This is a genomic window from Rahnella sp. CJA17(1/100), assembly GCF_963881615.1.
In the GTDB taxonomy this organism is placed as follows: Bacteria; Pseudomonadota; Gammaproteobacteria; order Enterobacterales; family Enterobacteriaceae; genus Rahnella; species Rahnella aceris.
This window is the reverse complement of the sequence record NZ_CAWOJA010000064.1, coordinates 173,015-339,974: the sequence shown is the minus strand read 5'-3', so window position 1 is coordinate 339,974 and position 166,960 is coordinate 173,015. Positions and strand designations below refer to the sequence as shown.

Sequence of the window (166,960 nt, the reverse complement as noted above, 5' to 3'; positions counted from 1 at the left end):
TTACAGCAACGCAGCGATGCTAAAACTGCCCTCGAGACGTGAGCGTGAATATGTCAGGGAAGTGAGAGAAAAAAGGTCGAAATATCCCTTAAAAAACAATGCCGGTCACCTTAAGTGACCGGCATTACGCCGCAGCGTTCCTTTCAGCAGAGAGCGGGGCGCTGATTAATCCGCGCGCCCCATATAACGACGTTCTGCGATATGAATACGGATTTTGTCGCCAGAACTCAGGTATTCAGGAACCTGAATGTTCAGACCGGTGCTCATGACCGCAGGTTTGGTGCGGGAACTGGCGGAAGCGCCTTTGATGCCCGGTGCCGTTTCCACGATTTCCAGATCCACCGTCTGCGGCATTTCAAGCGCCAGCAGCTGGCTGTCCAGCGTCAGAACCTGCATACCCTGCAAACCTTCTTCAGGGATGAACAGCAGTTCGTCTTCAATCTGCGCCTTATTAAAGGTGTAGGGCGTGAAGTCTTCGTCATCCATAAAGATGTATTCGTCACCATCAACGTAAGAGAAGTTCACTTTACGACGGGTCAGGGTAACGGTATCCAGGATATCGTCGCCTTTGAAGCGCTCTTCCACTTTGCCACCAGTACGAACGTCAGCAAAACGCATTTTGTACAAGGTGCTGGCACCACGGGCGCTCGGGCTCTGAACATCAATATCTTTTACCAGCAGCAATTTGCCGTCGTAGTTCACAACGAAGCCGCGTTTAATTTCGTTAGCACGTGCCATATAAATAACCTGTCAGGAGAGAGATAAATAATTTGCGACACGTTACCCGCGCCGCTGATTTCAGGCAAGCAGATAGCGTAAAAAGAGTCGCGAAAATCCGCTTTATGACGCATATTTTGCGCTTCGCCTGCCGGTATGAAAAATGTTCGGGTTATCGTGTTAAAGAGTCGTAAATATTTCGCTGGTGGCGCATTACGCTGCCTGCTATTGTCGCGGCTCAAAATGAGGCCTGAGGAGGCTGTTGATGGACTGTCGTACTGATTGCGGAGCCTGTTGCATAGCGCCTTCAATTTCCAGCCCGATCCCGGGAATGCCAGACGGTAAGCCTGCCAATACGCGCTGTGTTCAGCTGGCTGATAACTTTCTGTGTAAGATTTTCACCTCACCACTGCGTCCGAAAGTTTGCGCCAGCCTGCAGGCCAGCCGCGAAATGTGCTTTACACATCGCGACCAGGCGCTGACTTATCTGATTCAGCTTGAGGCAGATACCGCGCCTTAAACCACCGCCGCGGGCACGTCTTCCGCCGGTTTATCGACGTTTTTCACATTCCAGATACATAACACCGAACCAATCACCATCGCCAGTGCGGCATAAAATACCGCATGGTATGTCCAGAACTGGGCGATCACCCCGGCCAGCGAACCGGCCAGGATCCAGCCCGCCCGCGTTGAATTGGTAAATAACGTGGTGGCCGCGCCTGCCTGACCCGGCATCAGATCCTGGAAATACAGCATGCCGATCCCGGCCAGAATGCCGATGAAAATTGCGTTCAGCAACTGTAAAGCAATCAGCATTGCCGCACCGGTAGTAAACAGAATGCCGCCGTAGAAAATCACCCCCGCCAGCACAGCGAAACGCATCAGGAAGCGTTTCCCCAACTGTTTAGCCAGATATCCGGCGATCAGCATGGTCGGAATTTCCAGACAGGCTGCACTGCCCATCAGTACCCCTGCCAGTTTTTCCGGCAGACCCAGTTCACGCACCACATACAGCGGCATATTGATCAGATAAATGCTGTTTGCTGCCCACATCAGTGAACAGGCGATGAACAGCATCAGCGTATCACGGCGGTTACGGCGTGGTGCTTCCAGCGTGGCAGTGGTCTTGATGTGCGCCTTGGGCATCGAAGGCAGGAACATCCACACCATTACGCCGCACAGCAAGAAAGCCAGCGTGGCAGCGCAGTACATAAAGGTAAAACCAAAGCCCATCGACAGGGCAAAGGCCAGCGGCGGTCCGACGACCCATGCCAGCGAAACCTGTGCGCGCAAAATGGAGCTGAACATCACGGCTTCGCGACCAGTTTTTTCGGAATGCTCCCGTGCTAACGCGAACATCTGCGGGTTCGCTGTGGAACCAAAGCTCGACAGCAAAACGCCGATGAACAGCAGGATAAAGTAATTACGGTTAAAGGCGAAAAGCACACAAGCCAGCGCACCCAGAATGCAGCAATACAAAATCAGCGTTTTGCGGTCACCGCGTTGATCAGACCAGGTCGCCAGCAACTGGCTGACGAAGATGCCAATCACGGCACTGCCGGTAAAGAAGATACCCACCATAAACGGGCTGACGTGAACCTGAGAAGTGAGGAACAGGCTGAGCGTCGGGGTCTGTAACGCGCCTGCAATGCCGGTAAGGAAGGCGATGATCAGAAAAGCAGTTGACGTCATGTCGGGTAAACGGCGGGCTGACGTTGTAGAAATTCGCATTAGCTAAGTGAACCAGAAGTAGAGGAGGGGACGAAATTTGCGCGAATGTTACGACAGTTTAAAAAAAACAAAAACAGGTTTTGATCATCAAAAATGTAAACCACAGTGAATTTGCCATACTGAATAATAAAACCGCACTTTGTGTCAAAAATGACCGGGTGAGGCGTCGCTTCTTCACCGCAATATTGTCCGCAGAGAAGGGGACAGCTTGCGTCAGCATTTTTCGTCAGCCTGACTTCAGCATTTGCGTTAAGTTATCCGTTTCGGAAAGCTCTCAGAAAGGAAACTGTGCGTAACATCAAAAAATCGTTACGCAAAATCAGGGAAAGCTTGATTTAAATACAGGCCGGATTGAGACTTCTTGAAACGTTTCAGCGTTGTCGGTTTTTCTTCTGAAATCTGATGACGCTCCTTTTTTCTCAGTAAAGCTGAAACGATTCAATTTCAGCAGGAGAGGAGAATTATGTTCCAACTGTCACAGCAAGATATTCATCTCGGTGCGGCTGCCAGCGATAAGCAGGACGCTATTCGCCAGGTTGCAGCAGCACTGACTCAGGCCGGTCGCGTCAGCGCAGGTTATGTAGACGGCATGCTGGCGCGTGAGTTGCAAACCTCTACTTACCTTGGCAACGGCATCGCAATCCCGCATGGCACCACAGATACCCGTGATCTGGTGCTTGATACCGGTGTGCAGGTTTTCCAGTTTCCGCAAGGGATTACCTGGGGCGAAGGCCAGACGGCATATGTCGTGATCGGCATCGCAGCTCGTTCTGATGAACACCTCGGTTTGCTGCGTCAGCTGACGCACGTCTTAAGTGACGACAGCGTGGCTGATCGCCTGGCAAAAACAGATTCCGCTGAAGAATTACGCAGCCTGCTGATGGGCGAAAAAAATGCGGCTGAATTCCTGTTTGATAGCCAGTTGATCGCAGTCGATGTGGCCGCAGAAAACCTGATCACGTTACAGGCGCTGAACGCTGGCCGCCTGAAAGAGATTGGCGCTGTCGATACCGCTTTTGTCAGTGATGTGATCAGCCGTAAACCGCTGAACCTCGGGCAGGGCATCTGGCTGAGCGACAGTACCGAAGGCAACCTGAAAAGTGCTGCAACGGTAAGCCGTGCACAGCAGGCATTTGATCTGGATGGCGAAAAAGTCTCCATGCTGCTGACGATTTCCGTTGCTGACGATCAGCCGCTCGATGTGCTGAACTACCTCAGTGATTTGCTGATTGCCAACAAAGCTGAACGCTTGCTGACGGCAGATTCCGTCGGTGTGCTGGCATTGCTGACCAGCGAAGTCGAAGAACAAGCCAACGTGCTGACCGCTGAATACGTTATCCGTAACGAACACGGCTTGCACGCCCGTCCGGGTACCGCACTGGTGAACGTTATTAAGCAGTTCAGCAGCGAAATCACGGTAACGAATCTTGATGGCAGCGGTAAACCTGCCAACGGCCGCAGCCTGATGAAAGTCGTGGCGCTGGGCGTGAAAAAAGGTCACCACCTGCGTTTTACCGCGAGTGGTGAGGATGCAGAGCTGGCATTAAAAACCATCGGTGAAGCGATTGCTGAAGGTCTTGGGGAGGGCGCATGAGCCGTCGGGTCGCCACTATTACCTTAAACCCGGCCTATGATCTGGTCGGATACTGCCCCGAAATCGAACGGGGTGAAGTCAACCTGGTACAAACCACCGGCCTGCACGCGGCAGGTAAAGGGATTAACGTTGCCAAAGTGCTGAAAGATCTCGGCATCGATGTCACCGTTGGCGGTTTCCTCGGTAAAGAAAATCAGGATGGCTTCCAGCTGTTATTCAGCGATCTGGGTATTGCGAACCGCTTCCAGGTGGTTAATGGCCGCACCCGTATCAATGTCAAACTGACTGAAAAAGATGGTGAAGTCAGCGATTTCAATTTCTCCGGCTTCAACGTCACGCCTGCTGACTGGGAACGTTTCGTAACGGATTCCCTGTCATGGCTGGGCCAGTTCGACATGGTTGCCGTCAGCGGCAGTCTGCCAGCGGGTGTTGATCCTGACGCCTTCACCGACTGGATGAAACGTCTGCGCGCACAGTGCCCGTGCATCATCTTCGACAGCAGCCGTGAAGCGCTGGTTGCCGGTCTGAAAGCCGCGCCCTGGCTGGTGAAACCTAACCGCCGTGAACTGGAAATCTGGGCTGGCCGTAAATTGCCGGAACTGAGCGACGTGGTAGAAGCCGCGCATGCCCTGCGTGATCAGGGGATCGCCCATGTGGTGATTTCTCTGGGTGCTGAAGGTGCATTGTGGGTTAACGCCTCCGGTGCGTGGATCGCTAAACCGCCAGCCTGTGAAGTCGTCAGCACCGTGGGTGCTGGTGATTCCATGGTCGGTGGTCTGATCTACGGTTTGCTGATGCGTGAATCCAGTGAACATACGCTACGACTGGCCACTGCTGTTGCTGCCCTGGCTGTCAGCCAGAGTAATGTCGGTGTCACCGATCGTCCGCAACTCGCGGCGATGATGGCCCGTGTTGATCTGAAACCCTTTTAATCCGCAGGAGTCAGAATGAAAATGCTGCTGATGATAGACAGTTCGCTGGGACAGGCTCGCAGCCAACTGGCAAAAAATTTGCTCGCTGCTGCTGCGGCGAAAGCAGGCCACTCGTTGACCGAACAGGCCGCTGACGCTGATGTAGTGATTGTGGCCGGTGAAACCGTGCCAAACGAACCTGCGCTGGCTGGCAAAAATATTTATACCGGTAATGTGGCTGATGCAGTCCGTGATCCGGAGGCTTTCCTGCAACGCGCTGTGGCTGAAGCTAAACCTTATGTCGCACCTGTTGCGGCAGCCGTTGCCGCTCCGGCTGCCAGCGGTCCGAAACGTATCGTCGCCATCACCGCCTGCCCGACCGGTGTGGCTCACACATTTATGGCTGCGGAAGCGATTGAAACTGAAGCCAAAAAACGTGGCTGGTGGGTCAAAGTTGAAACCCGCGGTTCTGTGGGCGCAGGCAATGCCATCACGCCGGAAGAAGTCGCAGCGGCCGACCTGGTGATCGTCGCGGCTGACATCGAAGTGGATCTGGCGAAGTTTGCCGGTAAGCCGATGTACCGCACGTCTACCGGTCTGGCACTGAAAAAGACCAAACAGGAACTGGACAAAGCGCTGGTTGAAGCTGAAGTGTTTGAGCCGAAATCTCAGGGCGCAGCGACGGGCACCAGGAAGAAAGAAGCGGGCGGCGCAGGCCCATACCGTCACCTGCTGACCGGCGTGTCTTACATGCTGCCAATGGTGGTTGCGGGTGGTCTGTGTATCGCACTGTCATTTGTCTTCGGTATCAAAGCCTTTGAAGTGAAAGGCACGCTGGCGGCGGCATTGATGCAAATCGGTGGCGCTTCAGCCTTCGCGCTGATGGTGCCGGTTCTGGCCGGTTTCATTGCCTTCTCTATCGCTGACCGTCCGGGTCTGACGCCGGGTCTTATCGGCGGCATGCTGGCTGTCAGCACCGGTGCTGGTTTCCTCGGTGGTATCATCGCAGGTTTCCTGGCGGGTTATGTGGCGAAAGCCATCAGCGGCAAGCTGAAATTACCGCAAAGTATGGAAGCGCTGAAACCTATCCTGATTATTCCGCTGGTGGCGAGTCTGATTACCGGCCTGGTGATGATTTATGTGGTCGGTACGCCGGTTGCTAAAATCATGGCGGGTCTGACTGCCTGGCTGCAATCTTTGGGTACAGCCAATGCGGTACTGCTGGGCGCAATTCTCGGTGCGATGATGTGTACCGACATGGGTGGCCCGGTGAACAAAGCTGCTTACGCGTTCGGTGTGGCACTGCTGAGTTCTTCCGTCTATGCACCAATGGCCGCCATCATGGCTGCCGGTATGGTGCCACCTCTGGCGATGGGGCTGGCGACATTGCTGGCGCGTCATAAGTTCGAGCAAAGCGAACGTGAAGGCGGTAAAGCGGCGCTGGTATTGGGCTTGTGCTTTATCTCTGAAGGTGCGATTCCGTTTGCAGCCCGTGACCCGATGCGTGTTCTGCCATGCTGTATCGCAGGTGGTGCACTGACCGGTGCGCTGTCGATGGCATTCCACGCACAACTGATGGCACCACACGGCGGTCTGTTCGTACTGCTGATCCCAGGTGCAATCACGCCGGTTCTCGGTTATCTGGTGGCGATTATCGCCGGTACGGTTCTGGCGGGTGGCGCATACGCGATTCTGAAACGTTCAGATGCTGCGGTAGCCGCGAAAGCTGCTGCATAACAGTAAATCGTTAAAAAACAAAAAGGCGCGACATGTGAATGTCGCGCCTTTTTTATTGCGCCTTCCCTTCGCAGGGGAGGGAGCCGACCGGAATTTACGGTAAAAACTACGCCGCGGCTTCGTCATTCTCGGCAGTCTGCTGCGCTTTCAGCCAGGCGATTTCATCTTTCCAGATATCCGGATTGACAGTTTCGAGGATCATCGGGATGCCGTCGAACCGCGCGTCTTTCATGATCCAGCTAAATACGGTATTGCCGATATTGCCTTCGCCAAGGCTGTGGTGGCGGTCGACGCGGCTGTTGAACTCACTTTTCGCGTCGTTGAGGTGCATACCACGCAGATATTGAAAACCAACCACCTCTTCAAAGTGCTTAAAGGTTTTCTCGCATTCTTCTGCCGTGCGCAGGTCATAACCTGCAGCAAAGGCATGGCAGGTATCGATACAGACGCCAACGCGGCTTTTGTCTTCCACGCCTTCAATAATTTTGGCCAGATGCTCGAAGCGGAAGCCAAGATTGCTGCCCTGACCGGCGGTGTTTTCGATAACCGCAGTCACGCCTTTGGTTTTATCCAGCGCAATGTTCAGGGATTCAGAAATCAGCGCCAGGCATTTATCTTCTTCGATTTGCATCAGGTGGCTGCCCGGATGGAAATTCAGCAGCGAAAGGCCCAGCTGTTCGCAGCGTTGCAACTCATCAAGAAACGCCTCGCGGGATTTCTCCAGCGCTTCGGTGACCGGATGACCAAGGTTGATCAGGTAGCTGTCGTGCGGCAAAATCTGATTGCTTTGGTAACCGTATTTTTCACAGGCCACTTTGAATTTTTCGATGACGTCTTCCGGCAACGGTGCGGCTTTCCACTGACGCTGATTCTTGGTGAAAAGCGCAAAAGCCGTGGCTTCCAGCTCGTGTGCCCTCAGAACCGCCTGATCGACACCCCCGGCCGCACTCACGTGTGCTCCCACAAACTTCATTTTTGCTCCTCAGTTATTCATCGCGTTTATGGACAAATGATAGCGCCTCCGGGCAGGAGGCGCAGCACTGAAGTGTTAAAAGCAGCAATATCAGCCAAAAAGATGCTGAACCAGTTGGTTGATACCGGCACCGCCGACAATCAGCCAGATAAACAGCAACGCCGCCAGCAGCATCGGTTTAAGCCCCGCCTGACGCAGTGCGCTCATGTGGGTGGTCAGCCCGAGCGCCGCCATCGCCATCGCCAGCAGCACGGTATCGAGCGTAATCAGCGACGGGATCCAGCTGTGTGGCAAAATATTCAGCGAGTTGAATGCTGCCACCAGAATAAACAGCAGGGCAAACCATGGGATAGTTATATTGCGCATGCCCGCATTCTGGCCACCTTGTTGTACCTCTTTACGTGACTTCCAGCCAGAGAGCAGCAGCAGGAATGGTGCCAGCATCATGACGCGGATCATCTTGGCGATCACTGCCGCGTTTTCCGCATCCGGGCTGACACCCTGACCGGCCGCCACGACCTGCGCCACTTCGTGCACCGTCGAACCGGTGTAAATGCCGAACTGAGCAGCGGTAAAACTCAGCCAGTGATACTGCGCATTCAGATGCCATAACCACGGATACAGAAAGATGGCGGCTGTCCCGAAGATAACGACAGTGGCGACTGCAACCGTCACTTTCTCTGCTTTGGCATTCAGCACCGGTTCCGTCGCCATCACCGCCGCTGCGCCACAGATGCTGCTGCCTGCGCCAATCAGCATCGCGGTATCGCGATCCAGTTTAAACACCCGCTGTCCAAGCCAGCAGGCGAGGGCGAAAGTGGAACACAACATCAGCGCGTCGATCACAATACCGGTCGCGCCGACATCGGCGATTTGTGCGAAGGTCAGCCGCAAGCCGTAAAGGATAATCCCCAGACGCAACAGACGTTGTTTCGCCAGCGTCACGCCGTCTTCGCACCAGGGTTTTGCCGCCGGATATACCGTATTGCCGACCACCATGCCGATGACAATCGCCAGCGTCAGCGCGCTCAGGCCGAGATGACTCAGTGCGGGAATATCGCTCAGCCAGAGCGCGAGTGCAGTGATCACGCCGGTCAGCGCCAGGCCGGGTAACACGCGGCCAAAGCCCGACAAACGGGGTAAAGGGCGTTTATCCGCCGTCTTTTTATTTTCATTTTTAAGCGCAAGTGTACTCATTGTCCGTTCCTCGTTCAGGAGTGATGAAACAAGGCTACGCCGCGCTTATATAAAAATGAAATAGATTATTACTTTATAACCTAGCTGTAAAACTGGTATAAAACCTTCATTCAAAAGAGGCCTGCAAGGCAAGGGTCTATACTTAAAGCACAGCGTGCTGTCAGGCGCGTGAGAATAGCGGGACATTTATGCACATAACATTGCGACAACTTGAAGTTTTCGCCGAGGTGCTGAAAAGCGGTTCGACCACGCAGGCGTCGGTTGTGCTTTCATTATCACAATCGGCGGTCAGTGCGGCGCTGGCCGATATCGAAGGGCAGCTTGGCGTGCAGTTATTTGACCGTGTCGGGAAGCGGCTGGTAATTAATGAGCATGGGCGTTTACTGTATCCGAAAGCGCTGGCGTTGCTCGAACAGGCGGGCGAAATCGAGCGACTGTTCAATCACGATAACGGTTCGCTGCGCATCGGCGCGAGCAGCACCATCGGCAACTATATGCTGCCGGCGATGATCGCGGATTACCGCCTGGATTTCCCCAATACGCCGCTGGAGCTGAATGTCGGTAATACCAATGATGTTATTAACGCGGTGGCGGATTTTCGTGTCGATCTCGGTCTGATCGAAGGCCCGTGTCAGATGCCGGAACTGATCACCCAGCCCTGGCTGGATGATGAACTGGTGGTGTTTGTCGCGCCGGAAAATCCGCTGGCAGGGCGGGTCGTTTCGCTGGAATCGCTGGCGCGTGAACCCTGGATCCTGCGCGAGCGTGGTTCCGGTACCCGTGAGGTGTTAGATCATCTGTTGTTGCCTCAGTTGCCGGATTTTAACCTGGTGATGGAACTGGGGAATTCCGAGGCCATTAAGCACGCTGTACGGCATGGCATCGGGATCAGTTGCCTCTCGCGGCGGGTGATTTCTGAGCAGCTGAGCAGCGGTTCACTGGTGGAAATCCGGCTGCCCGTCGCGCCGCTGGTGCGTAAGCTTTACCTGATTCATCACCGGCAAAAACATATCTCCGGCGCATTATCACGTTTTCTAACCTATTGTCGCGAAGCCCAATAACGGTCTTTCACTAATGATCTGCGGCCAGTTATGAAGGTGTCTTATAACAGGTCGTTCCTGCTATTCAGAGCGGCAGGTTTTGCTACAATCCGCGCTTAAATTTGCACATGACGAGCGGATATAGGGAAAAAATGGCTCAACAACCTACAAAAAATACGCAGGTGGCTCCCACACTGCGTCGCGAGCTGAAGGCACGTCACTTAACGATGATCGCCATAGGCGGTTCAATTGGTACGGGGTTATTCGTTGCATCAGGTGCGACAGTTTCCCAGGCAGGTCCGGGTGGGGCGCTGCTTTCCTACGCATTAATCGGCATCATGGTTTACTTCCTGATGACCAGCCTCGGTGAGCTGGCGGCGTTCATGCCGGTTTCCGGTTCATTCTCCACTTACGGCTCCCGTTATGTTGAAGAAGGCTTCGGTTTCGCACTGGGCTGGAACTACTGGTATAACTGGGCAGTCACCATCGCGGTTGACCTGGTGGCCTCACAACTGGTGATGAATTACTGGTTCCCGGACACGCCGGGCTGGATCTGGAGCGCCTTGTTCCTTGGTCTGATTTTCCTGCTCAACTACATTTCCGTGCGCGGTTTTGGTGAGGCGGAATACTGGTTCTCGCTGATCAAAGTGGTTACCGTCATCATCTTTATCGCCGTTGGTGTCCTGATGATCACCGGCATTATGCGCGGTGCTGAAACGGCGGGCTGGCATAACTGGGCCATCGGTGATGCGCCGTTTGCAGGCGGATTTGCCTCGATGATAGGCGTGGCGATGATTGTCGGTTTCTCCTTCCAGGGCACTGAACTGATCGGGGTGGCGGCGGGCGAATCTGAGAATCCGGGCAAGAATATTCCGCGCGCGGTGCGTCAGGTTTTCTGGCGTATTCTGCTGTTCTATATTCTGGCGATTCTGGTGATCAGCCTGATCATTCCTTATACCGACCCGAATCTGTTGCGTAATGAAGTCGGCGATATCTCGGTAAGCCCGTTCACGCTGGTATTCCGTAATGCGGGTCTGTTATCAGCGGCAGCGGTAATGAATGCTGTGATCCTGACGGCGGTACTGTCAGCCGGTAACTCCGGAATGTACGCTTCCACCCGCATGTTGTTTACCCTGGCGAGCGAAGGCAAAGCGCCGCGCATATTCGCTAAGCTGTCGAAAGGGGGTGTGCCGCGTAACGCGCTGTATGCCACCACTATCGTGGCGGCGTTGTGTTTCCTGAGCTCAATGTTTGGTAATCAGACCGTTTACCTGTGGCTGCTGAACACGTCGGGCATGACCGGTTTCATCGCCTGGCTGGGGATTGCTGTCAGCCATTACCGTTTCCGTCGCGGTTATGTCTTACAGGGCCGTGATCTGAAGAGACTGCCTTATCTGTCAGGTTTCTTCCCGTTCGGCCCGGTTTTCGCCTTTGTGTTGTGTCTGATCATTACGCTGGGCCAGAACTATCAGGCATTCCTGAAAGACACCATTGACTGGGGTGGCGTAGCGGCGACTTACATTGGCTTGCCACTGTTCCTGATCATCTGGTTCGGCTACAAGCTGAGCAAAGGCACTAAAGTGGTGAAATACAGCGAAATGGAATTCCCGGATCACGTCGATAAGTAACAGACCCCGATTTCCATGGCATGAAAAAGCGGAGCTCAGGCTCCGCTTTTTCATGCCTGCGATTCACGCCAGAAGCCCCCTTACGTCATGCTTTGTTACGCCCTTGTTTACTTTGAATGTCTGATAGGTTTTGCAAAACACATTGATAATTATTATCATTTATTTCCTTCCTACGGGAACCCCAGAACATGTTCTCCCGCCGTAAGTTTTAACTTAATGAGATTGAAGCGAAAATGAGTGCAACTACCGAACCCACCCTGAGGGTGAACGTCAACGCCGAAGACAGCGTTATGGGGCGATACCAGAATATCGTGCGCCGCCGTCTGTTAGTTATGCTGATCCTGGTACTGGCGATTGTCGTTTCACTGGTGATTGATTTCATTATGGGGCCTTCGGGGTTATCGCTCGGCACATTGTGGAAAACGCTGTTTGACGCCGCAGCGGCGGATCCGGGCACGCGGGTGATTGTCTGGGATATTCGTCTGCCTTACGCGCTGATGGCGGTGGCGGTCGGTATGTCACTGGGCCTTGCCGGTGCTGAAATGCAGACTATCCTCAATAACCCGCTGGCCAGTCCGTTTACGCTGGGCGTGTCTTCTGCTGCGGCGTTTGGTGCGGCGCTGGCGATTGTGCTTGGCATTGGTATTCCGGGCGTGCCGGATCAATGGTTTATCTCCGCCAACGCCTTCATTTTTGCTTTATTTGCTGCACTGATGCTCGACGGTATCACCCGCTGGACGCGCGTTGCCAGCTCCGGTGTGGTGCTGTTTGGTATCGCACTGGTCTTTACCTTCAACGCACTGGTTTCGCTGATGCAGTTTATCGCCACCGAAGACACCTTACAGGGGCTGGTTTTCTGGACGATGGGCAGCCTGGCGAGGGCGTCGTGGGTGAAACTCGGCGTGATGGTGCTGGCATTCCTGATTTTATTGCCGTGGTCGATGATGAGCGCGTGGAAACTCACCGCGCTGCGTCTGGGTGAAGATCGTGCCGTCAGTTTTGGTATCGACGTGCGTCGCCTGCGCCTCGGTACGTTACTGCGCATCAGTATTCTTTCCGCACTGGCGGTGGCTTTCGTCGGGCCGATCGGTTTTATCGGGCTGGTGGCGCCGCATATCGCCCGCCTGATGTTTGGTGAAGATCACCGTTTTTATCTGCCCGCCAGTGCGCTGATTGGCGCGCTGGTGTTGTCGATGGCGTCGGTAGCCTCTAAAAATCTGGTGCCGGGCGTCATTATTCCTGTCGGTATCGTGACGTCTCTGGTTGGCGTGCCGTTCTTCCTGAGTATTATTCTGCGCCACCGGGGGAACATCTGATGTCTGCGATGTTAGAAACGCATCCTGAAGATTTACTGAATGCTGCTACGCAGGGCCTGCAAATCCGCGATTTCAACGCCGGATATCCGAAGCGCCGCGTGATCCGCAATCTGAATGTACCGATGTTGCCACGCGGGAAAATTACCGTTCTTCTCGGGCCAAATGGCAGCGGCAAGTCGACGCTGCTGCGTTCTCTCGCCGGGCTTAACCGTGCGGAAGGGCAGCTGATGCTCGACGGACACGATTTAATGCCGATGCCGTTTGCACGACGTGCAGAGCAGGTGGTGTATCTGCCGCAAACTCTGCCTGCGGGCGTACATCTGCATGTGCTGGAATCCATTATCGTGGCGCAGCGCGCGTCCGGCGGCGGTAAAGGCAAGAATGCGGAAGGTACCGACACAGTGATGGCGCTTTTGCGTCAGTTGGGTATCGAACATCTGGCGCTGAGTTATCTCGATCAGCTTTCCGGTGGTCAGAAGCAACTGGTTGGCCTGGCACAATCGCTGATCCGTCAGCCGTCATTACTCCTGCTGGACGAACCGCTCAGCGCACTCGATCTCAACTACCAGTTCCATGTCATGGATCTGGTGCGCAAGGAAACGCAGAAACGCAATATCGTGACAGTGGTTGTGGTGCATGACATCAATATCGCCCTGCGTCATGGCGACCGCGTGCTGATGCTTAAAGACGGCAATCTGATTGCCGATGGCGAGCCGGAAGACGTGATCACTGCCGACAGTCTGGCGCGGGTCTACGGCGTGCGCGGCAGAATTGAGCGCTGCTCGCAGGGGACACCGCAGATATTGATCGATGGGTTAGTGGGGAATCCGGAGATTTAACGCGATGTCCTGACAAAAGGCAGACATTACTCAGGCTTTCACCGTTCCGCTCCCTCCCCTGCGAAGGGGAGGGCTGGGGTGGGGTATTAAAGCAAAAACGTTGGGTGAAGTTTCCGCTCAGGCAATTGATTTACAGTCTAAAACCCCCTCCCAACCTCCCCCTTCGCAGGGGGAGGAGCAAACCGCAACGGGCTTATTTCCCGCTCCACGCCTTCAAATTCTGCTCCCGCGCTGACAGTTTCTGCTCAGGCGTCAGCTTGTTGTAATCCTTCGCCAGACCACTTTCCCAGTCACCGTACAGCGGATTTGGCAGCACGATATATTGTGTACCGAAGTGCTGATGGTTCTGATTCACAAACGCCCGACGCTGCTCGTTGCCCTGATGGTAGGTGGCAGAACCAAAGTCATTCAGGTTGTCGCCGATGTAAATCACCACGTGATAACCCGCGGCTTTGATGGAATCAAAACGTGCCTGCTTGTTGGAGGTATCAGAACTCAGCAGCATGGTTTTTTCATTGGCGCCGGTAAAGCCCAGACGGTTCATATTGTCCAGTGTCGCGGCGTATTCGCTGGTTTTGCGATTGGACACGTAGAACATCGTGCCGCCGTGAGTGTTGACATAATTAGCGAATTCAACCGCACCGGGAACGGCTGTTGCCTGGCGGGCTGCTGTCCACTGAGACCAGGTCTTGCTGTCGAATGGCTTGTTCGCTTTGACCTGCCACGCACTGTATGCGCTGTTATCGAGCATGGTTTCATCGAGGTCAACGACAACCGCTTTCTTCTGGCCAGCCAGAGGCTGCGCCTGATCGAAAGCCATTTTGGCCGTGTTAAATGCCTGATAAGCCAGCGCCTGATATTCACCGGATTGCTGGAACCAGTTCAGTGCCATGACGGACTGATCGTTCAGCTTCTGCTGGGCATCGGTTTTTTGCTGCGCACAGCCACTGAGGGCCAGCATGATTAAAGCACTGGTGGTGCAAAGCGAAATTTTATTCATTGGTTGTCCCTATGCTTGTTACGAAGGATTCGCATTCATGAAAATCGTTAAAACTTTAGCAGATTCAGCGGGGTGTGAAAGAATAAATGATGAGTTACGCGAGATGTGCCGGAAAATGACAGAAATGAAAAAGGCCGGATGGTGAGTCCGGCCAAAAAAAATCAAAGACAGAGAAATAACAATGAGGGGGTAAAACGCTTAAATTTAGAACTGATAAACCAGGCCAACGGCAGTGATATCGTCGTTGTTCAGAGCCAGTTTATTGTCGTCAGACAGTTGGTTGATTTTATAATCAACATACGCAGACATATTTTTGTTGAAATAATAGGTCGCGGCTACGTCAACATATTTAACCAGGTCGGCATCACCGATATTCTCAATATCTTTCGCTTTAGTCTGGACATAACCCAGTGAAGGGCGCAGGCCATTTTCAAACTGATATTGTGCAACAGCTTCGAAGGTTTGTGTTTTATTCGCAAAACCGCTGCCAGCCGGTGCGCCTGCAATTCCGCCAGGGACGGTGATTGCCACCATATTACGGGTTTCAGCATACATTGCGGCTAAATAAACGCCATTTGCGTCATATTTCATGCCGCCAGTCCATGCGTCTGCTTTATCACCTTTGCCGTAAGTGGAATTACTCTGAGCAGTTGTGCGGTCAGAAGAAGCATAGGCACCACCCAGGCTCACGCCGGTGTCACCCAGTGCGTAAGTGGTGGAAAGTGCATAACCGTCGCCGTTAGCAGTGCTGCTGCTGCGACCGTCGTTTTCATTTTTGCCCTGGTACTGAACGGCAACGTTCAGACCGTCAACCAGGCCGAAGAAGCCACGGTTACGGTAGGTGGCTACGCCGTTGGTACGGCCAGTCATGAAGCGGTCAGCCTTGGTATAACCGTCGCCGCCGAATTCAGGGAACATATCGGTCCAGGCTTCAACGTCGTACAGCGCACCGTAGTTACGGCCATAGTCGACGGAACCGTATTGACCGAATTTCAGGCCAGCGAAGGCCAGACGGGTTTTGGTGCCGGTGGTGCTTGGCGTTTTGCTGTCAGATTCAGCATGGTTAGCCATGACGTTGTATTCCCACTGGCCGTAGCCGGTGATCAGGTCATTAATTTGTGTCTGGCCTTTAAAACCGAAACGAATATAACTCTGGTCGCCGTCATTGCTGGCAGCGTCAGAGAAGTAATGCAGACCTTTCACTTTACCGTACAGGTCCAGTTTATTGCCGTCTTTATTATAAACTTCCGCTGCGTGTGCGCCTGATGCAATCAATAAACCAGGAATTAAAAGTGCCAGAATATTACGTTTCATGAATTTTTACCCTGCATTTTCTATTAAAAGCTTTTTGGGAAAGCTTTATATGAAGTCTTATGGAAAGACGCTAATCACCATTTTTTGCTGTGCATTCCGTGTGGACTCGGATTTTTCTCAGCGAGAGTTTTTTACCGTATTTTTGTGATCAATTTATGACAGTCAGAAATGAACTTTTTCTTTTTTTACACATCCTCCGTTTTTTCTGCACAATTTTCGTTCACCCGTAAGGAGGAGGAATTGAGATTTCGGGCTGCGCCGGAAGCGGGTCTGTGTGACAATAGCCCCGACATTCCTGTCTCACTTCCAACAAAAAAGAGATGCATGGCGCTTTCCCCCGCAGTAAAAAATCAGATAAGCCAGTGGTACAAAGCCCTGCAACAGCAAATCCCGGACTTCATTTCCCGCGCTCCGCAACGTCAGATGATTGCAGAGGTGGCGAAAGCGTTCTCGGGGGATTCTGCACGGCATCTGGCCATTGAGGCACCAACCGGCGTCGGGAAAACGCTGTCCTATCTGATCCCCGGCATTGCCGTCAGCCGCGAGGAAGAAAAACCGCTGATTGTCAGCACCGCCAACGTGGCGTTGCAGGATCAGATTTTCAGTAAAGATCTCCCGCTGCTAAAAAAAATTATTCCGGATCTGAAATTCACCGGCGCATTCGGGCGTGGCCGTTATGTCTGCCCGCGTAATCTGGCGGCGATGAGTAACGAGAATGCGCAGGGCGACCTCGGGTTATTCCTCGGCGATGAACTGGCGCCTTCCAGCGGCGAAGAACAGAAACTCTGTAAAACGCTGGAAACCGCGTTGTCCCGCTACGAGTGGGACGGATTGCGCGATCATTACCAGAAAACCATCGACGATCCGCTGTGGATAAAAATCAGCACCGACAAAGCCAACTGCCTCAGCCGTAACTGCCACTATTTCCGTGAATGCCCGTATTTTGTGGCGCGCAAAGAGATTGAAAGTGCCGATGTGGTGGTGACTAACCACGCGCTGGTGATGGCTGCGCTGGAATCGGAATCGGTGCTGCCGCCGGCGAAAGATCTGCTGCTGGTGCTTGATGAAGGCCATCATTTGCCGGAAGTGGCGCGTGATGCGCTGGAAGTCGAGGCCGAAATCACTGCGGTGTGGAATAACCTGCAACTGGACAACTTTGTGCGGCAGATTGAGCAATGTCTGGCGCTGTTCACCCCGAAAAATCCGCCGCCGCTGACCCATGCTGAACGCCTGCATAACCACTGTGCCGAAATGCGCGAACTGCTGCTGCTGATCGAGCAAGCGGTCAGCCAGCATCTGCCGCCTGCAGAACCGGAAGCCGAATACCGTTTCGAGCTGGGCGTCTTACCCCCTGAACTGACCGAACAGTGCAGCCGCCTGTTTAAACTCACCGATGGCCTGCGCAGCCTGGCAGAATACATGGTGAATGACCTCAGCGAGAAAACCGGCAAGCACGATATTATGCGTTTACACCGCGCGATTCTGCATATGAGCCGCATGCAGGGGTATCTCGAAACCATGAGCAAACTGTGGCGGCTGGCGGCGCTGGACAAGGCCTCGAATGCGCCAATTGGCAAATGGGTAACGCGTTCGTATTTCGATAACCAGACACATCTGGTGTTTCATTGCGCGGGGATCCGCGTCAGCGAACAGCTGGAAAAAATGCTGTGGCGCAAAGTGCCGCATGTGGTGATCACTTCCGCGACATTGCGCTCGCTGAACAGTTTTTCCCGGCTTCAGGAAATGAGCGGGCTGACGGAAAAAGCCGGTGACCGGTTTGTCAGCCTGGATTCGCCGTTTAATCACGTCGAGCAGGGCAAGCTGGTCATTCCGCAAATGACCCTCGAACCGGTGATGGCCAATGAGGCCACGCATATTCAGGAAATGGCAGATTTCTTCCGCGCTGAACTGGCGAAAGGGGGGCATACCGGCCAGCTGGTATTGTTTGCCAGCAACCGTGCGTTACAGCAGTTTGTGGCGCTGTTACCGGATTTACGCCTGATGTTGCTGGTGCAGGGCGATCAGCCGCGCTACCGGCTGGTCGAGGAGCACCGTAAACGCGTCGCTGCGGGCACCACCAGCGTACTGATTGGCCTGCAATCGTTCGCCGAAGGGCTGGACCTGAAAGGGGAACTGCTGACGCAGGTACATATCCATAAGATCGCTTTCCCCCCTATCGACAGTCCGGTTATTCTGACGGAAGGTGAATGGCTGAAAACGCTGAAACGCTATCCGTTTGAAGTGCAGAGTTTGCCCAGCGCGTCATTCAATCTGATCCAGCAGGTCGGGCGACTGATCCGCAGCCATGAATGTACTGGCGAAATCGTGATTTACGATAAGCGCCTGTTGACAAAAAGTTACGGTGCACGCCTGCTGGCGGCATTGCCGGTATTCCCGATTGAACAGCGCGAAATGCCAGCGCCCGGTTCAGTGAAGCGCCCCGATATTCTCAAGACCGCGAAGAAAGACCCGGTTCGTCGCCGTGCGCGCAGACGATAACTTCTTTGCACTGACACATGATTGCACAGACAAGGTAAGGCTACGATGGATTACACCAAACTCATCAAAGAAGTGGGACGGGGCAAAAATCACGCCCGCGATTTGAACCGTGAGCAGTCGCATGCGTTGTATCGCCACATGCTGGCGGGCGAGGTGCCGGATCTGCAACTCGGTGCGCTGCTGATTGCGTTTCGTATCAAAGGCGAAGCGGAAGAAGAAATGCTCGGTTTTTATCAGGCGATGGACGAGTGCGTGATGCGCCTTCAGCCACCGGCTGATCGTCCGCTGCCGGTCGTGATCCCAACCTATAACGGTGCACGTAAACAGGCGAATCTGACGCCGCTGCTGGCTATCCTGCTCAGCCGTCTCGGCTTGCCAGTGCTGGTGCATGGTGTGGATGAAGATCCGACCCGCATCACCAGTGCTGAGATTTTTCGCGCGCTCGGCATCCGCGCAGCACAAAGCCAGCAGGACGCACAACAGCTTTCAGATGCGGCTGACGCACCGGTATTTGTGCCGATCTCCGTACTTTGCCCGCCAGTCGAAAAACAGCTCGCGTTGCGCTGGCAAATGGGGGTGCGGAACAGCAGCCATACTCTGGCGAAACTTATCACGCCGTTTACCGGTCAGGATTCCCTGCGTTTATCGAGTGTTTCGCACCCTGAATACGTGCAGCGTGTTTCCTCGTTCTTCTGCCAGATTGATGGCCGTGCGCTCCTGACGCAAGGCACCGAAGGGGAAGTGTACGCGAACCCTTCACGTTTTCCGCAGACGCACTTTATCGCCGGTGGCGGACAGCGCGTACTGGCCGAAAAAGAAGAGATTTTCGGTGCGGACGTGCCGGCCTCGAAAGACGTAGCGACCACCGTCGAATACATCAATCAGTGTCTGAATGGCGAGCGCGCGATCCCGCAGGCGATCATCACGCAACTGGCGTGTTGTCTGGTGGCCGCAGAGGTTTGTGACGATATGGTTGAGGCCAGAATGATTGTGGATCAGATTTTTTAACCGAACTCGATCCGCTCCCTCCCTGCGAAGGGGAGGGTTGGGGTGGGGTATTAAGGTCAAAATCAGGCGTTTACGTGTGCATAAGCATGGGTTTCGCCTTTAATACCCTCTCCCGGCCTCCCCCTTCGCGAGGGGAGGAGTTAAAAAACTGCCTGTATTCCTCTATAAATCCTGCGTTTAAGTCCGGCTCAGCTCCCCAAAAAATCCGTTACCCTGTTCAAAAGTGTGGTTAACCGCTAAAATAGAGAAACTACGAAATTTATTTCATGATTTTATTCGTTTTTTTATAAAATTTTATGGGGATTTAAATATGGAAACTTTACCAGCTTGCCCGACGTGTCAATCCGAATTCACCTGGCAGGACGGCGAAATGCTTAACTGCCCTGAATGTGGACATGTCTGGTCGATGAACAGTGATGCTGCGGCAGATGATGATGTACTGAAAGTGGTGGATGCCAACGGCAATCTGCTGGCGGATGGCGATTCTGTCACCGTGATCAAAGACCTGAAAGTGAAAGGCAGTTCTTCGATGCTGAAAATCGGCACCAAAGTGAAAGGCATTCGTTTAGTCGAAGGCGATCACAATATCGATTGCAAAATTGATGGTTTCGGCCAGATGAAACTCAAATCTGAGTTTGTTAAGAAAAACTGATCTCCGCACCCTCCTGCCTGACGTTCAAAAGCGGTTTTGCCATATCGACATAACCGCTTTGCGAACATACACTCAATGCATAATCTCGTTAACTTTCAGCAGAGAAGAATGCATGAAACAGGCTCAGGACTACTTTAACGCCCTCAATCGCGATTACCTCAAAGTTCATCAGGACAAAGAAAATTTGTTCTGGCAACACTATATGGGCACCGGTGATGACACTGTTTCTGCGGCTTTCTCCGCTGCTGAAACGGCGTACAAACGTTTTATCGCCCAACCTTCCCGCCCGCAGGAATTACGTGATGCGATTGCCCGCGTCGAAAAAGAATCCGCCAGCGAGGCGCGTGATGCCTTACTGCACGGTCTGCGTGGCTGGCTGAATTTCTTTGACTGCAACGTGATTGAAGACCCTAAAGCACAGGCGCTGCTGGATGAAATTATTCAGGCGGAATCGGCGCTGTTCGGCAAACGTAAGCAGTACCGCATGACGCACATCAACAGCAAAGGCGAGCGCGTTAATGCCTCCCTTGGCGAGCTACTGACCAATCAGGCGAATAACGAAAATGAAGTCTACCGCCGGAGTTCGCAGAATGCATTGCGCGAACTGGAAGACTGGCTGCTGCATAACGGATTGCCTGAGCTGATCGGCTTGCGTAACCGTTTTGCGCGTCAGCTCGGTTACCGCAACTACTTCGATTATAAAGTGAATAAAACCGAGCGCATGTCGCCGGAACAGTTATTCGCCATCCTCGATCGTTTCGAAGAGCAAACCCGCGAAAGCAACACCCGCAGCCTCAATGAACTGGTCGCGCGTGAAGGCGACGCCGCACTATTGCCATGGAATATCCGCTTCGCCAGCGCCGGTGACGTCACCCGCCAGCTCGATCCTTACTTCCCGTTCGCTGATTCCCTGCGTCGCTGGATAGACAGCTTCAAGCGCCTGAATATCGGCTTTAACGGCGCAGAAATGCAGCTGGATTTGCTGGTACGCGAAGGCAAGTTTGAAAATGGTTTTATGCACGGGCCGGTGCCGCCGTTCTATGACAACGGCAAATGGGTGCCAGCAGTGATTAACTTCACCAGCCTGGCGAAACCTGATCAGATTGGCAGTGGCGCGAATGGTCTGAATACGCTGTTCCATGAAGGCGGCCATGCGGCGCACTTCGCCAATATCCGCCAGAATGCGCCATGCTTCTCGCAGGAATTCCCGCCGACGTCCATGGCCTATGCGGAAACGCAATCCATGTTTTGCGACAGCCTGCTGGAAGATGCTGACTGGCTGAAACGTTATGCGAAAAATACCGCAGGTGAACCGGTGCCGGATGAACTGATCCGCGCCAGTATTGAAGCCCGTCAGCCGATGCGTTCCTTCAATGAACGTCACATTCTGCTGGTGCCGTATTTCGAGTGGCAGCTTTATCAGTGGCCGGATGAGAAACGCACGCCGGAAGCGATGACCGCGCTGGCGCGTGATGTCGAAACCCATATTCTGGGCGTCACCGGCAGTCCGCGTCCGACGCTCGCTATCCCGCATCTGCTTTCCATGGAATCCGCCTGTTCGTATCAGGGCTATCTGCTGGCGATGATGGCCGTGGAACAAACCCGCGCTTTCTTCCTGAAACGCGATGGTTATCTGACCGACAATCCGGCCATCGGCCCGGATCTGGCGAAGCATTACTGGACGCCAGGTAACAGCGTCAGTCACGACGATACCTTGCGCAGCCTGACCGGCGAGGGGTTCAATCCGGATTATCTGGCGCAGGCCTGTAATCAGACCGTGGATGCGGCGTGGCAGGAAGCGCAGCAGACCATTGAAAAGGCATCAAAACGTGAGCAACCTGAAGCGGATTTCGATCTGAATGTGCATATCCGCGTGGTGGATGGTGCGTTGATCCTCGCTGACAGTGCCGACGGTGATGACGCGATGTGTCAGGATTTTGCGGATTTCGTTGAACAGAACTACGGTAGAAAATAGTTACAGCAAAAAATAAATATCATGCGTAAAAAAGCCACCGGCAGGGTCAACGTGCGGTGGCTTTTTTTTTGTCTTACGCCTCAGGTCAACGGGCGTCGGGGCGTATCAGGTCAAAGCGTAAATCTTCTGAAATACCGTAGTAGGCGGAAGGGCCACCGGCGCGTAATACCGGTTCGGCAAGCGCAGTCTGATAAATGCCGTCAATCAGCAGATGTGGCGCGATATGCACGGCAATCACTTCGCCCAGCACCAGCCAGGTATCGATATCGCCTCCCGCAGCGGTTTTCAGCTGAATACACTGCGTCAGTTTGCACTCAAAGTTCACCGGGCTTTCCAGCACGCGTTCCGCGGCAACCAGGGTGCCGGGTTGTGCGGTCAGACCGGCGAAATCAAACTCATCCGCCCCGTGTTCCAGCGAGGCCGAACTTTCATTCATTTTCACCGCCAGCGGTCGGGTGGTGAGATTCCAGACGAATTCGCCGGTTTCCACGATATTCGCCACGCTGTCTTTCCAGCCACTGCTGGCAAAACCGATGATCGGCGGACGGTAATTGAAACAGTTGAAGAAGCTGTACGGCGCCAGGTTGCGTTGTCCGGCGGCATTGCGTGATGAAATCCAGCCAATCGGACGCGGGCCGACAATGGCGTTTAACGGATCATGGGGCAGGCCGTGGCCTTTAGCGGGCTCGTAGTAGTAACGTTCATCAGTGTTCATGATTTTCCTCAGCAAATAATTCATAAAGACTATGATTTGTACATTACCCGAATTAATCAGACGTTGACCGTTTTTATGTGCCCGCCCGAGTCAGCATGCATCCGGCAGGCGGCGCTTTGTGGTATCTTGTGCGCCATTCATAAATATCCAACGCCCCATCGCATATTTTATGCGTCGCGCACACCTTTCGGAGAGTCACTCAGGTGGAAAAAAAGAAAGTCTTCCCTCAGGAAAAAAGCGGTCTTCACCCGCGAAATCGTCATCGCAGCCGCTATGATTTCCCGGCCCTGATTGCCAGCAGCCCGGAACTTGCACCGTTCGTCGTCGAAAATAAATGGGGCGATTTGTCGGTTGATTTCGCCAACGCTCAGGCGGTAAAAGCCCTGAACCGTGCTTTGCTGCGCGATTGCTATCAGATTGAAAACTGGGATATTCCTGCCGATTATCTGTGCCCGCCAATTCCGGGGCGTGCAGATTATATTCACCATCTGGCAGATCTTCTGGCGGGCAGCAACAACGGCAATATCCCGCAAGGCAAAGACATTTCCGTGCTGGATATCGGCGTGGGCGCGAACTGTATTTACCCGATTATTGGTTTACGTGAATACGGCTGGCGCTTCACCGCCAGTGAGATTGATCCGGTATCAATGGCGGCGGCTAAAAAAATCGTCGCGACCAATCCGCAACTGACCAATCAGGTGCGTTTCCGTTTACAGGCGAAACCGCAGCGTATTCTCGACACCATTATCCGCCATGATGAGCGATACGACGCGGTGCTGTGTAATCCGCCGTTCCACGCTTCAGCGGCAGATGCGGCATCCGGCAGCCAGCGTAAACGTCAAAACCTGGGTCTGGACAGACGTGCGGGCACCGCAGAGCTTAACTTCGGTGGTCAGCACAACGAATTGTGGTGTGAAGGCGGCGAAGAGGCCTTTGTGGTCCGCATGGCAGAAGAGAGCGCCGGTAAAGCGCAGAACTGTTTCTGGTACACCGTGCTGGTTTCCAAAAAAACAACGCTGCCGTTACTGTATGACGCACTTCGTGAAGAGGAAGCGACGGATGTCCGCACTGTCGAAATGGTGCATGGCAACAAGATCAGCCGTTTTGTCGCCTGGACCTTCCTGACGCCTTCGCAGCAAAAAAGTTGGGCAATCAAACGCTGGTCAGTCTGATCACGTTGTGAATTCCTGTATTCCAGCGTGTTTATCTGACGGTGAATATGCTGGAAAAAATACTCCTGCCAGCCCCTTTCTTTTTTGGTGAATTAAATTAAGCTTAATTGACTATAATAAAGTTTGTTAATTATCAGGGTAATGATTTTTCTGGTGAGCTTATTTTTCACTGCGCTATTTAAATTTTCACGCACCTGCCTAAACCCACCCAGGGGTCAGACTAATCTTTCGCATGTTGATGAGTAACTTTACTCATCATCTGTGGGAATTAGCACGTGTATTTTTATAAATTAACTGTGATTACACATTAATTCACGTTATCAGCCACAGGGTGTCTGTCCTATGCAATTATTTTCTCATCAGTTTAGTACGATATGGCGTGATAAATTCGCTGCGATCCAGCAGGCGGTTCCGATGATCGCTTTCACGCCGGAAGGCGTGGTGCTTGAGGTTAACGACCTGTTTCTCAGCAGCATGGGGTACAGCAGAAACGAGGTGATTGGTCAGCCTCACCGGATTTTCTGCACCCCGGAGTTTGTTGCCAGCGATGCGTATCGTCTTCACTGGGAAGGTTTGCGGCAGGGAAAGTCGGTCAGCGGAAATATTAAACGTGTACACAAAAACGGGAATATAATCTGGCTTGAGGCAAATTATGTTCCGGTGAAAAATAAACAAGGCAAAGTGACCGAGATAATTAAAATTGCCAGTGATGTATCTGAAAGAATTAATGAATCCCACGAGCATCAGGGAATTTTACAAGCACTTGACCGTTCAATGGCACTGATTACCTTTACACCTGAAGGTCATGTGATTTCTGCGAACAATAACTTCCTGAAAGTCATGGGTTATTCTTTGCAGCAAATTAAGGGCCATTCCCACACGATGTTTTGTGTCCCGCAATACTGTGATTCCCACGAGTACCGCAATCACTGGCAGCGTCTGAGAAACGGTGAATTTATCCTTGGCCGTTTTGAGCGCATTACTGGCCACAGTCAGTCTGTCTGGCTGGAGGCGAGCTATAACCCGGTGATAGATGATGACGGCAAAGTGATAAAAATCGTCAAAATCGCGCATGACATTACGGATCAGATGGATCAGCAGCGTCAGCAGGAAAGCATGATGACGCACGTGCATGAACTGTCGCTGACTACTGACAAAACCGCGGCAGAGGGCGTGACCATCGTCCGGCAGGCAGTGGAAGATATGCAGGAAGTCGAAGCGCTGGCGCGGCGGACTTCCGACATCATCGGGCAGCTCGGTCAGACATCTGAACGTATTGGCGAAATGGTTGATACCATCCGCCGTATTTCGTCTCAAACCAACCTGTTAGCCATCAACGCCACCATCGAAGCCGCGCATGCGGGCGAGCAGGGCAGGGGATTTGCCGTGGTGGCGGGTGAGGTTCGCTCACTGGCCGATCAGTCCCGCAAGGCTGCCGTCGAAATTGACCAGCTTACGCAAAGCATCCGTGATGGTGTGATGGCCGCGATTGATGGTATGGGGAATTGCGTCAACCGCGCAGGCGGTGGCGTGGTGCTGAGCCGCAATGCCGGTGATGTGATCAATCAGGTTAATCTCGGTATGCAGGATCTGGTGCGGATGATGGCGGAGTTTTCGGTCGTGGCGAGGGAAAAGGAACAGACCAGGCATTAGTTGCAGAAAGCCGCTGCAACGGGGCGGCTTTCAACCCCTTTGATCGAGAATATTTCGGTTTCTCACTCGCCGTGAAGGCTTGATCGAGAATATTTCGGTTTCTCAATAACGGTTATCACGCGGCCTCTCGCGCCGAAACCGACCAAAGGAGGGAAGTGCTTTCCCTCCTTTGGATTCCTCCCCCGCCTTTACAACAAGTGCTTCGCTCGCAGGCTATGTTTCAGGTACCACCGTGACAGGCTGGAAATCTTGCCGCTGCGCGGTGCCTTCTCTCGGTCCTGAAGCCATAGGTCTTCAGGCCGCTCCGTTCAGCAAGATTTCTGAATCGCCCTCACGATCATAAACATGAGATCTGCTCCTCCCCCTGCGAAGGGGGAGGCGGGGAGGGGGTTTTAATAACGACTCTGTGATGAAGTTACTCATAATATTACCTGAATCTATGCTTTACATTGATTACATTTTTGTTTGCGAGATGCTTTCCAATGCTTTGAAAAGCCAATTTTTTTATTAAATTAATCGGCGTAAATTGTTTCCTGCTGCGGCAAAATCCGTAGCCAGGATTTGCAACCTGTGACATTTGAAATATTCATGGTTAAATACACCGTGGATCTACGCCAGCATATTATGGCGGATCAGACAGAGCAGCCTTCGGGCTGGCTGGTTTTCTCAAATGTCCGGTATTGCAAACTCTGTTTGATCTGCCACCCATGCGATTTGCAACGCATGTATGACGCCACAACAAACATTTGAGGGTTTACCATGATTATTTCTACTTCTTTACCGAATCCTACCGCTGATGGCCTGTTCGATAAGACACCGCTTGAACCCGATGAGCTTTGTGATCAATGCCGTGCACTTTGTCTGGCTATCACCGAAATCTGCAATCCAGTTGCTAAAGAAATACTGAATTTTGTTCTTTTGGAAAGGCTGAACCTCTTAAACGATGTGCTGGCATTTTCAGCAAATGATGAAGACGTTATGGATCAAATAGCCGTTTGAGTCGTCTTTAAAACCCCCTCCCCGCCTCCCCCTTCGCAGGGGGAGGAGCAGATCGAGTATGTGGAAACTCACGGGCGGTTCAGAAAGCTTGCTGAGTGAGAGGTTGCAGACCATAGGCTGCAATCCCGAAACGAAGGCACCGCGTAGCGGCTAGATTTCCAGCCTGTCACGGTGGTAACTGGAACATAGCCAGCAAGCGGCAGCGCGAAGTAAGAAAGCGAGGGGAAATCCAAAAGGGGAAAAGCACTTTCCCCTTTTGGGCGGTTTCGGCGCAGCGCGTTAAGCGATCACCGCACTTGAGAAACCGAAATAATTCCGGTCAGAGTTAAAAGCCGCCCTTGCAGCGGCTTTCTGCATCAGGAAACGTGTTGCAGGAACTCGCGCAGACGTTCGCTCGGCGGGTTGTTCACCAGATCAGCCGGTTTACCGTCTTCAGCAATACGGCCTTTGTCGATAAAGATTAAGCGTGAAGCCACTTTCTCGGCAAAGCCGACTTCGTGGGTCACGATAACCATTGTCATGCCTTCTTCTGCCAGTTGCTTCATGACGGTCAGCACTTCGTGACGCAGTTCAGGATCCAGCGCCGAGGTTGGCTCATCAAACAGCATCAGTTTTGGCTTAACCGCCAGTGCACGGGCAATCGCCACGCGCTGCTGCTGGCCACCGGAAAGCTCTGACGGATAGTGGTTGGCGCGTTCAGACAGGCCCACTTTTGCCAGCAGTTCTTTCGCCAGTTTATTGGCTTCATCCTTCGACGCACCACGAACGCGGATCGGGCCGAAAGCCACGTTTTCCAGCGCTGTCATGTGCGGGAACAGGTAGAACTGCTGGAACACCATACCGGCTTCCTGGCGGATCAGACGTTCATCGACTTTCGGGTCGTTCACTTTCAGGCCATCAACAATCAGCTCGCCGGACGTGATTTCTTCCAGCTTGTTGATGCAGCGCAACAGCGTGGATTTACCGGAGCCGGATGGCCCGATGATAACCACGACTTCACCCTGAGAAATGTTCAGATCGATGTCGTGGAGCACCTGGGTTTTACCAAAGTGTTTTGAGACGTTCTTGAATTCAATCATATAATTTTCAGTTTGCGTTCTAAGCGGCGCAGAACAAAGCTCAGAGCCAGCGTGATGATCAGATAGATAACAGCAACCGCACTCCAGATTTCCATGGCGCGGAAGTTGCCGGCGATGATTTCCTGGCCCTGACGGGTCAGCTCGGCGACACCGATAACGATAAACAGCGAGGTATCTTTGATACTCACGATCCACTGGTTACCCAACGGTGGCAGCATGCGGCGCAATGCCAGCGGCATGATGATGTAACGCAGCGTTGCACGGCGCGACAGACCCAGCGCCAGACCCGCTTCACGGAAACCGTTGTGAATCGACAACACCGCGCCACGCGTAATTTCAGCAATATAAGCACCGGAGTTGATGATGATCGTCACCACCGCCGCGCTGAACGGGTCGATCCGCAGATCGGGCACCATCATCGGCAGGGCGAAATAAATGAACATTACCTGTACGACGATAGGCGTACCGCGAATGAGCTCGATAAAGACCAGTGCGACGTTGCTGCTAAACCAGCCACCAAACGCGCGGGCAAAACCCGCAATCACACCAATAATCAGACCGCCAACCAGACCGAGGACCGAAATCCACAATGTCATTTTGGCGCCTTCGAGCAGGATAGGCAGAGCGGGCCAAATTACGCTCCAGTCAAACTGCATGGATTATCTCCTGGTAAAACCACAAACTGCGCCTGTGCAGATGTGCATCTGACAGGCGCTTCTTATCAAGTGCTCTTTCTGAAAAGGAACGACTTAAATGAAAAGGACTTATTTAGGTTCGGTATCAAACCATTTTTTGTAGATTGCTGCGTAAGTACCATTCTCTTTGATGGTTTTCAGCGCGGCGTTGGCTTTCTCACGCAGGTCACTGCCTTGCGGGAATGCGATACCGTATTGCTGGCCAGCCAGTGAATCGCCGACCGCTTTGAACTGACCTTTACCGGCCGTTTTGATGAAGTACAGAATGTTTGGCGTGTCGTGCATGACCGCATCAGCACGGCCCGTGCCCAGTTCCATGTAAGCGCTGTCGATGTTCGGGAACTGACGCAGATCTTTGGTCTGCACGTTGGCTTTCATGTAATCAACGGAGCTGGTACCGCTTTTCACTGCAACGGTTTTACCTTTCAGATCAGCAACGCTTTTGATGGCGTCGTTGTTGCTCTTAACCATCACCATCAGGCCGCTGTTGTAATAGCCGTCAGAGAAGTCGATGGCTTTTTTACGTTCTGGCGTGATGGTGATACCCGCCAGCGCCAGATCGATGTTGTGTGTTTGCAGGGCAGGAATGATGCCGCCGAAGTCCATTGGTTTCAGTTCATAGGAGACTTTCATCTCTTTAGCGACCGCGTCCCACAGGTCAATGTCGAAGCCGACGTACTTATCGCCTTGTTTGAATTCAAACGGTACAAACGCAGTGTCGGTAGCTACGATCAGTTTTTTATCTGCTGCGTGGGAGCTAACGGCAAAGGCCAGAGTTAACGCGGCCAGGGAAACTTTTAAGAGTGACTTCATCAGTGAATTTCCTTTGTACATATTATGGGAACGACTTTATATTACGGCGCTTTGATGCAATATTCATGCCAAATGACAGGTATATTAAAATTCAATGGCTTATCGCTTTGCTGAACCGATCAGGCAGTGATTAAAAATCAGATTGCACCAGTTTGGCGCATTGCTGCACGTCGCCATGTTCTCTCATGGTGCACAGCTTCATCATTAACCATATGATGTATTTTAAACAATCATTAATTAACAAACGCGCTGCTCAAATGATAACTTGCTCTAACTTTATTGGTACATGAGCAAAACCTGTGCTCAGTTTTGAAGCAAATGTAAAGATGAAAACGGGGGTAATAACGGGGGGAATGACTTGTGTTGAACCATAATGGTGCGTCAAGGTATAAGGTAAAGTTCTAGCGCAACTGGCTGTCTTTACTGCCACGACGATTGTAGCCCGCGTGATCTTGCTGCTTTTTATCCAGGGCGGCCTGACAGGTGACGCAATACTGTACGCCCTGAAGGGCTTTCCGGCGCGCCTCCGGAATGGGTTCGCCACACTCTTTACAATAATGCGCACTTTCGCCATGCCCGAGAGACTGACGTGCGCGATCAACGGCATCATTGACCGTTGAATCAATCTGATCCTGCACTGCGCCATCTTGCGCCCATCCGCTTGCCATAGTGACCTCTTTTCCTAAGAGTTATCCGATAGGGTTTGTGTTATTTCGAGCTCTATGTTAAAAAAACCCATGAATTGAATGAATGTATTTCAGACATAAATAGATTGTGTGAATTTGTTGCTTTTCGCATATTCGTGACCTCATGATCTGCCCGCGGAGCCTTGTTCCTGGCAGGTCTTAGCGACTTCTCATTCAGTTCCCCTCGCTGCCTCGCAGCTACGACCGGCCAGACCAGGAAATGGATTTCGTCAGACACATGTGCTTGCTTGGCTAACCATGATAAGTGCCCACTCTTAAGTGTAGTCCTAAACACGATGAAGATTTCGCACCGTGATCCATTGGCTGGGGATATCAACGCAGTTTCACGGTACTTTTAATAAAGCACGATAATAAAAACGTGCAGTTTGTCATGATGATAATAAATGTTTATTGAAAAAATGAAGTCAGCATGGCCCGGGGAACATATCGCCCGGGTTCGTCGGTCTCCGTATTTTAGTATGGCAACGCTGAACCGCAATTTGGGTAAAATTGTCATTGGCCTGCCGATGGCGTTACTGATCATCTATCTGGTGATTTTCAGTCGTCCGCGTTATCTCAGTGAATCCACCGTTGCCATCAAAAGTTCTAACGACATCAGCGGCACCAGCCTGAATGTCGGCTTACTGTTGGGGGCAGGAAACCCGGGCACAGCCCAGGATGCGATGTATTTAAAAGAATACATCAACTCACCTGACATGCTGGCCGCGCTGGATAAGCAACTCGATTTCCATTCCGTGTTCGGCAGGAGCGGCTTAGATTTCCTCTATCATTTGCCCAAAGATGCCAGCCGCGAGCAGTTTTTAAATTATTACCGCGATCGTATTGCCGTCACGTATGACGATAAATCTGGCCTGCTGACTATCGGCACACAGGGCTTCACCCCGCAGTTCGCTGAGCAGTTTAACAAAGCCGTTCTCAAAGAATCTGAACGCTTCATCAATGAAATTTCTCACAAGATCGCCCGCGATCAGCAGGCATTTGCTGAAAACGAAATGCTTGAGGCCCGTGCACGTCTCAATGCGAGTAAAGCGCAGTTGCTGGCGTATCAGAACCACAACAATATTCTCGACCCTGAAGCGCAGGCGATTGCCGCCACCACGCTGGTGAACACGCTCGTCGGGCAAAAAATTCAGATGGAAGCGGAGTTACGCAATCTGCTGACTTACCTGCGTGACGATGCGCCACAGGTGATCAGTGCGCAAAATGCGATTACGTCTCTGGGCAAACAGATTGATCAGGAAAAAAGTAAAATTACTGCGCCTGATGGCCGTCAGCTCAATACCATGGCCGTGGATTTCGAAGAGATTAAGTCGAAAGTGCAGTTTGATACTGAACTCTACAAACTCACCCTGACATCCATTGAAAAGACGCGTGTTGAAGCTGCCCGCAAACTGAAAGTGCTGTCGGTGATCAGTTCGCCTCAGTTACCGCAAGAAACCACCTTCCCGAATGTCCCTTATATGATCGCCAGCTGGTTGCTGGTGTGCTGTCTGCTGTTCGGAACGATTAAATTACTGCTGGCCGTTATCGATGACCATAAAGACTGATGTGGTCTGTATCGCTTTCCCTTTTTGCCTGAAGAATCGCCTACAGAGTTTGTTATGAAATTATTGAAGTCCGTTGTTATCTTGCTGGCCTTCCAGCTGACCCAGGCCAATGCCGTGGGGATCAATGCCGATCCGAATATGACCGGCGCGGCACCGTTGCCGACATTTTTAACCGGCCAGACGCAACAGACGAGTCCGGATACCGGCTTTGATGATTCCCCACCGCCTCCGGTTCCGGCAGTGATGAGCCGCATGTTCGGTGCGCAGTTATTTACCGGCGGTGCGGCTGCCGATAACGCGGCCAGTATCGGTTTCAACCCGAATTACATTGTTGGCCTCGGCGATCAGGTACAAATCCGTTTGTGGGGCGCGTTCAATTTTGACGGCGCGCTGACCGTTGACCCGAAAGGTAATATCTTCCTGCCAAACGTCGGCCCGCTGAAAGTTGCAGGCGTCTCGAACAGCCAGCTGAACAGCGTGATCACTACCAAGGTAAAACAGGTTTATCAGGCCAACGTCAACGTGTATGCCTCCCTGCTTCAGGCACAGCCGGTCAAAGTGTTTGTCACCGGCTATGTGACCAATCCCGGTTTATACGGCGGTGTGGCGTCTGACTCCCTGCTTTCTTATCTGAGTAAAGCCGGCGGCGTCGATACTGAACGCGGCAGCTATGTCGACATTGTGGTGAAACACAATGACCGCGTGCGTTCGCGCATTAACCTGTATGACTTCCTGCTCAACGGTGATCTGCGTCTGTCGCAATTCTCTGACGGCGATACCATCGTGGTCGGGCCGCGTCAGCACACGTTCAGCGTGGAAGGCGATGTCTTTAACAGCTACGACTTTGAATTCCGCGACAGCACCATTCCGGTCAGCGAGGCCCTGAGCTGGGCACGCCCGAAACCGGGCGCGACGCACATGACCATTATCCGCCAGCAGGGCAGCATGAAACGCAGCGAGTATTACCCGCTGGGATCCGCACCGGGGCGCTCATTGCAGGATGGCGACAAACTGATTGTCAGTTCCGACCGTTATGCGGGCACCATTCAGGTTCGCATCGAAGGCGCGCATTCCGGTGAACACGCCGTGGTGCTGCCGTATGGCGCGACCATGAGCCAGCTGTTGCCAAAAATCCGCACCAACAGCATGTCGCAGATTAACGCCATCCAGCTTTACCGTCGTTCTGTCGCGCTTCGCCAGAAAGAGATGCTGGATCTGACCTTGCAGAAACTCGAAGAAGCATCACTTTCCGCACAGTCCTCGACGCAGGAAGAAGGGCGTTTGCGTGCGCAGGAAGCCCAGTTAGTCAGCCGTTTCGTGGCGAAGGCGCGTCAGGTGGTGCCGAAAGGCGAAGTGGTTCTGAGCGAAAATAATCTGAATGAAGTGATCCTGGAAGACGGCGATGTCATCAATATTCCGGAGAAAACCTCACTCGTGATGATCCACGGCGAAGTGCTGTTCCCGAATGCGGTGAGCTGGCAGAAAGGTCTGAGCCCGGATGATTACATTGAGAAAGTCGGTGGCTACACGCAAAAAGCCGGGAACTCGAAAGTCATCCTGATTAAACAAAACGGCGAAGCGATTAACGCGGAAGACGTGAAGACGTTGCAGCCGGGGGATGAGCTGATGGTTCTGCCGAAATACGAATCGAAAAATATCGAAATCACCCGCGGCATCTCGACGATCCTGTATCAGCTGGCCGTCGCCGCGAAAGTGGTGCTGACGATTTAATGATTGGGATCTTTTCAGCGGGCATACAACGTATCCCGCATCTGGAAGCGTTTCTCGGCGAACCCTGTCGCAAGCTTTCGCTGCTGCGACCGGTGCCGGATGGCATCACCCGCATCGCGGTGTGGGGTTACCGGCCAACCGGCGGGAAAGCCGTCGCGCGGGCAGAGCAGTCAGGCTTGCCGGTGCTGCGGCTGGAAGACGGGTTTATCCGCTCCCTGGGGCTGGGTGTGTCGGGATGTCCGCCGCTCTCAATGGTTTTAGAGACGCAGGGAATGTATTACGACGCCTCGAAACCCAGCACGCTTGAAATGCTGATCCGCCAGCGTGAAGAGAATCAGCCGCTGCAGGATACGGCGCGGCAGGCCATGCAGATCATCGTGGAAGGTGATCTGTCGAAATACAACCAGGCACCGGCCTGCACAAAGGCAAAACCCGAGTGTGGCGCGGTGCTGGTGGTCGATCAGACTTTCGGTGATATGGCGGTGGTTTATGGCAATGCAGGCGCGGAGCAGTTCGAACAGATGTTGCAGGCCGCCATGGCAGAAAACCCGACGTCTGAGATTTGGGTAAAGATCCACCCGGATGTTTTGCTGGGCAAAAAAGCCGGCTATTTCACGCAGATTACCCAACTGGCGCAGCAGGATCCACGCATCAAACTGCTGGCTGAAAACGTCAGCCCGCAATCGCTGTTGCGCGTTGTCAGCCGGGTTTACGTGGTGACGTCTAACTACGGATTTGAAGCGCTGATCGCCGGAAAACCGGTCAGCGTGTTTGGTCAGCCGTGGTACGCAGGCTGGGGACTGACGGATGACCGTCATCCTCAGTCCGCATCGCTCCGGGCTCGCCGGGGTACCGCCAGCGTGGAAGAGTTGTTCAGCGCGGCCTGTTTGCGTTACAGCCGGTACATCAATCCGGCTAATGGCAAAAGCGGCACATTGTTTGATGTGCTCAGCTGGCTGCTGATGCAGCGAAAGCATCAGCAACAGCGGGCGGGGCGCCTCTGGTCGCCGGGACTGACCCTCTGGAAGCGCAGCATTCTCGGGCCTTTCCTGCGAACTAAAAGCAACAAAGTGAATTTCAGTAAACGCTATGCCGGTGAAGTGGCCTGTGTCGTGTGGGGCATCAAAGGCGAGGCCCGCTGGGGTGCTCAGGCGCAGCAGCGTCAGATCCCGCCATGGCGAATGGAAGATGGTTTCCTGCGTTCGGCCGGGCTGGGGTCTGATCTGCATCCGCCGCTGTCGCTGGTGCTGGATAAAACCGGTATCTATTACGATGCGACGCGCCCGAGCGACCTGGAACTGTTGCTGAGCCACAGCAATCTGGCGCCATGCCAGCAGCAGCGGGCTGCCACGTTACGCCAGAGACTGGTTGCCAGCAAAGTCAGTAAATACAACCTTGGCGCGGCGTTTACCTTGCCCGCTGAAGCGACGAATAAAACGGTGATTCTGGTGCCGGGGCAGGTTGAGGACGATGCCTCTATCCTGACCGGCACGATATCCCTGCGTACCAACAGCGCGCTTTTACGCACTGTCCGGGAACGTAACCCCGGCGCTTACATTATTTATAAGCCTCATCCGGATGTTCTGGTGGGGAACCGGCAGGGACACATTCCCGCCGAAGATGTCAGCCGCTGGGCGGACAGTCAGGCGCTGGATGCAGACATTATTCAATGTATTCAGGCTGCCGACGAACTGCACACGCTGACGTCACTGTCAGGTTTTGAAGCGTTGTTACACGGTAAAAAAGTGGTGTGTTACGGCATGCCATTTTATGCCGGATGGGGACTGACGCAGGATGAGCATGCCTGTTCACGCCGGCTGCGCAGCCTCACTTTAGACGATGTGGTTTACCAGGCGCTGATTGCCTACCCGTCGTATATCGACCCGCAAAGTCGGGAGCCCATTTTGGCAGAGCAGGCGGTTGAACTTCTTGCTGCGACGCCCCGGGCACAAATGCAATTCACCAGAGTTAAAGCGGGCAGGATAGTCCGGTATTACAGAAAACTGCTCATGCTGGTCCGGGTGACGTTGACGACCTGAACCGGCTTCTTACTACAAGCTTATTGCATTAATGGAAACGGACAGAAATGGACAGTAAGGCGCTTACGACATTACTTTCTGGGAAAAAATATTTGCTGTTGCAGGGGCCGATGGGGCCTTTCTTCAGCGATTTAGCTCAGTGGCTGGAGTCTCTGGGGCGTGAGGCGGTGAATGTCGTCTTTAACGGCGGCGACAGGGTGTATTCGCGAAAGCGTGAATACCGCTTGTACCAGCAAACGCCAAAAGAGTTTCCGACCTGGCTGAAAGCCACCTGGCAGGATTACGACTTCGATACCATCGTGTGTTTCGGGGATTGTCGTCCGTTGCATCAGGCAGCAAAACGCTGGGCACAGGCTAAAGGCATACGCTTCCTCGCGTTTGAGGAGGGGTATCTGCGCCCGCATTACATCACGCTGGAGCAGAATGGCGTGAATGCCTATTCCAGCCTGCCACGCGATGCGGAGTTCTACCGCAGCCTGCCTGAAATGACCATGCCGGAAGTTGAACAGCTGAAACCTTCAGGCTGGCAGCGCGTGCGTCATGCGGCCGTGTATTACCTGGCGGGCTGGCGCTACCGGCACGACTTCCCAAAATATCGCCATCACAAATCCTTCTCGCCGTGGTATGAGGCGCGCTGCTGGACCCGTGCTGCCTGGCGTAAAAAGCTGTACGCCTTCCGCCAGCGCAACATTTTGCAGCAACTGCAGACGGATCTGGATCAGCGATATTATCTGGCCATTTTGCAGGTATATAACGATAGTCAGATCCGCAATCACAGCCCGTATAAAGACGTGCGTGATTACATCAATGAAGTGATGCACTCGTTCGCGAAGAAAGCGCCGTCAACGGAGTTTCTGGTGATTAAGCATCACCCGATGGACAGAGGGCACCGCTTATACGGGCCGCTGATCCGCCAGCTTGGTAAAAAATACGGCATCGCTGACCGCGTAATCTACGTGCATGACCTGCCGATGCCTGAGTTGCTGACGCATTCCAAAGCGGTTGTTACCATTAACAGCACCGCCGGGATATCAGCGCTTATTCATAACAAGCCGCTGAAAGTGATGGGCAACGCGCTGTATGACATTAAAGGCATTACGTATCAGGGGCACCTGAACCAGTTCTGGCAGTCAGGGTTTAAACCCGATGCGAAGCTGTTTAAGCAGTTCCGGCTATACTTGCTGAAGAATACGCAGATTAACGCCGTATTTTATGGTGGCAATAAAGTGGATATCGCCACAGCGACTGATAACCCATATCACCCGGTATTTATCAGTCAGAAACTGATTATGAATTACACCAAACATCAGCCTTCATAACGATTAACCTTCAAAAACAGGCAGAGGAATATGCACAGATGCAAAAACGTTTATCAGTTCCACCCTGTGCATATTTCTCATTAGCTGTTCTTCTGCCTTTATTTCTTTCTGCCTGTGCCGGTGCAGTTCCCTCGATGCATTCTCATGAGTGCGAATTGCCTGAGGTGCGCGGCAACACCACGCTGTCCCCTCACTGCGTTTATAAAGAAGCGGTCATCATCACCAGCAGCAACACCACGTTAGATTGCCGGGGAGCGGTGCTGGAGGGGGACAATAAACGCCCTTTTGGCATACTGATCAACAGCAAGGGTAAGCCATTATCCGATGTCACCGTCCGTAACTGCAAAGTGCGACACTTCACCCGCAGCGGGATCCGTATCACTTCTGACATCGCAGCCAATAAACTCAGCCCGAACCACGAAGAAAACTACCGCCGGACACCCACGCGGATCACCCTTGAGAATGTTGAAGTGACCGGCAGCGGACGCGTAGGAATTTACTTTGACGATTACGTCACCCACTCAACGCTAAGCCACTCGATTGTCCGCGACTCGTATATGTCCGGTATCTATCTGGAACATTCCTCACGTAATAATAAAATTGTGGATAACCAGATCATCAACAACGGCCATGAGCGTTTCGGCAAGGGGAAGCGTGAAGGATTAGCGGTGGACTCGTCGGCGTACAATCTTATCGAAGGCAACCGGTTCGAATCGAACGGGGCAGGGGGCGTGTTTCTGTACAAGAATTGCGGCGAGCATTTCAGCACAGGCAAATCCGTGATCCGCTGGCAGCACAGCGACTACAACGTTATTCGCAACAATACCTTTGTGAATGAACCCGTAGGCATCTGGCTGGCATCCCGGCAGAACCGGGACTTATCAGGATTTGATTGCGGAGATAAACCGAGGGAAGGAAGCCTTAAGTTTTATCCTGATTATGCCGATAATAATGTTGTAGAAGGTAATCATTTCTTTGGGGGAAAGGTTATGGTAAGGAATGATGGCCAAGGCAATAAACTCAATAAATTATAAGTATCAGATTTTTCGGTGTTGGAGCCAACGATGAGTTCAAATTTCTCTTGCGAAATGACAAGTTTTACAAATATCACTTATGAAGACCCATGCAGAATACACTCATCATGTAAAATCATGGGGCAATTTAATATCGGCGCCTACAGTTATTTGGGCGAAAATTGCCTAGTCGGTGGGGCTATTATCGGTCGCTATTGTTCGATAGCTCCTGGTGTCAAGATAGGCTTGGGAGAGCATGAGCCTAATCATATTTCAATGCACCCTATTTTTTTCGGTTCGAAACACAGTTTTAATATACCAGACAGAATTGGCACTCAAAGAGATCTTACATTGAAAAAACATCAAATTCCTAAAATAGGGCATGATGTTTGGATTGGTGCCAATGTAGTTATATGTAGAGGGGTAGAGATCGGTAATGGGGCAGTAATTGCTGCAGGTTCTATTGTGAGAGAAAACGTCGGGTCATATTCTATTGTTGGTGGTGTTCCAGCCAAATTCATTAAATTGAGATTTAGTAAGGATATCATCAGTGAGTTAATGGAACTGAATTGGTGGGATTATGAATTAGAAAACTTTGTTGGTATAGATACTTCTAATGTTGAAGGTTTTATTGAGATATTCAAACAAAAGAAAAAGTCAAAAGCAAAGTATAATGTATATATTAGAAACTCCGAAAAAGAAATATTAAAATAATATAGGAGATAGAGTGTAATAACGAGTGCCAATAGTTTGGCACTCGTTATTAGTAGGAAGTTATCTCACCACAACTCTCAACAAACCAGTAGAAAAACGTCCTAGCAAGGTGTTTTTCTTGAACAAATATTTAAATCTTTTGATGCTTGGTTTTTTGGAGTCATCGAAGAAAATATAAGGATCCTTTCTTAATTTTTCGCGTTTACGCTGTTTTGGGGTTTTTCCGATGTATGCAGGATTTTTGTTCTTGATGTTAACAACATTACCATTGTTTGTTTTAGTATCCGAAATAATACTATCAACCGACTTTAAGTCTTTCTCAAATGATGAATAATAAGCCTGAGCTCCTTTTTTCCATTTTGATGCAGCCAGAAGTTGTTGCAATGCTTCAGGTTTAATACTGTTATCTGCATTAAAATGATATTTTTCTGGGGAAGCAACTAAACATACTGAACCTCCGCCGAATACATTTTCAACCTCATGACCGGAAAACATCTTTGCATCAATACCATTAGGGTTATTGGCAAACGAGAGTATGATTCGGCTAGATAAAATTGGTGAGAACTCAATATTATCTAAATAAGATGAAAATCTTGTTTTCAAATCCTTAGTGAAATCTACTACACCATTATGTGTTTTTATCAAAGCAGATTTTCGAATTATTTCTTCTTCAGCTTCTAAAAAGACTGCTTTTCGTTCAGTTCCAGTATTTATGAATTTTGTTAGACTTCCCTCGGGGGCGCTAAGTGCTGCTTCAAATATAAATACGTGGTCATTAAGCCCGTGATGATAAGGAATACGATGATCATCTAGGTTTTGTAAATATCCTTCAAAGTGCTCATTCAGGAAATGGTCGCGACTGTGATGATGGGTTAAGAAATAGAATCCATGAAGAGAGTCAATCTGCAGGATTTTTTTAAGGTAATATTGCATTGATCCGCTATAACCAATGTCGACGACTGCAGTTTTATTGTTTTTAGAATGAGTGATAAAATCAATGTCGTTTAAATAATCCAGATAGCTGGTACGCTCTAATTCTGCATTAGCGATAATCAAATCTGAAATTGACTCTAGAAATTGGAGTAATTTTCCATGATCAAAATAAGGTGAGACAATGCTGTCTTTTTTGAAATCATACTTTGAGAACTTTTCGTCGTTAATATCATCAGCATTGATGCCAAAACGGGATTCCAGGAATTCAGTTATGGACCTGGCATTAAAGTTTTGAGAAGCGACTTCCATTATATCATCAAGGTTTCTTATTGATGACACCATAGCTGCGCGTCTTGAGCTATAAAGATAGGAGCTTTTTGGTGAAGTAGGATTATCAGCATATAGTTCATCATATACTTGTTTTAACACCCATCCATCTCTGGATAAGAAAAACAATTCATCAATGCCGAGTCTTTTTGCTCGGCGATGCAACCATTGAACAAACCCGACTACGAGTGGACCAATAGCAATATATCCATAATTGTATTCTTCACCTCTAAATATTGAGGATTTATTTATTTTATACCAATGGCCGGCATTGTATTTGTTAGCAAATAAGCCGTTTAAAACTGAGCTTGATATACCTGAAGACTTCAAACTAGCGGCCATAACATCTGCGATTTTAGACTGCTTGTAATTATCCATAGCTTTCTGGAAAACGTAACTTTTTAAGCCATGTTTTTTTGCCATGAGGCCATCGGCTTGCGAGTTGTCACCAATATGTAGAGCTTGGTCTGCAGGAATATTATATGTTTTTTGTAGGAATTCTAAATATTCAGGATAAATTGTACCATTGTGTTTTCTGGTTTTGGTTTCAGCGGAAACGAGAAGTTTATCATACTGCTGAAGGCCAACATTATTTAGAATTCTTTTAATAGAGGTACGATCTAAATAGATATCTGTAATAATGGATGTTGGATTACAAAGTAATCTAGAAAAATGAAATTCTCTGACCATCGATTTTTTTGGATGCACAAGATCGACTTCGGCATCAATTTCGATGTTTTTAATGTTTTCTAGAGTGGTTCTGTCAAGAGGATAATATTTCTCAAAGCGCTCATATATCTGATCTAGTGTAATCTCAAATTCCCCTCGAGATTCTCTCCTAAGATCAAGTTCGGCTTGTCGTCTGATAGTATGGAACTGGAAGTTCTTATTATTTATTAGTTTTCTGACTTTGGGTTCAATAAATAAAAACAATTCATGTGGTTCAACAAAATCACGTTCTACTAATGTATCAAAAAGATCGAATGATGTTGCTTGGCTTGATGCCATTGCAACACGCAGATGGTCAACTTCAGGTGTTATATTTTCATCTTTAAAGTTTTTCGCAAGGAGCCATTCACGATTGCCTTGGCTAATCATTTCAAAAACTTGGTCAGTGGTTTTTTGTTCAGAAAAGAATTCAAAACCAAGCCCATTTTCAATGAAGTGATTATATAGCGATTCGATTTTTCTAAAATAAGCCTCCCCATTGAAAATATCGAACTTATGAGAGAGATGTACGCGAGATAAGAGGAAATATAAGATGTTATCAGAGTCAATTTTTTCTGATTTTAAAACGGAATCGTTGAAGTCTTTAAAATTCTCATGTACTGAGAATAATGATAGCTGAGATTTCCCTAATGAATAATAGGGAATATTCCATAAGGCTGCCTGATAGCCTATAGAAGATGATACGGATAATGCGCCATCAACATATGGGAGGAGAAATTGCGTGACCGTTGGGATTTTTTTATCGTTTTTAAAATAGATGAAATTGTCAAATTTTTCTTCGAGTTCAGAAATTTGCTTGCTATTAAGCTGATTTTTGTAGCCATGTTCAGTAACAATTACACCAATCTGTGATGGTGTATTAGTTAAAACATCAGAAACCATTTCAAATTGGGTTTTATACTCAGTACAACCATTATAGGAAAAATAGTTATCTACTTGACATGCTAAAACAACTAAACTTGAAAATCTTTCATATAGAATTGAAGTGTAGTTTTTTAAAGGATGATATTTTGCTAAAGCTCTTATAGAATTTTTTCTTAATAAAGTAATGAGATCTTTTTGGGTTTGTGTAATTACACTAGCTTTGATTTCACTTGAATAAGTATTTTGATATGAATACTCATATAAACCAAATGGATCCAAGATGCCCAAGGCAGGGAATGGTGCTCTAGAAAAAAGACCAAACATTGAATTAAGATGCAAAGAATGAGGGTATAAGTCTTTTAAAAATGGAGTTGGTGATTCATAGCTTATCGTAACTTCAGGAATGAACTCAATGCCAATCTTATCTTTCAATAGGTCTAAAATATAACAAGTATCTTTTTCATTTCCTTTGTTATGGTAGAACTCAATACTAAGTTCATTATTAGTAGTTACAATTTTATTGAGTTCATCATCTGATATAATAATAGTAGTAACTTGGCTGAAATCTAAGTTGTTTCTAATTGCTTCGTTAAATATCTTCTCAGAAACAACAATTTTTACTTCTAGATCAGGTTTGAACTCTTTTAATCCCTTGATTTCGGGTAAAATATGGGAACGAAGCGTTGCATAGCGAAATAATGGATCATTTAATTCGGTACGAGGTTCTAAATAGTAAAGAATGCTTTTCATAATGTTTTACCAATGCCTTTTTACTGATAATTTCTGTTAGTGTGCTGTGTTTTTAATTTCCGCAACATGCAATTATTAGTTAATTAAATTCCTTCATCTACTTTATACATTTCAATTGCTGCATCCACTGAATCAAAAAACTTCACTTTGTTATCTCTTCCGATAAACAAAGCCACATCGCAAAACTCTTTCAGTGATCCGAGGCTATGTGAAACCATCAGAAAGCTGGCTTCCTCATGTCGTGCTTTGAATAAGTCTGCGCATTTTTGTTTAAATCTGGCATCGCCGACTGCGGTGACTTCATCGACAAGATAGTAATCAAATTTAAATGCCATGCTCAGGCCAAAGCCCAGACGGGATTTCATACCGGAAGAATAGGTTTTAATCGGCATATCAAAGTATTTGCCCAGTTCGGCAAACTCTTCGACAAAGGCGACTTTTTCACGTAACTGATCTGGTGTGGAATAGAGGCGGGCGACGAATTTTACATTTTCACGTCCGGTCAGGCTTCCCTGAAATCCGCCGGCCAGGCCAACCGGCCAGGAAATGGTTTTCTCCGTGTGAATTTTGCCGGAATCCGGGCGGTCAATGCCGCCGATGACGCGTAATAATGTTGATTTACCCGCGCCGTTGCGGCCAATCAACGCCACGCTTTTACCTGAAGGCAGCTCAACATTGAGATCTTTAAAAACGTAATGGCGGCCTTTCGGTGTGCGGTAGGATTTTGTCAGGTTCTCAATTTTTATCATGATGTCAGCATCGCCTCTTCACGATTCCGGTAGAGGGCCAGGCCGATAAACAATACAACCAGAGTACAGGCAGCCAGATAATTCAGGCTGACGCCTTCACTGATATAACCCGGTACGACTGATTCGCGGCAAAGCTCAACCACGTGGACGATAGGGTTCCACAGCAGGTAAGGCCAGTATTCCTTCGGTATGTTATGCAAAGAAAACATAATGCAGGAAATGAAATAGAGAGGCTTAATCAAAATAGGCAGGAACTTTTCGGTCTCCGGGAATGACTTCCCGACCACCATAAATATTAAGCCCATACCGCAGGAGAACAGCACTAAAAGTACCCAGACCAGAATCAGAGTAATAAGCTTGGTGACTTCAAACTCTTCGCCCAGCAGGCCGACAATGGCCATAAGTAACACGTACACAACCGCATATATCAGCGCTTCCAGCATTGCTCTGGCGATGATGGTATCCACAGGGCGAACCGGGCGGTAATTAAATAAACCCTGGTTGGCTTCAATCGCGCCAATAGAACGGTTGGTAATATTGCTAAATACAAAGAAAGGGATAATGCCGTTGATCAGGAAAACCGGAAACGAAATATCCGGCATAGTGCGGTGCATCACGTAGCCAAAAATGGCCAGCATAATCAGCATATGCGCCATCGGCTCCAGCGCTGCCCACAGATACCCTAACCGGTACTTACCAAAACGGGTTTTGATTTCCCTTAAAAACAGCGCTTTCACCGCCGCTTTCTGTACTTCTAAGCCACTACGTGCCATCAGATTATTCCAGTTTTTTACATTTTCCACGCTACCGCCCCTGGCTTACAGCAGCCAATGCGCTCGGAATCGGGTCGGATTGTGGGAGGCGGCACATCTTTGATGCGGCCGCAGCAGGGGAGTCACTTTTCCGTAAGTTGCATTTAGGGGGTTAATGCGTTGTCACATCCCTGTAAATTATCTTTAATTTTTATCAGGTTAGGTTGGCAGGTGTTTTTCACAAAAATGCAAAGGTTGCGAAAAAATATTTCAGCAAGTTTCAGGTGTGATCGAGGTTATGTAAAATTGCTTTGAGCTATTAATTTGTATTAAATCATTCACACCGCCTATTGGTTTAAGAATTCTCTTAGGATGAAAATAAACATTAAGTTTATCAGTGGGATAATGAAACCGGTTCCAGGGGGTGAAGTTGAGAATGTAGTTGAAAATGTAACTATTTATCAGCGGGATTATTAAATGTAGATGTAAAGTTACAGGGTAAGAGGGGTTTTAAGTGCAATTCGCCAGAAGAGGATACAGGTATTTGTTATCGAAAATGAAAAGGCCAGTGACTTTCGTCACCGGCCTTTTCTTGTTAATCGCTCATTTTACCGTCGTATGATCCCGCGGTCAGAGCACATTGTTACTCAATATTTGATTCGATGAACCACAGGAATTTATCCAGGTCGCGCGATGCAGCGGTGAAAATATCTGCGGTGTCTTCATCTTCCACTTCGCCGATAGCCTTACGGGTATCGTTCGCGACAACACCATAACGTTCCGCAAGGGCTTTCAGATGTTCCTGCACGGTATGGATGTTGGTCGGGTAACTTTTCAGCGGGGTTTTATCGTTAACAACCTGCACGGTACCCAGTGCCACACCACCTAACTGCACCACACGTTCTGCGATGGTGTCCTGATGGTCAATAATCGCGGTACGGAAACCATCAAGCATTTCGTGTACGGCAATAAAGTTTGCGCCACGCATGTTCCAGTGAGCTTGTTTGGTGATCAGCGACAGATCGATGTATTCAGTCACCAGACGGTTCAGCACCTTGATAGTATTGAGTTTGACGCTTTCATCTAAATCATTGCGTGTGTAGATAAGCTCAGAAGATTTCGTTTTGACCAGTTTAGCGGTACTCATATACATATCTCCTTGTTTCATTAAAATTAATTGCTACTAATGTATTTCGTAACTGCATTCAGTATAGCAATAAATTGAAAATTTGCAGGGCGTACATTCCTATCGTTCTGATAGCGTGTGTCTTATAAGCTCTGCTGTGATTTCACTTCCAGCTTATCATGCTGATTTATAAGGTGGATAGGATTCATCCTGAACTTCCACTTCTATTAATCTGCTAAAATAAACTAAGACTGATAATTATTTTCATTACGTGGGGAAAGATATTTTTAAATGTAAGTGACAGTGTGCGGATATATTTTTACCGGGGCTTTGTTCTGGTATGGAATATGACCAGTCGGCATAACAGTTTGCCGTATTTAATATTGAAATATAACGGCGGGATAATACCCGCCGTTAATCACTGTCTGCTGTCCTTTAAAGCGCCATCGCCCCGCTATACAAAACGGCACCCGTCGGTTGCCCGGTCGGCGAACCGCCGTGAGGCTCGAGGCTTATTGCCAGCGTAAAACCTGCATCCGGCATTTTCGCTGCCAGCGCCAGTTGCGTTGGTTGTTGCGTATTCAGCAAGCCGAGGGAATGCGGCTTGCCTCCCGGCGGAATGGCCCACAGTTCAAGGCTGCGATCTGCGGCGATATTCTGCGCATTGATCGGCGTCAGCAACAGGCTGCGGGTGCTTCTGTCCGCGCTGACCACCCACTGTCCGCTTTGCGTACCGGCGCTGCTGGCCAGTATCGCCACCGGCATTGGCGCTTCTGGCTGAACCAGCAGGCGGGGGATCAGCAACAATGCGGCAAGCCCGGCGGCCAGCGCCCAGCCCATATAAGCCCGCACCGGTCGTTTCGCCTGAACCGGATGTCTGGCCGGTTGCAGCGCAAGGTTATGCTGAATGCGTTTCCACACCGATGCAGGTGGGATGACCGGGGTTATCTGATTATCCAGTTGCGTGAAAGCTTCCTGCCAGCGTGCCACTTCGGCCGCCAGTTCAGGGTCTTCCTGCATTTTTTGCTCAAACTGAATCCGGGCCGCGCCGCGCAAGGTGCCGAGCGCATATTCAGCCGCCAGGGCGGCATGATAATGGCTTCTGCTTTTCATAGTCCTACGCAGCTCTTTAAGTGATCCAGGGCGCGACGTATCCAGCTTTTGATCGTCCCCAGAGGTTGTTGAAGATGCGATGAGACCTCACCGTGTGACAGGCCCTGATAATAGGCAAGGATCAGGCTTTGTCTTTGTTCGGCGGGCAGATGTGCGAGGCAGGTGGCCAGAATTTTGGCGTCACTGTCCTGTTGCAGCCGTTGCAAGGGGTCATCATAGTCGCTGGCATCTCCGTCATGCATTGTCTCGTCCAGTTCATCTAACTGGTTATCGCTCCCGCGCATCCAGTCGATAGCGCGGTTGCGGACAATATGGGTAAGCCAGGTCATCGGGGAACTGAGCGCCGGATTATACGAGGCAGCCCGGTTCCACGCGGTGATATAGCTGTCGTGCAACACTTCTTCTGCCCAGGCATGTCGCCGCAACATGCGTAATGCGACGGCGAATAGCCTGGGGGACGTCAGACGATATAACTGCTCAAATGCCTGACGATCGCCAACGGCCATGGCGCTCATCAGTTCGCGCTGTACTTCCGGCGCATTCTCTGGTGTTGGCTTAACGAAAAAATTGTCATGCATTCGCGCGTCCTGACTTACTGAGGTGCTGTTTCATAAGAGAAATCATGCCCTCAGTATAGCCGGTATTATTTTGGCATCAGGACGGTATCAATGACGTCGATCACACCGTTCTTCTGCTGGACGTCATAAGTACTGATGTTGGCGATATTCCCCTTGCCATCTTTGAGCTGAATATTGTGAGGTCCGTTGTTCAGGATCCACAGTGGCTGGCCGTTAACGGTTTTCAGTTCCGCCGTGCCGTTGCCTTTTTTCAGCAGTTTTTCCAAATCTTTCATTTCATATTTACCGGCCACCACGTGATACGTGAGGATGCTGGTCAGGGTGGCTTTGTTTTCTGGTTTCACCAGATTATCCACGGTACCCGCCGGTAATTTGGCAAACGCGGCGTTGGTTGGTGCAAAGACGGTGAACGGGCCTTTGCCCTGCAGCGTATCCACCAGTCCTGCTGCTTTTACCGCCGCCACCAGCGTGGTGTGGTCTTTCGAATTCAGGGCATTTTCTACGATATTTTTGGACGGATACATTTCAGCGCCACCGACCATGGTGGTGCTTTGAGACATCATTGCAGCCATTGACGCGGTGCTGAGCAGCAGAGAAGCACAGATTGCGGTACGGAGTAATGTTTTCATGATGGTGTCCTTCGTCAGTTAGGAGGTGAGGTCTTGCCTCACATCTATACATACGAATGACCCTCTGCTTTTGGATGCAGGAAAAATGAAATAAATGAAAATAATTTTCAACCTGCTGATAGAAAAGAAAAAGCCACATCGGGATGACGTGGCTTTTTTATGCGATGCGGTGCAATTACTTCCCGGAAGGGGTATTTCCGGCAATATCCACCGTCTCGATTTTGGTTTTGCGCTGCAGGGTAAGTGTTGAACCGGCGGAAGCCGCGATAATCGCCGCCAGCCCGATCCACTGCGTCGCGGTCAGGAATTCACCGAGGAAGATAATGCCGGAAAGTGCGGCCATCGCCGGTTCCATGCTCATCAGCGTACCGAAGGTTTTGGCTGGCAGTTTGGTCAGCGCCATCATTTCCAGTGAATAAGGAATGGCGGAAGTGAGCAGGGCGATCAGCAAGCCGAGCGGTAAAATATCCCAGCTAAAAATAGAGGTGTGTGCCTGGATTGCGCCAATCGGGAAGAAGATTAACGCCGCAATCAGTGACCCCATCGCGGCGGTGCCCGGTCCGTAACTGCTGCCAGCACGTTGTCCGGCGAGGATATAAACCGCCCAGCAGCCACCGGCGATCAGCGCAAAGCACGCACCTTTGAGGTCAACACCGCCAGCGCTTTGCCCGAGGGGCAACAGGAACAGTAACCCGATTACGGCCAGCACGACCCAGATGAAATCCACCGGACGTCGTGAGGAGAACATCGCGACCGCCAGCGGGCCGGTAAATTCCAGTGCAACGGCAATGCCCAGCGGCACGGTACGCAGGGCCAGATAAAACGAATAGTTCATGCAGCCCAGCGCCAGGCCATACATCATCAGTGCACGCAAATTACCGCCGCGCATTTTCAGGCGCCACGGACGAAAATAGAGCAGCAACAGAATAGAGCCGATACCAAGACGCAGAGCCGTGACACCCTGCGGGCCGACCACCGGGAAAAGCGTTTTTGCCAGCGACGCGCCGCCTTGTAATGACAACATGGCGATCAGTAGCAACAGAATCGCCACCAGCGGTGAGGTTTTTTTCGGTAACGCAGGGACGGGCGGGCTGTTGTTATGTGTCGCTGCCTGCAGAGCGATCTGCGGATCCTGCGGCTGATTTTGTCCTGACTGTGTCATCCATTGCGCCTTTTGAGGTGATCCCATGAATCCGGAAACTTCAGATTTATAGTTTTGAAAAGAAAGGTAAAGCGCTGTCAGTGTAGAGGGAAAAGTGGCGAGAAAAAATCCTCACGAAAAAGTTTTTTTCGGAACGTGTTTGTTAAAAAACTTCCTAAAATAGTTTGTTTTTTGAGCAAATTTTTAGGAATTATCTGCTAATCCCAAAAAGTTCAATAAGTTTACCTTATAGTTTGTGTGACTAAAATCCCAATAAAATTAAATAGATAGCGTGTGCTGGAAACTTCCTGTTACACCATATGATGCTTTGGACATCTTAATTGAGGCAGAGTTTCACACTAGTTTTTGTTATATTTTCAAACGTGAAGGTTACTTTGGTTTCTCTTTTTGAGGTGGTTTATGAAAAAAATTGCATGTCTTTCCGCATTAGCTTGCGTAGTTGCACTGGGCGTTTCTTCAAGCGCTTTCGCTGACACCAGCACCGTAACTGCTGGCTACGCTCAGGGTGACGCACAAGGCGTTGCTAACAAAGCAAACGGCTTCAACTTAAAATACCGCTGGGAACAAGATAGCAACCCACTGGGCGCTATCGGTTCTTTCACTTACATCGAAGATGACAGCTCTCCTGCATCTGGCGACTACCGTAAAGCACAATACTACGGTCTGACTGCGGGTCCTGCTTACCGTCTGGCTGACTGGGTTTCCATCTACGGTGTTGTGGGTGTTGGCTACGGCAAATTCCAGTACAACGAAGCGGCAGCATCTACTGCTAACCGTGAAAAAAATGACACCAGCGATTACGGTTTCTCTTACGGTGCTGGTCTGCAGTTCAACCCAATCCAGAACGTTGCTCTGGACGTGTCTTACGAACAGTCCCGCATCCGCAGTGTTGATGTTGGTACCTGGATCGCAGGCGTGGGTTACAGCTTCTAATTCTTCGCCGCAGCGTAACGCTTTGCCGTTACCCTCCCGCGAAAACAAAAACCGCTCAGCTGAGCGGTTTTTTTATGCCTGTCAGATCCCGCTGAACCAGTTATAACCCTGATCTTCCCAGTAGCCGCCGGGATATTCATTGGTGACGAAAATCGCGCCAATATGTTTGGCGTTTTTAAAGCCGAGTTTGGTTGGCATCCGCAGGCGTAACGGGTAACCAAAATCGGGGGGTAAGGGTTTGCCGCCAAAATCCAGAGCCAGAATGGTTTGCGGATGCAGTGCCGTCGCCATATCAATACTGGAATAATAGCGGTCGTCACATTTGAATCCGACATATTTGGCTGTCAGATCCGCGCCGACGTGTTGCAGAAACGTTTTCAGCGGTACGCCTTTCCACTGGCCGATGGCGCTCCAGCCCTCAATGCATATCAGCCGGGTGATCTGGCTTTCCTGCGGCAGGCGCTGCAATTGTTCCAGTGTCCACGGCGCTTTCTTTTGCACCAAACCGGAGACTTCCAGCCGGTAATTGGGGATGTCGATTTCCGGCACGTTGTATTCGGGGTAATACGCATTGAAACGAAACGGCGTGGTGATTTGATCGGCGCGATAGGTTTGCGCCAGTTTCTGGCCGCGGAACAGCCAGCTTTGTACCCGGTCGTTCCAGCGGGACATCGCCCACAGCACTTTATCGACCTGATCGCCGTCCTGCAGATTACAGCCGGTAAGCATCGAAACCGCGCCCAGCGTAAGGCCGGAGCGCAATAACATACGGCGTTGAATATTAACCAGTTGTTTGCGCTGATCGGGTTCAAGAATAATTTTTGGCCGCTGTGTTTTATCACTCATCGGCTCGGTCCTCCGTGTTAATTTTTTTGCCGCCGGTCAGCATCGCCACGAAGGTTTTTGGCACCAGCAGAACCATCAGTACGTGAATAATGACGAACAGCAGTACGCCGCTCATCGCAAAGAAATGCACATAACGGGCGATATCAAAACCGCCAAACAACCAGACCAGACCGCTGAACTGCGCGGGTTTCCAGATCGACAAACCCGACAGCACCAGCAGCGCGCCCAGCAACAGAACACCGCTGTACATCAGTTTTTGCACCGCGTTGTACTGACCCAGTTTGTGCGGGAGTTTGAATGTCAGTGCGCGAACGGTATCGCGCCAGACCGTATGGGGCGAAAAGGGGAAAAAGTCGCGTCTGAAATGACCGCTAAAAATGCCCCACAGCAGATAGAGCAGGGCATTGCCCGCCAGCAGCCACATTACCGCCAGATGCCAGGCAATATTGCCACCCAGCCAGCCGCCGAGGGTGGTGTTCTGCGGGAAAGTGAAAGCGAAAAGCGGGTCGGCGTTATAAATCCCCCAGCCGCTCATCACCATGCCGATCATTGCCAGCAGATTGATCCAATGACAAATGCGAACCGGCCAGGAATGAATCCGGAGCTTCCGGGGTGATGAGAGCTGAGGTTTCACGCTTAATCTCCTGTTGTTCGGCCGGATTACATCGGTGGCGCGATGCCGTCTTTACCGGCAGCAATACCACGGGCAACCAGCGCACCTTTGTCATCTTTCATGGCAAACAATACGATTTTAGTGCCCGGTTTCAGCAGGCTGCGGTCGCCCGGCGCCAGCAGAACAACCGGTACATCATCAGGCACAATGACCGTTTTCTCGGCATCGTGATATTTCACTGTCAGGGTGCGGCCATTGCTGTTCACCAGCTTGCCGACGGTGCCGTTGGTCATGGTATTGATTTTGCCATCGGCGGATTCAAACGGATTGAAGCCTTCACCGCTGCCGCGCAGGCTGGGTGCGAATACGTGCACTTCCAGTGCTTTCAGCGTGCCATTAGCCTGCGGAACGGCGGCCGTCCCGATGAAGCTGTCCGCTTTGATATCGCTGATCTGCCCTTTGGTGACGGCATTGATCTTGGTCTGGTCGGTCAGCTTAACGTCGAGTTTTTCGCCCTGACGTGTGGTGATTTGTACCGATGAGTCATTAACTGAATCAATGGTTCCGCGTGTAGGTTTAATCACATTATCGGCGGCAAATGCCGATGTCATCCCGCTGCACATCAGCAGGGAACCCAGTAACAGACCAGCGAGACGTGTTGGTGCATTCATGATTAATTCTCCATTTTCCAGCGTTTTTTCATTCTGTTAGATGAATCACTGAACCTGCCAGTGATGAATAACTTTCTTAAGAGTGGACGATAAACCGGTATTGGCTGATGACAAATTGATGACAAAATTGTCATCAAAGGTGTCTGACGAAACTGATAAACTTTCGGGTGAATCATTCTTTAGGTGAATGGTCATGCGGCGCTGAGGGCCTGAATGCGAATACTGGTGATTGAAGACGATGTCAGTACAGGCGATTACCTGAAAAAAGGGCTGACAGAAGCAGGTTACAGCGTAGATCTGGCACGCAACGGTGCCGACGGCCTGTTTCTGGCGCTGGAAGAGGGGTACGACGCGGTGATCCTCGACGTCATGCTGCCGGGGCTGAACGGCTGGCAGGTGATGGAAGTCCTGCGCAAAAAAAGCGACGTGCCGGTGCTGTTTCTCACCGCCCGCGATGAAGTACAGGATCGCATTCACGGGCTGGAGCTGGGGGCTGACGACTATCTCATCAAACCGTTCTCCTTCACCGAACTGGTGTTGCGTATCCGCACCTTGCTGCGCCGCCCGGCCGCCCGTGAGCCGGATGCGTATTCGGTGGCGGATCTGAATCTTGATGTGCTGCGCCGCCGCGTGACCCGCCAGGATCAGACCATCGCACTGACCAATAAGGAATTCATGTTGCTGCAGTTGCTGATGCGCCGCGAGGGTGAGGTTCTGTCGCGAACCATGATCGCCTCGCAGGTCTGGGATATGAATTTCGACAGTGATACCAATGTAGTGGATGTCGCCATTAAGCGTCTGCGTGCCAAAGTTGACCGCAGCTTTGAGGTGAAACTGATCCATACCGTGCGTGGCATTGGTTACGTGTGCGAAGTGCGACATGAGTGATCGTCAATTGACTCACCTCCCGAAACGCGCCATGTCGCTGACGCTTCGCGCCACCTTACTTTTCGCGCTGATCGCCTCGATGGTGGTCAGCGCCGTCGGTTTCTACCTCTATTACTCGATGGATAAAGAACTGGTACGCCGCGCGGATTACCAGGTCAGCGGGCGTGTGCAGTATTTCCGTCATCTGCTTGCCAACGAATTCCCGCTGTCGCAACTCAGCCGTAATCCCGGCCTGTTTGAAAATATGCTCGGCAACGAGCGCGATATCCTGACGTTTCGCCTGTCCGGTGAGAAGCTATTGATCAACGTCAATCCGTCGCGGCTGGCATTGCCCCCGGTAGCGGCGGTGCCTGACGGCCAGCCGCTGACGCTGAATACGGTGCATCATCTCACCGCCCCCGATGGTACGCCGGTACGTTTTGCCCGTGCGGCGGTACAGATTCAGGACGGGCGGACAGTTGAAATCACCGGCGCGCATTTCATGACCGAGGAGTCGCGTCTGTTGCAGACTTTCCGCTGGGAAATTATTGGCGCGGTGTTATTCGCTTATTTGCTGATTGCCGCACTGGGTTATCTGGTGATCCGCCGCGGATTGCGGCCGCTGCGCAATATGGCGTATGAAGCGGCGCAGATCCATCCGGCCAGTCTGTCTACGCGTTTGTCTTCGGAAAATGCGCCGCAGGAATTGCAGCAATTAATTTATTCTTTCAATGACATGCTGGACCGGCTCGCCGAGGGGTATCAGCGGCTGACGCAATTTTCAGCCGATCTGGCGCATGAAATCCGCACCCCGGTGGGCGCGCTGATGGGGCATTGTCAGGTGGCGTTATATCAGCCCCGGACAGTGGAAGAATACGAAACACTGCTGGCGAACAATATAGAAGAGCTGGAACGCATTTCACGTATGGTGGAAAACATTCTGTTCCTGGCGCGCGCTTCCGATGCGCGCTCGGTTCTGACCATCACCAGTATTGATGTTTCATCTGAAATTACCCGTATCCAGGAATATTTCGAAGGGCTGGCCGAAGAGCGTGAAATGACGCTTCACGGGCAAGGTGAGGGAACCTTGCATGCGGATGCGATCCTTTTCCAGCGTGCGCTGAGTAATCTGGTCGCTAATGCGGTGCGTTATGGCCGCGAGGGAAGTGCCATCGTGCTGCGCGCTGAACCCCATGCAAAAGGCATGAATATCCGGGTGATCAGTCAGGGTGAGCCTGTTCCGCCGGAAAAACTCGGAAAACTTTTCGACCGCTTCTATCGCGCGGATGCTTCACGTAGTGAAGGCGGCAGTTCCAGCGGCCTTGGGTTGTCGATTGTTCAGGCCATTATGGCCCTGCATCAGGGAAGTGTCAGCGTAACCAGTTCCGCGCAGGGAGAAACGTGTTTTACCCTTTATTTTCCCGCATCCGACCGCAAGCTTTCTCAATAGTTTCTCAATGAAAGGGAAAAATTGCGTAAAAAAAGCCGGAATATTTCTTTTTCATGTAATTGAAATAAAAAGGATTCGTTAATTTTGTTACATTATCACATTGGAAGTCACCATTCAGTTTGAACGAAAATGCTCAGCCCGGAGTCTATATGTCCTAAGGAGTGGGTTCCAACCTCCGGTATGAGCGGTTAGTACAACGCAGCCAGACTCACAAAAGAGCCAGTTATTGCCAATGCATAAAATTCGTACACTTTCGCAACAGAGCATTTCTTTGTTCGTTGCACTTTACCTGGGGCTTCTGCTAAACCTTCCGATTTTCATCCGTCGTTATCAGCAACTGCATTATGACAATGCCTTGTCGATTGCTGTTGAAATGGTTGCCTGTTTTGCCCTGGTCTATTTCCTTTGTATGTTGCTGTCGTATACCGGAAAAACCGTTTTCCGTGTCCTGATGACCGCTATCGTGATTTCCTCCGCCGCCGCCAGTTACTACATGATTCTGTTTAACGTTGATATCGGTTACGGAATTTTAGCGGCAGCGCTGGCATCTGATTCCATTGATTTATCGAAAGAATCTATCGGAACACATTTCCTCGCCTGGACCGTGCTGGTGAGTTTGTTGCCGGTGCTGTTGCTGTGGCTGAGCAAAATGCCGGGTGCGGCTCTCAAACAAACGACGTTTAAAAAACTGGCGGTCAGAACCCTGCTGCTCGCGGCCTCCGGCCTGCTTTGTTACATGCCGCTGCAACTGATGGGCAAGGTGCAGGATCGCCACGACATCGTAAACAACCGCATGATGGCGAGTTATGGCGGTGTGGTTGCCGGCACGTATTCACCGTCAAACTGGCTTTCGGCGCTGGGTTTGTATACTTACAGCAGTTACAGCCAGGCGGAAGACACCAAAAATCTGTACGATCCGGCTAAACATTTCACGTATACCGCACCGGCAGATGCCAAAGATATGTACGTGGTGTTTGTGATCGGCGAGAGTGCCCGCCGCGACCATATGGGGCTGTACGGCTACGACCGTGACAACACGCCAAATCTCGACAAAGAGAAAAATCTGGTCGCCCTGCAGGGCTATTCCTGTGATACCGCCACCAAGCTTTCCCTGCGTTGTATGTTTGTCCGCGAAGGCGGGGCATCTGAAGAGCCACAGCGTACGCTGAAAGAAATGAATGTCTTTTCCGTGCTGAAAAGTAATGGCTGGAGTTCAGAGTTATATTCCATGCAGAGTGAGGCCTGGTTCTATAACAAAACCCGTGCGGATGATTATTCACTGCGTGAAAACATCGCGTCCGAAAAACGCAACGCCGGTAAGCCGGTGGATGACATGCTGCTCATCGATGAAATGAAAGACTCGATGAATAACCATCCTAAAGGTAAGCATCTGATTATCTTGCATACCAAGGGTTCTCATTATCTGTATTCCGACCGTTATCCGCGTTCTTTCGCTAAATATAAGCCGGAATGTATGGGCATCGATGATTCCTGTTCCACCGGGGAAATGATTAACGCTTACGATAATTCACTGCTGTATACCGATTACTTCCTGTCGCAGGTCTTTGACCAGTTACGCGATAAGAATGCGATCGTGTTCTACGCCTCCGATCACGGTGAGTCGATTTCGAAAAGCATGCATTTCCACGGTACACCGCGTGATCATGCGCCGATCGAACAGCGTACGGTGCCGATCATGGTCTGGGCGTCGGACAAATTCCTGGCGAACGATCAGAACAAGGCCAGTTTCCAACAACTGCAAAAAATGGCAGCGGCGAAGACGCCGGCGTTCCACGAAAAACTGTATGACACTATTCTGGGCTGTATCGGTTACACCTCGCCAAATGGCGGGATTGTCGAGCAGCACAACTGGTGCCATGTGCCTGATCAGGCCGCCGCCACAAAATAATCTTTGCTGAATCTGCCGCCTTTTTCTGATGATGGGAGAAGGCGGCGACATATCCCTCTTTTTCAGTCACAATCGGTTAACAACAAAATACCCGTCATATTGAGGGTATTATTTTTGCTTTTTTATCAGAGCCGATAACCGATGCAAGCATTACGAATAACCATTTGCGTACTGACGGTCATTATGACCCTGCTGACGCTTCTTCCTGTGTCGCGCAATCAGCGCTGGTGGGTACGTGTCTGGGATTTTCCGCGTTTACAGATGGCCTCGCTGTGCCTGTTTTTTCTGCTGACTGAACTGGCGATCATGCCGTTCGGTGATGCGATCACCACCACGGTGATCATCCTGACCGTTGCCTGCATGGCGTATCAGAGTTGGTGGATTTTGCCTTATACCCGTCTGTACCGGAAACAGGTGAAGAAAACGGTGCCCAACGGTCATTCGCGCATCAAAATCATGAACAGCAACGTGCTGATGACCAACCGTAAGCCGGAAAAGTTACTGGCGCAGATCCGGCAATACCAGCCGGATATTCTGGTGCTGCTGGAAACCGATCAGTGGTGGGAAGATCAGATGGCAGAACTGGATGCCGATTATCCGCACAGCCTGCGCTGTCCGCTGGAAAATCTGTACGGTATGCATGTGTATTCGCGCCTGCCGATGCAGGCGGCGAAGATTCAGTATCTGGTGGCTGATGATATTCCTTCTATGCATTTTCGCGCTGAACTGCCGTCCGGCGAGCAGGTGATTTTGCACTGTCTGCACCCGATGCCGCCCAGCCCGACAGAAGCGGATGAATCCACCAGCCGTGACGGGGAACTGGTTGCTGTCGGACACACGGCAGCGAAAGCGCGTTACCCGACCATTGTCACCGGCGACCTGAATGACGTGGCCTGGTCGCGCACCACGCGGCTGTTCATGAAAATCAGCGGCCTGCTGGATCCGCGCCGCGGTCGTGGCATGTACAACACCTTCCATGCCAGTTATCCGTTCCTGCGCTGGCCGCTGGATCACGTTTTCCACAGCAGAGATTTCACCCTGATTGATCTGAAACGTCTTGATTTTATGGGTTCAGATCACTTCCCGATCCTGGTGGAACTGGCGCTGACGCCTTCTCAGGGTATCGATCAGGAATCATTGGAAATCGACAATGAAGACATTGAGGAAGCGGAAGAAAAACTGTCCGGTGCCGGGGTGAAAAGCAGTGATGTGCACAAGGCTGACAAGCTTAACCAGCCGGTTTACGGACGTTAATCATGAGCAGCGAACGTGAGCGTTTGCCGCTGGCTGAAGACTTACAGGTCTTCCTGGCGGTAGTGAATAAGCAAAGTTTTGCCGCTGCCGCTATCGAACTGGGGCAGTCACCGGCGTATGTCAGCAAGCGTATTCAGATCCTCGAAGAGTCGCTCAACTGTCGTTTGCTGCACAGGTCAACAAAGGGTGTGCGGCTGACAGAAGACGGCGAGCGCACGCAGCGATGGGCGTTACAAATTCTCGATACCTTTGATCAGTTCATTGGTGACCTGTCAGATTCGCGCAGTGAGGTGCGTGGCAACGTGCATATTTGCAGCTCGTTTGGTTTCGGGCGTTGCCATGTGGCTCCGGCGATAGCGGAACTGGCGGCACGTTATCCGCAACTCAATCTGCGCCTTGATCTTTTCGACCGCGTGGTGGATCTGGTCGCGGAAGGTATTGATCTGGAAATACTGGTCGGCGATGACGTACCTGAGCAGTACATCGGCAAAAAACTGGCGCAGCACCAGCGGATCCTCTGCGCATCAAAGGAATATCTGGCTGCTCACGGCACGCCTGACTCACCGCAGGCACTGGCGCAGCATCTGTGTCTGGTGATCAAAGAGCGCGACAATCCTTTTGGCATCTGGTCACTTACGGGAGAAGGCAAGGAACACCGCGTCAGGGTGAAAGGGGCGCTCTCGTCGAACAGTGGCGAAGTGGTATTACAGTGGGCGCTGAAACACCATGGCATTATTTTGCGTTCACAGTGGGATGTTCAGCCTTATCTTTCCCGTGGTGAACTGGTGCGGGTGCTGCCGCAATATTCCCAACCCGCCAGCGTCTGGGCAGTTTATCCCACGCGGCTGGCGGATTCGGCAAAATTGCGGGTCTGTGTTGAGTTTCTGCAACAGCGATTCAGCCAGTTACCGGGCTGACGCTTATTACGCCAGCCACGGATTGCGCTGCAAATGCGCCTGCTGAAACTGACTGATTTCATCGCGAAATTGCAGTGTTGTACCGATGGCATCCAGCCCGTTAAGTAGCGCAATCTTACTCAGTTCATCGATAGCAAAATCAATCCGTTCACCATTTTGCAGGATAATTTTTTGCGCGGATAAATCGACAGTCATTTCATTTTTATCGCCATGGATCACCGCCTGCGCCATTTGCATCCACTGCGCGGGATCCAGTTGCACTGTAAGCACGCCGTTGCGCTGACAGTTATCGAAGAAAATTCCCGCGAACGTGGTGCCGATCAGCGCCCGTATACCGAGCTGTTTCAGCCCCCATACCGCATGTTCACGGCTGGAACCGCAGCCAAAATTCGGACCGACCAGCAGGAATTTCGTCCCTTGCCATTGGGGCTGATTGAGGATAAACGCCGGATCGGGCGAGCCGTCCGCCAGAAAACGCAGATCGAAAAACACCCCGCGATCTAAACCGTTGCGGTCGATGCCTTTGAGAAACTGTTTTGGCATGATCACATCGGTGTCCACATTCGCCGCAGGCAACGGCGCGGCAATACCGGTCAGTGTAGTAAATGCTTCCATGATGACTCCTTACAGGTCACGGACATCGGTCAGATGGCCACAAATAGCCGCTGCCGCAACCATCGCCGGGCTCATCAGATGGGTGCGTGCGCCCGCACCCTGACGGCCTTCAAAATTACGGTTGGTGCTGGATGCACAGCGGTCGCCGGGCGACAGCACGTCGTCATTCATTGCCAGACACATTGAGCAACCCGATTGTCGCCATTCGAAACCGGCCTGGATAAATATCTCCGCCAGACCTTCCTGCTCAGCCTGTGCCCGAACCTGACTGGACCCCGGAACAATTATCGCCCGCACTGTGGCGGCGACGCTTTTACCGCGCACGACGTCTGCCGCTGCCCGTAAATCTTCAATACGCGCGTTGGTGCAGGAGCCGATAAACGCGTGGCTGACAGGAATGCTGTTAAGCGACTGACCGGCACGCAATCCCATATAGCGGAGTGCACGTTGCAGATCCTGGCGGCGTGAGGCATCCGGTTCGGCTTGCGGATCAGGCACCTGACCGTTTATCGCCAGTGCCTGATCGGGGCTGGTCCCCCAGCTGACCATCGGCGCGATCTCTTCCGCACACAGTGTCACTTCACGATCAAAAACGGCATCCGGATCACTGCGTAATTCGCGCCAGACCTCCACGGCATCCCGCCACTGCTGGCCTTTTGGCGCGCGGGGTTTGTCTTGCAGATAGGCAAACACTTTATCGTCGGGTGCCATGAACGCGCCACGCGCACCGGCTTCCACGGCCATATTACAAATGGTCATACGACCTTCAACGCTCAGCATGTCGATACCCGGTCCGCAGAATTCGATGGCATAGCCGGTCGCGCCCGCCGCCCCGATTTTTGCCACCAGCGCCATCACCAGGTCTTTGGCCGTGATACCCGTCGCCAGTGTGCCACTGACGGTAACCCGCATGGTTTTCAGGCGCTTATACACCAGTGTTTGCGTCGCCAGAAGATGTTCAATTTCCGAGGTGCCGATACCAAAACCAAACGCCCCTAATGCGCCGTATGTGGTGGTGTGGCTGTCTCCGGCGGCAATGACCATACCGGGCAGGATAAAGCCCTGTTCCGGTGCAACAACATGTTCGATCCCCTGGCGTTTATCGAGAATATCGAACAACTCAATGCCAAATTCGGCGCAGTTCTCAGCCAGATATGACACCTGACGCGCGCCACCGGCATCCGGCATCTGACGGGTGCGTAGCGGTGCCGTCGGGTTGACGTGATCGACCACCGCCAGTGAGGTTTCCGGCCGCCATACGCGACGGCTGGCTTCACGCAAACCGCTAAACGCCTGTGGGCTGGTGTACTCGTTAATCACCTGCCGGTCGATGTAAAGCAACACGTGGCCCTTGTCATCCAGCGTACGAACGCTGTGGCTGTCGATGTGTTTTTCATACAGCGTTTTTGGCTTCATTTCATTGCCCTGATAAACGTAACGGATAATGCCAGCGTCGCAACTTCACGCTTATCGGGCAACGGCCTGAGTGTGATGAGTCAAAACACAGATCGTGAATCAGCGATCTTCACTTGTGGCCTTGTTGCCAACCGGCGAGCGACTAAGATGGGTAAAAAAGGAGAAAACCCATGTTTGAACATTTTACCCAAGGCCGGATGGTGGTCAGCGGAACGGAGATTGCTTACCGGATTGCCGGGCAGGGCGAGCCGCTGTTATTGCTGCACGGACACCCGCAGACGCAGGCGATCTGGCATAAAGTCGCACCCTACCTCACTTCTCAGTTCACCGTGGTGCTTGCCGATTTACGCGGTTACGGTGACAGCGGTAAACCCGAGCCGGACGCGGATCACCTGCGGTACAGCAAGCGCGAAATGGCGCAGGATCAGCTCGAACTGATGGCCGCGCTCGGTTTCAGCCAGTTCAGTGTGATCGCGCATGACCGGGGTGCCCGCGTGGCGCACCGGCTGGCGCTTGATCACCCGCAGGCAGTGAAACGGATGGTGCTGATGGACATTGCGCCGACGCTTTCCATGTATCAGCAAACCAGTGAAGCTTTTGCGCGCGCTTACTGGCACTGGTTTTTCCTCATCCGCCCGGCACCGCTACCGGAAACACTGATCAAGGCTGATCCTGATCTTTACCTGCGCAGCGTAATGGGCAGCCGCAGCGCCGGTATGCAACCTTTCACCGACGAAGCTTACGCAGATTATTTGCGTTGTCTGCAACTTGATGGAACGGCACGCGGGATTTGCGAGGATTACCGGGCTTCCGCTGCTGTTGACCTGCAACACGATCAGACTGACGTGAATGCATCTCGCAAAGTGCGGTGTCCGCTGTTGATCCTGTGGGGCGAAAAGGGCATTGTCGGCACCTGTTTTACGCCGCTGGAGGAATGGGCAAAGGTGGCGGAAGACGTTCAGGGCGAGGCGTTGCCGTGCGGGCATTATCTTGCTGAAGAACAACCGGAATTATTGCTGGAGAAAGTGCTGCCGTTTCTTCGCTGAGAGGGGGAAGCCTATAAAAAAACCCGCATGGCGCGGGTTTTTTGTGGGCACGTATCAGACTGGCTGTTCGGGGAAGGTGAGGGTGTTGCCCGGCGCTTCACGGTTGATATGCAGGAAGTTCAGATGACGTTCGTATTGATCCAGAATGTCATTGATCACCTGATGTTTGGTGAAGTCCATCAGGTCATTACCCTGAGTCCCTTCAAGAAGGAAGGTTTCCAGACGGTAATAATGCGATTTACCGGCGCGTGCGCGATAGGTAAAGGCAGGAACTGCATAGCGTACCGGCCAGATCTGATAGACAAAGTTTTGCTCTTCGCCCAACGCGACCTGCAATTCCAGCGGTCCGATTTTCTCGTCTTCCTGTGGCTCGTGCTCGTTAAAGGTCACTTTTGCCCCGCGTAGTTCCAGTTCCTGGGCCACTTCCTGCATCGCAGGGCGGCAAACAGTGTCCATCATTTTCTGGGTATGGCGTGTGCCCGGATAATTCATGACCCGCGACAGACGCTGTTTCCAGTTCAGCGCCGCGTCGCTGGTGGCAGGCAGCGGAGCCAGAGTCTGCTGGGTGCTGGCGCGGCGGTAATCTTCCAGACGCAGTGATTTATACAATCCGGCCATGATGAAGAAAATCACAAAGCTGAACGGCAGACCCATAATTACCGTGGTGTTTTGCAGTGCAGAAACGCCGTCGGTCATCAGCATACCCAGTGTCAGTACGCCGATGGTGACCGACCAGAAAATCCGCAGCCAGTTTGGCGCATCGTTATTGATGTCTGCCAGTTTTGAGGTGAAGTTACCCAACACCAGCGAGCCGGAGTCCGCCGAGGTGACATAAAACAGCAGGCCGGTAATCGTCGCGACGGACGCGCTCAGCGTAAAGCCGGGATACTGTGCCAGCAGGCTGTAAACGCCGCGTTCAGGGTGTGAGATCACCTCGTTGGCGAAATCCAGATTGCCATGCAGGATCTGGTACAGCGCACTGTTACCGAAAATTGACAGCCACAGCAGGGTGAAGACGAACGGAATAATCAGGGTGCCGAACACGAATTGACGGATGGTACGACCGCGTGAAATACGCGCCAGGAACAGGCCGACAAACGGCGACCACGCTACCCACCACGCCCAGAAGAACAGGGTCCAGCTGTTCATCCATTCGGTCGGACGGTCAAAGGCAAAGGTATTGAGTGTCATGCCCATAAAGCGATTGATGTAATCGCCAATATTGAGCACCAGCGCATTGAGCAGGAATTCGGTATTGCCGAAGAACAGCAGGAACAGAATCAGCCCCAGCGCCAGCAGTACGTTGAGTTCCGACAGAATACGGATACCTTTGTTAACGCCGGAGGTCACCGACACCGTCGCCATAATCACAGAAAGCAGGATCAGCGCGGCCTGAACGGTCAGGTTTTCCGGAATATGGAACAGCACTTTCAGGCCGTAGTTAAGCTGCACCACACCAATGCCGAGCGTGGTGGCGATACCAAAAATAGTCCCGACCACGGCAGCGATATCCACGCTATGACCGATCGGGCCGTTAATGCGCTTACCAAAAATCGGGTACAGCGCCGAACGGATGGTCAGCGGCAGGTTATAGCGGTAGCTGAAATAGCCCAGTGCAATGCCCATCAGCGCGTACATCGCCCAGCCGGTCAGGCCGTAGTGGAACAGCGTCCAGGTCATGGCCTGCCGTGCGGCTTCCAGCGTTTGCCCGTTGCCTTCCGGTGGCAACATGTATTGTGTCACCGGTTCGGCGACCGAGAAGAACATCAGGTCGATGCCGATCCCGGCAGCAAACAGCATTGCAGCCCAGCTCATCATGCTGAATTCGGGTTTGGATTGTTCAGGGCCCAGTTTGATCGAACCAAAACGTGAACAGGCTATGAACACTACAAACACGATGTACAGCGTAGCCGCCAGCATGTAATACCAGCCGAAGGTGGCGGACACCCAGTTTAGGGTCAGGCTGATCCATTTTCCTGATAAATCGGTGAAGAAAATGGTCATTAATGTGAAGGCTAAAATCAGCCCGGCGGAGGTGAAGAACACAACCTTGTTCAGCTGGTCGCGAGGTTTTTCGCTTTTTCTCTCTGTCGTATCGGCAATCGCCATCTTTTCCCCTGTTATGTCAATTAATCGCTATTTTTCAATAAATTGGATTCATTTAAATCTCAAAATTCATACAAATTACTAACGTATTGGTAATAAAATATATGCATTTTTAATTGAACGTTCAATCAAAAAAAAGTTAAATAGGGGGAGTGAGAGCGTTTTAACAAGGCTGAGCGGGAGCGTAAAAAGAGTTTTTTAAGCGCATTGCAACCCGCTCATTTTCAGGAGCCGGAACCATGCCCAAAGTAGGAATGCAGCCCATCAGACGGCAGCAATTAATTGAGGCAACGCTGGCTGCGGTGAACGAAGTCGGTATGCACGATGCTTCGATTTCGCAAATTGCCCGACGCGCTGGCGTCTCCAACGGCATCATCAGTCACTACTTTCGTGACAAGAACGGGCTGCTGGAAGCCACTATGCGTTATTTGCTCAGTCATCTGGGAGAAGGTGTGCAGTTGCGCTTATCACAGATGACGGATACCGCACCGACGGCGCGGCTGCATGCGATTGCAGAAGCCAATTTTGACGACAGTCAGACTAACAGCGCGGCGATGAAAACCTGGCTGGCCTTCTGGGCGAGCAGCATGCATCACCCGCAGTTGTACCGGCTGCAACAGGTTAACAGCCGCCGGCTCTATTCCAATTTATGTTCTGAATTCAGACGTTTTCTGCCTAAAAACGAGGCGCGTCTCGCAGCGCAAAGCACGGCGGCATTGATTGATGGCCTGTGGCTGCGCGGCGCACTCAGCGGTAAAGCGTTTAACCGCGACGAGGCGATGCAGATAACACATCGCCATATTGAATCGCAGTTCGCACCGCGCGTTGTCGGGCAGTAAACGGCGCAGAAAATTTTCAGACCGCACAGACCGAGGAGAGATGTATGTCCCGCTACGGCAAGCAAAAACTTTATATCAACGGGCGTTTTCAGGACAGCACCGGTGATGAAACCTTCGACGCCGTTAATCCGGCCAACGGCGAAGTGATTGCCACGGTGCAATCTGCCACACACGCGGATGTCGATCTGGCGGTGAAATCCGCGCAGAAAGGCCAGAAAGTCTGGGCCGCGATGACCGCCATGAGCCGCGCCCGTATTCTGCGCCGCGCGGTGGATATTCTGCGTGAGCGCAACGACGAACTGGCCGCCATTGAAACGGCAGACACCGGTAAACCGCTGTCAGAAACGCTGGCCGTGGATATCGTCACCGGCGCGGATGTGCTGGAGTACTACGCCGGGTTAATCCCGGCGATTGAAGGCCAGCAAATTCCGCTGCGTGATTCTTCTTTCGTTTATACCCGCCGCGAGCCGCTGGGTGTGGTCGCCGGTATCGGCGCGTGGAACTATCCGATTCAGATTGCCTTGTGGAAATCTGCTCCTGCGCTGGCGGCCGGTAATGCGATGGTGTTCAAACCGAGTGAAAACACGTCGCTGACTGCCCTGAAACTGGCAGAAATCTACACCCAAGCCGGTGTGCCGGACGGCGTTTTCAGCGTGGTGACGGGCGCGGCCAGCGTCGGTCAGGCGTTAACCGATCATCCGGATATCGCCAAAGTCTCCTTCACTGGCGGTATCAAAACCGGCAAGAAAGTCATGGCCAGCGCCTCGGCCTCCACGCTGAAAGAAGTCACCATGGAACTGGGCGGTAAATCGCCATTGATTATTTTTGATGATGCCGATCTTGATAAAGCCGCCGACATCGCGATGATGGCGAATTTCTACAGCGCCGGACAGGTGTGCACCAACGGCACCCGGGTGTTTATCCCCAAAGCATTGCATAAAGCGTTCGAAGCCAAAGTGCTGGAACGGGTGAAACGCATTCGCTCAGGCGATCCGACAGATGAAAATGTCAACTTCGGCCCGCTGGTCAGCTTCGCGCACATGGAATCCGTGCTGCGTTACATCGAAAGCGGCAAACGTGAAGGCGCGACCTTGCTGACCGGTGGCGAACGCATGACTTCCGGTGAATTCGCCAAAGGCGCTTACGTCGCCCCGACGGTATTTACCGACTGCCGTGATGACATGCTGATCGTCCGTGAAGAAATCTTCGGACCGGTGATGAGCATTCTGACTTATGAAAGCGAAGAAGAAGTGATCCGCCGCGCCAACGATACTGAATATGGTCTGGCCGCCGGACTGGTGACGCAGGATCTCAACCGCGCCCACCGCGTGATCCACAAACTCGAAGCCGGGATTTGCTGGATCAACACCTGGGGCGAATCTGCCGCAGAAATGCCGGTCGGCGGTTACAAACATTCCGGTGTCGGGCGCGAAAACGGCATCACCACACTTGAGCATTACACCCAAATCAAATCCGTGCAGGTCGAACTGGGCGAATTCAGCTCAGTATTTTGATCCGCTGCAACAGAGGAGATTCAATGGATTACGATTACATCATTATCGGGGCCGGTTCTGCCGGCAACGTACTCGCCACCCGTCTGACTGAAGACAGCAGTGTCAGTGTGCTGCTGCTCGAAGCCGGTGGCCCAGATTATCGTCTGGATTTTCGCACGCAGATGCCTGCGGCGCTGGCATTTCCGTTACAGGGTCGTCGTTACAACTGGGCGTACGAAACCGACCCGGAGCCGCATATGAATAACCGCCGCATGGAGTGCGGGCGCGGTAAAGGGCTGGGAGGCTCGTCGCTGATTAACGGCATGTGTTACATCCGCGGTAACGCGATGGATTTCGATAACTGGGCGAAAGCACCGGGTCTGGAAGACTGGAGTTATCTGGACTGCCTGCCTTATTTCCGTAAAGCAGAAACCCGCGACATCGGCCCGAATGACTTCCACGGCGGCGAAGGGCCGGTGAGCGTGGCGACGCCTAAAAACGGCAATAATCCGCTGTTCGGCGCGATGATTGAAGCCGGTGTGCAGGCGGGGTATTCGCGCACGGATGACCTGAATGGGTTCAAACAGGAAGGTTTTGGCCCGATGGACAGAACCGTGACGCCGAAGGGGCGTCGTGCGAGCACTGCCCGCGGGTATCTGGATCAGGCCAAACCGCGCGCCAATCTGACCATTGTGACGCATGCCCTGACCGACAGGATCCTGTTCGACGGCAAGCGCGCGGTGGGTGTCAGCTATTTCCACGGTGATGAATACAACGCCAAAACGGCGAAGGCGAAACGCGAAGTGTTGCTGTGCAGCGGCGCGATTGCCTCTCCGCAAATTCTGCAACGTTCCGGTGTCGGTGCGGCTGAACTGCTGAACCGTCTGGATATCCCGCTGGTGCACGACTTGCCGGGCGTCGGGGAGAACCTGCAGGATCATCTGGAAATGTACCTGCAATACAGTTGTACGCAGCCGGTCTCGTTGTATCCGGCATTGCAGATGCACAACCAGCCAGCGATTGGTGCCGAGTGGCTGTTTAAAGGCACCGGCGTGGGTGCCAGCAATCAGTTTGAAGCGGGCGGTTTTATCCGCAGCCGTGAAGAATTTGCCTGGCCGAATATTCAGTATCACTTCCTGCCGGTGGCGATTAATTACAACGGCAGTAATGCGGTAAAAGAGCACGGTTTCCAGGCGCATGTCGGTTCAATGCGTTCACCCAGCCGTGGCCGCGTTCAGGTGAAATCGAAAGATCCGCGCCAGCATCCGAGCATTCTGTTTAATTACATGGCGACGGAGCAGGACTGGCAGGAGTTCCGTGACGCCATCCGCATCACGCGTGAAATCATGAATCAGCCAGCGCTGGATCCTTACCGTGGTCGTGAAATCAGCCCGGGTGAAAACGTACAGACTGACGAAGAGCTGGATGCGTTTATCCGTGAACATGCGGAAACGGCTTTCCATCCGTCATGCACCTGTAAAATGGGTACGGATGAGATGGCGGTGGTGGACGGAGAAGGGCGGGTTCACGGTATGGAAGGGCTGCGCGTGGTTGATGCCTCCATCATGCCGCAGATCATTACCGGTAACCTGAATGCGACAACTATTATGATCGCCGAAAAGATTGCCGATAAAATCCGTGGCCGCCAGCCATTACCGCGCAGTACGGCGGCATATTACACCGCAGGCGACGCACCGGTTCGCACGCAGCCGCTGAAGAAATCTGCCTGATAAATTGGCTGTAAAATCTGTGTTAAAAAGAGATATTCTCAGGAATATCTCTTTTTTTTGGCTTTCAGAAAACAGGCAGGGCATTCACTCATGACGGAATCATCATCGCTTCACTGGCAGGATTATCATCACAGTGAACTGAACGCGGCGCAGCTTTACGCCATTCTTGCACTGCGAAGTGAAGTATTTGTGGTGGAACAAACCTGTGTTTATCAGGATATCGACGGACAGGATCTGACCGGTGAAAACCGTCATATCGTCGCCTGGCTGGATGGCAAGATTGCCGCCTACGCGCGTATTCTGCGTTTCGAAGATGACGTGGCAATCGGACGGGTGATTGTCGCGCCCTCTGCACGCGGCCTGAAACTGGGTTATCAGCTGATGGAACAGGCACTGGCTGCCTGCCAGAAACACTGGCCGGGTGCGCGCGTCGCGATTTCCGCACAGGCGCATTTGCAGGGATTCTACGGCAGGCTGGGGTTTGTGGCGTATACCGAAATTTATGACGAAGATGGGATACCGCATGTGGGGATGGAGTTAGGCGGCGGTAGCCTCTAGCTTTAACGTCAGCACCGTGGGTTGCCACCCACACCGACTTGGTTCAACGTCAACACCGTGGGTTGCCACCCACACTGGCCTTAAGAGTTTGAAAAAGCGAGGGGAGTTCAGAGGGGAAAAGCCTTTCCCCTCTGGTCGGGTTCGGCGCGGCGAGTCAGGTGGTCGCTGCACTTGAAAAACCGAAATTGTCTCGGACTATTCAACAAAAACCTCAGTGCAACGCCTTACTCCCAGTACGCCGGACTGCCAAATTTCTCCAGCAGAAAATCAATCACAGCCCTGACTTTGATCGACGGGCGGCGGCTGTTCGGATACAGCGCGCTGATGGTCTGCGGCTCCGGTGACGTCGATACCTGATAATTTTCCAGTACGCTGACCAGCCGACCGTCGCGCAGGGCATCGCCAATCAGCCAGGTGGGGAACACCACCAGCCCCATGCCGTCGATCCCGGCCTGCGTCAGGGTTTCCGCATTATTGCTGGTCAGTAATCCCCGCAGGGTCATCGAATGCCATTCCTGTTCCGGCTGACGAAAGTACCAGCGTTGTGAACCGGCAAATCCTTTGAACACCAGGCAACTGTGACTGGCTAAATCCTCCGGTGTTTCCGGCTTTCCTGCGCGGGCCAGATAAGCAGGGCTGGCGGCAAGGCGAAAATTCTGATGGCCGAGCGTGCGCGCCTGCAGGGTGGAGTCCGCCATCACGCCAATACGGATGAGCAAGTCAACGCTGTCCTGCAACGGGTCGATAAAATCGTCGGTCTGCATCAGCTCGATATTCAGGCGCGGATAACGTGTACTCAGTTCATGCAACCACGGCGCAAGATGGCGCTGACCAAAAACTACCGGCGCATTGATGCGCACCAGTCCGCCGGGTTCGCTGTCCTGCTCCTGCAAATCCAGCGTGGCGAGATCCAACTGTGCCAGCACCTGTCGCGCATGTCCGGCGAGCAGTTTGCCGGATTCTGTCGGGCTGACGGCGCGTGTGTTGCGATACAGCAGTTGCGTCTGTAATGCCTGTTCAAGCTGGGAAATCACCCGCGATACGGTTGACGGCGACATCGCCTCACGCCGCGCCACCTCAGAGAAACTGCCCTGATCCAGTACCGCGACATACAGCCGTAATGCCTGAATATTGATCTGATTAAAACCTTTCATCTGTGCGTATCCCGCAAAGGTATTTTCCTGATTGTGCTGTTTTTCGCATAGTTCTGTCACGTTATAGTCGCCGCTTCGAAAAAACAGAAAGCAGGGCAATGATGAATCTGATGTTAATTCCGCTGGTCGTTCTGGCGGGGATGGGGCTTTCACTGGAGGCCGGGCTGATTGGTCCGCTGGGAACGGAGGTTGGCCATCTGTGGGCCACGCTGAGTATTTTTGGTGTGGGTGCGGTGCTCACCGGCCTGCTGGTGCTGTTTTTCAGCCCGCGTAATGCGCCGTCATTCAATGAACAACCGGGCTGGACATTGCTGGGTGGCGTGCTCGGCCCGGTCTATGTCGTGGTGCTGACGCTCGCGACGCCGGTCATTGGTATCGGCATGACCATGATTGCGATTTTGTCAGGGCAGGTGGCGAAAAGCGTGCTGATCGACCATTACGGCTGGTTTGGTACACCGCACAAGAAAGTCGGCGGCGAACGCCTGCTGGCGCTGCTGTTTATCGTTGCTGCACTTGTTTTGATTGCCTGGGACTGAACCATGACTGAACTGATGATGATAATACTGGCCATTGTGGCCGGTGCCGCGCTGAGTATGCAGGCGGCGGTGAACGGGCAGTTAGGCGGGAAAGTGGGCGTACTGAAAAGCGCATTCCTGACGTTCAGCGTCGGGGCTGCCATTACCGCAGTGCTGGTGCTGTTTTTGCAAACACCGCAGCCGCAAACCTTGCTCACCGTACCGAAGTGGCAACTCGCAGGCGCATTATTTGGCGTGCCTTACATCATTGTGATGGTGACAGCGGTACCCCGTGTCGGAACGGCGGTGGCAACGGTCGCGGTAATCCTCGGACAACTGGCAATGGGTATGCTGATTGATAATTTCGGCTGGCTGGATAATCCGCAGATCGCGCTGTCATGGCACCGGATTGCGGCTATTCCCTGCCTTATCATCGCACTGGCACTCATTTATCGCAGCAACCGGAAAGCAGAGTGATTTCCTGACAGGGAGCAGACCCGCGCTTTATTGCAGGCGCGGGTCAAACATCATGGGCTCGCGTTCTACTGAACTCAGTAAATCGGCAAAAGCCGGGTGTAGCGGATTAAGTAATACGTTGTATTCCGACGGCACAATCACTGACGGCACTTTCAGCCCGACATATTCACCTTCTGCAAGCCAGACGTCACCCTGACGTTGTGTGCTGTCAGGCACCGATGCGCTTCGCCAGTCGGCGGCAAGCTCTGAAACTTCCAGCGTATCCAGCAGTTCCTCTGGCACCTCAATACTCAGCAAGGTATAGGAACGCATCAGCATGCTGGTTTGCAAATGCACCAGAATTTCCAGGATAGCCAGTGAGATGCTGGTGGTGACATAGACGACCGGCCTGCCTGGCGGATTCCAGCGACCGCCATAAAGTTGCGCGCCGGCTCCCGACCAGGCTGTCGCCAGATGGCGGGTCTGCACGATACGAAACAGCTTCAACTGAAAACACCGTGCTGGAGACGACCAATCAGGCGGCTGACTTCCACAGCACCCGCTTCAGAAGACAGCAGTTCCAGCGGACGTGAACCATCCAGTGCCGGAGCAGGGCGGGTGAACCATTCGAGCGCCGAGACACGATCCCCTTCGAACAAATCAGTTGCGGCATCCACGATGCGAACCAGTCGCGCCACACGTTCACTCTCTTCACTTTTTAGCAATCCGTTCCCGGCTTTACGCCGGGCATAGTTGCGTTCGTTAATGCCCATGATTTCCAGTAACACCATTTTTGGCCATCCCAGCTCAGTATTAAGACGGCTGATACTATCAACCGGAAATCCCTTTTGTATGGCATTTATCAAACTGATTCCGCTGCTTGCGGGAAGGCCCGCAGATTGCCAAAGCGGCGTTGCAGAATCTTGCACAGAGCTGGAAGACAGCCCGGTAATTTTTGAATTCATGATGTGTGCCTCCGCACCGTTATTTGTCATGATTATAGCATGACAAATAACGAATGGTCATTTTATCAACGATAACTTTTTGCCTCAGTCCGTACTGAATAAAAGCGCACGGAAAGATAAATGTGATGAATGTCACATTGGAGATGTATCGGAATGAAACAGAAATTGACAAACCTTGACCAAATCTATTTATTAGCTAAGAAAAGTCGACTCTTGTAGGAAGTAACTGGTAATTGCAGGTTTTTTGCACTATGTGCAGCAATCGGTTGCGGATCACAGTTTTAGGGTTTGTTTTATGCAACGTCTGAAAGTGGCAAGGCGTTGTTCCACCCCCCGCTTCTGGTAAAAATATGAAAAATAAAATTATTGCAGCAGGCGCTTTGATGGCTTTGTCCTACAGCGCGACCGTGCTCGCTGATGATAGCAAGGGCGAATTTGTTTCTGACTGGTGGCACCAAAGTGTCAACGTTGTAGGTAGCGCCGATACCCGTTTCGGGCCTACGCTGCGTAACGATGTTTACCTTGAATATGAAGCGTTTGCGCACAAAGACTGGTTTGATTTCTACGGTTATATCGATATTCCTAAAACCTTCGGCGCCGGTAACGGTAATGACACCGGTATCTGGGATAAAAACGGTTCTCCGCTGTTTATGGAAATCGAACCGCGTTTCTCTATTGATAAGCTGACCGGTACTGATCTGAGCTTCGGTCCGTTCAAAGAATGGTACTTCGCGAACAACTATATCTACGACATGGGCCCGGACAGCGATAACCGTCAGAATACCTGGTACATGGGGCTGGGCACCGACATCGACACCGGTCTGCCGATGAGCCTGTCGCTGAACGTGTATGCGAAATACCAGTGGGAAAACTACAGCGCAGCGAACGAAAACAGCTGGGACGGTTACCGTTTCAAAGTGAAATATTTCGTTCCTCTGACGCAACTGTGGGGTGGCAACCTGAGCTATATCGGGTTCACCAACTTCGACTGGGGCTCCTCACTGGGTGATGACGATTTCCGTGATCTGAACGGCAACAAAGCGCGTTCTAACAACTCTATCGCCTCCAGCCATATCCTGTCGCTGAACTACACACACTGGCATTACTCGTTCGTGGCGCGTTACTTCCACAACGGCGGCCAGTGGGCTGACGGCGCTGAGCTGAACTTCGGTAACGGTAACTTCGATGTGAAGTCCACCGGCTGGGGTTACTACGGCGTGATTGGCTACAACTTCTGATTTCAGCGGTTGTACGACAAACCCGGCTCCGGCCGGGTTTTTTGTTTTTGTTGCTTTCTGAAAAGTCGCACATTAAGCATTTTTTTTAGCTGTTGAGTGAAAAATGACCACAACTACAGGCGATCCTGACGCGCTGTTGTGGCATAATGCGCGCCAAATCACATTTCCCAATTAAGAGCGAGCGTTGTGCTAAGTACTTACAACATCACCATGCAATTCGGCAGCAAGCCGTTATTTGAAAACATTAACGTGAAATTTGGCGGCGGTAACCGTTACGGCCTGATTGGCGCGAACGGTTGTGGCAAGTCCACTTTCATGAAGATCCTCGGTGGCGACTTAGTGCCTTCTGGCGGTAACGTTGTGCTGGACCCGAATGAGCGTCTGGGTAAATTACGCCAGGATCAGTTCGCCTTCGAACAGTTCAGCGTGCTGGACACCGTTATCATGGGCCACACCGAATTGTGGGAAGTGAAGGAAGAGCGCGACCGTATTTACGCGATGGCGGAAATGAGCGAAGAAGACGGCTACAAAGTGGCTGATCTGGAAGTCGCTTACGGCGAAATGGATGGCTACAGCGCAGAATCCCGTGCGGGTGAATTGCTGCTGGGCGTGGGGATCCCTGTCGAGCAACATTATGGCCCGATGAGCGAAATCGCCCCGGGCTTTAAACTGCGTGTTTTGCTGGCGCAGGCGCTGTTCTCCGACCCGGAAATCCTGCTGCTCGACGAACCGACGAACAACCTGGACATCGATACTATTCGCTGGCTGGAGCAGGTGCTGAATGAACGTAACAGCACCATGATCATCATTTCCCATGACCGTCACTTCCTGAACATGGTGTGTACGCACATGGCGGATCTCGACTATGGCGAACTGCGTGTTTATCCGGGCAACTACGATGAATACATGACGGCGGCGACGCAGGCTCGTGAACTTCTCAGCGCCAATAACGCCAAGAAGAAAGCACAGATTGCTGAACTGCAATCGTTCGTCAGCCGCTTCAGCGCGAACGCCTCCAAATCGAAACAGGCGACTTCCCGTGCCCGTCAGATTGATAAAATTCAGCTTGATGAAATCAAAGCATCCAGCCGTCAGAACCCTTACATGCGCTTCGAGCAGGACAAGAAATTGTTCCGTAATGCGCTGGAAGTGGAAAAAATCACCAAAGGTTTCGACAACGGTCCGCTGTTTAAAAATCTCGGCCTGATGCTGGAAGTGGGCGAGAAAGTCGCGATTCTGGGTGCCAACGGTATCGGTAAATCAACGCTGCTGAAAACGCTGGTCGGTGAGCATGAACCGGAAAGCGGTTCAGTAAAATGGTCTGAAAACGCCAAGATCGGTTATTACGCGCAGGATCACGAATATGAGTTCGATGACACCCTGAACGTCTTTGACTGGATGAGCCAGTGGAAATCCGAGAAAGACGACGAGCAGGCCGTACGCGGTGTGTTAGGCCGTCTGCTGTTCGGTCAGGACGATATCAAGAAGAAAGTGAAAGTACTTTCCGGTGGTGAAAAAGGTCGTATGTTATTCGGGAAACTGATGATGCAACGTCCGAACATCCTGATTATGGATGAACCAACCAACCACCTTGATATGGAATCCATCGAATCGCTGAACATGGCGCTGGAAATGTACGAAGGTACGTTGATCTTCGTTTCCCATGACCGTGAGTTCGTCAGCTCGCTGGCAACCCGTATTCTGGAAATGACGCCGACCCGCGTGATTGATTTCTCGGGTAATTACGAAGATTATCTGCGTAGCCAGGGCATCAATAGTTAATTCGCTGCATCCTTCACGTTGTCTCGGCGTTGGCTGCCTTTACTCACCCCGGTCACTTACCGATGTAAGCTCCCGGGGATTCGTGCAGTTGCCGCCTTGATACAACGCGAATGATTTTGCGAATTGTTTTGGGTGTCATAAAAAATAGAAAACCGCCGATAAAGGCGGTTTTTTTGTGTCTGAATTTACTGATTCAACAATCCCCACACACTTCACAATGCGGGTCTTTCATCAGTTTCATTTCGCGGAACTGCAACGTCATGGCGTCGAACATCAGCAGTTTTCCGCGCGGGGTTTCACCAAATTTTGTCAGCAGTTTGATGGTTTCCATCGCCTGCAAGCTGCCGATGGTGCCGACTAAAGGTGCCATCACACCGGCTTCCACGCAGGTCAGGGCGTTTTCACCGAATAACCGGCTCAGGCAGCGGTAGCAGGGTTCCTGCGGCTGATAAGTGAACACGCTGAGCTGGCCTTCCATGCGGATGGCGGCACCGGAAACCAGCGGTTTTTTCTGCGCGAAACATTCACCGTTCAGCTGATTGCGCGTGGTGACGTTGTCGGTGCAATCGACCACCACGTCGCAGGCGGCGATCAGGTCACGCAGCATGTCGTCGCTGGCCTGTGCATTAATCTGATGAATGACAATGTGCGGATTGATTACCGCCAGCGCCATTGCGGCGGATTCCACTTTCGATATGCCGATCCGGGCGTCAGTATGCAGCGTCTGGCGTTGCAGGTTTGACAGCGAGACCGTGTCGAAATCCAGTAGCGTTAACGTACCGGTGCCTGCCGCCGCCAGATATTGCGCAGCGGCACAGCCTAAACCGCCCAGTCCGACAATCAGCGCATGACTGGCTTTCAGTTGTTCCTGGCCGTCAAAATCAAACCCTTTCAGAACGATCTGGCGGTTATAACGCAGGGTTTCAGCGTCCGTCAGTTCCGGCAGTTGAGGCATATTCAGCTCCGCAGCAGGGCGTTAAACGGTTCGATTTCAACGATTTCGCCTGCCGCCACGTTACCGCGCCCGCGTTCAAGCACGATAAAACAGTTGGCCTGGCTGAATGAGCTGAATACGTGCGAACCCTGATGGCCGGTGGTGCGCACTTCCAGTTGTCCTTCTGCATTGGTGCTGAAGATACCGCGCTGGAAATCGAGACGTCCGGGGGATTTTTTCAATGGTGTCACCGCTTTTGCCTTCAGGCGCGGCGGGAATTGCCAGGCCGTATGGCCGGACAACTGTGCAATAAATGGCTGAACCAGCTGATAAAACGTCAGTGCTGCCGACACCGGATTCCCCGGCAAACCGCAGAACCAGCTGCTTTCCAGTTTACCGAAAGCAAAAGGTTTGCCCGGTTTCATGGCAAGCTTCCAGAAACCAATTTCACCCAGTTCATCCAGGATCTGCTTCGTGTAATCGGCTTCACCGACCGATACGCCGCCGCTGGAAATCACCAGATCGGCAAACGCATTGGCTTCTTCGAAGGCTTTACGCAGCGCCAGGGGATTATCGCGAATAATGCCTAAATCCAGGACGGTACAGCCCAGTTGTTCCAGCATCAGGCGCACAGCGAAACGGTTGGTATCGTAAATCTGCCCCTCCTGCAAAGGCGTTCCCACCGGTTGCAGTTCATCGCCGGTGGAGAATACGGCGACTTTCAGCGGTTTCCACACCTTGACGTGGGTGACGCCCAGCGAGGCCAGCAGCGGTAATTCTGCCGCACCCAAACGTACACCGGCAGGCAAAACGCTGTCGCCCTGTTTAATGTCGTCTCCGGTCAGGCGGATATTCTGGCCTTTTTGCGCTGTTGCAGTGAAACGTACTCCCGCATCTGAAACTTCAGCCTGTTCCTGCATGATTACTGCGTCGGCACCGGCGGGAACTGGCGCACCGGTCATGATGCGGATACAGCTTCCGGCAGGCCATTCGCCATGAAAAGGCGCACCGGCAAAGGCTTTGCCCGCGACCGGGAACACCGCGCCGTCGTGCAAATCTGCGCAACGTACGGCATAGCCATCCATCGCAGAGTTATCAAAAGGTGGCACGAAAACCGGAGAAAGCACCGGTGTGGCAGTCATGCGGCCCGCGGCGCCAGCAAGTGGCAGGGATTCGGCCTCCTGACTTGTTTTAGGCGGTACACAGTCGCGCATTTTATCCAGCGCTTCGTCAAGTGAGATCAGACCGGCAGTATTGAATTCCATAAAAAATCCTTAGTCATTCGTCCCGGCGTGGCAGGTATTTTCAGCGGAGCCGGGCAGGGAAATGGAGCATGCGCATAGTATGACAGAGAAACGCAGCGAACCAAAAAGCGCCGAAGGCGTAAAAATTCTGCGCGGATTCCTGAAAAATTGAGATCGATCCCAAAATTAACAATGTAACGCAGGTATTATAGTTACCGTTATTTGTGACCTTCGTCACATAACTGTCATATAAACAGGAATAACCGGTGCTTAAAAAAAATCGCCATCAGGCCATCCTTCAGTTGGTTGAACAACATGAAGTGCTACAGGTAAGCGAACTGGCACAATCGCTGGATGTAAGTCTCGAAACGATCAGACGCGATCTGAGTGAAATGCAGGACAAAGGATTGATTTTGCGCCGCCACGGACGTGCGCGTCGTCTGGCCGCTCAGCCTGAAACATCCTGGCTAAACAGTTTGCAGCGTTGCCCGCAGCTTTAAACGCAGCAACGAAATAAGAAAAGGGAAGGCTTTGATGCCTTCCCTTTTTTATGCGTGTGATTCAGAGATCTGAATTAAAAACGCCCCTGGATCCCAATATGGCCGACGTAGCCTTCCATATCGCCGTCAAACCCTTTGACGTATTTCACATCAGCATACACCGAGGTATTCGGTGCGAGTTGCGCCGTCATGCCCGCGCCGGTCTGCCAGTATTGATCGGAAAAATCCGTTGTACTGACATCGATTCCGCCGACATTGATATCCGGTGAATCCGAGAAATTACTCAGTACGTCGGCGGTCAGGTAAGGTTTGAATTTTTCACTGGCTTTATCTTCTGCCTGGTCGCGTAACAAACGCAACCCGGCACGCGCTGTGCCCTGGTTCACTGAAACGCCGGAGATATCAGAAATTTCATCGCTGAAATCTTCAGCATTCAGATACTGATAAATGATCTGTCCCTGAGGTTCGATTTTCCAGTTGGTGCTGACGGCATAGGGTTGACCTGCTTCAGCAGAAAGCAATACGCCGTAGCTGTCCTGTTTCGTATCATGCAGGCTCTCATACTGGTTGCGATACCAGGTGAACTGGCCGACAAGGTCAACGTAAGCGCCATCTTGTGCATATCGGGTGTAATAGCCGCCAACGCTGTAGGCATCACTGCGCACTGAGCCTGCATCCGCAAGTTTCCCCGCCAACGTGCGCACCTGATCCTGCGTGTCGGTACTCTGGTTGCCCAATGTCGCCATGATGCCAGCGTGGACGCGTGTGCCGTTTTTCAGTTCATCCTGATATAAGTCGGTTCCGAATTGCGCGAACCAGTAATCACTGTCGTATCCAAAACGTCCCGCATCGAAGGAAGTGTGTTCACCGCCGGTTCTCGCCCATGCGCGATTGTTGTAGCCTTTGCCGTAGGTTTCTGTATCGCCCATACGCTCGTGCAGCGTGCCAGCAATACGCATGCCATAATACAAGTTCAGATAAGGTGCTGCGATATAACTGGGGATTTCGCCACGGTAAGTGTCTGGTGTAGACGGGGCAGGCGCAGGAACATCCGGTGTCGGATTATCTGGCGTTGGGACATCAGGAACCGGCGCGTCAGGTGTTGGGATTTCAGCGCGCAGATACCAGTCATTCATATCGCCGGTGGCATCCTTGCTCCCTTCAAAAAGATAATAGTCGTAAGCGCCGATACTGACGCTGTTTTCCAGACTGAACAGGCCATTATGACGGCTGGCATCATCAATCTGAACGACACGTATTCCGTCGTTAATTGTCTGTGCTGCCTTACCCGACGCAGAGATATGTAATCCGAACTGCCCGGACGCGTTGCCCGTAACATGAATGAGATCGCCAGCGCTGTTTCCCTGCGCATTCTGCTCCAGCGACGTATTCATAAAGAACGTACCCTTGCCTGACAGATTGTGCATTTCCAGCGTTTTGTAATCACCTTGATCGGAAAACCGGACGCTGGCGTTATTCATATTAAGAGAGTCGATGCGCGAGGAATCGGTCATCAGCCACTGACTGTCCTGCGCATCAATATTAATCGTACCGGCAGAAGCAGAAGAAAATTCCGTGCCATTCATCGCGCTGCCTTGCCAGGTTGAGTTAAGCAAATTGAGCGTCAGCTGGCTGGCGATCGGGTCTTCATCTGCGCTTAACGCAATAAGGTTACCGTTGATGATGCTGCCGTTGCTGGCATTGACCGCAAGGTCTGCAATCTGGTTGCTGTTGCTTCCGGCAACGACAAAGGCATCGGCGGCATTCAGGGAACTGTTATCCAGTGTGATAGCCCATTCGCCTTCGGTGGCGTGTACGCCCTGAGTTTTACCCGCAAGCCGGGAGTTTTTGACGTCCAGTGTGCCACCGTAGGCATAATCAGGTGTGACGTAGGAAGTGATCAGGTCAACCAGCGGTTGGTCCGACAGTGCATTTTCCATCACGACCTGGTTAAGGTTAACGTTGCCCTGATGACTGATTTCTATGCCGCTGGTGGTATTGCCGCTGCTGATATTGCCATTGAATACCGAGATAACAGAGTTGTCGTTTGAGCTTATCGCCGTGCCTGCGGAATGGATGTCAGTGTTCACTAAGGTGACGTAGCTGTTTTGATTACTTTCGATCGCCGTACTGCCTGCATATTCTGTATTAGCAGAACCTCCATTCATTAATACACCGGCATTACGGGTGGAATAAATCGCCCGCGAGTCCTCGCCCGTCGTGGTAATTATCGCGTCATTAGAAAACAGAATAAATCCGTTATCTTCTGCATATAAGGCATTGGTATGCTTACCGTGGGTGGTCACTGTGCTACCACTTCCCGTGATAAGAACGTCGTTCCTCTTGTGCAGACTGGAATTGATGTTGTTTAAAATAATGCCTTCTGAATAATCACCCGCAGTAGTGATATTGACTTTATTGATTGTGCCCTTTGCCCCATTCTGGATAACCAGACCATCAGAGCCGTTCTGCATTGAATTAATATACAGAGTACCGGCAATCGTCGCGGTGGCATTATTATTCACCGTGAATCCGGGGGTGTTGTTATTATAAATATTTACGGTAACATCATTTTTAGAAAGGAAAGAGGTTCCTATTCCTTCCATCATAATGCCTTTACTTTGGCCGTAAGTGTTGACAGTAAGCGGTCCGAGTAAATCAACGCTTCCGCCACGGGAAATGAGCATCGCTTCAGTTAAAGAGCCCTGAGTGGTGATCGTCACCGGTGCCGCGACTGACTGTGTCAGTGCGCCGCCATCATGAATATAAAAGGCGGGAATACTGGAAGTGGTGCCTTCCGACCAGGTGGTCGCACTTACGCCATCCAGATACCCTTCGGTGGAAAGGTCAAAGGGGACCATTCCGCTGATATCTAACACGGGTAAATTTGTCACATTGCCAAATTCATCTTTATCACTAATATCTGTTGCAAGCGCGTAATTAGCCAGAGAGATAGATATCGCCAGAGGGGTAAGCTTTATTAATCTAAGTGCTACAGTTTTCCATTTGCCCGGATTATTTCCCATTTTATATTTAGTCCCGTCAGGATTTTGTTAAAGAGTCTGGCGGACATTCTACGCATATTTATTTTTTAGGTTATTAATTGTATATTAAGTAATACTTAATTTAAGATGTTTATGAATGTGTAATATGTGGGCGTTAACGTAATGAATAATGAGGATTAAATAATATGGGATGATAATATTGTTTCGAGGTGTGTATATATTATCGAGCGGATGGACACCAAAAATCCGACCGCAAAAATGCGATCGGATTTTTATTGCTCAAACAAGGTTTTCAGTGTGCACTGACTTCGTGGTTAATTTTCTCTGCTTTGCTCTTCAGGCTGGCAAGTACCACCATCAGCACCAGCAACGCATAGGAAATGGTCGCGATATTCAGCGCCCAGAACAAACCGTATTCGTTGTAGATGAAAGACGAGAAGGACGCGAAAATCAGCGTGCCGACGGAACTGGTGGTCAGCAGCGCAGAGGTCAGCGTTGGCGGGGAGTTTTTCACCTGCAGGCTGCCGTAGCTCATCAGACCGGAGAACATTCCTGAGTTACAGAAACCGAACAGACCCACGGCGACGAGCACCAGCGTCGGCGAATTGCTGGTGGTCAGCACCGCCAGACTTGCCATGCCGACAATCACGGAAATCAGCAGGAAAGTACGCAGTTTCACGAAACGCACGGTGAACTGGTTCAGGAACAGGCCAATCGCTTTCACCATCCAGTAGGTGGTGATGTAAATCGCGGCACGGTCCGTTTCCATACTGAAGTGCTCATGCAGCCAGCTTGGCATCCACAGCGTGAAGACCAGCTCGGTGAAGACAAAAGCAAACAGCGCAATACACAGGAAGAAGACCGCGATGCCCCATGGCTCTTTCACCACGTTGTGCGTCGATTCGTTTTTAACCGGTTGCGGAACATTCGGGAATTTCTGACCCGCGCACAGTAAAATCATCAGCAGGCTCAGGACACCCATGATGCCGTACATCGCCAGCCAGCTTGCGCCATGTTTGAACAGGAAACCCAGCACCAGCGACAGCGTCATACCGGAAAGCGCGAAGAAGAAGTCGGTAAAGATCAGGTTCGCAGAACGTTTTTTCGGATCGTCATTAATACGTACGACCAGATAGCTGCCGATAGACATCATCAGGCCCGCCGTGGCGCCGATCAGGAACACACCCACGCCGAACAGTGTAATAGACGGCATGATAAACAGCGCGATACACACCAGCACGGAAATGAAAGAGCCGGTCATCAGTTGTTTGCCCAGATCAAACTTACGCATCAGAATGCCGCTGATCATAATGGGCAGGAACAGGCCAATGTTCATTAAGGAAAACATTTGACCGATAAAGCCCGGATCTTTGTTAAATGCCGTAGCCACCGGCCCGATAACAATGCCCAGAGTGGAAACCAGTCCACCGGTAAAGAAATAGCTGAGCCATGAGATCACATTAATCCGACGGCGGTTATAAACAGTTTCCATAAACTGATTTCCTAAAAAGAGAAAATAAAAAAGCTGCGGAAAGCTTATCCAGAGATGCTTTTATCCGTAGTTAAGACGTTTATTATTGCTGTTCTTTGGTCATTTGTCCCGCAGGTATATTCAATTGCAGCATTTGTTTTTCCTAAACAATCTAAGCAATTAGCGACTTTTTGATGGTGCGACATTTCCGCTTTACATACTGTTGCGGGCTAAATATAGTCAAAAACAGCTCAACATTTTCCTATACATAAATACAACATCGAAAGGTGCAGCGCTAATGAGTTTTTCTACTGATAATTCAGCGGCTTCCGTTTCGGACAAGAAGCGGCCGGTTATTGCGATCCACGGTGGTGCAGGGGCTATTACCCGCGCGGCAATGAGCGCTGAAAAAGAACGACATTATTTAGCCGAACTGGAGAGAATAGTCACCTGCGGACAGGCTATTCTGGCCTCCGGCGGCAGTGCACTGGATGCGGTCACCGAGGCGGTGCGTCTGCTCGAAGAGTGTCCGTTATTTAATGCGGGAAAAGGGGCTGTTTTTACCCATCAGGGCACGCATGAGTTAGACGCCTGCATTATGGATGGCCGGACGCTCGATGCCGGGGCCATCAGTGGCGTGAATCATATCCGTAACCCGATCCTGACTGCCCGCAAAATTTTGGAAGTCAGCCCGCATGTGATGTTCACCGGAGCGGGTGCGGAAGCCTTTGCCCGCGAGCACGGCCAGGAAATGGTCGGAGCGGACTATTTTTTCACCCAGGAACGTTACGACCAGTTGCAGCGGGCCATCGCCGCTGATCAGGGTGTCATGCTCGATCACGACGGCGCTTCGCTTAACGACGCTGACCCGCTGGATCCTGAACATAAATTCGGTACCGTCGGTGCGGTGGCGATGGATGCGCTGGGCAATCTGGCGGCAGCCACATCCACTGGCGGTATGACCAACAAACAGGCCGGACGCGTCGGCGATTCGCCGATTATTGGCGCAGGTTGTTACGCCAGCAATAATACGGTGGCGATTTCCAGCACCGGTACCGGCGAAGTGTTTATGCGCACGGTGGCGGCCTATGATGTGGCCGCGCTTATCGAATACGCCGGCCTTTCACTGGAAGAGGCCACACATAAAGTTGTGCAGGAAAAACTGCTGCCCCTGGGGGGAAGCGGCGGGATGATTGCGGTGGATAAATTTGGCAATGTGGTGCTGCCTTTCAACAGCGAAGGCATGTACCGTGGATTCGCCCGTGTGGGCGATGCGCCCGTCGTCAGCATTTACCGTTCATGAACAGCCCGATGAACGGTCCTCTTATTTTGCCGCCCGAACACGTGCTTGCCGTCAGCCAGCTCAGCGTGCAGTTTTCCCATGAAAGGCAGGTCATTCAGGCGGTCAGTCATCTCAGTTTTCAGGTAAAACGCGGTGAAACGCTGGCGATTGTTGGCGAATCGGGTTCCGGAAAATCAGTGACCTCACTGGCGCTGATGCGGCTGGTGGAACAGGGCGGCGGGAAGATTTCACAAGGTGAAATGCAGTTGCGCCGCCGTAACGGTGAGATAGTCGATCTGATGAACGCCACGCAGCCCGCCATGCGTAACCTGCGCGGCGCGGATATGGCGATGATTTTTCAGGAGCCGATGACGTCGCTCAATCCGGTCTTCCCGGTGGGGGAGCAAATCGCCGAATCGATCCGCTTGCACCAAAATAAAGATCACCGGGCAGCCCGTGCGGAAGCATTACGGATGCTGGATCTGGTGCGTATTCCCGAAGCCAGAAATATTCTCGACAGTTACCCGCATCAGCTTTCCGGCGGTATGCGCCAGCGGGTGATGATTGCGATGGCACTCTCCTGTAAACCTGCGTTGCTGATTGCCGACGAACCGACCACGGCGCTGGATGTCACCATTCAGGCGCAAATTCTGCAACTGATCCGGGTGCTGCAAAAAGAGATGCAGATGGGGGTGATTTTTATCACGCATGACATGGGGGTGGTGGCCGAAATTGCTGATCGTGTGCTGGTGATGCATCAGGGCAACAGTGTGGAAACGGGGGAAGTGAACGCGATATTCCGTTCTCCGCAGGCGCCTTATACCCAGACGTTGCTGGCGGCGGTGCCAAAACTCGGTTCGATGGCGGGTAAACCGCTGCCCGCACGCTTCCCGGCTCCCACACAACAGGAAAGCGATCCGGAACTGATTCAAAACACCCTGACGCCAGGCGTGCCCCCGATATTGCAGGTGCGTGATCTGGTTACGCGGTTCGACCTGCGCAGCGGCATTTTCAATCGCGTGACCCGCCGGGTTCATGCCGTGGAAAAAGTCAGTTTTGATTTGCATCCCGGTGAAACGCTGGCGCTGGTGGGGGAGTCAGGCTGTGGTAAATCCACCACCGGCCGTTCGCTGCTAAAACTGGTGAAGAGTCAGGGGGGCACCATCACCTTTAACGGCCAGACGCTGACCGATATCGGCGGCAGTGAACTGCAACATCTGCGCCGTGATATCCAGTTTATTTTTCAGGATCCCTACGCCTCGCTCGATCCGCGCCTGACGGTAGGATATTCCATTATGGAACCGCTGCTGGTTCACAATCTGGCAAAAGGCGCAGAAGCCGAAGCCCGTGTGGCGTGGTTGCTGGAAAAAGTCGGACTGCTGCCGGAACACGCGCAGCGCTATCCTCATGAGTTTTCCGGCGGCCAGCGGCAGCGAATTTGCATTGCACGTGCGCTGGCGCTTAATCCAAAAGTGGTGATTGCCGATGAATCGGTTTCGGCGCTGGATGTGTCTATCCGCGCGCAAATCATCAATCTGCTGATGGATTTGCAGAAAGAGTTTGGTCTGGCATTTTTGTTTATTTCTCACGATATGGCCGTTGTTGAGCGCATCAGCCACCGCGTGGCGGTGATGTATCTCGGGCAGATAGTGGAAATCGGCTCGCGCCGTGCGGTATTTGAAACACCCCAACATGCGTACACCCGCAAACTGATGGCGGCTGTACCGGTCGCCGATCCGGCGCACAAGCGAAAAGACCAGGCGCTGCTGGTGGATGAAATCCCCAGTCCGATCCGCGGGCTGCACGATGACCCGGTGGTGATGCCATTGGTGAAGGTGGGCGAAGGCCATTTCGTCGCCAGACATACGATTGCGGGTATTTACTGATTTTTGTGGCGGCTTATTTTGAGCCGTCAATTCTTAGTAAGACAAACGGGTAAGACAGGAAAAGGAACTGACATGAATCAGCAGAAATCTAAAGGTAAGAACGTTGTCCGTCAGGCCGTGCTCGCTGCCGCTGTTTTCGGTTCGCTGGCGTCGGCTTCTGCATGGGCGGCAAAAGACGTGGTTATCGCCGTAGGTTCTAACTTCACCTCGCTTGATCCGTATGACGCTAACGACACCTTATCGCAGGCGGTCGCCAAATCTTTCTATCAGGGTCTGTTTGGCTTTGATAAAGATATGAAACTGGAAAACGTTCTGGCGGACAGCTATACCGTCAGTAAAGACGGTCTGGTTTACACCATCAAACTGCATCCGGGCATCAAATTCCAGGACGGTACTGACTTCAATGCGGCGGCGGTGAAGGTCAACTTTGATCGTGCCAGTAACCCGGACAGTCACCTCAAGCGTTATAACCTGTTTAAAAATATCGCCAGCACTGAAGCTGTTGATGACACCACGGTGAAAATCACGCTGAAAGCGCCGTTCTCCGCCTTTATCAACATTCTGGCGCACCCGTCTGCGGTGATCATTTCCCCGGCGGCGCTGACCAAATACGGCAAAGACATCGGTTTCCATCCGGTCGGTACCGGCCCGTATACACTTGAACAATGGAACCAGACTGACTTTGTGAAAGTGAAGAAGTTTGACGGTTACTGGAAAAAAGGTGAGCCGAAACTCGATACCATTACCTGGCGTCCGGTGGCAGATAACAACACCCGGGCAGCGATGCTGCAAACCGGCGAAGCGGATCTGGCGTTCCCTGTGCCTTACGAACAGGCAGCCTTGCTGGAGAAAAATGCCAAACTGGATCTGGTGACGGCGCCGTCGATTCTGCATCGCTACATCAGTTTCAATGTCACGCAAAAACCGTTCGACAATGTGAAAGTGCGTGAGGCGATTAACTACGCGATTAACAAGCAGGCGCTGATCAAAGTGGCGTTTGCCGGTTATGCTGTGCCGTCTGAAGGGCCATTGCCGCAGGGCATCGAATACGCCGCGAAATTTAAACCGTGGCCGTATGATCCGGCAAAAGCCAAAGCATTGCTGAAAGAAGCCGGTTACCCGGATGGTTTCACCACTACGCTGTGGTCGTCGCACAATAACAGCACGGCGCAGAAAGTGTTGCAGTTCACCCAGCAACAACTGGCACAGGTCGGTATCAAAGTGACGGTTACCGCCATGGACGCCGCACAGCGTGCTGCGCAGGTTGAGAATGTGGGGCAGAAAGAGGCGGGCATCCGCATGTTCTACACCGGCTGGTCGGCGTCTACCGGTGAAGCAGACTGGGCGTTGTCTCCGCTGTTCTCCACACAGGCCGCGCCACCGAAGCAGTTCAATACCGCGTTCTACAGCAATGCGCAGGTGGATAAAGATTTGTCCGATGCGCTGAAAACGACTGACAAAGCCGGGAAAGCTAAACTGTACGCTGATGCCCAGAAGCAAATCTGGAGCGATGCGCCGTGGGCGTTCCTGGTCACTGAACGTCTGGTTTCAGCCAAAAACAAACGTCTGACCGGCTTCTATGTGATGCCCGATACGGCCTTCAGCTTTGACAATGCAGATGTGAAATAACAGGCGGTGAGGCTTTCAGGGCGCGTGGCGCACAGCGTGCGTGCCCTGAACTCGTGTGTTCCGGGTCCGGAACATGGATGTCTACCGTGAAATCACAGACAGCGAATCATGCTTAATTATTTTTTAAAACGATTACTCGGACTGATCCCGACACTGCTGATTGTGGCCGTGCTGGTGTTTTTATTTGTGCATCTGCTGCCGGGCGATCCGGCGCGGCTGATGGCCGGGCAGGATGCCGACGCCAGCGTAGTGGCGCTGGTGCGTCAGGATTTGGGGCTGGATAAACCGCTTTATCAGCAATTCTTCACTTTCTTTGGCAATGCGCTGACCGGTGATTTCGGCCACTCAATGGTCTCAAAACGCCCGGTCATTGATGAAATCAGTTCGCGCTTTATGCCGACCTTTTGGCTGACGCTGACCAGCATGGTGTGGTCGGTGATTTTCGGGCTGGTAATTGGCGTGGTATCCGCCGTGTGGCGTAACCGCTGGCCGGACAGACTGGGCATGGCGCTCGCCGTTTCCGGTATTTCCTTCCCGGCCTTCGCGCTGGGCATGCTGCTGATGCAAATCTTTTCTGTTGAACTGGGCTGGTTGCCGACGGTGGGCGCTGACAGCTGGCAGCACTATATTCTCCCTTCTGTCACACTCGGTGCAGCGGTGGCGGCGATCATGGCCCGCTTTACCCGCGCCTCTTTTGTCGAAGTGATGCAGGAAGATTATATGCGTACTGCGCGCGCCAAAGGCGTGCACGAAGCGGTGGTGGTGGTTAAACATGGCCTGCGTAACGCGATGATCCCCGTCGTGACTATGATGGGACTGCAATTTGGCTTCCTGCTCGGCGGTTCGATTGTCGTGGAGAAAGTGTTCAACTGGCCGGGGTTAGGGCGGTTGCTGGTCGATTCGGTTGAGATGCGCGATTATCCGGTGATTCAGGCAGAAGTGCTGTTGTTCTCGCTGGAATTTATCCTCATCAATCTGCTGGTGGACATGCTGTACGCCGTCATCAACCCTTCCATCCGATACAAGTGAGTAAGCGCATGAAAAACTGGCGGCGAAATGCCGTACTCGCGGGTTTACCGGTAATCACGCCGGGAACTGTGCAACCACAGGCGGGAAGGACACCGTGGAAAGCGTTCTGGCGTCGTTTTCGACGGCAGCACATTGCGATGATTGCGGGAGTTTTTATCCTGCTGCTGATTGCCGCGGCCATTCTTGCGCCGTGGCTGGTGCCCTTTGACCCGGAAAATTATTTTGATTACGACCGTCTGAACGAAGGCCCGTCGCTGATCCACTGGCTGGGTGTGGATTCGCTGGGGCGTGATATTTTCAGCCGTATTCTGATGGGTACACGGATTTCACTGACGGCTGGTGTCCTTTCTGTGGTGCTCGGCGCGGCAATCGGCACGGTATTCGGCTTGCTGGCGGGATATTACGAAGGCTGGTGGGATCGCATCACCATGCGCGTCTGTGACGTCCTGTTTGCTTTCCCCGGTATTTTGCTGGCGATTGCCGTCGTGGCGGTGATGGGCAATGGCATGTCGAACGTGATCATTGCCGTGGCGATTTTCAGCATTCCTGCCTTTGCGCGACTGGTGCGCGGCAACACGCTGGTACTCAAACAGCAAACCTATATTGAATCGGCGCGCAGCATTGGCGCCTCTGACGCCACGATTTTATTCCGCCACATCCTGCCGGGCACGTTGTCATCGATAGTGGTGTATTTCACCATGCGTATCGGTACCTCGATCATTACCGCCGCCAGTTTGTCGTTCCTGGGTATGGGCGCACAGCCCCCGACGCCGGAGTGGGGCGCGATGCTCAACGAAGCCCGCGCCGATATGGTCATGGCGCCGCACGTCGCCATATTCCCGAGCCTGGCAATCTTCCTGACCGTACTGGCGTTTAATTTGCTGGGGGATGGATTACGGGATGCGTTGGATCCGAAATTGAAGAATTGAGATTTTTGCTTCTCCCCCTTCGCAGGGGAGAAGCAGATGGCTTCTATTTTTAGGAACCTGCACTCATGAAGGGGAGTGCAAAAACTCCGCATGGAATTTCAGGTGATCTTCCACAAATGACGCAATCGTAAAGTAACTGTGATCGTACCCCGGCTGAACCCGCAGTTGTAACGGCCAGCCGCGTTGTCGGGCGATCTCCGCCAGTTTTGCCGGTTGTAGCTGATCCGCCAGGAACTGATCGCTATCGCCCTGATCGACTAAAATCGGGAACGATTTTTGATCCGCTGGCAATGAACTCAGCAGGTGGCAACTGTCGTATTGTAGCCACTGACTTTCGTCATCCCCCAGATACGCGCTGAACGCTTTACGTCCCCACGGCACCTGAGCCGGATTCACGATGGGCGCAAACGCTGACACCGAACAGAAACGCTGCGGATTACGCAGCGCCAGCATCAGCGCACCGTGGCCGCCCATTGAGTGGCCGAAAATCGACTGACGTTCGCTGACCTTGAAATGGTCGCTGATCAGCGCAGGCAGTTCATCAAGCAGGTAATCGTACATCCGGTAATGCGCTGCCCACGGCGCCTGCGTGGCATTCAGGTAAAAACCGGCGCCCTGACCGAGATCGTAACCGTCGTCGTTGGCGACACCTTCACCGCGCGGGCTGGTATCCGGCATCACCAGAATCACACCGAGTTCTGCCGCGACGCGCTGCGCCCCGGCTTTGATCGTGAAGTTTTCATCATTACAGGTCAGGCCCGACAGCCAGTACAGCACCGGCGGCGGCGCGTCGTGTTGCGCCGGAGGCAGATAAATGCTGAACGTCATGCTGCAATTCAGGCTCTCAGAGGTATGGCGGTAGCGCTGCTGCCAGCCGCCAAACATCCGGTGTTCTTCGAGTAGTTCAATCGAGCTGCTCATTGACACATTCCTTACTTATTAAAATGAATAACCGTACGGATAGATTTCCCTTCGTGCATCAGGTCAAAGGCTTGGTTGATTTCTTCCAGCGGCAGGGTGTGGGTAATGAAATCGTTCAGGGCGAATTCGCCGTCCAGATAACGTTGCACAAGGCCCGGCAACTGGCTGCGGCCTTTCACACCACCGAAAGCAGAACCACGCCATACGCGGCCTGTCACCAGCTGGAAGGGGCGGGTGGAGATTTCTTCGCCTGCACCGGCCACGCCGATGATGACAGATTCGCCCCAGCCTTTGTGGCAGCATTCCAGTGCGGAACGCATCACATTGACGTTACCGATACATTCGAAGGAGAAGTCCACGCCGCCGTCGGTCATTTCGACGATCACGTCCTGAATCGGCTTGTCGAAATCTTTCGGGTTGATCAGATCGGTTGCGCCGAGTTTACGCGCCAGATCGAATTTGCTGGTGTTCAGATCGATACCGATGATGCGGCCTGCGCCAGCCATCACCGCGCCGATAATCGCAGAAAGACCAATACCGCCGAGACCGAAGATCGCCACGGTGTCGCCTTTTTTCACTTTAGCGGTGTTGATGACCGCGCCCATCCCGGTGGTCACGCCACAACCGAGCAGACACACTTCTTCCAGCGGCGCTTCTTTGTTGATTTTCGCCAGGGAGATTTCAGGCACCACAGTGTATTCGGAGAAGGTCGAAGTGCCCATGTAATGGAAAATCGGCTTGCCGTCTTTAAAGAAACGGGTGGTGCCGTCCGGCATCAGGCCTTTACCTTGTGTGGTGCGGATCGCCTGACACAGGTTGGTCTTGCCGGATTTACAGAACTTACACTCGCCACATTCCGGTGTGTACAGCGGGATCACATGGTCGCCCACGGCCACGCTGGTGACACCTTCGCCGACGGCTTCGACGACACCGCCGCCTTCATGGCCGAGGATCGCCGGGAAAACGCCTTCCGGATCTTTGCCGGACAGCGTGTAAGCATCAGTATGACAAACACCGGTGGCGACAATACGCACCAGCACTTCGCCTTTTTGCGGCGGCATCAAATCCACTTCTTCGATGGACAGAGGTTGATTCGGGCCCCAGGCGACGGCCGCACGTGTTTTGATCATTTGCATTTTTTAGCTCCAGTCAGGTGTTTTTACTTATTCGGATTTTAAGTTAATAAGTCGGATGCAACGCCGGATCGTGTTCTGCGGCGAGCGGATGTTTCAGTAACGGGATCACCCCGTCATTCTGTTCGATGATCAGTTCTTTCAGCGCCCGGACATTCGGGCTGAACGCATCCCGGCGCCAGATAAGCCAGGTGGCGGTATCGGCGAATTCATCCGGCATTTCGTGAATTTCTACCCGCTCGTGGCCGGGCAACTGGTCCAGCACAGAACGCGGGATCATGGCGATACCCGCACCGCTGGCGACACAGGCCATCATGGAATGATAGGACTGAATCTCCAGGGTGTTAGCGACCGGCACATTCATGTGTTTGATCCAGCCCTGTAAACGCTGGCGGTAGGAACAACTGGGGCGGAATGCAAAAACGGTATGGCCGCTGCGACCCGCAGGCACTTCCAGCGGCGACTCGCCCGGCGGAGTAATCACCACCATGCGCTCGCGAAAAGAAATACAGCCATTGATATCGTCAAAATCGATCGGACCATCAACCAGGGCTGCGGCGAGACGTCCGGCACGCACGCTGTCGATGATTTCTCCGGAAGTCGCCGTCACCAGCGACAGCGCCACTTGCGGAAACTTCTGATGATAAGCGGCGAGCAAAGAAGGCAGGCGTGTTGCCGCCGTGCTTTCCATCGACCCCAGCGCGAAATTCCCGGCCGGTTCACCGGCATGCATGATGCTCATCGCTTCGTCGCTCAGCGCCAGAATGCGCTCGGCATAGTTGAGGAAGTTATGGCCCATGGCGGACAGGCGGATGCGTTGCTTCTCGCGGATAAACAGATCGGTGCCCAGTTCGAGTTCGAGCTGACGCAGTCGGGTGGTCAGGTTCGACGGGACACGATGCAGTTGCTCTGCCGCACGCGCCAGCGAACCGGTTTCCGCTACGCAGCAAAACATCCGTAACTGAGTGAGATCCATGATGGGTTCCTGTGTTCTCTAATCGTAAACAAGTTGGTTTGTATTATTCAGTTTCTGTGATTGTATCCATAAGGCATCATAGCGACAACTTCCAATTAACTTTCTTTTAAGAAATCTGCTGTTTTCGGCGACAGGTTTGAGTATGTTTACTCACTGTTTCTAATATGTTGCATTGCGGTTTCTTTTGACGGAGCAGTTATGGCTTTTCGTATTGCGCTGAGTGGTTTTCTGGCTTTTGTCGTCGCGATGGGTATCGGGCGTTTTGCCTTTACGCCGCAGGTTCCTTTAATGATAGCTGAACATCAGTTCAGCCTGACCGGCGCGGGGCTGGTCGCCGCGTTCAACTATCTCGGTTATCTGTGTGGCGCGTTTGATGGCATGCGTGCCAGCAAACATCTTGAACGCCGTTTGTGGCTGGGCGTGTGGGGCGGCGTGATCCTGACATTGCTGTCGGCGGTAATTTCCGGCGAAGTGCTGCACAGTATTGTGCGCTTCCTGATCGGCTGGACCAGCGGCTGGGCGATGGTCATGGTATCAGCGTGGTGTAACGAACGGCTGGCGCATTATGGCCGTCCGGCAATGAGTGCCGCGGTGTTTGCCGGGCCGGGCGCGGGGATTTTCCTCAGCGGCATGCTAGCGGTGGGTATTCACAGTTTGCAGCTCACCTCAGCGCAGGCCTGGTGTGTTTACGGCGTGCTGGCGCTGATTTTCGTGGCAATTATCACGCCGAATCTGCCGCGCAAAGGCGACCTGCACCGTTCGCACATGGCGACTGAGCCGCTGGTGATGACGCCTGCGCTGAAACGTCTGGTGTGGAGTTACAGTCTGGCGGGCTTTGGTTATATCCTGCCCGCGACGTTTTTATCTCAGATGGCGAGTGCACGTTTTCCTGACAGTCTGTTCGCGCAGTTTGTCTGGCCGGTGTTTGGCGGCGCTGCGGTTATCGGCATCATCATCGGTATTCTTACCCGCCATTGTCTGACTACGCATACCCGCCTGGCGCTGACACTATGGATTCAGGGGCTGGGGATTTTGTGCGCGGAAGTGGTGCCGGGCGTCAGTGGTCTGGTACTTGGCGCGTTACTGACCGGTGGTGGTTTCCTCAGCGTGGTGCAATTGGCCTTACAATACAGCCGCGAGCTTGCACCCAATCACAGCCGTTATATGGCCGGATTGCTGACGACCGGTTACGCCGTCGGCCAGTTATTCGGACCGGTTCTGTCGGCGATTTCTACCGCGCTGACCCATCGGCTTGAGCCTGCGCTGTATGTCGCGCTGGCCGGTTTCATTATTGCGGGTGCGCTGGTCTTCCGGCATAAACGATAAGTTGCAGCTATTTCATCCATCATGAAGCACATTCACTGGATTCTGAACCGGCTCTCTACTACAGTAAGCCACCTCATTTTAGCGTGATCTGCGTCAAAGTGATTACATCTGCCGGAGAAGAAAGAATGCCAATCCTGAGTAAAGAAGCCATTTTGGTTCACGAGGCCCTGTTAGCCCGTGGTCTGGAAACCCCTCTGCGTGAAGCTTTGCCGATCGACAATGAAACGCGCAAGCAGCGGATCCAGGAACATATGACCGGCATCATGCAGCTTCTCAATCTGGATCTTTCCGATGACAGTCTGGCGGAAACGCCGCACCGCATCGCCAAGATGTATGTCGATGAAATCTTCTCCGGACTTGATTACGCCAACTTCCCGAAAATCACCGTCATCGAAAATAAGATGAAAGTGGATGAAATGGTCACCGTGCGCGATATCACCCTGACCAGCACCTGCGAACACCATTTCGTGACCATCGACGGCAAAGCGACTGTGGCGTATATCCCGAAAGACACCGTAATCGGCCTGTCGAAAATCAACCGCATTGTGCAGTTCTTCTCACAGCGCCCGCAGGTTCAGGAGCGTCTGACCCAGCAGATACTGGTTGCCCTGCAAACCCTGCTCGGCACCACCAATGTCGCGGTTTCCATTGATGCGGTGCATTACTGCGTGAAAGCGCGCGGTGTGCGTGACGCGACCAGCGCAACGACGACGACTTCGCTCGGTGGTCTTTTCAAATCCAGCCAGAATACGCGTCAAGAATTTTTAAGAACCGTCCGCCATCCGTCGTAACTAAAGCCGCAGCGGTGTTCGCTGCGTTCGGAGACCCGAATCACTGACATCAGTCAGCTCATCGGGCTCTTCTCGCTGGCTGCCATGCTGCAACTTCATTTACTTGGAGGGTAGCCACCCTGATTTTCTTCCCTTATTCTTAAATATCTCAATAATCTTCAAAAGGAATGTCAGGGTGCGCTCACGTATTGCCACGCTCGACTTTGCCCGTGGTCTCGCCATTTTTGGCATTCTTCTGCTCAATATCAGCGCCTTCGGTTTACCGAAAGCCGCTTACCTGAATCCGGCATTTGCCGGAACGCCTTCAGCTTCTGATACCTGGACCTGGGCGGTACTCGACGCACTGGCGCAAGGCAAATTCCTGATGATGTTCGCCATGCTGTTTGGCGGCGGTCTGTTTTTATTGCTGCCGCGCGGCAAACACTGGATCCAGGCCCGGCTGTCGATTTTATTACTGTGCGGTTTTCTTCATGCCACCCTGATGTGGGACGGTGATATTTTGCTGTCATACGGGCTGATTGGTCTGGTGTGCTGGAGGATGGTGCGGGAAGGGCGCAGCAGTCAGTCGCTGATTTCAACGGGCATCATTTTGTATCTGATCGGTGTGGCGGTGCTGGCGATGCTGGGGTTTATTACCTCGCCAAAGCCCGGTAGTTTCTGGCTTCCGGGACCGGCGGAAATTCAGTATGAACAATACTGGCGGCTGAAAGGGGGTTGGGAAGCTATCCGCAACCGGCTCGATTTACTGTCATCCAGTTTGCTGGCGATTGGCGCGCAATACGGCTGGGAGCTGGCGGGCGCCATGCTTATTGGCTCCGGCCTGATGCGCAGCGGATGGCTGAAAGGTGCGTTCCGCGTCTCGCATTACCGCAAGGTCGCCGCCGTACTGTTACCGCTTTCATTGCTGATTCAGATCCCGGCGATTTATCTGCAATACCGTACCGGCTGGGACTACCGCTGGAGCGGTTTTCTGTTGCAGGTGCCGCGTGAAATTGGCTCGCTGATGCAGGCGGTGAGCTATCTGGCGCTGTGTTACGGCTTCTGGCCGCTGATTTCCCGCTGGCGCGTCACGCACTGGATTTCGCAGACTGGCCGTATGGCACTGACCAATTACCTGTTACAGACGCTCATTTGCATCACCTTCTTCAATGTTTTCGGCTTCTATCAGCACTTCGACCGCCTGCAGCTGGTCGCACTGGTGCCGCTGGTCTGGGCGTGCAATGTGCTGGTGACATTGCTGTGGCTGCGTCATTTCCGCCAGGGGCCGGTGGAGTGGCTCTGGCGTCAACTGACGGCGAAAGCAGCGGGTGAAGAACTAAAAGCTGCCTGAACCTGACGTTGATATATCATCCTAAATGATGGATTTGGGATGAAGGTTGCATATTTGTATGTAAACGTTTTCTTTCCTGTGACGAGATTCACGCAGGCGTTTTCGCAAAATGTTTAGGATAGCGGTCGTGCCTCTCCGATGACCACTACACTAAAAAAGGAAACGCCATGCGCACTTCACCTCGCTTCTCTTTGTCTGGTTTCTTTACCTCCTGGGTCAAAAATTTCCGTATTCCTCCGTACCATTCCCTGACTGATCACGGAGCGACGCATGGTCACAATTCGTGATGTCGCCCGGCTGGCGGGGGTTTCTGTCGCCACCGTGTCACGTGTTCTGAACAATCCGTCTATTGCCAGCAAAGAAGCGCGCGAGCAGGTGTTACAGGCTGTCGCCACGCTGGGATACCGGCCCAATGCCAATGCGCAGGCACTGGCGACGCAAAGCAGCGATACCATCGGCGTGGTGGTGATGGATGTTTCAGACCCGTTCTTTGGCGCGCTGGTGAAAGCCGTTGATACCGTCGCGCAGCAGCATCAGAAATACGTCCTGATAGGCAACAGCTATCATATTGCTGAAAAAGAAAGGTATGCCATTGAAGTTCTGATTCGTCAGCGCTGTAACGCACTCATTGTGCATTCCAAGGCGCTGGGGGATGACGAGCTTTCGCGATTTATGGATCAGGTGTCGGGCATGGTGCTGATTAACCGTGTCATTCCGGGCTACGAGCACCGCTGTGTCTGGCTTAACAACGTCAGTGGCGCGGAAATGGCGACGCGTTTGTTGCTGTCTCAGGGGCACCAGCGCATTGGTTACATCGGTTCAAGTCATGGCATCGAAGACGATTTACAGCGTTATCAGGGTTACTCACAGGCAATGATGCAGGCACATCAGAGCGGAGATGCGCCCCCTGCCGCATGGCGGGCGCAAAGTTCGCCGGATCTGCAGGGCGGGGAAGCGGCGATGGTGGAACTGCTCGGGCGTAATCTGCACCTCAGCGCGGTGTTCGCCTACAACGATTCGATGGCTGCGGGGGCGATGGCCGTGTTGAAAGAAAACGGAATTAACATTCCCGATGACTTTTCGCTGATCGGTTTTGATGACATTCCGATTGCCCGCTATACCAGCCCGAAAATGACCACCGTGCGTTATCCGATCGTTTCCATGGCGACGCTTGCCACTGAACTGGCTTTAAAAGGTGCGGCAGAACAGTTAGCTACGAGCGTTTCGCATTGCTTCATGCCTACGCTGGTCAGACGCCACTCGGTAGCTCCCTGGCAAAATGTGGCACCCGTCACTTATTGATCAAATAACGCGATGTAACCGTTTTCAATCTGTGAGAACTTTCACAGTTTATTAACATCGGGCGCATTATGATTCATTCGTTTTCAATATGATTCAATTTGGGTCCGGTTTGCCGGACTTGTTTCACAGCGAGTCAGGACGTTATAAGTCAAGGATGGCAGGCACCCACAATCGTGACGTGGAGCTGTACTGCTCCCGCAGGGATTTCCGGTGCCAAATTCTGTAACACCCTACATAACCGGAGATACAAATGAATAAGAAGGTCTTCACCCTGGCGACTCTGGCTGCAAGCATGATGTTTGGTTTTGCCGCACATGCTGCTGATACTAAAATCGGTGTCACCATCTACAAATATGACGACAACTTCATGTCCGAAGTTCGTAAAGCCATTGAGAAAGATGCGAAAGCCACTCCAGATGTGCAACTGCTGATGAATGACTCGCAAAACAGCCAGTCTACCCAGAACGACCAGGTTGACGTTATGCTGGCGAAGGGTGTTAAAGCGTTGGCCATTAACCTGGTTGACCCGGCTGCTGCCCCGGTCATCATTGAAAAAGCCCGCGGTGCTGGCATTCCTGTCGTTTTCTATAACAAAGAACCTTCCCGTAAAGATTTAGACAGCTACGACAAAGCCTATTATGTCGGGACTGATTCTAAAGAATCCGGCGTGATCCAGGGTGAGCTGATTGCTAAACACTGGAAAGCTAACCCGGCCTGGGATCTGAACAAAGACGGCGTGATCCAATACGTGCTGATCAAAGGCGAGCCGGGCCATCCGGATGCTGAAGCGCGTACTAAGTACGTCATCAGCACCCTGAATGGCAAAGAAGGCCTGAAAACTCAACAACTGCAGCTTGATACCGCCATGTGGGATACCGCACAGGCGAAAGACAAGATGGATGCGTGGTTGTCCGGTCCTAACGCTAACAAAATCGAAGTGGTTATCGCCAACAACGATGCGATGGCAATGGGTGCTGTAGAAGCGCTGAAATCCCATAACAAAACCAGCATTCCGGTATTTGGTGTGGATGCCCTGTCAGAAGCGCTGGCACTGGTGAAATCTGGCGCAATGGCCGGTACCGTGTTGAACGATGCAAACAATCAGGCGAAAGCCACGTTTGATCTGGCGAGAAATCTGGCTGACGGTAAACCAGCGGCCGAAGGGACTAACTGGAAAATCGAAAACAAAGTCGTGCGTATTCCTTACGTCGCTGTGGATAAAGACAACCTGTCTTCCTTCGTGAAATAAGAATGCAGCGGCAGCAGTAAAGACAGACAGCAATAAAAAACAAAGCTAAGCAGTGGCAAAAATAATTGCGGTTAAGCCGTAAATAAAGACTAAGTATGATTAGACGTTAATGCTTATCTGACAGGACGTCATGTCGCTCTGCGTGTGGTGCGTATACCGGCCATACGCAGGGCTGACATCAGGTATTAATACACCCGTTTATTTTTATCTTTAGCCAGGTATAACTATGGCCGATAATACGTTATCTGACACAACATCAAAACCGGACGAATTCCTTCTGGAAATGAGTGGTATCAATAAATCATTTCCTGGCGTCAGGGCGTTAGATAATGTGAATTTGAAAGTGCGTCCTCATTCTATTCACGCCCTGATGGGTGAAAATGGCGCCGGTAAATCCACATTATTAAAATGCCTTTTCGGGATATACAGCAAAGATTCCGGTACCATTCTTTTTCAGGGACAGGAAGTTAATTTTAAAAGTTCGAAAGAAGCGCTGGAACAGGGCGTGTCGATGGTCCATCAGGAATTAAACCTGGTGTTGCAACGTACGGTCATGGACAACATGTGGCTGGGACGTTATCCGACCAAAGGACTATTTGTCGATCAGGACAAAATGTACAAAGACACCAAGGCGATTTTCGACGAACTGGACATTGATATCGACCCGCGCGACAAGGTCGGTAAGTTGTCCGTTTCGCAGATGCAGATGATCGAAATCGCTAAGGCGTTTTCCTACAATGCAAAAATCGTCATTATGGACGAACCAACGTCCTCGCTGACGGAAAAGGAAGTGAACCATCTGTTCACCATCATCCGTAAGCTGAAAGATCGTGGCTGCGGCATTGTGTATATCTCGCATAAGATGGAAGAAATCTTCCAGTTGTGCGATGAGATAACCATTCTGCGCGACGGTCAGTGGATTATTACTCAGCCGCTGGAAGGCCTGGACATGGATAAAATCATTTCCATGATGGTCGGCCGCTCACTGAGCCAGCGTTTCCCTGACCGCCAGAACGTACCGGGTGAAGTTATCCTCGAAGTCCGTAATCTGACCTCGCTGCGCCAGCCTTCCATTCGTGATATTTCCTTTGATTTACACAAAGGGGAAATCCTCGGAATTGCCGGTTTAGTCGGTGCAAAACGTACAGATATCGTCGAGACGTTATTTGGTATCCGCGAGAAAGTCGCCGGAACCATTAAATTACACGGCAAAAAAATTAATAATCACAGTGCCAATGAAGCCATTAACCATGGTTTTGCACTGGTGACGGAAGAACGTCGTTCCACCGGTATTTATGCATATCTGGACATCGGCTTTAACTCGCTGATTTCTAATATTCGTCAATATAAAAATAGAGCCGGTTTACTCGACACTGCCCGGATGAAAAGCGATACCCAATGGGTTATCGATTCCATGCGGGTGAAAACGCCGGGACATAAAACCAGCATTGGTTCATTGTCAGGCGGTAATCAGCAAAAAGTTATTATCGGGCGCTGGTTATTAACCAACCCTGAGATATTAATGCTGGACGAACCGACGCGCGGCATTGATGTTGGCGCTAAGTTTGAAATTTACCAGTTAATCACCGAGTTGGCGAAAAAAGAGAAGGGGATCATTATTATCTCCTCTGAAATGCCGGAGTTGCTGGGTATTACTGACAGAATATTGGTTATGAGTAATGGACAGGTTGCGGGTATTGTTGAAACTAAAAATACTTCGCAGAACGAAATATTACGCCTGGCTTCCTTGCATCTCTAATTTTTAAGGGTTCTTATTATGAAAGCATTAAATAAGAAAAGTGTGCTCACTTATTTAAAAGAGGGCGGGATTTATGTGGTCCTGCTGGTCTTACTGGCCATTATTATCATCCAGGATCCGAGCTTCCTCAGTCTCGTCAACTTAAGTAACATTCTGACTCAGTCATCCGTGCGCGTTATTATCGCACTGGGCGTGGCAGGGCTTATCGTCACCCAGGGTACTGACCTGTCAGCCGGGCGTCAGGTCGGGTTAGCAGCGGTTGTTGCGGCCACCATGTTGCAGGCGATGGACAACGTCAACAAAGTATTCCCGAATCTGGAAGTGGTGCCCATTCCGCTGGTTATTCTGACCGTGTGTATTGTTGGTGCATTAATTGGTTTGCTGAACGGTATTATTATCGCTTACCTGAACGTAACGCCGTTTATTACCACGCTGGGCACAATGATTATCGTCTACGGGATTAACTCCCTGTATTACGATTATGTTGGTTCTTCACCGGTGGCAGGCTTTGACCCGGGCTTCTCCCAGTTTGCACAAGGCTTTATCCATTTAGGTGGTCTGAAGCTTTCCTACATTACGTTCTACGCGCTGATTGCGATCGCCTTTGTCTGGGTGTTGTGGAACAAAACCCGCTTTGGTAAAAACATCTTTGCTATCGGTGGTAACCCGGAAGCCGCGAAAGTTTCCGGCGTTAACGTCCCGTTAAACCTGATTATGATTTATGCATTGTCTGGTGTGTTCTATGCGTTCGGCGGTTTGCTCGAAGCTGGGCGTATCGGCAGTGCGACCAACAACCTCGGCTTTATGTATGAACTCGATGCCATCGCAGCCTGTGTGGTCGGCGGCGTGTCATTCGCCGGTGGTGTGGGTTCTGTGGCAGGGGTGGTGACAGGGGTGCTGATTTTCACCGTCATCAACTACGGCCTGACCTACATCGGCGTGAACCCTTACTGGCAGTACATTATCAAGGGCAGCATCATCATCTTCGCGGTGGCGCTGGACTCTTTGAAATACGCCAAGAAGAAATAAGTTTTCGGGCAGTAAAAACAAAAGGCCGCATACGCGGCCTTTTTGCTGTCGTAAATTCGGCACCGACTGCTCCCTCCCCTGCGAAGGGGAGGCACTAAAGGCCAAACCCTTTCGAAGGGGAGGCGCAGTCCGGCGATCACTGCTGGAATGGATTTCTGCCTACCGGTTTCGCCGTTTCGGGTTTGGCGGAGGGTTCCACATCTTCTGTTTCATCCTGTGCCGCGTCATTGGCTTCCTGCTCCGCTTTGACTCTGGCCGCTTCGTCTGCGGCTGCTTTTTCCGCAGCAGCTTTATCCGCTGCTGCTTTATCTGCCGCGGCTTTGGCGATAGCGGCTTTCTTCTCGGCTTCAAGTTGCTGTTGTAATGCCAGCAGTTGTTCCGGTGTTACCGCCGGGTAGCCCTGGGCATCGTCCGGAATGTTGTGTACCGCAGGAATAGGGATCAGCGGGCCAAGGAAGCGGGGTTCGCGTTTAAGCAGATACAAATCCGTCAGCGCGCCGAGGCGGGCGAAGATCTCGCGGCTGCGCACGCTGAGCATATTTTTTGGCGATGGTACGGCGAAACATTGTGCCTGAATGCCCATGTGCAGCGCGATAAACAGCGCGCGTTCGCAGTGGAAACGCTGGGTTATAATGATGAAATCGTTAGTGTCGAAGACTTTGCGGGTACGCACGATGGAGTCGAGCGTACGGAATCCGGCGTAGTCGAGCACGATATCGCTGGCGGGAATACCGGCGGCAATCAGGTCGCGGCGCATGGTGCTCGGCTCGTTATAACTTTGCTGTGCATTGTCACCGCTCAGCAGCAGATATTTTACCTTGCCGCTGTTGTAGGCATTAATCGCGCCCTGAATCCGGTACAGGTAATACTGATTAATGACGCCGGTGCGGTAATACTTCGCCGTTCCGAGCACCACGCCGACCTGACGGTGCGGCAGGGTTTGTACTTCGTCATAAATGTAGGGCTGGGTACGTAAGCTTATCCACTGATCAAGCCCAATAGCGACAGCCAGCATCAGAATAATGATGCCGAAAACGCCAGCTATAAGTCGCTTAATCATAGGTATCCCTGTTATGACCGGATGGAAATCGGATCCAAGGCTACTTTACCTGTTCGGGGTTCGCAATACGTTGGACTCTGCATCCACAGGCTTCGCAGCTTTTTTCAGCACTTTTCAGTGAATTACTTCTTAATCTGCGCGACGTACTGCAATTTGGACGAAAAAAAAGACCAATGCATAAGGCATTGGTCTGGATCATAGCCGGACTTCTTTTACTACCGTCGGATCAGAAAGACGTGCGCTTATAACTTCGGTACTGCGGTGCCCAGAAGTTGTGCTCAATGGCTTTCGACAGAGAATCTTCTGACGTTACCATCGCCACGCCCTGCAACTGCGCGGCCTTACCGACGGCCATCGCGATGCATTTAGACACGCCCTGAATATCGTCAACGTCCGGCAGCAGCGAGCCTGTGCCTTCTGTGGCCAGCGGCGAACACTCTGCCAGCGTTCTGCTGGCGGCCATCAGCATCCCGTCGGTAACGCGGGTGGCGCCCGAGGCAATCACACCCAGCCCGATCCCCGGGAAGATGAAGGAGTTGTTGCACTGTGCGATAGGGTAGAGCTTGCCTTTGTGGCTCACCGGTGCAAACGGGCTGCCGGTGGCGACCAGCGCGGCGCCGTCGGTCCAGTTCAGGATATCGGCAGGTGTGGCTTCAACGCGGGACGTCGGATTGCTCAGGGGCATCACCACCGGACGTGCACAGTGCTTGTGCATTTCCCGGATGATTTCTTCGGTGAACAGCCCCGGCTGGCCGGAAACGCCGATCAGCACGGTTGGCCTGGCGTTACGCACCACATCCAGCAGGGAAACGCTGTCGCTTTCCATGCCCCAGCTGGCCAGTGCGCTGCTTTTCTGCACCAGTTTGCTCTGGAAATCCAGCAGGTTAGGCAGTTTATCGGTGAGCAAACCAAAGCGGTCGACCATAAAGACTTTGGCGCGGGCTTCTTCTTCGCTCAGACCTTCAGATTTCATCTGCGCAACGATTTGTTCTGCGATACCACAACCGGCAGAACCCGCACCGAGGAAGGCGACTGTCTGATCGCTCAGTTTGCCCCCGGCGGCTTTACTGGCGGCAATCAGGCTACCCAGCGCCACGGACGCTGTGCCCTGAATATCGTCGTTAAAGCAGCACAGTTCATCACGGTAGCGTTCGAGGATCGGCATGGCATTCTTCTGTGCGAAATCTTCAAACTGCAGCAGCACGTTTGGCCAGCGGATTTTTACGGCCTGAATGAACTGATCAACAAACGCTTCATATTCTTCACCCGTAATGCGCGGATGACGCCAGCCCATGTACAGCGGGTCGTTGAGTAACTGCGGATTGTTGGTACCGGCGTCCAGAACCACCGGCAAGGTATACGCCGGGCTGATGCCGCCACAGGCGGTATACAGGGAAAGCTTACCGATCGGAATGCCCATGCCGCCGATGCCCTGGTCGCCCAGGCCGAGAATGCGTTCGCCGTCAGTCACCACCACCACTTTTACGTGTTGTTTGGTGGCGTTTTGCAGCATGTCATCGATGTGGGCGCGGTTGGGATAAGAGATGAACAGGCCACGGGCGCGGCGGTAGATATCTGAAAAGTGTTCGCAGGCCTCGCCGACGGTCGGGGTATAAATCACCGGCATCATTTCGCTGAGATGGTTGTCCAGCAGACGGTAGAACAGCGTCTCATTGGTGTCCTGAATGTTTCTCAAATAGATGTGTTTATCGATGTCGGTTTTGAAATTCTGAAACTGGCGGTAGGCACGGTCAGCCTGTTCTTCGATGGTTTCCACCGCTTCCGGCAGTAAACCGTGAAGGTTAAAGTTGCTGCGCTCTTCTTCAGTAAAAGCGCTGCCTTTATTCAGTAACGGAAACTCTAACAGGATCGGGCCAGCGTGGGGAATGTACAGGGGGCGTTTACTTTCGTATTCAAGTTCCATCGTTTTACTCTTCCGGTTTTCAGAATGTTGTTTTTTATATTTCGGAGCGGTGAGGGTAACAGAGAGGAAATAAGGATTTCAAATGACAAATGTAATGACAATGTTATGTAACTAAAGACTCCGGAAACAGAGTCTTTAGTGTTAACCGGCTCACACTATCAGCAGGTCAGCGTGGTGATATCTTCGCAGCCCAGTGCTTTTAACGTGGCACGCGTGGCATCGTTTTGCGTGATCAACGCATCTTTTTGCTCGACCAGTACTGCACGGCGCACTTTCAGGCAATCTTCACCTGACATATTCAGCAGGATTAACGCGGCCTGCAAAGGAGGCAGGCTCGGATTGAATGCGGCGTTTTCGGCGTAACGGCCACCGAACTGTTTGCCGTTATGGGTTTCCAGCGCCACACCACTGTGCGACTTACTGTAAGGCGCATGACTTTGATTGCAGGCATCCAGTGCCATGAGTGCCAGGGAGTCGGTGCTTTCCAGTGTGTAACCGTGATTCACTTTGTCCATCAGCAGGGTGGTGATGTCCAGATCCTTCGGGCCGAAGGAGTGCGGCAGATAATCGCCAAGTGTTGCTACATCACGATCGGGCAGATGGATATCCAGCGCCGTGCCGCTGGTCAGCTCATTCATAAACTGACGACAATGCCCGCAAGGCGTGTAATTCACGGTGATGGAGGCCAGACGGGTTTCACCACGCAGCCAGGCGTGCGTGACTGCGGATTGCTCAGCGTGAACCGTTTGTTGCATCGGCGCACCGGCGAATTCCATGTTGGCACCGAAATACAAATTGCCTGAAATTCCGCGTGCAACCGCACCGACATTGAAATGAGAGATAGGCGTAACAGAACAGGCTGCGGCCAGAGGCAGCAGGGCAAATGCCAGCGCGTCATCGTCCAGTCCGGTCGCCTGTTTTATCTGCGCAACATCAGCCGCAGTGAGCATTGCCGGGAAGTCATCATGACGCAAAAACGGCTCAAGCGCGGAGGATAAATTTTCAGGGAGTGCCGCAAAGGCGGTGTGAAAACGTGCGTGCATAAACATTCGATCTCGACAGTGATTACGGTTGAACAGTGTAAAAGTCATTCCATGAACGTGGTGTGACGGATGTCACTTTTTTGATGTAATAAGTTCTGCTTCGTTGCATATTTGGGAGATGTTACGCAGAACAGCCGCCTTTTCAGACGGCTGTTAAAAAAGGATGACGGGGAATCAGTGAGCCGGGAACCACTTGTCATTAATCTTTTTAAATTCGCCGTTAGCTTTGATCCCTTCCAGCGCTGTGTTCAGCTTCGCCAGCAGTTCCTTATTATCAGGACGCACCGCCATGCCGACGCCGGTACCAAAGTATTGCGGATCTTTAATCAGCTCGCCGACTTCACCCAGATTCGGGTTGGATTTCAGCCAGCCGTTCAGCACGGCGGTGTCGCCTAACAGCCCGTCCAGACGACCACTTTTCAGATCCAGAATTGCATTCTGATAGCTGTCGTAACCGACGGTAGTGATTTCAGGATGCTTTTCCATCAGGTATTTCTGGTGCGTGGTGCCATTTTCCAGGCCAACACGCTTACCTTTCAGATCCGCAATAGAAGCAAACTTGCCTTTCGGCCCGATAATCATTGCCGTGTTAGCGTAGTAAGGCTGGGTGAACGTCACCTGTTTACTGCGCTCTTCCGTGATATCCATACCGGAAATAATCACATCGAAACGACGGAATTTCAGTGCCGGGATCAGACCATCAAACGGCTGATTGGTGAAGGTACAGGTTTCCTGTATTTGCTTACACAGCGCGTTCGCCAGATCGATATCAAAACCAATAATCTGGTTGTCAGCGCCGATAGATTCAAACGGCGGATACGTGGCGGAAGTGCCGAAACGAATGGTATCCGCAGCGGTGGCAGTGAAAACTGTGGCAGACAAGAGGGCGGCGAGGATCAGCTTTTTCATGCAATACATTCCTGTTCAAAAAATGACATTCCCTTCATGGTACAGTTTACTGATTTTATTAATTTAATCGGGTAACTGGCAGGAAGTGAAACCTGAGAACAAAGTGCCACTAAATGAATTTATATGCAATAAATTTGATTAAAAAATTATAAATTGAAACAAGGGGATGTTTTTTCCGGCACAAAAAAAGGGACGATTTCTCGTCCCTTCAGATTCTTCTCTGGCTATCAGTTACGGCGTTCAAATGCCAGTGCACGACGCTCAATCAGGCGCATCATCAGGGTCAGCAACCCGTTCACGCACAGATAAACCACACCGGCCGCACCGAATACCATCACGTCATACGTACGACCGTACATCAGCTGGCTGTGACCCATCACATCCATCAGCGTGATGGTGTAAGCCAGCGAGGTACTTTTAAACACCAGCACCACTTCGTTGGAATACGATGACAGCGCGCGTTTAAAGGCGTACGGCAACAGAATGCGCAAGGTTTGCGGCTTCGACATGCCAAGTGCTTCGCACGACTGCCACTGGCCGGACGGAATAGCGCGTACCGCACCGGTAAACAACTGTGTGGTATAGGCCGCACTGTTCAGCGCCAATGCAAACATCGCGCAAAGCCACGGCTGCGACAGGACTTCCCATAACCACGGAATTTCGCGGATCGACGGAAACTGGCCCGGTCCGTAGTAAATCAGGAATATTTGCACCAGCAACGGTGTGCCGGTAAACAGCGTGATGTAACCTTTAACGATCTGGCTGGCAACCGGCACTTTCAGCGTCAGAATGACGGTGAAAATCATCGCCAGCAACAGTGCAACAATCAGTGCCGCCACGGTCAGCGTCAGGCTGGTGTGCAATCCTTTCAGGACTTCAGGTAAATATTCCCACATCAGGATGCACTCCGTTCAAAGCGTGTGGTACGCAGTTCGATACGTTTAATCACGAACTGGCTGAACAGGGTAACAAGCAGATAGATACACGCCGCAATCACATACCAGGTAAATGGCTCCTGCGTACGGGTCGCAATGCTTTTGGTTTGCAGCATCAGGTCGTTCACGCTGATAAGTGATACCAGTGCGGTATCTTTCAGCAGCACGAGCCACTGATTACTCAGCCCCGGCAACGCATGACGCCACATCTGCGGCATGATCAGGCGGAAGAAAATCGCCGACTTTTTCATGCCCAACACCTGACCGGACTCCCATTGCCCTTGCGGCACGGCTTTCAGTGCGCCGCGCAATGTCTGCGATGCATAAGCCGAATACAGCAGGGAAAGGGCGATCACACCACACACAAACGGGCTGACTTCGAAGTTCTCAATCGGCAACTTAATCGGGATGGCGAACAGGCCAAGATTGATGCTAAAGCCATCGGCCAGCACCATCAGCAGTTGTGAGGAACCAAAATAGATGAACAGTACCACCAGGATTTCCGGCAGACCGCGCAGCACGGTAACCCACGCGGTGCCCAGCCAGCTAAGCGGCTTCCACGGCGCGGATTCCCAGACTGCGAAAATCATCGCCAGCACCAGGCCGAGGATCAGCGCACAAACGGCAAGGCCGACGGTCATCCCGGCGGCGCTTGCTAAAGGTTGGAATTCAGTCATTGATAGGCAAACTTATTGCTGGAACCATTTTGAATACAGCGTCTTGTAAGTGCCGTCTGCTTTCACTTTTGCCAGAGCATCATTCAGTTTAGTCAGCAATTCGGTATTGTTCTGACGAACCGCAACACCCAGGCCGGTACCGAAGTAAGTCGGGTCAGTGATTTTGTCACCCACAGCGGCCAGATTTTTGTTCTGTTTCAGCCATTCATTCACCACGGCGGTGTCACCGAATACGGCATCCAGACGACCGTTTTTCAGGTCCAGTACGGCATTCTGATAGCTGTCGTAAGGTACGGCGGTGATTTCAGGGTGCTTATCCATCAGGTATTTCTGATGAGTCGTGCCGTTTTGCATACCGACACGTTTGCCTTTCAGCGCAGCAACGTCAGTGAACTGACCAGAATGGGCGATGAAAATAGCAGAGTTATCGTAGTACGGGTTGGTGAATGCCACTTGTTTCTGACGTTCCGGCGTGATGTCCATACCGGAAATCACCGCGTCAAAACGGCGGAATTTCAGGCTCGGGATCAGGCTGTCGAACGCCTGATTGGTGAACGTACAGGTTGCCTGCATCTCTTTACACATGGCGTTCGCCAGATCGACGTCAAAGCCCTGGATCTGATTGCTGGAGTCTACAAACTCAAACGGAGGATAAGACGCTTCCATCGCGAAACGGATGGTATCAGCAGCGCTGGCAGACAAACTGACGGTAGCCAGAACCGCGGCAATTACTAATTTTTTCATCGCAAACTCCGTAGAAACATCAATCAATGTATTGATAGAAATACAGTTTAGTGGGAAAGGTAGCTGGCAAACTCTTTGGTTTGCGGCTGTGCGAAAACGGAGGCATCGCCTTGCTCGACAATGCGGCCATTTTCCATGTACACCACGCGGCTGGCGGTCTTACGCGCAACTTCAACTTCGTGGGTCACGATAACCTGAGTAATGCCGGTGCCGGCCAGTTCGCGAATAATGCTGACGATCTGGGCGGTGATTTCCGGGTCAAGCGCGGCGGTAGGTTCATCAAACAGCAGAACCTGAGGCTCCATCATCAGCGCACGGGCAATCGCCACACGCTGTTGCTGGCCACCGGAAAGATGCAACGGAAAACGATCGGCGTAATCGGTCAGACGCAGACGGGTCAGCAATTTCTGGGCACGCGCGAGCGCAACGTCTTTGGTCAGCCCCAGCACTCGCATAGGCGCTTCCAGTAAGTTGTCGAGCACCGTGCGGTGCGGCCACAGATTGTATTGCTGGAAAACCATGCCGACGTTCTGACGCAATTCGCGAACGGCTTTTTCATCCGGTTTGCGGGTGAAATCGAAGGTATTACCGGCGATCTGCAAAGTGCCTGAACGCGGCATTTCCAGCAGGTTCAGAACACGTAACAGGGAGCTTTTGCCTGCACCACTTGGGCCGAGTAAAACCAGAGTTTCACCGGCAGGGCAGTCGAGCTGAATGTCAAAAAGCGCCTGATGCACGCCGTAGAAGCAGTTGATGCTATTAAGTTGAATACTCATGCGCAAATAGTGAATAGCCATTGATGCCGCAGATGGTAACTTCCGCAGCATAGTTATGCAACGATCGCGGCTTAAAAATTATGTGTTACCGCAGGAATGCCAAAGTGTAGCACATCATATTGTTAAACCGCTGTGACGGGGATGTTGGTCAATGACGATATTCATCACTGACCCACATTATGCAGCCGCTATTTTAGAGAAAGGAATGGCTTACTGGTGTTCTAAAACCTGGCGCAGTGTGCCACTTGAAGCGAAATCGAGGTTTGCCATATAACGCACATCATCAACCGTCCAGCATTGGCCTTCACGCACCATCAGCACTTCATCTTTCCAGCTTGTCGATGCGCCTTTGTCTTTCTCATGTGTGAAGGTGACACGCAGGGGAATGTTGCGGGCGTCGGTGTTCGGTATGGTGGAGGCGCTGTCTACGGAGGCAGACGTCGGTCCATCAAACAGGCTGGAGAAAATGTCACCATCGCCTGAACCAGCACCCGTTTTCTCGTTCGGTGATGCGGCGATATCGACTTTCGGATGTGACTGCGCTTTCAGCAGCGCATCATACAATGCGGTGCTCAGATAAGGTCGGTATGCCGCCAGTTGGCTGGAATTGGGTAATCCGCTGCCGCCTTGTTTAATGCGAAAATCATAGAATTGCTGAGCAACGCTGTCAGGGCCGCCATCGACACAGGGTGCGGTGCGGCTGCCAATGTCCTTATATGCAGGTTCTACCGTGGTGCAGGCACTTAACATCAGTACCAGCGGGATGGCGGCGACAAGGGTTTTCTTTTTCATTGTATTCCTTACTGAAAGATTGAACATTTTCACCATGACGTTCTTTACCATACAGTATAAAACCGATTTGGCTTAATGCATGACGAAGAGAAATCAGTCAAAGGTAATACCTTGATCTCTCACGCAGGGTTTATGCTATTAATGACATTATTGCCAGGATTTGGACGACAACTGATAAGGAATACGCATGCAAATTTCAACCACTCCGACCCTCGAAGGTTTCACCATCGCTGAATATTGCGGCGTAGTGACGGGCGAAGCGATTTTAGGGGCAAATATTTTTCGTGATTTCTTTGCTGGTGTGCGCGATATCGTCGGTGGGCGTTCCGGCGCTTATGAAAAAGAGCTGCGCAAGGCGCGTGAAATTGCTTTCCGTGAACTGGAAGAACAGGCGAAAGAGCGCGGTGCGAACGCGGTTGTCGGTATTGATATCGATTATGAAACCGTGGGCAAAGACAGCAGCATGCTGATGGTCAGCGTGTCCGGCACCGCAGTGATTGTGCATCGCAAATGATCTGTCAGCGTGTGAAACGGGGTCTGTTCACCGTCGCATTACTCATGATGGCCGGTTGTCAGCACGCCAGCCAGCAGGGCGCGGATGCGCCATTCCGGCTGGAAACGGCGCGACAGGCGCAGGGCGCAGATCAGCGGATCCGTTTTCTGGTGATCCATTACACCGCTGAAGATTTCAACAACGCATTAAATACGCTTACAGATGAGCACGTCAGCGCACATTATCTGATCCCGGCGCAACCGCCACTTGAAGCGGGTAAACCGGTGGCGTGGCAACTGGTGCCTGAAAATATGCGCGCCTGGCATGCCGGTGCCAGCAGCTGGCGCGGGCGTACCAATCTTAACGATACGTCGGTGGGCATCGAACTGGAGAACAAAGGCTACAGCAACTATTTGCTCGGCAAAAAATTCTATCCGTTCCCGCCTGCGCAAATAGATTTACTGGCTAATCTGAGCCAGGAGATTGTCGCGCGTTATCAGATAGAACCGCGCAATGTGGTGGCGCACAGCGATATCGCGCCGCAGCGCAAAGATGACCCCGGTCCGCTGTTCCCCTGGCAGGAAATGGCCGAACGTGGGATTGGCGCGTGGCCGGATGCGGCGCGGGTGAATCAGTATCTGGCGGGACGTAATCCGCAACAGCCTGTCGATCAGGCGCAGTTGCTGGTGTTGCTGAAAGCGTACGGATATTCAGTGGAAGATAATATGACGCCGCGTCAGCAGCGTCGGGTGATTGCGGCATTCCAGATGCATTTCCGCCAGCGTGATTATCGCGGCCATGCGGATGCTGAAACCGAAGCGATCGTCCGGGCGCTGTTACAGCAGTTTCCGGATAAGAACGACTGAAACCAGCGACTGACTTTTACGGTCAGTCGCGTTTCGGGCCGATGCCGTGCAGCCCCTGAAGTTTACCGTGATCACGCAACCAGTCGGCGGTGCGGATAATCCCCTGATCGAGTGAAATCACCGGCACATAACCGAGTTCTTTCTGCGCACGCTGTGTGTCGAGCGTGAGATCGAAATTGAGTTTTGCCACGCTGTAATGCGTCAGCACCGGTTCTTTCTGCGAGCTTTTGCTGATGCGCTCCATGCCCCGCGCCATCATATCCAGCAGCGGATACGGTACCGAACGGATGCGATATTTGATATCCAGATTTTCCATCAGTTGTTTCACCAACGTACACAGCGGACGCGGTTGCTGATTTGTAATATTGAACGCGCGACCTGATTCTGTTGCCTGCGACTGCGTCGCCAGCCACATTGCATGCACGGCATTCTCAACGTAGGTCATGTCCACCAGCGCTTCTCCGCCGCGTGGCAGCATCAGTGTTCCGCCATATTTCAGCATTTGCAGCAAACGCGGCATCATGACGTTGTCGTGCGGGCCGAAAATGCCCTGCGGTCGCAAAATGGTGAAATGCGTTTGTGGATTCGACAATGCCAGCGTGTGGATCACCTGTTCACCGGCGGCTTTGCTGCGTGCAAAGGAGTTGGCGAAACGGTGCGGGCGAAAGTCTTCCTGAATATCACGGTGATGGTGAAAATCGAAGTAGATCGCCGGTGACGAAATATGCACGAAGTTTTCCACACCATATGCCGCGGACCATTCGCCCAGACGCCGTGTGGCGCGCACATTCGCCAGCTCGAATTCCTGTTCACTGCCCCACGGCGACATCAGCCCTGAGCAGTGCCAGACGGTATCGATATCTGCCAGCAGGGCTTTGGCCTGAGCAGACACCAGCGTGGTGAGATCGGCGTGAATAAATTCTGCGCCCATTTTCTGCAAAAGCGATCCCATGGCGGCATTCCGTCCCGTCGCCCTGACTTTGATGCCTTTATTTCGCAGAAACTCAACGGCATTTCTTCCAAGACCGCCGCTCGCACCGGTAACCAAAACCTTCATATACAGGCCAATGCCTTCATAAATAGAGAAAAATTGTTGTCAGCGTCGGGGTTCTGGCACCCCTGAGCAATAAGGGTGCCATTCTTTCGTGAAATTGTGCGGGTTGCAATGGGAAAGGGGGAAAGCTGTGTCTGAAAGCAGATTAAATGACCCTCTTTAGCGTCCGCAACGGTCTTTCTGCCGGGCAAGGCTGGCGATGCGTTTTGCCATGCCACGAAAAATAAACTGATGAGCGGGCATCATACTGAACCAGTAAAGCAGGCCGCTGAACCCTGCAGGATGCCACCAGGCACGCACATCCAGGCTGCGGCTTTCACCGTGGTCGGTAATCGTGAACGTTAAACGACCGAGCCCCGGCGCTTTCATGCCGAATAACAGCGCCAGTTCGCGCTGAGGTTTCAGCCCGATCACTTTCCAGCCATCAATTTTATCGCCAGGTTTCAGGAAATCACGATCCGGACGGCCGTATTTCACGCCGCCGCCGAGTAAATCGTCGATCCGTGCCCGCGTTTTCCACAAACCGTTGGCATAGAAATACCCTTCAGCGCCCCCAAGCTGCTGAATGACTTTCCATAATGCGGCTTTTGACGCCGACGTTTCCAACGTGAAACCCGCCTGTTTCGGATAATAACCGTAGCCTGGACGCCAGCGCGCACGGGCGTCAGGATCGTATCCCCAGTCCGGTGAATCCATGATCTGTTGCTGTTCTTTTTCCAGCGTACTGCGGATCGCCTCATCAATGGGGATCAGTGTCTGCGGGATCAGCTTTTGCAGTTTCTCACTGTCGGCCGGTAAATCGTGGTTCAGCCCCTGGATCAGCGCTTTTGCCAGTGACGTCGGCACGGAGGTGATCAGGCTGAGAAAATATACCGAAACAAAAGATGTTGGCAGGGGAACGGGGAGCAGCCAGCGGCGTTTACCGCTCATCGCGATAAAGCGTTTAAACAGCGTCTGATAGCTGATGTATTCCGGCCCCGCCGCCTCCAGAATCTGATTTTCTGTGGCAGGCAGTGTTACCAGCCCCTGTAAATAATTAAGCAGATTTTCCAGTGCAATGGGCGATGATTTTGAGCGAACCCAGCGCGGCGGCGTCAGCACCGGCAGGTTGTACACCATGTCACGCATCACTTCGAACGCGGCAGAACCGGCGCCAATCACGATGCCGGTGCGCATTTCCGTCACCGGAATGGTACTCATGCGCAGCAAATCGCCGGTGAGTTTTCTCGCCTGCAAATGCGCTGAATGATTGCCTTCCGGCTGCATTGAGCCGAGATAAACAATGTGCTTAATGGAGGAATCTTTCAGTGCCAGCAGAGTGTGCTGCGCCGCCTGCCGTTCTTTTTCCAGTAAATCATCATCTTCTGCCATGGCGTGAACCAGATATACCAGCACGTCAGCGCCTTCAAAGGCGGCAGCCAACGTTTTACTCTGATAGACATCCGCGAAGCAGCAGCGGACGTTTGGCCATTTTTGCTGTTGCAGCCATTCGATACGGCGTGCGGCGGCCGTGACCTTGAAACCTTGCTGGCTCAGATGCGCCGTCAGATGTTGTCCGATATACCCGCTGGCACCGAGAACGACGATCCGGCCAGTGTTTGTCGTGATTGGCATTTCCATTTGCTCGGTCAGTGTAAGGGAGATAAAGCAGAAAGTACGGCGATACCCGCGCAGGCTATCGCCGTCAACCGGATTGTCAGGCGTGCTGATGCAGGAATTCCTGCCACAGCGCCACGACTTTTTGCAGATCTTCACGACTGATATTGATATGCGTCAGTACGCGTGTGACCGGCCCTGCACTGATGATCACACCGCGCTCCTGCATCCACGGCCCCATTTTGGCTGCCAGTTCCGCGCTTTGTTTAATGTACAGCACATTGGTTTGGGCACCGGGTTCAGCGATTTCGACGCCGATTTTGCGCAGTTCCTGTGCCAGCCACTGTGCATTGTCGTGGTCATCTTGCAGACGTGAAACGTTATTTTCCAGCGCGTAAATTGCTGCTGCGGCCAGAATACCGGACTGGCGCATACCGCCACCGGTCATTTTGCGCCAGCGGTTAGCACGCTGGATGTAATCTTTGCTGCCGACCAGAAGGGAACCAATCGGTGCGCCCAGACCTTTCGACAGGCAGATGGTCAGCGTGTCGCAATACTGAGTGATCTCACGTAATTCCACGTTCAGTGCCACTGCCGCATTCATGATACGTGCGCCATCAATGTGCAGTGCCAGCCCTTTTTCACGGGTGAAGGCGAACGCCTTTTGCAGATAATCCAGCGGAAGCACTTTGCCACTGTGGGTGTTTTCCAGGCTCAGCAGACGGGTCCGGGCAAAATGGATATCATCGGGCTTGATGGCTGCCGCGATCTTATCCAGCGGGATAGAACCGTCAGCATCCATATCCAGCGGCTGAGGCTGGATACTGCCGAGCACCGCGGCTCCACCTGCTTCATACATATAATTGTGAGCTTTCTGACCAACAATATATTCTTCGCCACGCTGGCAGTGCGTCAGCAACGCCACCAGATTGGCCTGCGTACCGGTTGGTAAAAACAGCGCCGCGTCTTTGCCACACAACTTTGCCGCCATGTCCTGTAAAGCATTTACCGTTGGGTCATCGCCGTAGACATCATCGCCGACTTCAGCGCGGGCCATGGCCTGACGCATAGCTTCACTGGGGCGGGTTACGGTATCACTGCGTAAATCGATCAACGTGGCTTCCTTCTGGGTGAATGCCCCTTAAGGGGGCAGGTATGATTATTTAATCATGCACTATAGCCCTGTCGGGGTTATCGCAGCCAGTTGGTTTTTGCCAGTTCGACCACTTCGTCGCCCCGGCCGCTGATCACCGCGCGCAGCATGTACAGGCTGAAGCCTTTTGCCTGTTCGAATTTTATCTGCGGTGGCATCGCCAGTTCTTCAGTGGCGGTGATCACATCGATCAACACCGGCCCCTCGTAGGCGAACGCATCCTGCAAGGCGGTGTCGATATCGGAGGATTTTTCAACCCGAATGCCTTTGATGCCTGCAGCTTCAGCGATAGCGGCGAAATCCGGGTTTTTCAGCTCGGTGCCATCCGTCAGATAACCGCCGGATTTCATTTCCATTGCCACAAAGCCCAGTACGCTGTTATTGAAAATGATGATTTTCACCGGCAGCTTTTGCTGCGCCAGCGTCAGGAAATCCCCCATCAGCATGGCAAATCCGCCGTCGCCGCACAGCGCCACAACCTGACGTGAGCGGTCAATGGCCTGCGCACCAATCGCCTGCGGCATGGCGTTGGCCATCGAGCCGTGGTTGAACGAGCCGAGCAAACGGCGCTGGCCGTTCATTTGCAGATAACGACACGCCCAGACGGTCGGCGTGCCGACGTCGCAGGTGAAAATCGCATCGGCAGCGGCAAAGCGGCTAATCTGCTGCGCCAGGTATTGCGGGTGGATCGGTTGCTTGTCGTTCGGCGTCGCCAGGCCGTCGAGATCTTTGCGCGCTTCCTCGTAATGCTTCAGCGCCTTGTCGAGGAACTTGCGTTCATTTTTTACCTGCAACTGCGGCAGAAGGGCGGTCAGGGTGGATTTGATGTCGCCGACCAGCGCCATATCCACATGGCAATGCGCACCGATGCTGCCCGGATTGATATCAATCTGAATGATTTTGGCATCGGTCGGATAAAACGCGCGATACGGGAATTGCGTGCCGAGCAGGATCAGCGTGTCGGCATTGAGCATGGCATGATAACCGGAAGAGAAGCCGATCAGCCCGGTCATACCGACGCTGTACGGGTTATCCCATTCGATATGTTCTTTGCCGCGAAGTGCATGCACCACCGGCGCTTTCAGGGTTTCAGCCAGTTTGATCACTTCATCGTGCGCACCCGCGCAGCCGCTGCCACACATCATCGTAATGTTGGTCGCGCCGTTCAGCAGTTCTGCCAGCTTTTCCAGTTCTGTAGGCTGTGGCGTGACTTTTGGCAGCACAGGCGGATACCAGCTGACTTTAGCGTCTTCCGGCGCAGGCTTGAGCGCCACATCACCCGGCAGCACAATCACTGATACGCCACGGTTGAGAATGGCTTTGCGCATGGCGATCGCCAGTACCTGAGGAAGTTGCTCGGGATTACTGATCAGTTCGCAGTAATGGCTGCATTCACGGAATAATTCGGTCGGGTGGGTTTCCTGAAAGTAACCGCTGCCGATTTCACTCGACGGGATATGCGCGGCAATCGCGACAACCGGCACGTGATTGCGATGGCAATCGAACAGGCCGTTGATCAGATGCAGGTTGCCCGGGCCACAAGAACCTGCGCACACCGCCAGTTCGCCGGTGATTTGTGCTTCGGCTCCGGCGGCGAATGCGGCCACTTCCTCATGGCGCGTACCCAGCCATTCGATGGTGCCCATGCGGTTCAGGCTGTCGCTGAGCCCGTTCAGGGAATCGCCGGTGACGCCCCAGATCCTTTTTACGCCTGCTGCCTCGAGAGTTTTCGCCAGGTATGCTGCTACGCTTTGTTTCATAGTCCCTCCGGTGCGCCCGTCATCCTTCGAGCTGCCTCTGCGTTGGCTGCTTTCGCGAACCCGGTCACATACTTATGTATGCTCCCGGCGATTCACTCAGTTGCCGCCTTGATCCAACTCGAATGATTTAGGGCTAATTTTCAAATAAGTGGATTAAGCATAGTCCACTGATTACATCCTTGAATGTTCAGCCTTAAACCATACAAAAATATGCGGAGGAGGGAGGTGAAGAATTGTAAATCTGCCCGCGCAGACTGTAAAAAGTCATGAGCGGGCAGTGAGTTACTGCGGGGGATCAGGCGAGGGTGACGTCGCCCTGGAGCTGACAGCTACAGGCCAGTACATAACCCTGAGCGACCTCTTCGTCGGTCAGCGTCATGCGGCTGGTGGTCTGGTAATCACCGGAAAGTATCCGGGTTTTACAACTGCCGCAGACGCCTGCACGGCAGGCTGCGGTGACCGGCAAACTGTGCTGTTCCATGGCAGCCAGCAATGTCGTTCCAACCGGTACGCGGTAATTCTGTAACGGTGTCAGGCGGGTCAGCGTCAGTTGCTGGTCGGCAGACACTTCAGTTTGCTGTGCCTGAAACTGCTCTTTGACGATATTCTCCGCCGCAGCGCCCAGTTCTTTCACCCATTCTCCGGCCAGTTGCATATAAGGCGCAGGGCCGCAAATCATTACCCGACGTTCACGGATATCCGGCACCTGACTTTGCAGTAAATCCTGGCTCAGGCGACCGGCGATTTGGCCGGGTTTTGCATCCTGTTCCACAAGAAGAGTCAGATTCAGCTGCGGATACGCTGCGGCCAGTTGCTGCCATTCTTCGGCAAAAATGATGTCCTGCGGGCTGCGCACGCTGTAAAACACCTGCACGCTTTGCGCCGGATGATGCGCCAGAATATCGCGCGTGATCGACATAACCGGCGTCACGCCACAGCCAGCCGCCAGCAACAACAAAGGCTGTGGCGTATCGCAGGTGAATTCCCCCTGCGCATCGCTCAGCCAGAGATAATCACCGGCTTTCACCTGCTGCGTCAGCCATGGTGAACCTTCGCCGCCCCCGATGCGACGTACCGTCAGCTGAATAAAGCGGCTATTGCCCGGTGTGGAAGACAGTGTATAGGCACGCTGTACGTCACCACTCTGGCCAATATTCACCAGAGCAAACTGGCCGGGACGGTATGAATACACATCGTGATTAATCAGCGACAGCGTGCGGACATCCGGCGTTTCCTGTGTGACGGAATACACCTGCATGCGGTTCTGGCACAACGCGGTCGGCTGATCGGGAAATAAGGGAAAATTCATTTCAGCTTACTCCGGCAGCATGGTTTTCAGATCCTGCTCAACCGAGGTGATTGCGCGCAGGCCAAATTTTTCATTCAGGATCGCCAGCAGGTTATCGGTGAGGAAGGCCGGTGCCGTCGGGCCGGTGGCGATATTTTTTACGCCAAGCGACAGCAGGGTCAGCAGGATCACGATCGCTTTCTGTTCAAACCACGACAGCACCAGACTCAGCGGTAAATCATTCACACCGCAGCCTAATTTCTCGGCCAGATTCACGGCCAGAATAATGGCGGAATAGGCGTCGTTACACTGGCCGACGTCCAGCAGACGAGGCAGGCCTTCGAGCGTACCGAAATCCAGTTTGTTGAAGCGGTATTTGCCGCAGGCCAGCGTCATGATCAGGCAGTCCTGCGGTACGCTAAGCGCCAGATCGGTGAAGTAGCTGCGTTCTCCGCGACTGCCGTCACACCCGCCGATCAGGAAGATGTGGCGCAGTTTTTTTGCGGCAACCAGATCGATGACGGTGTCTGCTGCGCTGAGTAACGTCTGGCGGCCGAATCCGACGGTAATTTCCTGCTCAATTTCGCTGTAACGGAAGCCCGGAAGCTGCAATGCCTGCGCAATGACCGGCGCAAAATCTTCGCCTTCCAGATGTTGCACGCCCGGCCAGCCGACAATGCTGCGGGTCCAGATGCGGTCGCCATAATTGCCGACATTCGGGTCAATAATACAGTTTGAGGTCATGACGACAGGGCCGGGGAATTTGGCGAACTCCACCTGCTGATTTTGCCAGCCGCTGCCGTAGTTACCGGCCAGATGCGGGAATTTTTTCAGTTCGGGATAACCGTGCGCCGGCAGCATTTCGCCGTGGGTGTAAATATTGATGCCGGTGCCGACGGTTTGCTCGAGCAGCATCTGCAAATCTTTCAGGTCGTGACCGGAAATCAGAATCGCTTTACCTGCCAGCGGACGGACATTGACCGCCGTCGGTTGCGGATGTCCGTAAGCATCGGTTTCGCCTTTGTCCAGAATGGCCATCACGCCAAAGTTCATTTTGCCGATTGCCATCGCGTTCGCGAGCAGCTCGCCCATGTCGGACGGTTGCGTGCCCAGCCACGCCATCAGGCGATGATATTCGGCGTAAATGGCGGTATCAGACTGGCCCAGAACATGCGCGTGCTCCATATACGCGGCCGCACCTTTCAGGCCATACAGGCACAGCATACGCAGGCCGTGAATGTCATCACCGATCTGCGCTTTGTCACCGTTGAGCGCAAATTGCTGTGCCTGTTGTTGCAGCTCGCTGAGATTATCGCTCACCAGTTCCAGTGCGGCCAGCGGATGGTTAATGGTGATTTCCGCATCCATCAGACGGCAGCGGGTAGCCAGCGATTCGCGATAAAGAACGGCTTCACGGGCATAGCCGACGATACGCTCAGAATCGAAGTTTACGTTGGTCAGCGTGGAGAAAAAGGCGCGGGGCGCGAAGCTGTCGATCTCTTCGTCAATGATGCCATAGCCGCGTGCGGTCAGTGCCCAGGCAGATAAACCTTCTAACACCGCGACCAGTAAGTCTTGTAAATCAGAAGTTTCGGCCGTTTTGCCACACATACCTTGCGCATACGCGCAACCATTGCCCGCCGGGGTACGGACTGTTTGTTCACATTGCACACAAAACATAATGAGGTCCTTTTAAAGTTGCATTTGAAATGCTTGTTTTGATGCAAGCCTAGAGCTGGCTGAGACAGAAATGAAGGGATTTTTAAGACAAAGTGACGCGGAGTTGATTTATCGCAAGTTTTGCAGGGCGGTTCCCGCTGCGGGATGGCAGCGGGACGGGCAGGGGTCAGGCAGAGAAAAAGGCCATTAAGACCGGGGCAATCAGGCTGAGGATAAAGCCGTGCACCACGGCCGGAGGCACCATATCCAGTCCGCCGCTGCGCTGTAACACCGGCAGGGTAAAGTCCATGGATGTCGCGCCGCACAGGCCGAGTGCCGTCGAACGGCTGCTGCGCACCAGTGTCGGAATCAGCATGATGGCGCAGAGTTCGCGGGCAAGATCGTTAAAGAAGGCCGCGCTGCCAATCACCGGTCCGAAAGAATCTGTCAGAACGATGCCTGAAAGCGAATACCAGCCATAACCGGAGGCGATGGCCAGCCCGGTTTTCAGCGGTAAACCCAGCAGCAGTGCGGCAAGTGCACCGCCAATCAGGGCGCTGAGGGCCACCACGATTGCTACCATCATGCCGCGACGGTTCAGGATAATCTGGCGCAGGGTCATGCTGCTGTTGCGCAGTTGCAGACCGACCAGCGCCAGCAGGAATAACAACGCGATTTCGCTGGCCTGCGACGCGAAGGTAAGCCAGTGCCATTGTGTCAGACCCAGCGCAAAACCCCCGACCACCACGCCGCACAGTTTCAGTGATTCCAGTGCCATGTGAATGCGGGACGGCAATTTTTCCTGTTTATACTGCGTTTTCCAGGGCTTGCGGCGTTCCAGCAACCACAGCGCGGCGTAGTTCATCACGAAGATGCACAGGAAACAGACGGCGGCATATTTGAAAATTAGCAGCAAATTGGTGCTGAGATTGTCCAGGAAAGCCAGACTGATGCCCATAATGAACAGGATGACGTACACCATCCAGCTCAGTAACTGGTTAACAAGATGCAACAGGGCACGGTTTTTGAGCGGAATAAGGTAGCCGGCAATCAGCGGCAAAAGAATAATTAACAGCCCGGAGTACATGATGCAAAAGTCCCTGAAAAGTAAGATCCCATGAGTGGCGCGCAGCACATAAAATGCCGCCCGCCACGCTAACGAAAAGTTATCTGACTGTAAAGCAGCTTCGGCACGCAGAGATATCTCTGCGAGCTTGACCTGAACCGATTTTTAACGCCATGCTCAGGAAAGTTTTGAGCGCACAGGAGGCGTCTGATGTATCTGGAACGTGTTGATATTGTCGGTTTTCGCGGGATTAACCGCCTGTCTTTGACGCTCACGCAGCCCGCGCAACGTGGCGCATCGATTACCGGTTCTGCCCATCAGGGGCAGGCCGAATCCTTTCTGACCAACACCGTGTTAATCGGCGAGAACGCCTGGGGGAAATCCAGCCTGCTCGATGCGTTAACTCTGCTGCTTTCCCCCGAATCTAAATTGTACTGCTTTAAAGAGGAGGATTTCTATTTCCCGGCAGGTGAAGAGGAGGCCAAATCACAGTACCTGCACGTGGTGTTTACATTTTGCGAGAACCAGGCCGGTCATCATATGTCGCCGCGCTTTAATCCGCTCTCACCGCTTTGGGTGAAATGTGCCGATAAACTGAACCGTATCTATTATCGTCTTGAAGGAGAGCTGGACGACGATGGCAGCGTGATGACGCTGCGCAGTTTTCTGTCGTCCAACGGCCAGCCTTTAAATCTGACGACGATTGATCCGCTTGCGCAGGCGTTGATCCGCCTGAACCCGGTATTACGCTTACGCGATGCGCGCTTTATTCGCCGTCTGCGCAGCGAAACACTGGCGCCGCGGCTGGCGGTCAATAATGAAGAGCTGGCAAAACAGCTTGATGAACTGACGCGCGAATTGGTTCACAGCCCGCAGACGCTGAAAAACAGTGAACTGCGCAGTGGCCTGTCGGCAATGCGACAGTTGCTGGAACACTATTTTGCCGAGCAGGGGACGTCCAGCAGCGCACCCTGGCAGCAAAAGCGTCATGGCCGGGCGGAGAGCCGCCGCGCATGGCGTTCGCTGGATAACATCAATCGCATGATTGCCGAACCCAACAGCCGCAGTATGCGGGTGATGCTGCTCGGCATGTTCTCGACATTGTTACAGGCGAAAGGCTCGGTGGTGCTGCATCCGGATGCCCGGCCACTGTTACTCATTGAAGACCCCGAAACCCGTTTGCATCCGATCATGTTATCGGTGGCCTGGGGATTACTGGATCAGTTGCCGTTGCAGCGCATCACCACCACCAACTCCGGCGATTTGTTGTCGCTGGTGCCCGTTGAGCAAATATGCAGACTGGTGCGTGAGTCCGGCCGCGTCGCGGCTTACGCCATCGGTCCTGAAGGGCTGAGTATGGAAGACAGCCGCCGCATCGCTTTCCATATCCGTTTTAACCGTCCCTCGTCTTTATTCGCCCGCTGCTGGCTGCTGGTGGAAGGCGAGACCGAAGTCTGGTTGCTGAACCAGCTGGCGCGTCAGTGTGGTTATCATTTTGAATCGGAAGGGATAAAGGTTATTGAGTTTGCACAATGTGGCCTGAAGCCTCTGCTGCGTTTTGCGCGGCAAATGGGCATCGAATGGCATGCGCTGGTCGACGGTGACGAAGCCGGTCGCAAATATGCTGCGACAGTGATTGCGAACGTGGAAAACCACAATGATACGCTGCGATATCGCCTGACGGCGTTGCCGTCGCAGGATATCGAACACTTTTTGTATCGCGAGGGTTTTGAAGACGTTTACCGCAAGAATGCGGCGATACCGGACAATGTGCCGATGTCGCCGAGAAGAATTATCGATAAAGCCATTCACCGCAGTTCGAAGCCAGATCTGGCGATTGATGTGGCACTTGCGGCCTCGCTCCGGGGAACCTCGTCTATTCCTCCGCTGCTGCGGCAAATGTTTTCCCGCGTGGCATGGCTGGCACGCGGCAGGGCGGATTAAGCGGCGTGGCTGTTTTCGGTTATCACGGGGTTGCCATGTCCGCTGGAAAAAGTGTGACGGATCTGCGTTTCCAGATCGTCTAACAGCTGGTAACGGCGACGGTATTCCGAGCGTCGTTTACTGGCGATTTCTTCCAGCGGGCGATGGGCAATCTGTGAAGGTAAATGGAAATAACCGTCATCGCCCGGTTTAGCATCCAGCGTTTCCCAAAAACTGTCGTAATCGGCAAACACCATGCCTTTGCGTTTTTTGTAGCGCGGGTTTTCATAAATATGGGTGTGATTTCCCACCGCCACGATTTGCTGCATGCCGGTGACGTCCGCGAGTGTGGTCAGCGCTTCAATCACCAGACGTTTAGGGAATAAACCGTGGCAGGCTTTGGTCGCTGTTTGTATTTCCAGATGATCCACGTGCGCGCGTGGCCCCTGTAACGCGCCGATAAACAGCGTCGGACGCCCCTGATATTCAATAAACGAAAACGTCACGATCGCAATCGGTTCACCCTGCGGAGTATTAAATGTCAGGGTGGCTTCGCCTTCTTTATCGAGACGGCTGATGGCATTAAAGGCGACAAAAAAATGTTGCCCCTCTTTGCCTGTCAGTGTGGCGATCGCCATCGGCTTTTTATTCAGATAACCGTGATTAATAGCGTCGGGCAGGCAATGACCAATCATATCGTAGTGATCAGTGATGCGTTTCATCGCCTGTTGCGGCGTGATATTTGCCGACTGATACGCCCGGTGCAGCTTACAAGGCAGGCTGGGCATGGCGGTCAGGATTTCGTCGCGCTGCGGATGCTGTGCCAGATAATCAAGCATCCCAAACGTTCTGCGCGGATGCGCCAGCGTGCGGAAAAGGAATTTGAGGCGATAGCGTGGTAATTCCCATGATGGCCCCGGCGTTATCTGACGGGTGAGCAATGCCTTCATTAACTGAAGGCCGGTAAGTGGCGCCTTTTCTACAGAAGGGTAGCTGAAAGTAGTCATGGAAATACCTGTTGTCGTGAGCCAGAGTTTTGTGGTGGCTATTTCATCAGGCCAAGAATAAACAGGGATACAACGGTGGGAATTATGGAGAAATTGCATGTAATTTGTTGAGATGATGTTTAGATTTACATCCTCATATGACGTGTCTTAGCAATTTGTGTCTAAAAAATGTACTTTTTTTCACGCTCAGGACTTGAAGCCGGAAGCATTCTCCCCCATAAATAAAAATGCCAGTCAGTAAGTGACCGGCATTTGCAGTTGAAGCGTTATCTGATGCGTGATGCTGAACCGGTCAGGCGACCACTTCACTTTCCACTGGAATAATGAGACTGGCATGATTCCCCTTTGGGCCTTCATGAACGTCGAAATTGACCTGCTGGCCGGCTTTCAGAGTCCGGTAACCCTCCATCTGGATTGTGGAGTAGTGAGCGAAGATGTCTTCACCGCCATTTTGCGGGCAAATGAAGCCAAAGCCTTTAGCATTATTGAACCATTTAACAGTACCCGTCTGCATGCTTCTACATCCCTCTCATGACTAGTCTGGTAGTAAATAGATAAAGCCAGTTGAGTGAGCCCGAAGGCCGGAACACGGCGGATAAGCGTCTGTTCAGGCCGGTTTAAACTCCGTTCAGCTCACGAATTTACACTCTAGTGGAATAGAGTTAGACGTCAAGGAAACGGCATTTGTCGCGGGGGAGCAGATAACCAAAGTTTGAAGCAGGTAACGCTATTGACATATTTTGTTAAGTTTTGCCCGGCGTTGTCTGACGTACGTAGACATTTTGTGCAGCGGCAAGGTGAGGCCAGAGATGGTAAAATACGGTAATAACAGCGCGAGGCTCTGCAGAAAGTCTTCCCGTTTGTGTATTTGGCTTCCAATACGATCTTCACAGGTGATGAACAGGCAATGGGTAATAATCAAGACTGGCTAAATTTTGAACATTTGGCGGCGGATAAGCAAAAGGATGAGGTAAAACCGCCATCTATGTATAAAGTTATATTAAACAACGACGATTACACTCCAATGGAATTTGTGATTGACGTTCTGCAAAAGTTCTTTTCTTATGATATTGAACGTGCAACGCAACTGATGCTCCAGGTGCACTACAGAGGTAAAGCGATATGCGGCGTTTATACTGCCGAAGTCGCGGAAACCAAGGTCGCACACGTAAATGAGTACGCCAAGGAGAATGAGCATCCGTTGCTGTGTACGCTGGAAAAAGCCTGATTAAGGCAATCTATTTGGGAGGTGCCTATGCTCAATCAAGAACTTGAACTCAGTCTCAACATGGCTTTCGCAAGAGCCCGTGAGCACCGGCATGAGTTTATGACCGTGGAGCACCTGTTGCTGGCGTTGCTCAGCAACCCTGCTGCCCGTGAAGCGCTCGAAGCTTGTACAGTTGATTTAGTGGCCCTGCGCCAGGAACTGGAAGCCTTCATCGAGCAAACCACACCCACCTTACCTGCCAGTGAAGAGGAACGTGACACCCAGCCTACGCTGAGTTTCCAGCGCGTTCTGCAACGTGCGGTATTCCACGTGCAATCTTCTGGCCGCAGTGAAGTGTCCGGCGCCAACGTTCTGGTCGCGATTTTCAGCGAACAGGAATCTCAGGCTGCCTACTTACTGCGTAAACATGATGTCAGCCGCCTTGATGTGGTGAACTTTATCTCGCACGGCACGCGTAAAGATGAATCGGGTAGCCAGGCGCAAAACAATGCGGAAAACCCAGTTAACGAAGAACAGTCGGCGGGGGAAGATCGTATGGAGAACTTCACCACTAATCTTAACCAGTTAGCGCGCGTAGGTGGTATCGATCCGCTGATTGGCCGTGACAAAGAACTGGAGCGCGCCATTCAGGTGCTCTGCCGTCGCCGTAAAAACAACCCGCTGCTGGTGGGCGAATCCGGCGTAGGTAAAACGGCCATTGCCGAAGGGTTGGCATGGCGAATCGAGCAGGGCGATGTGCCGGAAGTAATGGCGGATTGCACCCTGTATTCTCTGGATATTGGTTCGTTGCTGGCGGGTACCAAATACCGCGGTGATTTCGAGAAACGTTTCAAATCTCTGCTGAAACAGCTGGAGCAGGATAAAAACAGCATTCTGTTTATTGATGAAATCCACACGATTATCGGTGCCGGTGCGGCGTCAGGTGGTCAGGTGGATGCGGCAAACCTCATCAAACCGTTGCTGTCGAGCGGCAAAATCCGCGTGATCGGTTCGACGACCTATCAGGAATTCAGCAATATCTTTGAGAAAGATCGCGCTCTGGCACGGCGTTTCCAGAAAATTGATATTACTGAGCCAAGCGTTGAAGAAACCGTCCAGATTATTAACGGCCTGAAAACCAAATACGAAGCGCATCACGATGTGCGCTACACCGCAAAAGCGGTGCGTGCGGCGGTCGAGCTGTCGGTCAAATACATTAATGACCGTCATCTGCCGGACAAAGCCATCGACGTGATTGACGAAGCGGGCGCACGTAGCCGGTTAATGCCGGTCAGCAAACGCAAGAAAACCGTGAATGTCAGCGATATCGAAAGTGTCGTAGCGCGTATTGCCCGCATTCCGGAAAAAACTGTGTCTGCGACAGACCGTGATGTCCTGAAAAGTCTGGGCGACCGCCTGAAAATGCTGGTCTTCGGACAAGATCCAGCCATTGAAGCACTGACCGAAGCGATCAAGATGAGCCGCGCCGGTCTGGGTCAGGATCACAAGCCTGTCGGTTCGTTCCTGTTCGCCGGTCCAACCGGTGTGGGGAAAACCGAAGTGACGGTTCAGTTGGCGAAAGCGATGGATATCGAACTGCTGCGTTTTGATATGTCGGAATACATGGAACGTCATACGGTCAGCCGTCTGATCGGTGCGCCTCCGGGATATGTCGGTTTTGATCAGGGCGGTTTGCTGACGGATGCGGTGATTAAACATCCGCACGCCGTCGTGCTGCTTGATGAAATAGAGAAGGCGCATCCGGATGTCTTCAACCTGCTGCTGCAGGTGATGGACAACGGTACGCTGACCGATAACAACGGTCGCAAAGCAGATTTCCGTAACGTGATTTTGGTGATGACCACTAACGCCGGTGTGCGTGAAACGGAACGTAAATCGATTGGTCTGGTGCATCAGGATAACAGCCCGGATGCGATGGAAGAGATCAAACGGACCTTTACGCCGGAATTCCGTAACCGTCTGGACAACGTTATCTGGTTCAACCATTTGTCTACGGAAGTTATCCAGCAGGTTGTCGACAAGTTTATCGTCGAACTGCAGGCGCAACTGGATGCGAAAGGCGTTTCTCTGGAAGTCAGCGACGAGGCTCGCGACTGGCTGACAGTGAAAGGCTATGACCGTGCGATGGGTGCGCGTCCGATGACCCGTACCGTTCAGGAAAACCTGAAAAAACCACTCGCTAACGAGCTGCTGTTTGGTTCACTGGTGGATGGCGGTTCCGTCTCTGTGGCACTGGATAAGGCGGCTGACAAGCTCACTTATCACTTTATGAGTGCGCAGAAGAAAAAACCGGAAGGTGCGGTGCATTAATTTTTCATAAAGCATGAAAAAACAAAAGGCGATGTGAAAACATCGCCTTTTTTCTTTCTGAAATTCTTTATTTAATTGCAGTAATTAGTGAGGGATTTCAGAAAGGATAATGGAACAAAACGCCGGATTGCGGATACCACAAAACGCCCTTGCAACAGCAGGAAGGGCGAAAAGGGTATCCTCAGGTATCGCCGGAAAATCAGCGATGAGTGAGCCGCTTATTAACGGCTACGGAAGACAATGCGGCCTTTGCTCAGGTCGTACGGGGTCAGCTCTACAGTGACTTTGTCGCCCGTCAGGATGCGGATGTAGTTCTTACGCATTTTACCGGAGATGTGAGCGGTAACTACGTGTCCGTTTTCTAATTCTACACGGAACATAGTGTTTGGCAGCGTATCCAGTACGGTGCCTTGCATTTCAATGTTGTCTTCTTTGGCCATCGAATCCTCTAGGTCTAACTACCATAGTTTTTAACCGGCAAGATAATGCCGAAAAACCCACATTATGTAAAGAAGTATGGTCCATGACCGCACCTATTCCCTATCCTTCGGGAACACCGGCAGGTCTTCATCATGTGGGGATAAGTCTTGTGGCAACCAGCAATCCGGTGCTAACGCGCGTTGCGAAAGTGCGGATAACTGCTGCAAAAATTGGCGGCGGGGGATCTCTCTCGCACCCAGCGACGCAGTGTGAGGGTTGAGCACCTGACAGTCAATCAGTTCTCCTCCATTGCGGGAAAAATGTTGGCAAAAAAGCATAAGCGCGCACTTAGAGGCATTCTCCCGCCGGCTGAACATCGACTCGCCGCAAAATAATCCGCCGACAGAAACGCCGTACAAACCGCCAACCAGTTCATCACCTTCCCAGACTTCAACCGAGTGCGCGCGTCCGGCTTCATGCAATTCCTGATAACCACGCTGCACCAGCGGCCCGATCCAGGTGCCATCTTCACGCTGCATGGCGCACGCATGGATCACCTGCTCAAATTGCTGGTTGAGGGTGAAACGAAACGGCATCTTGCGCATAAAACGTTTCAGACTGCGGCTGGCGTGGCGTTCTCCCGGGACCAAAATTGCGCGGGGGTCAGGTGACCACCAGAGGATCATTTCCCCCGGCTCGAACCAGGGGAAAATGCCATGCTGGTACGCGGAAAGCAGGCGGGGAGCGGTAAGATCGCCCCCGATAGCCAGCAGGCCATTCGGCTCCTGCAATGCAGTTTCAGGTGCCGGGAAATTCAATGAATTGGCCTCAAGCTTAACTAACCGCATAGATCTCCTTATCCGGCGGACACGTCCGCCGTAAAACCACAAACAACCCCGTCAGGCGCGGGCAAGGAACCTTGCATAACGACTTTGTGCCGCAGCTAACGTCTGGTGATCGCCTTGTTCCACAATCTGACCCTCTTCCATAACACATATCCTGTCGAGGGCTTCCAGACCGTGCAAACGGTGCGTCACTAAGAGTAGCGTCTTATTCTGACAATGCTTGTGCAGCAGTGCCAAAATGTGTTGTTCCGTTTCTGCATCCAGCCCTTCCGTGGGTTCATCCAGCAACCACAGTGGCGCGTCATGTAACAAAGCTCGCGCCAGCCCGATACGACGTTGTTCGCCGCCGGAAAGCTGACGTCCGCCTTCACCAAGCCAGGCATTCAGGCCTTCGTTTTCCAGCAGCACATGCAAATCAACTTGTTTCAGAGCATCGGCGATTTGTTCGTCGGTGCTCTGCGGCGATGCCATGCGCAGGTTTTCGCGCAGCGTGGTGTTAAAGACGTGCGCACGCTGGCTGACGACGGTGATCATGTTGCGCAGTGTCGCTTCATCGTAATCAGCAACCGGATGACCGTTAATTTCCAACGTACCGCTGCTGATATCCCAGGCGCGAGTCAGCAGTTGCAGCAGGGTGGATTTGCCACAACCGGTCTGACCAAGCAGGGCGATGTGCTCACCGGCACGGACATCCAGATTGATATTTTTCAGCACCGGCAAAGGTTGCCCCGGATAGGTGAAATTCACATTTTTCAGCGACAGACTAACACGTTCACCGGCCAGCGGGCCCTGAGACGGGAAGGTCACCTCTGCGGGCTGGTCGATGATCTGGCTGACACGCTGAGCTGAGGCGATAACCTGCCCGAGATGCTGGAATGCGGCGGCTACAGGTCCCAGCGCTTCGAATGCCGCCAGCGGGGTGAAGACAAACAGTGCGATCAGTGCGCCCGGTTGCGGGAACTGGTTGATACCACCGGCAGCCAGCCATAGCATCAGTGTGACGGTCAGACCGGCCGCTGCGATCACCATTGCCTGAGAGAGGCCCGTGAGTTTTGCCTGCTGCTGCTGGCGCAACATCCAACGCTGTTCGATATCATTGAGTTGCTGGCGGAACCGTGACTGAGCGCCGAAAACCACCAGTTCAGACTGCCCCTGTAACCACGATGTCAGTTGCATCCGGTAGTTACTGCGCAGCGCCGTCAGTTCACGTCCGGCAGGTTTTCCCGCGCGGTAGAAAATCACCGGCAGGAGCAGCATCAGCACCAGCATAATCGCGCCCAGCGTCAGCGCCAGTTTCACGTCGAGGAAGCTCAGGCCGAAGGTCACCAGAATGATCACCACCAGCGCACTCACCAGCGGAGAAATGACCCGCAGATATAAGTGATCGAGCGTATCGACATCGGCGACCAGGCGGTTAAGCAGGTCAGCCTGACGGAAATGTGCAATCCCCCCCGGTGACAGCGGCAGAATTTTTGTGAATGTAAACACCCGCAAATGCGCCAGCACACGGAAGGTCGCGTCGTGGCTGACCAGACGTTCAGCATAGCGGCCTGCGGTACGAAATATCGCAGCACCGCGCACACCGGCTGCGGGCAGCATATAGTTGAAGCTGTATAAACCGGCGACACCGGCCACTGCCGAGGCTGCCAGGAACCAGCCAGAGAGCGTCAGCAGGCCGATGCTCGCCAGTAAGGTGACGATGGCCAGAATGACACCCAGTGACAGACGGAACCCGTGGCGGCGGTACAGGGCGAGATAAGGCAGAAGGGTTTTCATCATTAAAGCTCCTTATTCCGCCGGGAAAGCAGACTGGCGAATAAACCGTTCTGAGCCACCAGTTGCGCGAAGGTGCCACGCTCAGCGATCAGGCCTTTCTCCATCACCCAGATTTCGTCGTAGTCACGGGTATCTTCCAGTTGATGCGTTACAAGCAGTGAAGTCTGCGCTTTTGAGGCTTCGCTCAGCGCGCTCATCACTCGTTTTTCGCTGTGCGCATCCAGGCTGGCGGTCGGCTCATCGAGCAGTAACAAACTGCATGGTGAGAGCAGGGCGCGGGCAACGGCGACGCGTTGCGCCTGTCCGATAGATAACCGCGCAGCACTGTCACCCAGTTCAGTTTCCAGCCCCAGCGGTAACAAGGGTAGAAATTCATTCACATACGCACGTTCAATGGCGGACTGAAGCTGTTCGTCACTGACCTCCGGCTGATTAAGCAGAATGTTGGCGCGCAGGGTAAGTTCGGGCAGATACGGGTTCTGGCCCACCCAGCTCAGCTGTTTACGCCATTCGTCACTACGCAATGATTTCAGTTCAATACCGCTGGCAGTAAGGGAACCCTGGTAAGGCAGGAAGCCCAGCAGGGCGTTGAGCAGGGAGCTTTTCCCCGCGCCGCTCAGGCCGACAATCGCGATACGTTGTCCGGTCTGAATGCTAAACGTTAACGGACCGGCCAGCGTTTTGCCTTGCGGTGACTGAATAATGACGTCGCGGGCTGCCAGTGCCACTGTCTGCCCGGCTGGCCAGGGTTGCTCGCCGTCACCCATATCGGCACTTTCTGCGCTCAGAAACGTGACTAAACTTTCTGCTGCGCCGATGGCTTGCGCTTTGGCGTGGTAAAACGCGCCCAGATCACGCAGAGGCTGGAAAAACTCAGGGGCAAGTATCAGTACCAGAAAGCCGGCGAACAAGGTCACAGGCGTGCCGTAACTGCCAAAATTGAGTTCACCGAGATAGGAGAAGCCGAAGTAAACCGCGACAACGGCGATAGAAATAGAAGCGAAGAATTCGAGTACAGCGGAAGATAAAAAGGCCAGACGCAGAACGTCCATCGTGCGGGCGCGGAAGTTTTCAGTTGAACGCTTAATCTGGTCGATTTCCGCCGTGCCGCGATGGAAAAGGCGAAGCGTATCAAGACCGCGCAGGCTGTCGAGAAAATTCCCACTCAGACGCGCCAGCGCGACAAAGTTACGACGGTTCGCATCAGCGGCCCCCATACCGACCAGTGCCATAAACAGCGGGATCAGCGGCGCTGTCACCAGCAAAATAAGCCCGGCGGCCCAGTTAATCGGGAAAATACTGACCAGGATGAGGAGGGGAATAATACCTGCGAGAGCGATCTGCGGCAGATAACGGGAATAGTAATCCTGCATATCTTCGATTTGTTCAAGAATAATGCTGGCCCAACTGCCCGCCGGTTTTCCCTGGATCCAGGCAGGTCCCAGCTTCTCGAGACGATCCAGCACCAGCTTGCGCATTTCCTGACGGATAACACGTCCGCAAATAAAGCCCACCTGTTCACGCAGCCAGGTGACCACAGCGCGCAGAACAAACGTCAGCGCCATTAACAGGAAACTTTGCAGCAGGGCGTCACGCGGTGTGTGGTCAATGATCAGGCTGTGCAGTAATCCGGCCATCAGCCAGGCTTGCGCGAGGATCAGCAAACCGGAAAGTAAACCCAGCATCATAGACAGACGGATCCAGCCTTTGGCGCGTGAGCTTTGTTGTTTTAACCAGCGGATAAGTTCTTGTTGTCGTGTTTTATTCATCAGGCATCAGTCTGTGCAGCAATCCGGATGGGAGGGCGCTCATGTTACATGCTTGGCTCAACACTGAAAACAATAAGGCGGCAATTAAGCCGCCTTATTCGTTACTCTTTGTATGGACTCTTGGTCCGATAACTAGCCGCAGGCGTGATTATAAATCCGGGGCTTGAGATAAACCGTCCAGATAGCGTTCTGCATCCAGTGCGGCCATACAACCGGTTCCGGCAGAAGTGATCGCCTGACGGTAGATATGATCCATAACATCGCCTGCTGCGAAGACGCCCGGAATACTGGTCTGGGTGGCGTTGCCATGAGAGCCGGACTGCACTTTGATGTAGCCATCTTTCAGTTCCAGCTGGCCTTCAAAAATGCCGGTATTCGGGCTGTGGCCGATAGCAATGAACACGCCCGCCACATCCACTTGCGATTTCTCATCAGTGCGCACGTCGAGCAGGCTCGCGCCTGTCACACCCATCTGATCGCCGACCACTTCATTCAGGGTCTTGTGGGTATGCAGAACGATATTGCCGCTGGCCACTTTGTCATTCAGACGGTCCACCAGAATTTTTTCCGCTCGGAAGTTGTCACGACGGTGAATCAGATGCACTTCAGAGGCAATATTGGCCAGATAAAGAGCTTCTTCAACAGCGGTGTTGCCACCGCCGACAACCGCGACTTTCTGGTTGCGATAGAAGAAGCCATCACAGGTTGCGCAGGCTGACACGCCGCGACCTTTAAAAGCTTCTTCAGAAGGCAGACCGATATAACGTGCTGAAGCGCCGGTTGCGATGATCAGCGCGTCACAGGTGTATTCACCGCTGTCACCAGTCAGGCGGAACGGACGGTTCTGCAAATCGACTTTGTTGATGTGGTCGAAAATGATCTCAGTATTAAATTTGGTGGCATGCTCATGCATACGTTCCATTAAGCCCGGACCGGTCAGGCCCTCCGGATCGCCTGGCCAGTTTTCCACTTCGGTAGTGGTGGTCAGCTGACCGCCTTTTTCCACACCGGTAATTAATACCGGATTGAGGTTTGCACGCGCAGCATAAACCGCTGCGGTATAACCCGCCGGACCGGAACCCAAGATCAATAACTTACTGTGTTTAACCGTACTCATGCGTAATTCATCTCCGCGATGGCGACAAGCGATAAACCGATTGTAGGGAAAACGGCGCAGTAAAAAAAGTAAACTCAGATGTTGTTAACGATTTGTCTGATAGTTTTTACTGCTTAACCCGCGTAAAAAGGATTTCGCCAATATTGATGAGGCAGATAACTGTTTGATGGATAGGATGAAAAACCAGCATTCCGGCGACCGATCGTTGTGAACGTTGTTCATCAGAACGCGTTAATTTAGCCACAATTCAGGATTCTTTGTAGGGATTTGGCCGAAATAATGGGTGAGATGCGTTGTTATTGTTCATAGATAAAAGACAGCTAAAAAGGGGGCGTCCGCTTTTCAATCTGGCACGTTCTTCTGATTTTGCTTCTTTTACTTTGACAATCCGCTGTGCATTTGCGAAAACATCAGGGGAAGAAGAAATTAACTGCCTGTCTGTGACTTGAATTTATGCAATTGGCTGCTACGGACCCGTCCTGGTATTGCTTTTTGGTTTTTATGTTGCAGCAGGGTTTAGTGAATCAGGTTGGTGGTTTTCAATCTATTAATTTCACAAGGTTATTTCTTTTGAGTATCCGTTTTATGGCCGTGTTCCTTTTGACAGGGGATCAACACGGCTTTTGGATGCGTAAACCTTAATCATCGGGTCTTCGCTTGGGACAACCCTTAGACATTGAAGTTGGCTGGGGTATGGCAGGTGCAGGGAAGGACAGCAGAGAGACAATAATAATGGTAGACAACAAAAAACGTCCGGGAAAAGATCTCGACCGTATTGACCGTAACATCCTCAACGAATTGCAAAAGGATGGCCGGATTTCAAACGTCGAGCTTTCCAAACGTGTGGGATTATCTCCAACTCCATGTCTGGAGCGCGTTCGTCGTCTTGAACGTCAGGGCTTCATCAATGGTTATACTGCATTGCTCAACCCGCATTATCTGGACGCATCGTTGCTGGTATTTGTTGAGATTACCCTCAATCGCGGCGCCCCGGATGTGTTTGAACAGTTCAATGCGGCAGTACAAAAACTCGAAGATATTCAGGAGTGTCATCTGGTTTCAGGGGACTTCGACTACCTGTTGAAAACCCGCGTACCTGATATGTCTGCTTACCGTAAGCTGTTAGGTGAGACTTTACTTCGTCTGCCAGGTGTTAACGACACCCGCACCTATGTGGTGATGGAAGAAGTGAAACAGACAAATCGCCTGGTCATTAAGACCCGGTAATTGTTCTGGTGCAAAACCTTGTCATTTTAGCTACACTCCTGTGTATCTATACAGCTATGGCGCCGGGGAGTCTCGGCGCTGTTGCTTTTTCTCAGTTCACAGGAACCTGGAGAGCCTTTCTTGAGCCAGGAATATACAGAAGATAAAGAAGTTACCCTGAAAAAACTGAGCAATGGCCGCCGTCTTCTGGAGGCTTTGCTGGTTGTGGTAGCGATTTTTGCTGCTTATTTAATGGCGGCATTGGTGAGTTTTAACCCCTCTGATCCAAGCTGGTCTCAGACAGCCTGGCATGGGCCAATTCATAACTGGGGCGGTGGTGTAGGTGCATGGATGGCCGACACGCTGTTCTTCATCTTTGGCGTATTTGGTTACGCTATTCCACCTATTATTCTGTGTCTCTGCTGGGCGGCTTTCCGTCAGCGGGATAAACAGGATTTCGTCGATTATTTTGCCCTTTCGCTGCGCCTTATTGGCACGCTGGCGCTCATTGTCACGTCTTGTGGTCTTGCTGCCGTCAATGTTGATGACCTGTATTACTTCGCTTCCGGCGGTGTAATCGGCAGTTTGCTCAGTACCGCGATGACACCTTACTTTAATAATGTGGGGGCGACTCTGGTGCTGTTATGCGTCTGGGCTGCGGGCCTGACCTTATTTACCGGCTGGTCCTGGTTGACGATCGCCGAAAAGATCGGTGGTGCCGTGCTGGGTGTAACGAATATCGTGACCAACCGGTCCCGTCGTGACGATGATTATGATTACGACGAGGAGGACGCTCCGCTACTGGAAGACGATGACGCAAAACCGGCTGCTAAAGTCGCGCCGGCCGTCACTGCTGCAGCGGCTCCTGCAACTGCCGCCGCTTCCGAAGCTGATGAAGATGACGTGCTGTTCTCTGCGCCTTCGGTGAATGAACCTGTGGCGCAGGCCTCTTCTGAGGCTACCGCACCTGCTGCGAGCGCGGCTGTTGCTGAACCGGTACAGGCAGCGGATCCTTATGCGGCTGAGCCGCCGGTTGCTAATATTTCACCGCAGCCAGCACCGGCAACGGCCATTCCGCCGTTATACAATTTCGAGATCCCGGAAGAAACACCAGTGCCGCGCCATCCGCAGCCCGTTCAGCAATCGCCTTCACCAGCGCCAGTTGAGCGCAGAGAGGAAGACGGTCCAAGTCTGGGCAACTGGCAAACTGCCGTGGAGCATTCCCGTTCTCCGTTTGATTTCAGTTCAGCAGTGCCTGATGCCGCTCAGGCGGCCAGCGTGGCGGCCACCGCAGCACTGGCGACCGGCCTTGCACAGGCAGGGCAGTCCACGGCATCTTCCGCTGGTAACACCTTTATGCCAGCCTTCAGTGCTGTGAGCGATGAAAATCCACAGGTGAAAAAAGGCTTTGGCCCTGAGTTGCCGCGTCCTAATCCGGTGCGTATACCTACACGCCGTGAGCTGGCCTCGTATGGCATCAAGCTGCCTTCTCAGCGTATGGCAGAACAGCAGGAACAGGCACAGTCTGCGACGCATAGCGATCCACAGATCCAGGCAGACGTAGAAGCGCTACAGGAAGCAGCATTGCAGCAGGCGTTTGCCGCTCAGCAACAAGAGCGCTATGGCGATGCGGTCACTGAAAATGAACCTGATGAAGAAACTGCCTTGCAGGAAGCCGAATTGCGCAATGCGTTTGCTGCGCGTGAGCAGGCCCGCTATCAGCAGGATGTCGAACCGCTAAGTGGCGTGGTACAGCATCACCATTCACAAAATCAGCAGACTGAATTACCGGCTGTTGCTGATGATTTTGCCGCTGCGGCCATGAAACTCAGCCAGCATGATGCATTCAGCTTCTCACCAATGGCTGACCTGGTGGACGATACGCCTTCTGAACCGCTGTTTACATTGCCGGCACAAGCGGAAGAAGAACCGCAGCCTGCAACGTTTGCACAACAACCTTATCAGCGCGCTACGTCTTCTGAGCCCGTACAGCATGCGCAGGAATATGAGGCTCCACGACAGTCTTCGCCATCGGCGCAGCCTGATATGGATAGCCTGATCCATCCGTTCCTTATGCGTAATGAGCAGCCGCTGGTGAAACCGACCACACCGCTGCCATCACTGGATTTGCTGACCTCACCGCCGGCTGAAGCTGAGCCTGTGGATGAGTTCGCGCTGGAACAGATGGGAAATCTGATCGAAGCGCGTCTGAATGATTACCGCATTAAAGCCGATGTCGTGGGGAAATTGCCGGGGCCGGTAATTACCCGTTTCGAACTGGATCTGGCGCCGGGCGTGAAAGCTGCACGTATTTCTAACCTTTCGCGTGACCTTGCCCGTTCATTGTCTGCGGTTGCGGTGCGTGTTGTGGAAGTGATCCCGGGCAAACCGTATGTCGGCCTGGAATTACCAAACAAGAAGCGCCAGACGGTATATCTGCGCGAAGTGCTGGACTGTGCGAAATTTAAAGAAAGTACGTCGCCGCTGACAATTGTGCTGGGTAAAGATATTTCAGGTGAGCCGGTTATCGCCGATCTGGCGAAAATGCCTCACTTGCTGGTGGCCGGTACGACCGGTTCCGGTAAGTCCGTCGGCGTTAACGCCATGATCCTGAGTATGCTGTACAAGTCTAAACCTGAAGATGTGCGCTTCATTATGATCGACCCGAAAATGCTCGAATTGTCGGTGTATGAAGGTATTCCACATCTGCTGACCGAAGTCGTTACTGACATGAAAGATGCAGCCAATGCGCTGCGCTGGTGTGTCGGTGAAATGGAACGTCGCTATAAACTGATGTCGGCGCTGGGTGTGCGTAACCTTGCCGGTTACAATGAACGTGTTCTGGAAGCGGAGGCGATGGGACGTCCCATTCCTGATCCGTTCTGGAAGCCGGGCGATGGCATGGCTGCTGAGCCGCCGTATCTGCAGAAAGAACCGTTTATCGTGGTGCTGGTCGATGAGTTTGCCGACCTGATGATGACCGTGGGTAAAAAAGTTGAAGAGCTGATTGCGCGCCTGGCCCAGAAAGCCCGTGCGGCAGGTATTCACCTGGTTCTGGCGACCCAGCGTCCTTCTGTCGATGTTATTACCGGTCTGATTAAAGCCAACATTCCGACCCGAATTGCTTTCACAGTTTCGAGTAAAATTGACTCCCGGACCATTCTGGATCAAGGTGGCGCAGAATCACTGCTGGGGATGGGGGACATGCTGTATATGGCACCAAACTCCTCGATTCCGGTGCGTGTTCACGGTGCTTTTGTCCGCGATCAGGAAGTGCATGCGGTGGTTCAGGACTGGAAAGCGCGCGGTCGTCCAAAATACATCGAAAGCATTGTTTCCGGTGGTGAAGATGGTGAGGGTGGAGGTTTAGGGCTGGACGGTGATGAAGAGCTCGATGCGCTGTTTGATCAGGCGGTTGCGTTCGTAGTCGATAAACGCCGTGCGTCGATTTCGGGTGTTCAGCGTCAGTTCCGTATCGGTTACAACCGTGCGGCGCGCATTGTTGAGCAAATGGAAGCGCAGGGCATTGTCAGTACGCCGGGTCATAACGGTAACCGCGAAGTGTTGGCACCACCGTCACACGAGTAAACCCAGCCGGTTTGCCTGCATTTGTTAAGAAGGGTCGCGAATGCGACCCTTGTGCAAAGATGCGTAAAACTATTGTTTTTCAGATGAATGAGCTACCGCCGGGGCGCTGCCTCGGATAGAGTTCGCACCATACGTCTTTTGCCTGTGTAAAAGGCATCGTCTGAAGTTTATGGATTTCTGAGGTAAGTATAAGAATGAAAAAATTGTTAATGGTAGGGTGTTTACTGACCGCATTTACCTCTGCTTCCGTTTTAGCGGATGCCAGCAGTGATCTCAAATCTCGTCTGGGTAAGCTCAATACTTTCCATGCCAGCTTCACGCAGACGGTAACCAGCGATGATGGTGCAGCCGTTCAGCAGGGCGAAGGTCAGTTGTGGGTGAAACGTCCAAACCTGTTTAACTGGCATATGACTACGCCGGATGAGAGCATTTTAGTTTCCGACGGTAAAACCCTATGGTTCTATAACCCGTTCGTTGAACAAGTCACGGCAACCTGGCTTAAAAATGCCACCGGCAACACGCCGTTCATGCTGATCACGCGTAATGATAGCAGTGACTGGGCAAAATATAACGTGAAACAGAAAGGCGATGACTTTGAATTAACGCCGAAAGCTGCGACCGGTAATCTGAAACAATTTGCGATCAATGTGACTCCTTCAGGCACTATCAAAAGCTTCACTGCCGTTGAACAGGACGGGCAGAAAAGTGCTTATACCCTGAAAGGTGAGCAAAATGCGTCTGTTGATGATGCCAAGTTTAAATTTACTCCGCCGCAGGGTGTGACGGTGGACGACCAGCGTCAGTGAGGTTAGTTTGAGTAATCTGTCACTCGATTTTTCCCAAAATGAATTCCAGCCACTGGCCGCCAGAATGCGGCCAGTCACTCTTGCAGAATATATCGGACAGCAGCATCTGTTAGCGCCGGGCAAACCTCTGCCGCGGGCCATTGAAGCAGGGCAATTGCATTCGATGATTTTGTGGGGGCCGCCGGGTACCGGGAAAACGACGCTGGCAGAACTGATTGGCCGGTATGCAAACGCCGATGTTGAGCGCATATCTGCGGTCACATCCGGTGTTAAAGATATTCGGGAAGCGATTGAGCGAGCCCGGCAGAATCGCGATGCCGGGCGTCGTACCATTTTGTTCGTTGATGAAGTCCATCGATTTAACAAAAGTCAGCAGGACGCTTTCCTGCCGCACATTGAAGATGGCACCATTACATTTATTGGTGCGACCACCGAAAACCCTTCTTTCGAACTCAATTCCGCATTGCTGTCTCGCGCTCGTGTGTATTTACTTAAATCACTGACGGCTGAAGATATCGAGAAAGTGATTGATCAGGCGCTGACCAATTCTGAGCGCGGTTACGCCAATGAGAAAATCCGTGTTCCGCCGGAAACCCGCCGGATGCTTTCGGAGCTGGTGAATGGCGATGCGCGCCGGGCGCTGAACAGTATTGAAATGATGGCCGATATGGCGGAAATCGACGCCAATGGTTACAGGACACTCACGCCGGAATTACTCACTGAGATTGCCGGTGAACGCAGTGCGCGCTTCGACAATAAAGGCGATCGTTTTTACGATTTAATCTCTGCATTGCATAAATCAGTGCGGGGTTCTTCGCCTGATGCGGCGCTTTACTGGTATGCCCGAATCATCACCGCCGGTGGTGATCCGTTGTATGTCGCCCGACGTTTGTTGGCGATTGCTTCAGAAGATGTCGGGAATGCCGATCCACGGGGCATGCAGGTGGCGCTCGCTGCCTGGGATTGTTTTACCCGTGTTGGCCCGGCTGAAGGTGAGCGTGCGATTGCCCAGGCGATTGTGTATCTGGCCTGTGCACCGAAAAGTAATGCTGTATACACCGCATTCAAATCTGCCATGCGTGATGCACGCGAAATGGCAGATTTTGATGTGCCGGAACATTTGCGTAATGCGCCGACAAAACTGATGAAAGAAATGGGGCTTGGTGCTGAGTATCGTTATGCGCATGACGAACCGAATGCATATGCGGCGGGAGAGGATTATTTCCCGCCTGAAATGGCCCGTACGCAGTATTATTACCCGACATCACGCGGGCTTGAAGGCAAGATCGGCGAAAAGTTGGCATGGCTTGCCGAACAAGATCAAAATAGCCCGACAAAACGCTACCGCTAATTTTATCGTTGCGGTAAGGTTATCGTGATAACTCTTTGACACGCTGCCATTTCAGACAGCGTGCATCATCAAATTAACATTCAATAACGACACGTACAGGATTAGCATGCTGGATCCCAATCTGCTGCGTAATGAGCTAGACGCAGTTGCAGAAAAACTCGCTCGCAGAGGTTTTAAACTCGATGTGGAAACGCTGCGTTCTCAGGAAGAACGCCGCAAAGTCTTGCAGGTAGAAACGGAAACTCTACAGGCTGAACGTAACTCCCGATCGAAATCTATCGGTCAGGCAAAAGCCCGTGGCGAAGACATCGAACCCCTGCGTCTGGAAGTGAATACGCTGGGTGAGAAGCTGGATGCAGCGAAAGCTGAACTGGATGCATTGCAAAATGACATCCGCGATATCGCTTCTGCTATTCCAAACATGCCTGATGACTCCGTGCCTGCCGGTAAAGATGAGAACGATAACCAGGAAGTGAGCCGCTGGGGCACGCCGCGTCAGTACGATTTCACCGTGCGCGATCACGTATCGCTGGGCGAAATGGCTGGCGGCCTGGATTTTGCCGCTGCTGTTAAACTAACGGGTGCGCGTTTTGTCGTGATGAAAGGGCAAATCGCCCGTATGCATCGCGCACTGTCGCAGTTCATGCTCGATCTGCACACAGAGCAACACGGTTATCTGGAAACCTATGTTCCCTATCTGGTCAATCAGGAAACGTTGTACGGTACCGGTCAGTTGCCTAAGTTTGGCGAAGATTTGTTCCATACCAAACCCCTGGATGAAGAGGCGGGCAGCAGTAACTATGCGCTGATCCCGACGGCAGAAGTGCCGCTGACCAACCTGACCCGTGATGAAATTCTTGAAGAAGAATCTCTGCCACTGAAGATGACAGCGCATACGCCATGTTTCCGTTCAGAAGCCGGTTCGTATGGTCGTGACACCCGTGGTCTGATCCGCATGCACCAGTTCGACAAAGTTGAGATGGTGCAAATCGTTCGTCCTGAAGATTCAATGGACGCACTGGAAGAACTGACCGGCCATGCAGAAAAGGTGCTTCAGCTGCTGAATTTGCCATACCGCAAAGTTTTGTTGTGTACCGGCGATATGGGCTTTGGTTCTTGCAAAACCTACGATCTGGAAGTTTGGTTGCCAGCGCAGGATACATACCGTGAAATTTCCTCATGCTCCAACATGGGTGATTTCCAGGCCCGTCGTATGCAGGCGCGTTGCCGCAACAAAACCGATAAAAAACCACGTCTGGTTCATACCCTGAATGGTTCTGGTTTGGCTGTAGGTCGTACACTGGTCGCCGTGCTGGAAAACTACCAACAAGCTGATGGCCGTATCGAAGTGCCGGAAGTATTACGTCCGTACATGGGTGGTTTAGAATATATCGGTTAATCCCGTTATATCTGCACTAACATAGCGAAAAGCGCCTTAGGGCGCTTTTTTTATGCATGAGATCATGCGTTACGTTACGAATTCCGTATTTCTTTCTCTTCAACCCCGCCTTTTTTGATAGCAGACAAGGTTTCGTACCCCCTAATAAGTAGTATCCATGCTGTTTGAGTGGGTATTGCCTCATTACCGGAGCGAAAAATGTCGGAAATCAAACCAGAAATCACCACGCTAAAAAGTGGTATCAGCCGCCGGACACTGATCAAGACATCAACGCTGGCAGGGCTGGCCGTTGCTGCGGATGGCGTATCCCTTCCTTTTAGCCGTAAAGCTCTGGCCCAGGGAGTGGGTGAGGCGAAGCATTTAGTCTCCGAAGATAAAGTGGTGTGGGGAGCCTGTTCAGTCAACTGCGGTAGCCGTTGTGCGTTACGTTTGCATGTACGTGATGATGAGGTGTACTGGGTCGAAACAGACAATACCGGGCAGGATATTTACGGTGATCATCAGGTGCGCGCCTGCCTGCGCGGGCGTTCTATCCGCCGCCGCATGAATCATCCGGAGCGCCTGAATTATCCGATGAAGCGCGTCGGCAAGCGCGGTGAAGGTAAGTTTAAACGCATTAGCTGGGAAGAGGCGTTCGATGAAATTGCCAATAACCTGAAGCGTATTGTCGCGAAATACGGCAATGAAGCGGTATATATCAATTACACGTCCGGCATTGTAGGCGGCAACATCACCCGTTCTTCCCCTTACGCTTCGCTGGTTGCCCGCCTGATGAACTGCTATGGCGGTTTTCTCAGTCATTACGGCACTTACAGTACCGCGCAAATCGCCTGCGCCATGCCATACACGTATGGCAGTAACGAGGGCAACAGTACGTCAGATATTGAAAACAGCAAGCTGGTCGTCCTGTTCGGTAACAATCCGGCTGAAACGCGCATGAGTGGCGGCGGCATCACCTATTACCTCGAACAGGCACGCCAGCGTTCCAATGCCCGTATGATCGTGATCGACCCGCGTTATACGGATACTGCTGCAGGTCGGGAGGACGAGTGGATCCCTATCCGTCCGGGGACGGATGCCGCACTGGTGGCTGGCCTTGCGCATGTGCTGATCACTGAGAACATGGTCGACCAACCTTTCCTTGATTCGTATTGTGTGGGCTACGACGAAAAAACCCTGCCTGCGGATGCACCGGCCAACAGTCATTACAAAGCCTATATTCTCGGCCTGGGCGAAGATGCGACGGCAAAGACACCTGAATGGGCGTCCCGCATTACCGGTATTCCGGCCAATCGTATTGTCAAACTGGCCCGCGAAATCGGTCAGGCAAAACCCGCCTATATTTCTCAGGGCTGGGGCCCACAGCGTCAGGCCAACGGTGAACTGACGTCCAGAGCCATCGCTATGTTGCCGATTTTAACCGGCAATGTTGGCATTAATGGCGGCAATAGTGGCGCACGTGAATCCACCTATACCATCACCATTGAACGCATGCCCGTGCTGGAAAATCCGGTCAAAACACAGATTTCCTGTTTTAGCTGGACTGACGCCATTGCCCGTGGCCCGCAGATGACTGCCACGAAAGATGGCGTGCGCGGCAAAGACAAACTGGATGTGCCGATCAAATTCATCTGGAACTATGCCGGTAATACCATCACCAACCAGCATTCCGACATCAATAAAACCCACGATATTCTGCAGGATGACACGCAGTGCGAGATGATCGTCGTGCTGGAAAACTTCATGACTTCCTCGGCGAAGTACGCCGACATCCTGCTGCCTGACCTTATGACCGTCGAGCAGGAAGATATTATTCCAAATGACTACGCCGGAAATATGGGGTATCTGATTTTCATCCAGCCCGCAACGTCCGCTAAGTTCGAACGTAAAGGCATCTACGAGATGATGAGCGAAGTCGCGCGTCGTCTTGGCCCGGATGTTTATAACAAGTTCACCGAAGGCCGTACCCAGCGGGAGTGGTTGCAATATCTGTATGCCAAAATGCTGGCGAAAGACCCGGCATTGCCTGCTTATGAAGAACTACGGCTAATGGGGATATATAAGCGTAAGGATCCTGCCGGGCATTTTGTGGCTTATAAAAAATTCCGTCAGGATCCCCAGGCCAATCCGCTGAAAACACCTTCCGGTAAAATCGAAATTTACTCCTCTGCTCTGGCGAAAATTGCCGGCGAATGGGAGCTGAAAAAAGATGAAACCATTAGTCCGCTGCCGGTATATGCCTCAACCTTTGAAGGCTGGGACGATCCGAAACGTAGCCAGTTTCCGTTGCAGATGTTCGGCTTCCACTACAAAGCCCGCACCCATTCCACATACGGCAATATCGATGTTTTGCAGGCGTCCTGCCGGCAGGAAGTCTGGATTAACCCGATCGATGCCAAAACCCGTGGCATTGAAAACGGTGACAAAGTGAAAGTCTTTAATGACCGCGGTGAAGTGCGTGTAGCGGCAAAAGTCACCCCGCGCATCATACCCGGCGTTGTGGCTATGGGGCAGGGCGCATGGCATCAGGCCAATATGGGTGGTGACCGTATTGACCATGGTGCCTGTATGAACACGCTGACAACCCAACGCCCCTCACCGTTAGCGAAGGGTAATCCTCAGCATACAAATTTGATTCAAATAGAAAAAGTCTAAAGAAGCCACGAGCCACGAGCCAGGGCCCGATGACAGGGCCCGATGACATGGTTGTTAAATTTTCGTCCTTCAGATAAGGGCGTTACGGAGTAAGCAATGTCAGATTTAAACAGTAATAAAACCGATTCAGGCGGTGGGATCAGCCGCCGTGACCTGGTTAAGGGAACCACACTCGCCGGTATAGCAGCCGCAGTTGGCGGCATATCGTTGCCGTTCAAATCAATACGTGCGGAAAAGCTACAGGCCCCGGCCAAATCTACAGATGAGAAAATCGTCTGGAGTGCCTGTACTGTTAACTGCGGCAGCCGCTGTCCGTTGCGAATGCACGTCGTTGATAACGAGATCCGTTATGTCGAGACCGACAATACCGGTAATGACAATTATGAAGGACTGCATCAGGTTCGTGCCTGTCTGCGCGGGCGCTCAATGCGTCGTCGTGTTTATAACCCGGACCGTCTGAAGTATCCGATGAAACGCGTGGGCAAACGTGGTGAAGGGAAATTCAAGCCTATCAGCTGGGACGAAGCCTTTGATACCCTGGCGGGCAGCCTTAAAGACATTATTCATCGCTATGGCAATGAAGCGATTTATCTGAATTACGGCACAGGTACGCTGGGTGGCACGATGACGCGTTCATGGCCGCCAGGCAAGACACTGATCGCTCGTCTGATGAACTGCTGCGGTGGTTATCTGAATCATTATGGCGACTACAGTTCAGCGCAAATTGCAGCGGGTCTTAATTATACCTATGGCGGCTGGGCGGACGGCAACAGCCCGTCTGATATCGAAAACAGCAAACTGGTGGTGCTGTTCGGCAATAACCCGGGTGAAACCCGTATGAGCGGTGGCGGGGTGACATATTACCTCGAACAGGCTCGCCAGCGTTCGAACGCCCGTATGATCATTGTGGATCCGCGCTATACCGATACCGGTGCCGGACGCGAAGACGAATGGGTGCCGATCCGTCCGGGTACTGATGGCGCGCTGGCAGCGGCGCTGGCGCACGTCATGATCACTGAAAATCTGGTTGATCAGCCATTTCTCGATAAGTATTGCGTCGGGTATGACGAAAAAACCTTACCGGCGGGTGTGCCTGAGAATGCGCATTACAAGGCTTATATTCTCGGCAAAGGGCCAGACGGTGTAGCGAAAACGCCTGAATGGGCGGCAAAAATCACGGGCATCTCCGTGGATAAAATCGTCAAGCTGGGGCGTGAAATCGGACAGGCAAAACCAGCATTTATTACGCAGGGCTGGGGCCCGCAGCGTCACGCTAACGGAGAAATTGCAACCCGTGCAATTGCGATGCTGGCGATCCTTACTGGCAACGTGGGCGTTAACGGCGGTAATTCCGGTGCCCGCGAAGGTTCCTACGAGATCCCGTTTGTACGTATGCCGACGCTGGAAAATCCGGTTCAGACCAGTATTTCTATGTTCCTGTGGACGGATGCGATTGTGCGTGGACCGCAGATGACCGCCATGAAAGATGGCGTGCGCGGCAAGGATAAACTTGATGTGCCCATTAAGTTTATCTGGAACTACGCTGGTAACTGTTTGATCAATCAGCATTCAGATATCAACCGCACCCATGACATTCTGCAGGATGACAAACAGTGTGAAATGATTGTGGTGATTGATAACCACATGACCTCGTCAGCAAAATACGCAGATATTATCCTGCCAGACTGCACGGCCTCTGAGCAGATGGATTTCTGTCTCGATGCCTCGTGCGGCAACATGGATTATGTGATTTTTGCCGATCAGGCGATTACGCCACGTTTCCAGTGCAAGAACATCTATGAAATGACCAGCGAGCTTTCCCGCCGCATGGGGGTAGAGCAGCAGTTCACCGAAGGCCGTACGCAGGAAGAATGGTTGCGTCATCTGTATCAGCAGTCACGTGAAGCGCTGCCAGAACTGCCAGATTTCGAGACCTTCCGCAAACAGGGCATATTCAAAAAACGTGACCCCGACCAGCATCATGTGGCTTACAAAGCATTCCGTGAAAATCCTGCAGCCAATCCGCTGAGTACGCCGTCCGGTAAAATCGAAATTTACTCTGCTGAACTGGCCAAAATTGCGGCTGAATGGGAACTCTCTAAAGAGGACGTGATTGATCCATTACCGGTGTATGCCGCCGGTTTCGAAAACTATGATGACCCGCTGGCCAGTAAATATCCGTTACAGATGACGGGTTTCCACTATAAAGCGCGTACCCACTCCACTTACGGCAATGTTGATGTACTGAAAGCAGCCTGTCGCCAGGAAATGTGGATCAATCCGATGGATGCCGCACAGCGTGGTATCACCAACGGCGACATGATCCGCATCTTTAACGATCGCGGGGAAGTGCATATAGCCGCCAAAGTGACACCGCGCATGATGCCGGGCGTTGTCGCACTTGGCGAAGGTGCCTGGTATTCCCCTGACAGCAAAAAAATCGACCGTGCGGGCAGCATTAATGTACTGACTTCTCAAAGACCTTCACCGCTGGCGAAAGGTAACCCCTCTCATACCAACCTTGTGCAAGTGGCTAAGGTTTAACGGAGTAAATCATGACAACTCAATATGGCTTTTATATTGACTCAAGCCGCTGCACAGGGTGCAAAACCTGTGAACTGGCATGCAAGGACTTCAAAAATTTAACCCCGGACGTGAGTTTCCGCCGTATCTATGAATATGCTGGCGGCGACTGGCAAAAAGACGGAGATGGCTGGCATCAGAATGTCTTCGCCTATTATTTGTCAATTTCCTGTAACCATTGTGCGGATCCCGCCTGCACCAAGGTCTGTCCGAGTGGCGCGATGCATAAGCGTGAAGACGGTTTTGTGGTCGTAAACGAAGATATCTGTATTGGCTGTCGTTATTGCCATATGGCGTGTCCGTATGGCGCGCCGCAATACAATGAAGCCAAAGGTCACATGACCAAATGTGACGGATGCTACGAACGCATTGCTGAAGGTAAAAAACCGATTTGTGTTGAATCCTGCCCGCTGCGTGCGTTGGATATGGCGCCAATCGAAGAACTGCGTGCGAAATACGGTGAACTGGCTGAAGTGGCACCGTTGCCGGCTTCACATTTCACTCACCCAAATATCGTCATTAAACCCAATGCGAATTGCCGTCCTGTAGGCGATACCACGGGTTATCTGGCTAACCCGAAGGAGGTTTGAGATGGGAAACGGATGGCATGAATGGCCTTTGATGGTCTTTACGGTTCTGGGGCAATGTGTCGTTGGCGCATTTATTGTGCTTGCCATTGCGTTGCTGACTCAGCGCAGTAGGGAAGAATACCGCCAGATCCATCTCTCGATGTTCTTTTTGTGGGTGTTGATGGCGATCGCTTTCATCGCCTCGGTTCTGCATCTGGGGTCACCGCTGCGTGCATTCAATTCGCTTAACCGGCTGGGCGCGTCGCCGCTGAGCAACGAAATTGGCAGCGGCTCGCTCTTCTTTGCGCTGGGCGGGATTTACTGGCTGCTGGCGATGATCAACAAGATGCCACGCGTGCTCGCTAAAATCTGGTTAATCGTGACCATGCTGGCAGGTGTTGGATTCGTCTTCGCGATGTGTCGTGTGTATGCAATCAATACTGTGCCAACCTGGGACAATGCGTATACCGCGTTTCATTTTGGCCTGACGGTACTGATTGGCGGACCGGTTCTGGGCTACCTGCTGCTGCGTGGTGCTAATATTAATGGTTGTGCGCTACGTCTGCTGCCGGTCATCAGCTTTGTGTCACTGGTCGTGAGTATGGCTGTTGTTGTTATGCAAAGCGCCAGTCTGGCAGGCATCAGCAGTTCCGTTCAGGCTGCGTCAGCGCTTATCCCACAATACGGTGTGTTGTCGGTGTGGCGGCTGGTGCTGGTTGTTCTTGGACTGGGCTGCTGGTTCTGTCCGCTTATACTGCGTAAACGACCTGCACTGGCCTCAATGATACTGGCCTTTGTGCTGGTGTTTGCCGGAGAACTGATTGGTCGGGCGATTTTCTACGGTCTGCATATGACAGTGGGAATGGCAGTGGGCGGCTAATTTCAGGTAGTCAGGTTTATCAGGAGGCACGTCGCCAGTAAGGATGTGCCTCTGCAAAATGAGTTAATTATGTCAGCAGAATCAATTAGTTTAACCGGTAAAGTATTAGGCGCGATGCTGTTTTATCCGCCGAGCTCTCCTGAAGTTAGCGTCTTAATTACGTTACTTGAAAGCAGCGTCTGGACCGAGTCATGGCCATGTGCGAGTGACGAGGCTAAAACTCAGGCGGGAGAAACATTCAGCCAGATTACGGCCGCGTCTGAAAGTCTGGATGACGCGTATCAGCGTCTTTTTATCGGCCCTTATTCGTTACCCGCGCCACCTTGGGGCTCGGTGTATCTGGACAAAGAATCAGTGCTGTTTGGCGATTCAACGCTGGCATTGCGCCAGTGGATGCGTGAAAACGGTATTGAACCCCATCTGGAGCAGGCAGAGCCGGAAGATCACATCGGTTTGCTGCTGATGATGTCTGCATGGTTAGCCGAGAATTCACCTTCTTTGCTGGATGAATTTCTGACAGAGCATTTATTGCCGTGGGCCGGACGCTATTTCGAATTACTCCGTCAGAAAGCAGAACACCCGTTTTATCTCGGAGTGGCCGTACTGGCAGAATCCACACTACAGGGCTGGAAACAACAACGTAGTCTGGAAGCGCCCGTCGTGGATCTGTATTTCTGATGAGCGATTCCCGCGACGCCAGATACTATCGTGCCTGGATGAGCAGCAGAACGGTCAGCCGCCGTGGGTTATTCCGCGGCTTGCTGTCACCGGGCAAACAGGCAATTGAACAGGCGGCACAGCCTTCTGCGAACTTGCTGGCGCGCGTGATTGCCCGTCCGCCTCAGGCCATTGCCGAACCGATGTTTCAGCAACAATGTGATGGATGCGGACGTTGCGCACAGGCGTGCCCGGTCGGCATTATAAGCATCCAGGGAGGAAAGGCTTCGCTGGCTATCGATTATGCTGAATGTGACTTTTGCGGTGCTTGTACGCAGGCTTGCGAAAGAGAGGCGCTGGATCAGTGTGTGCCAATGGATACTGGTTTGCGTCCGGTTATTTTGTCCCAGTGTCTGGGACGGCTGGATGACTTGTGCCGAATGTGCGAAATTGCCTGTCCGCGCACGGCAATATTTTTTAATCAACAGAATCAACCTTCTGTTGATGACGCAAAATGTAATGGCTGCGGGAAATGCAAACTTGTTTGTTATCATGGTGATATTAACCTGTCTTTAAAGTGTCATTCATCTTAATCATTAAGCTTGATTAGTGTTTTCAATCATTCTTCTCCACTTTGTGCTCAGGTCAATTTTTGCCAGATTGACTTTTAAACCGCCGGTGGCATGATGCGCGCAATTTCTTCCTCTTTGTGGTCATCACCGCCCTATGTCCGCCTATTCCCGTCCTGTTTCTCTGCTCCTGTGCGGACTTCTGTTGTTGACGATTTCTATCGCCGTTTTAAACACATTGGTCCCTTTGTGGCTCAGTCATGAGCAACTTCCAACCTGGCAGGTCGGACTCGTCAGTTCGTCCTATTTTACCGGTAATCTGCTGGGTACTTTGCTTGCGGGCGGACTGATTAAACGTGTTGGTTTTAACCGCAGTTACTACCTTTCCTGCATCCTGTTTGCTGTCGCGACCGCAGGTCTGGCACTTTCAATAAGTTTCTGGAGTTGGGTGACGGCGCGATTCGTTGCAGGCATCGGCTGCGCATTGATCTGGGTAGTGGTGGAAAGTGCGTTGCTACGCAGCGGAACTGTCAGAAACCGCGGCCAGTTACTGGCAGCGTATATGATCATGTATTACATCGGCACGGTGGTTGGGCAGCTTCTGGTGGGTACGGTGCCGACGGCAATTTTAAGTGTACTGCCGTGGGTGACAGCGCTGATTGTCATTGCAATGCTGCCATTGTTATTAACGCATATTGAGAACCAGGAAAGCGGGCAGCCGCGTCATGCGGTAATGCCGATGTTCAGACGCCGTAATGCACGGCTGGGGATTAACGGCTGTATTATTTCCGGCATCGTTCTGGGATCTTTATACGGCCTGATGCCTTTGTTCCTGACGCATCAGGGAATGAGCGATGCAGATGTAGGTTACTGGATGGCATTGCTGGTCAGCGCCGGGATTATCGGGCAATGGCCGGTAGGGCGTTTGGCTGACCGTTATGGCCGTCTGATGGTTCTGCGCATTCAGATCTTCGCCGTTATCCTTGGCAGCATTGCGATGCTCAGTGGCTATGCGATGGCTCCGACGCTGTTTATTCTGGGCTGTGCTGGTTTCACGCTGTATCCGGTCGCTATGTCCTGGGCTTGCGAAAAAGTTAACGCAGAGGAACTGGTGGCGATGAACCAGGCATTACTGATGAGTTACACCATCGGCAGCCTCGCCGGGCCGACAATGACCGCGATGCTAATGCAGAGTTATTCCGACCGTCTGTTGTTCGTGATGATTGCAGTGGTCTCGCTGGTGTATCTGGTGATGCTGATGCGCAAAGCGGATCATACGCATAATCCTGTAGCGACTGCCTAATCCTTTTCATAATTAAAGCTGCAATCCCAATGATTTTGGGTATGTTCTGAGCCATAAAGCAAAAAAGACGCCATTTGGCGTCTTTTTTATGAGCATATCAGGCTGTTAATAAATAACTTTATGCCCGTAACTGGCAAGAATATTTTTCACTCTTTCCATGATCTCTTTGGTGGGTGGATTTACGCCATCCAGACCGTATTTCTCACCCATTGCCGTCCATTTGTGTTTGCCCAACTCATGGTATGGCAGCAGTTCGATCTTCTCGATGTTAGTCATATCTTTGGTGAACTCACCCAGCTTATGCGCGGAGTCATCATCATCAGACCAGCCCGGCACCACGACATAACGGATCCAGGTGCGCTGATTACGTTTTGCCAGATAGCGGGCAAAGTCCAGAGTGCGGTGGTTGGACACGCCCACCAGATTCTGGTGAATGTCATCATTCATCTGCTTGAGATCAAGCATGACCAGATCAGAGACATCCAATAATTCGTCGATCACCGGATCATAACGGCGGACAAAACCGTTGGTGTCCAGGCAAGTGTTGATCCCTTCTTTCTGGCAGGCGCGGAACCAGTCACGCACAAACTCTGCCTGAAGAATGGCTTCGCCACCAGAGGCTGTTACACCACCGCCGGAAGCATTCATGAAGTGACGATACGTCACGACTTCTTTCATTAAATCATCAACATTGATCTCTTTTCCGCCATGTGTATCCCAGGTATCGCGGTTGTGGCAATACATGCAACGCATCAGGCAACCCTGGAAGAAAACAATGAAACGGATACCTGGGCCGTCAACGGTGCCACAGGATTCATATGAGTGGATGCGACCTTGAACTGACATTGCGGGTTGTTCTCCATAGTGACCAATAAATAGCAGTCTACATGTGCGGATGCTGGCCTGGCAGAGATAAACTGGAAACCACAGGTTTATGATACCAGACAATCAATAAGGTTGATTGTCAGCAATGGCGGTACTGCTTTGCCAGAAGTCCACAACGTATAGCGCTCTGGCAAAACAGACTGTCGTACAGACAGTGCGGGCAGGGAGGGATGAAACAAAGGCTCCACATTGTGGAGCCTTTTTATCAGACCAGATTACAAGGTTGAATTATTACAGGGACTTAGTGAAAGTACGGGTAATAACGTCTTGTTGCTGTTCTTTAGTCAGTGAGTTGAAACGCACTGCGTAGCCAGAAACACGAATGGTCAGCTGAGGATAGTTTTCAGGATGTTCCATCGCATCTAACAGCATTTCACGGTTCATGACGTTCACGTTCAGGTGTTGACCACCTTCGATGGACGCTTCGTGGTGGAAGTAACCATCCATCAGACCCGCAAGGTTGGCTTTACGCACATCATCGTCTTTACCCAGCGCATTTGGAACGATAGAGAAGGTATAAGAAATACCATCTTTCGCGTAAGCAAACGGCAGTTTAGCAACGGAGGTCAGAGAGGCAACCGCACCTTTCTGGTCACGACCGTGCATTGGGTTAGCACCCGGGCCAAACGGAGCACCAGCACGACGACCATCTGGAGTGTTACCTGTTTTCTTACCATAAACCACGTTAGAGGTGATGGTCAGAACAGACTGAGTTGCTACAGCGCCACGGTAGGTACGCAGTTTCTGAATTTTCTTCATGAAACGTTCTACCAGGTCACAAGCGATGTCATCTACGCGAGAATCGTTGTTACCGAACTGTGGATACTCACCTTCAATTTTGAAGTCTACAGCCAGGCCGTCTTCGTCACGGATGGTGCTAACTTTTGCATATTTGATAGCAGACAGGGAGTCAGCAGCAACTGACAAACCTGCGATACCACATGCCATGGTGCGATAAACATCGCGGTCATGCAGAGCCATCAGCGATGCTTCGTAGCTGTATTTGTCATGCATGTAGTGAATAATGTTCAGCGCAGTCACGTACTGTTTAGCCAACCAGTCCATGAAGTGATCCATGCGTTCCATGACTTTATCAAAGGTCAGCACTTCATCCATCATTGGTGCTTCTTTAGGACCAACCTGGATTTTCATTTTTTCATCAACGCCGCCGTTGATTGCGTACAACATGGTTTTCGCCAGGTTTGCACGAGCGCCGAAGAACTGCATTTGTTTACCCACAACCATTGGGCTCACACAACAAGCGATAGCATAGTCATCGTTGTTGAAATCAGGACGCATCAGATCATCGTTCTCATACTGTACAGATGAGGTATCGATAGACACTTTCGCTGCGTACTTTTTGAAGTTCATTGGCAGCTTTTCTGACCACAGAATGGTCATATTTGGCTCTGGTGAAGGTCCCATGGTGTACAGGGTATTCAGGAAGCGGAAGCTGTTTTTGGTAACCAGAGTACGACCATCAACACCCATACCAGCCAGAGATTCTGTCGCCCAGATTGGGTCACCGGAGAACAATTCATCATATTCAGGGGTACGCAGGAAACGCACCATACGCAGTTTCATAACCAGGTGGTCAATCAGTTCCTGAGCTTGTTCTTCGTTCAGTTTGCCTGCTTTGATATCACGTTCGATGTACACGTCAAGGAAAGTAGAGACGCGGCCAAAGGACATCGCAGCACCGTTCTGAGATTTAACGGCAGCCAGGTAACCGAAGTAAGTCCACTGAACAGCTTCTTGCGCAGTTGTTGCAGGACCAGAGATATCGCAGCCATATTTAGCAGCCATTTCTTTAATCTGACCCAGAGCACGGTGTTGTTCTGAGATTTCTTCACGCAACTGGATGGTCATTTCCAGGTTTACGCCATTTTCCAGGTCGTCTTGCAGAGACTGGAATTGTGCGTATTTGTCGGCCATCAGGAAGTCGATACCATACAGCGCGACGCGACGGTAGTCACCGATGATACGGCCACGACCATAGGCATCTGGCAAACCGGTCAGCACACCAGATTTGCGGCAGTTCAGGATGTCTTTAGTGTAAACATCGAAAACACCCTGGTTGTGGGTTTTGCGGTAATCAGTGAAGACTTTTTTCAGTGCCGGATCCAGTTCACGACCGTAAACTTTACATGAACCTTCCACCATTTTGATGCCGCCGAAAGGGATCAGGGCACGTTTCAATGGCGCGTCAGTTTGCAGACCAACGATGGTTTCCAATGATTTGTTGATGTAGCCGGCATCGTGAGAGGTGATGGTAGAGGCAACGTCGGTATCGAAATCTACTGGAGCCTTAGTACGGTTCTCCAGTTTGATACCATCCATTACTTTATCCCACAGGGTGGTTGTCGCTTGGGTAGCGCCAGCCAGGAAGGACTCATCACCTTCATACGGTGTGTAGTTCTTCTGAATGAAGTCACGGACGTTTACGCCATTCTGCCATTCACCAGCACTAAAACCCTGCCATGCGTTGGTCAATTTTTCATTGAGCTTGGACATTTTGCACCTACCTTCTAATTTGGATTTCTTTAAAAATCACGTGTAAAACTGTCGTAACAAGACTGCCACATTGTTTCAGTGGTGTTTCTCATCGCGAAGATATATGACCCAGTACGTTAACCCTACCAGCAAACCACCCCCAATGATGTTACCGATGGTCACAGGGATGAGATTGTCTATGATAAAGTTAGGGATATTCAGCTCTGCGAATTGTGCCGGTGTTGCCCCGACAGCCTGCCAGAATTCTGGTGTCGCAAAATTTTTCACTACGATGCCTAAAGGGATCATGAACATGTTAGCAATGCTGTGTTCAAAGCCGCTGGCGACGAACATGCCGACCGGTAAAATCATAGCGAACATTTTATCCATCAGACTGCGGCCGGAGTAACTCATCCATACCGCCAGGCAAACCATCAGGTTTGCGAGGATCCCCAGACATACGGCTTCGATAAATGTGTGATGCATTTTATGATCAGCAGTTTGCAGAACGTTCAGTCCCCACAAACCGTTATCAACCATGTATTCACCGGAGAACCAAATCAGAGCCACAAAGAATAAGCAGCCGACCAGGTTACCAATATAGACATTGACCCAGTTGCACGCCAATTGCCCCCAGGTGATTCGACCGCTGGCTTTCGCAATGACGATAAGTACAGTGGACGTGAACAGGTCCGCACCACATACGACAACCAGCATAAGACCCAGAGAGAAGCAGATGCCCCCAACCAGTTTTGCAAGGCCATAAGGGACGGTACCGGTGCCTGTAGTGGCGGTGATATAAAAAGCAAAGGCAATAGAAATAAAGACGCCAGCAGTAATGGCTAAAAAGAATGTTTTTAACGGCTGTTTGGTGGCTTTATAAACGCCAGCATCTTCAGCAATTTTCGCTGTCGCGGCGGGTAAAATGAGATCGAAGGGGTTGTCAGCTTTCACATTAACTCTCTTATTCAGGGCTATGCACTGCGCAACGAGATACTAGCAAAGCAGTATAACGTAAAAATTGACGTGGATCATATGAGGGGGTTTTTGGTGGTTTTTAATAGACTGCTAAAGGGGTGGTTTTATGGGTAATTAATTGAAAATAAACGAATAAAAAGATTTTAATTTTTGCAAATAAAGTTGAGAAAGCAAGAGTTTATTTTCAGATTCTAGTTAATACAAAGGATTCAGTGTTAATAAATATCGTTATTTTGATTTTATAAATTTCACTTTCAATTAACTTATAAAATAAGTGCTATATTTTTCTCGCAAAAACGGCAAGCGGGTATTATTTCGCGCGGAATTACACGTCATTTTGATGGCCGAGTCAAACTTTTGCGGACAAATACAGCAGCAGAAGCTTAGGATTTATAGTGAACTGATAGCGAATTTATAAACAAAAAAACCGACAGGAAATCCCGTCGGTTTTAATCGCTTCAAAGTGTCAGTGAATCAGGCTTTCGACCAGTGACGACGTTTGGCGACTTGCAGCTTTTCGTATGCACCAAGCAGCGCCTGATGGGCTGGCAAGGCTTTCAGCTCAGGGTCGACTGCAAACAGACTGTGGAAACGGACTTCTCCACTGATGGCCGCCGAAGCATCCTCAACTGCTTTCTGACCATACATTTTCACGAAAGCGTTGTAGTACTGGGCTGGCTCGCGATCTTCTTCCAGAGACAACTGGAGCAGGGTTTGCAGGCAACGGTAATAGTTGTTGCGCTCATCGCTGTACACCGAGGAATTGAACTCATGCGCCCATTCAGCCCAGGTCAGCGCCTGATCCAAATCACCACCGGCAAGAGCCAGCATAGATTTCAGCTCACCGACACGCAGCGTGTACCAGCCGTTGTCTTTGCCGCTGGCGATCCCCAGCAGTTCGCGAACGCGGGTAAAGTCATCCAGACCTTCATCGTCGAGTTGAGTGATCATCTCAAGATAGGTTTCTTTTGGCAGATCGCTGCCCGGCAACGCCAGCAGTTGATCACGCAAATGCGCGCCCATGCTGTTATTCGCCAGCAATAAATCTTCGGCAGGATAAATGTCAGACATGCCCGGAACGATAATGCGGCAGGCGTATACATCCAGATGTTCGTAATCGGCGATATACACTTCAGCATCTTCTTTATCAAAGATAGCCATCAGTGTCGCAAATTCTTCTTCAGTGGTACCGCTGAAACTCCAGTCTGCAAACGAATAGTCTGCGTCTTGTTTGAACATATCCCAGGAAATCAGACCGCTTGAGTCGATGAAATGGGTTTCAAGGTTAGCGTGTTCAGCCACTTCTTCGTCGTCAAAAGTAGGCGCCGTGAAGACATCCAGGTCTTTCAGACTGCGGCCTTGCAACAGTTCCGTCACGGTACGTTCCAGTGCGACGCCAAAATCAGGGTGTGCACCAAAGGACGCGAAACAGGTGCCATTCGCCGGGTTGAACAGAACCACGCAAATGACCGGATAATTGCCGCCCAGTGAGGCGTCATAAGAAAGAATAGGGAAACCTTCTTCTTCCAGTTTGGCGATGGCTTCAACCACTCCAGGATAGCGTGCCAGAACGTCAGAGGGGATTTCAGGCAGACTGATGGATTCTGCAATGATGCGGTTTTTGACATAACGCTCGAAGACTTCTGACAGCCCCTGAACCCGCGCTTCATTGGCGGTGTTACCCGCGGACATCCCGTTGGAAACGTACAAGTTGCCGATGATGTTCATCGGAATATAGACGGTTTGCAGATCGGACTGACGGGTAAATGGCAGAGCGCAGATACCACGATCAGGATTGCCTGATTGCAGGTCGATCAGATCACGGGCAACCAGTTCTTTATCGGCATCATAAAATGCGTGCAGGCGCTCATCCAGGATCCCGGCGGGCAGACTGTCGTCTTCCGGAAGCGGGAACCACTTCTCATTCGGATAATGAACGAAATCGCCATTAGCGATTTCTTTGCCCAGATAGAAATCAGCGAAGAAATAGTTAGTCGACAGGCGCTCAAAATATTCACCCAAAGCAGATGCCAGTGCGGCTTTCTTGCTGGCGCCTTTACCGTTGGTGAAGCACAGCGGGCAGTCGCGATCGCGAATGTGCACTGACCAGACGTGGGGAACCGGATTCAGCCACGAAGCTTCTTCGATATTAAAGCCGAGATCGGTGAGTTTTTGTTGGAAGCGGGAAATGGAGTCTTCCAGCGCCGCGTCTTTACCAGGAATAAAAGTTTGGGTCATTGAGTTCACTTTTGAGCGTGCTAAAAACGTGCAATGATACGGGGTTTTGCACATTAGCTCCATGTATTCGTGTTAAGAATGTAATCGCTGTGTGAAGTCAAAGGCTTGAGTTTGAACACGCTGTTATACCGTGTGAAATTTGACGGTACTTACACATATTATTCCGAAAAATCAGGGTTAAAAGGAGGAATGAACCTTGTGATCAACATCTCATCGCTGTTTATCAGGTCGTCATCAATAACCGTTGCAGACTGCTTGTCTCGGATGATAAAACCGTTAAATTAGTGACTACTATGTGACTGTCTCAGAGAAGTGGTGAGGGGAAATGACTCAGGTTTATAATTTTAGTGCAGGTCCGGCAATGATTCCGGCTGAAGTATTGCGTCGTGCGGAACAGGAACTTTGTAACTGGCACGGACTGGGTACATCGGTGATGGAAATCAGTCACCGTAGTAAGGAATTTATCCAGGTTGCTGAAGAATCCGAAAAGGATATCCGTGACCTGCTCAATATTCCCTCGAACTATAAAGTGCTGTTCTGCCATGGCGGCGCCCGTGCGCAATTTGCTGCTGTGCCAATGAACCTTTTGGGTGAAAAATCCTCCGCTGATTATATTGATGGTGGCTATTGGGCACACAGCGCAGTTAAAGAAGCCCAAAAATATTGCACGCCAAACGTGATTGATGTCACCACTACGATTGATGGTAAGCGTGGCATTCTGCCGATGAGCGAATGGAAACTGAGTGCAGATTCTGCCTACGTTCATTATTGCCCAAATGAAACTATCGATGGAATCGCTATTGATGAAATGCCTGATTTTGGCGACAAAATCGTGGTAGCAGATTATTCATCCTGCATTCTTTCCCGCCCGATTGACGTCAGCCGTTTTGGGGTGATTTATGCTGGCGCGCAGAAAAATATCGGTCCTGCGGGTCTGACCCTGGTTATCGTTCGTGATGATCTGCTGGGCAAAGCGCGCACTGAATTGCCTTCTATCCTCGATTATACCGTGCTGGCTGAGAACGACTCTATGTTCAATACCCCGCCGACCTTTGCATGGTATCTGTCAGGTATGGTATTCAAGTGGCTGAAAGAGCAGGGCGGTCTGCGCGAAATGGAAAAGCGCAATCGTGCAAAAGCCGAACTTTTGTATGGCGCAATCGATCGCACCGGCTTCTATCGTAACCCTGTGGTGGCGGCTAACCGTTCGTGGATGAACGTTCCTTTCCAGATGGCAGATGCCTCGCTGGATAAACTGTTCCTTGATCAGGCACAGGAAGCCGGTCTGCATGCACTAAAAGGCCACCGCGTGGCTGGCGGTATGCGCGCATCTATTTATAATGCAATGCCGATTGAAGGCGTAAAAGCCCTGACCGACTTTATGGCGGAGTTCGAAAAACGTCACGGTTAAGTGTGCTGGCTTTCAGGCTCGCAGAATGCTTCATTGAGAAGCCTTAAAAATGACCCCGGCGCAATGTCCGGGGTCATTTTATGAAAAGAAGAATTGGAGAAAGAGTGGAATCCCTGACATTACAACCCGTTGCGCTGGTTAACGGCAGCATCAATTTACCTGGCTCAAAAAGTGTTTCTAACCGCGCACTTTTACTGGCTGCTTTTGCACAGGGTACTACCCGCCTGACTAACCTGCTCGACAGCGATGATGTGCGTCATATGTTGACAGCACTGACTCAACTGGGTGTCACGCATCGTTTATCTGCATCCCGCACCGAGTGTGAAATCGATGGTCTGGGCACGGCTTTTTCCCATGCTAAAGGTCTGGAACTATTTCTTGGGAATGCAGGAACCGCAATGCGTCCGCTGGCGGCAGCATTATGCCTGGGCGAACAGGATGTTGTACTGACCGGTGAGCCGCGCATGAAAGAGCGCCCGATCGGACATCTGGTTGATGCGCTTCGTCAGGGCGGTGCGCAGATTGATTATCTGGAGCAGGAAAACTATCCGCCTTTGCGCCTGCGTGGTGGATTTAGTGGCGGTGACGTCAGTGTTGATGGCAGTGTTTCCAGCCAGTTTCTGACAGCGTTATTGATGACAGCTCCGCTGGCAGATAACGATACAACCATTCAGATTAAAGGTGATCTGGTTTCCAAACCTTATATCGATATCACGCTGAACCTGATGAAAACCTTTGGTATTGAAGTGGAAAACCACAAGTACCAGAGATTTAGCATCCAAGGACGTCAGCATTATGTGTCTCCGGGCGCATATCTGGTCGAAGGTGATGCCTCTTCAGCGTCTTACTTCCTGGCCGCTGCGGCGATCAAGGGCGGTACGGTTCGTGTGACCGGAATCGGCAAAAACAGCATGCAGGGCGATATTCGTTTTGCAGATGTGCTGGAAAAAATGGGTGCTACTATTCACTGGGCTGATGATTATATCGAATGTACCCGCGGTGAACTGAACGGCATTGACATGGATATGAACCATATTCCTGATGCAGCAATGACCATTGCTACCGCTGCCTTGTTTGCTGAAGGCCCGACAACGTTGCGTAATATTTACAACTGGCGTGTTAAAGAGACCGATCGCCTGACGGCGATGGCGACTGAGCTGCGTAAAGTCGGCGCAACAGTGGAAGAGGGCGAAGATTACATTCGTATTGATCCGCCTCAATCGCTGAAATTTGCCGAAATTGGCACCTATAATGATCACCGCATGGCGATGTGTTTCTCGCTGGTGGCGTTATCCGATACGCCGGTGACCATTCTTGATCCGAAGTGTACCGCAAAAACGTTCCCGGACTATTTTGACCGTCTGGCGGCAATCAGCACGCTGGCATAGTTTTTCACTTGGTTGCCCGTGTATGAACGGACATCCCTGATGTCCGTTTTTTTGTTTTCAGGCTCAGAACCGTCCGCTTTTTAGCCAACTGAAAAATGTGGGGTAACAGTTGCAGTGAAGGCAGCGTATAATGCCGCTCCTGAATTAGTCCTGTGAGGCTAATGAAGCGGGCATACCCCACCGAAAGGAGACAAAAATGACGGCTTTAGCCCCGGTAATCACCGTTGATGGGCCAAGTGGTGCAGGTAAAGGTACGTTGTGTAAAGCGTTGGCCGAAGCCTTTAACTGGCATCTGTTGGATTCCGGCGCGATTTACCGCGTTTTGGCGCTGGCGGCTTTGCATCACCAGGTTGATATTGTCTCAGAAGAGGCGCTAGTTCCGCTTGCCGCACATCTCGACGTTCGTTTTGTGGCTCAGGATGGGCAGTTGCACGTTATTTTAGAAGGTGAGGATGTTACCCATGAAATCCGCACCGAAACGGTAGGCAATACTGCATCTCAGGCGGCGGCATTTCCCCGCGTTCGTGAAGCATTATTGCGCCGGCAGCGCGCATTCCGTGATGCACCGGGCCTGATTGCGGATGGTCGTGACATGGGGACGGTGGTTTTCCCTGATGCACCGGTGAAGATATTTCTGGATGCCAGTTCGGAAGAACGTGCAAACAGAAGAATGCTACAGTTGCAGGAAAAAGGCTTTAGTGTTAACTTTGAACGGCTTTTAGCCGAGATCAAAGAGCGCGATGACCGTGATCGTAACAGGCCCGTCGCGCCTTTAGTGGCTGCTTCTGATGCGTTGTTGCTGGATTCAACCAGCATGTCCATCGATGAAGTCATCGAAAAAGCACTGGCTTATGCCACAGAAATTCTAGGATTGCCGCAAAAACAAACCCGGTAATCGAGCCTCACTCTGGTGCTGAAGAATATTCAGTGCCAGTTTTGGCTATAGTTTTTTTTAACCTCGCCGCAAGGATCTGTAGCGGGGCATTTGAAACAACCCCATCCAGCAGGAAGCCAGATGGACGTTAAACTTAAGAACCTAAAGATTATCAACATGACTGAATCTTTTGCTCAACTCTTTGAAGAATCCTTAAAAACAATCGAAACCCGTCCTGGTTCCATCGTTCGTGGTGTTGTTGTGTCTATCGACAAAGATATCGTACTGGTTGACGCCGGTCTGAAATCTGAGTCTGCAATCCCGGCAGAACAATTCAAAAACGCACAGGGCGAACTGGAAATCCAGGTTGGCGACGAAGTTGATGTTGCGCTGGACGCTGTTGAAGACGGCTTCGGTGAAACTCTGCTGTCCCGTGAAAAAGCTAAACGTCATGAAGCTTGGATCACGCTGGAAAAAGCTTACGAAGAATCTGCAACTGTTACCGGTGTTATCAACGGTAAAGTTAAAGGCGGTTTCACTGTTGAGCTGAACGGTATTCGTGCGTTCCTGCCAGGCTCACTGGTAGACGTTCGTCCTGTTCGCGACACGCTGCATCTCGAAGGCAAAGATCTTGAGTTCAAAGTCATCAAACTGGACCAGAAACGCAACAACGTTGTTGTTTCCCGTCGTGCAGTAATTGAGTCTGAGAACAGCGCAGAGCGCGATCAACTGCTGGAAAACCTGCAGGAAGGCATGGAAGTTAAAGGTATCGTTAAGAACCTCACTGACTACGGTGCATTCGTTGATCTGGGCGGCGTTGACGGCCTGCTGCACATCACTGACATGGCTTGGAAACGTGTTAAACACCCAAGCGAAATCGTTAATGTTGGCGATGAAATCACTGTTAAAGTTCTTAAATTTGACCGTGAGCGTACCCGTGTATCACTGGGTCTGAAACAACTGGGCGAAGATCCTTGGGTCGCTATCGCTAAACGTTACCCAGAAGGTACTAAACTGACTGGTCGCGTTACCAACCTGACTGATTACGGCTGCTTCGTAGAAATCGAAGAAGGCGTTGAAGGTCTGGTTCACGTTTCTGAAATGGATTGGACTAATAAAAACATCCACCCATCTAAAGTTGTTAACGTGGGCGATGTTGTTGAAGTTATGGTTCTGGATATCGACGAAGAACGTCGTCGTATCTCCCTGGGCCTGAAACAATGCAAAAACAACCCATGGCAGCAATTCGCAGAAACCCACAACAAGAACGACCGCGTTGAAGGTAAAATCAAGTCAATCACTGACTTCGGTATCTTCATCGGTCTGGACGGCGGCATCGACGGCCTGGTTCACCTGTCTGACATCTCCTGGAACGTTGCAGGCGAAGAAGCAGTACGTGAATACAAAAAAGGCGACGAAATCGCAGCTGTGGTTCTGCAAGTTGATGCAGAACGTGAACGTATCTCCCTGGGCGTGAAGCAACTGGCTGAAGATCCATTCAATAACTACCTGTCTGTTAACAAGAAAGGTACTATTGTTACTGGTAAAGTTACAGCAGTTGACGCCAAAGGTGCTACAGTTGAATTAGCTGGCGGCGTAGAAGGTTACCTGCGCGCTTCAGAAGCTTCTCGCGACCGTATTGAAGACGCAACTCTGGTTCTGAGCGTTGGTGATGAAGTAGAAGCTAAATTCACCGGTGTTGATCGTAAGAACCGCGTAGTAAGCCTGTCCGTCCGTGCTAAGGACGAAGCTGACGAGAAAGATGCAATCGCTGTTGTTAACAACAAACCAGACGAAAGCAACTTCTCTAGTGCTATGGCTGAAGCGTTCAAAGCGGCAAAAGGCGAGTAATGACGGGGGGCGGCTCAGTCGCCCCGAAACGGTAGTTTAGCTGCAAAGCTTGGAGGTACTATGACCAAGTCTGAACTTATTGAAAGACTTGCTGGCCAGCACTCTCATATCCCGGCGAAAGCTGTTGAGGATGCAGTGAAAGAGATGCTTGAGCATATGGCTGCAACCTTGGCTGATGGTGAACGCATCGAAATCCGTGGGTTTGGCAGTTTTTCTCTTCACTACCGTGCTCCGCGTGTTGGGCGCAACCCTAAAACTGGCGATAAAGTCGAGCTGGACGGCAAGTACGTTCCTCACTTTAAGCCAGGGAAAGAGTTGCGTGATCGCGCGAATATTTACGGCTGAGGCTTTCGCCTGAACGTAAATGTCTGCCTATAGCGAACGTAAAGCGGCACCTCTCGGGGTGCCGTTTTTTTTTGCTTTATGACGAATAAGTTCCCCCCTCTTTCAGTTGCGATCATAAAATTTTTGCGTAACGTCACGCAGCGTTTTGCTTTCCTGGTTGCTCCTTCTTTGCATGAAAATCATACTCCGGCACGAAAACATGTCTGATGAACGTGAAGGGAGTAAAACATCAAAATTTCACTGGACGAGGCTGCTTTAGCGGTTATTGCAGGGATGTTGCCACTGCTTATTTTTTCCCAACTTCCTTCGGCTATTCATCTGGTCACGCTGTGTCTTTGCGCCTCATGCTGCTTCAGATTTCATCACAAAATATTCAGCCTGATAGCGATCGGCCTGCTGAGTTTCAGTTGGGCCTCGTTTCAGGGCGGTATTCAGCTCGATCAGATTTCAGCGCTTCAGGGCACAAAGCGTCATGTTATCGCCGTGGTAGAGAGTATTAATCTCGGGAGCACCAGTACATCTTCTGTACTCTTCAAAATAGAAAAAGCAGAAGGAAAAATAATTTTCCCGCCGGTCATGTTCCGCACTAAATGGGACAAGACAGAGGGAGAACTGTTAGCGGGCCAGCGCTGGGATATGATCGTCAGTATGCGGCCCGTCCACAGCTTGCTGAATGAAGGCGGATTTGATGCCCAGCGTTGGGCGTTGGCTCAGCATGCACCTCTGACAGCAACTGTCCGTAACAGGCAGCTATTAGATGCCAGAAGTTCGCTTCGTCAGCAATTTATTCAGCGGTTGCAGCAGAAGATGCCACCGATGGAAAATACGCCCGTACTGATTGCACTGGCTTTTGGCGAAAAAGGATTAATACAGGCTGCAGACAAGCTAATGTTACAACAGACTGGCATCGCGCATCTGGTGGCGATATCAGGCCTACATATCGGAATTGCGGCGTTATTTGGATGGTGGCTGGCGCGTGGATTGCAGTATCTGCTGCCGGTAAAACTGATTGACTACCGCTTTCCGTTATTCGTGAGCGGCGTTTTTCTGCTGTTCTATACCTGGCTTTCCGGAGGCAATGCACCTGCGCTGCGTGCAACGTTTGCGGTGTTGATGTGGATCCTGCTGCGTCTGTTCCGTGTCCGCTGTCATCCGTGCCAGATATGGCTTTGGGTGGTGGCTATGCTTCTGCTGGTCGACCCTATGAATTTATTGTCCGACAGCTTCTGGTTGTCATGCTTCGCGGTGGGGGCTCTGGTTTTCTGGTTCCAGTGGGTGCCTCTTCCTGCAATGTTTCAGCAGGCATGGTATTGGGCATTGTTTCGCTGGGGGCATCTGCAGGTGGGAATGACACTTCTTCTGTTGCCCTTACAGGTCTGGATTTTCCACGGCGTAAACGTCTTCTCGTTTCCGGCCAATATGTGGGCAGTTCCGGTTGTTTCATTGATCACAGTCCCGCTGGTATTACTGGCCTTGTTGACGAACGCCGCGCCCTGCGCATTGATGGATAACGCACAAGCTCTGCTTTGGCAACTGGCGGATGCCACATTGAGATTGGCTTTGTGGGGGGTAAAAGCATTACCGGGCGGTTGGATCCCATTGGGTGAGTCATTTCTGGCCGTGAGCCTGATGGGATGGCTGGTGCTTCTGTGCTGGCGGATTTGCCCGTTGAGATATTGTCTTTCACTGTTGCTGTCTCTTTTTGCGATCTCTTCTGTCTGGCTGAACAGAAATCCATCGGAGCGCTGGCGGGTTGATATGCTTGATATCGGACATGGCTTGTCTGTTCTTATCAGCAAAAATGGCCGGGGCATTCTTTATGATACCGGCAACCGTTGGGAAGGGGGCTCAGCCGCTGAACAAAATATTATCCCTTATTTAAATTGGAAGAACATTCAGCTGGAACAGATAATTATCAGTCATAATGACATGGATCACCGGGGCGGTTTGGCCCCGTTACAAAACCGTTATCCTGCCGCCAGCGTTCGTGAAAGTGCTTTGTCGGATCAGCATCATCTGAAATGCATAGCAGGCGAGCAATGGCACTGGCAGGGGCTGGATTTTAACGTTTTGTGGCCGGATAAAATGTCAGAGGATGCAGGGAATAACGACAGCTGCGTTATCCGCATTGATGACGGTTCATTCAGTTTGCTCCTGACCGGAGATATTGAAACTGAAACAGAAAAAGCGTTAGTCAGGAAGTGGCGGAGCAAACTGCAAGCCACTGTACTTCAGGTTCCTCATCATGGCAGCAATACGTCATCGACACCTCCATTTTTGCGGGCAGTTAAGCCGGTTATCGCACTGGCGTCCGCATCCCGTTTTAATAAATGGCATCTGCCGGCACATAAAGTTGTTAGCAGATACAACAAAGCGCACTATGACTGGCATTCAACGTCTGAATCGGGTCAGCTCAGCCTCTTCGTTTTTGATGATTATTGGACAATTAAAGGCTTACGTGAGCAATTAATCCCCCGTTGGTATCACCGCCAGTTTGGAGTATCTACAGATAATGAGTAGAATAGACCGCTATTTCTTTCGATGCTGGTTGATATTGCATGATGAACGATAAAGATCTCTCCACATGGCAGACATTTCGTCGCCTTTGGCCGATGATCACACCTTTTAAAGCCGGGCTGATCGCTGCGGCTATTGCGCTGGTCGCAAACGCCGCCAGTGATACTTTCATGCTGTCTTTGCTGAAGCCTCTGTTAGATGACGGTTTTGGTAAAGCTGACCGCTCGATCCTACTCTGGATGCCATTGGTCGTTATCGGTCTGATGGTTGTGCGTGGGGTCAGTGGCTACATTTCGAGTTACTGCATTTCATGGGTTTCGGGCAAAGTGGTGATGCATATGCGTCGTCGTCTGTTTGGTCACATGATGAGAATGCCCGTAGCATTCTTTGACCAGCAATCTACCGGTACTTTACTTTCCCGTATCACCTATGATTCCGAGCAGGTGGCGTCTTCATCATCCAGTGCGCTCGTGACCGTCGTACGTGAAGGTGCGTCAATCATTGGTCTGTTTGTCATGATGTTCTATTACAGCTGGCAGCTTTCTGTAATCCTGTTGGTGATTGCGCCGATTGTTTCTGTTGTTATCCGTGTGGTGTCTAAGCGCTTCCGTAATATCAGTAAAACAATGCAAAACACCATGGGACAGGTGACGACCAGCGCGGAACAGATGCTCAAAGGTCATAAAGAAGTGTTGATCTTCGGTGGCCAGAAAGTTGAAACCGCGCGTTTTGATAAAGTGAGTAACCGTATGCGCCAGCAGGGTATGCGTATGGTTTCCGCTTCTTCAATTTCAGACCCGATTATTCAGTTGATCGCCTCTCTGGCATTGGCATTCGTGTTGTATGCGGCAAGCTTCCCGTCCGTGATGGAAACGCTCAGCGCGGGTACTATCACCGTTGTGTTCTCTTCTATGATTGCCCTGATGCGTCCGCTGAAGTCCCTGACTAACGTGAACTCCCAGTTCCAGCGCGGTATGGCCGCTTGTCAGACGCTGTTCTCAATCCTGGATATGGAACAGGAAAAAGACGAAGGGAAACTGGAAGTCAAACGCGTTAACGGAAATGTCGAATTCAAAAACGTGACCTTCACTTATCCGGGGCGCGATATTCCTGCTTTGCGTGATATTTCCTTTAACCTGCCGGAAGGTAAAACCGTTGCACTGGTTGGCCGCTCAGGTTCCGGTAAATCGACTATCGCGAATTTGCTGACCCGTTTCTATGATATTCAGGAAGGTAAAATCCTGATGGATGGTCATGATCTGCGGGAATATACCCTGTCGTCATTACGTGATCAGGTGGCACTCGTTTCTCAGAACGTCCACCTGTTCAATGATACCATTGCCAATAACATCGCTTACGCCCGTACGGATATGTACTCCCGCGAAGAAATCGAAAAAGCGGCGACGATGGCTTACGCGATGGACTTTATCAGCAAAATGGATCAAGGGCTGGATACGGTCATTGGTGAAAATGGCGTTCTGCTCTCTGGTGGCCAGCGTCAGCGTATCGCAATTGCGCGTGCCTTGCTGCGTGACTCGCCGGTTCTGATCCTTGATGAAGCGACATCTGCCCTTGATACTGAATCTGAGCGTGCTATTCAGGCTGCACTCGACGAACTACAGAAAAACCGCACATCCCTGGTGATCGCACACCGTTTATCCACTATTGAAAAGGCCGATGAGATTCTGGTCATTGAAGATGGTTGCGTGGTGGAACGTGGTTCACATACGAGCCTGCTCGAAGAGCGTGGTGTTTACTCACAGCTGTACCGGATGCAGTTTGGCCAATGATTGAGCGCATCTGGTCAGGGAAATCACCGCTATATCTGTTACTCCTGCCTCTTTCATGGTTGTACGGGTTAGTTTCAACTTTGATCCGTTACAGCTATAAAACGGGGCTTAAAAAAAGCTGGCGGGCTTCGGTGCCTGTCGTGGTGGTCGGAAATCTGACTGCCGGAGGTAATGGTAAAACGCCGGTGGTGATCTGGCTGGTTGAAACACTCCAGCAGCATGGTTTTCGTGTTGGAGTCGTTTCGCGCGGTTATGGTGGCAGGGCTGAGCACTATCCCTTATTGCTGACGGAGGCGACGCCCACCACGCAGGCAGGTGATGAGCCTGTGCTGATATTTCAGAGAACCGGGGCACCGGTTGCGGTGTCTCCGGTTCGCTCTGATGCGGTAAAAGCATTACTTGGTGCAAATGAGTTAGACGTTATCATTACGGATGACGGATTACAGCATTATGCACTTCAGCGTGATATCGAAATTGTTGTGATCGACGGAGTCCGCCGTTTTGGTAATGGTCACTGGTTACCTGCAGGACCTATGCGTGAAAGAGAATCTCGTTTGCGGTCAGTGGATGCGGTTATTACCAATGGCGGCACAGCCCGTCCTGGTGAGTTAGCGATGTTCTTGCAACCTGGCAAAGCGATAAATTTGGTCACAGGTGAACAGTGTGATGCTTCTGCATTGAAAAATGTGGTTGCGATTGCCGGCATCGGGCATCCACCGCGTTTCTTTTCCACGTTGAAACAGCTAGGGATAAATGTACAAAAGGGAGTCGCTTTTTCGGATCATCAGGCTTACACCTCCGGACAACTGTCAGCTGTGAAGGCACCAGGACAGGTCCTTCTGATGACTGAAAAGGATGCAGTAAAATGTCGTTCTTTTGCTCAGCCAGACTGGTGGTATTTACCGGTTGACGCCAAAATCGAGGGTGATCAGGCTGAGAAACTGCTCCAAAGAATAGCTGAGCTTATTTTGCAAAAGATGCATTGATACAGCAAAAACAGACCGTTTTCGCGCCTCTGATAAAAATTTACGTAAATCTAAAGTTTCAATCTCCCTGATTTTAAAGACTAATATTCACCGTTAATGTTTAACGTCAGAATAATTGCGCAACGTGACTTGCTATTGCTCTGCACTTATGAGTAAATGCGTGCAGCCTGTGTTGCAGCGCTATTTATGTATGAGTGTAGAGTAAAGCAGTTCCTCCCAGACGTTATCTCTTTCCCGATGATTCCGCTTCCAAGACGAACCTTCTAAGTCCTCCCCATAAGTAATTGTCTGAACTATTGGCTAGCATTGCC

136 protein-coding genes are annotated in these 166,960 nt (G+C 52.0%); 74 read left to right on the top strand and 62 right to left on the bottom strand.

Translation table 11 applies throughout. The features are described 5' to 3' along the window. Positions 1 to 165 precede the first annotated feature (165 nt). Positions 166 to 738: an elongation factor P-like protein YeiP gene (gene yeiP / locus AACU55_RS22100; protein ID WP_015696520.1), complete on the bottom strand. Its 573-nt coding sequence runs from the start codon at positions 736 to 738 to the stop codon at positions 166 to 168. 244 nt (positions 739 to 982) lie between these two features. On the opposite strand from yeiP, the gene AACU55_RS22095 reads away from it, so the two are divergent. Then, positions 983 to 1,237: a YkgJ family cysteine cluster protein gene (locus AACU55_RS22095; RefSeq protein WP_013574660.1), complete on the top strand. Its 255-nt coding sequence runs from the start codon at positions 983 to 985 to the stop codon at positions 1,235 to 1,237. On the opposite strand, the gene AACU55_RS22090 is transcribed toward AACU55_RS22095, so the two are convergent. Further along, entirely contained in the window at positions 1,234 to 2,448 is a 1,215-nt protein-coding gene (locus AACU55_RS22090) for a sugar efflux transporter (protein ID WP_013574661.1), read from the bottom strand. The two genes, AACU55_RS22095 and AACU55_RS22090, sit on opposite strands and share 4 nt — an antisense overlap. A 463-nt stretch (positions 2,449 to 2,911) precedes the next feature. Here AACU55_RS22090 and fruB point away from each other — a divergent pair, with 463 nt between their 5' ends. The 3 genes from fruB to fruA are packed head-to-tail and all read left to right on the top strand — an operon-like array spanning position 2,912 to position 6,690. Continuing rightward, on the top strand, positions 2,912 to 4,042 hold the full coding sequence (gene fruB / locus AACU55_RS22085; RefSeq protein WP_037036140.1) for a fused PTS fructose transporter subunit IIA/HPr protein: 1,131 nt from the start codon (positions 2,912 to 2,914) through the stop codon (positions 4,040 to 4,042). Continuing rightward, complete coding sequence (fruK, locus tag AACU55_RS22080) at positions 4,039 to 4,974, top strand: 1-phosphofructokinase (RefSeq protein ID WP_013574663.1); 936 nt, start codon at positions 4,039 to 4,041, stop codon at positions 4,972 to 4,974. Before fruB ends, fruK begins: the two co-directional genes overlap by 4 nt. A gap of 15 nt (positions 4,975 to 4,989) precedes the next feature. Continuing rightward, positions 4,990 to 6,690: a PTS fructose transporter subunit IIBC gene (gene fruA, locus AACU55_RS22075; RefSeq protein ID WP_013574664.1), complete on the top strand. Its 1,701-nt coding sequence runs from the start codon at positions 4,990 to 4,992 to the stop codon at positions 6,688 to 6,690. A 106-nt stretch (positions 6,691 to 6,796) separates the two neighbouring features. Here the strand turns inward: fruA and nfo are convergent, their stop codons facing one another. Beyond that, the gene (gene nfo, locus AACU55_RS22070) at positions 6,797 to 7,663 is read right to left on the bottom strand and encodes a deoxyribonuclease IV (protein WP_013574665.1); all 867 of its coding nucleotides are present in this window, start codon (positions 7,661 to 7,663) and stop codon (positions 6,797 to 6,799) included. Positions 7,664 to 7,753: 90 nt separating this feature from the next. Next, on the bottom strand, positions 7,754 to 8,860 hold the full coding sequence (locus AACU55_RS22065) for a YeiH family protein (RefSeq protein ID WP_134706123.1): 1,107 nt from the start codon (positions 8,858 to 8,860) through the stop codon (positions 7,754 to 7,756). 188 nt (positions 8,861 to 9,048) lie between these two features. On the opposite strand from AACU55_RS22065, the gene yieE reads away from it, so the two are divergent. The 4 genes from yieE to AACU55_RS22045 all read left to right on the top strand — a co-directional run bounded on the left by yieE (position 9,049) and on the right by AACU55_RS22045 (position 13,683). Further along, positions 9,049 to 9,921, top strand: coding sequence for a DNA-binding transcriptional regulator YeiE (gene yieE, locus AACU55_RS22060; protein ID WP_013574667.1), 873 nt, complete (start codon positions 9,049 to 9,051; stop codon positions 9,919 to 9,921). A gap of 131 nt (positions 9,922 to 10,052) precedes the next feature. Beyond that, positions 10,053 to 11,528 (top strand): amino acid permease, encoded by a 1,476-nt coding sequence (locus AACU55_RS22055; protein WP_013574668.1) that lies wholly within the window; start codon positions 10,053 to 10,055, stop codon positions 11,526 to 11,528. A 233-nt stretch (positions 11,529 to 11,761) separates the two neighbouring features. Next, entirely contained in the window at positions 11,762 to 12,844 is a 1,083-nt protein-coding gene (locus AACU55_RS22050) for a FecCD family ABC transporter permease (protein ID WP_013574669.1), read from the top strand. Continuing rightward, positions 12,844 to 13,683: an ABC transporter ATP-binding protein gene (locus tag AACU55_RS22045; protein WP_134706122.1), complete on the top strand. Its 840-nt coding sequence runs from the start codon at positions 12,844 to 12,846 to the stop codon at positions 13,681 to 13,683. Before AACU55_RS22050 ends, AACU55_RS22045 begins: the two co-directional genes overlap by 1 nt. Positions 13,684 to 13,876: 193 nt before the next feature. Here the strand turns inward: AACU55_RS22045 and AACU55_RS22040 are convergent, their stop codons facing one another. Beyond that, positions 13,877 to 14,683 (bottom strand): 5'-nucleotidase, lipoprotein e(P4) family, encoded by an 807-nt coding sequence (locus AACU55_RS22040; RefSeq protein WP_013574671.1) that lies wholly within the window; start codon positions 14,681 to 14,683, stop codon positions 13,877 to 13,879. A 204-nt stretch (positions 14,684 to 14,887) separates the two neighbouring features. Then, positions 14,888 to 15,997: a porin OmpC gene (gene ompC / locus AACU55_RS22035; protein ID WP_134706121.1), complete on the bottom strand. Its 1,110-nt coding sequence runs from the start codon at positions 15,995 to 15,997 to the stop codon at positions 14,888 to 14,890. A gap of 324 nt (positions 15,998 to 16,321) precedes the next feature. Between ompC and dinG the strand changes: the two genes are divergently transcribed. The 4 genes from dinG (at position 16,322) to AACU55_RS22015 (ending at position 22,131) form a co-directional block, all read left to right on the top strand. Next, a complete protein-coding gene (gene dinG, locus AACU55_RS22030) occupies positions 16,322 to 18,496 on the top strand; it encodes an ATP-dependent DNA helicase DinG (protein ID WP_134706120.1) in 2,175 nt (724 codons plus the stop codon). 45 nt (positions 18,497 to 18,541) lie between these two features. Continuing rightward, on the top strand, positions 18,542 to 19,504 hold the full coding sequence (ybiB, locus tag AACU55_RS22025) for a DNA-binding protein YbiB (RefSeq protein ID WP_134706119.1): 963 nt from the start codon (positions 18,542 to 18,544) through the stop codon (positions 19,502 to 19,504). A gap of 310 nt (positions 19,505 to 19,814) precedes the next feature. Beyond that, the gene (locus AACU55_RS22020) at positions 19,815 to 20,156 is read left to right on the top strand and encodes a zinc ribbon domain-containing protein YjdM (RefSeq protein WP_013574675.1); all 342 of its coding nucleotides are present in this window, start codon (positions 19,815 to 19,817) and stop codon (positions 20,154 to 20,156) included. 112 nt (positions 20,157 to 20,268) lie between these two features. Then, positions 20,269 to 22,131: a M3 family metallopeptidase gene (locus AACU55_RS22015; protein ID WP_112197077.1), complete on the top strand. Its 1,863-nt coding sequence runs from the start codon at positions 20,269 to 20,271 to the stop codon at positions 22,129 to 22,131. An 85-nt stretch (positions 22,132 to 22,216) separates the two neighbouring features. On the opposite strand, the gene AACU55_RS22010 is transcribed toward AACU55_RS22015, so the two are convergent. Continuing rightward, positions 22,217 to 22,846 (bottom strand): flavin reductase family protein, encoded by a 630-nt coding sequence (locus tag AACU55_RS22010; RefSeq protein ID WP_134706118.1) that lies wholly within the window; start codon positions 22,844 to 22,846, stop codon positions 22,217 to 22,219. 203 nt (positions 22,847 to 23,049) lie between these two features. Here AACU55_RS22010 and rlmF point away from each other — a divergent pair, with 203 nt between their 5' ends. From rlmF to AACU55_RS21995, 3 genes are all read left to right on the top strand, one after another. Beyond that, positions 23,050 to 24,018 (top strand): 23S rRNA (adenine(1618)-N(6))-methyltransferase RlmF, encoded by a 969-nt coding sequence (gene rlmF, locus AACU55_RS22005; protein ID WP_037036125.1) that lies wholly within the window; start codon positions 23,050 to 23,052, stop codon positions 24,016 to 24,018. Between the two features lie 342 nt (positions 24,019 to 24,360). Then, positions 24,361 to 25,671, top strand: a complete 1,311-nt coding sequence (locus AACU55_RS22000) for a methyl-accepting chemotaxis protein (RefSeq protein WP_013574679.1) — start codon at positions 24,361 to 24,363, stop codon at positions 25,669 to 25,671. A gap of 759 nt (positions 25,672 to 26,430) precedes the next feature. Further along, positions 26,431 to 26,670 carry a hypothetical protein gene (locus tag AACU55_RS21995; protein ID WP_013574680.1) on the top strand — a complete coding sequence of 80 codons (240 nt, stop codon included), beginning with the start codon at positions 26,431 to 26,433 and terminating at the stop codon, positions 26,668 to 26,670. A 356-nt stretch (positions 26,671 to 27,026) separates the two neighbouring features. Here the strand turns inward: AACU55_RS21995 and glnQ are convergent, their stop codons facing one another. From glnQ to AACU55_RS21975, 4 genes are all read right to left on the bottom strand, one after another. Next, the gene (gene glnQ, locus AACU55_RS21990; protein WP_013574681.1) at positions 27,027 to 27,749 is read right to left on the bottom strand and encodes a glutamine ABC transporter ATP-binding protein GlnQ; all 723 of its coding nucleotides are present in this window, start codon (positions 27,747 to 27,749) and stop codon (positions 27,027 to 27,029) included. Further along, positions 27,746 to 28,405, bottom strand: a complete 660-nt coding sequence (gene glnP, locus AACU55_RS21985) for a glutamine ABC transporter permease GlnP (RefSeq protein WP_013574682.1) — start codon at positions 28,403 to 28,405, stop codon at positions 27,746 to 27,748. The genes glnQ and glnP overlap by 4 nt, the downstream gene beginning before the upstream one ends. A gap of 108 nt (positions 28,406 to 28,513) precedes the next feature. Continuing rightward, positions 28,514 to 29,257 (bottom strand): glutamine ABC transporter substrate-binding protein GlnH, encoded by a 744-nt coding sequence (glnH, locus tag AACU55_RS21980; protein ID WP_013574683.1) that lies wholly within the window; start codon positions 29,255 to 29,257, stop codon positions 28,514 to 28,516. Positions 29,258 to 29,658: 401 nt separating this feature from the next. Next, the gene (locus tag AACU55_RS21975) at positions 29,659 to 29,925 is read right to left on the bottom strand and encodes a DksA/TraR family C4-type zinc finger protein (protein WP_013574684.1); all 267 of its coding nucleotides are present in this window, start codon (positions 29,923 to 29,925) and stop codon (positions 29,659 to 29,661) included. Between the two features lie 497 nt (positions 29,926 to 30,422). Between AACU55_RS21975 and AACU55_RS21970 the strand changes: the two genes are divergently transcribed. The 6 genes from AACU55_RS21970 to AACU55_RS21945 are packed head-to-tail and all read left to right on the top strand — an operon-like array spanning position 30,423 to position 38,327. Then, positions 30,423 to 31,511, top strand: coding sequence for a capsule biosynthesis protein (locus AACU55_RS21970; protein WP_369794815.1), 1,089 nt, complete (start codon positions 30,423 to 30,425; stop codon positions 31,509 to 31,511). A 54-nt stretch (positions 31,512 to 31,565) separates the two neighbouring features. After that, a complete protein-coding gene (locus AACU55_RS21965) occupies positions 31,566 to 33,242 on the top strand; it encodes a polysaccharide biosynthesis/export family protein (RefSeq protein WP_013574686.1) in 1,677 nt (558 codons plus the stop codon). After that, entirely contained in the window at positions 33,242 to 35,281 is a 2,040-nt protein-coding gene (locus tag AACU55_RS21960) for a capsular polysaccharide biosynthesis protein (RefSeq protein ID WP_134706117.1), read from the top strand. Before AACU55_RS21965 ends, AACU55_RS21960 begins: the two co-directional genes overlap by 1 nt. Positions 35,282 to 35,328: 47 nt before the next feature. Further along, positions 35,329 to 36,600 carry a capsule biosynthesis protein gene (locus AACU55_RS21955; protein WP_134706116.1) on the top strand — a complete coding sequence of 424 codons (1,272 nt, stop codon included), beginning with the start codon at positions 35,329 to 35,331 and terminating at the stop codon, positions 36,598 to 36,600. Between the two features lie 38 nt (positions 36,601 to 36,638). After that, entirely contained in the window at positions 36,639 to 37,634 is a 996-nt protein-coding gene (locus AACU55_RS21950; protein ID WP_134706115.1) for a right-handed parallel beta-helix repeat-containing protein, read from the top strand. 30 nt (positions 37,635 to 37,664) lie between these two features. Then, positions 37,665 to 38,327 carry a CatB-related O-acetyltransferase gene (locus AACU55_RS21945; protein WP_134706114.1) on the top strand — a complete coding sequence of 221 codons (663 nt, stop codon included), beginning with the start codon at positions 37,665 to 37,667 and terminating at the stop codon, positions 38,325 to 38,327. A gap of 60 nt (positions 38,328 to 38,387) precedes the next feature. Here AACU55_RS21945 and AACU55_RS21940 read toward each other — a convergent pair whose 3' ends face one another. The 8 genes from AACU55_RS21940 to rhtA form a co-directional block, all read right to left on the bottom strand. Beyond that, positions 38,388 to 41,930: a hypothetical protein gene (locus tag AACU55_RS21940; protein ID WP_205960134.1), complete on the bottom strand. Its 3,543-nt coding sequence runs from the start codon at positions 41,928 to 41,930 to the stop codon at positions 38,388 to 38,390. Between the two features lie 83 nt (positions 41,931 to 42,013). Beyond that, on the bottom strand, positions 42,014 to 42,679 hold the full coding sequence (locus AACU55_RS21935) for an ABC transporter ATP-binding protein (RefSeq protein ID WP_126124708.1): 666 nt from the start codon (positions 42,677 to 42,679) through the stop codon (positions 42,014 to 42,016). Beyond that, the gene (locus AACU55_RS21930) at positions 42,676 to 43,452 is read right to left on the bottom strand and encodes an ABC transporter permease (protein ID WP_013574695.1); all 777 of its coding nucleotides are present in this window, start codon (positions 43,450 to 43,452) and stop codon (positions 42,676 to 42,678) included. Before AACU55_RS21930 ends, AACU55_RS21935 begins: the two co-directional genes overlap by 4 nt. Before the next feature lie 622 nt (positions 43,453 to 44,074). Further along, complete coding sequence (gene dps, locus AACU55_RS21925; protein WP_015689551.1) at positions 44,075 to 44,578, bottom strand: DNA starvation/stationary phase protection protein Dps; 504 nt, start codon at positions 44,576 to 44,578, stop codon at positions 44,075 to 44,077. Positions 44,579 to 44,992: 414 nt separating this feature from the next. Beyond that, entirely contained in the window at positions 44,993 to 45,670 is a 678-nt protein-coding gene (locus tag AACU55_RS21920; RefSeq protein ID WP_134706113.1) for an anti-sigma factor, read from the bottom strand. Then, positions 45,667 to 46,248, bottom strand: a complete 582-nt coding sequence (locus AACU55_RS21915; RefSeq protein ID WP_013574698.1) for a sigma-70 family RNA polymerase sigma factor — start codon at positions 46,246 to 46,248, stop codon at positions 45,667 to 45,669. Before AACU55_RS21915 ends, AACU55_RS21920 begins: the two co-directional genes overlap by 4 nt. A 65-nt stretch (positions 46,249 to 46,313) precedes the next feature. Then, on the bottom strand, positions 46,314 to 46,877 hold the full coding sequence (locus tag AACU55_RS21910) for a fasciclin domain-containing protein (protein WP_013574699.1): 564 nt from the start codon (positions 46,875 to 46,877) through the stop codon (positions 46,314 to 46,316). A gap of 175 nt (positions 46,878 to 47,052) precedes the next feature. Then, entirely contained in the window at positions 47,053 to 48,039 is a 987-nt protein-coding gene (rhtA, locus tag AACU55_RS21905) for a threonine/homoserine exporter RhtA (RefSeq protein ID WP_013574701.1), read from the bottom strand. A 399-nt stretch (positions 48,040 to 48,438) separates the two neighbouring features. Here rhtA and ompX point away from each other — a divergent pair, with 399 nt between their 5' ends. Then, entirely contained in the window at positions 48,439 to 48,972 is a 534-nt protein-coding gene (gene ompX, locus AACU55_RS21900) for an outer membrane protein OmpX (protein WP_013574702.1), read from the top strand. Between the two features lie 81 nt (positions 48,973 to 49,053). Here ompX and AACU55_RS21895 read toward each other — a convergent pair whose 3' ends face one another. The 3 genes from AACU55_RS21895 to AACU55_RS21885 are packed head-to-tail and all read right to left on the bottom strand — an operon-like array spanning position 49,054 to position 51,102. Further along, a complete protein-coding gene (locus AACU55_RS21895; protein ID WP_134706112.1) occupies positions 49,054 to 49,818 on the bottom strand; it encodes a molybdopterin-dependent oxidoreductase in 765 nt (254 codons plus the stop codon). Further along, the gene (locus AACU55_RS21890; RefSeq protein ID WP_134706111.1) at positions 49,811 to 50,452 is read right to left on the bottom strand and encodes a cytochrome b/b6 domain-containing protein; all 642 of its coding nucleotides are present in this window, start codon (positions 50,450 to 50,452) and stop codon (positions 49,811 to 49,813) included. Before AACU55_RS21890 ends, AACU55_RS21895 begins: the two co-directional genes overlap by 8 nt. A 26-nt stretch (positions 50,453 to 50,478) precedes the next feature. Next, positions 50,479 to 51,102: a hypothetical protein gene (locus AACU55_RS21885; RefSeq protein ID WP_112198490.1), complete on the bottom strand. Its 624-nt coding sequence runs from the start codon at positions 51,100 to 51,102 to the stop codon at positions 50,479 to 50,481. Positions 51,103 to 51,315: 213 nt separating this feature from the next. Between AACU55_RS21885 and AACU55_RS21880 the strand changes: the two genes are divergently transcribed. The 5 genes from AACU55_RS21880 (at position 51,316) to AACU55_RS21860 (ending at position 57,499) form a co-directional block, all read left to right on the top strand. Further along, complete coding sequence (locus AACU55_RS21880) at positions 51,316 to 51,990, top strand: heavy metal response regulator transcription factor (protein WP_013574706.1); 675 nt, start codon at positions 51,316 to 51,318, stop codon at positions 51,988 to 51,990. Continuing rightward, on the top strand, positions 51,983 to 53,419 hold the full coding sequence (locus AACU55_RS21875; RefSeq protein ID WP_134706110.1) for a heavy metal sensor histidine kinase: 1,437 nt from the start codon (positions 51,983 to 51,985) through the stop codon (positions 53,417 to 53,419). The genes AACU55_RS21880 and AACU55_RS21875 overlap by 8 nt, the downstream gene beginning before the upstream one ends. A 232-nt stretch (positions 53,420 to 53,651) precedes the next feature. Continuing rightward, positions 53,652 to 55,328, top strand: coding sequence for a kdo(2)-lipid A phosphoethanolamine 7''-transferase (eptB, locus tag AACU55_RS21870; protein ID WP_134706109.1), 1,677 nt, complete (start codon positions 53,652 to 53,654; stop codon positions 55,326 to 55,328). Positions 55,329 to 55,469: 141 nt separating this feature from the next. Then, positions 55,470 to 56,582 (top strand): endonuclease/exonuclease/phosphatase family protein, encoded by a 1,113-nt coding sequence (locus tag AACU55_RS21865; protein ID WP_134706108.1) that lies wholly within the window; start codon positions 55,470 to 55,472, stop codon positions 56,580 to 56,582. 2 nt (positions 56,583 to 56,584) lie between these two features. Next, positions 56,585 to 57,499, top strand: coding sequence for a LysR substrate-binding domain-containing protein (locus AACU55_RS21860; protein ID WP_134706107.1), 915 nt, complete (start codon positions 56,585 to 56,587; stop codon positions 57,497 to 57,499). A gap of 6 nt (positions 57,500 to 57,505) precedes the next feature. Here the strand turns inward: AACU55_RS21860 and leuD are convergent, their stop codons facing one another. Continuing rightward, entirely contained in the window at positions 57,506 to 58,114 is a 609-nt protein-coding gene (gene leuD, locus AACU55_RS21855) for a 3-isopropylmalate dehydratase small subunit (protein ID WP_037036104.1), read from the bottom strand. Positions 58,115 to 58,123: 9 nt separating this feature from the next. Continuing rightward, positions 58,124 to 59,530, bottom strand: coding sequence for a 3-isopropylmalate dehydratase large subunit (leuC, locus tag AACU55_RS21850; RefSeq protein WP_134706106.1), 1,407 nt, complete (start codon positions 59,528 to 59,530; stop codon positions 58,124 to 58,126). 170 nt (positions 59,531 to 59,700) lie between these two features. Here leuC and AACU55_RS21845 point away from each other — a divergent pair, with 170 nt between their 5' ends. Next, the gene (locus AACU55_RS21845; RefSeq protein WP_112151165.1) at positions 59,701 to 60,576 is read left to right on the top strand and encodes an alpha/beta fold hydrolase; all 876 of its coding nucleotides are present in this window, start codon (positions 59,701 to 59,703) and stop codon (positions 60,574 to 60,576) included. Positions 60,577 to 60,630: 54 nt separating this feature from the next. On the opposite strand, the gene AACU55_RS21840 is transcribed toward AACU55_RS21845, so the two are convergent. Next, positions 60,631 to 62,685 carry a choline transporter gene (locus AACU55_RS21840; protein WP_134706105.1) on the bottom strand — a complete coding sequence of 685 codons (2,055 nt, stop codon included), beginning with the start codon at positions 62,683 to 62,685 and terminating at the stop codon, positions 60,631 to 60,633. A 236-nt stretch (positions 62,686 to 62,921) separates the two neighbouring features. On the opposite strand from AACU55_RS21840, the gene betI reads away from it, so the two are divergent. The 4 genes from betI (at position 62,922) to AACU55_RS21820 (ending at position 67,302) form a co-directional block, all read left to right on the top strand. Beyond that, on the top strand, positions 62,922 to 63,521 hold the full coding sequence (gene betI / locus AACU55_RS21835) for a transcriptional regulator BetI (protein ID WP_013574715.1): 600 nt from the start codon (positions 62,922 to 62,924) through the stop codon (positions 63,519 to 63,521). 44 nt (positions 63,522 to 63,565) lie between these two features. After that, positions 63,566 to 65,035: a betaine-aldehyde dehydrogenase gene (gene betB / locus AACU55_RS21830; RefSeq protein ID WP_013574716.1), complete on the top strand. Its 1,470-nt coding sequence runs from the start codon at positions 63,566 to 63,568 to the stop codon at positions 65,033 to 65,035. Between the two features lie 23 nt (positions 65,036 to 65,058). Next, complete coding sequence (gene betA, locus AACU55_RS21825; protein ID WP_013574717.1) at positions 65,059 to 66,744, top strand: choline dehydrogenase; 1,686 nt, start codon at positions 65,059 to 65,061, stop codon at positions 66,742 to 66,744. 90 nt (positions 66,745 to 66,834) lie between these two features. Beyond that, the gene (locus AACU55_RS21820; RefSeq protein WP_037036100.1) at positions 66,835 to 67,302 is read left to right on the top strand and encodes a GNAT family N-acetyltransferase; all 468 of its coding nucleotides are present in this window, start codon (positions 66,835 to 66,837) and stop codon (positions 67,300 to 67,302) included. A gap of 224 nt (positions 67,303 to 67,526) precedes the next feature. On the opposite strand, the gene AACU55_RS21815 is transcribed toward AACU55_RS21820, so the two are convergent. Beyond that, entirely contained in the window at positions 67,527 to 68,456 is a 930-nt protein-coding gene (locus AACU55_RS21815; protein WP_037036098.1) for a LysR family transcriptional regulator, read from the bottom strand. 101 nt (positions 68,457 to 68,557) lie between these two features. Here AACU55_RS21815 and AACU55_RS21810 point away from each other — a divergent pair, with 101 nt between their 5' ends. Together AACU55_RS21810 and AACU55_RS21805 are read left to right on the top strand one after the other, a co-directional pair. Further along, positions 68,558 to 68,992, top strand: a complete 435-nt coding sequence (locus AACU55_RS21810) for a DMT family transporter (protein WP_013574720.1) — start codon at positions 68,558 to 68,560, stop codon at positions 68,990 to 68,992. A gap of 3 nt (positions 68,993 to 68,995) precedes the next feature. Then, positions 68,996 to 69,448, top strand: coding sequence for a DMT family transporter (locus tag AACU55_RS21805; protein WP_013574721.1), 453 nt, complete (start codon positions 68,996 to 68,998; stop codon positions 69,446 to 69,448). Between the two features lie 27 nt (positions 69,449 to 69,475). Here AACU55_RS21805 and AACU55_RS21800 read toward each other — a convergent pair whose 3' ends face one another. Then, positions 69,476 to 69,934: an RES family NAD+ phosphorylase gene (locus AACU55_RS21800; RefSeq protein WP_134706104.1), complete on the bottom strand. Its 459-nt coding sequence runs from the start codon at positions 69,932 to 69,934 to the stop codon at positions 69,476 to 69,478. Further along, positions 69,931 to 70,392 (bottom strand): type II RES/Xre toxin-antitoxin system antitoxin, encoded by a 462-nt coding sequence (gene parS, locus AACU55_RS21795; RefSeq protein ID WP_013574723.1) that lies wholly within the window; start codon positions 70,390 to 70,392, stop codon positions 69,931 to 69,933. Before parS ends, AACU55_RS21800 begins: the two co-directional genes overlap by 4 nt. A 350-nt stretch (positions 70,393 to 70,742) precedes the next feature. Here parS and AACU55_RS21790 point away from each other — a divergent pair, with 350 nt between their 5' ends. Both AACU55_RS21790 and AACU55_RS21785 read left to right on the top strand, forming a co-directional pair. Continuing rightward, on the top strand, positions 70,743 to 71,630 hold the full coding sequence (locus AACU55_RS21790) for a nucleoside-specific channel-forming protein Tsx (RefSeq protein ID WP_037036097.1): 888 nt from the start codon (positions 70,743 to 70,745) through the stop codon (positions 71,628 to 71,630). 186 nt (positions 71,631 to 71,816) lie between these two features. Continuing rightward, a complete protein-coding gene (locus AACU55_RS21785) occupies positions 71,817 to 73,412 on the top strand; it encodes an ABC-F family ATPase (RefSeq protein ID WP_013574725.1) in 1,596 nt (531 codons plus the stop codon). A gap of 193 nt (positions 73,413 to 73,605) precedes the next feature. On the opposite strand, the gene moeB is transcribed toward AACU55_RS21785, so the two are convergent. Beyond that, on the bottom strand, positions 73,606 to 74,367 hold the full coding sequence (gene moeB / locus AACU55_RS21780; protein WP_134706103.1) for a molybdopterin-synthase adenylyltransferase MoeB: 762 nt from the start codon (positions 74,365 to 74,367) through the stop codon (positions 73,606 to 73,608). Positions 74,368 to 74,369: 2 nt separating this feature from the next. Further along, positions 74,370 to 75,611 (bottom strand): molybdopterin molybdotransferase MoeA, encoded by a 1,242-nt coding sequence (gene moeA / locus AACU55_RS21775; protein WP_134706102.1) that lies wholly within the window; start codon positions 75,609 to 75,611, stop codon positions 74,370 to 74,372. Positions 75,612 to 75,856: 245 nt separating this feature from the next. On the opposite strand from moeA, the gene AACU55_RS21770 reads away from it, so the two are divergent. Next, on the top strand, positions 75,857 to 76,090 hold the full coding sequence (locus AACU55_RS21770; protein WP_013574728.1) for a DeoR family transcriptional regulator: 234 nt from the start codon (positions 75,857 to 75,859) through the stop codon (positions 76,088 to 76,090). Positions 76,091 to 76,164: 74 nt separating this feature from the next. On the opposite strand, the gene AACU55_RS21765 is transcribed toward AACU55_RS21770, so the two are convergent. Beyond that, a complete protein-coding gene (locus AACU55_RS21765; RefSeq protein WP_240785657.1) occupies positions 76,165 to 78,984 on the bottom strand; it encodes an autotransporter family protein in 2,820 nt (939 codons plus the stop codon). A gap of 403 nt (positions 78,985 to 79,387) precedes the next feature. Continuing rightward, complete coding sequence (tsgA, locus tag AACU55_RS21760; protein WP_037036089.1) at positions 79,388 to 80,587, bottom strand: MFS transporter TsgA; 1,200 nt, start codon at positions 80,585 to 80,587, stop codon at positions 79,388 to 79,390. Positions 80,588 to 80,864: 277 nt separating this feature from the next. Between tsgA and AACU55_RS21755 the strand changes: the two genes are divergently transcribed. The 5 genes from AACU55_RS21755 to gsiD all read left to right on the top strand — a co-directional run bounded on the left by AACU55_RS21755 (position 80,865) and on the right by gsiD (position 87,321). Further along, a complete protein-coding gene (locus AACU55_RS21755; protein ID WP_134706100.1) occupies positions 80,865 to 81,869 on the top strand; it encodes an isoaspartyl peptidase/L-asparaginase family protein in 1,005 nt (334 codons plus the stop codon). After that, positions 81,866 to 83,734, top strand: a complete 1,869-nt coding sequence (locus AACU55_RS21750) for a dipeptide ABC transporter ATP-binding protein (protein ID WP_037036086.1) — start codon at positions 81,866 to 81,868, stop codon at positions 83,732 to 83,734. Before AACU55_RS21755 ends, AACU55_RS21750 begins: the two co-directional genes overlap by 4 nt. Positions 83,735 to 83,806: 72 nt before the next feature. Then, entirely contained in the window at positions 83,807 to 85,363 is a 1,557-nt protein-coding gene (gene gsiB, locus AACU55_RS21745) for a glutathione ABC transporter substrate-binding protein GsiB (protein ID WP_134706099.1), read from the top strand. Between the two features lie 108 nt (positions 85,364 to 85,471). Further along, a complete protein-coding gene (gsiC, locus tag AACU55_RS21740; RefSeq protein ID WP_015689564.1) occupies positions 85,472 to 86,392 on the top strand; it encodes a glutathione ABC transporter permease GsiC in 921 nt (306 codons plus the stop codon). An 8-nt stretch (positions 86,393 to 86,400) separates the two neighbouring features. Next, the gene (gsiD, locus tag AACU55_RS21735; protein ID WP_037036082.1) at positions 86,401 to 87,321 is read left to right on the top strand and encodes a glutathione ABC transporter permease GsiD; all 921 of its coding nucleotides are present in this window, start codon (positions 86,401 to 86,403) and stop codon (positions 87,319 to 87,321) included. A 63-nt stretch (positions 87,322 to 87,384) separates the two neighbouring features. Here gsiD and fghA read toward each other — a convergent pair whose 3' ends face one another. From fghA to ptrR, 3 genes are read right to left on the bottom strand one after another with little or no spacing between them, the layout of a single operon-like run. Further along, entirely contained in the window at positions 87,385 to 88,242 is an 858-nt protein-coding gene (fghA, locus tag AACU55_RS21730) for an S-formylglutathione hydrolase (RefSeq protein ID WP_134706098.1), read from the bottom strand. Positions 88,243 to 88,253: 11 nt separating this feature from the next. Next, positions 88,254 to 89,378 (bottom strand): S-(hydroxymethyl)glutathione dehydrogenase/class III alcohol dehydrogenase, encoded by a 1,125-nt coding sequence (locus AACU55_RS21725; RefSeq protein ID WP_013574738.1) that lies wholly within the window; start codon positions 89,376 to 89,378, stop codon positions 88,254 to 88,256. 43 nt (positions 89,379 to 89,421) lie between these two features. Beyond that, positions 89,422 to 90,351: a putrescine utilization regulator PtrR gene (gene ptrR / locus AACU55_RS21720; RefSeq protein ID WP_134706097.1), complete on the bottom strand. Its 930-nt coding sequence runs from the start codon at positions 90,349 to 90,351 to the stop codon at positions 89,422 to 89,424. Between the two features lie 198 nt (positions 90,352 to 90,549). Here ptrR and AACU55_RS21715 point away from each other — a divergent pair, with 198 nt between their 5' ends. The 7 genes from AACU55_RS21715 to mglC all read left to right on the top strand — a co-directional run bounded on the left by AACU55_RS21715 (position 90,550) and on the right by mglC (position 99,137). Continuing rightward, positions 90,550 to 91,677: a YbfB/YjiJ family MFS transporter gene (locus AACU55_RS21715; protein WP_013574740.1), complete on the top strand. Its 1,128-nt coding sequence runs from the start codon at positions 90,550 to 90,552 to the stop codon at positions 91,675 to 91,677. A 125-nt stretch (positions 91,678 to 91,802) separates the two neighbouring features. Further along, on the top strand, positions 91,803 to 92,468 hold the full coding sequence (gene folE / locus AACU55_RS21710) for a GTP cyclohydrolase I FolE (RefSeq protein WP_013574741.1): 666 nt from the start codon (positions 91,803 to 91,805) through the stop codon (positions 92,466 to 92,468). 175 nt (positions 92,469 to 92,643) lie between these two features. Further along, the gene (gene yeiB / locus AACU55_RS21705; protein ID WP_013574742.1) at positions 92,644 to 93,798 is read left to right on the top strand and encodes a DUF418 domain-containing protein YeiB; all 1,155 of its coding nucleotides are present in this window, start codon (positions 92,644 to 92,646) and stop codon (positions 93,796 to 93,798) included. Between the two features lie 270 nt (positions 93,799 to 94,068). Then, positions 94,069 to 95,100 carry an HTH-type transcriptional regulator GalS gene (galS, locus tag AACU55_RS21700; RefSeq protein WP_134706096.1) on the top strand — a complete coding sequence of 344 codons (1,032 nt, stop codon included), beginning with the start codon at positions 94,069 to 94,071 and terminating at the stop codon, positions 95,098 to 95,100. A 250-nt stretch (positions 95,101 to 95,350) separates the two neighbouring features. Then, on the top strand, positions 95,351 to 96,349 hold the full coding sequence (mglB, locus tag AACU55_RS21695) for a galactose/glucose ABC transporter substrate-binding protein MglB (protein ID WP_013574745.1): 999 nt from the start codon (positions 95,351 to 95,353) through the stop codon (positions 96,347 to 96,349). Positions 96,350 to 96,575: 226 nt separating this feature from the next. Then, the gene (gene mglA / locus AACU55_RS21690; RefSeq protein WP_013574746.1) at positions 96,576 to 98,108 is read left to right on the top strand and encodes a galactose/methyl galactoside ABC transporter ATP-binding protein MglA; all 1,533 of its coding nucleotides are present in this window, start codon (positions 96,576 to 96,578) and stop codon (positions 98,106 to 98,108) included. Between the two features lie 18 nt (positions 98,109 to 98,126). Next, entirely contained in the window at positions 98,127 to 99,137 is a 1,011-nt protein-coding gene (mglC, locus tag AACU55_RS21685) for a galactose/methyl galactoside ABC transporter permease MglC (protein ID WP_013574747.1), read from the top strand. Between the two features lie 136 nt (positions 99,138 to 99,273). Here the strand turns inward: mglC and sanA are convergent, their stop codons facing one another. From sanA to AACU55_RS21640, 9 genes are all read right to left on the bottom strand, one after another. After that, positions 99,274 to 100,197: an outer membrane permeability protein SanA gene (gene sanA, locus AACU55_RS21680; RefSeq protein ID WP_134706095.1), complete on the bottom strand. Its 924-nt coding sequence runs from the start codon at positions 100,195 to 100,197 to the stop codon at positions 99,274 to 99,276. 226 nt (positions 100,198 to 100,423) lie between these two features. Further along, positions 100,424 to 102,121 (bottom strand): NAD-dependent malic enzyme, encoded by a 1,698-nt coding sequence (locus AACU55_RS21675; RefSeq protein ID WP_013574749.1) that lies wholly within the window; start codon positions 102,119 to 102,121, stop codon positions 100,424 to 100,426. A gap of 158 nt (positions 102,122 to 102,279) precedes the next feature. Next, positions 102,280 to 103,164, bottom strand: coding sequence for a cytidine deaminase (cdd, locus tag AACU55_RS21670; protein WP_037036582.1), 885 nt, complete (start codon positions 103,162 to 103,164; stop codon positions 102,280 to 102,282). 174 nt (positions 103,165 to 103,338) lie between these two features. After that, on the bottom strand, positions 103,339 to 104,073 hold the full coding sequence (locus tag AACU55_RS21665; RefSeq protein WP_134706094.1) for an arginine ABC transporter substrate-binding protein: 735 nt from the start codon (positions 104,071 to 104,073) through the stop codon (positions 103,339 to 103,341). 227 nt (positions 104,074 to 104,300) lie between these two features. Then, the gene (gene artM, locus AACU55_RS21660; RefSeq protein WP_013574752.1) at positions 104,301 to 104,969 is read right to left on the bottom strand and encodes an arginine ABC transporter permease ArtM; all 669 of its coding nucleotides are present in this window, start codon (positions 104,967 to 104,969) and stop codon (positions 104,301 to 104,303) included. Further along, positions 104,969 to 105,685 carry an arginine ABC transporter permease ArtQ gene (artQ, locus tag AACU55_RS21655; RefSeq protein ID WP_013574753.1) on the bottom strand — a complete coding sequence of 239 codons (717 nt, stop codon included), beginning with the start codon at positions 105,683 to 105,685 and terminating at the stop codon, positions 104,969 to 104,971. The genes artM and artQ overlap by 1 nt, the downstream gene beginning before the upstream one ends. Before the next feature lie 12 nt (positions 105,686 to 105,697). After that, the gene (gene artJ / locus AACU55_RS21650) at positions 105,698 to 106,429 is read right to left on the bottom strand and encodes an arginine ABC transporter substrate-binding protein (protein WP_013574754.1); all 732 of its coding nucleotides are present in this window, start codon (positions 106,427 to 106,429) and stop codon (positions 105,698 to 105,700) included. Positions 106,430 to 106,476: 47 nt separating this feature from the next. Continuing rightward, positions 106,477 to 107,205, bottom strand: a complete 729-nt coding sequence (gene artP / locus AACU55_RS21645; RefSeq protein WP_015689572.1) for an arginine ABC transporter ATP-binding protein ArtP — start codon at positions 107,203 to 107,205, stop codon at positions 106,477 to 106,479. Between the two features lie 210 nt (positions 107,206 to 107,415). Next, positions 107,416 to 107,997, bottom strand: coding sequence for a lipoprotein (locus AACU55_RS21640; protein ID WP_013574756.1), 582 nt, complete (start codon positions 107,995 to 107,997; stop codon positions 107,416 to 107,418). 187 nt (positions 107,998 to 108,184) lie between these two features. Between AACU55_RS21640 and AACU55_RS21635 the strand changes: the two genes are divergently transcribed. Both AACU55_RS21635 and AACU55_RS21630 read left to right on the top strand, forming a co-directional pair. Then, positions 108,185 to 108,511: a heavy metal-binding domain-containing protein gene (locus tag AACU55_RS21635; protein ID WP_013574757.1), complete on the top strand. Its 327-nt coding sequence runs from the start codon at positions 108,185 to 108,187 to the stop codon at positions 108,509 to 108,511. Then, positions 108,508 to 109,356: an N-acetylmuramoyl-L-alanine amidase gene (locus tag AACU55_RS21630; protein ID WP_081925224.1), complete on the top strand. Its 849-nt coding sequence runs from the start codon at positions 108,508 to 108,510 to the stop codon at positions 109,354 to 109,356. Before AACU55_RS21635 ends, AACU55_RS21630 begins: the two co-directional genes overlap by 4 nt. Positions 109,357 to 109,378: 22 nt before the next feature. On the opposite strand, the gene AACU55_RS21625 is transcribed toward AACU55_RS21630, so the two are convergent. The 7 genes from AACU55_RS21625 to AACU55_RS21595 all read right to left on the bottom strand — a co-directional run bounded on the left by AACU55_RS21625 (position 109,379) and on the right by AACU55_RS21595 (position 118,953). Further along, a complete protein-coding gene (locus tag AACU55_RS21625; protein ID WP_013574759.1) occupies positions 109,379 to 110,413 on the bottom strand; it encodes an NAD-dependent epimerase/dehydratase family protein in 1,035 nt (344 codons plus the stop codon). 156 nt (positions 110,414 to 110,569) lie between these two features. Beyond that, positions 110,570 to 112,024 (bottom strand): DUF2867 domain-containing protein, encoded by a 1,455-nt coding sequence (locus tag AACU55_RS21620; RefSeq protein WP_134706093.1) that lies wholly within the window; start codon positions 112,022 to 112,024, stop codon positions 110,570 to 110,572. An 82-nt stretch (positions 112,025 to 112,106) separates the two neighbouring features. After that, a complete protein-coding gene (gene ltaE / locus AACU55_RS21615) occupies positions 112,107 to 113,120 on the bottom strand; it encodes a low-specificity L-threonine aldolase (protein WP_134706092.1) in 1,014 nt (337 codons plus the stop codon). Positions 113,121 to 113,197: 77 nt separating this feature from the next. Then, positions 113,198 to 114,919 carry a ubiquinone-dependent pyruvate dehydrogenase gene (gene poxB / locus AACU55_RS21610; protein ID WP_037036074.1) on the bottom strand — a complete coding sequence of 574 codons (1,722 nt, stop codon included), beginning with the start codon at positions 114,917 to 114,919 and terminating at the stop codon, positions 113,198 to 113,200. A gap of 295 nt (positions 114,920 to 115,214) precedes the next feature. Beyond that, on the bottom strand, positions 115,215 to 116,228 hold the full coding sequence (hcr, locus tag AACU55_RS21605) for an NADH oxidoreductase (RefSeq protein WP_134706091.1): 1,014 nt from the start codon (positions 116,226 to 116,228) through the stop codon (positions 115,215 to 115,217). Positions 116,229 to 116,234: 6 nt separating this feature from the next. Continuing rightward, positions 116,235 to 117,887: a hydroxylamine reductase gene (hcp, locus tag AACU55_RS21600; protein ID WP_134706090.1), complete on the bottom strand. Its 1,653-nt coding sequence runs from the start codon at positions 117,885 to 117,887 to the stop codon at positions 116,235 to 116,237. 166 nt (positions 117,888 to 118,053) lie between these two features. Next, positions 118,054 to 118,953, bottom strand: coding sequence for a lysine exporter LysO family protein (locus tag AACU55_RS21595; protein WP_013574765.1), 900 nt, complete (start codon positions 118,951 to 118,953; stop codon positions 118,054 to 118,056). 189 nt (positions 118,954 to 119,142) lie between these two features. On the opposite strand from AACU55_RS21595, the gene AACU55_RS21590 reads away from it, so the two are divergent. Then, positions 119,143 to 120,876, top strand: a complete 1,734-nt coding sequence (locus AACU55_RS21590; RefSeq protein WP_013574766.1) for an ATP-dependent endonuclease — start codon at positions 119,143 to 119,145, stop codon at positions 120,874 to 120,876. Here the strand turns inward: AACU55_RS21590 and AACU55_RS21585 are convergent. Further along, complete coding sequence (locus AACU55_RS21585) at positions 120,873 to 121,862, bottom strand: VirK/YbjX family protein (protein WP_037036068.1); 990 nt, start codon at positions 121,860 to 121,862, stop codon at positions 120,873 to 120,875. The two genes, AACU55_RS21590 and AACU55_RS21585, sit on opposite strands and share 4 nt — an antisense overlap. A 292-nt stretch (positions 121,863 to 122,154) precedes the next feature. Next, positions 122,155 to 122,376, bottom strand: a complete 222-nt coding sequence (cspD, locus tag AACU55_RS21580; protein ID WP_013574768.1) for a cold shock-like protein CspD — start codon at positions 122,374 to 122,376, stop codon at positions 122,155 to 122,157. Between the two features lie 393 nt (positions 122,377 to 122,769). On the opposite strand from cspD, the gene clpS reads away from it, so the two are divergent. Then, positions 122,770 to 123,090 (top strand): ATP-dependent Clp protease adapter ClpS, encoded by a 321-nt coding sequence (gene clpS, locus AACU55_RS21575; RefSeq protein ID WP_013574769.1) that lies wholly within the window; start codon positions 122,770 to 122,772, stop codon positions 123,088 to 123,090. A 27-nt stretch (positions 123,091 to 123,117) separates the two neighbouring features. Beyond that, the gene (clpA, locus tag AACU55_RS21570; RefSeq protein WP_013574770.1) at positions 123,118 to 125,400 is read left to right on the top strand and encodes an ATP-dependent Clp protease ATP-binding subunit ClpA; all 2,283 of its coding nucleotides are present in this window, start codon (positions 123,118 to 123,120) and stop codon (positions 125,398 to 125,400) included. Positions 125,401 to 125,621: 221 nt separating this feature from the next. Here the strand turns inward: clpA and infA are convergent, their stop codons facing one another. The 5 genes from infA to trxB form a co-directional block, all read right to left on the bottom strand. Then, positions 125,622 to 125,840: a translation initiation factor IF-1 gene (infA, locus tag AACU55_RS21565; RefSeq protein WP_002211347.1), complete on the bottom strand. Its 219-nt coding sequence runs from the start codon at positions 125,838 to 125,840 to the stop codon at positions 125,622 to 125,624. Between the two features lie 93 nt (positions 125,841 to 125,933). After that, positions 125,934 to 126,668 (bottom strand): leucyl/phenylalanyl-tRNA--protein transferase, encoded by a 735-nt coding sequence (gene aat / locus AACU55_RS21560; RefSeq protein WP_037036065.1) that lies wholly within the window; start codon positions 126,666 to 126,668, stop codon positions 125,934 to 125,936. 51 nt (positions 126,669 to 126,719) lie between these two features. Beyond that, on the bottom strand, positions 126,720 to 128,441 hold the full coding sequence (gene cydC, locus AACU55_RS21555) for a heme ABC transporter ATP-binding protein/permease CydC (protein WP_134706127.1): 1,722 nt from the start codon (positions 128,439 to 128,441) through the stop codon (positions 126,720 to 126,722). A 2-nt stretch (positions 128,442 to 128,443) separates the two neighbouring features. After that, positions 128,444 to 130,210, bottom strand: a complete 1,767-nt coding sequence (gene cydD, locus AACU55_RS21550) for a heme ABC transporter permease/ATP-binding protein CydD (protein WP_037036064.1) — start codon at positions 130,208 to 130,210, stop codon at positions 128,444 to 128,446. Between the two features lie 148 nt (positions 130,211 to 130,358). Further along, positions 130,359 to 131,327 carry a thioredoxin-disulfide reductase gene (trxB, locus tag AACU55_RS21545; RefSeq protein ID WP_015689578.1) on the bottom strand — a complete coding sequence of 323 codons (969 nt, stop codon included), beginning with the start codon at positions 131,325 to 131,327 and terminating at the stop codon, positions 130,359 to 130,361. Between the two features lie 732 nt (positions 131,328 to 132,059). On the opposite strand from trxB, the gene lrp reads away from it, so the two are divergent. The 12 genes from lrp to AACU55_RS21485 all read left to right on the top strand — a co-directional run bounded on the left by lrp (position 132,060) and on the right by AACU55_RS21485 (position 148,893). After that, the gene (lrp, locus tag AACU55_RS21540) at positions 132,060 to 132,554 is read left to right on the top strand and encodes a leucine-responsive transcriptional regulator Lrp (protein ID WP_013574775.1); all 495 of its coding nucleotides are present in this window, start codon (positions 132,060 to 132,062) and stop codon (positions 132,552 to 132,554) included. 120 nt (positions 132,555 to 132,674) lie between these two features. Further along, positions 132,675 to 136,121: a DNA translocase FtsK 4TM domain-containing protein gene (locus AACU55_RS21535; protein ID WP_134706089.1), complete on the top strand. Its 3,447-nt coding sequence runs from the start codon at positions 132,675 to 132,677 to the stop codon at positions 136,119 to 136,121. A gap of 194 nt (positions 136,122 to 136,315) precedes the next feature. Continuing rightward, positions 136,316 to 136,927 carry an outer membrane lipoprotein chaperone LolA gene (lolA, locus tag AACU55_RS21530; protein WP_013574777.1) on the top strand — a complete coding sequence of 204 codons (612 nt, stop codon included), beginning with the start codon at positions 136,316 to 136,318 and terminating at the stop codon, positions 136,925 to 136,927. 7 nt (positions 136,928 to 136,934) lie between these two features. Beyond that, positions 136,935 to 138,278: a replication-associated recombination protein A gene (locus AACU55_RS21525; RefSeq protein ID WP_134706088.1), complete on the top strand. Its 1,344-nt coding sequence runs from the start codon at positions 136,935 to 136,937 to the stop codon at positions 138,276 to 138,278. Between the two features lie 106 nt (positions 138,279 to 138,384). Further along, positions 138,385 to 139,677, top strand: a complete 1,293-nt coding sequence (gene serS / locus AACU55_RS21520; RefSeq protein ID WP_013574779.1) for a serine--tRNA ligase — start codon at positions 138,385 to 138,387, stop codon at positions 139,675 to 139,677. A 198-nt stretch (positions 139,678 to 139,875) separates the two neighbouring features. Continuing rightward, complete coding sequence (ynfE, locus tag AACU55_RS21515) at positions 139,876 to 142,332, top strand: selenate/tellurate reductase subunit YnfE (RefSeq protein WP_134706087.1); 2,457 nt, start codon at positions 139,876 to 139,878, stop codon at positions 142,330 to 142,332. 96 nt (positions 142,333 to 142,428) lie between these two features. After that, entirely contained in the window at positions 142,429 to 144,876 is a 2,448-nt protein-coding gene (dmsA, locus tag AACU55_RS21510) for a dimethylsulfoxide reductase subunit A (RefSeq protein WP_037036060.1), read from the top strand. A gap of 11 nt (positions 144,877 to 144,887) precedes the next feature. Further along, a complete protein-coding gene (locus AACU55_RS21505; RefSeq protein WP_013574782.1) occupies positions 144,888 to 145,505 on the top strand; it encodes a DMSO/selenate family reductase complex B subunit in 618 nt (205 codons plus the stop codon). 1 nt (position 145,506) lies between these two features. Beyond that, positions 145,507 to 146,364, top strand: coding sequence for a dimethyl sulfoxide reductase anchor subunit family protein (locus AACU55_RS21500; RefSeq protein ID WP_013574783.1), 858 nt, complete (start codon positions 145,507 to 145,509; stop codon positions 146,362 to 146,364). Positions 146,365 to 146,433: 69 nt separating this feature from the next. Then, positions 146,434 to 147,042, top strand: coding sequence for a Tat proofreading chaperone DmsD (gene dmsD, locus AACU55_RS21495; protein ID WP_112151145.1), 609 nt, complete (start codon positions 146,434 to 146,436; stop codon positions 147,040 to 147,042). Next, positions 147,042 to 147,614 carry a ferredoxin-type protein NapF gene (napF, locus tag AACU55_RS21490; RefSeq protein ID WP_013574785.1) on the top strand — a complete coding sequence of 191 codons (573 nt, stop codon included), beginning with the start codon at positions 147,042 to 147,044 and terminating at the stop codon, positions 147,612 to 147,614. The genes dmsD and napF overlap by 1 nt, the downstream gene beginning before the upstream one ends. Before the next feature lie 133 nt (positions 147,615 to 147,747). Next, the gene (locus tag AACU55_RS21485; RefSeq protein ID WP_119261428.1) at positions 147,748 to 148,893 is read left to right on the top strand and encodes an MFS transporter; all 1,146 of its coding nucleotides are present in this window, start codon (positions 147,748 to 147,750) and stop codon (positions 148,891 to 148,893) included. Positions 148,894 to 148,998: 105 nt separating this feature from the next. Here AACU55_RS21485 and pflA read toward each other — a convergent pair whose 3' ends face one another. From pflA to ycaO, 4 genes are all read right to left on the bottom strand, one after another. After that, positions 148,999 to 149,739, bottom strand: coding sequence for a pyruvate formate lyase 1-activating protein (gene pflA, locus AACU55_RS21480; RefSeq protein ID WP_015689580.1), 741 nt, complete (start codon positions 149,737 to 149,739; stop codon positions 148,999 to 149,001). Between the two features lie 270 nt (positions 149,740 to 150,009). Further along, positions 150,010 to 152,292, bottom strand: a complete 2,283-nt coding sequence (gene pflB, locus AACU55_RS21475) for a formate C-acetyltransferase (RefSeq protein WP_134706086.1) — start codon at positions 152,290 to 152,292, stop codon at positions 150,010 to 150,012. A 75-nt stretch (positions 152,293 to 152,367) separates the two neighbouring features. Then, a complete protein-coding gene (focA, locus tag AACU55_RS21470) occupies positions 152,368 to 153,225 on the bottom strand; it encodes a formate transporter FocA (protein WP_013574829.1) in 858 nt (285 codons plus the stop codon). 498 nt (positions 153,226 to 153,723) lie between these two features. Continuing rightward, on the bottom strand, positions 153,724 to 155,487 hold the full coding sequence (gene ycaO, locus AACU55_RS21465; RefSeq protein WP_134706085.1) for a 30S ribosomal protein S12 methylthiotransferase accessory factor YcaO: 1,764 nt from the start codon (positions 155,485 to 155,487) through the stop codon (positions 153,724 to 153,726). A gap of 325 nt (positions 155,488 to 155,812) precedes the next feature. Here ycaO and serC point away from each other — a divergent pair, with 325 nt between their 5' ends. From serC to lpxK, 8 genes are all read left to right on the top strand, one after another. Further along, complete coding sequence (gene serC / locus AACU55_RS21460; RefSeq protein ID WP_037036024.1) at positions 155,813 to 156,898, top strand: 3-phosphoserine/phosphohydroxythreonine transaminase; 1,086 nt, start codon at positions 155,813 to 155,815, stop codon at positions 156,896 to 156,898. A 104-nt stretch (positions 156,899 to 157,002) separates the two neighbouring features. Continuing rightward, positions 157,003 to 158,286 carry a 3-phosphoshikimate 1-carboxyvinyltransferase gene (aroA, locus tag AACU55_RS21455; protein ID WP_134706126.1) on the top strand — a complete coding sequence of 428 codons (1,284 nt, stop codon included), beginning with the start codon at positions 157,003 to 157,005 and terminating at the stop codon, positions 158,284 to 158,286. Positions 158,287 to 158,482: 196 nt separating this feature from the next. Then, positions 158,483 to 159,181 carry a (d)CMP kinase gene (cmk, locus tag AACU55_RS21450; protein WP_013574833.1) on the top strand — a complete coding sequence of 233 codons (699 nt, stop codon included), beginning with the start codon at positions 158,483 to 158,485 and terminating at the stop codon, positions 159,179 to 159,181. 156 nt (positions 159,182 to 159,337) lie between these two features. Next, on the top strand, positions 159,338 to 161,011 hold the full coding sequence (gene rpsA, locus AACU55_RS21445; protein WP_015689619.1) for a 30S ribosomal protein S1: 1,674 nt from the start codon (positions 159,338 to 159,340) through the stop codon (positions 161,009 to 161,011). A 60-nt stretch (positions 161,012 to 161,071) separates the two neighbouring features. Continuing rightward, positions 161,072 to 161,356, top strand: coding sequence for an integration host factor subunit beta (gene ihfB / locus AACU55_RS21440; protein WP_013574835.1), 285 nt, complete (start codon positions 161,072 to 161,074; stop codon positions 161,354 to 161,356). A 240-nt stretch (positions 161,357 to 161,596) separates the two neighbouring features. Next, positions 161,597 to 163,876: a ComEC family protein gene (locus AACU55_RS21435; RefSeq protein ID WP_371687423.1), complete on the top strand. Its 2,280-nt coding sequence runs from the start codon at positions 161,597 to 161,599 to the stop codon at positions 163,874 to 163,876. 38 nt (positions 163,877 to 163,914) lie between these two features. Then, on the top strand, positions 163,915 to 165,663 hold the full coding sequence (gene msbA, locus AACU55_RS21430; RefSeq protein WP_037036021.1) for a lipid A ABC transporter ATP-binding protein/permease MsbA: 1,749 nt from the start codon (positions 163,915 to 163,917) through the stop codon (positions 165,661 to 165,663). Next, entirely contained in the window at positions 165,660 to 166,649 is a 990-nt protein-coding gene (gene lpxK / locus AACU55_RS21425) for a tetraacyldisaccharide 4'-kinase (protein WP_134706083.1), read from the top strand. Before msbA ends, lpxK begins: the two co-directional genes overlap by 4 nt. Positions 166,650 to 166,960: the final 311 nt, after the last annotated feature.

Excerpts from the sequence above, each read along its gene's own strand:
- AACU55_RS21950 (WP_134706115.1), top strand. The coding sequence starts at position 36,639 with ATGCAAAAACGTTTATCAGTTCCACCCTGTGCATATTTCTCATTAGCT.
- AACU55_RS21790 (WP_037036097.1), top strand. The coding sequence starts at position 70,743 with ATGAAAAATAAAATTATTGCAGCAGGCGCTTTGATGGCTTTGTCCTAC.
- mglA (WP_013574746.1), top strand. The coding sequence starts at position 96,576 with ATGGCCGATAATACGTTATCTGACACAACATCAAAACCGGACGAATTC.
- dmsA (WP_037036060.1), top strand. The coding sequence starts at position 142,429 with ATGTCAGATTTAAACAGTAATAAAACCGATTCAGGCGGTGGGATCAGC.
- AACU55_RS21915 (WP_013574698.1), bottom strand. The coding sequence starts at position 46,248 with ATGCATGACAATTTTTTCGTTAAGCCAACACCAGAGAATGCGCCGGAA.
- AACU55_RS21860 (WP_134706107.1), top strand. The coding sequence starts at position 56,585 with ATGAGCAGCGAACGTGAGCGTTTGCCGCTGGCTGAAGACTTACAGGTC.
- lrp (WP_013574775.1), top strand. The coding sequence starts at position 132,060 with ATGGTAGACAACAAAAAACGTCCGGGAAAAGATCTCGACCGTATTGAC.
- galS (WP_134706096.1), top strand. The coding sequence starts at position 94,069 with ATGGTCACAATTCGTGATGTCGCCCGGCTGGCGGGGGTTTCTGTCGCC.
- AACU55_RS22000 (WP_013574679.1), top strand. The coding sequence starts at position 24,361 with ATGCAATTATTTTCTCATCAGTTTAGTACGATATGGCGTGATAAATTC.
- dmsD (WP_112151145.1), top strand. The coding sequence starts at position 146,434 with ATGTCAGCAGAATCAATTAGTTTAACCGGTAAAGTATTAGGCGCGATG.
- AACU55_RS21875 (WP_134706110.1), top strand. The coding sequence starts at position 51,983 with ATGAGTGATCGTCAATTGACTCACCTCCCGAAACGCGCCATGTCGCTG.
- AACU55_RS22065 (WP_134706123.1), bottom strand. The coding sequence starts at position 8,860 with ATGAGTACACTTGCGCTTAAAAATGAAAATAAAAAGACGGCGGATAAA.
- AACU55_RS21590 (WP_013574766.1), top strand. The coding sequence starts at position 119,143 with ATGTATCTGGAACGTGTTGATATTGTCGGTTTTCGCGGGATTAACCGC.
- AACU55_RS21945 (WP_134706114.1), top strand. The coding sequence starts at position 37,665 with ATGAGTTCAAATTTCTCTTGCGAAATGACAAGTTTTACAAATATCACT.
- cdd (WP_037036582.1), bottom strand. The coding sequence starts at position 103,164 with ATGCACGCACGTTTTCACACCGCCTTTGCGGCACTCCCTGAAAATTTA.
- AACU55_RS22050 (WP_013574669.1), top strand. The coding sequence starts at position 11,762 with ATGAGTGCAACTACCGAACCCACCCTGAGGGTGAACGTCAACGCCGAA.
- fruK (WP_013574663.1), top strand. The coding sequence starts at position 4,039 with ATGAGCCGTCGGGTCGCCACTATTACCTTAAACCCGGCCTATGATCTG.
- AACU55_RS21975 (WP_013574684.1), bottom strand. The coding sequence starts at position 29,925 with ATGGCAAGCGGATGGGCGCAAGATGGCGCAGTGCAGGATCAGATTGAT.
- ybiB (WP_134706119.1), top strand. The coding sequence starts at position 18,542 with ATGGATTACACCAAACTCATCAAAGAAGTGGGACGGGGCAAAAATCAC.
- mglB (WP_013574745.1), top strand. The coding sequence starts at position 95,351 with ATGAATAAGAAGGTCTTCACCCTGGCGACTCTGGCTGCAAGCATGATG.
- AACU55_RS21865 (WP_134706108.1), top strand. The coding sequence starts at position 55,470 with ATGCAAGCATTACGAATAACCATTTGCGTACTGACGGTCATTATGACC.
- AACU55_RS21500 (WP_013574783.1), top strand. The coding sequence starts at position 145,507 with ATGGGAAACGGATGGCATGAATGGCCTTTGATGGTCTTTACGGTTCTG.
- AACU55_RS21810 (WP_013574720.1), top strand. The coding sequence starts at position 68,558 with ATGAATCTGATGTTAATTCCGCTGGTCGTTCTGGCGGGGATGGGGCTT.
- hcp (WP_134706090.1), bottom strand. The coding sequence starts at position 117,887 with ATGTTTTGTGTGCAATGTGAACAAACAGTCCGTACCCCGGCGGGCAAT.
- leuD (WP_037036104.1), bottom strand. The coding sequence starts at position 58,114 with ATGGAAGCATTTACTACACTGACCGGTATTGCCGCGCCGTTGCCTGCG.
- gsiB (WP_134706099.1), top strand. The coding sequence starts at position 83,807 with ATGAATCAGCAGAAATCTAAAGGTAAGAACGTTGTCCGTCAGGCCGTG.
- rpsA (WP_015689619.1), top strand. The coding sequence starts at position 159,338 with ATGACTGAATCTTTTGCTCAACTCTTTGAAGAATCCTTAAAAACAATC.
- poxB (WP_037036074.1), bottom strand. The coding sequence starts at position 114,919 with ATGAAACAAAGCGTAGCAGCATACCTGGCGAAAACTCTCGAGGCAGCA.
- AACU55_RS21485 (WP_119261428.1), top strand. The coding sequence starts at position 147,748 with ATGTCCGCCTATTCCCGTCCTGTTTCTCTGCTCCTGTGCGGACTTCTG.
- ompX (WP_013574702.1), top strand. The coding sequence starts at position 48,439 with ATGAAAAAAATTGCATGTCTTTCCGCATTAGCTTGCGTAGTTGCACTG.
- AACU55_RS21885 (WP_112198490.1), bottom strand. The coding sequence starts at position 51,102 with ATGAATGCACCAACACGTCTCGCTGGTCTGTTACTGGGTTCCCTGCTG.
- hcr (WP_134706091.1), bottom strand. The coding sequence starts at position 116,228 with ATGAATTTTCCCTTATTTCCCGATCAGCCGACCGCGTTGTGCCAGAAC.
- msbA (WP_037036021.1), top strand. The coding sequence starts at position 163,915 with ATGATGAACGATAAAGATCTCTCCACATGGCAGACATTTCGTCGCCTT.
- rhtA (WP_013574701.1), bottom strand. The coding sequence starts at position 48,039 with ATGACACAGTCAGGACAAAATCAGCCGCAGGATCCGCAGATCGCTCTG.
- moeB (WP_134706103.1), bottom strand. The coding sequence starts at position 74,367 with ATGCCTCAACTGCCGGAACTGACGGACGCTGAAACCCTGCGTTATAAC.
- AACU55_RS21815 (WP_037036098.1), bottom strand. The coding sequence starts at position 68,456 with ATGAAAGGTTTTAATCAGATCAATATTCAGGCATTACGGCTGTATGTC.
- cmk (WP_013574833.1), top strand. The coding sequence starts at position 158,483 with ATGACGGCTTTAGCCCCGGTAATCACCGTTGATGGGCCAAGTGGTGCA.
- betA (WP_013574717.1), top strand. The coding sequence starts at position 65,059 with ATGGATTACGATTACATCATTATCGGGGCCGGTTCTGCCGGCAACGTA.
- AACU55_RS21620 (WP_134706093.1), bottom strand. The coding sequence starts at position 112,024 with ATGCCAATCACGACAAACACTGGCCGGATCGTCGTTCTCGGTGCCAGC.
- clpS (WP_013574769.1), top strand. The coding sequence starts at position 122,770 with ATGGGTAATAATCAAGACTGGCTAAATTTTGAACATTTGGCGGCGGAT.
- moeA (WP_134706102.1), bottom strand. The coding sequence starts at position 75,611 with ATGGAATTCAATACTGCCGGTCTGATCTCACTTGACGAAGCGCTGGAT.
- parS (WP_013574723.1), bottom strand. The coding sequence starts at position 70,392 with ATGAATTCAAAAATTACCGGGCTGTCTTCCAGCTCTGTGCAAGATTCT.
- AACU55_RS21630 (WP_081925224.1), top strand. The coding sequence starts at position 108,508 with ATGATCTGTCAGCGTGTGAAACGGGGTCTGTTCACCGTCGCATTACTC.
- AACU55_RS21910 (WP_013574699.1), bottom strand. The coding sequence starts at position 46,877 with ATGAAAACATTACTCCGTACCGCAATCTGTGCTTCTCTGCTGCTCAGC.
- cydC (WP_134706127.1), bottom strand. The coding sequence starts at position 128,441 with ATGAAAACCCTTCTGCCTTATCTCGCCCTGTACCGCCGCCACGGGTTC.
- betI (WP_013574715.1), top strand. The coding sequence starts at position 62,922 with ATGCCCAAAGTAGGAATGCAGCCCATCAGACGGCAGCAATTAATTGAG.
- dinG (WP_134706120.1), top strand. The coding sequence starts at position 16,322 with ATGGCGCTTTCCCCCGCAGTAAAAAATCAGATAAGCCAGTGGTACAAA.
- AACU55_RS21940 (WP_205960134.1), bottom strand. The coding sequence starts at position 41,930 with ATGAAAAGCATTCTTTACTATTTAGAACCTCGTACCGAATTAAATGAT.
- artJ (WP_013574754.1), bottom strand. The coding sequence starts at position 106,429 with ATGAAAAAATTAGTAATTGCCGCGGTTCTGGCTACCGTCAGTTTGTCT.
- AACU55_RS21935 (WP_126124708.1), bottom strand. The coding sequence starts at position 42,679 with ATGATAAAAATTGAGAACCTGACAAAATCCTACCGCACACCGAAAGGC.
- trxB (WP_015689578.1), bottom strand. The coding sequence starts at position 131,327 with ATGAGTACGGTTAAACACAGTAAGTTATTGATCTTGGGTTCCGGTCCG.
- AACU55_RS21675 (WP_013574749.1), bottom strand. The coding sequence starts at position 102,121 with ATGGAACTTGAATACGAAAGTAAACGCCCCCTGTACATTCCCCACGCT.
- ynfE (WP_134706087.1), top strand. The coding sequence starts at position 139,876 with ATGTCGGAAATCAAACCAGAAATCACCACGCTAAAAAGTGGTATCAGC.
- AACU55_RS21965 (WP_013574686.1), top strand. The coding sequence starts at position 31,566 with ATGAAATTATTGAAGTCCGTTGTTATCTTGCTGGCCTTCCAGCTGACC.
- AACU55_RS22040 (WP_013574671.1), bottom strand. The coding sequence starts at position 14,683 with ATGAATAAAATTTCGCTTTGCACCACCAGTGCTTTAATCATGCTGGCC.
- fruA (WP_013574664.1), top strand. The coding sequence starts at position 4,990 with ATGAAAATGCTGCTGATGATAGACAGTTCGCTGGGACAGGCTCGCAGC.
- pflB (WP_134706086.1), bottom strand. The coding sequence starts at position 152,292 with ATGTCCAAGCTCAATGAAAAATTGACCAACGCATGGCAGGGTTTTAGT.
- glnQ (WP_013574681.1), bottom strand. The coding sequence starts at position 27,749 with ATGATTGAATTCAAGAACGTCTCAAAACACTTTGGTAAAACCCAGGTG.
- AACU55_RS22015 (WP_112197077.1), top strand. The coding sequence starts at position 20,269 with ATGAAACAGGCTCAGGACTACTTTAACGCCCTCAATCGCGATTACCTC.
- mglC (WP_013574747.1), top strand. The coding sequence starts at position 98,127 with ATGAAAGCATTAAATAAGAAAAGTGTGCTCACTTATTTAAAAGAGGGC.
- artP (WP_015689572.1), bottom strand. The coding sequence starts at position 107,205 with ATGAGTATTCAACTTAATAGCATCAACTGCTTCTACGGCGTGCATCAG.
- AACU55_RS21845 (WP_112151165.1), top strand. The coding sequence starts at position 59,701 with ATGTTTGAACATTTTACCCAAGGCCGGATGGTGGTCAGCGGAACGGAG.
- glnH (WP_013574683.1), bottom strand. The coding sequence starts at position 29,257 with ATGAAGTCACTCTTAAAAGTTTCCCTGGCCGCGTTAACTCTGGCCTTT.
- lpxK (WP_134706083.1), top strand. The coding sequence starts at position 165,660 with ATGATTGAGCGCATCTGGTCAGGGAAATCACCGCTATATCTGTTACTC.
- AACU55_RS21725 (WP_013574738.1), bottom strand. The coding sequence starts at position 89,378 with ATGCAAATGATCAAAACACGTGCGGCCGTCGCCTGGGGCCCGAATCAA.
- tsgA (WP_037036089.1), bottom strand. The coding sequence starts at position 80,587 with ATGGAAACTGTTTATAACCGCCGTCGGATTAATGTGATCTCATGGCTC.
- gsiD (WP_037036082.1), top strand. The coding sequence starts at position 86,401 with ATGAAAAACTGGCGGCGAAATGCCGTACTCGCGGGTTTACCGGTAATC.
- serS (WP_013574779.1), top strand. The coding sequence starts at position 138,385 with ATGCTGGATCCCAATCTGCTGCGTAATGAGCTAGACGCAGTTGCAGAA.
- AACU55_RS21895 (WP_134706112.1), bottom strand. The coding sequence starts at position 49,818 with ATGAGTGATAAAACACAGCGGCCAAAAATTATTCTTGAACCCGATCAG.
- AACU55_RS21665 (WP_134706094.1), bottom strand. The coding sequence starts at position 104,073 with ATGAAAAAGCTGATCCTCGCCGCCCTCTTGTCTGCCACAGTTTTCACT.
- betB (WP_013574716.1), top strand. The coding sequence starts at position 63,566 with ATGTCCCGCTACGGCAAGCAAAAACTTTATATCAACGGGCGTTTTCAG.
- AACU55_RS21970 (WP_369794815.1), top strand. The coding sequence starts at position 30,423 with ATGGCAACGCTGAACCGCAATTTGGGTAAAATTGTCATTGGCCTGCCG.
- AACU55_RS21505 (WP_013574782.1), top strand. The coding sequence starts at position 144,888 with ATGACAACTCAATATGGCTTTTATATTGACTCAAGCCGCTGCACAGGG.
- cspD (WP_013574768.1), bottom strand. The coding sequence starts at position 122,376 with ATGCAGACGGGTACTGTTAAATGGTTCAATAATGCTAAAGGCTTTGGC.
- nfo (WP_013574665.1), bottom strand. The coding sequence starts at position 7,663 with ATGAAGTTTGTGGGAGCACACGTGAGTGCGGCCGGGGGTGTCGATCAG.
- ompC (WP_134706121.1), bottom strand. The coding sequence starts at position 15,997 with ATGAAACGTAATATTCTGGCACTTTTAATTCCTGGTTTATTGATTGCA.
- napF (WP_013574785.1), top strand. The coding sequence starts at position 147,042 with ATGAGCGATTCCCGCGACGCCAGATACTATCGTGCCTGGATGAGCAGC.
- AACU55_RS21750 (WP_037036086.1), top strand. The coding sequence starts at position 81,866 with ATGAACAGCCCGATGAACGGTCCTCTTATTTTGCCGCCCGAACACGTG.
- AACU55_RS22020 (WP_013574675.1), top strand. The coding sequence starts at position 19,815 with ATGGAAACTTTACCAGCTTGCCCGACGTGTCAATCCGAATTCACCTGG.
- glnP (WP_013574682.1), bottom strand. The coding sequence starts at position 28,405 with ATGCAGTTTGACTGGAGCGTAATTTGGCCCGCTCTGCCTATCCTGCTC.
- AACU55_RS21960 (WP_134706117.1), top strand. The coding sequence starts at position 33,242 with ATGATTGGGATCTTTTCAGCGGGCATACAACGTATCCCGCATCTGGAA.
- clpA (WP_013574770.1), top strand. The coding sequence starts at position 123,118 with ATGCTCAATCAAGAACTTGAACTCAGTCTCAACATGGCTTTCGCAAGA.
- AACU55_RS22045 (WP_134706122.1), top strand. The coding sequence starts at position 12,844 with ATGTCTGCGATGTTAGAAACGCATCCTGAAGATTTACTGAATGCTGCT.
- dps (WP_015689551.1), bottom strand. The coding sequence starts at position 44,578 with ATGAGTACCGCTAAACTGGTCAAAACGAAATCTTCTGAGCTTATCTAC.
- AACU55_RS21955 (WP_134706116.1), top strand. The coding sequence starts at position 35,329 with ATGGACAGTAAGGCGCTTACGACATTACTTTCTGGGAAAAAATATTTG.
- eptB (WP_134706109.1), top strand. The coding sequence starts at position 53,652 with ATGCATAAAATTCGTACACTTTCGCAACAGAGCATTTCTTTGTTCGTT.
- AACU55_RS21840 (WP_134706105.1), bottom strand. The coding sequence starts at position 62,685 with ATGGCGATTGCCGATACGACAGAGAGAAAAAGCGAAAAACCTCGCGAC.
- yeiP (WP_015696520.1), bottom strand. The coding sequence starts at position 738 with ATGGCACGTGCTAACGAAATTAAACGCGGCTTCGTTGTGAACTACGAC.
- AACU55_RS21595 (WP_013574765.1), bottom strand. The coding sequence starts at position 118,953 with ATGTACTCCGGGCTGTTAATTATTCTTTTGCCGCTGATTGCCGGCTAC.
- serC (WP_037036024.1), top strand. The coding sequence starts at position 155,813 with ATGACTCAGGTTTATAATTTTAGTGCAGGTCCGGCAATGATTCCGGCT.
- ptrR (WP_134706097.1), bottom strand. The coding sequence starts at position 90,351 with ATGGATCTCACTCAGTTACGGATGTTTTGCTGCGTAGCGGAAACCGGT.
- AACU55_RS21920 (WP_134706113.1), bottom strand. The coding sequence starts at position 45,670 with ATGAAAAGCAGAAGCCATTATCATGCCGCCCTGGCGGCTGAATATGCG.
- infA (WP_002211347.1), bottom strand. The coding sequence starts at position 125,840 with ATGGCCAAAGAAGACAACATTGAAATGCAAGGCACCGTACTGGATACG.
- ihfB (WP_013574835.1), top strand. The coding sequence starts at position 161,072 with ATGACCAAGTCTGAACTTATTGAAAGACTTGCTGGCCAGCACTCTCAT.
- AACU55_RS21820 (WP_037036100.1), top strand. The coding sequence starts at position 66,835 with ATGACGGAATCATCATCGCTTCACTGGCAGGATTATCATCACAGTGAA.
- cydD (WP_037036064.1), bottom strand. The coding sequence starts at position 130,210 with ATGAATAAAACACGACAACAAGAACTTATCCGCTGGTTAAAACAACAA.
- AACU55_RS22090 (WP_013574661.1), bottom strand. The coding sequence starts at position 2,448 with ATGCGAATTTCTACAACGTCAGCCCGCCGTTTACCCGACATGACGTCA.
- AACU55_RS21880 (WP_013574706.1), top strand. The coding sequence starts at position 51,316 with ATGCGAATACTGGTGATTGAAGACGATGTCAGTACAGGCGATTACCTG.
- gsiC (WP_015689564.1), top strand. The coding sequence starts at position 85,472 with ATGCTTAATTATTTTTTAAAACGATTACTCGGACTGATCCCGACACTG.
- AACU55_RS21585 (WP_037036068.1), bottom strand. The coding sequence starts at position 121,862 with ATGACTACTTTCAGCTACCCTTCTGTAGAAAAGGCGCCACTTACCGGC.
- artQ (WP_013574753.1), bottom strand. The coding sequence starts at position 105,685 with ATGACTGAATTCCAACCTTTAGCAAGCGCCGCCGGGATGACCGTCGGC.
- leuC (WP_134706106.1), bottom strand. The coding sequence starts at position 59,530 with ATGAAGCCAAAAACGCTGTATGAAAAACACATCGACAGCCACAGCGTT.
- AACU55_RS21625 (WP_013574759.1), bottom strand. The coding sequence starts at position 110,413 with ATGAAGGTTTTGGTTACCGGTGCGAGCGGCGGTCTTGGAAGAAATGCC.
- AACU55_RS22010 (WP_134706118.1), bottom strand. The coding sequence starts at position 22,846 with ATGAACACTGATGAACGTTACTACTACGAGCCCGCTAAAGGCCACGGC.
- ycaO (WP_134706085.1), bottom strand. The coding sequence starts at position 155,487 with ATGACCCAAACTTTTATTCCTGGTAAAGACGCGGCGCTGGAAGACTCC.
- AACU55_RS21715 (WP_013574740.1), top strand. The coding sequence starts at position 90,550 with ATGGCTTTTCGTATTGCGCTGAGTGGTTTTCTGGCTTTTGTCGTCGCG.
- artM (WP_013574752.1), bottom strand. The coding sequence starts at position 104,969 with ATGTGGGAATATTTACCTGAAGTCCTGAAAGGATTGCACACCAGCCTG.
- fghA (WP_134706098.1), bottom strand. The coding sequence starts at position 88,242 with ATGAGCAGCTCGATTGAACTACTCGAAGAACACCGGATGTTTGGCGGC.
- folE (WP_013574741.1), top strand. The coding sequence starts at position 91,803 with ATGCCAATCCTGAGTAAAGAAGCCATTTTGGTTCACGAGGCCCTGTTA.
- AACU55_RS21635 (WP_013574757.1), top strand. The coding sequence starts at position 108,185 with ATGCAAATTTCAACCACTCCGACCCTCGAAGGTTTCACCATCGCTGAA.
- aat (WP_037036065.1), bottom strand. The coding sequence starts at position 126,668 with ATGCGGTTAGTTAAGCTTGAGGCCAATTCATTGAATTTCCCGGCACCT.
- AACU55_RS21930 (WP_013574695.1), bottom strand. The coding sequence starts at position 43,452 with ATGGCACGTAGTGGCTTAGAAGTACAGAAAGCGGCGGTGAAAGCGCTG.
- AACU55_RS22055 (WP_013574668.1), top strand. The coding sequence starts at position 10,053 with ATGGCTCAACAACCTACAAAAAATACGCAGGTGGCTCCCACACTGCGT.
- fruB (WP_037036140.1), top strand. The coding sequence starts at position 2,912 with ATGTTCCAACTGTCACAGCAAGATATTCATCTCGGTGCGGCTGCCAGC.
- sanA (WP_134706095.1), bottom strand. The coding sequence starts at position 100,197 with ATGATTAAGCGACTTATAGCTGGCGTTTTCGGCATCATTATTCTGATG.
- AACU55_RS21640 (WP_013574756.1), bottom strand. The coding sequence starts at position 107,997 with ATGAAAAAGAAAACCCTTGTCGCCGCCATCCCGCTGGTACTGATGTTA.
- AACU55_RS21755 (WP_134706100.1), top strand. The coding sequence starts at position 80,865 with ATGAGTTTTTCTACTGATAATTCAGCGGCTTCCGTTTCGGACAAGAAG.
- lolA (WP_013574777.1), top strand. The coding sequence starts at position 136,316 with ATGAAAAAATTGTTAATGGTAGGGTGTTTACTGACCGCATTTACCTCT.
- AACU55_RS21995 (WP_013574680.1), top strand. The coding sequence starts at position 26,431 with ATGATTATTTCTACTTCTTTACCGAATCCTACCGCTGATGGCCTGTTC.
- AACU55_RS21805 (WP_013574721.1), top strand. The coding sequence starts at position 68,996 with ATGACTGAACTGATGATGATAATACTGGCCATTGTGGCCGGTGCCGCG.
- yieE (WP_013574667.1), top strand. The coding sequence starts at position 9,049 with ATGCACATAACATTGCGACAACTTGAAGTTTTCGCCGAGGTGCTGAAA.
- pflA (WP_015689580.1), bottom strand. The coding sequence starts at position 149,739 with ATGTCAGTTCAAGGTCGCATCCACTCATATGAATCCTGTGGCACCGTT.
- AACU55_RS22095 (WP_013574660.1), top strand. The coding sequence starts at position 983 with ATGGACTGTCGTACTGATTGCGGAGCCTGTTGCATAGCGCCTTCAATT.